Here is a 227360-nt window from a genome sequence, read left to right as displayed (position 1 = left end):
CCAGCGGGTGGTCGGCGGCCAGCTCGCGCAGGCCCACCTGTGCGCCCTGCGCATCCACACGGCCAACAAAGCGCAGCAGGCGGCCCTGCGCGTGCGCCTGCTGCCAGCGCGCCTGCAGCGGCGCATCCAACTGTTCCAGTGCAACCAGCGCCTGTTCCAGCGGCAACGCGGCCAGTGCTTCAGGCACCAGCGATTCCACCTGCACCTGTGCGGCATCCAGCGCCAGACCACTGCTGCGCGCCAGGATCAGAAGCTTGCGTCGCACATCCTCACCGGACAGATCCACCCGCGGGTCCGGCTCGGTGTAGCCGGCCGCCAGCGCCTCGCGTACCGCGGCCGAGAACGGCGATTGGCCGTCGTAACGATGGAACAGCCAGGCAAGGGACCCGGACAGCACGCCCTCGATGGCATGGATGTGGTCACCGCCGGCCACCAGCGCGCGCAGGCTGCTGAGCAGCGGCAGGCCGGCACCGACCGTAGCGCTGTCGCCGTAGCGCGCACCACTGTCGGCGCAGCTGTGGGCGATGGCCTGCGCACGCGCCAGCTGTGCACCACGGCCCAGCTTGTTGGCGGTGACCACGTGCACGCCACGCGCCAGCCACTGCACGTGGCGTGCGGCCACCTCTTCGCTGGCCGTTGCATCGACCACCACGTCGCCGCGTTCCAGGCCTTCGGTACCGGCCCAGCGCGGCGCGCCCTGGCCGTCGCGTGGCGCACGCCGCGCCAGTTCCAGCGGCACCGCCAGATCGCGATCGATGGCCAGCGCGGTGCGCGAATTGGCCAGCCACTGCACGCCCGGCAGTGTCAGCCCGCGCGCCTGCAGCGCCTGGTAGCGCTGCACGAAGGCAGTGCCCACCGTGCCGGTACCCAGCAGTGCCAACCGCCCGGTGGCAACGGCGGGAAGTTCAGCGGCCAATGCGCTCATGCATCCACCACCTGTTTGCGGCGTGCGGCATGGTCGATCGCCGCTTCGGCGCGCTGCAGCGCCGCGTCCAGGTCGGCCAGCAGGTCCCGTTCGGCCTCGATGCCGACCGACAGACGCAGCAGGCCCTCGCTGATCCCGGCCGCGGCACGGGCTTCGGCGGTCATCGCCGCATGGGTCATGGTGGCCGGGTGTGCGACCAGGCTTTCGACGCCGCCCAGCGATTCGGCCAGGGTGAAACAGCGCAGGCCATCAACGAAGGCGCGCACCGCCGCGTGCGGATCGTCGCCTTCGCAGTCGGCCAGTTCGAAGGACAGCATCGCGCCGAAGCCACTCTGCTGGCGCGCGGCAATGGCATGGCCGGGATGATCGGCCAGGCCCGGGTAGTAGACCCGCGCCACCGCCGGGTGCGCGTCCAGCAGCGCGACGATGGACGCGGTGTTTTCCTGGTGCACGCGCAGGCGCGCATCCAGCGTGCGCAGGCCGCGCAGGGTCAGGAAGGCGTCGAACGGCGAGCCGGTCAGGCCCAGCGCATTGCCCCACCACACCAGCTGTTCATGCACGGCCGGATCGCGCGCAATCACCGCGCCGCCCACCACATCGCTGTGGCCATTGATGTACTTGGTGGTGGAATGCAGCACCAGATCGGCGCCGAAGGCCAGCGGCTGCTGCAGTGCCGGCGACAGGAAAGTGTTGTCCACCACCACCAGCGCGCCGGCCTTGTGCGCGGCTTCGATCACGAAGCGCAGGTCGGTGATGCGCAGCAGCGGGTTGGACGGCGTTTCCACCAGCACCAGCTTCGGCTGGGTGGCCAGGGCCTGGGCCAGCGCGCGCGGATCGGTCAGGTCAGCGGTGACCAGTTCGAAGTGGCCTTTCTTCGCCAGCGCGTTGAACAGGCGCCAGCTGCCACCGTAGGCATCGTGCGGCACCACCAGCGTATCGCCGGGCTGCAGCAGCGCGTTCAACACCAGGTTGATGGCGCCCATGCCCGTGGCGGTGACCACGCCACCCACGCCGCCTTCCAGCTCGGCCAGGGCTTCGCCCAGCAGATCGCGGGTGGGGTTGCCGCTGCGGGTGTAGTCGTACTGGCGCTTGTTGCCGAAGCCTTCGAAGCTGAAATTCGAGGACAGCACGATCGGTGGGGTGACCGCCCCGTGGGCGGTGTCGCGGTCGATCCCGGCGCGGACCGCGGCGGTGGTGCGGCTACAGGACGGCTCGGTGGCGTGCAGGCTCATGCGGTCTCTCCAGAAGTGCGGAAGGCGGTAGCGAGGATCGCGTCGATGCGATCGGTTTCTTTCAGGAAGGCATCGTGGCCGTAGGGCGAGCGCAGCACGCGCAGGCTGCCGCGCGGGCCCAGGCCCTCGACCAGGCCGACCAGGTCGGCCAGCGGCACCAGGCGGTCGCCTTCCACGGCCACCACCACGGTGGGCGGCAGGATGGCGGCGGGGTCCACCCGATGCAGGTCGATCGATTCGGACAGGCGCAGGTACGCGGTCACCGGCGTGCGCGCCACGTACTGCGCACCGGCCGCGTCCAGATAGTCTTCGGCCGCGACCCGCACGCGCCCGTTGACCACTTCCGGCGCAGCGTCGAAGCGCTCGCCAAACTCTTCCGGGGTGCGGTAGCTGAGCATCGCGAACTGACGGGCCAGGGCCAGGCCGTGGTCTTCGCCACACTGCAGCTGGCCCAGCGCAACGGCACGGCGCTGCAGCGCGCGCCAGGCGGCGGCATAGGGATGCGGGCGGTGCGCACCGCTGGCCAACACCAGCTGGCGCACCCGCGCACGGTGGCGCACGGCGAACTGCTGGCCCACCAGCGCGCCATAGGAATAGCCGACGAAGGCCTTCAGCGTGCGCACACCCAGGTGGTCGAGCAGCAGGGCCAGGGCGTCGGCCTGGTCAGCCGTGTCGATCGGCACATCCAGCGCGCCGTCGGCGCCGATGAAATCGAAGGCGAGCACGCGCAGCTGCTGCGGGTCCAGCGCGCGCCCGGCGCCGACCAGGCCTTCGGCCCAGCCCTTTTCGCTGAACTGCGGGTTGCTGGCCACATGGCGGTGGGCGGAAATGCCACCGGCCAGCACCACTACCGGCGCGGTGGCCGGGCCGACCCACTCGTAGCGCAGGCGCACCGGGCACGGGCCGGCGTGGCGCATCGACAGCACCGCGGCGAACTCGCCGCGCTCGGCGTGCACGCGGTCATCGACCGGCACGCTGACGGGGGCAAAGGATTCGGGGCGAAGCACGGTGCTGGGGGCGAAGCTCATGGCGGGATCCAGTTGGGAATCGGCCATCGAGCCTTCGCGGGGCTCGCGTTCAAGATGCACCGGCGGTGCACGCTCGAACCATCTTTCGGTGGACGCCACGGTCCCCGCAGGATTTGGCACCTACGCCGGCATTTGCATGCCTGCGGGCTGCCCCGGCTTCAAAGGGCCTGTCCCTCTGCCGGTCTCGATGGTGGAACCACGATGCCAGCGGATTCCGGGCGTGTCAATCCCTTCATGCGGATAAAGCGATGAATGAATGCAGGACTGTGAAACGGGAAGCAGTACCGCCAGCGCCGTTCAGGATCGGCTACAGTCCGGCGCCCGCCCCGCCGGAACCGCTGATGCCCCGCCTGCCCCTGTGCTGCCTGCACCTGTGCTGCCTGTTGTCTGCGCTGCTGGCCGCAGCCCCTGCCCACGCCAGCGACTGGCGGCAGGGCTGGGGGCTGGTGTCGACGGGCCAGGCCCCTGCGGAACGCGGCGCGGCGCCCCACGCCGCGCCGCTGGCCCAGCTGCGGCTGCAACCGGTTGGCGAGCAATGGCAGGCCCGGATCGACAACCCCTTGGCCGGCCCGCTGCAGATCGAACTACGCGCCGCGCCCGGCCAGGCCATCGAAGGGCTGCCCGTGCAGTCGCTGGTGCAGGGCGGCGGCACCCTGGTGGTCGGTCATCTGGCGGCCCCGGCCGATGGGCGCCCCCTCGAAGTACGCATGAATGCCGTGCCCGGCACGCCAGCGGCGCAGGCCGAGGACGTGGCGTATCGCCTGCCCTTCGAAGCCACGCAGCTGCGCGTGGACCAGGCGCCCAATGGTCGCTTCAGCCACCAGGATGAGGAAAACCGCGATGCGGTGGATTTCGCCCTGGCCGAAGGCACCCTGGTCATGGCCGCGCGCGAGGGCACGGTGATGCAGGTGCAGGACGGCTTCCAGGCCAATGGCCAGGACCGCCAGCGCGATGGCGCCCGCGCCAACTTCATCCGCGTGCTGCACAGCGACGGCAGCATGGGGCTGTACGCGCACCTGCAGGCCGGCGGCATGCGGGTGCGGCCCGGCCAGGCGGTGCAGGCCGGGCAGCCGCTCGGCTTGTCGGGCAACAGCGGCTTCAGCACTGCCCCGCACCTGCACTTCGTGGTCCAGGTGAACCGCGGCATGGGCCTGCGCTCGGTGCCGGTGCGCATTTTCACCGCGCAGGGGCAGCTGCAGTTCGCCCGTGACAGCAGCACCGAAGCCAGTGCCGGGCGCTGACCGGCCCCGGCCGGTATAATCGGCCGCTTATCTCTTTGAAAAGCGCCCCGGGCGGGCGCCACTGCCATGTCCGAAGTCGCCACCGAAGCGTCGCGCCGCCGCACCTTCGCCATCATTTCCCACCCTGACGCCGGCAAGACCACGCTGACCGAAAAGCTGCTGCTGTTCGGGGGCGCGATCCAGATGGCCGGTTCAGTGAAGGGCCGCAAGGCCGCCCGCCATGCCACCTCCGACTGGATGGCACTGGAAAAGGAACGCGGCATCTCCGTTACGTCGTCGGTGATGCAGTTCCCCTACGAGGGCAAGATCGTCAACCTGCTCGACACCCCCGGCCACGCCGACTTCGGCGAGGACACCTACCGCGTGCTGACCGCGGTGGACTCGGCGCTGATGGTGATCGACGTGGCCAAGGGCGTGGAAGAGCGCACCATCAAGCTGATGGAAGTGTGCCGCCTGCGCGACACCCCCATCATGACCTTCATCAACAAGCTCGACCGCGAGGGCAAGGACCCGATCGAGCTGCTGGATGAAGTGGAAACCGTGCTGGGCATCCAGTGCGCCCCGGTCACCTGGCCGATCGGCATGGGCCAGCGCCTGAAGGGCGTGGTGCACCTGCTGACCGGCGAAGTGCATCTGTACGAACCGGGCCGCAACTTCACCCGCCAGGATTCGACCATCTTCCCGTCCATCGATGCGCCGGGCCTGGCCGAAAAGATCGGCGCACAGATGCTGGCCGAGCTGCGCGACGAACTGGAACTGGTGCAGGGCGCCAGCCACCCGTTCGACCTGGACGCCTACCGCGCCGGCAAGCAGACCCCGGTGTTCTTCGGTTCGGGCGTGAACAACTTCGGCGTGCAGCCGCTGCTGGACTTCTTCGTCGAACACGCCCCCGCCCCGCAGGCGCGCGCCACCACCGGCCGCGAGATCGCCCCGCAGGAAAACAAGCTGACCGGCTTCGTGTTCAAGATCCAGGCCAACATGGACCCGCAGCACCGCGACCGCGTGGCCTTCATGCGCATCTGCTCGGGCCGCTTCAACGCCGGCATGAAGACCTTCCACGTGCGCACTGGCAAGGAGATGAAGCTGGCCAACGCGCTGACCTTCATGGCCAGTGACCGTGAAATCGCTGCCGAAGCCTGGCCGGGCGATGTGATCGGCATCCACAACCACGGCACCATTTCCATCGGCGATACCTTCACCGAAGGCGAAGCGGTCACCTTCACCGGTATCCCGAACTTCGCCCCGGAACTGTTCCGCCGCGCGCGCCTGCGCGATCCGCTCAAGCTGAAGCAGCTGCAGAAGGGCCTGGCCCAGCTGTCCGAAGAAGGCGCGACCCAGTTCTTCCGCCCGCTCACCAGCAACGACCTGATCCTGGGCGCGGTGGGTGTGCTGCAGTTCGACGTGGCCGCCTACCGCCTGAAGGACGAGTACGGCGTGGAAGCGACCTTCGAGCCGGTCAGCGTGACCACCGCACGCTGGGTCACCTGCAGCAACGAGAAGAAGCTGGAAGATTTCCGCGAGAAGAACGCGCTGAACCTGGCCCTGGATGCGGCCGGCCAGCTGGTCTACCTCGCCCCGACCCGGGTGAACCTGCAGCTGGCCCAGGAACGCGCGCCGGACGTGCGCTTCTCGGCCACCCGCGAAGCCGCCCACACCGTCTCGGTGGCCTGACCGGCCGGGGTCGGATCGGCGCCCGGTAGATCCACGCCATGCGTGGATGGGTGCCGATTCACCCACCATACGGTGGCGGGGGTGCAAGCAACCGCCATCGCGGCGATGATAGGGGGGCTGCGGGTCCCCCTCCCCGCGAACCACGTCATCGCCATGTCCACCACGACTGTTGCTTCCATCCGCGAAGAAATCGCCAGCGCCCTGACCCACGGGCTCGGCGCCGTATTCGCGTTGGCCGCCGGCGCCGTACTGATCACCCTGGCCGCCATCTACGGCGACGGCTGGCAGCTGGCCAGCGCCATCGTGTTCGGCATCGCCCTGCTGCTGCTGTACACCGCCTCCACGCTGTACCACGCCATCCAGCACCCCACGGCCAAGGGCCGCCTGAAGGTGTTCGACCACTGCGCGATCTACGTGCTGATCGCCGGCACTTACACCCCGTTCACCCTGATCGGCCTGCGCGGCCCCTGGGGCTGGGGGTTGTTCACGGCCATCTGGGCGCTGGCGCTGGGCGGGGTGGTGTTCAAGCTGTTCTACACCGGCCGCTTCAAGGCGCTGTCCACCGGCATCTACATCGCCATGGGCTGGCTGGTGATCGTGGCGATCAAGCCGATGTGGGCCTCCATCGACGGCAGCACCCTGGCCTGGCTGTTCGGCGGCGGCCTGTCCTACACCCTGGGTACCTATTTCTACCACCGCGAATCGATTCCCTATTCGCATGCAATCTGGCACCTGTTCGTGATCGGCGGCAGCGTCTGCCACTTCGTGGCCGTCACCATGCAGGTGCTGTAACCCTGCCGTCCGGCGCTCCTGTGCACACCATGCACATGAGCGCTTCGCGCCCCGTCCACTTCGGTGGGGCAACGATGGCAGCGTGAATGCTGCCCCTTCCCCTGCGACGCCGCGCGCTTCGCGCTGGCGCCTCCGCCGCCCCGGCCGCCGGGGCCAGCGCTGGCTGGCCGCCCTGGTTTTCGTGCTGGCCGCGATCCTGGTCCTCATCGCCCTGTGGGACTGGAACTGGTTCAAGGGCCCGGTAGAGCGTGCCGTGCAGGCCCGCACCGGGCGCGCCCTACACATCGGCAATCTGGACGTGGACCTGGGCCGCACCACCACTGTGCGCGCCGATGCCATCTCCTTCGCCAACGCCGCCTGGGCCCGGCAGCCGAACATGGCCAGCGCCGACCGGGTGGAGATCGACGTGCGGGTCTGGCCGCTGTTGCGCGGCAGCGTGCAACTGCCTGAGGTACGCCTGAGCCGCCCCGATGTGCTGCTGCAGACGGCGCCGCGTGAGGGCGAGCCCGGCAACTGGGATTTCCTCGGCGACAGCAGGGGTGGCACCGCGCCGCAACTGAAACGCCTGTTCATCGACGACGGACGCCTGCAGTTTTCCGATGTGCGTGGCCGCACCGATATCCGCCTGAACGTACGCAGTGGCCAGCCGCGCCAGGGCGACGCCGCGCCGCCCCTGCTGGTGGCCGGCAAGGGCCGCTGGCAGGGCAACGCGTTCTCCCTCAGCGGCGGCACCGAATCGCCCCTGCAGCTGACCGACAGCGCTCATCCCTTCCGCATCCACCTGGACGGCCGTGCCGGCGGCACCCATGCCGTAGCCAGCGGCACGCTGACCAATCCGTTCGCACTTCAGCTGTTCGACCTGCAGTTCGCCCTCAGTGGCCAGGACCTGGCCGACCTCTACCCGCTGCTGGGCATCGCCATTCCCCCATCGCCGCCGTATGCCCTGAATGGTCGCCTGAAGCGCGACCACAACGTGTGGCGCTACGAGCGCTTCACCGGCAAGGTCGGAGACAGCGACCTGGGCGGCAACCTGCAGTTCGACGTGGGCCGCGACCGACCGCGCCTAACGGCCACGCTGGAATCGCGCCGACTGGATTTCGATGATCTGGCCGGCTTCGTCGGCGCTCCGCCCAGGACCGGCAGTGGCGAGACCGCCAATGCCGAGCAGAAAGCCGAAGCAGCGCAGGTGGCGGCCAGCAGCCGCGTGCTGCCGGACACGCCGTACAACCTGGGCAAGCTGCGCGCGATGGACGCCGACGTGCGCTGGAAAGCGCACCGCATCAATGCGCCCTCGCTGCCGCTGGACGACATGGACGCGCACCTGCTGCTGGACGACGGCGTGCTGCGGCTGGACCCCTTGAATTTCGGTGTGGCCGGCGGCGATATCCGCAGCACGATCCGCATGGATGCACGGCAGCCGCAGATTGCCACCTCGCTGAAGGCCAGCGTCCGCGGCGTGCAGCTGGGGCAGCTGTTCCCCGATGCAAAGCTGGCCGAGCAGGCCAAGGGCGGCATCAGCGGACAGATCGACCTGAGCGGTCGCGGCAATTCGATCGCGGCGATGCTGGGTGGCAGCAGCGGCGACGTGGGCGTGGCGATGGGCCGCGGCCACGTGGGCAACCTGGTGATGGAGCTGGCCGGGCTGGACATCACTGAGTCGGTGAAGTTCCTGTTCACCGGTGACCGGCAGATTCCCCTGCGCTGCGCCTTCGCCGATTTCGGTGTGCGCGATGGCGTGATGACCAGCCGCGCACTGGCGGTGGACACCACCGATACCATCGTCATTGGCGAGGGAACGGTGAACCTGCGCGACGAATCGCTGGACCTGCTGCTGCGGCCACGGCCGAAGGACAAGAGCATCCTGGTACTGCGCTCTCCACTGCGCATCGGCGGCACCTTCAAGGACCCCTCGTTCCGCCCGGACTTCAAGGCGCTGGGCCTGCGCGGCGCAGTGGCCCTGGCGCTGGGCAGCATCGCCCCGCCGGCCGCGCTGCTGGCAACGATCGAGACCGGCCCGGGCAAGGACGCCAACTGCGGTGGGCAGTATGCGAAGTAAGAGCGGTTGTTCGCGGCGCCGCGTTTGATCTTCGTTTGAGTGGGGCGGGTGGGCCAGTCAGGACACGCCGTAAACCCATCCATGGGGGCTCGTAGGCGCCTTGCTCGTGCGCGCTGTCCTGCGCGCACGGCAAGACCGGGGTTGGGCGTCCTGCCCAACCCGCCCGAGGCATGCCTCGGGCCCATGGCGCCTGCGGTCCTGCCTGGCCCACCCGCCCCACTCTCGACAGTTTCCTGCGCGCGCGGAACGAGAGCGGAAATTCAAAATCAAGATCAAGATCAAGATCAAAAGCTGTGCCAACCAAGGTTGGCACCTACCAGAAGCGGATGATCGGCACTGAAATGCACCGCGCTCGCAGGACCGTGTCCAGAGGCGGAGGGCATGGCCGTGCAGGACCGTAGGCGCCAAGGACGGCGCCTACGAGCTACATGGACGTATTTACCGCGTGTCCTGCACGGCCATGCCCTCCGCCTCCCCACGCATCAGGAAGGCGCTGTTCTGAAGCCGTTGCTCTTGCTCTGGCCCTGGCTTCTCAAAGCGGGCCGGCGGGCTGCCAGCCCGCCAGCGAAAAACTACCCGGCCACGATGTACTGCTGCAGATGATCCAGCTCGCGCCGCTGCGCATCGATCACCGACTTCACCAGATCGCCGATGGATATCACCCCCAGCACCTGCCCGCCTTCCACCACCGGCAGATGGCGGATACGGTAATCGGTCACCAGCTGCAGGCAATGCTCCACCTGCTCACCCGGCGCCACGGTCACCACCTGCGCGGTCATGATTTCCGCCACCGCGGTATCGCGCGAGGAGCGGTCACGCAGCACGATCTTGCGTGCATAGTCACGTTCGGAAAGGATGCCGACCAGGCGCGGGCCGTCCATCACCAGCACCGCACCGATGCCCTTTTCGGCCATCAGCCGGATCGCATCGATCACCGCGGCGCCAGGGGCGACCGCGTGCACTTCAGGGGACTTGCCGTCCAACAGTTGCCGTACCGACGTCATCTGCCTGCCCTCCCAGGGTGGGTTGCAGGGCCGATTCTGCCACGCCCGGTGCCAACCACGCGTCAACCAGGTACAGCGGTCGCTGCTTGGACTCTTCGTACAGCCGGCCCAGGTACTCGCCGATCAGCCCCAGGGCGATCAACTGCACCCCGCCCAGGAACAGGATCACCGCCATCATGGTCGGCCAGCCAGCCACGCGGTCGCCGTACAGGGCCGCCTTCACGATCACCCACACGCCGAACATGAAGGCCACCGCCGCCGTTGCCAGCCCCAGATAGGTGGCCGCGCGCAGCGGCACCGTGGAAAAGCCGGTGATGCCTTCCAGGGCGAAGTTCCACAAGCGCCAGAGGCTGAACTTGCTGGTGCCGGCCAGGCGCGCATGCCGGTGGTAGGGCACCGCCACGCGGCGGAACCCGACCCAGCTGAAAAGCCCCTTCATGAAACGGTGGCGCTCGCGCAGCTCACGCAGCGCCGAAAGCGCGCGGGGCGACAGCAGACGGAAATCACCGGTGTCGGCCGGAATCGGCGTGGGCGACAGGCGCCCGATCACCCGGTAGAACAGCGCCGCCGTCGCCCGCTTGCTCCAGCTTTCACCGTCACGCACCAGACGGGTGCCATAGACGTTGTCGAAGCCTTCGCGCCAGCGCGCGACGAACTGCGGCACCAGTTCCGGCGGATCCTGGCCATCAGCATCCAGGATCATGGCCGCGCCTTCGCGCACCTGGTCCAGGCCGGCAGTCAGGGCCGCTTCCTTGCCAAAGTTGCGCGACAGGCGCAGGGCCGACACCCGCCCATCCACCGCGGCCAAACCGCTGATCACCGCCCAGGTCTCATCGCTGCTGCCGTCGTCCACGTACAGCACGTGGCCGTCGATATCGGCCAGGCCATCGAGCACCGCGCACAGGCGCGGATGCAGCTGCGGCAGCGCCAGCGCTTCGTTGTGGGCGGCAATGACGAACGTCAGGCGGTCACGATTCATGCCCGGATTGTACGTCGCAGGCACGCCTGCGGCCCGCCGCTGCCCTACTCCTGCAGATATCCCGCGCCGCCCAGCTGCCGTGCCTGGCGCTGGATCCACGCCGCTCGCCGCTGCACGTACGGCCCGGGCTTGGCGGCGTTGTAACGGCGCGGCGCCGGCAGCACCGCCGCCAGGCGCGCGCTCTCGGCCGGACTCAGGCGCGCGGCATCCTTGCGCCAGAAGGTCTGCGCCGCCGCCTGCGCGCCATAGACGCCGTCACCGAACTCGGCAATGTTGGCGTACATCTCCAGGATGCGCTGCTTGGGCCAGAACGCTTCGATCAGCACCGTGTACCAGACCTCCAGGCCCTTGCGCACCCAGCTGCGGCCCTGCCACAGGAACAGGTTCTTGGCCACCTGCTGGCTGATCGTGCTGGCGCCACGCAGGCGCCCACCGCGCGCGTTGTGGTCACGCGCCTTCTCGATGGCCTGCAGGTCGAAGCCATTGTGGTCGGGGAAGCGCTGGTCTTCGGCGGCCACCAGCGAAATGGGCAGGCTGGGGGCCATGTCGTCCAGATCACGCCACTGGTAATGCAGCCGGTAGGACCAGTCAGCCTGGCCCAGGGCTTCGCCATAGCGCCACAGCATCACCGTGGACAGCGGCGGATCGATGAAACGCAGCACCAGCACCTGCAGGCAGCTGAACGCCACGAACAGCACCGGCAGCCACAGCAGCTGCCGCCAGCGCCAGCGCCGGCGCTGCGCGACCGGGGCGGCCGCCACCTTGTCCTGCTCTCCCCCTGCCCCCATTACTGGTGCATCCTTCTTCTATCTGGTTGTCGGCGCATTATCCGGCAACCGCCCCTGTTTCCGCGCGATGTGAGCCGATGACCGCCCAATCCGATTCCCTGATCCGTTTCCTGCTGCCCGACGCCGGCGTCCGCGGTGTCCACGTGCGCCTGCATGCCACCTGGCAGAAGATCCTGTCGCACGCGGTCTACCCGGACAACGCCGCTGAACTGCTGGGCCAGGCCAGCGTCGCCTCGGCCCTGTTCACCGGCCACACCAAGGTCGATGGCCGTCTGTCGATCCAGCTGCGCAGCAACACCGACCTGCGCGCCCTGTTCGCCGAATGCACCGCCGCCGGCACCCTGCGCGGCATCGCCCAGCTGGCCGACGGCGGCGATGCCCCGCGTGACCTGTCCACCCTGGGCGAGGGCGCGCTGCTGGCCATCACCATCGAGAACCCGGGCCTGGACCCGCGCGAGCCGCAGCGTTACCAGAGCCTGGTCGGCCTGAGCGCGGCCGAGCTGGACGAAGCCTTCGAGGACTACTTCCAGCAGTCCGAACAGCTGCCGACCCGCCTGCTGTTGGCCGCCGACCGCAATGGCGCCAGTGGCCTGCTGCTGCAGAAGCTGCCCGGCGACGAGGGCGATGATGATGGCTGGGTGCGCACCAGTGCGCTGTTCGAGACCTTGGGCAAGGCCGAGCTGCTGGCCACCCCGGCCGAAGACCTGCTGCACCGCCTGTTCCACGAGGAAAAGCCGGTGCTGGTGGGCGACAAGCCGCTGTCCTTCGCCTGCTCCTGCTCGCGCGAGCGGGTCGCGGCCATGCTCGAATCGCTGGGTGAAGAAGAAGCCCGCGCGGCCGCCGAGGACACCGGCGCGGTGGAAGTGCGATGCGAATTCTGCGGACAGGAGTATCACTTTCCGTTGACGGAGTTCGGCATACTGTTCCACGGTGCCGAGGGGAATGCACCGGCGCCTGAACGGCTTCAGTAAAACATACAGGTCTTGTGTTCTGGGGAGGATCAAGGCTTGTTAAGAATTCATAAACACCCTAGGATCGAGTTCCCGCCCCAGCGGGAACTTTCGTCGTCCGCCCCTGTCTGAACTGGTCCGATGCGTACCTTCCTGCGTCTACCGCTGGCCCTGCTGATCGCCCTTGGCGCGATCACGGGCGCGCATGCGCAGAGCAAGGACACCCGCACCGTCATTCCGGTGTGGAACAAGGGCAGCGGCAAGGTCGAAGCCCTGCTGTACCTGGAGCCCACCGGCGAACAGGCCGCGGGCGCACGCTGGCACTTCGGCCGCAACTCGCTGGATGCCGCGTTCGGTCTGTCCTCGGGCGACTCGCTGGGCCTGCTGTGCAACAGCAGCAGTGGTACCAGCATCAGCGGTCTGGCCAGCCATTGCATGCTGGCCAGCCTGGGCGATGAAGATGACGCGATCGGTGCCAACAACCGCCGCTTCACCGGTACCGCCGCACTCAACCGGGGCAGCAACCGCCTGGGCATCACCGCCGGTACCGGTCGTGAAACCCTGCCGGCGTGGCTGGCCTCGCCGAACAAGACCCCTGCCCTGCGCGCCGAGCAGAACGATCTGACGGTGTTCGCCCAGCGCAACATCGGCCGCGAGGGCTTCGTCTCCATTGCCGGCACCTACGCCAAGGCCCGCCTGGTGCCGCTGGCCGACGCCGCACCGGCCATCGTCGACCGCTGGGACAGCAAGAGCCTGAGCTTGGGCGCCGGTTACGGCAATTTCAGCGGCAGCATCATCGGCCGCGTGGTCGATGTGCCCGGCAAGCCGGGCAAATGGGAAGGCCTGGGCATCGGCCTGACCTGGCGCACCCCGTGGTCGGGCCAGCTGACCGTCGGCGCGGAAAACGTCATCAGCCGCGGCAAGAATCCGTTCTCCCCGCGCAACGAAAGCAACGACGACGGCACCGTGCCGTACGTGCGCTACGAACAGGATCTCTGATTCCACTCCTGGCCGGTAATCCGGCCATGTCACGACAAGGGCGCCTCGGGGCGCCCTTTTCTGTTTCCGCGCGCATCGTGTCGCGCCTCTGCCGGGCACAGCGGTTACACAACGACACGTCGCGACATGCATCAATTGAAACTTTTTACGCACCCACCGCCTGTCATAAACCGCCAGCGGTTGCGCAGTTAAACTCCAACCCATTGAAATAAAAAGACTTTCCTTGAATTCCGAGGAAAGTGAGACATGAATTAACACACCTTTAATTTTCCAACGAGGCTCGTTACTATCGGTTCAGCCTTGCGTTTTTGGGGCCCCTATTGGGTCCCGTCGCCAGGCACTACCCCAGCCAAGATTTCCTTGGAGAGAGAGAGCCAATGAATTTCAAGTCCAACAAGCTGCGCGATGCCGTTGTCATCGCGCTGGTCGCCGGTGCCTCCACCGCGACCGCCCATGCGCAGGAAGCCACCACCAGCGGCGCCACCAACCTGGATCGCATCCAGGTCACCGGTTCGCGCATCCGCTCGGTCGACGTCGAAACCGCCCAGCCGATCTTCACCGTGTCCTCCGAGGACATCAAGAAGTCGGGTCTGGTCAGCGTCGGCGACATCCTGCAGAACCTGTCGGTTGCCGGTACGCAGAACTTCAGCAAGGCCGCCGTGCTGACCTCCAACCCGGAACAGGGTGGCCAGTACGTCAACCTGTACAACCTCAACGAAAACCGCACCCTGGTGCTGGTCAACGGCAAGCGCTGGACCACCAGCCTGGCCGGTTACACCGACCTGTCGACCATCCCGAGCGCGCTGATCGAGCGCATCGAAGTGCTGAAGGACGGCGCTTCGGCCATCTACGGCTCCGACGCCGTGGCCGGTGTGGTCAACATCATCATGCGTTCGAACTTCGAAGGCGCTGAGTTCTCCGGCCTGATCGGCCAGAACGGCCGCGGCGATGGCCAGAAGCAGTCGTACTCGTTCACCGCCGGCACCACCGGTGAGAACAGCTCGATCATCTTCGGCGCCAGCTACACCAAGGAAGATCCGGTGTGGGCCAAGGACCGCGAGCTGACCCGCTACACCTACGGTCCGCGCCACATCGGTGCCGGCCTGAGCGCCACCGGTCCGTGGGGTCGCTTCACCGATCCGCGCGCCGCCGGTACCCCGGGTGCGGGCAACTACCTGGACGAAGACGGCAACATCGTCTCCGCTGCCGACGGCGACTGGTCGCCGAACATGTACGTGCTGAACCACACCGGCACCTACGACGGCGTGGGCGTTGGCGCGGCTTCCAACAGCCTGGGCAACTACCACGTTGGCGTCACCGCCAATGACCGCTTCAATTCCAGCCAGCAGATGATGCTGCAGCAGGAATCGGAAACGAAGTCGATCTTCACCTCGGTGTCCTACGACTTCAATCCGAACATCAGCTTCAAGTCGACTGTGATGTACTCCGAGCGTGACTCGGTCCGCCAGGTTGCCGGCTACCCGCTGAGCGCCGCTGCACAGCCGACCTACCCGGTGTCGATCAGCGCCGACAGCTACTACAACCCGTTCGGCAACCAGGCCAATCCGGGTGCCGGCCTGGCCCTGGACAACTGGTTCCGCCGCACGATTGAAATCCCGCGTATTTCGCAGAACAACGTGAAGTCGTACCACTTCGACGGCGCGCTGGAAGGTGCCTTCGACTTCGGCGACCACGGCTGGAACTGGGACGTGGGCATGAACTACAACAAGTTCGATGTCACCCAGATCGGCACCGGCAACGTCAACCTGCTGGCACTGGAAAAGGCCCTGGGCCCGTCGTTCCTGAACTCGCAGGGCGTCGTGCAGTGCGGTACCGCTGCCAACCCGATCGCGCTGGGCACCAGCCTGGCCGCTGGCCAGTGCACCCCGTTCAACATCCTGGGCGGCCCGTCGGCCTCCACTGCTGATGCCCTGCAGTACATCAACACCATCAGCCAGGCCACCCAGCAGAGCGTCAGCAAGCAGTACTTCGCCAACATCACCGGCGGCCTGTTCAACATGCCGGGCGACGCGGGCGAGTTTGCCTTCGCGGCCGGTATCGAACACCGCACCGTTGATGGCTACGACTATCCGGACCAGCTGTCCGCTGCCGGCTACACCACCGATCTGGCTGCCGGCGCAACCCGCGGCAAGTACAAGACCGACGAAGTGTACCTGGAGCTGATGATTCCGGTGCTGAAGGACGTGCCGGGTGCGAAGGAGCTGTCGTTCGACATCGCCAGCCGCTACTCCGATTACGACCGCTTCGGCGACACCACCAACAGCAAGTTCAGCCTGACCTGGAAGCCGGTTGAAGACCTGCTGGTCCGCGCGACCTACGGCAAGGGCTTCCGCGCCCCGACCCTGGACGACACCTTCGGTGGCGGCTCGCAGACCTTCGACTACTTCACCGATCCGTGCGATGCCCTGCTGGGTATCCGTACCGGCAACGCCACGGCCGCGGCACGCTGCAACGCCGAAGGCCTGGGCGCCAACTTCCGCCAGCAGGACAGCGCCGGCGCACCGGTCGGTGCCCGCGAAAGCCAGAGCATCGCGCCGTTCCAGGCCGGTGTGGGTAACGCCGAGCTGGAACCGGAATACAGCAAGACCCGTACCGTGGGCTTCGTGTTCAGCCCGCGCTGGGTGCAGGGCCTGGACTTCTCGCTGGACTGGTACAAGATCACCATCAACAACGTGATCACCGCCGTGTCGGCCACCTACGTCCTGCAGCAGTGCTACAACGGTGTGGACTCGTTCTGTAACTACACCCGCGACGCTGCATCGGGCCAGGTCGTGGCACTGAGCCGCGGTAACGCCAACCTGGGTGTGCTGGAAACCGAAGGCTACAACTTCGGTGCCAACTACCGCCTGCCGGAAATGAGCATCGGCCAGTTCTCGGTGCACCTGGACGCCAACTACCTGTCGGCCTACCGCTCCAAGAGCGATTCCACTGCCGATTGGGACAACTACGCCGGCTACTGGAACTTCCCGCGCGTGCGCGGCACCCTGGGCGTGAACTGGGCCAAGGGTGACCTGTCGGCGCAGTGGAACCTGCGCTACTACGGCGGCTACCGTGACTTCTGCTTCGACGGTTCGGCCGAAGAGTGCAACGACCCGACCTACCTGACCCCGAACGGCGGCTGGGGCGGCGGTGAAGGCGCCAACAAGAAGGGCTCGATCTCGTACCAGGACGTGTCGGTCAGCTGGGCGGCGCCGTGGAACGGCACCGTCACCGTCGGCGCGCGCAACATCTGGAACAAGACCCCGCCGCAGAGCTACTCGCAGACCAACAACAGCTCCGGTTCGATCGACCCGATGCTGGACTTCGACCGCTACGTGTTCATGCAGTACACCCAGCGCTTCTGATCGAGGCCTGTTCGTAGCGTAAAACACCAGGACGGGGCCCTTCGGGGCCCCGTTTCTGTTTCTGCGCCTCTTCGCTTCCGTTTTGCGCACGAACGCCCGCGCAATGAAAAAGGCCGCAGCAGTGCTGCGGCCTTTCGGCGTTGCGTTCGTCGCCGGTGCTGATCAACCGTTCGGAATCAACGTCTCGATCAGGTGTTCGACATAGGCTTCGAAATCTTCGCGTGCCTGCTTGGGCTGCTGCAGCTGCAACGACAACTGCAGGAAACCGACATAGGCCGCATACGCCAGGCGCGCACGGTGGCGGGCATCGGTGGAACTCAGTCCTGCCTGGCGGAACGAGGCGATCAGATAGTCCAGCCGACGCTGCGAAACGCGGTCGATCACCGGTCGCACCATCGGGTGGTCCAGTGCCTTCAGCAGCTCGCTGTAGATGATGTGCGGCTGCACTTCATGGGCCACCATCTGGAACAGCTGGCGCAGGCGTGCACGCGGATCGGGCACGTCTTCCAGGCTGCCGAACACCTGTTCCTGCTCGAACAGTTCCCAGCGTTCCAGCGCGGCCTGCAGCAGCGCATCGCGCGAGGGGAAGTGCCAGTAGAAACTGCCCTTGGTGACACCCAGGCGGCGGGCCAGCGGCTCCACCGCGACGGCGCCCACCCCTTGTTCAGCAATCAGGTCGAGGGCGGCCTGGGCCCAGTCTTCGGCACTCAGGCGGCTGTTGCGGCCGGCGCGCGGTTCGCCGGCGGAAGTGTCAGGTTGATTCATGGGCTGATTTAACCATACGCCGGGGTTCGTTGCAGTATGCCGTTGCGCTGGAAACCGTCATGACCCTTGCGGCGCGGCTTCCGCAGCGCACCATACCGGGCAGTATTGACTTCCTCCACGGCCCATCCATACTATCAAGTATGGTTACCCCTGCTGCTGCCGCTGTATTCACCGATCTGCGCCTGGAAGCGGCCCATGGCGCGCACCTGGCTGCCACGGCCAACCAGGCCGGGCGACGCGGACACGTGCTGTTCGCGCACGGCTTCGGCCAGACCCGGCACGCCTGGAATGCCACCGCCCGCGCCCTGTCGGCCGCCGGCCTGCAGACCCTGGCCTACGATGCGCGCGGCCATGGCGATTCGGACTGGAATGCGGCCGATCTGCCCTACCACGGCGAGCAGTTTGCCGATGACCTGATCGTGCTGGCCGGTGAACAACCGCGACCGCCGGTGCTGGTGGCCGCCTCCATGGGCGGCCTGTTCGGCCTGCTGGCCGAAGCGCGCTGGCCGGGCCTGTTCTCGGCCATGGTGCTGGTGGACATCACCCCGCGCTGGGACACCGCCGGGGTGGAACGCATCCTGGCCTTCATGACCGCCCACCCCGAGGGCTTCACTTCGCTGGCGCACGCTGCCGATGTGATTTCCGCCTACCTGCCGCACCGCCCGCGCAAATCCGAAGCGTCCCTGCAGGCACTGCTGCGCGAGGATGGCCACGGCCGCTGGCGCTGGCACTGGGACCCGCGCCTGGTGGCCGAGCTGGCCCGCGACAGCGAACAGCACCAGGGCGCACTGGCCGAGGCCGCGCGCCAGGTGAAGTGCCCGCTGCTGCTGGTCAGTGGCGGCCGCAGCGACCTGGTCACGCCGCAGACCGTGGCCGAATTCCTGGCATTGGCGCCGCACGCGCGCCACGTACAGTTGCCGCAGGCCACGCACATGGTCGCCGGTGATGACAACGACGCCTTTACCGCTACTGTGTTGGACTATCTGGACGTGTTGCCCGCAGCGGATGCTGCGGCTTCGTCCGCCACAAACGAGCACGTCACCGGAGCACGCTCATGAGCATCGTTCTTCCCTTCCTCGCCCTGCTGCTGGCAGGCGCGTTCGTCGCCTACCACCGCATGCGGCTGGTTACCTGGACGCTGATCAGCGTGGCCCTGCTGGCCATCTGCTGGTTCGTGCCCTACGTGAACCAGACCGCCACGATCGTGGCCGCCGCCGTGCTGGCCGTGATTGCCGTGCCGCTGCTGCTGCCGTTCATCCGCAAGCCGCTGCTGACCGGCCCGATGATGAAGGTGTTCCGCAAGGTGCTGCCGCCGCTGTCGCAGACCGAGCGCATCGCGCTGGAAACCGGTTCGGTCGGTTTCGAGGGCGAGCTGTTCACCGGTGATCCGGACTGGAACATCCTGCTGAACTACCCCAAGCCGCAGCTGACCGCCGAAGAACAGGCCTTCCTGGATGGCCCGGTGGAAGAGCTGTGCACCATGGTCAACGACTGGGAAATCACCCATGTCCACGCCGACCTGCCGCCGGAACTGTGGGCCTTCATCAAGAAGAACAAGTTCTTCGGCATGATCATTCCGAAGGAATACGGCGGCCTGGGCTTCTCCGCGCTGGCCCACCACAAGGTGATCCAGAAGCTGGCCTCGGTGTCTTCGGTGGTCAGCTCCACCGTGGGCGTGCCGAACTCGCTGGGCCCGGGTGAACTGCTGGTGCACTACGGCACCCAGGAACAGAAGGACCAGTACCTGCCGCGTCTGGCCGATGGCCGCGAAGTGCCCTGCTTCGGCCTGACCGGTCCGTTCGCCGGCTCCGACGCCACCTCGATTCCCGACTACGGCATCGTCTGCAAGGGCGAGTGGAACGGCGAGCAGGTGCTGGGCGTCAAGCTGACCTTCGACAAGCGCTACATCACCCTGGCCCCGGTCGCTTCGCTGATCGGCCTGGCCTTCCGCATGTACGACCCGGACGGCCTGATCGGCAACACCCGCGATATCGGCATCACCCTGGGCCTGCTGCCGCGCGACACCGCCGGCGTTGAAATCGGCCGTCGCCACTTCCCGCTGAACTCGACCTTCCAGAACGGTCCGATCAAGGGCAAGGACGTGTTCATTCCGCTCACCCAGTTGATTGGTGGTGCGGCCATGGCCGGCAAGGGCTGGAACATGCTCAACGAGTGCCTGGCCGTGGGCCGCTCGATCACCCTGCCCTCCACCGCCAGCGGCGGTGCCAAGGCCGGTGCAGCGGTCACCGGCGCGTATGCCCGCATCCGCAAGCAGTTCGGGCTGTCGGTCGGCCGCTTCGAAGGCGTGGAAGAAGCGCTGGCCCGCATCGGCGGCAAGGCCTACAAGATCAGTGCGCTGTCGCAGGCTACTGCAGCGGCGGTGGACCGCGGCGACGTGCCGTCGGTGCCGTCGGCCATCGCCAAGTACCACTGCACCAACATGAGCCGCGAAGTGATCTCGGACATGATGGACGTGATCGGCGGCAAGGGCATCATCCTGGGGCCGCGCAACTTCGCCGGCCGCAGCTGGCAGGCCGCGCCGATCGCGATCACCGTGGAAGGCGCCAACATCATGACCCGCAGCCTGCTGATCTTCGGCCAGGGTGCGATCCTCTGCCACCCGTGGGTGCTGAAGGAAATGAAGGCCGCGCAGGATCCGGACACCCGCGCCGGTCTGCAGGACTTCGACCGCAGCCTGTTCGGCCACATCCGCTACGGCATTTCCAATGCGGTGCGTTCGTTCTGGTTCGGCCTGACCGGCGCGCGCTTCGGTGCCGCCCCGGGCGACGCCTACACCCGCCGCTACTTCCGCAAGCTGGACCGTTACTCGGCCAACCTGGCGCTGATGGCCGACATCTCGATGATGACCCTCGGCGGCAAGCTGAAGTTCAAGGAATCGCTGTCCGGCCGCCTGGGCGACGTGCTAAGCCATGTCTACATGACCAGCGCCATGCTCAAGCGTTACCACGACGAAGGCGCACCGCAGGCCGACCAGCCGCTGCTGGCCTGGGCCTTCCATGACAGCGTGCACAAGATTGAAGAGTCGCTGTCGGCGGCCCTGCGCAACTTCCCGATCCGTCCGATCGGCTGGCTGATGTGGGCGCTGATCTTCCCGTTGGGCCGTCGTGCCGAAGCCCCGGGCGATCGCCTGAGCCGCCGCGTGGCCGCCCTGCTGATGGCCCCCAACGAAGCCCGCGACCGCCTGGCCAGTGGCGTGTTCCTGACCCCGTGCGAGAACAACCCGGGCGGCCGCATCAACAGCTACCTGAGCAAGGCGATCATGGCCGAGCCGGTGGAGCGCAAGTTCCTGAAGGCACTGAAGAGCAAGGGCATCGAGGCGCTGGACTTCAAGGCGCAGCTGGACGAGGCCGTGGCCGAAGGCGTGATCACCCAGGACGAGCGCAGCCTGCTGGAAGAACTGCGTACGCTGACCCTGGACACCATCACCGTGGACGACTTCGACACCCACGAACTGCGTGCAGCCAGCTACTACGACCGCCAGCACAAGGACCCGCATTCGCAGGCAGCATGATCGCCTGGAAGACGCGGACATGAAAACGGCGGGCCTCGGCCCGCCGTTTTTTTGTGCACCGCCCACGTAGAGTCGAGCTTGCTCGACTGGGGTGCCCGAAAAGCAGTCGAGCAAGCTCGACTCTACCAAGCGATCACGCCGGCACGAACCACCATGCCACGGCAGCCAGCACCGCCGGCACTGCCTGGATGAAGAAGATCCGCTTGTTCACGCTCCAGGCGCCGTAGCAGCCGGCCACGATCACGCAGCCCAGCGAGAAATTCACCAGCATCGGCAGGTGATCGAACAGGCCCCAGAACAGCCCCGCAGCCAGGAAGCCGTTGTACAGCCCCTGGTTGGCCGCCAGCACGCGGGTGATCTCGGCCTTTTCCGGCGTGTTGCGGAACGTCTTCAGGCCCAGCGGACGGGTCCACAGGAACATTTCCAGGACCAGGAAGTAAACGTGCAGCAGGGCGACCAGCAGGGTCAGGGCGAGTGCGATCCAGTACATGGGCGGTTCCTTGGATGGATGGATGGGGTGATGGGGTCAGAGCCCTCTCCGCAGGAGAGGGATCCGACCCCGCGCGGCTCAGCGGTCGCGCGGCAGCTTCTTCTCTTCGCGCAGCACGCCGAACGCGGCGGCGGTCATGCAGGCCGCTGCCAGGATGCCGCCCACGAATACCACGTGCGAACCGAACAGCGACAGCGCCTTGTGCACCCAGGTGAAGCTGAGGTCGGCGCCGCGGTAGACCACGGTGTCGATGGCCGCGCCGGCCTTGTAGCGCCACTGGCGGTCCACGCGGGTGTAGATCGTCTCGCGCGCGGGCTTGAACAGCGAGAATTCGCTGGCGCGGGTCATCACCTGCACCACCGCCACCATCATCGGCAGTGGCGAGGCGGCCAGCACCGAGAACCCGATCAGGATGGCGAATGCGGGAACCAGCAGCGCCGGCGCAATACCGTGGCGTGACAGCAGCCAGCGGGTCAGGCTGAGCTGCAGCAGCAGGGTCAGCGCGTTGACCGCCAGGTCGATGCGCGAGAAGAACGCCGTGCTGGCCGCCGGATCGGTGAAGGCGGCGCGCACGATGCTGGCCTGCTGGTTGTACAGCAGGGTGCCCACGCCCACGCCGAACACCACCAGCACCGCCAGCCAGCGCAGCAGCGGTTCGCGCGCGATCAACTTCAGGCCATCCAGCACGCTGCCGCCCATCGGCTGCTCACCCGACACCAGCTGCTGTTCGCGCTCACGCAGCACCGCCCAGTGGCGCAGCCGCCAGATGCAGAACAGGCAGACCACCAGGAACCCGGCCGACACCAGCATCAGGTTGGCGATGCCCACCCGCTGGGCCAGCGCACTGGTGATGATCGGGCCCAGGAACGCGCCCACGGTGCCGGCCGCGCCGATGTAGCCGTACCAGCCGCGCGCCTGGGCGTTGGTGAACACATCGGCCATGAAGCTCCAGAACACCGCCACCGCGAACAGGTTGAACACCATCACCCACAGGAAGAAGGCCATGCCCCGCCCCGGCACGCCGCTGTCGAACAGCGCGTAGAAGCCCAGCAGGGTGACGATAAAGAAGCCATACACCACCGGCAGGAACACCCGGCGCGGGAAACGGCTGACCAGCCAGCCGTAGACCGGCTGCAGCACCAGCATGATCAGGAACACGCAGGTGAACAGGAACTGCAGGACGAAGTCCTTCAGGGCGATGCCATGGCTGGCGAACCAGCTGATCAGCAGCGGCGGGAACACCGTTTCCAGATCGGCCGAGGCGGCCATCGCCTCGCGCACCGGGCGCAGCACGTAATAGCCACTGAGCAGGCAGAAGAAGTACAGGAACGACCACCACAGCGCCGGCGATTCGCGCAGGGCCGCGAACAGCCCACGCAGGGCACCGCTGTTGCCTGCCGCGCTCACGCGGTTCCCCTCGCCTGCGAACGGCGGTTGGACAGCAGCATGGCAGGCTCCGGGGGCGATGAAGCGCGTACGTTAGCCAATGCACTGCAACATCGCCAGCCGGGTGCTGCAGGGCCGGCAGAACCGAGCGTTGCAGCCGCCCTGCCGAGACCCGTCGCAGCGCGCGGAACAAGCGTCAAAAATCCAACTTTTTCAACAAGATGCGCATTCATCTTCGCTTTGTTTGTGCATAGGCGAAAAGCGGCGCTAGAATCGACTCCAGCAGTCGCGCACGGGTCTCCTCGATGAAAAAGAACAGCCTGCGTCGTCCGATCCGATCGGCGACCACTGGTTTGCTGGGCATGCTCATGCCCGTTGCCTTGTCCACCACCGCGCAGACGCCGCCGCCGCTGCCGCCGCTGCCGGCCAACATCGAATCCCACAGCGTGGCCCACACCCAGCCGGCCGCCTACCGCACCGGGCTGGTGCCGCAGGTGCAGTTGCCGGCAGCCGGGTTCAACGTGGCCAACATCGAATCGATGGCGCAGCAGCTGACCTATGGCGAGCGCGTGCCGGGCATGGCCGTGGCCATCGTGCAGGGCGGCCGGGTCATCAGCGCGCGCGGTTACGGCGTGACCGATGTCAACAACCCGCTGCCGGTCGATGCCCACACCGTGTTCCGCCTGGCGTCGCTGTCCAAGGCGTTCGCCGGCACCATGGCCGGCCTGCTGGTGAACGATGGCACGCTGCGCTGGGACAGCAAGGTGACCGACTACGTGCCCGGCTTCCGGCTCAATTCGCCCGAAGCCACCGACCGCCTGACCGTGGCTGACGTGCTGAGCCACCGCGTGGGCCTGCCCTACAACGCTTACGACCGCGACATCGAAGGCAACGCCGAGTACTACACGCTGACCCAGAAGCTGGCCAACACCAGCCTGAAGTGCCTGCCAGGTGACTGCTACGCGTACCAGAACGTGGCCTTCAGCCTGATCGGGGATGTGGTCTATGCCGCGTCGGGCAGCTTCTATGAACAGTCCGTGGAACGGCGCATCTTCAAGCCGCTGGGCATGAACGATGCCAGCATGGGCCTGGCCGGCATCCAGGCCAGCTCGCGCTGGGCGCGTCCGCACGTGCGCAGCCGCAACGGCTGGGTGTCGCTGACCCCGAAGCCGACCTACTACCGCGTCGCCCCGGCGGCAGGCGTGAACGCCAGCGCCAGCGACATGGCGCAGTGGCTGCTGGCCCACACCGGGCACCGCCCCGACGTACTGCCGGCCCCGCTGCTGGCCACCCTGCATTCGAGCCTGATCAACACCCCGGGCGAGATGCGTTCGGGCTGGCGCCGCGAGCGCCTGCATTCGGCCGGCTACGCGCTGGGCTGGCGCACGTTCGATTACGCCGGCCACGACGTGGTGTTCCATGCTGGCGCCGTGCAGGGCTACCGCGGCCTGGTGGCGCTGGTGCCCGAACGCGACCTGGGCATTGCGATCATGTGGAACGGCGAAAGCAGCCTGCCCAGCGGCCTGCTGCCGACCGTGCTCGATTCGGCCCTGGGCCTGCCCGCACAGCGCTGGCTGGACGTGGATACCGACTTCGGCAGCGACAGCCTGATGGCCGACGGTGCTGCGCCGGCGCAGGACAAGCGCAAGGGCAAGGGTGCTTCGAGCAACCGCGCGGTGGCCTCGCCGCGCTGAGCCGGCACACGCCGGTGAACCTGGAAAGGGCGGCCTGCGGGTCGCCCTTTTTGCTTTCGTAGAGTCGAGCTTGCTCGACTGCTCTGGCTTCGTAGAGTCGAGCTTGCTCGACTGACCAGCCAAGCAGTCGAGCAAGCTCGACTCTACAAAGGCGGTGGGGCAGTCGAGCATGGCTCGACTCTACAAGGGCGGTGAAGCAGTCGAGCAAGCTCGACTCTACAAGGGCGAGGCAGTGGGCGCGGGCATAAAAAAACCCCTTCCCTGCTGGGCAACAGGGAAGGGGTTTCAGGGTACGGCGATCGGGATGGAACTTAGATCAGCGGTGCCGGGGTGGCCGGCAGAGCAACCGGAGCGGCCTTCTTCTTGCGAGCGGCCGGCTTGCGCTTGGCAACCTTCTTCGCTGCCTTCTTCGGGGCAGCCTTCTTGGTGGCCTTCTTCGCGGTCTTCTTTACGGCCTTCTTGGCAGTCTTCTTGACGGCCTTCTTCACTGCCTTCTTGGCGACCTTCTTGGCCGGCTTGCGGGCGGTGGTCTTCTTGGCGGCCTTCTTGGCAGTCTTCTTCACTGCCTTCTTGGCGACCTTCTTGACGGCCTTCTTCGCGGTCTTCTTTGCCGGCTTCTTGGCTACCTTCTTCGCCGCCTTCTTCACTGCCTTCTTCGCAGTGGTCTTCTTGGCGACCTTCTTGGCGACCTTCTTGGCGACCTTCTTCACCGCCTTCTTTGCCGTTGCCTTCTTCGCGACCTTCTTCACTGCCTTCTTGGCAGCGGCCTTCTTCGCGACCTTCTTCACCGCTTTCTTGGCGGCGGGCTTCTTTTTCGCAGCTTTCTTGGTTGCCATGGGATGGCTCCTCGTCAGTGATAGGGAGTTGAAACGCCCAGGTGGATCAAACCCGCCGATGCTGCGTGCGGGGACCGCCGGCGCGTCAGGCGCGCCGTTACGGATGCGGCAATGTCGGCCCCGGTCGGCGGGACGGACATCGGAAAGGAAAGTGCCGTGCGTTTCTCCGGGAGAAGCAGGGCCCTGTCCACCGTCTTGAGGATCGCGGTGGTCTTGGAGGGATTGCTTCGCATCGGACGATTGATTCGGCGCACTCGGTTGGGCAGGCAAGGTCTGCTGAGGCGAAACCTAATCACGGTTTTTTTTACTGTCAACAACCCCCGCGAAAAATTTTCACATCGCGGCGCCTTGGCGGCGCGCCCGCTGCGGGCCCGGCAGCACCCGCCGCGTGCCTGCTGGAGCGGTGCAACGCAGCGCGACGGCGTACGCGGCAAGCCGCACCTTGAATAAAAAACACTTGAAATAAGCACTCTGCGTTGATAGGCAGTGGCTGGCGCAGCATGCACGTGCGATCGGCGTGGCTACCGCACGATAGCGGAAGCCGCTCTCCAAACGGACCCGCAACGGGGGCAAAAACTTTTCACATCCGGGCGCGGTTCCGCGGGTGCCGAAACACGGATTTGCGCAAAACTGCGCAAGCCCGAACGCATCGTTCGCGCGCAGCGATGGCCGCCACGCGCACCCGGCACACGCACCTTCAGTCCTGGCCGACGCGGGTGCAGAAACGAAAACGGCCACCCGAAGGTGGCCGCTGGTGTTCGCCGGAAACCAGGACTCAGTGGTCCTCGTCTTCCAGTGCTTCGGCGTAGGCGTCCGGATCCAGCAGCTCGTTGAGCTCTTCGGCGTTGGACAGCTCGACCACGAACATCCAGCCTTCGCCGTAGGCATCTTCGTTGATGGTTTCCGGCTTGTCGGCCAGCGCCGCGTTGACCTCGACCACCTTGCCGCTGATCGGGCTGTAGACGTCCGAAGCCGCCTTCACCGATTCGACCACGGCGATCTGCTCGCCGGCCTTGGCGTCGGCGCCGACGTCGGGCAGTTCGACATAGACCAGGTCACCCAGCAGGCCCTGGGCGTGGTCGGAAATACCAACGGTAACGCGGCCATTGCCTTCGACGCGGGCCCACTCGTGGGACTTGAGGAACTTGAGGTCGCCGGGGATCTCGCTCATGGAACTGCTCCAGGAATACAGGGGTGTGGAAAGAACGGGGCTAGTGTAACCAACCGGCCGCCACTGCTGTCAGTGACGACCGGCACGTTCGCATCACGCGTCGGCAAGCACGCCCGGTTGGGCCTGGCCTTCGCGCACGAACGGGAACTTGACCACGCGCACCGGTACCTGGCGGCCGCGGATGTCCACGGTCACCTGGCCCAGTTCGCCTGCCGGCACGCGGGCAAACGCGATGCCCTTGGCCAGGCTGGGCGAGAAGGTGCCGGACAGGATCTCGCCCTGGCCGCTGGCGGTGGTGACCGCCTGGCCGTGCCGCAGCACGCCCTTCTCGTCCATCACCAGGCCGATCATCTGGCGCGCGGTGCCGGCGGCCTTCTGCGCCTCCAGCACATCGCGGCCGATGAAGTCGCGGCCTTCGTCCAGCGACACGGTCCAGGCCAGCGCGGCTTCATACGGGCTGATCTCCTCGTCCATGTCCTGGCCGTAGAGGTTCATGCCGGCTTCCAGACGCAGCGTGTCACGCGCGCCCAGGCCAGCCGGCTTCACGCCGGCGTCGATCAGGCGGTTCCAGAACGCGACCACCGCGTCCTGCGGCAGCAGGATCTCGAAGCCGTCCTCGCCGGTGTAACCGGTACGGGCAACGAACAGGTCAACGCCGTCGTCGGCCTTGACCTGCAGGGCGGCGAAACGGGTGAGCTTGGCCAGCGCCTCGCGGTCGGCGCCGCCGACCAGGCCAGCGACGCTGTCGCGGGCCTGCGGGCCCTGCACGGCCAGGATGGCCAGGTCCGGGCGCTGCTCCACGCTCACGCCGAACGGTGCGGCCTGTTCGCGCAGCCAGGCCAGATCCTTTTCGCGGGTGGAGGCGTTGACCACCATGCGGAAGAAGTCGTCGGCCAGGTAGTAGACGATCAGGTCGTCAATGACGCCGCCACGGGCATTGAGCATGCACGAGTACAGGGCCTTGCCCGGCACCTTCAGCTTGTCGATGGAGTTGGCCAGCAGGCGGCGCAGGAACGGCTTGACCTGCTCGCCGCGCAGGTCGACCACGGTCATGTGGCTGACGTCGAACACGCCGGCTTGGCGGCGCACCAGGTGGTGTTCGTCCAGCTGCGAGCCGTAGTGGATGGGCATGTCCCAACCCCCGAAATCGACCATCTTGGCGCCGAGGGCGCGGTGGGTATCGTTGAGCAGCGTCTTCTGGGTCATGACCGGGTCCGGCAGCAGAGGAAACAAGAACGCGCATTATCCCAGATCGGTCGGCGGCAGGCGTGCCGCAGCGCAGCGGGGGTGGTGTGTGTGTTGGGCCGGCCTGCGGCCGGCGGCGCTTTCTACATGCCAGAGCGCAGAGCCAAAGCCAGAGCCAGAACACTTCGGCTCTGGGATGTCTTGGCTTGGGCGGGGCGGTGCGGGGTGGCGGGACACGCCGTAAAACCCATCCATGGGGGCTCGTAGGCGCCATCCATGGCGCCTGCGGTCCCGCCACCCCACACCGCCCCACCCTTCCGGGTTCACCGGTGACGGACGGCAAAGGCAAGGGCAAGAGCGGAATGGGATGTCGATATATATATGGAGAGGGGTCGGAGCCCTTTCCTGCGGAAAGGGCTCCGACCCCGGGGAGCTGGCTTTTGCTTTTCGCTCTTTATCTTTCTTCCGTGGGCTGGACGCGCACGGAAACTGTCGGGGGTCGGGCGGGTTGGGTTCGCGGGGGTGTCCGCGGCATGGATGCCGCGGCCAAGCCTCCACGGATGGATTTACGGCGTCCCCCGCGAACCCAACCCGCCCGACCCAATTCGCAGAAAACAAGCGGCCACCCCACGAGGGGCTGCGCCGTTGGCTGGAAACCCCTCAGATGCGGGTGGTGGCCAGGAACCGTTCGCGGTCCTGCTGGGTGCGGCGGCGGATTTCTTCCAGGGCCTGGCTTTCGGTCGCTGCCAGCATCGCCTCGAACAGACGCTGGAAGTGATGACGCATGGCATTGCGCGCGGCCACCGGATCGCGGCTGCGCAGTGCTTCGAAAATGGCCATGTGTTCGTCGGCACGGCTGGCGCCGTCGTCATGGCAGACCCGCGCGTAGACCTCGGTCACCCGCGGCAGCTCGCTGCGCATGCGCCAGATCTGCTGCACGAAATATTCGACCACCGGATTGCCGGACAGCCGCGCGATGGTCAGGTGGAAACGGCGATCGAAGTCGCCCGCCTCGGCATCGGTCAGGTCGCGCCGGCACAGGGCTTCGGCCAGGACCTGCAGTTCGGCGATGCCCGCTTCATCAATGTTGCCGGCCGCCAGCGCCGCCGCTTCGGCCTCGAACACGGCACGGGCAGCGGTAAGGTCGAAGGCACTGACATCGGGCAGGCCGCCGCTGGCCTGCGCCGGTCGCGGCTTCACGTAAACGCCCGAACCGATGCGGATGGCGATCCAGCCCTGCGCTTCCAGGGCGATCTCGGCTTCGCGGATGGTCACCCGGCTGACGCCGAAACGCTCGGCCAGCTCACGCTCGCCCGGCAGGCGCGAACCCGGCGGGAATTCACCGCCCTCGATCAACGAGCGGAGTTTGGCGGCGATGGTCTGGTAGAGACGGTTGGCGGACATGCGGCTGACCCTTGGCGGTTCCCTCCGGGCCCGTCCCGGGCCACCGTGCGCGGTGCGGTCCGGTTGGAGCGACGGCGCGACCTGTGGCCGCGCCGCCCTGTTCAGAACTTGTATCGTACACCGAAATACGCGCGTCGCCCGTAGCTCACCACTTCACGGAAGTTGCCGTAAAGCGGCTGGTAGGCCACGCGCGGTTCGTTGGTCAGGTTCATCAGCTCCAACGACAGCGACAGCTGTTTGCTGACCCGGTAACGCATGCGCAGGTCCACGCTGGTGTTGTCATCGTAGTAGCGGTTCTGCTGCGCGGTGTTGCCGGTGAAATCCTGGTAGTAGTGCGAGCGGAACTTGCCGATGGCCTGGATGTTGAAACGGCCGACGTCCCAGTAGATCGAGCCGGACAGCACGTGGCGCGAGAAACCGCTCAGCCCGGCCGGCGGCACGATGGCGGGAATGATGCTGCCATCGGCGGCTACCTGCTCGCCCAACCGCGAATCCTGGGTCTGGTAATCGGCATCGGCGTAGTTGTAGCTGACCTTGAACCCCAGCCCGTCGAACGGCTTGGGCAGATAGGACAGGCGGTGGGTGGCGGTCAGCTCGAAGCCGGTCAGCGTGCTGTCCTCATCGGTGGTGACCTGCTGGCGCACCGGTACGGTCACCGTCTGCCCGTTGAGGGTGTACGTTTCCGGCACCAGCGCGGTGGCGGTGCCGCCGTTGAACTGCTTCCAGTACACCGCACCGGCCAGCATCGTGTCCGGGTTCGGGTACCACTCCAGCGACAGATCGCCGTTCCAGGACATCAACGGCTGCGCGGCCGGGTTGCCGCTGGCACTGATGTCATCCAGCGCGTCGGCCAGGTCGCTGTAGGTGGCATCGCTGCTGACATTGATGGTGCGCCCTGCCCCCAGCGCGGCGATATCCGGACGCGACATCGCCCGGTAGGCGCCCACCCGCAGCAGCAGGTCCGGCTGCAGTTCGAAGGCGGCATTCAGGCTGGGCAGCAGCTTGTCATTGCCGGCCTTGAACACCTGGGTGGTGTAGTTGCCGGTGGGCTGCAGGCGAAGGGTGCCATCACCGTTGCCCAGCACCACAAGATCGGTGCGCACGCCTTCGGAACGCACATCGGTCTTCACCCAGCGCAGGCCGACGTTGCCGCTGACCGGCAGGCCCAGCAGGGTGCTGCTGAATTCGCCCATCAGGTACAGCGCGCGGGTCTTTTCAGTGACATCGACGTTGTTGGGATCCTGGAAATCCGGATCCAGGCCGCTGGCCAGGCTGCCACGGAACGACTGGTACAGGCAGTCCGGGTCGAAGTACGCCCAGGACGAGATCGTGTTGCCGCTGGAGGCGTCCATGAAGTCGTCCTGCGGGAACGGCGCACGGCACGCCTGGTTCGCCGCGATGATCTTCGCCTTGTCGGCGGCCACGCGCGGGTCGTAGTCGGTCACCAGGGTGTTGTCACGCAGGCGGTAGTCGGCCTGGCTGGCGCGCAGCCCGCCCTTGATGCGGGTGAAGAAGCCCGACTCGGGCGTGAAGCTGGTATCGAAGCGGCCGGCCTTGATCTTGTGATCGTTCTCGGTGGCGCTGGAGGTCACCCGCGCCGCGCCCGAATACGCATCCCAGTTGTTCACATCGAAATTGGGCGCCAGCGCGATGCTGGGCACCTCGCCGTGCCAATCCCAGTCGTAGTCCACGTAGCCGGTGGCACCGCTGCTGATGCCGGGCACCACGGCGTTGTTGACGTCGCGCTGGTTGGCGCGCAGGCGGGTCATGCGCTCGCTGTCCAGGCGGTTGGTGTGCGAGTAGGAAAGATCGGTGGTCAGTTCCCAGGCGGGGCTGGGGCGCAGGATCAGGTTCAGGCCGCCACCGGTGTACTCCTCGCCGCGCCAGTAGCGGTTGGACGTGGAATCGATGGAGGTGCTGCCGTGCAGGTGGCGCACGATGCCGTTCTCGTCCACCTCGCGCTGGGTGATGCCGCGGCGGGCGTTGGACAGGCTCAGGTCGCTGCGGTTTTCATACCAGTTGCGGTCGGTATGCTCGAAGTCCACGTTCAGCTCGACCACATCGTTGGGCCGCCACTGGATCGCGGCGAACTCGCTCTGGCGGTCGTTGCGTTCCTGTTTCAAGCGATAGATGCGGCTGCTGGGCACCAGGTAGTACGGCGCCCCGTTGGCGATGGCCTGCGCGCTTACTTCGTTGCAGTTGGCGTTGGCCACGTTCTGCGCGCCGTTGCAGGCGTACCAGGTGGAGCCACTGGTGATGCTTTCTTCCGGATCGGTGCCGTCCAGCCGCTGGAAACCCAGCGAGATGCCCAGCTTCTGGCCATCGCCGAACTCGAACTGATCGATGTAGCTGGCGGTGCCGCGGTAGCCGATGCCATCGTCGTCGCGGTACTTCTTGTCATACTCGGCCCAGCTGCCGCGCAGGTCGATCTGCGCCGCACGCTTGCCGTATTCCAGCGGACGCACGGTTTCCAGGCCGATGGTGCCGGCCACGCCGCCCTCGATGATGTCCGCACGCTGGGTCTTGTAGATGGCCACCGTGTTGACCAGCTCGGCCGGGAACATGTTGAAGTTCACCGAACGATCGCCGCTGCCGTTGGTGATCTCGCGACCGTTGAAATTGGTGCTGCTGAGGAACGCGCCGAGGCCGCGGATGGAAATTTCAGAAGCGCCGGTCTTGTCACGGGTGGACGCGGCGCCGGTCAGGGTTTCGATGGCGTCGGCCAACGACGGTGCCGGCAGGTCGCCGATGTCATCGGCCGACAGCACATCGGCAATGACCGTGTCGTCGCGCTTCTTGTTGATCGAACTCTGCATGGATTCGCGGATGCCGGTGACCTGCACCTGGTCCAGCGTGGTCGCGTTCTGGTCCTGCGCGGCCGACTGCGCCTGTACGGTAGGCACGGCCGCCAGCGCTGCCAGCAGTGCCACGATCAGTGGCGTGGGGCACAACGAGGTGTTGCGTACTGCTCCGGCGGTTCGCCGCATGGTCTCCTCCTCCCAAAGGATCGCCTGGATGGCAGGCGTGGGACGCAGCTTCGGCACGCCGATGGCAAGTTGTCAACCAATTGGACTGGGTTTTTCTTAATACCTTTGTTTCATACCAATTCACGGCCAACTTATGTGCTGATGCAGCATGACTTTGCGCGAAAGCTGGCTTACAAAAGACCCCGAAGTGGTATACATACCCGCCCCGAAACGACACTCACACTGTCCCTGGAAGGTTCGCATGCGCCTCTTATCGCTACCGCACCGCCGTTCCAAACCATTTTCGGTTTCCTGCCTGACCACTGGACTGGCAATGTGCCTGTCCACTTTTTCGGCGCAGGCCGCCAGCTGGCTGGTGCACGACGCCGCCGAGTTCACCACCGCGGCTGCCGCCCTGCAGCCCGGTGATGAAATCGTGCTGGCCGATGGCACCTGGACCGACACCCGATTGCTGCTGAAGGGACAGGGCACGGCGGCGGCGCCGATCGTGCTGCGCGCGCAGACCCCGGGCAAGGTGATCCTGAGCGGTCGCTCTGATCTTCGCCTGGCGGGCAGCTACCTGCAGGTGTCCAACCTGGTGTTCCGCGATGGCTACACCCCCGGCGATTCGGTAGTGGCCTTCCGCGAATCGAGCAAGGCCGTGGCCACCCACAGCCGGGTAACCGGGCTGGTGATCGACGATTACAGCAACCCCGATGCCAGCGACCAGGACTACTGGGTTTCGTTGTACGGCAGCCACAACCGCCTGGACCACAGCCAGCTGCGCGGCAAGACCAACGCCGGCCCGACCGTGGTGGTGGTGCGCGATGCCACCCAGGGCCTGGACAACCAGCACCGCATCGACCACACCTGGTTCGGGCCGCGCCCGGCGCTGGGCGTGAACGGCGGCGAGACGATACGCGTGGGCACCAGCGATACCTCGCTGAGCGATTCCAACAGCACCATCGAGAACAACTGGTTCGAAGGCTGCGACGGCGAAACCGAGATCATCAGCAACAAGTCCGGTGGCAATACCTATCGCGGCAACGTGTTCTACCGTTCGGCCGGTGCGCTCACCCTGCGCCATGGCAACGGCAACCGCGTGCTGGACAACGTGTTCCTGGGCGATGACAAGGCCGGCACCGGCGGCGTGCGCGTGATCAACGCCGACCAGACCGTCAGCAACAACTACTTCGAGCGCCTGGCCGGTTCCAGCAACCGCGCCGCGCTGGCGGTGATGGACGCCCAGGCCAGCCCGCCGCTGTCCGGCTACGCGCCGGTAGTGAACGCCACGATCAGCCGCAACACCTTCGTGGATGTGGCCAAAATCAGCTTCGGCGTCGGCCACGATCCGGCCAAGGGCCTGGACGTGGCCGCCAGCAACAGCCGCTTCAGCGCCAACCTGATCGTCAACCGCAACAGCAGGAACCCGCCCACCGCCGCCAGTTCGCTGGCGGGCATCACCTTCGCCGGCAACCTGCAGTCACCGCAGGCCAGCACGGTGTTTCCCGGCGGGGTGGCCAGCGCCACCGTCACCCTGCAACAGGCCGCCAGCGGCCTGTGGGTGCCCAGCCCTGCCCTGCCGGCCGTGGGTGCCGAGGCGGCATTGACGATGACCGCGCGCGAAGCAACCGGGGTGGACTGGTACCCCAAGGTGGGCGAGGTTGCCCTGTCACGCACCAACACCGGAGTTGATCGATGAGGTTGCAGCCGCTGTTCGTTTCCCTGGCCCTGGCCCTGCCCGCTGCCGTGTTGCCAGCCCTGCCGCTGCACGCGGCACCTGCGCCCGCCGCACGCCAAGCCGACACCACACCGGTGCTGGTGACCGCTGCGCAGTGGCAGAAGATGGCCAGCGAAGGCAGCCGCTACCCCTGGTTCGCCAAGGAGCAGGCGCGTGCGGAAAAGTCGCTGAAGAAGATGATGAAGGCCGGCATCGACGTGCCGGTACCGAAGGACAAGGGCGGCGGCCGCACCCACGAACAGCACAAGCGCAATTACCAGGCACTGCTGGCGGCCGGCACGCTGTACCGGCTGACCGGTGACAAGGCCTATGTCGACTACGCGCGCGACATGCTGCTGCAGTACGCCAAGCTCTACCCCACCCTGGGCCCGCACCCCGAAGGCCGCGGGCAGATTCCCGGCCGCGTGTTCTGGCAGGTGCTGAACGATTCGGTGTGGCTGGTGAACGCGATCCAGGGCTACGACGCGATCCGCGATGCGCTGCCCGCCGCCGACCGCCAGACCATCGAATCACAGGTGTTCCGGCCGATGGCCGAATTCCTGGTGAGCGAGCCGAAGAACTACGACCAGATCCACAACCATGCGACCTGGGCGGTCGCGGCCACCGGCATGACCGGCTATGTGCTGCGTGACCAGGAACTGGTGGAAAAATCGCTGCGTGGCAGCCAGAAGAATGACCAGTTCGGCTTCCTGCGCCAGGTCGACCTGCTGTTCTCGCCCGATGGCTATTACGAAGAAGGCCCGTACTACCAGCGCTATGCGCTGGCGCCGTTCCTGCTGTTCGCCAATGCCATCGAGCGCAACGAACCGCAGCGGAAGATCTTCCAGCGCCGCGATGGCGTGCTGCTGAAGGCGGTGGATGTGCTGGTGCAGACCAGCTATGACGGCCTGTTCTTCCCGATCAACGATGCGATCCTGGACAAGGGCATCGACACCGAGGAACTGGTGGCCGGCATCGGCATTGCCTATGCGCGCAGCGGCGATGATCGCCTGTTGTCGGTAGCGCAGAAACAGAAACGGCTGCTGCTTTCACCCGAGGGCCTGCAGGTGGCGCAGGCATTGGCGGCCAACAAGGCCAAACCCTTCGACTTCCGGCCCATGCTGCTGCGCGATGGTCCGGCCGGCGACCGCGGTGGCCTGGCGATCCTGCGCATGAACGGTGAACGCGGCCAGGCGCTGGTGCAGAAAGACACCATGCAGGGCATGGGCCATGGGCATTTCGACAAGCTCAACTGGCTGTTCTATGACAACGGCAACCCGGTGGTGACCGACTACGGCGCGGCCCGCTTCCTGAACGTGGAAGCCAAGCGCGGCGGCATCTACCTGGCCGAGAACCGCAGCTGGGCCAAGCAGACCGTGGCCCACAACACCCTGGTGGTGAACGAGACCAGCCACTTCAAGGGCGACTGGAAGCGCGGCGAAGAACATGCGCCGCAGGTGCGCTTCTTCCAGGCCGACGCCGATACCCAGATTGCCTCGGCCAGCATGCGCGATGCCTACCCCGGCGTGGTGTTCACCCGCACCCAGGCACTGCTGCGCCACCCCGAACTGGGCCTGCCGGTAGTGCTGGACCTGCTGCAGGTACACGGCGACAAGGCCGCGCGCTACGACCTGCCGCTGCACTTCAACGGCCACATCGTCACCACCGGCTTCGAGGCCGAGCATTTCCCGGCGCAGCGGCCGGTACTGGGCAGCGACAACGGCTACCAGCACCTGTGGCTGGATGCGCGCAGCAAAGCTGGCAGCGAACCGCGCACGCTGGCCTGGCTGCTGGATGGGCGCTTCTACACCTATCGCTTCGGCAGCAGTGCGCCTGCACAGGCGCTGCTGGTGCAAAGCGGCGCCAACGATCCGGAATTCAACCTGCGCCGCGAACCGGCCCTGCTGCAACGCGTGGAAGGGCAGAAGGATGTGACCTTCTATAGCGTGCTGGAGCCGCATGGCGAGTACAACGGCACCGCCGAGTACGTGCACGGTGCCGACAGTCGCATCAAGGAGATCGTGCGCGGCCGTGGCAGCGATGCCGAGGTGATTGAACTGCGCCTGGCCAGCGGTGCGCGCATCGCCCTGGGCGTGGCCGACGACAGCACCGCCAAGGGCGAGCACAGCGTGACCGTCGACGGCCACGCCTACCGCTGGAGCGGCAGCCACGCGCGCATGGACCGCAGCAAGGGTGACGCGCGATGAATGGCCCGGCGGTGGTGTCCAGCCTGCGCAAGGTGCCGGTGCGGTCAGCCGTGCGCTGGCTGATCGTCGGCCTGATTGCGGTGGCCACGGTGATCAACTACATCGACCGCAACGCACTGGCGGTGATGTGGCCGGAGATCGCCAAGGAAGTGGGCGCAACCAAGGATGATTACGCGCTGCTGGTAACGGTGTTCATGCTGTTCTACGCGGCCGGCCAGTTCCTGTTCGGCCGCCTGTTCGACATGATCGGTACGCGGCTGGGCTTTGCCCTGTCGATCAGCGTGTGGTCGATCTCCATCGCCCTGCATGCGGTCACCCATTCGATCCTGTCCTTCAGCCTGGTGCGCGCGATGCTGGGCATCAGCGAGGCCGGTGCATGGCCGGGCGCGGTGAAGGCCAATGCGGAATGGTTCCCGGCGCGCGAACGGGCGCTGGCGCAGGGCGTGTTCAATGCCGGTGCGTCGGTAGGCGCGATTGTCTCTGCGCCAGCCATTGCCGGCCTGTACCTGTGGCTGGGCTGGCGCGGCACCTTCGTGCTGGTTGGTGCCATCGGCTTCCTGTGGCTGCTGCCGTGGCTGTTCGTCTACCGCGCCGGCCCGGACAAGCACCCGTGGGTGAGCGACGCCGAGCGCCGATTGATCCAGGAAGACCAGGCCGGGCAGCAGGCAGTGGCCGCGCCGAAGGTGAGCGTGCGTGCGCTGCTTGCCCATCGGCAGAGCTGGGGCATGCTGGCCTGCCGCTTCCTGCTGGACCCGATCTGGTGGCTGTTCGTTTCGTGGCTGCCGATCTACCTGGCCGAAACGTTCGGCTTTGACATCAAGCAGATCGGCCTGTTCGCCTGGGTGCCCTTCGTCGGCGCCATGCTGGGCAGCCTGAGCGGTGGCTGGTTGTCGGGCCGGCTGATCCGCGCCGGGCACAGCGTGGACCGCGCGCGCAAGCTGTCCATCTCGCTGGGCTGCGTGATCATGGCCCCGGCCCTGCTGGGCGCAGTGCTGGCCAACCAGCCGCTGCTGGCGGTGCTGGCCATTGCCGCGGTGCTGTTCGGCTTTCAGGTGGCAATCGGCAACATCCAGACCCTGCCGGGCGATCTGTTCGACGGTCGTTCGGTGGGCACCCTGGCCGGCCTGGGTGGACTGGCCGCCGTGGCCGGCACCCTGATCACCACCTGGCTGGTGCCGGTGCTGACCCGCCATTCCTACGCGCCCATTTTCATTCTTGTCGCCGCCCTGGTGCCGCTGTCGCTGGCCGCGCTGTGGTGGTGGACCGGCCCGATCCACAAGCTCGACCGCCCCGGCCGTTGAGCCCACGTTTTTCATTCCCCCACAAACCAAGGAGTTTCCCGCATGTCGTTCAAGGACAAGGTGGCCATCGTCACCGGTGGTGGCCGTGATATCGGTCGCGCCGTCTCGATCAAGCTGGCCGCCGCCGGTGCCCGCGTGTGCATCAACTACGCCAACGACGAAGCCAGCGCGCAGGACACGCTGGCCGCCATCCAGGCCGCCGGTGGCCAGGCCATCGTGCACCGCGCCGACGTGACCGACGCTGCTGCCGTGGCCGGCCTGGTGGCCGCCACCCAGGCCGCGTTCGGTGAGCGCATCGACCTGCTGGTGAACGTGGCCGGCGGCATGGTGCAGCGCCGCCCGCTGGCCGACATCGACCCGGCGTTCTTCCACACCGTGATGGACCTGAACCTCACCTCCACCTACCTGACCACGCACGCGGTGGTGCCGCACATGGGCGAAGGCGCGGCCATCGTGAATTTCGCCTCGCAGGCAGGCCGCGATGGCGGCGGCCCGGGCGCTTCGATCTATGCCACGGCCAAGGCAGCGGTGATGACCTTCACCCGTGCCATGGCCAAGGAACTGGGGCCGAAGGGCATCCGCGTGAATGCACTGTGCTGCGGCATGATCGCCACCCGCTTCCACGATGAATTCACCAAGCCGGAAGTGCGCACGGCGGTAGCCGGTGCGACCCCGCTGCGCCGCCAGGGCGTGCCGGAAGAAGCGGCGGATGCGGCGGTGTTCCTGGCCTCGGACGCAGCGGCCTTCATCACCGGTGCGAACCTGGATGTGAACGGCGGCACCTACTTCTCCTGACCTGAGCGGACCCTTCCCATGCAGCGCTGGATCACCCTGCTTTCGCTGGCTCTCGGCGCTGCCGTGGCCGCCCCCGACACCCAGGCCGCACCGGTCTGGGTGACCGCCTGGACCGCGTCACCGGCGCCGGACCGCAAGGACGGCACGGCCGAGGCGCCGGTGCAGTTCGCCGCGCAGACGGTACGCCAGGACATGCGCGTGGGCAGCCGTGGCGATGCGCTGCGGCTGCGCATCAGCAACGAACTGGGCACCACGCCGCTGCGCGTGGAAGATGTGCGCGTGCAGTTGAAGGGTGGAAAGGCTGCGGCGCTGGCGGTGACGGTGGATGGACGCAGCGCGATCGAGGTGCCGGTGGGCGCAGCGCTGTTGAGCGATCCGCTGCCGCTGCGGCTGGGCGCGCTGCAGGAAATCAGCGTGACCGCGTGGTTCCCGCAGCCGACACGGCCGGCCGTGCGCCGCACGGTGGTGCGGGTGGTGGATGGCCCGCAGGCCAGCGTGGCCGATGCGGTGAAGGTGAGTTACCAGCAGAACGTGTTTTCCGCGGTGCTGGTGCAACGCACCGACCGACCGCAGGTGATCGTCGCCCTGGGCGATTCGATCACCGAAGGCGCCACGGCCCGGCGCGGCTCGTTCAACCAATGGCCCGAGCGGCTGGGCGAGCGCCTGCAACAGGCCTGCCCCGACCGTTTCGTGGTGCTCAACCAGGGCATCAGCGGCAACAAACTGCTGGACCACGGCCGCAGCCATAGCGCGCTGTCACGACTGGATCGCGACGTGATCGCGGTGGCCGATGCCGATCAGGTGATCCTGTTCGAAGGCATCAATGACATCCGCAACGGCGGGGGCGCCAAGCCGCTGCCAGGTCGCAACGCAGCGGACATGCTGCTGGGTTACCGGCAGGTGGCGGCGCGGCTGCAGGCACACGGCATCCGCGCGTGGTTGGGCACGCTGACCCCGTTTGGCGGTTCAGAGCGCTACGAGCCGGTGTCGGCAGCGACACGCACGGCCATCAACCAGTGGGCGCGCGGCAAGGACACCGGCTTCGATGGCGTGGTCGATTTCGACGCGGCGCTGCGTGACCCGGCGGCGCCGGAAGCCTTGCCGGCGGACATCACCCGCGACCACCTGCATCCCAATGACGAGGGTTACCGGCGCATGGCCGAAGCGATCGACCTGCGCATGCTGGGCTGCCAGGCCCCGCGTTGAACCGCTGTTGTAGAGTCGAGCCATGCTCGACTGCCTCCAGGCTTCGGTAGAGCCGAGCTTGCTCGACTGTTTCCAGCAAAAGCAGTCGAGCAAGCTCGACTCTACAATTCCCAGCAGTCGAGCAAGCTCGACTCTACGAAAGAGCAGAAGCAGTCGAGCAAGCTCGACTCTACCGTTCACGGGGTGGCGGCGCGCGGGCCGAACATGATCACGGCCATGCCGGCCAGGCACAGGGCGGCGCCCAGCAGATCCCAGGGGCTGGGGCGGATGCCGTCGACCAGCCACAGCCAGAACAGCGCGGTGCCGATGTACACGCCACCATAAGCGGCGTAAACGCGCCCGCTGGCGGTGGGGTGCAGGGTCAGCAGCCAGGCGAACAGGGCCAGGCTGGCCGCCGCCGGCAGCAGCAGCCAGGCGCTGCCGCCCTTGCGCAGCCACAGCCACGGCAGATAGCAGCCGACAATCTCGGCCAGCGCGGTCAGCAGGAACAGGCCCAGCGTTTTCACGCTTTTTCCGCGGCCTTGGCGTGCTGCCAGAGGGCTTCCTGCGCATCCAGGTCCAACCCCGCCAGCGCTTCACCCTGCGCCTCGGCCTGCGCTTCCATGGCGCGGAAGCGGCGCTCGAACTTGTGGTTGGCCCCGCGCAGCGCCGCGCCCAGATCAATATCGGCATGGCGGGCCAGGTTGGCGCAGACGAACAGCAGGTCGCCCAGTTCCTCCTGCAGCCGTGCCTTGTTGCCGGCAACATCACCGCGCTCGAACTCCTCGCGCAGTTCCTGCAGTTCCTCGGCGGCCTTGTCCAGCACCGGCAACGGGCCGGGCCAATCGAAGCCGACCCGCGCGGCGCGTGCCTGCAGTTTCACCGCACGCTGCCATTCGGGCAGGCCGCGCGAGATACCGGCCAGCGCCGAGCCATCCTGGTCACCCTTGGCCGCACGTTCGGCACGCTTGATCGCATCCCAGTTGCGCATCACGCCATCGGCGTCGTCCACGTTCACATCGGCGAACACGTGCGGGTGGCGGCGCTGCATCTTGTCACTGATCGCGCGGGCGACATCGGCGAAGGCGAAGCTGCCCTGCTCTTCGGCCATGCGCGCATGGAACACCACCTGCAGCAGCAGGTCGCCCAGTTCATCGCACAGATCATCGAAGTCGCCACGATCGATGGCATCGGCTACTTCATAGGCCTCTTCGATGGTGTACGGCGCAATGGTGCTGAAATCCTGCTGCAGATCCCACGGGCAGCCGCCCTGCGGATCGCGCAGGCGCGCCATGATGCCCAGCAGGCGCTCCAGTTCGGTGCTGGCGGCACTGCCGGCGGTGGGGGTATCGCTCATGCAGCCTCCAGGTTCAGTCGGTCAACCAGTCGCGCCACGGCAGGCTGGTGTCGCCCAGGGCGATGAAATCGCCATTGAGCAGCGTGCTGCGGCGGTTGTAGCGGAAGGGCTTGCCGGTACGCGCCGACAGCACGGCACCGCCCGCCGCGTGCAGCACGCACTGGCCGGCGGCGGTGTCCCATTCCGAGGTGGGCCCCAGCCGCGGGTAGACGTCGAGCCCGCCTTCGGCAATGCGGCAGAATTTCAGCGACGAGCCCTGCACCACGGTTTCGATGTCGCCCATGCGCTGCAGCAGCGCGATGGTTTCCGGCGAGCGGTGCGAACGGCTGGCCGCCACCCGCAACGGGGTCGCGGCCGGGCTGCGCGTGCGCAGCACGGTGTCGTGCAGGCCCTGGCGGCGGTAGGCCAGTTCACCGCGCATGGCGTGCCAGACGATGCCGGTGACCGGCGCCTGCACCACGCCGAACGCCGGTGCACCCTGGTAGATCAGCGCGATGTTGACGCTGAACTCGCCGTTGCGCTTGACGAAATCGCGGGTGCCATCCAGCGGATCGACCAGCCAGTAGGCGCCCCAGTGCTGGCGTTGTTCCCAGGGCACCAGCGCCGATTCTTCGGAAAGGATCGGCAGATCCGGGGTGAGCTGGCGCAGGCCCTGCTGGATGACACGGTCGGCGGCCAGGTCGGCCGCGGTGACCGGGCTGTCGTCGGCCTTCAGGGTCACGTCGAAACCGCTGCTGTAGACCTGCATGATCGCCTGCCCTGCTTCCTGGGCGATGGCGATGGCGGTCTCGCGCAGTTCGGTGGTCAGCTTGATCATCGTGCCGCCTGCAGCCACTGCCGCGCGATGAACAGCGCGGCCAGCGAACGGCCTTCGGAGAAGTCTTCGCGCAGCATCAGCTGGTCCAGCTCGGCCAGCTTCCACGGCACCACTTCCAGCTCTTCGGGCTCATCACCCGCCAGCTTTTCCGGGTACAGGTCGCGGGCTACCACCAGCCACGACTGGTGGCTCATGTAGGTCGGCGCCAGGGTCATCGCGCGCAGCACGTCCACGCGCCGCGCACCGTAACCGGCCTCTTCCTTCAGCTCGCGGTCGGCGGCCTGTTCCGGGGTTTCACCCGCATCGATGCGGCCCTTCACCAGGCCCAGTTCGTAGCGGTGCACGCCGGCGGCGTATTCACGAACGAGCAGTACGGTCTGGTCATCCAGCATCGGCACCACCACCACCGCGCCATGGCCGCGGCTGACCAGGCGCTCGAAGCGCCGGTGTTCGCCGTTGGAAAACTCCAGGTCCAGGTGCTGGCGCTGGAACGGGCCGTTTTCCTCGTCGGTGATCCGATGGATGATCGGCAGGCGACGGCTGGCGCGGTCATCGGTCATTCGGACTCTCCACGGCGGGCGGCGCGCGCGCCGGGGCCGATAGAATGGGCAGGCAGCAACATGTTCATGAGCCCGAAATGCTAGCAGACCCAACCCCTTCCCCGCTGGCCCGGCAGTGGCGGCAACGCGACCTGCAGGTGCTCTGGCACCCCTGCACGCAGATGCGCGAGCACCCGGACACCCTGCCGCTGGTGCCGATCGCGCGCGGCCAGGGCGCCTGGCTGATCGATCACGATGGCAACCGCTACCTGGATGCGGTCAGCAGCTGGTGGACAAACCTGTTCGGTCACGCCGAACCGCGCATCGGCGGCGCCATTGCCGCCCAGGCGGGGCAGCTGGAGCAGGTGATGCTGGCCGGGTTCAGCCATGAACCGGCGATCACCCTGGCCGAGCGCCTGCTGGCGCTGGCACCGCGCCAGGCCGGGCGCGATCCGCTGGCCAAGGTGTTCTTCGCCGACAACGGCTCGGCCGGGGTGGAAGTGGCGCTGAAGATGGCCTTCCAGTATTTCCAGAACCGCGGGGAGCGCCGGCGCACGCGTTTCATCGCGCTGGAGAACGGCTACCACGGCGAAACCCTGGGGGCGCTGGCGCTGGGCGATATCCCGCTGTACCGCCGCGTGTATGCGCCGCTGCTGGCCGAGGGCCTGTTCGCGCCCTCGCCCGATGCCTACCTGGCCGAGCCCGGACAGAGCGCCGCTGAGCGCGCCCTGCAGGCCGCCGACGGTCTGGCCACGCTGTTCGACCAGCACCCGGGCGAAATCTGCGCGGTGATCCTGGAACCGCGCCTGCAGTGCGCCGGCGGCATGCGCATGCACGACCCGGTCTATCTGAAACGGGTGCGCGAGCTGTGCGACGCACACGGTGCGTTCATGATCGCCGATGAAATCGCCACCGGCTTTGGCCGCACCGGCACCCTGTTCGCCTGTGAACAGGCCGGGGTGATGCCCGACCTGATGTGCCTGTCCAAGGGCCTGACCGGCGGCTTCCTGCCGCTGGCCGCGGTGCTGGCCACGCAGGCGCTGTACGACGCCTTCCTGGACGATTCACGCGAGCGCGCGTTCCTGCACTCGCACAGCTATACCGGCAACCCGCTGGCGTGCGCGGCCGCCCTGGCCACGCTGGACATCTTCCGCGACGAGGACGTGATTGCCCGCAACCGCGGCATCGCCTCGGTGATGGGCGCCCTGGCCGCGCCGCTGGCCGACCACTCGCACGTGGCCGACGTACGCCAGGCCGGCATGGTGGTGGCATTTGAACTGTCGCGCAACGGCGATCGCCGCACGCCGTTCGACCCGGCATTGCGGCTGGGTCTGCACGCCTACAAGGCGGCGCTGAAACGTGGCGTGGTGCTGCGCCCGCTGGGCGATGTGCTGTACTGGATGCCACCGTATTGTGTGGACGACGAACAACTGGAACTGCTGGCCCACACCACGCTGGCAGCCATCGACGAGGCAATTGCATGCGCGTGACCCGCTGTCCCATCGACCTGCCGCTGCACAGCGGCCAGACCCTGACGCTGCCCGAAGACACCGCCAACCACCTGGTACGGGTGATGCGCCTGCGCGAAGGCGATGCCTGCGTGCTGTTCAATGGCGATGGCCACGACTACAGCGCCGTGCTGACCGTGGCCGGCAAGCGCGAGGTACAGGTGCGCATCGACAGCGTGCAGGCCGTCGGCAACGAATCGCCGCTGGCCATCACCCTGCTGCAGGGCGTGGCGCGCGGCGAGAAGATGGACCTGATCCTGCAGAAGGCCACCGAACTGGGCGTGGCCGCGATCGTGCCGGTCAATGCCGAGCGTACCGAGGTGAAGCTGGACGCCGCCCGCGCGGAAAAGCGCGTGGCGCACTGGAACAACGTGGTGACCTCGGCCTGTGGCCAGTCCGGGCGTGCACGCATTCCGGCGGTGGGCACACCCCTGTCGCTGGCACAGGCAACGGCAGCGTTGCCGGCCGACACCCTGCGCTTGACCCTGGACCCGCTGGGCAGCCACCGCCTGTCCACGCTGCAGGCCGCACCGGCGGGGGGTGTGGTGATCGCCATCGGGCCCGAAGGCGGCTGGTCGCCGCGTGACCGCGATCAGCTGGCCCAGGCCGGTTTCCAGGGCCTGCAGCTGGGGCCGCGCATCCTGCGCACGGAAACCGCCGGCCTGGCCGCGATTGCGGCATTGCAGGCGCGGCTGGGGGATCTGGGGTAAGGGGCGCGTTCCGCGAGCGAAGTGCCGACCAAGGTCGGCACCTACCGAGCGCGCGCAGCCGCCGGATCAGGCGGCCAGCGAATCCAGCGCGCTTTCCAGCGCATCCAGGTTCGGCAGCAGGGCGCTCTTTTCGCCCAGCAGCACCCGCATGTGCACGATATCGGGCAACGTTTCTTCCGACGCGTCGGCCAGCAGACCGTCGCGCGGCACCGAGATCAGCTGCGGGAAGTTCTGCGTCAGCAGCGCGTAGTACGGGCGCTGGGCGTTGCCGCTCAGTGCCTTCAGCACCACCACCTTGTTGTGCCCGCCCACCACTTCGTCGCCCAGGCCGGTCAGGCGCGCGAACGACAGCAGCGGCACCTGCCAGCCGTGCCAGGCAATCTGCCCCAGCAGCCAGCGCGGCGCGTCGGCAATCGGTTCGATCGCCACGCGCGACATCATTTCGGCCACGGTGGCGTTGGGCAGCAGCACCCGCTCGCCACCGGCCTGGATCAGGACGCCGCGGATCTCATCATTGCTGGCGTAACTCATGCTGCGTCTCCGTCATCGTCGTGCCGGCCCCAGCGCGCGGCGATCGCCTGCGCCAGTTCCTGCGGTTCACCGGCGACCATGCCGGCAGCCACCACGGCCGTGGCCGCAGCCGGGTCGTAACAGCCCTCGCCTACCTGTCCGGCCACCCAGGCGCCAGCGGCGGCCAGGTCCAGTGCCGGCCCCACATGGGCCAGGTCGGCGCCGCTGAGCAGCACCACGGCGGTATGCGCCGGCGACAGGGCGTCGATCGCGATGCCCTGCGCACGGGTCTGGAAGTACAGCCCGTCCGTGGCCGCCTGCACGCCCAGATCATCGGCCAGCACGTGCACTTCACCGGGTACGGCGCGCTGGCCCGGTTCGGCCAGCTGCACCGGCAGCGGCGAAACGCGCGCCATCTGCTTGACCAGGTTGCCGTAGCGGCCACCGTCCAGGCGCATGTGCACCAGCACCGGCACGCTCAGGTCGGCCGGCAGCGCGCCCAGCAGGCGACGCAGCGCATCGGGACCGCCGATACCGGCCAGCACCAGCAGCGCACCGGCGCGGGCGCCGGCGGGCAGCGCTGCATCCAGGTCCACCAGGCTCAGGTGGTCGGTATCGAAGGTGGACGGCGATGCAGCGGCGGATGCCGCGGTGGTCGGGGCCGGCGCGCTGGCGGGTTCATCCACCAGCGACCAGGCGGTGTGGTCGCCCAGCGCGACCGACGGCACCGGCGGCGGTTCGACCACCGGCGGCGCGATGTCTTCGGCAACCTCGGCCGGCAGCGGCGGCTCGGGCAGCACCGGCTGCAGCGCGGCCAGTGCCTGTTCCAGCGCGATGGGCTCATGCAGGTCGGCCGGAGGCGAGTACAGGCCATCGGCCGGCACGTCATCGGCCCACGACAGCGCCTGGTCCAGGTGCGGCTGCAGCGCGGCATCCTGCGGCTGCGGCGGCGTGGACGGCAGGCCCGGTTCCAGTTGCAGGCTGGGCTCGTCTTCGGCGCCGGGCGGCAGTACCTGCTGGTGGCCGTGCAGCTTGGCCGCCAGGTGGCGGCCCCAGCGCTGGGCTTCCCAGCCGTCACGGCGCGCGGCCAGTTCGGCCTCGTCGAACACCAGGGTCAGCCCCGGCGCGGACAAGGCCGGCTCCAGGCGCTCCAGGGCGTCCTCGATGGCCGCCTCAAGGGCGATCACCACGAACTGCGGCTGTGCATCGGCCAGCGCCCGCGGTTCCAGGCCGCTGGGATCATCTTCCAGCACGATCTGCACATCGGCATGGGCCAGGGCTTCGCGCAGGCGCTCGCGCGCCGCGCCCGGGCGGGCCAGCAGGGCAACGGCCGGAACCGGATTCACATCACTCACGGACACGGGCGATCCCCAGCAGGTCGTACACGTTGCGCATCAGGTCCAGCTCCTGGTACGGCTTGCCCAGGTAGCGCTGCACGCCGATCTCGAAGGCGCGCTGGCGATGCTTGTCACCGCTGCGCGAGGTGATCATCACGATCGGCACGTCCTTGTAGCGCGGGTCGGCACGCATCGCGGTGGCCAGCTCGTAGCCATCCATGCGCGGCATCTCGATGTCCAGCAGCATCAGGTCGGGCACGCGCTCTTCCAGCTGCTCCAGTGCTTCCACGCCGTCGCGGGCCACGCTTACTTCGAAGTTGTGGCGTTCCAGGATGCGGCCGGTCACCTTGCGCATGGTCAGCGAGTCGTCGACCACCATCACCAGCGGCACCTGCCGTTCCTGGCGCGGTGCGTTGTCCTGCACCGGCACGATCGGGTTGGCCAGGTAACGGCGCACCAGCGGCGCCACGTCCAGGATGACCACCACGCGGCCATCGCCGGTGATGGTTGCACCGTAGATGCCCGGTACCGAGGCGATCTGCAGGCCCACCGGCTTGACCACGATTTCGCGGTTGCCCAGCACCTGGTCGATGGCCACGGCCGCGCGCAGGTCGCCGGCGCGCACCAGCAGCAGCGGCACCTGGTCCTGGCCATCGGCACGGGCCGGTGCCTGGCCGACCAGGCTGCCCAGGTCGTACAGCGGGAATTCTTCGCCGCTGTAGCGGTAGCTGCTGTCGGCCGCTTCGAAACGCTCGCGCGACAGGCGGCCGATACCACTGACCGAAGCCACCGGCACGGCGAAGGTGGTTTCGCCAATCTGCACGAACACGGCCTGGGTGACGGCCAGCGTCTGCGGCAGACGCAGGGTGAAGCGCACGCCCTGGCCACGCACCGACTGGATGTCGACCGAGCCGCCGAGCTGGCGCACTTCGTTGCGCACCACGTCCATGCCCACGCCACGGCCGGCCAGCTGGCTGACCTGGTCGGCGGTGGAGAAGCCGGAGGCAAAGATCAGGTTGTCCAGTTCCTGCTCGTTGGGCTGCGCATCGGCGCCCAGCAGGCCACGGTCGATGGCGCGGCGGCGGATCGCTTCGCGGTCCAGGCCGGCACCGTCATCGGCCACTTCCAGCACGATTTCCGAACCTTCGCGGTGCAGGCGGATGGCAACCTCGCCTTCCTCCGGCTTGCCGGCGCTGCGGCGCTGCTCCGGCGCTTCCAGACCGTGGGCCACCGAATTGCGCAGCATGTGTTCCAGCGGCGCGACCATGCGGTCGAGCACGTTGCGGTCCAGTTCGCCGTGGGTGCCTTCCAGGGTCAGGTGCACCTGCTTGCCGGTATCAATGCCGGCCTGGCGCACCACGCGGCGCAGACGCGGCACAAGACCATCGAACGGCACCATGCGCGCGCGCATCAGGCCATCCTGCAGTTCCGAGCTGACGCGCGACTGCTGCTGCAGCAGCGAATCGTACTGGCGCGACAGATCGTCCAGCACGCCCTGCAGGCCGCCAAGGTCGGCTGCCGATTCGTTCAGCGCGCGGCTGAGCTGCTGCAGGGTGGAGAAGCGGTCCAGTTCCAGCGGATCGAACTTCTGATCGGCCTGGTCCTGTTCACGCTGGTAACGCGCGACGATCTGCGCTTCGGTTTCCAGGTCCAGTCGGCGCAGCTGGTCGCGCAGTCGCGCATTGGTGCGCTCCAGTTCGCCCATCGCACCGCGGAACGCCCCGAGCTGCTGCTCCAGGCGCGAACGGTAGATCGCCACTTCACCGGCATGGTTGACCAGGCGATCCAGCAGATCGGCGCGTACGCGCACCTGCTCCTGCTGCGGGCGGGCCAGCGGATCTTCGTCCGGCGTCCCTTCCACCGGCAGCGGTGCCGACAGCGGTGCATCGGCCAGGGCCAGCGGCGCCACGGGTACAACGTTCGATTCCGCTTCGCTGCTGGCAGCAACAACGGCGCTGCCGGCATCCACGCGGGTGCGGGCTTCGAATGCATCCAGCAGGTCCTGCGCCGGCTCCACCGTGCGGTGTTCGCCGGTACGGGTCAGCAGCTGGTGCAGGCGGTCGAAGCCACGTTCCAGCAGGTGTACGTCGGGGCGTTCGATCTCGGTGCGGCCGGCGGCCACGGCTTCCAGCAGCGATTCGATGCTGTGGCCCAGGTCGCCGATGGCGTTGATGCCGGCCATGCGTGCGCCGCCCTTGAGCGTGTGCAGATCGCGCTGCAGGCCGGCCAGGGCCTCGCGGTCCTGCGGCGCTTCGCGCAGCTCGCTGATCAGCCCGTCGCAATGGTCGAGCAGGTCGTTGCCTTCTTCCACGAAGATATCGACCAGCTCGCGGTCGTACACGCTGAAGTCGAGCTGGTCGCTGGGGGCGTCTTCCTGCCCGCTGCTGTCGGTGGCAGGCACGGCAGCGGTGACATCTGCGTTGGCCTCGACAACGGGTTCGACGGCCGCAGCCGCGTACGCGCCCTGCCCCGGTGCGTCTTCCAGTTCGAACAACGGTGCCGGCGCGGGGGTAATCGCTTCGGACACGTCTGCATCCACCGTCGCCGGGGACGGCAGGTCGGCGCTCTCTCCTTCACCGACCGCCGCCTCCCCGCCGACGTCCGCAGCCTCGGCGAAGGCATCAGCCTCACCGGGCGCGAGTTCGCTGGCCTGCAGGCCGAGCACGGGCCAGTCGGCCCGCTCGTCCTGCGCGGGTTCCGGCTCGATCACATGCAGGCCGGCTTCAAGCGCCGCCTCCAGGGTGACCGGCTCGGCAAAGCCGGGCGCAGCCATATCATCGTGCAGGCTCGCCAGCGTGCTGTCGAGCGCCTGTTCATCTTCTTCGTCGTACAGCGCGATTTCGTCGTGCGCCTGCGCCGCTGCCACCGCGTCGATTACGTCAATCGACGCCGGTTCGGCCACGTCCTCAACATCGCTGTCGTCCACCGGCAACGCGCTGGCGTCCAGGTAGGGCGACAGATCATCAGCACCTGTCAGATCGGCGTCATCGGCGTCGGCCGGGGCATCGGGCAGCGTCGCCGTCACCTCTGCAACCACCGCCGCTTCCACTTCCGCGGGCTGCGCAGCGTCGACATCGGCGTCGGCGCTGGTTTCGCGCTCGAGTTCGGCCACATCGGCGCCTTCCGCGACCTGCGGCAGCGCGGGCCAGCCGGCATCGAAGAACGGCGAAAGATCTTCGCCACCGGTCAGTTCAACGCGTTCCAGCTCGGTTTCAACCGGCAGCACCGGTTCGATGTCGGCCAGCGCATCGGCCGACGTTTCGTCCGTCTGCGCCGGTGCCGCGTCGTCTGCATCGATGGCCAGATCGTCGGCGTCGTCATCCTCCATTTCCAGCACCGGCCAGCGCGCTTCGGGCAGCGCGGCAGCCAGCGCCTGCAGGCGCTGCGCCAGCGCATCATGCGGCACGATGCGCGGCTGTTCGGCCTGCAGTGCGGTCATGGTGCCGTCAATGGCCGACGCGGTGTCCAGCAGCGCCGACACGCCCTCTTCCGCTGGCACGGCCTGCGCGGCCAGGGCGCGCTTGATGTACGACTCGGCCGCCCCGGTGACGGCGGTGATTTCCGGCACCTCGGTCATCGCGAACGCACCGTTCATGGTGTGCACCGCGCGCAGCAGCGCGTCGGTCACCGCGTGCGGTGCCTGCTGTGCGTCCTGCAGCCAACCCTGCAACGTGGCCAGGTGCAGCTCCACCTCGGCTTCCAGGATTTCCTGCAGCACGCTGTCGATCTGCGCAGGGGTGCCAACGGCCTCGACCACCTCGGCAGCCGGTTCAGCGGCCTGCTCGGCAACGTCGCTGTCGAGCGCGTCCACCGGCACGGCGATGTCTTCGCTGGGCACGTCCGCCACCGGCGCTTCGGCGACCGGCGCTGCTGCGCCCGGCAACGGCACGTAGAAGGTTTCTTCACCGGCGCCGACGCGGTCGGCGATGGCCTGCATGGCCTGCAGATCGACGGTGATGCGCTGGCCGTGGCGCAGCGCGGCGTTCAACTGCGGCAGCGCCGCGTGCGCGTGGTCGACCATGGCCAGCACCGCCGGCGTGGCCGGGCGGGTGCCGTCCAGTACGCGGTTCAGCAAGCCTTCGATCTTCCAGGCGAATTCGCCCAGCGTACGTGCACCGACCAGACGGCCGCTGCCCTTGAGCGTGTGGAAGATGCGGCGGATCGGCCGCAGCCGGTCCATGTTGTCCGGCTGCATGCGCCAGGGCGGCAGCAGCGTGCCCAGGTTCTGCAGTTCATCGTCGAACTCTTCCAGGAACACCTCGCGGATGTCCTGGTCGATGTTCTCGGCATCGTCTTCGAAGCCGCCTTCGATGCCGACCTCGGCAGCGCCGGTGGCAACGGCCACCGGTTCAACGGCCGGGGCCGCTTCCGGGTGCGGATTGAACTCCGCCGCCGCAGCGCTCAGTTCGGCCAGGAACTGCGCATCGGCCTCGCTGAAATCGATCGGCGCGATGGTGTCCACCTCGATGGTGGCCACGGCGACCGGTTCGGCGTCGGCGAGCACCGGCGCTTCGGCTTCGGCTTCGGCGCCGGGCTCGGCTTCGATCAGGGCGTCGACAATCGCCGGCTCCGCGTCCTCGGCGGCCTCGGCCAGCGGCGCAGCGTCGACGATGTCCAGGGTTGCGTCCAGGTGGGGCGCTTCGTCCAGCGACAGCGTCTCCATCGCATCCAGCGACAGCACGTGCTCGGCATTGTCCAGTTCGCTGGCGTCGAAGTGGAACACCACGTCGTCGCCTGCCACGGCCAGGCCGTCCTGCTCTGCGGCCACCGGGTCGAACGAGGAAGCCACCGAGGACGACACCGCCGGGGCGTCGTCCCATTCGGCCAAGGCCACGCTGTCCTCGGCATCACCGTGGACATGCGCCGTGCCGTCGGCCACCTGCAGCGATGCAGCCGTCAGCGACCAGTGCGACGCGCTGGACGCATCGCCTGCATCTGCATCGGCTTCATAGCTGACTGGATCGAAGCTGGCGAAAGTCGGCGCACGCGCGTCCTCTTCGGCCATCGGCTCGGCGGGCACGCTGTCCGCGGCGTGGTCCAGGCTGCCCAGCTCCCACTGCGGCACGGCCGGCGGCGGTGCGCTGGATGCGGCGAACAGCAGCGGGGCGCTGTCTGCAGGCGCAGCGGCAGGCACGGCATCGGTATCGGCCAGTTCCAGCGCGCCGAATACCAGCGACTGGGCATCGGCTTCGGCAACCGGTTCTGCCGGCGGCGGATCGAAGGTGAAATCAGGCAGCGGCACCGGCACGTCGCCCGGCGCCGGTGCGGCGGGCTGCACCGCGATCTGCACCGGCTCGACCTGCAGGGCGGCCGCGGGCAGCGCGACGGCCTCGCGCAGCACCGGGTCGGGCTGGGCGTCAGCGGCCTCGGCGACGGCCGGCGCAGCGCGCTCGGGCAGCGGCCAGTAACGCAGCGCCTCCAGGCTGCTGCGGGTGATGTCCAGGATGTCTTCGCGGCCCGGACGGCGGTCGCGCAGCGCTTCCAGGTAGTACTCCAGGCTGGCCATGGCATCGGCCAGGGTGTCCAGCTGGCGCCCGCTGGGCACGCGCTGGCGGCCGATCAGTTCGGCTTCGATGTACTGCTGCACACCGCGCAGGTAGTCGGCGGCAGTGCCCAGGTCGAGCATGCGCAGCGCACCGGACACGTCGCCCAGCAGGCGCGGCACGTCCTGCAGTTCGCCGTGGTTCCAGCTGGTCTCGATGAAGGCAACGAAATGCTCGCGCGCGGCGGCGAAGTTGGCGATGGCTTCGTGCGCCAGGATTTCCACCGTGCGGCGGTTTTCCACGGCGCTGGGATCGTCTTCGCCACTGCCACCGGCGCCCAGATGGGCGACCTGGTCGTCCAGCGATGCATCCACGTACAGCAGGGCACCGGCGATATCCAGCAGCAGGTCTTCATCGATCTGCTGGCGGCCTTCGACCACGCCCAGCAGTGCATCGCGCTGCTGCACGACCACGCCACGCGCGGCGCCCAGGCCCATCATGCCCAGGGTATCGGCCACGGCACCCAGCTTGATCACCTGTTCCTGCAACTGCTGCGGCGCGCCGCCGGTGCGCAGGTGCAGGTCCAGTGCATCCTTCACCTGCAGCAGCTCTTCCTTCACCGCGCTGCCCACCGTATCCAGCAGCTCGCGGTTGCGCCCGCTCAGGCTGCCACGGGCGTGGTCCAGCTCGGCCTCGGTGGCGGTCACGCTGTCGGGTGCGAAGGCGAACAGCACGCTGTCATTGACGCCTTCTTCGCCACGCGCAGCGCGGATTTCGTTCAGCAGCGGCATCAGCACGATCGGAATATCGCGGTGGCCGTTCTGCAGGCGCTCCAGGTAGTCGGGCAGCAACACGCTGCCACGCATCAGGGTGGCGCAGGCTTCGTCGCGGTCGGCAACGCGGCCTTCGCCCACGGCCACGGCCAGCTGCTCCAGTTCCTCGGCCACCATCGCCGGTGCATACAGTTCGACCATGCGCAGGGTGCCCTGCACCTGGTGCAGGTAACCGGCGCAGATGCGCATGCGGCTGCCATCGGCCGGGTCTTCCACGAAGTACTCGACCTCGTTGCGCACCAGGCGCAGGGTCTCGTCCAGCTCGGGCTTGACCCAGCCCAGCGCTGCATGGCTCATGGCGTCGCGCAGACTGCTGCTCATCGGTGCGCTCCGGTCGCCGCCGCGCGCATACCGCGCGGACCGTGGCCTGGGGAATGGAAATGCTTCATCGACTGGTTCCTTGCTCGCCGCCCTGCCGCGGTCACGCCGGCAGCTTGAAGTCGGCCACCGAACGACGCAGATCGGCGGCCAGCTGTGCCAGGTGGCCGATCGATTCGGCGGTCTGGCCGGCGCCCTGCGAGGTCTGGCCGGTGATCTGCCGGATCACGCCCATGGTGCGGGTGATGTCCGAGGCCGCAGCGGACTGCTGCTGGGCGGCGATCGAGATGTTCTTGATCAGGGTGTTCAGGGCGTTGGATACGCGCTCGATTTCGGTCAGCGCCGTACCGGCGTCTTCGGCCAGGCGGGCACCGGACACCACTTCAGCGGTGGTCTGTTCCATCGAGGTGACCGCTTCGTTGGTATCGGCCTGAATGGCCTGCACCAGGTTTTCGATGCGTCGGGTCGCGCCCGAGGTACGTTCTGCCAGGCGCTGCACTTCGTCGGCCACGACCGCGAAACCGCGGCCGGCTTCACCGGCCGACGCGGCCTGCACGGCGGCGTTCAATGCCAGGATGTTGGTCTGTTCGGAAATGTCGTTGATCAGTTCCACGATCGAGCCGATTTCCTGCGACGACTCACCCAGGCGCTTGATGCGCTTGGACGTTTCCTGGATCTGGTCGCGGATCTGGTCCATGCCCTGGATGGTTTCGCGCACCACGCCGGCACCTTCGGCGGCGATCACCACCGAGCGCTGTGCCACGTCGGCCGACTCGGCCGAGTTGCGCGACACCTGTTCAATGCTGGCGGCGATTTCGCCGATGCGGTCCGAGGCCGAGGTGATCTGGTTGGCCTGGTGGCCGGCCGCTTCGGCCAGCTGCATGGCCGTGGCCTGGGTTTCCTGGGTGGACACGGCCACCTTGGCCGAGGTGTCGTTGATGGTGGTCACCAGGTGGCGCAGTTCATCCACGGCGTAGTTGATTGCGTCTGCAATCGCGCCGGTCATGTCTTCGGTCACCGACGCCTTCACGGTCAGGTCGCCCTCACCGAGCGAACTGATTTCGTCCAGCAGCCGCATGATCGCCTGCTGGTTGCGGCTGTTGAACTCCACCTGGGTCTGGTAGCGCAGCTCCTGTTCACGCGAACGGCTGCGCACGTTGGTGGAGACGAAGCCGATGATCGCGATCAGCGACAGCGCACCCGATACCACGCCGATCCAGAAATTCGGGAACAGGCGGGTGTCGGACACCGAGCCGAACGAGGAGAATGCTTCGAACAGCTTGCGGCTGTCGTCGAGCATGCGCACCGAGCCCTGGCCCAGGGCCGTGGCGGCCGACTGCGCGGCAAACAGCTGGCGCGAGCTGGCCAGGATCGCGTCGGCGTCCTGCTTCATCGCCTCCCACTTCTGCTGCGACTGTTCCAGCGCAGCCACCGCGCCGGCGCCGCGCACGGCGGTGATGCCCAGCTCTTCGTTGCCGTTGCGCAGGCCGTCGAGCACCTGCGAGAACACGGTGATATCGCGAGCCAGCGCATCGCCGGCACTGGCGGCACCGCTGCCGCCGGCGCGCATTTCGGTCACGCGGCGGGCCATGGTGCCAGCCACCACCACCTGCTGCAGCGCGCTGTACACCTGCGAAGCGGGGGCGCCCGAGGCGGACATCGCCCGCACCAGTTCATTGAGCTGCGCCTGCAGGCCCGGCACGGCGCCGGTGAAATTGTTGGCGTTGCCGGCCAGGGCCAGCACTGCCGGTTCGCTGGCCACCAGCTGGCCGGCCTGCTTGCCCAGCGGCGCCCACGTCTCGGCCAGGGTGCCGATGGCCTTGGACACGCCCGGCTCGCTGCCGTAGCGGCCCTGCAGGGTGGACACGTTCTGTTCGATCGCGTTGCGGGTGGCCTTGAAGGCGGTGAACGCCTGCGCGTTGCCGCCCACGGCATCACGGCCCTGGTTGGCCAGCTGCTGTGACAGCACCTGCAGGTCGGCGGCCTTGGAGCCGGCATCGGCCAGGCGGCTGCCCTGCCAGGTGGCCACACCCGTGTTCAGGCCGAACAGGACCATGGACAGCAACAGCAGGGCCAGCCACAGGTTGCTGCCGCCCAGCCGCAGCTTGCCGGTCTTGGTGGCGTCCGAAGCAGTACTCATCGTTCAACCTCGAGGTTCAATACAGGGGGCGTTGCCCGGCCTCAGGCCGCGGCTTGCCGGAATTCAGGGGTGCGCGACAGCAACGAGAGCGAGAACACGCCCCATTCGTGGCCATCGGCGTGGAAGGCGCGATCTACGAAGTGGCCATAGCGGCCCTCGGCCAGGCGACCGGCATCGATCTGCTGGGCCAGCTCGAAGCTGCGCTGGCCGAACAGTTCATCGATGGTCAGGGCCACGTCGCCGCCGGCCTGGCGCATGATCAGCACGCGCTGGCCTTCCTGCTGCACGGTGCGCGCACCTTCCAGGAAGTACTTCAGATCGACCACCGGGAACAGGTTGCCGCGCAGGTTGCCCACGCCCAGCAGCCACGGCTGTGCGCATGGCACCGGGGTAACCGGCGGCATCGGTACGATTTCCACCACTTCGCGGAAATCGGACACCAGCCGGCGCTGGCCGACCCGGTAGCCCACGCCGCGCCACAGGTCCTGGGCGAACTGGCGCTCGGGCAGCTGCACCGCATGGGCCAGGCTGCGCCGCTCGTAGGCTTCAAGAATGTCGAAAGGCGAACGCATCAGGCCACCAGTTCGTTGATCCGCGCGATCAGCTCTTCTTCGCGCGGCGGCTTGACGATGTAATCGGCTGCGCCCTGGCGCAGGCCCCAGGCCTTGTCGGTTTCCATCGCCTTGGTGCTGACGATGATGACCGGGATGTGCTTGATCGCCGCATCGCGGGCCATCGCCCGGGTTGCCTGGAAACCACTCATGCCCGGCAGCACCACGTCCATCAGCACCAGCTGCGGCACCTGGTCGCGGACCAGCTGCAGGCCCTCTTCGGCATTGTCCGCTTCCAGCACCTCGTGGCCGGCACGGCGCAGCCACTGGGTGAACACCGCGCGGTCGGTCGGTGAATCCTCGATCAGAACGATACGAGCCATTGTGCCTTTCCCCCTGGTCAGGCGTTGACGTATGTGCGGATGGCACCCAGCAGTTCTTCACGCGTGAAAGGCTTGGTCAGGTACTGCTCCGAGCCGACGATGCGCCCGCGCGCCTTGTCGAACAGGCCATCCTTGGAGGACAGCATGATGACCGGGGTGGACTTGAACAGCTGGTTGCCCTTGATCAGGGCACAGGTCTGGTAGCCATCCAGCCGCGGCATCATGATGTCGACGAAGATGATCTGCGGCTGCTGGTCGGCGATCTTGGCCAGTGCTTCGAAGCCATCGGTCGCCGTCACCACCTCGCAGCCTTCGCGCTTGAGCAGTGTTTCCGCGGTCCGGCGGATGGTCTTCGAGTCATCGATGACCATCACCCGGAGTCCTGCGAGTTCCCCGCCCGCAGTCATGTTTTCAGTCATTGCCATTCCCCAAGCGCGCGGCCCTTCTAGGTTGGGTGCCGCTGCGAAAGCGTATCTATATCGCACTTTCCGCGCCCGCTTCAAGGCCGTCCCACCGGGCTTGGCGTGGCGCCCGGCTGAACGTGACCGGTTTGGCAGACACTGCGCAGAACCGGGCCCGGCCGCCGGTTCGGGGACGCAGCGTTGCAGGCCACGGGGCAGGCACGGGGCGGGCGTTGCCGCTACCATCAGCGCCTTGCCTTGAAGGTGCGCCCATGCCGTTGAATGTCATCGTGGTGATGGATCCCATCGCCCACATCAAGATCGCCAAGGACACGACGTTTGCCATGCTGCTGGAAGCCCAGCGCCGTGGCCACGCCCTGCACTACGTGCAGCCGGGCGGGCTGGCCCTGGAAGGCGGCGTGGCGGTGGCCCGTACTGCCCCGCTGCAGGTGCGCGACGATCCGGCCGGCTGGTACGAGCTGGGCGCATTCAGCCGCACCGTGTTCGGGCCCGGCCAGGTGGTGCTGATGCGCAAGGACCCGCCGGTCGATGCCGAATTCATCTACGACACCCAGGTGCTGGACCTGGCCGCCGCCGCCGGCGCCTGCGTGGTGAACAACCCGCAGGGCCTGCGCGACTACAACGAAAAGCTGGCCGCCCTGCTGTTCCCGCAGTGCTGCCCGCCCACCCTGGTCAGCCGCGATGCCAAGGCGCTGAAGGCGTTCGCGCTGGAGCACGGCCAGGCCGTGCTGAAGCCGCTGGACGGCATGGGCGGCCGCTCGATCTTCCGCAGCGGCCAGGGCGATCCCAACCTGAACGTGATTCTGGAAACCCTGACCGACGGCGGCCGCAAGCTGGCGCTGGCCCAGAAGTTCATTCCCGACATCACTGCCGGCGACAAGCGCATCCTGCTGGTCGACGGCGAGCCGGTGGATTACTGCCTGGCGCGCATTCCGCAGGGCGATGAGTTCCGCGGCAACCTGGCCGCCGGTGGTCGTGGCGAAGGCCGCCCGCTGAGCGAACGCGACCGCTGGATTGCTGCCCAGGTGGGCCCGGAAATGAAGCGCCGCGGCATGCGTTTCGTCGGCCTGGACGTGATTGGTGACTACCTGACCGAAGTGAACGTGACCAGCCCGACCTGCGTGCGCGAACTGGATGCGCAGTACGGGCTGAACATCGCCGGCACCCTGTTCGATGCGATCGAGGCCGGCCTGCGCTGATGGAAGCCGTGTCCGCCGTGCTGGCCCCGCCGCCGCGCGAAGCACAGCGGCTGGCCGCCACCCTGGCCCTGTCGGTGCTGCTGCATGTGCTGCTGGTGCTGGGGGTGGGCTTTGCGGTGAAGGGGGATGCGCCACTGGTGCCCACCCTGGAGGTGATCTTCAGCCAGACCCGCACGGCACTGACGCCCAAGCAGGCCGATTTCCTGGCCGCCGCCAACCAGGAGGGTGGCGGCGAGCATGACCGCGCCCAGCGCCCGCGCGACAACCAGACCGGCGTGGTGCCGCAGGCGCAGGCGGGCGTGAGCCCGGTGCCGCAGCAGCAGCAATCGGCCGCAGCGGTGCCGCCGCCGCAGGCGCGGGTGGTGAGCAGCCGCAACGGCCAGGACCAGGTGGCGCAGGCGCAGGCCCGCCCCACCCCACTGGAACCGACCCCGGACGCGCCGATGACCGCGCGCGAGCAGCGCGATGCGGAAATGGCGCGGCTGGCTGCCGAGGTTCATCTGCGCTCGGCGCAGTATGCGAAGCGACCGAACCGCAAGTTCGTTTCGGCCAGCACCCGCGAGTATGCCTACGCCAATTACCTGCGCGCCTGGGTGGACCGGGCCGAGCAGGTCGGCAATCTGAATTATCCCGACGAAGCGCGGCAGCGCCGGCTGGGTGGCCAGGTGGTGATCAGCGTGGGCGTGCGTCGCGATGGCAGCGTGGAAAGCAGCCGCATCCTGAAATCCAGCGGCACGCCATTGCTGGATGAGGCGGCATTGCGGGTGGTGAAGCTGGCGCAGCCGTTCCCGGCGTTGCCGAAGACCGATGACGGCGTGGATATCCTGCAGGTAACCCGCACGTGGGTGTTCCTGCCCGGCGGCGAACTGCGCGACGACCGGTAGGGTTTTGTTGCCCGGGCCTGCGGCCCGGGACCCGCTGCAGAGCCAGGGCAACGGCAACAGCCAGAGCAGCGGTAGAGGGTCTGGGCTTGGCGGGGCGGTGTGGGCTTGCAGGACACGCCGTAAATCCATCCCTGGAGGCTCGTAGGCGCCATCCATGGCGCCTGCGGTCCTGCAAGCCCACACCGCCCCACCTCTGACAGATCGCGGCGCATCTTCGCCTCTGGTAGGTGTCGACCTTGGTCGACACGGTAGATCCACGCCATGCGTGGATGCGAGCGAAGCGATCCGCTTCTGACTTTGATTTTATTTTTTTTTGATTTTCCGTGGCGGACGCGCACGGAAACTGTCAATGGCCGGGCGGGTGGGTTGCGCAGGGGCGCAGGCGCCATGGATGGCGCCTACGAGCTTACATGGACGTACTTGCAGCGTCCCCTGCGCAACCTACCCGCCCGGCCAAACTCGGCTGTTGCAGTCGACTGACAGTCGACTTTACCGATCCCCGCCACGAGGGGCTCAGCCGTTGGCTTTCGCCTTCGCCTCGCGGGCGGCCTGCTGCTCGACCAGGGTCAGCGCTACGTTGTCGCGCAGGTACGCCGGTTCAACGCGTTCGGCGGCAATCGCTTCGCCACGCGCGAAGGCGGGTACCGCCAGGGTCAGCACTTCGGACGCACGCGGCAATGCCGTTGCATCGAATCCGCGCAAGCCAGCACCCAGCTGCGCCACCAGTGCGCCGTCGGCGGCAGCGAAGCCACTGCCCACACCGTACGCCTGCAGCCCATCCGGCAGCGTCACAGCCGCGGGCGCGCACACGCGCTCGGCGTCGCAGGCCACCGGCAGGCCGTCCACGCGCTCGAAGCGCGCGGCGTACACCTCGCCCATCCGCGCATCGATTACCGACAGAATCTGCGCTTCATCGGCCGGCGCGCGCAGCGCCAGCACCTGCAGCGTCGACACCGGCAGCAACGGGCGGTCCAGCGCCAGCGCAATGCCCTGCGCAATGGCGATGGCCAGGCGCACACCCGTGAATGCACCGGGGCCGCGACTGAGCGCGATGCCATCCAGCTGGCGGCGGCTGATGCCTGCCTCGGCCAGCAATGCCTCGGCCCAGGGCAGGCTCAGCTCGGCGTGCCGGCGCGGGGCGATCTCGAAGCGTTCCAGCACCTGCCCGTCCACATGCAGGGCAACGGAACAGGCTTCGGTGGCGGTTTCAAAGGCGAGCAGTTTCATCGGGTCAGCTCAGAACAAGGGGAACGTGGCACCGGGGGCCGGCAGTGGGCCCGCAGCAGGCTCGGGCGCCGCTGTGGCCGGCGCCGGCGGGGCAGCGTCCTCGGCCACGGGCGTCCATTGTGGCGCAAAGAAGGCTTGGACATCGGCCAGCGCGCGGGTCTGCCGGAACGGCGGCAGCGAAGACAGGAACACGCGGCCGTAGCCCCGGTTCAGCAGGCGCGGGTCGCACAGCACCAGCACGCCGCGATCGGTCTCGCTGCGTATCAGCCGGCCCACGCCCTGCTTCAGCGCGATCACCGCCTGCGGCAACTGCTCGTCGCGGAACGGATTGCCCCCCTGGCTGCGGATCGCTTCCAGACGGGCCTCGTACACCGGGTCATCGGGGGCGGCGAAGGGAAGCTTGTCGATCACCACCACGCTCAGCGCCTCGCCCACCACATCCACGCCTTCGCGGAAACTGGCCGAGCCCAGCAGCACGCCGTTGCCCGATTCGCGGAAGCGCTGCAGCAGGGTCGCACGCGGCGCCTCGCCCTGCACGAACAAGGGCCACGGCCCATCGCGCAGCGCTTCGGCGGCCTCGCGCAACGCGCGGTGCGAAGCAAACAGCAGGAACGCCCTGCCCTGCGAAGCGCGCAGCACCGGCTGCAGGGCCTGGATCAAGGCGGTACCGAAGCCCCGCGCGGCCGGATCGGGCAGACCCTCGGGCAGGTAGCACAGCGCCTGCTCGGGCCAGTTGAACGGACTGGGCTGGACCAGCGTATGCGGATCATCCAGCCCCAGCCGCGTGGCGATATGGTCGAAGCCCCCGCCCACGGTCAGCGTGGCCGAGGTGAAGATCCATGCGGCGCGGCTGCGCTCGCGGTGCTCGCGCAACGGGCCGGACACATCCATCGGCGTGCGCTGGCAGCGGAAGCCGCGCGGGGTCAGCTCATACCACAGCACATCGGCTGCGGCCGGTGCATCGTTTGGGTCGGCATCGAAATCGAGCACCGGCTCGTCCTCGCCCAGCCAGCGCGCAAGACGCGAAACCGCTTCACGTGCCCGTGCATGGCAGGCATCCAGGCCCGCGGCGGCATCGCGCAACGGCTGCAGGGTCTGCTCCAGGGCCACCAGGCAGCTCATCACAGTGTCGAAGCCGTCGCGCACCTGCGGCATCGCCAGCGCACGCCACTGCGTGCCCCGTTGCGGCAACCCTTCCATGGCCAGGCGCAAGGCCAGCAGTGCCTGCTGCAACTGATCAACGCCGTCCTGCAGGCTGGCCTGCGCCCCGCCCACACCGCGCGCTTCGGCCAGACAGTCGCGCCCCAGTTCCTGCCAGGGGCGCATGCCGAAGCCTTCGCCGAAGAACTGCGCCGCCAGTTCAGGCAACTGGTGGGCCTCATCGATGACGAAGGCCTGCGCGCCCGGCAGCAGCTCGCCGAAACCATCCTGCTTCAGGGCCAGGTCGGCCAGCAGCAGATGATGGTTGACCACCACCACATCGGCGGCCTGCGCGCGTTGCCGCGCGCGCACCACGAAACAGTCATCCCAGAACGGGCAGTCGGTGCCCAGGCAGTTGTCCACGGTGGAGGTGACCATGGGCAACAGCGGTGAATCGTCGGCCAGGCCATCCAGCTCGGCGATATCGCCGAATTCGGAGCGACCGGACCAGGCCAGGATGCGCTGGAACTGCGCGGCCTGTTCCGGGCTGGAAAAGCGCGGCTCGCCGCGCGCCTGCTGCAGGCGGTAGCGGCACAGGTAATTGGCGCGGCCCTTCAGCAGCGCACTGCGCAGGCCCACGCCCAGCGCCTGGCGCACGCGCGGCAGATCGCGGTGGTAGAGCTGGTCCTGCAGCGCGCGGGTACCGGTGGAAATGATGGTGCGCAGCCCGGACAGCAGCACCGGCACCAGATAGGCGAAGGTCTTGCCGGTGCCGGTACCCGCCTCGGCCAGCAGCAGATCGCGCTGCTGCAGCGCATCGGCGATGGCCTCGGTCAGGCGCAGCTGCGCAGGGCGCGGCACGAACGCATCCAGGTGCGAGGCGAGCGCGCCGCCGTCGCTGAGGGCCTCGCGGCTGGCGTGGACAAGGTCGGACATCAGAGGGAAAGGATACCGGGCCGGGCGCTGCCCGGCACCCGTTTCAAGCCAAAGCAACAGCAACAGCATGAGTGCCTGGCTCTGGGTTGCTGCGTGCTGGGCGGGGCGGACGGGAGAGGCAGGACACGCCGTAAACCCTTCCATGGGGGCTCGTAGGCGCCTTGCTCGCGTGCGCTGTCCTGCGCACACGGCAAGTCCGGGGTTGGGCGTCCTGCCAAACCCGCCCGAGGCATGCCTCGGGCCCATGGCGCCTGCGGTCCTGCCTCTCCCGTCCGCCCCACCCTCGACGGGTTCCTGGTGACGGACGGACATGCTTCGTAGAGTCGAGCTTGCTCGACTGGATCCAGAAGCGGTGTGAGTAACCGAAAAGAAGGGGTCGGAGCCGTTTTCCTGCGGAAAACGGATCCGACCCCCTGGCGAGTGCGCGCAGCGCGCGACCCGCTTTTGATCTGCTTTTTTCTTTTCCGTGGCTGGACGCACACGGAAACTGTCAGAGGCCGGGCGGGTGGGTTGCGCAGGGGCGCAGGCGCCATGGATGGCGCCTACGAGCTTACAGGGACGTACTTGCAGCGTCCCCTGCGCAACCCACCCGCCCGGCCAACCCTCAGTGTCAGTCGACTAACAGTCGACTCTACCGCCAGCCAGCCACGAGGGGCTGCGCCGTTGGCTGGAAACTCAGTACCGCTTGATCCCCGGCACGGTGCAGCCTTCCAGCTGCGCATGCGCCGATACCGCGTTTTCCTTCTCGCCACGCGCCAGTCGCGCCTGCTCGATGGTCGCCCAGTGGCGCCGGCACAGCGGCCCGGTCTTCGACCCCAGGTCCACCGCCTTGCGCGCGAACGTCTCAGCCTCGGCCCACTGGCCCTGCAGCAACGCGATCTCGGCACGTTCCTGCAGCACCGACGGGTCGCCGGCCACGATCTGCAGCGCCTGGTCCAGGCTGCCGGCCGCAGCGGCCAGATCATTGCCCTGGCGCTGTGCCAACGCCGCCTGGCGCAGGTCTTCCACCTGCGAATCACGCAGCGGCTGCACCGACAGTTCCTTGTCGTCCGGGCCCGCAGCCGCATCCACGGCGGCCAGACGCTGTGCCGGGGTGGTGGTGTCCACCGGCTTGACCACCTGCGGCGCACTGCTCATGCAGGCCGCCAGGGCAAGGCTCAGGGTGGCCAGGGCCATCGGCGCATACAGGGTTCGAAGGTTCATCGGCATCACCGGCTGGGGGAAGGGGTCGTGGTGGCCGGGACAGCGGCCGGTTCGGCGGGCGGATCGGGCTTGCGGTCCAGGCCGAACCAGCTGCGCCAACCGCCACCTTCGCTTTCGCCGCCCTGCTCTTCGGGCACGCTGGCCGGCGCACAGGGCGCGTAGGCCGGGGCATAGCCCACCACGAACGGGAAACGACGCGCGCCGGGGCAGCCTTCATCGGTGCTGTTGGTACCGGTGGCGGCGACCGGCTGCCAGTCCAGACCCTTGTTGCTGACCTTCAGCGGGGCACTGGGCAGGCGCTGGAAGATGCCCGACCACACCCGCATGGCGCCGGTCGCGCCGTACAGGCCGGCCTGCTCGTTCTTGTCGTTGCCCATCCAGATCACCGCCAGGTGGTCACCGGTGTAACCGGCATACCAGCTGTCGCGGCCATCGTTGGTGGTGCCGGTCTTGCCGGCCGGCTGCAGGCGGCCCAGGCCGTCGGCATTCAGGCGCTGGGCCGTGCCGCTGGCCACCACCTGCTGCAGGCCGATGCTGATCAGGTTGGCGGCAATCGAATCGCCTTCCTGCGCCGGCGCCGGGGTCTTGTCATAGCGCTTGAGCAGCTTGCCCTGCGGGTCCAGCACGCCACGCACGGCGTGCAGCGGCTGGATCTCGCCGCCGGAGGCCAGGAACTGGTACAGCTGGGCCATGGCGTAGGGGCTCTGGTCGGTCGAGCCCAGGATGACCGCCGGGTTGGCCTCGGCCTTCAGGCCAGCCAGCACGTGGATCAGCTGGGTCACCCGTTCCGGCCCCACCTGCATGCCCACGCGCACCGTGGCCTGGTTGTAGGAATGGGCCAGCGCGTCGATCAGGCGCACCGTGCCATGGCTGCGATTGTCAGCGTTGCCGGGGCTCCAGTTGCGGCCACGGCCCAGCTGCACGGTCACCGGTGAATCATCCACCCAGGTCGCCAGCGAATAGCGGTCCGGCTGGGCCAGCGCCAGCAGATAGACGAACGGCTTCAGCAACGAACCCACCGGACGCTGTGCCTCGATGGCGCGGTTGAAGCCGACCTCGGACACCTCGCGGCTGCCGATCACGGCCAGCACGTCGCCGTTGTGCACGTCGGTCAGCACCATGCCGGCCTGCAGTTCCGGGCGGCGCTTGCTTTCCAGCGATTTGATGGTGCGCGTCACTGCGCCCTCGGCATACGCCTGGGCCGACGGTGACATGCCGGTCATCACGCTCAGCCCGGCGCCCTGCAGCGCGGCTTCGGGGTAATCGTGGCCCAGCTGGCGGCGCACCAGATCCACATAAGCCGGGAAGCGGTTGGCTGCCACCAGGCCGGGCGTCTTCGGCACGCCCAGCGGCGCCTTCAGCGCACGCTGGTACTCGGCATCGTCGATCAGCGCCGCCTCGTGCAGCTTGCCCAGCACGAAGTTGCGGCGGTCCAGCGCGCGTTCCGGGTTGCGACGCGGGTCGTAGTACGACGGCCCCTTCACCAGACCGATCAGCAGCGCGACCTGTTCGGTTTCCAGCGACGACAGATCGCGGCCGAACCAGAATTCCGCGCCCGAGGACATGCCGTGGATCGCCTGGCTGCCGCGCTGGCCCAGGTACACCTGGTTCAGGTAGGCCTCGAAGATGGTGCGCTTGTCGTAGCGCGCTTCCATGATGAGCGCGTACAGCACTTCATTGAACTTGCGGGTGACGGTCTGTTCCTTGCCGATGCCCAGCAGACCGCTGCGGGCCAGCTGCTGGGTAAGCGTGGAAGCACCCTGGCGGCTCTGCCCGCCGGAACGGATCGTGACCCACACGGCGCGGGCAATGCCGGAAAGATCGATGCCGTGGTGGCGGTTGAAGTCCTTGTCCTCCACCGCCTGCAGGCCGGTCACCAGCAGGTCGGGCGCTTCATCCATGCGCACCAGGCGCCGTTCTTCCTGCTTCTGCCCGTACAAGGTGGCGATACGCGCCGGGTCCAGGCGCGCGGCCTTCAGCGCCTTGCGGCTGTCGGCGTCGCGCAGCGAGGCGATGCTGCCGCCGGACAGGGTCAGTTCCACCCGGCGCGGGGCCACGCGGCCATCCACATCGTTGTAGCCGCGGCTGGAAATGGTGAAGCGACCACCCTGCACCGCGTAGGTGGCCGGTTCCTTGCCCTGGCCGTCATCGCGGTAGGCCGAGGCCGCCAGTTCGGTCTTCAGGGTGGCCGCGTCCATCGCCTTGCCGGGCACCACGACCAGCGGGCGCGCGTACACACGCGTGGGAATCTGCCAGCGCAGTTCACCGAAACGCTGGGTCACCTGTTGGTTCAGGTACAGCGTGTACGGAATCAGGAAGCCCAGGCCCAGCGCGAAGGCGGCCATGCTCCAGGTGATCAGGCGGCTGCGCCAAGAGGGGCCGTCACCGGTCGGGGTGTCGTCGTCGAGATCGTCGATGTCGTCGGAATCGTAGCGTCGGGGCACGGGAATGCGACAATGTAGGGTCTGGCGAGTCTACCCCAGCCGCTGTGGCTGGCGAATTCCCGCCGATTCCCTGCTTAAGCTGGAGTTGTTACCGGATGGCGATGTCCCTGGCCGAATGGCGCTACCTGCTGAACCGCCTGACCGGCCTGGCGCAGCGCAGTCTGGCCAGCCTGCGTACCCGCGGCTGGCAGGCCACCTGGCAGCGCATCCGCGTGCACACCCAGCGCGCCGTGCCGGCACCGCGTACGCCCCTGTACCTGCCCGCGGCGCAGGCCTTCGCGCCGTTCAGCGTTCCCAGCAGCGATGCCCCGCAGGTCAGCATCGTCATTCCCGTCTACAACCATGTGCAGCACACGCTGGCCTGCCTGCGCGCACTAGCGGCGCACCCACCGGCGGTGCCCTGCGAGATCCTGGTGGTCGATGACGGCAGCAGCGACCAGACCACGCAGTGGATGCCCCGCATCAGCGGCCTGCGCTACGAAGTGCGCGCGCAGAACGGCGGCTTCATCGAAGCCTGCAACGACGGCGTGTCGCGTGCGCGCGGCGACCATGTGGTGTTGCTGAACAACGACACGGTGCCGCAGCCCGGCTGGCTGGACGCACTGCTGGACACCTTCCACAGCGTACCCGACGCGGGCCTGGTGGGCAGCCAGCTGCTCTACCCGGATGGCCGCCTGCAGGAATCGGGCGGGGTGATCTTCCGCGACGGCAGTGGCTGGAGCTACGGCCGCTTCGAAGCCGCCGACGATCCGCGCTACGCCAGCCTGCGCGATGTCGACTACTGCTCGGGTGCCGCGCTGATGCTTCAGCGCGCCCTGTGGCAGCAGCTGGGCGGCTTCGATACCCGCTACAAGCCGGCCTACTACGAAGACACCGACCTGGCCTTCCGCGTGCGTGCGCACGGCCTGCGCGTGCTGGTGCAGCCGGCCAGCCGCGTGGTGCATGACGAAGGCACCAGCAATGGCACCGACACCGGCAGCGGGGTGAAGGCCTACCAGGTACGTAACCAGGGCATTTTTGCCAGCAAGTGGGCCGCTGAACTGGCCACGCACCCGGCGGTGGGCGAGGTGCCCTCGCCGGCCCTGCTGCTGCGTGGTCGCCGCCAGGTGCTGATCCTGGATGAAGAAGTGCCCCGCCCCGAGCGCGATTCCGGCTCGCTGCGGCAGGTGAACCTGATCCGCCTGCTGCTGCAGGGCGGCGCCCACGTGGTGTTCGTACCGACCCGCCGCGAGCATGCCGGCGAGGCCACCGAAGCCCTGCAGCGGATGGGCGTGGAAGTCTGGTATGCGCCGTTCCTGGACGGCGTGGCCGGCTGGCTGCGTAGCCACGGCGCGCGTTTCGATGTGGTGATGCTGGTGCGCCACCATGTCGCCAACGCCTGCCTGCCGCTGGTCAAGCGCTACGCGCCGCAGGCACGCACCGTGTTCGACACGGTCGATCTGCACTATCTGCGCGAACGCCGCGGTGCCGAAGTGGCCGGCGATGCCGGCCTGCTGCGCAACGCCGAACGCACCCGCGCCAGCGAACTGGCGGTGATGGACCAGTGTGACGTGACGGTGCTGGTCAGCGCCGCCGAGCGCGAGCAGCTGCAGGCCGATGCGCCGCAGGTGCAGGTGGAACTGATTTCCAACCTGCACGAAGTCGCGGGTGCCGGCGCGCCCTGGGCCCAGCGCCACGATCTGGTCTTCGTCGGTGGGTTCGGCCATCCGCCGAACCTGGACGCGATGGAATGGTTCATCGGTGACGTGTTTGCCGTTCTGCGCGCGCGCTTGCCGCAGGTGCAGCTGCACGTGATCGGTGCCGGCGCCCCGGACAGCCTGAAGGCGCTGGCGGCCACCCAGCCGGGCGTGCAGATGCACGGCTTCGTGGAAGACATCACCCCGTACATGGACGGTGCGCGCATCGCCATCGCGCCGCTGCGCTTCGGCGCCGGGGTGAAGGGCAAGATCAACCTGAGCATGGCCCACGGCCAGCCCGTGGTCGGCACCACCTGCGCGGTGGAGGGCATGCACCTGCAGGCCGGCCGCGACGTGCTGGTGGCCGACACCGCCGAAGCCTTTGCCGACGCCGTCGCGCGCCTGTACCAGGACCCGCAGCTGTGGCAGCAGTTGTCCGACGCAGGGCTGGACAATGTCGCCCGGCATTTCTCGCTGGATGCCGCGCGCGCCACCGTGCAGCGCGTGTTCTTCAGCTAGTCCGCCTGGCCACCGGCCTGGCGCAGCCGCTGTTCGAAGGCGGTCAGTTCGGGCAGGTCCGGTTGCAGCCGCCGCACCTGCTCGACCGCGCCGGCGGCGAACTGCACATCGCCGCGGCCCAGGCGTTCGCTGCCGATCGCCAGCCAGCGCTGGGCCAAGCGCACCCGCGCGCCAGGCAAGGCCGATGCGGTGGGCGCCAGGGTCTGCCACGCCTGCAGGCAAGCCCCGGCAGCCTGCACGCGGTTCTGCCGCAGGTTGTCATCGAAGCATCGCTGGCTGGCCGGCAACAGCCGTGCCGCCGCCGCTCGCACTCGGGGGTCGCGCGGCGCCAGTGACTGCGCCTCGCGCAATGCATCGTAGGCACTGTGCCCCGGCGGGCTGATCCACTGCTGCGCACGTTCAGCGCGTTCGATCCGGGCCAGATGCCCACGCAGCAGGCGCTCGCGCTGCGCACGCCCCTGCCCCGGCTGCTGCAGCGCCTGTTCGGCCTGGCGGGCGCGCTGCACGCGTTGCAGGTCCTGCTGCAGGGCCAGTGGCGAAGCGCCCAGCGCGGTGGCCAGGCCGCGATCATGTTCGGCGGCCTGGAACTGGAAATCTTCGGCATGGCGCTGGCTTCGCAGCAGCAGCGCCTGCAGGGTCTGCTCGCGGCCACGGATCGCCGCGGCATCATCAGCGGTCACCGCCAGCACGGCCAGGAAACCCTCGGCAGCGGCATCCAGCTGCTGCCGCTGCAGCGCACGCTGGGCCTGCCGCAGGCGTTGCTCGGTGGCCTGGGCCAGTGCCTCCTGGGTAGCGGGCAGGTCCGAGTGCCCGGGATCGAAACGGCGCGCCCGCTGCACCGTGTCCGACGCGGCGGCCAACGCGCCCTGCCCGGCCTGCACGCGCGCTTCCTGCAACAGATCGCTCAGCGCATCTTCGCGCCCTTCCAGCGCCGACAGATTGTCCGGCTGCAAGGCCAGCACCCGCTGGAACAGCGGCAGTGCGCTGTTTTCGCCCTCGTCCAGGCGCCCCGCCGCGAAGGCATTGCGGGCCTGCGCCAGCAACGCGCCGACGCCGGCCCCGGCACGCCGCCGCGCCAGCAGCTGCTGCGCCACCGCATCGGTCTGCGCCTGCGGCACCTGCAGTTCGCGGGCCAACGCCAGCAGCTGCGTACAACCGTCCAGATCACCGGCCTGCAGCCGCTCACGGGCCTGCTGCAGCGCGGCGGCACCGGTCTGTGCCAGCCCCTGCCGCGCCAACGGGCGGTCGCCATCGAGCGCCAGCACCGCCTGGTAGCGCTCGCGTGCGCCGCTGCCGTCGGCCGCTGTCAGGCGCCCGGCAGCCAGCGCGCGGTCGCCCTCGGCCAGCAACTGCTCGATCTGCGAATCATCCCAGAACCAGTCGGCCAACGGCCTGCGCACCAGCACCAGCAGCAGGAACACCGCCACGGCCGCCAGCAGCGCCCAGCGCCACACCCGGCGTGCATGCCGGGCCTGCAGCCACCACCAGCGCCCCTCGCGACGGACACGGTCCAGCGCCGGGTGCGCCGTGCCGTGTGCGGGGTGCGGGGGCTCGCGTTCCATGCGTGCAGGGTAGCCGGGGCAGCGTGAAGCTCAGCCCAGACGACGCGCCTCGCTCACGCCCGGCAGCGCATCCAGCTTGCCCAGCAGGTTGGACAGCTGGCCGTAGTCGGTCACCTTCAGGCGCAGCCGCAGATGCGCGCGGCCGCTGTTGCGCACGTTGTCGCTGTGGATATCCAGCACGTAGGCATCTTCCTGCGCGATCAGGTTGGTGATGTCCTTCAGCAGCCAGCGGCGGTCCACCGCATCAACCACCACGTCCACCTCGTAGCCACCGCCGGCCTGGCCCCATTCCACCGGCAGGATCCGCTGCGGACTGGTCGCGGCCAGTCGGGCCAGCGCCGCGCAGTCGGCGCGGTGCACGGTCACGCCACGGCTGCGGGTCAGGTAACCGACGATGGGTTCGCCGGCCACCGGCTGGCAGCAGCGGGCCAGCTGCACCAGCAGGTTGCCCACGCCCTGCACGGTGAATTTGGATTTGCCCAGGTTTTCCCGGCGCGCGGTCGGCCGCGGCAGGGCCGGCGCCGGGGCCGGCTGGCTGGCCGCACGTTCGGCTTCCAGCAATGCACGGCTGACCTGGTTGGGCCCGGTATCGCCCAGTGCCACCTGGATGTACAGATCGTCCACGCTGTCGGCATGGAACTTCTTCGCTGCGCCGGCCAGGTCGGCATGCTGCAGGCCCAGCCGCTTCAGTTCGCGTTCCAGCAGCTCGCGCCCGGCATGCACGTTGCGCGCCCGGTCCAGCTTGTGGAACCAGCTGCGCACCTTTTCGCGCGAGCGGTTGCTGGCCAGGAAGCCCAGCGCAGGCATCAGCCAGTCACGGCGCGGGTCGGCCTCCTTGCCGGTGAGGATCTCGACACGGTCGCCACTGCGCAGCCGATAGGTCAGCGGCACGATGCGGCCGTTGACCTTCGCACCACGGCAGCGGTGCCCGACCATGGTGTGCACCTGGTAGGCGAAATCCAGCGGCGTGGCGCCCTGCGGCAGGTCCAGCACTTCGTCCTTCGGGCTGAGCGCATAGACCCGGTCTTCGGTCAGTTCGGCATCCAGCGCCCCGGCCAGTTCATTGCCCTGGCCGTCCTGCGCCTGCTCCAGCAACTGGCGCATCCAGGTGATCTTGCGGTCGAAGGCCTTTTCCGCACCCTTGCCGCCTTCCTTGTACTTCCAGTGCGCGGCCACGCCCAGTTCGGCCTGGGCGTGCATGTCGTGGGTGCGGATCTGCACTTCGATCGTGCGCCCTTCCGGGCCGACCACGGCGGTATGCAGCGAACGATAGTCGTTGGCCTTGGGCCGGGCGATGTAGTCGTCGAACTCGCTGGGCACCGGTGCCCACAGCGCGTGCACCACGCCCAGCGCGGCGTAGCAGGCGGCCACGTCGTCCACCATCACCCGCACCGCGCGGATGTCATACAACTGGTCGAAGGCCAGCCGCTTCTTCTGCATCTTCCGCCAGATGCTGTAGATGTGCTTCGGGCGGCCGCTGACTTCGGCCTGCAGGCCCTGCGCCGCCAGTTCGCGCGACAGCACCTTCTTTACGTTCTCCACGTACCGCTCGCGGGCGATACGGGTCTCGTCCACCTCGCGCGCAATGCGGCGGTAGGTGTCCGGCTCCAGGTGGCGGAACGCCAGGTCTTCCAGTTCCCACTTCAACTGCCAGATGCCCAGCCGGTTGGCCAGCGGCGCATGGATGTCGCGGGTCAGCTGGGCCAGCGCACGGCGCTGCGGTTCGTCCAGCTTGTCGGCCGCGCGCATGCGCGCCAACTGCCGGGCCAGCAGGATCGGCACCACCCGCAGGTCGCGGATGATGGCCAGCAGCAGGCGGCGCAGGCCTTCGCTGTTGCGGCCCGCTTCGCGACCGGCGTGCAGGGCCCACACCGGATCGGCCGCGTCCTGGCCGTCCAGCAGCCCGGCCACGGCCGTGGCATGGTTGCCCAGCGGCAACGCGTCCAGGTGCTCGCGCAGGGCCGGCAGATCGAACAACAGCGCGGCCAGCACCACGCTCTCATCCGAAGTGAGCATGGCCAGCGCATCCAGGGTGTCACCCAGCACCGACCAGTTGGCGCGCATGGACGGCTCTGCGTCCGCGCCCGGCCATCGCTCGCGCAGGGCCTGGCGCAGCGGGGCCGGCAGCACCGCTGCAGAGGGACGGTTCAACAAGGCATCCAGGCCGGGGACAGAAGCGCGGTTCACAGCATCGAACGTTGGACAATGAGGCCACTACACTAGCGCCGGCGCCGTTCAGGAACAATCGCCGCGCTGCGCACGACCGGGCATGAACACATGCCGTTACACTCGCGGTCATCCAAAACGAGAGTCCCGCCCATGGTTTCCCGCCCTCTTCCCCGTGCACAGCTGCGCCTGTGGGCCAGCGCCGCGTTGCTGCTGTCCCTGTCCACCCCTGCGCTGGCCCAGCGCGTGGTAGAAGGCGACCTGCAGCAGCAGATGAGCCCGGCCGAGTTCCAGGCCGCCGGCCTGGACAAGCTGTCCGCTACCGAGCTGGCCTCGCTGAACCGCTGGCTGCAGGGCAAGGTGGAAGCGGCCACCACCCAGGCCGTGGCCGCCGTACGCGAAGAGGCCCGCGAAGAAGGCCGCCAGGAAGTGATCGTGAAGAACCGCGGCTTCTTCGACTTCGGCAGCAAGGAGCCGATCAACGCGATCCTGCAGGGCGAGTTCCGTGGCTTTGGCAAGGGCCGGGTCTACGCACTGGACAACGGCCAGCAGTGGGAACAGATCGATGCCAGCAGCGTGAGCGGCGTGCGCAAGCAGAACCCGAACGTCAGCATCAGCCCCGGCATGATGGGCGTGTGGTACATGAAGGTCGAAGGCGTGAACACCCAGCCCAAGGTGCGCCGTACCAAGTGACGGCAGCGCCGGGCCTGGCCCGGCGCTATCCGATTACAGCTGGCGCAATGCGGTTACCCGCTGCGCCAGCTTCTTGGCTGAAATGCCGGTGCGTGCGCCCAGCTCCTGGGCGAACAGGGAAACACGCAGTTCTTCCAGATCCCAGCGCAGGGCCTGCCATTGTGGGCGCTCGCGCAGTCCCTGCTCCTCGCCGGTGCGCAACGCATCCAGGAATGGATGCAGTTCCAGCATGCGTGCCTGGTCGCGCGGCGGATCGCGCTTGGCGCGTTCGGTGCGCAGGATCATCGCTTTCAGGTAACGCGGGTACTGGGCCAGTGCATCGGCCGGCGTATCGCGCAGGAAGCCGGGGTGGATCAGGCCCACCAGCTGCGCTTCCATGTCATCCAGGTTGCCGCGCGCCCAGCCCATCAGCGGCGCCTCCAGCAGCGGCTTCAGTTCACCCACCAGGCCCAGGATGGTCTCGGCCAGTTTCAGCCGCTGCATCGCCTCGCCGAACAGCGCCTTGGCCACCTGCTCGCGTCGCTGCTCGAACGCGCCGGCATCGCGGATGTCGCCCAGACCCTCGGCCAACACCGCGTTCATTGCCGCATCCACCAGATCGCCACGCAGGCGTTCCTGCGATTCAATGGCGGCGTACAGCAGGCCGGTCTTGGCGCCCACCGGCAACTGCTTGCGGGCCTGCTTCACCTTGTCCGACAGGGCGATTTCCAGCAAGCGGCGCACGCCCAGCGGATGCGCTTCCTCGGCCTGCTGGCGGTCGGCGAAGATGCGCAGCGCCACGCTGTCCCCTTCATCCAGCAGCGCCGGGTAGGCCGGCACGCCGGCTTCACCGGGCACCTGCAACGGGATCGGCGTGGACGGGAAGCTGCGCAGGCCGTCGGCCGCAATCTCGCGCCCGGCGCGTGCAGCGAACGCATCGCCGGCACGGCTGCCGAACTTCGCGCGCAGCGCGTCCAGGTCGCGCGAACTGGCCAGTACCTTGCCCTGCTCATCGCGCAGCCGCAGGTTCATGTGCAGGTGCGGCTCGATCGAGGCGGGCTCGAAATCGGTGGCTGCCACCTGGGCGCCAGTGGCACGCGACAGGAAACGCGCCAGCTCACCGGTGATCGCATCGGCGCTGGGCTGCGGGAAGGCCTCGAAGAATGCCCGGGCGAAATCCGGTGCGGGCACGTAGTTGCGGCGCATGGCCTTGGGCAGGCTGCGGATCAGCGCGGCGGCCTTGTCGGCCACGAAGCCCGGCGCCAGCCAGCCCAGCTGCACCGGGTCCAGCGCGTTCAACAGGTGCAGCGGCACGTCCAGGGTTACGCCGTCGTCGTCGCTGCCCGGCTCGAAGCGGTAATGCAGCGGCAGCCGCGCCTGGCCCAGCGCCAGATACTTGGGGTAGCGCTCCTGTTCGCTGCCTTCGCCGGGCAACAGGTCGACCAGCGACCAGTGCAGCGTCTTGCGCTGTTCCGGCGGCAACGCCTTCCACCAGGTATCCAGGCCAGCGGCCGAATGGATCTGCGGCGGTACGCGGTCCAGGTACCAGCGCGCCTGCCAGTCCTCGTCGGCCACGATACCGGCACGGCGCAGCTTGGCCTCTTCCTCGCGCGCCTGTTCCAGCACCTTGTGGTTGTCGGCCACGAAACTGGCGCGGGTGTTGATTTCGCCGGTCACCAGCGCCTGGCGCACGAAGATGTCATGCGCCTCGCCCGGTTCGATGCGGCCGTAGTGCACCGGCTTCTTCGGCGCCAGCACCAGGCCGAACAGGCTGATCTGCTCGGAGGCCAGAACCTGGCCCTGCGCGCGCGACCAGTGCGGGTCGAAGTGCTTGCGCAGCAGCAGGTGCGGCAGTTCGGCAATCACCCAGTCCGGCTCGATGGCCGCCAGGGTCATGCCCCAGACCTTCTGCGTGTCCAGCAGGTTGGCCGCCAGCAGCCACGGCGGCGGGCGCTTGGACAGCGCCGAACCCGGGAACGGCAGGAAGCGGCGCTGGCGCGGCGCCTGGAAATCGCCCTTGTCGGTGCGGTGGCCCACCTGCGTGGGCAGCCCGGCGATCAACGCACGGTGCAGGGTCTGGTAGGCGGCCGCGCGCACACGCTCGCTGAAGCCACCACCGGCAGGCACTTCATCCTTCTGCGCATGCGCCGCCACCGGTGCCGGCGCGGCTTCTGTCTTGCCCTCGCGGGCCAGGCGCGCAGCGCGGTGCAACTGGCCACGGGTGGCCTTCACTGCAGCCGCGTCGTCACGCGCCGGGGCCGGCGCACTGCTGCCGGCCAACAGCGGTGCCATCGCCGCATCGCTGGCTTCTTCCTTCCAGCCCAGTTCCTCGCACAACAAGCGCAGCTGGCGGTGCAGCTCGCGCCATTCACGCATGCGCAGGAAACCCAGAAAATGGCGGCCGCACCAGTCGCGCAGCTTCGATTGGGTCAGGTCTTCGTGGGCCGTGCGATAGCCGTCCCACAGGCGCAGCACGCCCACGAATTCAGAGCGCCCATCGGCAAACTGCGCATGCGCGCTGTCAGCCGCACCGCGCGCTTCGGGCGGGCGTTCGCGCGGGTCCTGGATGCCCAGGAACGAGGCGATCACCAGCATCGGCCGCAGGCAACCTGCCGCCTGCGCGGCCACCAGCATGCGCGCCAGCTTCACGTCCACCGGCAGGCGTGCCATCTGCTTGCCGATGGTGGTCATGCGCCGCTCGGCATCGATCGCGCCCAGTTCGGTCAGCTGCTGCCAACCATCGGCCACCGCGCGCTCGTCCGGCGCTTCCAGGAACGGGAAGTCCTCGATGCGGCCCAGGCCCAGCTGCAGCATGCGCAGGATCACCCCGGCCAGGCTGGAGCGGCGGATTTCCGGATCGGTGAACTCCGGCCGCGCCTGGAAATCGGCTTCGGCATACAGGCGGTAGCAGATACCCTCGGCAATACGGCCGCAACGGCCCTTGCGCTGGTTGGCACTGGCCTGCGAGATCGGCTCGATATGCAGGCGGTCCAGCTTGTTGCGCGGGCTGTAGCGCTTGACCCGGGCGAAGCCCGGATCGACCACGTAGCGGATGCGCGGCACCGTCAGCGAGGTCTCGGCCACGTTGGTGGCCAGCACGATGCGCCGGTTCGGGCCGGGGTTGAACACCCGGTCCTGGTCCTGGTTGGACAGTCGCGCGTACAGCGGCAGCACCTCGGTATTGCGGTACTTGCGGCGCTCCAGCGACTGGTGCGCATCGCGGATCTCGCGCTCGCCGGGCAGGAAGATCAGCACGTCGCCCCGCGCATCCAGGCGGGTGATCTCGTCGATGGCCGACACGATGGCATCGTTCACCGTGCGCTCGCCCTCCTGTTCGCCCTCGCCTTCCAGCGCGCGGTAGCGCACTTCCACCGGGAAGGTGCGCCCTTCCACGCTGATCACCGGCGCGTTGTCGAAATGCTGGGCGAAGCGTTCGGTATCGATGGTGGCCGAGGTGACGATCAGCTTCAGGTCCGGGCGCTTGCGCAGCAGCTGCTTCAGGTAGCCCAGCAGGAAGTCGATGTTGAGGCTGCGTTCGTGCGCCTCGTCCACGATGATCGTGTCGTAGTTCGACAGCCAGCGGTCGCTGGCGATCTCCGCCAGCAGGATGCCGTCGGTCATGAACTTGATGCGGCTGTCTTCGCTGACCTTGTCGTTGAAGCGCACCTGGTAGCCGACCAGCTGGCCCAGTTCGCTGTGCAGTTCCTGCGCCACGCGGCTGGCCACCGCACGTGCGGCAATCCGTCGCGGCTGGGTGCAGCCGATCATGCCGGCCTGGCCACGGCCGGCAGCTAGGCACAGCTTCGGCAGCTGGGTGGTCTTGCCCGAACCGGTTTCGCCGGCGATCACTACCACCTGGTGGTCGCGGATCAGGCCGATGATCGCCTCGGCTTCACGCGCAATCGGCAGCTGCGGGTCCAGAGTAATGGATAGCTGCTGCTGCGCCCGTTGCTGGCGGCGCTGCACCGATGCCTGCAGGGCCTGCTCGAACGTGGCGGCCAGGGCCGCATCTTCGGGCTTGGCCTGGCAACGCGACAGCATGCCCAGCAGACGGCCCCGGTCGCGGCTCATGGCGCCATCGATGGCGGCGCGCTGTTGGCGCAGGCGGGGCGGCGGATTTTTATTGATAGCGTTCATCAATCGGTTCGTTCAAAACTTTGAAAGCGACCAGTCATCACGACTGATTTACTGTGAAGGCCAACGATTCCACAAGGAGGAACCCCATGGCGAAGACCAAGAGCACGACCAAGCCCAAGACCGGCAAGCAGAAGCTTGCGGCGGCGGCGCCGTCGGCACCCAACATCGATATCGGGATCACCCAGGGCAACCGCAAGAAGATCGCCGACGGTCTGTCGCGGTTCCAGGCTGATGCGTTCACGCTCTACCTGAAGACCCACAACTTCCACTGGAACGTGACCGGGTCGATGTTCAACTCGCTGCACACGATGTTCGAGACGCAGTACACCGAGCAGTGGGCGGCGCTGGACGATGTGGCCGAACGTATCCGTGCGCTGGGTTTCAATGCCCCGGGCTCCTACCGGGAATTCGCTGCGCTGACCTCGATCGCCGAGGAACCGGGGCTGACCGACAGTGCGGACTGGCGGGAAATGGTACGCCAGTTGGTGGTCGCCAACGAAGCGGTCTGCCGTACGGCGCGTGAAGTGCTGGATGTGGCGGACGACGCCGACGACGCCCCGACCGAGGATCTGATGACCCAGCGCCTGCAGACCCACGAAAAATACGCCTGGATGCTGCGCTCCCTGCTCCAGTAAGGGTTTGGGGGTTTTTCGGCAGGGCTTGCAGCCCTGCCGACCCCCTGTAGAGTCGAGCCATGCTCGACTGAGGCAACGTCAAAGGCGGGTTTCCTGAGGGTTGGCGGGGTGGGTCCGGTTGAGGGGGACGCCGTAAACCCATCCATGGGGGCTTAGCCGCGCCATCCATGGCGCGGATACCCCCTCAACCGGACCCACCCCGCCTTCGACAGACCTGCGCGATCTGCCGGAACGGCCGAATGCTCTGGTAGGTGTCGACCTTGGTCGACACAGTAGAGCCACGCCACGCGTGGATGATTCATTCGATATCTGACAGATGTGTCGACCAAGGTCGACACCTACCCACAGCCGCGTGAACCTGTCAGAGGCGTGGCGGTGTGGGCTTGCAGGACCGCAGGCGCCATGGATGGCGCCTACGAGCCCCCATGGACGGGTTTACGGCGTGTCCTGCAAGCCCACACCGCCACGCCCAACCAGCACACACCCCGCTTTTGACGTTGCTTCAGTCGAGCATGGCTCGACTCTACAGCGGTGCAGGGCGCAGCCCTGCCGAACCCCTACCACCCCCGCCGGGGTAAACTAGGCGGATGGCTTCCCGTCCCGCGCACGATCTGCTCCAACGCGTCTTTGGTTACGACGATTTCCGTGGTCCCCAGCAGGACATCGTGGAGCATGTGGCTGCCGGCCATGACGCCCTGGTCCTGATGCCCACCGGCGGCGGCAAGTCGCTCTGCTACCAGGTTCCGGCCCTGCTGCGTGACGGTTGCGGCATCGTCATTTCCCCGCTCATCGCCCTCATGCAGGACCAGGTGGAAGCCCTGCGCCAGCTCGGCGTGCGCGCCGAATACCTGAATTCCACCCTGGATGGCGAAACCGCCGCCCGGGTCGAACGCGAACTGCTGGCCGGCGAACTGGACATGCTCTATGTCGCCCCCGAGCGCCTGCTGACCGGCCGCTTCCTGTCCCTGATCTCGCGCAGCCACATCGCCCTGTTCGCCATCGACGAAGCGCACTGCGTGTCGCAGTGGGGCCACGATTTCCGCCCCGAATACCGCCAGCTGACCGTGCTGCACGAGCGCTGGCCAGACATTCCGCGCATCGCCCTGACCGCCACCGCCGATCCGCCCACCCAGCGCGAGATCGCCGAGCGCCTGGACCTGGCCCAGGCCCGCCATTTCGTCAGCTCCTTCGACCGCCCCAACATCCGCTACACCGTGGTGCAGAAGGACAACGCGCGCAAGCAGCTGACCGATTTCCTGCGCGGCCACCGCAGCGAGGCCGGTATCGTCTACTGCATGTCGCGGCGCAAGGTGGAAGAAACCGCCGAATTCCTCTGCGGCCAGGGCTTCAATGCCCTGCCCTACCACGCCGGCCTGCCGCCGGAAGTGCGCGCCAACAACCAGCGCCGCTTCCTGCGCGAAGACGGCATCGTCATGTGCGCCACCATCGCCTTCGGCATGGGCATCGACAAGCCGGATGTGCGCTTCGTGGCGCATACCGACCTGCCCAAATCGATGGAAGGCTACTACCAGGAAACCGGCCGCGCCGGTCGCGATGGCGAGGCCGCCGAGGCCTGGCTGTGCTACGGCCTGGGCGATGTGGTGCTGCTGAAGCAGATGATCGAGCAGTCCGAAGCCAGCGAAGAACGCAAGCAGCTGGAACGGTCCAAGCTGGACCATCTGCTGGGCTACTGCGAATCCATGCAATGCCGCCGCCAGGTGCTGCTGGCCGGTTTCGGCGAAACCTATCCGCAGCCCTGCGGCAACTGTGACAACTGCCTGACCCCCCCGGCCGCCTGGGACGCCACCATTGCCGCGCAGAAGGCCCTGAGCTGCGTGTACCGCAGCGGCCAGCGCTTCGGCGTGGGCCACCTGATCGATATCCTGCGTGGCAGCGAGAACGAGAAGATCAAGCAGCAGGGCCACGACAAGCTGAGCACCTACGCCATCGGCCGCGACCTGGATGCGCGCACCTGGCGCAGCGTGTTCCGGCAACTGGTGGCGGCCAGCCTGCTGGAAGTGGACAGCGAGGGCCATGGCGGCCTGCGCCTGACCGACGCCAGCCGCGCGGTGCTGACCGGGCGCCGCCAGATCAGCATGCGCCGCGACGCCGCCAGCGCCACCGCAGGCCGCGAGCGCAGCGCGCAGCGCACCGGCCTGTCGGTGCTGCCGCAGGACCTGGCCCTGTTCAACGCCCTGCGCGGCCTGCGGGCCGAACTGGCGCGCGAACAGAACGTGCCGGCCTTCGTGATCTTCCACGACAGCACCCTGCGCAACATTGCCGAACAGCGCCCGACCTCGCTGGATGAACTGGCCCGGGTGGGCGGCATCGGCGGCACCAAGCTCAGCCGCTACGGCCCGCGCCTGGTGGAGATCGTGCGCGAGGAAGGCTAGGCGTTCTGCGTTGGCGCGCATCGCGCTCGCCGGGCCTGGCCCGGCGCTACCCTCGCCCTGCTCCAACCTTGAACACGCCATTCAGCAAGAAGTGCATCGCGCCCCGCTTGCCGTTAGATTGATGCCCATGTCCGTCGCCTCCACCCTGCTGCGTGTCGTGCTCATGCTCAGCCTGTTGCTCAACGGGGTGAACGCGGCCATGGCCAGCGGGCACGCGCAGATGAGCCCGATGGCGCATGAAAACGCCAGCGCGGCGGCAGAGGAACCCGACTGCCACCACCATGCGGGCATGCAGGCCGAACCGGGCCCGGAAGCCCAGGCCCCGTCCCACGACAGCCACTGCCAGATGAAGGACTGCGTGCGCAGCTGTGCCCAGCAGCCCCTGTTGGCCGTGCAGCCGCTGGCCCTGCCGGTCGGCCCGGCCTGGTCGCTGGCACCGCCGCCGGTGCACGCCAGCGGCCGTCCCGCGCCGCCCCTGCCGCCCATCTCACGCCCTCCCATCGGCTGATTCCGCGCGCCTGCGGGCGCATCGCGCTTCGCTGCCGGCCCCGTGCCGGTCGTACCCGTGTTCCGGAGTCACCCATGAATACCCTTATTCCCCCCGGCCCGGGCGCCCTGCCCATGCCGTCGCGCCGCCTGTTCGTACAGGGCCTGGCCGCTGGCGGCGTGGTCGCTGGCGCCACCGCCATCGGCGTGCCGCAGCGCGCGCTTGCCGCTGCCAGCGCCACGCCGCGCCTGGCCGGCGCACCGGCCGTGCTCACCGACACCCGCGTTGAACTGGCCATCGGCGAATCGCTGGCCAACTTCACCGGCCGCACCCGCCCGGCGATCACCGTGAACGGCTCGCTGCCGGCGCCGATCCTGCGCTGGCGCGAAGGCCAGACCGTGGACCTGTTCGTGCGCAACACGCTGGACCGCCACCCCACCTCCATCCACTGGCACGGCATCCTGCTGCCGGCCAACATGGACGGCGTGCCCGGGCTCAGCTTCAACGGCATCGGCCCCGGCGAGACCTATCACTACCACTTCCAGCTGAAGCAGTCGGGCACCTACTGGTACCACAGCCATTCGATGTTCCAGGAACAGGCCGGCCTGTACGGCGCGCTGATCATCGACCCGGCCGAACCGGCCCCGTACCAGCACGACCGCGAGCACGTGGTCCTGCTGTCGGACTGGACCGACATGGACCCAGGCGCGCTGTTCCGGCGCATGAAGAAGCTGGCCGAGCATGACAACTACTACAAGCGCACCCTGCCCGACTTCGTGCGCGACGTGCGCCGCGACGGCTGGTCGGCGGCACTGTCCGACCGCGGCATGTGGGGCCGCATGCGCATGACCCCCACCGATATTTCCGACGTCAATGCGCACACCTACACCTACCTGATGAACGGCACCGCGCCGGCCGGCAACTGGACCGGGCTGTTCCGCAGTGGCGAAAAGGTGCTGCTGCGCTTCATCAACGGCGCCTCGATGACCTATTTCGACGTGCGCATTCCCGGCCTGAAGATGACCGTGGTGGCCGCCGATGGCCAGTACATCCACCCGGTCAGCATCGATGAATTCCGCATTGCCCCGGCCGAGACCTACGACGTGCTGGTGGAACCCAGCGGCCAGGACGCCTTCACCATCTTCTGCCAGGACATGGGCCGCACCGGTTTTGCCGCCGGCACCCTGGCCGTGCGTCATGGCCTGCAGGCGCCGATTCCGCAGCGCGACCCGCGCCCGCTGCTGACGATGAGCGACATGGGGCATGACATGGCGGGCCACGGCGGGCACGACATGGCAGCCATGAAAAGCATGGAAGGCGGCTGCGGTGCCCACATGGACCACAGCGCGCATGGCAGCGCTGCCGCCAGCAAGGCGCCGAAGCATTCGGCCAGCGAACTGGCCAGCCCGCTGGTGGACATGCGCAGCGGCGCGACCGAACCCAAGCTGGATGACCCCGGCATCGGCCTGCGCGACAACGGCCGCCAGGTACTGACCTACGGCGCCATGCGCAGCCTGTTCGACGACCCGGATGGCCGCGAGCCCGGCCGCGAGATCGAGCTGCACCTGACCGGGCACATGGAGAAATTCGCCTGGTCGTTCGACGGCGTTCCCTTCGCCAGTGCCGAACCGCTGCGGCTGAACTACGGCGAGCGCATGCGCATCGTGCTGGTGAACGACACCATGATGCAGCACCCGATCCACCTGCACGGTGTGTGGAGCGATGTGGAAAACGCCGCCGGTGAGTTCCAGGTGCGCAAGCACACCGTGGACATGCCGCCCGGCACCCGCCGCAGCTACCGCGTCCGTGCCGATGCACTGGGCCGCTGGGCCTACCACTGCCATCTGCTGTACCACATGGAAGCGGGCATGATGCGCGAAATGAGGATCGAAGAATGAGCCGCCTCGTCTCCCGCAGTCTGTTGGCCGTGGGCCTGGCCACTGCCCTGCCCGCGTTCGCGCAGTCGCACGCCGGCCATGACATGGCCATGTCCGCACCGGCACCAGTCGATCATTCGAAGATGGACCATTCGAAGATGGACCATTCGACGATGGACCACGCGCAGATGGACCACGCTGCGATGGGCCACGCCATGCCGGCGCCCAGCGAACCCCGCGAACCCATCCCGGTGCCGACCGACGCTGACCGCGCCGCGGCCTTCCCGCCCATCAATCACGATGCGATGGAACATGCCCCGCAGATCAACAGCCTGCTGCTGATCGATCGTCTGGAACACTGGGATGGCCAGGACGGCAAGGGCCAGGCCTGGGAAGCCAGCGGCTGGATCGGCGGCGACATCAACCGTCTGTGGCTGCGCAGCGATGGTGAACGCAGTGGCGGTCGCACCGAATCCTCATCGCTGGAAGCACTGTACGGCCGCAGCGTCTCGCCGTGGTGGGACGTGCTGGTCGGCGTCCGACAGGATTTCCGCCCCGCCGATTCGCGCACCTGGGCGGCGATCGGCATCCAGGGCCTGGCGCCGTACAAGTTCGAAAGCTCGGCCACGCTGTACCTGGGTTCCGGCGGGCAGGTGCTGGCCAAGGCCGAAGTGGAGTACGACGTGCTGCTGACCAATCGGCTGATCCTGCAACCGCTGGTGGAAGCCACGCTGGCGGCCAAGGACGAACCGGAGCACGGCATCGGCCAGGGCCTGAACAAGGTCGAGGCCGGGCTGCGCCTGCGCTACGAGTTCAGCCGCCGCTTCGCGCCGTACATCGGCATCAGCCACGAGCGCAGCTTCGGTGATGCCGCCGACCATGCCGGCGACCACGCGCGCGACACGCGCTGGGTCGCGGGTGTGCGTATGTGGTTCTAAGGCACTGCACGGCCCCGGTTCGCGCCGGGGCCGGCTACACTGCGCCACGCTTGATCACCGCCGCCGCCATGTCCCTGCAGATCCGCCGCGCCACTCTGGCCGATGCCGAAGCGCTTTCGGCCATTGCCGTTGCCACGTACACCGAAACCTGGGGCGACTCCTACCCGCCGCAGGAACTGGACGTCTTCCTGCAGGAACACTACGGCCTGGCGCCGCAGCGCGAAGAACTGTGCGACCCACGCAGCGCCGTCTGGTTGCTGCTGGACGGCGAACAGGTGGTCGGCTATCTGGCGGCCGGCGCCAACACCCTGCCGCACGCCGAAGCGCGCGATGGTGATATTGAACTGAAGCGCCTGTACATCCTGGCCGCGCACCACAACCGCGGCCACGGCGCGCGCCTGATGGACGCCTTCATCGCCTGGCTGGACCAGCCGCAACGGCGCACCCTCTGGGTGGGCGTGTGGGAAGAAAACCTCGCCGCCCAGCGCTTCTACGCACGCTACGGCTGTGAAAAAGCCGGCGAGTACGACTTCATCGTCGGCAGCACCCGCGACCGCGAACACATCCTGCGCCGCCGGTAGAGTCGAGCTTGCTCGACTGCTCCTCGCCTTTCCGCTCTTTGTAGAGTCGAGCCATGCTCGACTGCTTCTCCTGCAGTCGAGCAAGCTCGACTCTACCTACCGTTCTCAGAAATCAAACAGCTCCGACAGGAAACTTTCCTTCTTCTTTTTCTTGTAACCCTGCCCATGCTGCCCGCGGCTGTCTTCATAGCGCTGGCCCAGATGGCGGGTATCACGATGCACCACCTGCGCGGCCACCTGCGGCTGCGCCTGCACCGGTGCCGGCGGCGGCACCGCAGCGCCTGCAGCAGCCCCGGCGCGCTCGATGATCTTGTCCAGTTCACCACGGTCCAGCCACACGCCGCGGCAGCTGGGGCAGTAGTCGATTTCAATGCCATGGCGCTCGGCCATCTGCAGGGTCTGGGTGGTGCACACGGGGCACTGCATGGGCGTCGCTCCTTTCAGTCTGCCCTTGACTGTACCTGTATCTCGATGACTGTTCGGCAACATGACCGATGACACAGGGACTAACGGGGCGCGCGCTCGCGTTGCCGGCCACACACACTGCAGGTTCATCCCGCAAGGAGCGCGCGCATGAATCCCGCTTCCCGCCTGCCCGCAGCCGGCCGCCTGTTGCTGATGCTGCTGGGCGTCGGCCTCGGCCTGAACCTGCGTGACCTCAGTGCGGCAGCGGGCCTGCTCATCCCCGCCTTGCCCATTCCGTATGGCGGCAGCCTGCTCGACAACGCCTTGGCGGTGCTGGTGGCGCTGCTGCTGACGGCCCTGCTGCGCCCCCGTGGCGAGGGGCTGGCGGCCAGCCTGGGCCTGCGCTGGAACGGCGCGCGCGGCCCGCTCTGGGTGCTACTGGCCAGTCTCACGTGCTGGCTGGGTCTGGCGGCACTGGGCACACCCAACACCGCGCTGACCGCAGTGGACGCCACGATGCTGGCCGTGTTGTTTCCGCTGGCCGAGGAAGTGCTGTTCCGTGGCCTCGGCTTCGTTCTACTGGTGAAGATCGTGCGCGGCCCTTGGGCGCTGCTGGCGCTGCCGCAGGCGCTGCTGTTCGGGCTGGTGCACTGGCTGGGGTTTGGCGGTTTCGGGGGCGGCACCACCGCCCTGTTCGTCGGGGTGGTCATCGCGTTCGGCGGGTTCATCTTCGCCTGGCTCGACCATCTGGACGGCAACACCCTATGGTGCGGTCTGGCCCTGCACGTATCGATGAACCTGGCCTGGAATGTGTTCAGCCTGGACGATGCGATGACGCTGGGCTGGCAGGCCACCAGCCTGCGCATCGGCACCGCCCTGTTGGCCGTGGTCGTATTGGGCCTGCACGCACGCCGCAGACGCGCTGTAACGTTGTCTTAGCCCGTCCTGCACACGGATATCACCCTACGGTCGAGCATACTTGCGCGCCTTTTCACCGCTGCTGTCCGGAGTTGTCGCGTCATGTTGCTGTCCAAGCGCCACGTTGAACCGCGCGTCCTGCTGATCGAGGATGCCGAAGAAACCCGCGAGCTGAGCCGCATGGCGCTGGAAAGCCAGGCCTGCCACGTGGTGGGCGTCAGCAGCGCCGAGGCCGCGCTGGGCCTGCTGGCCGCCGGTGAACGCTTCGATCTGCTGTTCACCGACGTCAACCTGGGCCGGGTAAGCGGCATCGAGGCCGCCAACCAGGTGCGCGGGCTGTACCCGCAGCTGCCGATCCTGGTCACCTCGGGCATGGACCAGCACAGCGTGCTGCCGCAGCTGCGCGCAGGCATTCATTTCCTGCCCAAGCCGTACAACATGAGCGAGCTGCTGGATGCAATCCGGCTGTGCTTCCGCCATGCCGACGCCGGCGTGCTGACCGGACCGGACGCGCAGGCGGCGTAAGGCATTCATCCACGCATGGCGTGGATCTACGCCAGCCAGGCATCCATCATGTCGTAGAGCGAAGGGAACAAGCGTTCCACTTCGCCTTCTTCGTGCAGGTACAGCAGCACTTCACCCTGCGCGGTCACCAGCACGGGGTTGCCGGCACCGTCATCGGAAAGCACCACGGCGTCGCGCAGCTCATCCTGCAGCCCCTCGCCATAGAAGTCGCGAAAGCGCAGCGTCAGCTCGGTCACCGTCTCGCGACCGACCAGCGAACCGTTCGTAAACGCGTGCACGTCCACCCCGGCGAACGAGCCACCGAAGCGCTTGATGAATGCCACGTACTGCGGGTCGAACACCACGCCCAGCGTCTGCTGGGCCTCAGCAATCTGCGCGTCCGTGGCCGGCAGCCCACGCAGGCTGGGATGATCGGCATGCAACGCCTCCACCCGCGCAATCAGATCCGGCGGCATCTCATCACATCCACGATAGTCAGCCACCGGTGTAAGGACCCTCCCCCGGCAGCACGTCCAACAGCGCACGGGTGATCACCTGCGGATACACGGTCAGATGGTCTTCGCCATCGATCACCACGTTGTCCACCTGCAGGTTGCGGCCACGACGCTGCAGCTGGGTGGTGAAATCGGCCGCCTGCCGCAGCACGTCATTGCCGGTGGAATAGCGCGGGCCAGGCTTGATGGTTTCGTAGCCGCCGACCGACAGCAGCACGCGGGTCGGCTGCGCGGGAATGACGGCGGCCTCCTGCAGGCGCGGCAGCAGTCCCTGGTCGAACCACAGCGAAGGGCTGGACAGGATGTAAGTGCTGAACAGGTCCGGCTGGGTGGTCAGCACATAGGCGCCGAACAGGGCGCCATAGGAATGCCCGGCGAACGTGCGCCGGGCCGCATCGGTGCGGTAGCGCGCATCGACCAGCGGCAGCACCTGCGTGGCCAGGAAATCGCGGTAATGCGCGGCGCCGCCGTAGGTCACATCACTGCTGTAGTAGTCGGCAGGAATGCGCGTCGGGTTGCTGGGCGTGTAGTCGCGCGAACGGCTCTGCTTGGACGTCAGGCCTTCCTGCGGCGGCAACCCGACCAGGATGAAGTCCTCGATGTTCTGCCCCTGCTGCCCCACCAGGTTGCGCACGCTGCGCACCAGCGGGAAGCTGTACAGCGCATCGGTCACGTACAGCACCGGATAGCGCTTCTGCGGGTGTTCGGCATAACCAGCCGGCAAGGCCACCCAGATGGGATAATCGCGGCCCGCCGGATCGTGCACACGCAGCGTCTGGGTATCGGGCAGCGCTACATACGGCTGCGCCGACGCGACTTCGGCAACGGCCGGCGCTGCGGCGGGCAGCGGGAACAAGGTGCGCAGTGCCTGCAGCGCGGCCGGGTGGTAGATCGTGGCGTGGGTTTCATCCGGCAGCGGCTGGTACTTCACCAACGGTAACGGCGAGGCCTGCTGCAGCAACGCGGCAAGTTTGGCGCTGGCATCGGCCAGTTCCGGCTGGCCACTGCTGGCCAGGAACACACGCGGGCCCGCCTTGGCCACGGCCGGCAAGCGCTTCGGCGCCGCCGCCAGCAGCGCGCCCTTGTTCCACCACAGGCTGGGGTCCAGCGCGATATAGCTGTTGAACAGCTCCGGCTCCTGCAGCAGCGTTTCGACCACGAACAGGCCGGCCAGCGATTCGCCCATCAGCGCGCGTTCGTCGGTGGTGGCGTAGCGCTGGCGCACCTGCGGCATCAGTTCGTCACGCAGGAAGCTGCGGTAGGCCGCCGAACCGCCAATGCGCGGGGCAATCTTCTGGTCCTGCGGGTCGCTGCTGGGGCCGGTCATGTCGCGGCGGCGCTCGGTGTTTTCGATGCCCACCAGCAGGAACGGGCGCATGCTGCCGTTGCCGGTCAGCACCTGCACCAGCCCCGCCACGTGCAGGAAGTCTTCGCCGATGCCACCGTCGGGCATGTACAGCACCGGCAGCGGCGCCTTCGGGTCCAGTCCCCAGGGCTGCGGCCGGTAAACGTTGATGCGGCGGGTTTCGCCCAGCGCCTTCGATTCGATCGTGAAGGTTTCGCCGATGGCCAGCGGCGCGGCAGCGGCTGACTGCGCGGACGGCGCAGTTGTTGCAGCCATCAACGGCGTGGCGGAGACGGCAGACAACAACAGCGACAGCATGATCAAGCGCACGGGGCCACCCATCCTGGGAAAGATGCCGAGCATAGCGCCCTGACGGGCCGTTGCGCCCCTTCCCGACGGTGGATCCACGCCATGCTTGGATAGAGCAACAGTGATTTACCGAACAACACGAGCGCACGCGCACCACGCCATGACGGCACGACCGGGCCGCGAATCGGGCTGAATTTCGTCAGCCCCATCAAAGAATGGCAACAAACTGACATGCAGGTCCGCACCGGCCCGGGACGACCGCATGGCGGCCTTATCGGGGAGTGCGTCATTCATCCAGTCATGCGCGAGCGGCAGCCATTCCCGGCGAAGCCGCCCAAGAACCGCCAGCTGCGCGCAGGCTCCTGCGGCGTACGCTGCAGGTTCGCCCGCATATACCTTCCGAGGCGATCCGTTCAGCGCCCACGCCGCATGATGGAACTCATGCGCGGTGGTGCGGACAATGCGCGCCAGCACCCGGTCAGTGAGATTCTGCTGCGCAGGAAACCAGAACGCGAGCGAAGGAATGGCTGCTCTGGCAGAACCTGGATGGCGCCACGTGCCACCGCCGTCGCTGACCAACGTGACCCGATATTTCACGCGCGCGCCCGCCATTCCCGCGGCATCCAGTGAGACCGATGCGGCCCGCGAAGCAGCATGGCACACGCTCATCGCCTGCTGCACATCGTGGACGGCAGACCACACCTGCACTTGGATACCATCCTCCGTGCAACTGGCTTTCTGTACTGCAACCTCGATGGAATTCGGACCCGGCAGAATCGAAAAGGTCTGCAGCTTCGGGTTCTCTGCCACGCCACTTACATGTATTCCCGCAGCACCTTCATCGCCTACCGCTGTACGCGGGGGGAGGTGATGGAGCCCACATCCCGGTAGAAGCAGTACAGCGAGCAGCGCGAACGCGCTACTCGCTGAGAATCCTATTCGACATACTGCTATTGCTTGCATGGATAAGGCGATGCATGAATCGTACAAGCGACAAAGTCGGAACTTGCTGACGCGCGACTGATACCTCTGTACTGAGACGCTACATTGATAGTGTTAGGGCCAGGAATTGCACCCACTTGTATCTGCCCCATGCTGTATCGAAGCGTAGTCGCGCTGCCGCCGTCAGACGCCACCCAGGCATTGACAGCATTGGGATCATTCAAGCGCAGCGTACTCCCTACACGAACCCAAGAAAATTCGCGCGAGGCAACCTCCACACCCGACGCCTCATTTACCAGGCGAAGCGTAGTAATTCCGGACCCGGGAAATGCAACCGATGACCCGCTAACGTCAATCGCGAATTCCGCCGCATCGGGTATTTCGCTTGCGGCCAGACTCAGAAGCCGCTGATAGAGCGGGACTTCTTTCTTCCCGCCGCCAAACGTCCCACTGATCTTTCCTTGAACTTTGCACTTCTTATCTGATTCGCATGAGGCTGAGACTTCATAGGTTGCTGGGCCACAGCCAGTCAAACCTGCGACAACAGAAAGAAGAAACGAACTACCGAGAAGAACACTCTTCATGCTTCATCTCCTCGTTGAGAACGTGACACAGGCTCAGACGGATCCGTCCAACCAACCCATGCGACATCAACACTGTGTCACCCAACGCAGGAATGGAATCAGAAAACTTGTAAATTCCATCAACAGCAGAGCAAGCGGAAAGGTGCCGTGGTGAAGGTTTCGCCGATGGCCAACGGCGCGGCGGCGGCCGACTGCGCGGGCGGCGCCGGTTCGGCCGCGTGCAGCGGTGCGGCACAGGCGGCCAGAAGCAGGAACGGAAGCACGAACAACCGCATGGCGGAATCCTTCACCGGAAATTCTTCGAGCATAACGGCCTGCGGCAGGACAGTGCTAGATTCGGCGTTCGCCCCTGCGCTTGGAGTGCCCGCATGACCCGACTGACCGCCAAGGACTTTCCCGCCGAACTGCTGGAGCTGTACGACGGTTATGTACATGGGCGCATGAGCCGCCGCGATTTCCTGGATCATGCTGCCGCCTTCGCCGTGGCTGGTGTCACTGCTGGCACGCTGCTGGCCGCGCTCACGCCCGACTACGCGTTGGCGCAGCAGGTGTCCTTCACCGATCCCGATATCCACGCCGAGTACCTCAGCTACCCCTCGCCCAACGGACATGGCCAGGTACGCGGCTACTTCGTGCGCCCGGCCAAGCTGGAAAAGCGCCTGCCGGCGGTGGTGGTGGTGCACGAGAACCGTGGTTTGAATCCCTATATCGAAGACGTGGCACGCCGCGTAGCCAAGGCCGGATATATCGCACTGGCACCGGATGGACTGAGTTCGGTAGGCGGTTATCCGGGCAATGATGATCGCGGCCGCGAACTGCAGAAGCAGGTCGATCCGCAGAAACTGATGAACGATTTCTTCGCGGCCATCGAATATCTGCGCGCGCATGCACAGGCCAGCGGCAAGGTCGGCATCACCGGTTTCTGCTATGGCGGCGGCGTCAGCAATGCGGCAGCGGTGGCCTACCCGGAACTGGACGCGGCGGTGCCGTTCTACGGGCGCCAGGCCGACCCCAAGGACGTGCCACGCATCAAGGCGCCGCTGCTGCTGCACTTCGCCGAGAAGGATGACAACGTCAATGCCACCTGGCCGGCGTACGAGGCCGCGCTGAAACAGGCCGGCACGCATTACCAGGCGTATGTGTACCCGGGCACCAACCACGGCTTCCACAACGATTCGACACCGCGCTACGACAAGGCCGCCGCCGATCTGGCATGGGAGCGCACGCTGGCGTGGTTCCAGCGTTATCTGGGGTGAGCGGATGTAGGGCGCGCATGTCGCGTTTGGACCGACGCGCCGCGCTCGCCACGCATCAGCGCCTTTGCTTGGATCATGGAAGGCGCTCACAGCAGTCGCGCATTACTTCGCGCTTTGCGACATGTTTGAGCGCATTCCACTAGCCACTGGCGCAGAAGCGTCCTGCGCTGTCGCGTGCTGCGCTGGCTGCACCTGCAACAATGCAGGTGCGCCTTGGGGTTGGATCTCTGTTTCAGACAATTCTGATTGAAACCCAAGCGCAGGCGTAACCAACATGCAGCGCCACCGACAACGGGTGGCACCGGGCCTGCAAGCCCGTGATGAGGTTATCGCATGTTGTTTGCGCTCACCCGTCGGCACTGTCTCTGGATGGTGCCGGCGGGTGATCCGTCGGCCTTCATGGTGGGCGGTGCGTGGGGGCCTTCGGGCCCGCCGGTCAATGGCGATACTTCATCCCGGCTTGCAGCCACGCACCGCCCGCCACCCGCCCTGCGCGGTGGCACGCCTGCCCTTTGCCGAGGACGCCGACATGACCCTACCGCCGCCGCATCCGCTGTACGCCCACCACGACAGCGTGAATGACGATGACAACCCCGCCCCCGAACTCAGCACCGTCTGGGGATGCTTGAAGGGCATTCGCCGCGGCGATGCCGCAGATGGACAGCCGTGGCCGGAAGCTGGCTTGCCACCCGGTCGGCGGCAGGCGCTGGCGCGGACAGAACGCGCCGCCGTTGGGCTGCTGACCGTCGCAGAAGTACTGCATGCCGCCGAGCGCTGTCGGCTGACCGGTACACCTGCGCAGCACATGGATGAAGGTGTGGTGGACGGCTTGTTCCTGGCCCTGCGTGGCTTGGCGGAGAAAGTGTGTGGGGAGATCCGGCCGCCCGCGTAGTGCTCGCGTCGCGGCGCAACCTTGGAGCCCTCACGGAGATCGAAGGCCACATGTGCGGCTCGCCAGAATGCGAGGCGATGGAAGGGTGCAGACGCGAAAAAGGCCGCGCCACATCGGTGATCTACCAGGCCGGATGGGTCTGTGCCACGATGACCGTACGGACATCATGGCGGGCCTTGAACTGATCTTGCGCGGCGTTGCGCGGCGGATTGCCGCGCAACGCTGAAGCCTGGCGCGGGCTCAACCCGCCGAGCAGGCGACGTCCAATACCGCAGCATTCAGTGTGCCCGGATGCACCGGCACAGGATCGAGCGGCTTGGGTTCGCCCCCGAGATACTCGTTGTCTGCGCTGAGTTCCAGACTCGAGAGATGGGCCACGGTGTGCTTCTTGCAGTCATAGCGTGATCGAACATCCATGTATCGGGTCCGGGAGTGAACCTTGAGATCGTCGGGTACGTCATCAAGCACCTGGCGGATCGACAGCGTGACAGTGTCACCCTCGCGTTGCAGCTTCTGCTGCCTGTCGATATAGGTCTTGGATGACGCACTGCTGCCCAGGTAATACCAGCGCTCGGGTGATTTGACTCCGTCTGCTCTGGCTGATGCCTGCGCGCCTGCATTCCCCTGCGCTGCGCCCGCTTTTTCGGCTGCCTGGACCGAAGTACTGCCCAGGGCCACAGTGGCGAGAAGAATGGCGCCAACGCGTTTCAATTCAACAAACGTCATGTAATTTCTGCTCCTTGCTACGACATGAGGGGGGCAAGTATGCCGTTCGATCACGCCTCGATTTCCACTCTTGCCTGAATAGGCTGACTATCGACTTCGCGGCGCGGCGTGATCAATCTGCGCAGAAGCAGGTCAACGCACGCATGGCATCTGGGCTGCGCATCTTTGAACCGCTCGACGGAAATGACTCAGAGCGCGGATTGGCGGAGAAGGTGTGTGGGGAGATCCAGCCCGCGTAGCCGCATGCGCCGCAAAGCGGGCCATACTTGGGCCGGGCCGTAACGCGCTCTATCTGCACCCTACAAGGAGGTACACATGTTGAATGTCTTGATCATGGCCGCGCTGGCCGCTGCTTCGTCCCCTTCCGCGCCCTACGGCGACTGCCTGCTCGGCAACATCCAGCCCGGCCTGTCCGATCGCGCGGTGAATCTGGTGCAGCAGGCCTGCGCCGCCAAGCACCCGGAGAGCTTCGCGGCTTCGCTGGAACTGGAGCGTCGCCAGGCTGCGCAGCGCCAAGTGCAGTTCGATGCGGATCGCATGGCTGCCCAGCGTGCAGCGGACGCTGCGGGCAGGGCGGCCGATGTGGCTGCTCACGCGGCGGCGGAGCGCGAGGCTGCGCGGGCGAAGCGCGCTGAGGCGAAGTAGGCGAAATGAAAAAGGCGCCCATCGGGCGCCTGAGTCATTGCTGCATTGGTGGGCCGTGATGGATTCGAACCATCGACCAAAAGATTAAAAGTCTTCTGCTCTACCGACTGAGCTAACGGCCCATGCATGCCCAACCTTTCGGCGGGGTCGGCATTTTACCCTACTTTGATGGCTTGGTGGGAAGGTAGTCGAGGTAGTGGCGGGTTGTGCCCGGCGAAGAGCAGTGCGAACCAAGGTTCGCACCTACCCATCGGGCGGTTCGCACCTACCCATCGGGCGGTCACACCCGCCAGAGCAGTGCGAACCAAGGTTCGCACCTACCCATCGGGCGGTTCGCACCCACATTCGGGTGGTCGCACCCACCAGAGCAGTGCGAACCACGGTTCGCACCTACCAGGATCAGGCGTAGAGGGTCGGGTCGGCTACGCCGGCGTCGGCGAAGCCTTGGGCGCGCAGGCGGCAGGCGTCGCAGTGGCGGCAGGCGGCGCCGTTGGCATCGGCGTTGTAGCAGGACACGGTCAGGCCGAAATCCACGCCCAGGCGCACGCCTTCGCTCACGATCTGCGCCTTGCTGAGGAACTGCAGCGGTGCGTGCACACGGATGCCCGCGCCTTCCACGCCGGCCTTGGTGGCCAGGTTGGCCAGCGCCTGGAAGGCGGCGATGAACTCGGGGCGGCAGTCCGGGTAGCCCGAGTAGTCCACGGCGTTCACGCCGCAGAACAGGTCGTTGGCGCCCAGCACTTCGGCCCAGCCCAGGGCCAGCGACAGCATGATGGTGTTGCGTGCCGGCACGTAGGTGACCGGGATGCCCTCGCCGCCCGCTTCGGGCACGTCGATATCGTCGGTCAGCGCCGAACCGCCGATGCTGCGCAGGTCCACGTCCACGGTCTTGTGCGCGACCACGCCCATGGCCTTGGCCACGCGTGCGGCGGCGTCCAGTTCCGAGGTGTGGCGCTGGCCGTAGCGCACGCTCAGGGCGTGTACGGCGAAACCCTGTTCCTGGGCCATGGCGATGACGGCGGCTGAATCCATGCCGCCGGAGAGAAGCACGACTGCCTTCTTCATGGGGAAATCTTCCGGTTGGGAGGGGAAAGCCAGCACGCTGTCCCGCGCCGGAACTACATCAGGGCACCACGCCCGGGCTCATCGGCCCGGTTCGTCGTTCCACAGGATTTTATGCAACTGCATCTGGAAGCGCACCAGCAGCCGGTCTTCGACGATCCAGTCGGCCAGTTGGCGGGCGGTGATCTCGCCCTTGCTGGGCGAGAAGAACACGGTACAGCGCTTCACCAGATCGTGCTCGGCCAGCAGGCCCTTGGCCCAGTCGTAATCTTCGCGGCTGCAGATGACGAACTTGATCTGGTCGCGGCGGGTCAGCAGCGGCAGGTTTTCCCAGCGGTTGCGCGCCACTTCGGCCGAACCGGGGGTCTTGATGTCGACCACGCGGGACACGCGCGGATCGACCGCGCTCACATCCAGTGCGCCGGAGGTTTCCAGCGAGACGTCCAGGCCGGCGTCGCAGAGCTTTTCCAGCAGGATCAGGCAGCGCTTCTGCGCCAGCGGCTCGCCGCCGGTCACGCAGACGTGGTGCACGCCCTGGGCCAGCACCTCGGCCACGATGTCGTCGATATCCCACCAGGTGCCGCCGTGGAAGGCGTAGGCCGTGTCGCAGTACTGGCAGCGCAGCGGGCAGCCGGTCAGGCGCACGAACACGGTCGGCCAACCGGCGGTATCGGCTTCACCCTGCAGCGAGGTGAAGATCTCGGTGATCTTCAGCCGGGGCAAGGGTGACTGCACGATCTCGCTGGGCGTGGCGACGGCGGCGGACAGAGGGACGGCGGTCATGGCGGGCACTTCTTCATGGGGCGGGCAGCCCGATGGATGGCCGGGCGCCACAAGCAAAGGCAGCCGAGCATGGCTCGGCTCTACAGGAACTACAACGCAAGCAGCCGAGCATGGGCTCGGCTCTACGGGTGACGCATTGTACGCCGGGGCAGCGGCTCAGCGGATCTGCTGGCCCAGGCGGATGGACTGCAGGCGGTCCTGGGCGGTGCGCGCGGCATCCGAACCCGGGTACTGCGCCACGACGGTTTCCAGGGTCTGCTGGGCCTGGTCAACCTTGCCCTCGCCATACTGCGAGAGGCCGACCTTCAGCAGGCCGCCAGACGCCTTGTCGTGGGTGGGATAGCGCGAGAGCAGTTCGCGGAACTGGGACTCGGCCATCGGGAAATTGCGGGTGGCGTAATAGCTTTCGCCCAGCCAATACAAGGCATTGGGGGCGTAGACGCCATTGGGGTACAGCTCGAGGAAGCTGAGGAACAGCTGCGCCGAATCGTCGTACTTGCCGGCTTTCAACGCGTCGAAAGCGACGTTGTAGGCGGTACGTTCATCGCCGGTAGCAACCAGGCTGCCCGGATCGCCGTGCACCGATGGCGGCCGCTCGGAAGTGGCCGCTGCAGTGGGCTTGGCCGGGGCCGCGGGGGCCTTGGGCGCGGTGGAAGCACCGGCCGGAACGGGCGGCAGGGCCGGGGCGGCAGAGCCCCCTTCCAACCGGTTCAGGCGGCTGTCCAGATCCAGGTACTGGTCCTGGGCGGACTGCTTCAGCTGGGCATTATCGTGCTGCAGTTGCTCGATGGAAGCCTGCAGGCTGGTGACCTGCTGGCGCAGCTGATTGATCTGGTTCAACAGGTCCTGGTTGGCACTGTTGTTGTACATCTGCTGCTCGAGCGCGCCGACACGATCGGCCAGGCTCTGTCGCTGTGCCTGCGCCGGTGCGGCAGCCACGAGGGCTGCCGCAACGACCAGCATCAGTTTGATGCCGATGCGCATGGATTACTGCGCGGTGTAGACGATTTCGACGCGACGGTTCTGCGACCAGCAGGACTCGTTCGACTCGGTGCAGACCGGACGCTCTTCACCGTAGGACACGACGGTCAGCTGCGAAGCCGAACCACCGTTGGCCTGCAGGGCCGAGTTCACGCCATTGCCACGACGCTCGCCCAGGGCCTGGTTGTACGCGCGCGAACCGCGCTCGTCGGTGTGGCCCTGCAGGGTGATGCGCGAGGACGGACGGTCACGCAGGTACTTGGCGTGGCAAGCCATGATGGCCTGGAATTCCGGCTTCACGTCTTCCTTGTCCAGGTCGAAGTAGACAACGCGCTGGCGCAGGCAAGCGTCGGTGTCCAGGTCGCCCGGGCCGTACAGGCCGGAGGTGGCCGGACCGGTCGGCTGGGTGGTCGAACCGGTGTCGACCGGGGCTGCCGGCTCTTCCTTCACCTTCTTCGAGCAACCGGCCAGGACGGCCACAGACAGCAGGGAAACAAGCAGAACGCGGGTGGTCTTGTTCATGGCAATATCTTTGTGGCTCCTAGGCCGATGAGGGGTTCAAAACAGCGGAAATATTAACACTCTTTTAGCGCTGGGTACGGTAGGGGGACCATGCCGGTTCGCGCACATCACCGTCAGCCAGGACCAGGCGCTGGCGCACCCGTGCATCGGCCGAAACGGCGTACAGCACACCACGGCCACCCTCGCGGGCGGCGTACAACACCATGCTGGCGTTCGGGGCGAAGCTGGGCGATTCGTCCAGCGAGCCCGGGGACAGGGTGCTCCAGCGCGGCGAGCCCAGCGAGCTGTCCATCATGGCGATCTTGTAGCTGTTGCCCGAACCCTGCGCCACCACGATCTTCTTGCCGTCGTAGGACACCGAGGGCTTGGCGTTGTAGTTGCCCTGGAAGGTGACGCGCTCGGCGCTGCCGCCGCCGGCACCGACCTTGTAGACCTGCGGGCGACCGCCACGGTCGGAGGTGAAGTACACCGCGCTGCCATCGGCGGCCCAGGTCGGCTCGGTATCGATGGCGAAGTGGTTGGTCAGCTGGGTCAGCTGCTTGCTGCCCAGATCCATCACGTAGATTTCCGGATTGCCCGAACGCGACAGGGTCAGGGCCAGCTTGCGGCCGTCCGGCGAGAACGCCGGGGCGCTGTTGATGCCACGGAAGCTGGTGACCAGCTCGCGCGCGCCGGTGGAAATGTTCTGGATGTAGATGGCCGAATTGCCACGCTCGAAGCTGACGTAGGCCAGCTTGCCGCCGTCCGGGCTCCACGAGGGCGACAGCAGCGGCTCGGCCGAACGCACGATGGTCTGCGGGTTGTAGCCATCGGAATCGGCCACCATCAGCGCATAGCGCATGGCGTCGCCCTTGCCGCTGGCGGTGATGTAGGCAATGCGGGTCCAGAAGGCACCGCGCACACCGGTGATCTTTTCATAGATGGCATCGGCCATCTGGTGCGCCACATCGCGCATGGCGTTGCCACGGGCGGTCATGGCCAGGCCCAGCAGGCGCTCGCCCTTGGGCACGTCGAACAGTTCGTATTCCACGCGGTAGGCGCCAGCACCGGCGTCCATCACCCGGCCGACCACGATGTAGTTCTGTTTCAGCGCGCGCCAGGTGGCGAACTGGATGTCACCGCCACGGGTGGGCTTTTCCACGATCTGCGCTTCGGGCAGCGTGCGGAACTGGCCCGAACGCTCCAGATCGGCGCGGACCACGCCGGCCACGTCGGTCTGCGGGGCACCGGCCGAACCCTGGTAAGGCATGGGCACGATGGTGATCGGCAGCGCGGAGGCATTGCCGCCGATGATTTCAAGGTCAAGGCTCCTCTGCTGCGCGAAGGCAGCGAAGGGCAGCAACAGGGCCGCAAACACGGCAAGCCAGCGAGGCATCTTCTTCATGGAGCGCTCAATGAGGGGAAACCGGTACGAGGGATAGCAAACGGCGAGTGAACCGCTTCGCAATCATGAACCAAGGGTACGTGAATTCCGGGTCAGTGCCAGCCCGCGCCATCACGCGGCGTTGACCTGGCGCCCCCGCCCGATACTGCGGACGAGGGCATCTGTGCACACCCGGGGCTTAGTCCTGCGGGGTGAAGGTCAGGTTGAGCGTGCGTGCGAACACCTGTTCGAAGCCGCGGTACGGCAGCGGCTGGGCGTTGAGCACGGCGGCCTCGATCGAGCGCTTGCCGGCCTCGTCATACGGGCAGTTGGCACCCACCTTGGCCTGCAGCACCTGCCCACCCGGAATCTGGGTGATGGTGATCTGGCACTTCTGCCCCAGCGGCACGCTGTCAGGACGGGTCCACGACCCGCGGATCTTGTTCACCAGCGCGGCGGCGTACTTGGCCGACAGATCATCGCTGGTGCCACCACCGCCACCGGCCGGCTGCGCCTGGCCACTGCTGCCTGCATTGGCGCTGCCAGCGGCGTTGCGTGCGGCAGTGACTGCGTTGAGCTTGGCCTGGGCCGCCTTGGCTTCCTTTTCGGCCTGCTCACGCTTGGCGCGGATCTCGGCAATCTTCTTCTGCCGGTCCGCTTCGGCCTTGTCGGCCGCCACGCGCTGCTGCTCGGCAATCTTCTTCTTGGCGTCCTCTTCCTGCTGCTTGGCCAGGCGTGCCTTCTGCTCGGCCTCTTCCTGGCGCTTGCGCTCGGTCAGGTCGATCTGTTCCTGGCGGCGCTTGGCTTCCTGTTCCTGCTTGGCCTTTTCCTGCGAAATGGCCAGGGCATTGACCGCTTCCTGGTCCTGCGTATCCGGCTGGGCCACGCGCTCCTGCGCCTGTTGCTGCTGCGGCGTGGGCGCGTCCTGCGGGCGCGGTTCCTCGATCGGCTGCGGCGGCGGAATGGTGTCTTCGGGCACCGGAATGGGCTCGGCCACCGGCTCGGGCAGCTCTTCCAGCTTTTCCGACTGGCGCAGGGCCTGGCGGGCGGCGGCGGCTTCGGACGAAGACACGGCCAGGCTGGCCTCGACCGACGGATCGCCGGCGGCCGCTTCAGTGTTGCGCTGGGGCGACCACAGCCAGGCGCCGATGAAGACCAGCGCGACCAGCAGGTGCACCAGCACGGCCAGGACCAGGGGCAGGCCCCAGCCCGGTTCCTGCTTGTGCGGCGGTGGCAGGGCGTCAGCGTGCATCGGTGGCCAGGCCTACCTTGTCCACTTTCGAACGCTTGATCACGTCCATCGCGGCGATGACCTTTTCATAGGCCACGGCGCGGTCGGCGGCCACGATCACGCGCACGTCCTTGTCCTGCGCGGCAATGCCGGACAGGCGCCCTTCCAGTTCCTCGGCGGTGACGGCGGTGGGTTCCTTGGCGTCGGGCAGCTTCAGGCTCAGCTGGCCGTCCTGGCGCACCGACACGATGACCGGGTCCTGCTTGCTTTCCAGCGCCTTGGCGTTGGAGGTGGGCAGATCGACATCGAAACTGAGGGTGAGCAGCGGCGCGGTGACCATGAAGATGATCAGCAGCACCAGCATGACGTCGATATAGGGAACGACGTTGATTTCCGATTTCAGCTTGCGGCGCTTGCGGCGACCGATGGCAGCGGACATGGCTTGGACTCCCGGGTCAGGCGCTTACTCGTCGCCAGCGCTCTGGCGCTGCAGGATGGAGCTGAACTCCTCGGCGAAGGTCTCGAACCGCACCGACATGCGCTCAACGCGGGTGGTGAAGCGGTTGTAGGCCCACACCGCCGGAATGGCCACGAACAGGCCGATGGCGGTGGCGAACAGCGCTTCGGAAATACCCGGGGCCACCGAGGCGATACCGGCCTGGGCACCGCTGCTGATCATGTCGTGCATGGTCACCATGATGCCGAACACGGTGCCGACCAGGCCCACGTACGGGGCGGTGGAGCCGATGTTGGCCAGCAGTTCCAGGTTGCGTTCCAGCTGGTCCACTTCGCGGGTGTAGGTGGTGCGCATGGCGCGCTGGGCGCCTTCCAGCTGCGCGCGGCCATCCAGGCGGCGCTTGTCGCGCAGGCGGGTGTATTCGCGGAAACCGGCTTCGAAGATGGCTTCCAGGCCGCCCACATTGCGGCTGCGGTCGGTGGCCGAGCTGTACAGCTTGCCCAGGTCGGCACCGGACCAGAAGCGGTTCTCGAACTCGTCCGCCTCGCGGGTGGCCTGCTTGAACACGCGGGCCTTGCGGAAAATGATGACCCAGCTGACGAACGAACCGATCAGCAGCAGCAGCACGATGATCTTCACCGGCAGGCTGGCCTTGGCCATCAGTTCGAGGTAGTTGATGCCGCCGCCGGTGGTGGCCTGGGCAAGGGTCTGGGTCGCGGCGTTGCTGACGTCTGCCGGCAGTGCCTCGGTGACCGTGGCCTGCAGGGCCAGGAGCGTTGCGATCATCCGTTGTTCCTCAGTGTTCGGATTCAGGGTGGAGGTGGGGGTGCAGCGCGGCCAGGACGGCATCGTCCATGCCACGCGGGCGGAAACTGGCCGCGTCCAGTGCGGCAATGCGGACCTGCGCGGACAGCAGCAGCTGGCCCTCGCGCAGGACCTGCTGGTCGAAGACCATGCTGGCCTTCTTCAGCTGGACCAGGGTGGCGCTCACCTGCAGGGCATCATCCAGCCGGGCCGGCTTGATGAAGTCCATCTGCATCGAACGCACCGCAAAGACCAGCCCGTGTTCGGCACGCATGCGCTCCTGGCCGTAGCCCAGTGCGCGCATCCATTCGGTCCGGGCCCGTTCCATGAAGGCCACGTAGCGGGCGTGGTAGACCACCCCGCCAGCGTCCGTATCTTCCCAGTAAATGCGTGTCGGCCAACTGAATCGCGGTTCAACCGACATCGGGAACCTCCGCGAACAGGTCCTGCGGCGGGTTTTTCGGCTTCAGCCCCATGTGCCGGTAGGCCTTGTGGGTGGCCATGCGGCCGCGCGCGGTGCGCACCAGGAAGCCCTGCTGGATCAGGTAGGGTTCAACCACGTCTTCCAGCGTGCCGCGCTCTTCGGACAGCGCCGCGGCCAGCGATTCGATGCCTACCGGGCCACCGTCGAAGTAGTCGACCATGGTTTTGAGCAGGCGCCGGTCCAGTTCGTCGAAGCCTTCCGGGTCGACTTTCAGCATCTGCATGGCGGCCTGGGCCACGGCTTCGTCGATATGGCCGCCGGCCTTGACCTGGGCGTAGTCGCGCACGCGGCGCAGCAGGCGGTTGGCGATACGCGGGGTGCCACGCGCGCGGCGGGCGATCTCCCCTGCCCCGTCGGCGGTGCAGTCGATGCCGAGGATGGCGGCCGAACGGCGCACGATGCGGGTCAGTTCCTCAACGCTGTAGAACTCCAGGCGCTGCACGATGCCGAAGCGGTCGCGCAGCGGCGCGGTCAGCAGGCCGGCGCGGGTGGTGGCACCGATCAGGGTGAACGGCGGCAGGTCGATCTTGATCGAGCGGGCCGCGGGGCCCTCGCCGATCATGATATCGATCTGGAAGTCTTCCATCGCCGGGTACAGCACTTCTTCCACCACGGGCGAAAGGCGGTGGATTTCGTCGATGAACAGCACATCGTGCGGCTGCAGGTTGGTCAGCAGCGCGGCCAGGTCGCCGGCCTTTTCGATCACCGGGCCGGAGGTGACCCGCAGCGCCACGCCCAGTTCGTTGGCGATCACGTGGCTCAGGGTGGTCTTGCCCAGGCCCGGGGGCCCGAAGATCAGCACGTGGTCCAGCGCATCGCCACGGGCCTTGGCGGCCTGGATGTAGATTTCCATCTGCTCGCGCACCGGCGCCTGGCCGAGGTAATCGGCAAGGCGCTTGGGGCGGATGCTGGCGTCGGCGGCGTCATCCTCGCGGGTGGCGCCGGCGCCAATGATGCGGTCGTCGGTCATACCGTGATTATGCGGCAAAAGTGCATGGGGTCGGATCCGTTTTCCGGCGGAAAACGGCTCTGACCCCGAACCGGGACACCGGCAACATGGGGTCGGATCCGTTTTCCAACGGAAAACGGCTCTGACCCCACTGCCGGATGCGCGACGCATGGGGTCAGAGCCCTTTCCTGCGGAAAGGGATCCGACCCCTGCGATCAGATTTCGACCTGGGCGCCGAGCTCTACCAGGCGGTTGCCGGGAATGCGGAAGAAGCCGGTGGCCGGGGCGGCGTTGCGATGCATCAGCGCGAACAGCTTGTCGCGCCAGATCGGCATGCCGCGGTTGGCGGTGGCCACGATGGTTTCGCGGCTGGCGAAGAAAGTGGTGTCCATCGGGTCGAAGTAGATGCCGCCGTGGTCGCATGAGCGCATCAGCGCCAGCGGTACGTCCGGGGTTTCCATGAAACCGAAGCGCACGTAGACCCGGTAGAACTCATCGCCCACCGATTCGATCTTCAGCCGCTGCCCTTCCACCGCATACGGAATGGGCAGGGTTTCCACGTGCAGGAACACGTTGCGCTCGTGCAGCACCTTGTTGTGCTTCAGGTTGTGCATGAGCGCATGCGGGGCCACGGTCGGGTCGGCGGTCAGGAACACCGCGGTGCCCGGCACGCGTACCGGCGGCGCCAGCATCAGGCCCGGCAGGAAGGTGTCGATGCGGATACCGTCCTTGCGGATCTCATCGCGCAGCAGCTCGCGGCCGCGGCGCCAGGTGCGCATCATGGTGAACAGGAAGATGCCCAGCACCACCGGGAACCAGGCGCCCTGCAGCAGCTTGGCGCCATTGGCGATGACAAAGCCCAGGTCGATGATGAAGAACACCACGCACAGCGGCAGGATCCAGTTGCGCGCCTTGGGCCACAGCGAACGGGCCACCAGGGCCAGCAGCAGGGTGTCGATCAGCATGGTGGCCGACACCGAGATGCCGTAGGCCACGGCCAGGTTGGACGAACTGCGGAAGGCCAGCACCAGGCCGATCACCATCACCGCGATGCCCCAGTTGATGCCGGGAATGTAGATCTGGCCGATGGTGTCGTGCGAGGTGTGCTTGATGCGCATGCGCGGGATGTAGCCCAGCTGCATGGCCTGGCGCGACACCGAGAACGCGCCGGTGATGACCGACTGCGAGGCGATCACCGCGGCCATGGTGGCCAGGATGATCATCGGGTACAGGGCCCAGGACGGCACCGCTTCGAAGAACGGGTTCTTCACTGCTTCGGGGTGGTTGAGCACCAGCGCGCCCTGCCCCAGGTAGTTCAGCACCAGGCACGGCAGCACGAAGAAGTACCAGGCGTGGCGGATGGGCTTGGCACCGAAGTGGCCCATGTCCGCGTACAGCGCTTCGCCGCCGGTCACCGCCAGCACCACCGCGCCCAGGATGAAGATGCCGTGCCAGCTGTGGTCCATGAAGAAGCGGATGGCCCACCAGGGGTTGAACGCCTTGAGCACTTCCGGCGAATCGACGATGTTGTAGATGCCGATCGCCGCCAGCGAGATGAACCAGATCGAGGTGATCGGCCCGAACAGCTTGCCGATCTTTTCGGTGCCAAAGCGCTGCACCGCGAACACCGCCAGCAGCACCATCACGGTGATCGGCACGATGAACGCATGCAGGCCCGGCGCGGCCACTTCCAGGCCTTCCACCGCGCCCAGCACGGAAATGGCCGGCGTGATCACGCCATCACCGAAGAACAGCGAGGCACCGAAGATGCCCAGGATGCCCACCACGTAGGCCGAGCGCGACCCGTTGCGCAGGGTGCGCTGGGTCAGCGCCATCAGCGCCATGATGCCGCCTTCGCCATCGTTGTCGGCACGCATGATGATAGTCACGTACTTCAGGGTGACCACGATGTTCAGTGCCCAGAACGCCAGCGACAGCACGCCCAGCACGGTGTCGTGGTCACTGGTGAGCCCGTAGTGCGGCGAGAACGCCTCTTTCAGGGTGTACAGCGGGCTGGTGCCGATATCGCCGAACACCACGCCGATCGCACCGATGATCAGCGCCAGACCCCCAGCGGGGGGAGCGTGACCGTGGCCGCCGTGGGCGGCATCGTGCGGAGTTTGACTGCTGGACATGGGGCTCCTGGCGGGGCTCAGGCGTGGTGTAGGGGATGGAGGACGCGGCTCAGCGCAGCGCCGATTGCAGGGCCTTGCGGATGACCGTGGCCACTTCGTCGCCTTCATTGAAGGCATCGCGGGCCATGCGGGCCGCTTCGGTGGGCTTGTAGCCCAGCTGCTGCAGGGCCACGGTGGCATCGGCCAGCGGATCGGCCGGTGCCGGGCCACTGCCGGTGGGCAGCGCACCGCCGGCACCGAACTGGGCGGCGCGGTCACGCAGCTCCAGCACCATGCGCTCGGCGGTCTTCTTGCCGATGCCCGGAATGCGGGTCAAGGCGGTGATGTCGCCGGCCTGGACCATGCGCGCGAACTCTTCCACGGTGACCCCGGACAGCACGGCCAGCGCGATCTTCGCGCCAATGCCGCTGACCTTCTGCACATCGCGGAACAGCCGGCGCTCGCCCTCGCGCAGGAAGCCATACAGCGAAACGCTGTCTTCCTTCTGCGAATAATGGGTGTACAGGATGACCTCGCGGCCGAGTTCGGGCAGGTCGTAGAAGGTGCTCATCGGCGCCTCCAGCTCGTAGCCCACCCCGTTCACATCCACCACCAGCCACGGAGGCGCCTTGTAGGCGACGATCCCGCGCAGTCGACCGATCATTGCGTGCAGCTCCTCATTTGCGGCCCCACGCCTGGCGGGCACTGAGCCCCAGGCGGTTGGCCGTTGCCCTTACGTGGGCATGGGTGATGGCTACCGCCAACGCGTCGGCCGCGTCGGCCTGCAGCTTGGTTTTCAGGTTCAGCATGAGCCCGACCATGTGTTGGACCTGTTGTTTTTCCGCGCCGCCACGGCCGACCACGGCCAGCTTGATCTCGCTGGCCGCGTATTCGTGCACCGGCAGGTCGCGCAGCACCACCGCGGAAATGGCCGCGCCGCGGGCCTGGCCCAGCTTCAGCGCCGAATCCGGGTTGCGCGCCATGAACACTTTTTCGATCGCCACTTCCTGCGGCTGGAACTCCCGGCACAGATCGGCCAGGCCCAGCACCAGCAGCTTCATGCGCTGGGGGAAATCGTCTGCGCCCAGCAGTACCAGCGGCTGGTGGTGCACGTGGCTGACCTTGCCGGCGGCGTCGACATCAATGATGCCGACCCCGGTCCGCTGGGAACCGGGGTCGATGCCGAGGATGCGGGTCATGCGGCACTCCTGGCCGGGTGGAACGGGAAGCGCTGGCAGGCGTATGGGCTCATGACTGTCCGCGGTGACCGTTCAACGGCCCGCGCCCAGACCGTCGAAGACGGCTCAGGCGTAGGCGTCGGCGCCGAGTTCGGCGTTGGAATACACGTCCTGCACGTCGTCCAGGTCTTCCAGCATGTCCAGCAGCTTCTTCACCTGCAGGGCCACATCGCCTTCGACCTTGATGTCGTTGTCGGCGCGGAAGGTGATTTCCGCGTGCCCGGGCACGTGCCCGGCGGCCGCCATCGCGTCCTTGACCGCGTTGAACGCGTCAGGGCTGGTGACCACGTCGATCGAGCCGTCGTCCGGGTAGACCACGATGTCGTCGGCGCCGGCCTCGATGGCCGCCTCGGTGATCGCCTCTTCGTCGGCGCCCGGGGCGAAGCTGAGCACGCCCAGGCGCTTGAACATGAAGGCGACCGAGCCTTCGGTGCCCATGTTGCCGCCGCACTTGCTGAACGCGTGGCGGACATCGGCCACGGTACGCACGCGGTTGTCGGTCAGGCAGTCGACGATCACGGCCACGCCACCGGGGGCGTAGCCCTCGTAGCGGATTTCCTCGTAATCGACGCCTTCCAGTTCACCGGTGGCCTTCTTGATGGCGCGTTCGATCACGTCCTTGGACATGTTCACGCCCAGACCCTTGTCCATGGCCACGCGCAGGCGCGGGTTGTTGTTGGGGTCGCCTCCACCGCCGCGCGCGGCCACGCCGATCTCGCGGATGATCTTGGTGAAAATCTTGCCACGCTTCGCGTCGGACGCGTTCTTGCGGGCTTCGATGGAGGGGCCTCTACCCATGGGTGCTACCGTCTGGCTGCTTCAGGATCAAGGCGCGGATTCTACCTGATCGGGGGCGGCAACCGTGTCTAGGGTGGATGGAGGGTGCCGGGTGTGGCTGGGGAAGAGCGTGCGAACCAAGGTTCGCACCCACCAGGGCAGGTCGGTTCGCACCCACCAGGGCAGGTCGGTTCGCACCTGCCTATGCGGCGGCGGCGTCGCGGCTGTGGTCGAACTGGCCGTGCTGCAGGAAATGCGCGGTCTGCCGCGCGGCATCGGGCGATACCACCAGGCCGCTGTGGCTGGTGCGCACCACGCAGTGGTCGGCCAGGCCCGGCAGGCGGGTCTCGTCCAGCGCCACCGTACCGTCGGAGGCTTCGCCCATTGCCCCCAGCAGACTGCCCAGGCCATGTGGCACCGACCCGGCAATCAGCCCGACCTTCGCCCTGCCCTGCCAGTCCGGCAGGCCATCGAGCAGCAGTTCGCTGCTGCGGCCCAGGGCCAGGCCCCAGCCGTGTTCGGACAGCGAGCGCGCGGTGCCACTGCCGCGCAGCGGCGAGCCCAGGCAGACCACGCGCTGCACCGGCAACTGCGGCTGCCGGCGCAGGGCTTCCAGCGCCACCAGCCCGCCCAGGCTGTGGCCGACCAGCGACAGCGGGCCGGTGCCGGCCAGGCGTTCCAGCAACTGCGGCACGGCCACGTCCGGCCCGCCGAAGATCGAGGCGTAACCGAAGGTGTGCACCTGGAACCCACGCGCGCGCAGGCGCCAGGCCAACGGCCCGACCCAGGCGCGGGCATTCCAGATGCCATGCAGCAGCAAAACAGGGGGATTCATGCGTGACAGCCTGGCGTTGGGCGGGGCGGGATCTGCAGTGATTGAACGAAATCGCGGGGCAAGCGCCAGTGAACGCGCTCAGGCCGGGCGCGGTTCGCGGCGCAGGATGAATTCGAGATCGTTGATCTGGCCGACCGGGAACAGGTACTCACCGGCCTTCTGGAAGCCATAGCGGGCATAGAAGCGCTGTGCGCCGAAGTTTTCCGACCACACGCCCAGCCACAGCGTGCGCGGGCCGTCGCGCTCCAGCCAGGCCAGCGCGGTTTCCAGCAGGCGGCTGCCCCAGCCACAGCTCTGCTCGGTCTTCACCAGGTACAGGCGCTTGAGCTCGCCATCGCCGGGCTTCACGTCCGGGTGCGGCAGGCCACAGGGGCCGGCGGCGGCATGGCCGACGGCCTCCCCGCCCCGTTCCAGCAGCCACACCGCATAGTCGGGGTGGGCCAGGATGATGCGCTGGCGCTCGACCGTGTAGGCCTCCTCCAGGAAGGCCTGCAGGTCCTGCGGCGGGTACAGATGGCCGAAGGTTTCAGTGAACGTGCGCGCGGCCAGCGCCGACAGGGTCGGCGCGTCGTCCACGGTGGCGCGGCGGATCGAATACATGGGTCGAGTGGACGCCAGGGCGACGGTCGGGGTCAAGCCCGTTCCGACGACTCGGTTTCGTCCTCTTCTTCCTCGTCCTCTTCCTCGTATTCCTCTTCGTCCTCGTCCTCGCCCTCTTCTTCCTCGTCCTCGTCGAACTCTTCCTCTTCGTCGTCTTCGTAATCCTCGACGCCGAAGTCTTCACCGTCCCAACGACCTTCGCCGTCGGCGACGAAGGTCAGCGCCATCGCCGCCGGGTTGGTACCGACGCGGACCAGCCAACCACCGAATACACGTGCACGCTCGGTGACCAGAGTGGCCTCGGAGCCTTCATTGCCCAGCTTTTCCCACTCCAGCGAAAACGCGAACTCGGTCATTGCGTGGATCTCCTGATCAGTTGGTCTTGGGGCGAACCTGGATATGCACTTCGGCCAGCTGCACGTCGACGATCGGCGACGGCGCATCGGTCATCAGATCCTGCGCACCGGTGGTCTTCGGGAACGGAATGACGTCGCGGATGGATTCGGTACCGGCCATCAGCGCGGCAATGCGGTCGATGCCGAAGGCGATGCCGCCGTGCGGCGGCGCGCCGTAGTTCAGCGCATCCAGCAGGAAGCCGAACTTGGCACGGGCCTCTTCGGCGCCGATGCCCAGCAGCTCGAAGACCGCGCTCTGCATGTCCGGGCGGTGGATACGGATCGAACCGCCGCCGATTTCATTGCCGTTGAGCACCATGTCGTAGCCGCGCGAAACCGCGGTACGGGCGTTGGCGCGCAGGTCGGCGATATCGTCCACGGCCGGCGCGGTGAAGGGGTGATGCAGGGCGACGTAGCGCTGTTCTTCCTCGTCCCATTCGAACATCGGGAAGTCGGTGACCCACAGCGGCGCCCAACCGTCGGCGACCAGGCCGAAGTCCTTGCCGGCCTTCAGGCGCAGCGCGCCCATGAAATCGGACACCTTGTTGTAGCCACCGGCACCGAAGAACACGATGTCGCCGTTGCCGGCGCCGACGTGGGCCACCAGCGCGGCGAAACGCTCTTCGCTGAAGAACTTCTGGATGGGCGAGCTGACTTCGCCGTTGTCGGCGATCTTGATGTAGGCCAGGCCCTTGGCGCCGTACTTGGCGGCATGCGCGGCGTATTCGTCGATCTGCTTGCGCGACAGGGTGGCACCGCCCGGAATGCGCAGCGCGGCAACGCGGCCGTCAGCATCGTTGGCCGGGCCGGTGAACACGGCGAACTCGCTGTCCTTGACCAGCTCGGCCACGTCCACCAGTTCCAGCGCGATGCGCAGGTCCGGCTTGTCCGAGCCGTAGCGGCGCATTGCCTCGGCCCAGGTCATGCGCGGGAAGCTGGCCGCCAGCGGCACGTCCACCACTTCCTTGAAAATGGCGCGGATCATGTCTTCAACGAAATCCTGCACGTCGCGCTCGCGCACGAAGGCGAATTCCATGTCCAGCTGGGTGAATTCCAGCTGGCGGTCGGCACGCAGGGCTTCGTCGCGGAAGCAGCGCGCGATCTGGTAGTAGCGGTCGAAGCCGGCCACCATCAGGATCTGCTTGAACAGCTGCGGGCTCTGCGGCAGCGCGTAGAACTCGCCCGGGTGCATGCGCGCCGGCACCAGGAAGTCGCGCGCGCCTTCCGGGGTGGCCTTGGTCAGGATCGGGGTTTCGATGTCCTGGAAGCCGCGCTCGTCCAGATGGCGGCGCAGGGCCTGCACCAGCTTGATGCGGGTGCGCTGCATGCGCTGCATTTCCGGGCGACGCAGGTCCAGGTAGCGGTACTTCAGGCGGGTGTCTTCGCCCGGGTTCTCGTGGGCGTGGAACGGCAGCGGGGCGGCCTTGTTCAGCACGGTGATGGCGGTGGCGATCACTTCCACCTTGCCGGTGGCGATCTTGTCGTTCACCGCGTGGCGCGCGCGCACCACGCCTTCCACCTGCAGCACGTCTTCGTAGCCCAGGCTGGCGGCCACGGCGAACACTTCGGCGTTGTCCACCTCCACGGTCACCTGCACGATGCCTTCATGATCACGAAGATCGATGAAGCAGACGCCGCCCTGGTTACGGGCCACGTCGGTCCAGCCGGCGAGGGTGACAGTCTGGCCAATCAGGGTCTCGTTGACCAGGCCGCAGAAGTGGGTACGCATGGGGGGAAAGCTCCGCTGGAGAACGCCGGCACCCGACGGGGGCCGGAAAGCCTCGTATTCTGCGGCCGAGGGCCCGGCTGGGGCAAATGCGGACGGTCACGCGGGCTTTATCCGTCCCGTCCTTATAGTCGCGCACCACACACCGTATGGGGATTTGCCATGAAAGCGCTGTCCCTGGCCAGTCTGGCCACCACCCTGACCCTGGGCGCCCTTGCCGGGCTGACCCTGTCCCCCGCCCCCGCCGCCGCGCAGACCGGCGTGGTCCGCTGCGAAAGCCAGAACAACCGTGAACGGGTCTGCAGCACCGGCTGGCGCGACGCCCAGCTGGTACGCCAGCTGTCCGGCTCGGCCTGCGTGGAGGGCCGCACCTGGGGCAGCCGCAACGGCAGCATCTGGGTCAACGGCGGCTGCCGCGCCGAATTCGTCGAAGGCCGTGGCGGCTGGGGCGGCAACAACGGCGGCGGCTGGGGCGGCGGCAACAGCGGCAGCACCATCCGCTGCGAAAGCCAGGACAACCGCGAGCGCACCTGCCCGGTGAACTGGCGCGGGGCCACCCTGGTACGGCAGATCTCCGGCTCGGCCTGCGTGGAAGGGCAGACCTGGGGCGTGCGCCGGGGCGCCATCTGGGTCAACCGCGGCTGCCGCGGTGAATTCGCCGAAAGCCGTGGCGGCTGGGGCGGCGGCAATGGCGGCGGCTGGGGTGGTGGCAACAGCAACTACACCGTTACCTGCAGCAGCAACAACAACCGTACCCAGAACTGCAACTGGGATGAGCGCCAGGGCCGACCGGTCCTGCAGCAGCAGCTGTCCGGCAGTGCCTGCCAGGAAGGCCGCAGCTGGGGCTACTCCCGCGGCAGCGTGTGGGTCAGCAACGGTTGCCGGGCACGCTTTGGTACCCGTTGAGGCATGGGGTCGGATCCCTGGCCATCGGCCAGGGCTCTGACCCCTGCGCTGGCTGCCCGATGGGGTCAGAGCCCCTGCCTGCGGCAGGGGATCGGACCCCAACAGTTCAGTGCCGGGCCGGTGACTGCTCGGAACCCCACGGCGCCGGCGGCAGCGCCACCGGCTTGCCCAGGTCGAATTCGACGCGGAAACGCCGCCCGCCGGGGCGGGTCAGCTCATAGACGAAGCGCTGGTCCGGCTCGATCTCCATCGCCCACACGTTGTGGGTGGAGGCAAGCATGTCGGCGCGGCGGAACATGGCCACCGAATCGGCATCTGCAGGGAACTGCTGGCGCTGGGCGGTGCCCGGTGGCGTGCTGTCGCCGCCGTACAGGGTGATGACATCGGGGCTGCCATCGGCGTGCCGGTGGTCGTGCTTCAGTTTCAGCCCATGCTCGGTGCGGGTCAGGATCCAGGTGCGCGAATGGTCATCGCCCACATGGAACGGGATGCGCAGCTCATGGCCAGGGTCTTCGCAACCGCGCACGTGCATCACCAGCGGCTTGCCGGCAAACGGATCGTCGCCCGCGGGGGCCGGGGTGTCTTCCACCACCCGGCCGGCGAACGCCTGGCCGCAGTGCGCGGCCACGGCGGCCATGAAGGCATCGGAAGGCGCCGTGGCCACATCGTGGCTGATCGGGGGCTGCTGCTGCGAACAGGCCGCAAGGGCCAGCAACAACGCGGCGGACATGGAGGCGGAACGGACAGTCATGACCCCACCCTAACGGCCATGGCCAGCGCGCGCAAACCGCGGGCGCCGGCCGCCACGGTCAGCGCGCCGGCTGCAACCAGACCTCGCACTGCCCGACCGCCTGCTTCTGCGCACCGGCCGAATAGCGCTGCAGCAGCTGCGCCTGCCAGTGCGCACGCTCGGCAGTGCTGGCCAGCTGGTTGGGGCAGACCACCAGCGCGGCCAGGGGCAGGCCACCCAACGCCGCGTCGGTTTCCACCAGCGACCGCAGCACGTCATCCGAGGCCCAGTCCGGCACCATCACCCCGCGCCGGCCGGCACGGTAAGGCAGCTCGGACGACCAGTCCTGGCCCAGCGCCAGCACCACGCCATCCTGCGGCGTGCCCGCCTGGATCAGTGCGGCGATCTGCGAAATGTCGCTGGGCTGGCGCGCTTCCTTCATGTTCTTCAGGTAATGGGCCAGGCCGAAGCCGGTGGACAGCAGGCACAGCAACACCGCAAAGGCGATTGCCCAGCGATAGCGCCCACTGGCCTGCGCGCGCAACACCAGCGCCCACAGCACCAGGCCCACGATGGAGGTGGCGAACACCACCTGCGCGGCCTGGTAGTACGGGTGCACCACCTGCAGGTTGGTGAAGACCAGGAACGGCACCAGATAGGCCAGCAACAGCAACGCCACCGCCGCGCGCGTACGGCGCATGCCCAGGCCGGCTGCAACAACCAGCACGAACACCCAGTTCGAGCCGGTGGCGGCGCCAAAGCGCTTCTTGAACACCGCGCCCCACGTGGCCGGGTCAAGCCGCTGCTGCAGAGTGCCGTAGTTGAACGCACTCAGGCCTTCGGAGGTCACCTGCTGGCCCAGCGCCGACTGTGCCTTCAATGCATCGGCGTGCTGCAGCCACAGCAGCAGCGTGGCCAGAACGGCCAGCGCGGCCGCCACGCCCCAGGCCAGCAGCTTCCAGTGCGCGGCCAGCCACTGCGGGCGCCAGCCGTGCTCGCGCACCGCCAGCCACAGGAAGGCCAGCGCCACGAAGGCGGCATACGCGAAGAACGTGGTGATCTTCACCAGCGCCGACAGCACCGCCGCCAGCACCGCCACCACGCCCAACAGCGCCGTTGGCCGGCTGCGCAGGCCGGCCATGGCCCAGACGAACACCAGACCGAAGAACACGGCCGTCGATTCGATCAGCACCGCCCGCCCCCAGAACTGGGCGAACGGTGAAACGGCGAAGGCGGCGGCCACGCACAGTGCCAGCAGGCGGTCCGGGCGGAACGCCAGCACGGTGCGGTAGACCATGAAAATGCAGCCCACGTGGAACAGCAGCGAGACGATGCGACCGCTGTTGTCTGCGCTCAGCCCCGTGGCTGCCGACAACAGCGCGGCCAGCCACTGGTACAGCGGAAATTCGAAGGGAATGGACCAGGGCGCACCGATCACCGGCGTCAGGTAATCCAGCCAGGGCCCACCGCGCAGCAGCCAGTCGATCGACAGCGCGGTCTGGGTCTGGCGGAAGCCCGATGCATCCACCGGCGGCATCGACCAGCTGCTGGCGAACAGGATCAACAGCGCGACCGCAGAGAACCCCAACAGGATACGGGCGGGCAGCAAGCTGCGGCGGTGGTTCACTTCCTCGATCACGCGTGGCGCTCCTGTGCAGGCCGGCGCGCGTCAGGGCGGTGCGGCCGGGCGCGCAGTGTCCGGTCTGCGCTGCCGCAACGCAAGCGCAGCGCGCGCCCGCGCACTCAGTCGCGCACAGGCACCGGCGCGATCACTTCGGTCGCCGCCACCGGCGCGCCCTCGCCTTCACCGGCAGGTTCCTGCTCCACCGGATCGACATCGAAGGGTGTGCGGAACACCAGCGACGGCAGCAGCGTGGTCAGCGCGGCGTACAGCAGCAGCGCACCGAACAACACCGCCGGAATCTGGAAGCGCTCGCGCATGATCGCCGCCAGCACCAGGGTGAAGATCAGGGTGGGCGCCAGCGCCAGCGACACCCGCAGGCTGCTGCGGAAGCTTTCGCCGAACATGACCCGGCGCTGCAGCCAGACCACCGCAATGCGCAGCGGCAGCACCACCATGGTGATCACCACGCCCAGCCCCAGCGCCTCGAAGCTCAGCGCTTCGCTGGGCACCTTGGTGCCGGCATTGAAGAAGTAGAACGGCACGAAGAACGAGGCGAACAGGCGCAGCGCGTGCAGGTTCTCGTGCGAAGCCAGCAGCGGCATGCGCTGGTGCAGCAGGCGCGCGACCAGGCCGGCGATGAACGCGCCCACCAGGTAGTACACGCCCAGCAGGTAGGTGATGTAGGCCGCCACCATGCCCACCATCACCAGCAATGAAAATTCCGAACCGGGCGCATGCGGCGCCACCCAGCGCCCCAGGGCGATGAACAGCAGCGGCAGGCCGACCATCATCGCCAGCAATGCGCTGCTGGACATTGCCATGTGCCACGGATCGCCGGCCTGCAGCACCACGAACAGCGCCGCCAGCGCCAACAGTTCACCGGCAATGGCCTTGCTGGTCACCCAGAACCGCTCGTCTTCGCTCAAGCCCAGCCGTGACAGCGAATCCATGATGAAACCGGTGGACGGGGTGAGCAGGGCCAGCGCCAGCAGACCCGCGGCCTGCCACGGCAGGCCCGCATAACGCCACGCCAGCCAGCCCACACCGAACAACGTTGCACTGCGGATGACCAGGTGCGCCAGCAGCGGCCACAGCCCACGCCGCAGCGCGGCCAGATCCACTTCCAGCCCGGCGAACAGGAACAGTGAAGAAATCCCCAGCGTCGCCAGCAGGCCGATCACCGCATCATGCGAACGCTCGCCCAGCCACAGCATGGCGATGATGCCGAACAGCAGGCAGGTGAGCGGTGCCGGCAGGCTGAAGCGCTGCAGCGCGCGCGGTATGACCAGCAGCGCGAAGATCAGCAGCAGGTAGATCAGTTCATGGCTCATCATGACTTCCGTGTGGAACGAACGCGCGAAGCATGCGCGCGGCCGCGCCGCGCTGCAAATCGAACGGGGCTGAAATGCGGGTGTGTTAGGGTGGGACAGGTGTTTTCTCCACCTTCTCCATCGAGGCCGCACCCATGTGGCGGCTGACGGCCCTGTTACTGGGCGTGGCGCTGCTGCTGACCGGCAGCGGGCTGCTGGGCACCCTGCTGGCCGTTCGCGGCGGGCAGGAAGGCTTCAGCGCCGGCACCCTGGGCTGGGTGATGTCGGCCTACTTCGCCGGCTATTTCATCGGCACCTTCACCGCCCCGCCCTTGATCCGCCGCATCGGCCACAGCCGGGCATTTGCCTTCCACGCTGCGCTGGCCACCATGGCCGTGCTGCTGCACCCGCTGTGGATCAGCGCTGCCGGCTGGATCGTGCTGCGCGTGGTAACCGGCGTGGCACTGGTGGGCCTGTACACGGTGATCGAAAGCTGGCTCAACGCCGAACCCGACCCGCAGCGGCGCAGCCGGGTGTTTTCGGTCTACATGATGGTGAACCTGTCGGCGCTGGCGCTGGGCCAGGTGCTGCTGCTGGCCGGCGATACCGGTGCGGCCACCATGTTCTCGCTCACCGCCCTGCTGGTGTGCGCGGCCATGTTGCCGGTTACCGCCACCCGCCTGAAGCAGCCGGAGGTGCCCAGCGTGCCGCGGCAGACGCTGCAGCGTCTGTACGCGCTGGCGCCGGTGGCCACCGTCGCCGCCGCGCTGTCCGGCCTGGCGATGGGGCCGTTCTGGGGCCTGCTGCCGGTGTATGCCGAACAGATCGGCCTGCGTGATGGGCAGGTACCGCTGTTCATGCTGGCGGCAATTGCCGGCGGTGCGTTGCTGCAATGGCCGCTGGGCCGGATCAGCGATGGCCATGACCGTCGACTGGGCCTGCTGTGCCTGAGCGTGCTGGCCGCCGCCGTGGCCGCGCTGGCCGCATTGCCGCCGCTGTCGCAGCAGGTGCACCTGATGTTCGTGCTGGTGTTCTGCTATGGCGGCCTGGCGTTCGCGCTCTATCCGTTCGCCGTGGCGCACATGCTGGATTACCTGCCCACGCCGGACCTGCTGTCCGGCTGCAGCAGCCTGCTGCTGGTGCACGGTATCGGCGCGGCCATCGGGCCGGCGCTGGCCGGTGCGCTGATGCAGCGCTACGGCGCGCCAGCCCTGCCGCTGTACTTCACCGCCGTGCTGACCGCGCTGGCCGCCTTTACCGCCCTGCGCCTGCTGCGCCACGCACGCCTGCGCACCCACCCGGCGCCGTTCCGGCCCATGCTGCGGACCACGCCTGCGGCCCTGGAACTGATGCCGGAAACCGAATCTCCCACCGTACCCACGAAGGAAGTGCATTGACTGTCGAGTCCCCGACCCTGATTCCGAACCCCCTCCTTTCCAGCAGCACGGCCACCGGGCCACAGCTGATCCTGGCCACCGACCTGGATGGCACCTTCCTGGCCGGCAGCGCCGCCCAGCGCCACCGCCTGTACCGGCTGGTGGACCAGCACCCAGGCATCGCCCTGGTGTTCATTACCGGGCGCGGCCTGGAAGCGGTGATGCCGCTGCTGTCCGACCCGGCCATTCCCCGCCCCGACTACATCGTCTGCGACGTGGGCGCCACCGTGGTGCACGGCCACACCCTGCAGCCGTTGCAGCCGCTGCAGTCGATGATCGACGCACACTGGCCCGGCGAACAGGTGGTGGCCGAAGCGATGCGGCCGTTCACCGCACTGCAGCGCCAGGATGTTCCGCAGGAACGCCGCTGCTCCTATTTCTGCGATCCGGCCACGCTGGCCCCGTTGCGCGCGCAGATCCAGCAGACCGCGGCGGAACTGGGCTGTGACGTGCTGTATTCGGCCGACCGCTACCTGGACATCCTGCCGCCGGACACCGACAAGGGCCGCACCCTGGCCGCGCTGGCGCGCCTGCTGGAACTGCCGCGCGAGCGCATCCTGGTGGCCGGCGATACCTTGAACGATCTGTCCATGTACCAGGCCGGTTTCCGCGGCGTCTGCGTGGGCGAATCGGAGCCGGCGCTGACCGCGGCCACCGCTGATCTGGCCAACACCTACCACGCCCACGAACCCGGCTGCGGCGGCATCGTGGAAGCCATCGAACACTTCGGCCTGCTGGCCGCCGATGACCCGTACCTGCATGCGCCGACCGCCGCGCGCGCGCAGGGCGCCGAACTGGTGATGGTCTACCACCGCCTGCCCTTCGATGAAGCCATCGAGGACGGCAAGCTGGTGCAGCGACCGCCTCGCTCGCCCAACGGCATCATCCCCTCGCTGCTGAGCTTCTTTGAAGGTGGCCAGCGTGGCAGCTGGGTGGCCTGGGGCATCGACGATCCCAAGCACCGCCCGTTCCAGCGCCATGTGCAGGTGGACGCGCAGCACTACCCGACCCTGCGCGCCACCCGCGTGCCGCTCAGCCGCCAGGACGTGGACATCTTCTACAAGCGGTTTTCCAAGGAAGCGTTCTGGCCGATGCTGCACGTGTTCTGGGAACGCGCGCGGTTCCGCGAAGACGATTGGCAGGTGTTCCTGAAGGTGAACCGCCGCTTCGCCGAGGCCGTGGCCGACGAAGCCGCGCACGGCGCCACGGTGTGGATCCACGACTACAACCTGTGGATGGTGCCGGCCGCGCTGCGCGAACTGCGCCCGGATCTGAAGATCGCCTTCTTCCACCACACCTACTTCCCCTCCGCCGATGTGTTCAACGTGGTGCCGTGGCGGCGCGAGATCATCGGCAGTCTGCTGTGCTGCGATTACATCGGCTTCCATATTCCGCGCCAGGTGGAAAACTTCGTGGACGTGGTGCGTGGCGCCATGCCGGCCGAGCGCCTGGCCTGGGAAAGCTGCGCGCCGCGCTTCTTGACCTACGGCTGCGCGGTGGGCCTGGACACCATGACCACCCGCCTGCGCGTGGGCGACCGCGATGTGGCGCTGGGCGCGCACCCGGTCGGTACCGACGTGCGCCGCATCCGCAACCTGCTGGCGCGTGCCGAGGTGCGCAACGACCTGTTCAAGCTGCGCCGCGAGATCGGCGCACGCAAGCTGGTGCTGTCGGTGGAACGGCTGGACTACACCAAGGGCACCCTGGCCAAGCTGGAAGCCTTCGAACGCGTACTGGAACAGTACCCAGAGCACTGCGGCAAGGTCACCCTGCTGATGGTCTGCGTACCCGCCGCGCGCGAGATGACCGTCTACCGCACGCTGCAGAACCAGATCGAACAGGCGGTGGGCCGCATCAATGGCCGCTTCTCGCGGCTGGACTGGACCCCGGTACGCTTCTTCGCCCAGGCCCTGCCGTTCGAACAGGTGGTGGCGCACTACGCCGCCGCGCAGGTGATGTGGATCACCCCGCTGCGTGATGGCCTGAACCTGGTGGCCAAGGAATTCGTCGCCACCCAGGGCATTGAAGGCACGCCCGGCGTGCTGGTGCTGAGCGAATTCGCCGGCGCGGCGGCCGAGTTGAAGGGCGCGGTGCTGACCAATCCGCACGACCCGGCCGATCTGGCCGCCGGCCTGCTGCAGGCGCTGTCCATGCCCGAAGAAGAGGCCAGCGCGCGCCTGCGCCAGTTGCAGGGCATCGTGGAGTACTACGACGTGGATCGCTGGGGCCGTGATTTCCTGGCCGCGGTGGAAGGCAGCGACACACCCGCCAGCTGACGCACAGGGGTCGGATCCGTTTCCTACCGAAGCGGCTCCGACCCCGCACTGCGCCCTTGCACTTCAGCCAATCAGTGCATCGGCCAGGGCGCCTACACGCGCCAGCACCGCAGCGCGCTGCGCCTCGTCCACGCGGGCCCCCTGCAGATAGGCGGTGATGACCCACGGCGTTCCGCCCGCACGCGGCCACAGCACGGCGATGTCGTTGCGCGTGTCCTCGCCGTTGCTGCCGGTCTTGTCACCCACCCGCCAGCGCGGGCCCAGGCCCGCGCGCAGGCAGGCATCGCCGGTCTGGTTGTCGACCAGCCAATCGGCGAACTGCAGCCGCGAAGGTGGCAGAAGGCCAGCACCCACCGCGAACCGGGCCAGACTGGCCGCCATCGCCGCCGGGCTGGTGGTGTCGCGCGGGTCGCCCTTCGCGAAACGGTTCATGTCCGGCTCGTAGCGATCATTGCGGGTGACCGGGTCGCCCTGCGCACGAAGGAAGGCGGTCAGCGCCGCCGGCCCCCCGTTCACCCCCAGCAGCAGGTTGGCGGCAGTGTTGTCGCTGGTGGTCAGCGTGCCGCGGCACAGGTCGCGCACGCTCAGGTCCTTGCCGACGTGGCGGCGGGCCACTGGCGCGTAGGACAACAGATCCTGTTCGGCGATCGGCACGCGGGTGTCCAGCGAAAGGCGACCGGCGTCGGCCAGGCTCAGGATGTGGGCCACCAGCATCGATTTGAACGTACTGCACATCGGGAAACGCTCGTCCTGGCGGTGCCCGCCGAGGCGGCGGCCGCTGCCGGTGTCCAGCACGGTCACGCCAAGGCGGCCGCCGCTGGCTTTCTCCAACGCGGCGAAATCCACCGCACCGGCAATGGCGGCGGACGTGGCCGGGCCGGCAGGGGCAGGCACGGCGGCCCGCGCCAAGGCAGGCGCAAGCAGGGACGATGCGATGGCGGCACCACTGAGCTGCAGGAATCGACGGCGGGCGTGCATGGGCGGGCTCCGGGAAACGAACCCGGATTATTGAAAGCGTGGCGGCCCCGCGACCAACGCGAATTTTCAGGGCCAGGCATGAGTAGAACTCATGTCTAACGTAATCAACCCTTCCTTTGACGGCCGCACCGGTCAACACGCTAGGATGCACCCATCAGCCTGCCTCACACCTCCCGATGCTGCACCCCACCCTGCCGCTCAACGCCCTGCGCGCCTTCGAGGCCGCGGCCCGCCACCAGAACTTCACCCGTGCGGCGCTGGAGCTGTGCGTCAGCCAGGCCGCGTTGAGCCACCAGATCCGCGGGCTGGAAGACCGGCTGGGCATCCGCCTGTTCCACCGCCTGCCACGCGGCGTGGCACTCACCGACGAGGGCGCCGCATTGTTCCCGGTGCTGCATGAAGCGTTCGAGCGCATCTCGGCCAGCATCGCCCGCTACACCGGTGGACCAGCGCGCGAAGTGCTGACGATCGGGGTGGTGGGCACGTTCGCCACCGGTTGGCTGCTGCCGCGCATGGCGGCCTTCGAGGCGGCGCACCCGGATATCGAGCTGCGCCTGCAGACCCACAACAACCGGATCGATCTGGCCGGCGAAGGGCTGGACCTGGCCATCCGCTTTGGTGAGGGCGACTGGCAGGGGCAGGCCTGCACGGCGATCCTCGATGCGCCGTTCGCGCCGCTGTGTGCGCCCGCGCTGGCGCGGCGGCTGAAGCAGCCGCGTGACCTCGGTACCGTGCCCCTGCTGCGCTCGTACCGCAGCGACGAATGGCCGCGCTGGCTGCAGGCGGCCGCCACCAGCGGCGTGGAGGCCAGAGGCCCGGTGTTCGACTCTTCGCTGACCCTGGCCGCCGCAGCGGCCGGTGGCGCCGGCGTGGCCCTGCTGCCGCTGCGCATGTTCGAAGCCGAACTGGCCGAAGGGCGCCTGCTGCAGCCGTTCGCCACCACGCTGGAGCTGGGCCGCTATTGGTTGACCCGGCTGCGCTCGCGCAGCGAACGCGAACCGGCCAAGCGATTCCGCGAATGGTTGCAGGCGCAGGGCGGGTGATCCCGCCGGGCACGGCCCGGCGCTGCCGATGGATCGCGAACACCGCTGACGCCGCCGGGCACGGCCCGGCGTTACCCGCGTTCGCGGTGCCTCGGTAGCGCCGGGCCATGCCCGGCGAGCGCAGCGGATCGGGGAAAGCCGCCGGGCCGTGCCCGGCGGATGCCCTCAGGATTCCAGCAATTCCATCCACGCCGCTTCGGCTTTTTCCAGCTGCGCGGCAGCAGTCTCGCGCTCGCGCCCCAGCACGGCCATGCGGGTGGCATCGGCGTAGTTGGCCGGGTCGGCCAGCTGGCGGTCCAGCTCGGCCAGGCTGGCTTCCAGCTCGGCCACCTTGGCTTCGGCGCTGGCCAGCTTGTGCGGGTTGGCTGGCTTCTTCTGCACCACCTGCGCCACCGGTGCGGTCTTGACCACCACCGGCTCTTCCACCTGCTCCATGCGCGCCTTGGTGCCCTGCGCCTGCGGACGGGTGCGCAGCCAGGCGGCGTAGGCGTCCAGGTCGCCATCGAACGGCTCGACCACACCGTCGGCCACGCGCCAGTAGGTATCGCAGACCAGGCCGATCAGATGGCGGTCATGCGACACCATCACGATGGCGCCCTCGAAGGTGGCCAGCGCTTCGGCCAGCGCCTCGCGCATTTCCAGATCCAGGTGGTTGGTCGGTTCGTCCAGCAGCAGCACGTTCGGCTGCTGCCAGGCGATCAGGGCCAGCGCCAGGCGCGCGCGCTCGCCACCGGAAAAACCGTCCACCGGCTCGAATGCGCGGTCACCGGGGAAATTCCACTTGCCCAGGAAATCGCGGAAGGCCTGGTTCGGCGCATCCGGGGCGATCTCGCGGAAATGCTCGATGGGCGACTGCCCTTCGTGCAGCGATTCGACCGTGTGCTGGGCGAAGTAGCCGATGCGCAGGTCCGGGTGCGCCGAGCGCTCGCCGGCAATCGGCTTCAGTTCGCCCACCAGGGTCTTCACCAGGGTGGTCTTACCGGCGCCGTTGGGACCCAGCAGGCCAATGCGCTGGCCCGCTTCCAGGCCGAAGCCCACGTTGTTCAGGATCACCGCGTCGCTGCCATAACCGGCCTCGACGTGGTTCAGGCGGATCAGCGAGAACGGCAGCTTGGCCGGCGGTGCGAATTCGATGCGGAATTCGCGCTCGGCACGCACCGCTTCGGTACCGGCCAGCTTGGCCAGTCGCTTCATGCGGCTCTGCGCCTGCGCAGCCTTGCTGGCCTGCGCCTTGAAGCGGTCGATGAAGCTCTGCAGGTGGGCGCGCTCGGCCTGTTCCTTCTCGTGCGCGATCTGCTGCTGGCGCAGCTGTTCGGCGCGCTGGCGCTCGAAGTCGGTATAGCCACCGGGGTACAGCTTGGCCCCGCCACCGTGCAGGTGCAGGGTGTGGGTGGCCACGTTGTCCAGGAACTCGCGGTCGTGCGAAATCAGCAGCAGGGTGCCCGGGTACTTCAGCAGCCACTGTTCCAGCCAGTACACCGCGTCCAGATCGAGGTGGTTGGTCGGTTCGTCCAGCAGCAGCAGGTCGCTGGGCATCATCAGCGCGCGGGCCAGGTTCAGGCGCACGCGCCAGCCGCCGGAGAACGAGGACACTGCGCGGTGGTGGGTCTCGGCCGGGAAGCCCAGGCCGTGCAGCAGCTTGCCGGCACGCGCTTCGGCGTCGTAGGCGTTCAGCTCAGCCATGCGCGTATGCGCTTCGGCCACCGCTTCCCAGTCTTCGCGGGCGGTGGCATCGGCCTCGGCCGCCAGCACCGCGGCCACTTCGGTATCGCCACCCAGCACGAAGCTCAGTGCCGGGTCGGGCAGCGACGGGGTTTCCTGGGCCACGCTGGCGATGCGCACCTTGCCGGGCAGGTCCACATCGCCCTTGTCGGCTTCCAGTTCGCCCTTCACTGCAGCGAACAGGCTGGACTTGCCGGCCCCGTTACGGCCAACCACGCCCACCCGGTAACCGGCGTGCAGGGTCAGGTCGACGTTGGACAACAGCAGCCGCTCGCCGCGGCGCAAGGCGAAATTACGAAGCGAAATCATGGGGGAAGGCGTCCATATAACCGAATGGAATGTGCTGGTGAGCACTGTTCCTGCGACGCAATTCTAGCGTTAACGAATACTTGACGCGCCCCGGGATGCGCGGTGGCAGGCCAACTCTCTCCCGCGTCGGCCCCGCGCAGCCCCCGGCCCCTCCCCCCGCTTCACTGCCTGTCACAGCTAAATGGTTGCCACGGCAACATTTTTTCCTGTTACCACCATTTGACAGGCACTGAATATCCCGTTAATTCCTGCATTGCGCACCGCAACAACCGTCGTCCGCCTCACCCTGTGATGTCGATTCCGGTGCCCGCCCCCGCCAACCGGAGCCCCCTCCCGATGACCCGCAAGACCAGCCTGATCGCCGCCGCCGTCGCTGTCGCCCTCGGTGGTTCCTCGTTCGCCGCCCTGGCCCAGCAGATCGGCACCGCCGCCAACACCCTGGACACGGTGATCGTCACCGGTACCCGCGTGGCCGACCGCACCGTGGCCGAATCGCAGTCGCCCATCGACATCATCACCCCGGAAATCCTGCAGTCCACCGGCAGCGGTGAACTGGCCACGGCGCTGTCGCGCGCCCTGCCCTCGCTGAACTTCCCCCGCCCGGCCCTGACCGACGGCACCAGCGGCGTGCGCCCGGCGCAGCTGCGCGGCCTGTCGCCGGACCAGGTGCTGGTGCTGGTGAACGGCAAGCGCCGCCACACCTCGGCCATGATCAATGTGAACGGCACCATTGGCCGTGGTTCCTCGGCGGTGGACATCAACGCCATCCCGATCGCCGCCATCGAGCGCGTGGAAGTGCTGCGCGACGGCGCCTCGGCGCAGTACGGCTCGGACGCCATCGCCGGCGTCATCAACATCGTGCTGAAGGGCAGCGGCAGTGGCGGCAGCCTGGCCGTCGATTACGGCCAGTACTCGGCCGGTGACGGCAACAAGTACCAGCTCTCCGGCGATACCGGCCTGGAATTCGGCGGCGGCCGTGGCCGCGTGCACGTGGCCGGCCAGATCAGCCAGCAGGATGAAAGCAACCGCGCCGGCCCGTACCGCGGCACCACCCCGAACACCGGCAACTACCCGTCCATCGGCCAGACCACCTTCGTGGTGGGCGACCCGAAGGTGGACGCCACCGCCGTGTCGGCCAACGCCAGCTTCGACTTCAGCGACCACATCACCGGCTACGCCAACGCGATCCTCAGCAACCGCGACATCACCTCGTTCGCGTTCTACCGCTCGCGCAACCACAACGGCCAGACCGCGTTGCTGGCCCAGGTCTACCCGGACGGCTTCGTGCCGGAGATCAACCAGTATTCCAAGGACCGTTCGGTGGTGGCCGGGGTCAAGGGCAACACCGACAGCGGTTGGACCTGGGACCTGAGCCTGAACCACGGCGAGAACACCCTGGATTTCCACACCCGCAACAGCATCAACTACAGCCTCGGTGCGACCAGCCCGCGCTCGTTCTACGACGGCACGCTGAAGTACCAGCAGGACGTGTTCAATGCCGATATCACCAAGTCGCTGGACTGGGGCCTGGCCTATCCGGTCACCCTGTCCTTCGGCGGTGAATACCGCAAGGAGAAGTGGGACCAGAACCCGGGCGAACTGAACTCCTACACCGGCAGCGGCGCGCAGGGCTTCGGCGGCTTCACCCCTACCAATGAAGTGCATGCCGACCGCCACAACTACGCGGTCTACGCCGGCCTGGAAGCGGACCTGACCGACAAGTTCTCGACCGGCATCACCGGTCGCTATGAAGACTATTCGGACTTCGGTGATCGTTTCTCGGGCAAGCTGTCGGCGCGCTACGCCTTCACCGACAAGGTCGCACTGCGCGCCACCGCCTCCAGCGGCTTCCGCGCACCGTCGCTGGCCCAGCAGGGCTACCAGGCGGTCACCAGCCAGTTCACCAACGGCGTGTTCGTCGAACGCGGCACCTTCCCGACCACCAGCACCGCCGCACAGGCACTGGGCGCTTCGCCGCTGAAGGCTGAAACCTCCACCAGCTACAGCGTGGGCCTGGTGCTGCAGCCGGTGGACCGCCTGTACGTGACCGTGGATGCGTACCAGATCGACATCGATGACCGCATCGCGCTGTCCTCCAGCATCACCACCAACACCGCCACCAGCAACCTGCTGGCCGGTCTGGGGCTGCCGCAGGTCACCGCGTTCTCGTACTTCACCAACGGCCTGGATACCCGCACCCGCGGCGTCGACTTCGTGTCCAGCTACACCGTGCCGTTCAGCGCCAGCAGCCTGGAGCTGACCGCCGCCTACAGCTACAACGACACCGAAGTGCGCCGCGTGGGCGGCACCCCGGCAGTGTTCAGCACGCTGGGCCTGACCCAGTCGCTGATCGGCCGTGATGAGATCGGCCGCATCGAAGACAGCTACCCGCGCGACAAGACCATTGTCAGCGGCACCTGGCGTTCGGACCACTGGGAACTGGGCCTGGCGGCCACCCGCTACGGCGAATTCACCGTGCGCAACTCCGCCACCGCCCTGCGTGACCAGACCTACGGCGACAAGTGGGTGCTGGACGCTTCGGTGAGCTACAAGCCGAGCAGCAACTGGACCCTGACCCTGGGCGCGGACAATCTGCTGGACGAGTACCCGGACCGCACCGAAGACCTGCAGAACTCGACCTTCGGCATGCTGCCCTACAGCAACTACTCGCCGTTCGGCTTCAACGGCGCGTATGTGTACGGCCGCATCAAGTACAACTGGTAAGCGGTATCGGTAGCGCCGGGCCACGCCCGGCGGTGCTGACCCCGTTCGCATTTTCGGTTTGCCGTATGTGGCCGCATCGGTGAAAATCGGGGCATCCCCCGATTACCTGCGAGTGCCGATGCACCATGACACCGACCTGATCAACATCGTGGCCGTTGGCCTGGGGCTCGCCTTCATCTTCGGTGCCCTGGCCAACAAGCTGCGCTTGTCGCCTCTGGTCGGCTATCTGGTCGCTGGCATCTGCGTCGGCCCGTTCACCCCCGGCTTCGTGGCCGACCAGGCCCTGGCCAACCAGCTGGCCGAGCTGGGCGTGATGCTGCTGATGTTCGGCGTCGGCCTGCACTTTTCCCTGAAGGACCTGATGGCGGTCAAGGCCATCGCCATTCCGGGCGCCATCGGCCAGATCGCCGTGGCCACCCTGCTCGGCTGGGGCGTGGCCTGGTTGATGGGCTGGCCGGCGCTGCACGGGGTCATCTTCGGTTTCTCGCTGGCCACCGCCAGTACCGTGGTGCTGCTGCGGGCCATGGAAGAGCGGCGCCTGCTGGAAACCATGCGCGGCAAGATCGCCGTCGGCTGGCTGATCGTGGAAGACCTGGCCTGTGTGCTGGCACTGGTGATGATGCCGGTGCTGGCCGGTGTGTTCGGCCCCGATGCCGCCAAGGAAACCCACACCCTGGGCAGCGTGCTGGCCGATATCGGCTGGACGTTCGTGCAGCTGGGCCTGTTCGTGGCGGTGATGCTGGTGGTCGGCCGCCGGGTCATTCCGTGGATCCTGGAACGCATTGCCGGCACCGGTTCGCGCGAACTGTTCACCCTGTCGGTGCTGGCCATCGCGCTGGGCGTGGCGTTCGGCTCGGCCATGCTGTTCGGTGTGTCCTTCGCGCTGGGCGCCTTCTTCGCCGGCATGCTGTTGAACGAATCGGAGCTCAGCCACAAGGCGGCGCACGATTCGCTGCCGCTGCGCGACGCCTTCGCGGTGCTGTTCTTCGTCTCGGTGGGCATGCTGTTCGACCCCAACATCATCGTGCAGCACCCCTGGCAGGTGCTGGCTACGGTGGCGATCATCATGTTCGGCAAGTCGGCGGCTGCGTTCTTCATCGTGCGCGCCTTCGGCCACCCCACCAGCACCGCGCTGACGATCTCGGCCAGCCTGGCGCAGATCGGCGAGTTCGCCTTCATCATCGCCGGCTTGGGCGTGGCGCTGCAGATCCTGCCCAAGGAAGGCCAGTCGCTGGTGCTGGCCGGTGCGCTGGTGTCGATCATGCTGAATCCGCTGGTGTTCGGCCTGCTGGACCGCTGGCAGGCCAAGCAGGAGCAGCTGCCGCAGGCGCCGGAACCGGAAGAGGCCACCGGCCCTTCGCGCGATCTGCATGACCACGCCATCGTGATCGGCTATGGCCGGGTGGGCAGCGAGCTGGCCCAGGTGCTGCGCGACCGCGGCGTGCCGGTGCTGGTGATCGACGACAACAAGGAACATGTCGAGCAGGCCCATGCCAAGGGCCTGGCCGCCATCCGCGGCAGTGCGGCCGCCGACCGGGTGCTGGCCGAGGCCCATCCCGAGCGCGCCAAGATCGCGGTGCTGGCCATTCCACAGCCGCTGGAAGCCGGTGAAGCGCTGGCCAAGCTGCGCGCCATCAATCCCGACCTGACCCTGCTGGCACGCGCGCACAGCGATGCCGAAGTGAAGCATCTGCTGGAACACGGCGCCGACGGCACGGTGATGGCCGAGCGCGAGCTGGCCTATTCGCTGGCGGAAATGATCATGTCCACCCCGCCGTACCGGAACCTGGGGCAGAACAGCATTCCGGTGGTGTAACGGGCGTGGGTAGGTGTCGACCTTGGTCGACACGGTGGCGCATGGGGTCAGATCCGTTCTCCTGCGGAAAACGGATCTGACCCCAGAAACAAGAAATCCCCGGCGGGCCCGCACCCGCCGGGGATCTGCATTGCCATGTTTGCCACGCCTTGGAGAGGCAGTTCCACCGTAACGCATCGCGCGGCCGGTGGTGATCGCCTTCGGCGATGACGACCAAGCGTGCGGCTATCAGGCGCTGTCCAGCGCCTGCTGCAGATCGGCCTGCAGATCGCCGATGTGCTCGATGCCGATCGACAGCCGTACCGTATCCTCGCTCACGCCGGCCCGGGCCAGTTCTGCAGCATCCAGCTGACGATGGGTGGTCGAGGCCGGGTGGGTGGCCAGCGACTTGGCATCGCCCAGGTTCACCAGCCGGGTGAACAGCTTCAACGCATCCAGGAAGCGCGCCCCTGCCGCGCGACCGCCCGGCAGGCCGAAGGTCAGGACGCCGGAACCGTGCCCGCCCAGATAGCGCTGCGCGGCGGCGTGTTCGGAGTCGTCAGGCAGGCCGGCATAGCGCACCCAGGCCACCTTGGCGTGGGCCTTCAGGAACTTCGCCACGGCCAGCGCGTTGGCGTTGATCCGCTCCATGCGCAGTGCCAGTGTTTCAATGCCCTGCAGGATCAGGAAGGCATTGAACGGTGACAGCGCGGCGCCGGTGTTGCGCAGCGGTACCACCCGCGCACGGCCGATGTAGGCGGCCGGCCCGAGCGCTTCGGTGTACACCACGCCGTGGTAGCTGGGGTCGGGCTGGTTCAGCCGTGGAAAGCGCTGCGCATGCGCGGCCCAGTCGAAACGCCCCGAATCGATGATCGCCCCGCCCAGGCTGTTGCCGTGGCCGCCCAGGTACTTGGTCAGCGAATGCACCACGATGTCGGCACCGTGCTCGAACGGGCGCAACAGGAAGGGTGTGGCCACGGTGTTGTCCACGATCAGCGGCACGCCGGCGGCGCGTGCCACCTCGGCAATGGCCGCGATGTCGGTGACATTGCCGCGCGGGTTGCCGATGGATTCAACGAACACCGCCTTGGTGCGCGCATCGATGAGTGCAGCGAACGCGGCCGGATCGGCCGGGTCGGCGAACCGCGCCTGGATGCCGTACTGCGGCAGCGTGTGCGCCAGCAGGTTCAGGCTGCCGCCGTACAGCGCACTGGCCGCCACGATGTTGTCCCCGGCCTCGGCGATGGTCTGGATGGCATAGGTGATGGCGGCCTGCCCGGACGCCAGGGCCAGCGCCCCGATGCCGCCTTCCAGCGCGGCCAGACGCTGCTCCAGCACATCGGTGGTCGGGTTCATGATGCGCGTGTAGATGTTGCCCGGCACCTTCAGGTCGAACAGGTCCGCGCCGTGCTGGGTGTCATCGAAGGCATAGGCCACGGTCTGGTAGATCGGCACCGCCACTGCCCGCGTGGTCGGGTCGGGTCGGTAGCCGCCGTGCACGGCCAGGGTTTCCAGTTGCCACTGCGGATCGCTCATTGCACACCCTCCAGGCGGGAAACCGTCACCATAGGGCAGCGCGCGCACCTTCCTGAGAGCGCATGGTGATAACGCCCGTACCGCTGGCTATCAGCGCGCCTCGGGCGCGCAGGCGGGGGCCTGGCCATTGCCGCACAGGGCGACGTCGCGCAACCAGCCCATCCAGGTCACCACATCCTTCGGTTCGGGTTCGGACCGGAATGCCTTCTGCACGGTGTGGAAACCCTGCAGCCCCTGGATGCCCTTGATCCAGGTGAACTCCGGCTTGCCGGTGCCGGGGTTGCGCGGGCAACCGAGCATCAGCACCGCGAAGGGGCGGCCCTCCTCCTCGCCCTCGCCCACCCAGTTGGCCTGCGCATCGGGGCAGGCCAGCTTCCAGCCGGCTTCGATGATGCCCAGGAACTCGCGCGGGGTGGCGTTGGCGGCGTGGGGGGCGGTGTTCACGGTGACCATGTCGGTCCAGTCCTGCACGGTCTGGCCCTGCGGGACGTATTCGACCAGGCGGTTGCCCTGCGGATCGGTGTCCTGGTGGGCCTGTGCGTAACCGGGCATGGCCGGCAGGCGGACCTGTTCCGTGTTGGCCGCCAGCGCCACTGCGGGCGCCAGAAGTGCGCCGAGGGTGAGACGCAACCGGGCAAGTCGGGATGTCATGGGTGGAACTCCTTCTCCAGTGGGTTGGAAACCGAGTGACCGGCGGGGGCCAGTGGCATCCATAGCATTACGCGTTTCGGCAGGCCAGCAGCAGCGGGTGACGCAATCGGCAGGGCCATGGTCCAGCAGCCCGTGAATTCCTGCGATGGAACTGAGATCAATGCCACATAACAGGCACAGCCGGCACGCAGAACGGAAGTGTGCACCTGCGCAGCCGTATCGTTGAGACACCCCCCCGGTGATGGAGCGTCGCATGGATGAGTTCGAAGATCACCCCGACGGCACGCGCCGGGTTTCATTTGGGCGCCTGCTGCTATTGAGCCTGCTGATGCTGCTCGGCGCATGCGCGAGCAAGGAACGTACGCCGCCACCGTATGAAGCAAATCCTTCGCCGAAAGAGGCGTATGAGGTGGTGGTTACTACGCATGACGCGCCGGAGGACATGTTCCTGTCAGGCGCAGCGGTTGGCTACCAGATCGCCGATAGCGGCTGTCTACCCCCCATCGAAAATTTCGAAGGCGTCAGCTACGGAATCGAAAAGCATCTTGTCGAAATACCCTTGAAGAAAACCGCTGCCGATAGGTACGTCGGAACCTACTTTCGCGATGGGCTGGCTAGCAAGGACTACTTTGGCCGCGGAATCTGCTCGTGGGACGTCCAGTACGTGAGCGCGAGCCTCAAGACACGAAGCACCAAGCAGTTCACCTACTTCCCTATAAGCACAACACCGCAGAAGCGAACTGCCACCCGCTATAGCCGAAAGGAAGTCAGGCCCCTACTTGATGACGGCGAGATCTATCCAGCGACTGATTTCTCCGAAGCCAGATTCGAAGAAACCATTCCGGTGTCGGACCGCGGTCAATTCTTCTCATACAGCATTTCCATCACCACATGGCGGGATGAAAAATGAACTCAAGAGTCCATGCTGGCTTGGCCAATGCAGCCTACGAAACACCCAAGCTGGACGGAAGGGGAGAGTTTGAGCGCATCCACATTGGCGCTCAGGAATTCGTGCCTGTAAAACATATGGACACACCTAGAGGCTATCAGGGAACCATCTACAGAAACGTCGGTACAGGCGACTACGTCGTAGCCCACCGCGGCACCGAATTCGACCGCGAGCTGCTGAAGGATGGCATCGTCGACCTCGGCATGGTCACCACGCGCTTCAATGCGCAGCTCAAGGACGCATTGGAGTTGACCCGACAGGCCAAGGTCATGGCCGAGCGCGATGGCACCCAGCTTTCCGTCACTGGCCACTCGCTCGGTGGCGGCATGGCGCAGGTCACCGGCCATCACCATAATCTTCCCGGCGAGGCATTCAACCCGTATGGCGCGGCCAGCCTGGGCTATCGCATTCCCAGCGGCCAGCCGGCGCATGCGGCGACCTTCGTCAACCATGTCACGGCCGGCGACTTCGTCAGCGCGGCCGGCAAGCACTACGGCAGCGTCGAGATGTATGCCTTGCCGGGCGAACTGGCCACCCTGCGCGGCGCAGCGCTCGCTTCCCGCCTGCCTGGAGTACTCTCCGCCGCAACCCGAGCTCCGCTGCCTGCCATCGCGCTGTCCGATTCGCACCGGATGAAGCACTTTGTCGATCGGGTCGAAGACGGCGTCGAAATCAAATCAGTACTGGATGACCCGTCAGCACGAATCACAGATCCTGAGGATCAGCGAAGAGTCGACGCCTATCGCACAAGCATCCATCAGATGCGCGCGACCGCGACGGTGATCGGACGTGGCGGACCCGGCCTGGTGCTGGACGCCGTGCACACGCTCCGTGGCCCGGATGAACCCGGCGCCTACGCCGAGCGCCAGGCCGAGGCGGCAAAGCGCGCCGCGCATCCTTTCAACCCTGCCGAACGCCGCAATGCGCCCGGCTCCCACGGCGGTCCGCAACGCGAGCGTCCCGAGTTCCAGACGGCATCGCCCTTGGGCCAACGCCTGGACCAGCTGCTCAACGCAGACCCCGAGCGTTTCAAGATCCTCAACCAGCAGATGTCTACCGGTGAGGCCGGCCAGGCGCTGAACCAGCAGGCGCGCAATCAGGTGAACGCAGAAGACGCGGCGCGCGAGCACGCCCAGGAACAGGCGCGCCAGCACAGCCTGCAACAGGAAACGCAGGCGGCCGCCATGCGTCGCTGATGCAGGGGAGACAGGACCATGGATGAGCGCGAACTTGAGGATCTGATCAGCAAGACCGCCGTGCTGATGGAACGCTATCAGCACATCTGCACGGAAATGGCCCAGCAGCAGTCACATCTTTCGGCTGCACTGAACGGCCTCACGCAGTCGTTGCCACAGCAATTCCGCCGCAGCGCGGACAACGCCATTGCTGGATTGACCCGCGAGGGCAGCGCCGCCGTCAAGCACGCCCTGCTCGCCCCCGTGGACGCTTACGAGCAGCAACTGACCGCCTCAGCAGAGCATCTTGGCCGCAGCACCGACGCGCTGGCGGCAGAAGTGAAGCGCCTGCAACTCACCTCGCGCGGTGTGCTGTGGAAAAGTGTGACCATCGCCTTGGCCAGCGGCACCACCTTGTTGGCCGGAACGGTGTGGCTGGGCGATCGCTACACGACAGAGATCAAGCGCAACCAGGTCGAGGCCCAGCTGCTGCGCGCCTACAACCGCGCCGACGTGGTGCTGTGTGGCAAAGAACAACTCTGCGCCAACGTAGACACCCGCGGCAGCGGTGTCGGCGATAACGGGCGCTACCGCCCGGTACGCCCCCGCCCGTAGGCGGGGACGCACACGACTGCATCAGGCCTTGGCAAACACCAGCTGGCCGCCATCGTTGCCAACCTCGATGGTATCGCCGTTGGCGAACGCACCGGACAGGATCTTCTGCGCCAGCGGATTCTCCAGCTGCGACTGGATGGCACGCTTCAACGGCCGCGCACCATACACCGGGTCGAAGCCCACGTTGCCCAGCAGGTCGAACGCCGCATCGGACACCACCAGCTTCAGCCCCCGCTCGGCCAGGCGCTTTTCCAGGCCACGCATCTGGATGCGCGCGATCTGCTTGATCTGCTGCTTGTCCAGCGGGTGGAACACCACGATGTCGTCCAGGCGGTTGATGAACTCCGGACGGAAGTGCGCCTGCACCACGCCCATTACCGCCGCCTTCATCTGCGTGTAGGCCTCCGGGCTGTCGTCGCCGCTCATGTCCTGGATCTGGTGCGAACCCAGGTTCGAGGTCATCACGATGACGGTGTTGCGGAAGTCCACGGTGCGGCCCTGGCCGTCGGTCAGGCGGCCATCGTCCAGCACCTGCAGCAGGATGTTGAAGACATCGGTGTGTGCCTTCTCCACCTCGTCCAGCAGGATCAGCGAGTACGGCCGGCGGCGCACGGCCTCGGTCAGATAGCCACCCTCTTCATAGCCCACGTAGCCCGGGGGCGCACCGATCAGCCGCGCCACGCTGTGCTTTTCCATGAACTCGCTCATGTCGATGCGGATCATCGCGTCGGCACTGTCGAACAGGAACTCGGCCAGCGACTTGCACAGCTCGGTCTTGCCCACGCCGGTCGGGCCCAGGAACAGGAACGAGCCTGCCGGCCGGTTCGGGTCGGACAGCCCGGCACGCGAGCGGCGCACGGCATCGGAAACGACCTTGATCGCTTCTTCCTGGCCGACCACGCGGTTGTGCAGCACCTCTTCCATACGCAGCAGCTTGTCGCGCTCGCCTTCCAGCATCTTGTTCACCGGAATGCCGGTCCAGCGCGAAACCACCTCGGCGATTTCCTCGTCGGTCACCCGGTCCTGCACCAGCTTGAAGTCGTTGCTCTCCGCTTCCTGGGCAGCGGCCAGCTGCTTTTCCAGCTGCGGCAGCAGGCCGTACTGGATCTCGCTCATGCGCGCGAAATCCTGGCGGCGCTGGGCAGCTTCCAGGTCCAGCTTGGCCTGCTCCAGCTGTTCCTTGATCTTGGTCGCCCCCTGCAGGGCGGCCTTCTCCGACTTCCAGATTTCGTTCAGATCGGAGAACTCGCGCTCCAGGCCATCAATGTCATTTTCCAGATCGGCCAGGCGCTGCCGCGACGCATCGTCCTTTTCCTTCTTCAGCATCTCGCGCTGGATCTTCAGCTGGATCAAGCGGCGCTCCAGGCGATCCAGTTCTTCCGGCTTGGAGTCGATCTCCATGCGCAGGCGCGAGGCAGCCTCGTCCATCAGGTCGATGGCCTTGTCGGGCAACTGGCGGTCGGTGATGTAGCGGTTGGACAAGGTGGCCGCGGCGACGATGGCCGGGTCGGTGATTTCCACGCCATGGTGCACGGCGTACTTTTCCTTCAGGCCTCGCAGGATCGCGATGGTGTCCTCCACCGTCGGCTCGCCCACGAACACCTTCTGGAAACGGCGCTCCAGCGCGGCATCCTTCTCGATGTACTTGCGGTACTCGTCCAGCGTGGTGGCACCCACGCAATGCAGTTCGCCACGCGCCAGCGCCGGCTTCAGCATGTTGCCGGCATCCATCGCACCGTCGGCCTTGCCGGCGCCGACCATGGTGTGCAGTTCGTCGATGAACAGAATGATCTGCCCTTCGCTCTTGGCCAGGTCGTTCAGCACGCCCTTCAGGCGCTCCTCGAACTCGCCGCGGAACTTGGCGCCGGCAATCAGCGCGCCCATGTCCAGCGACAGCACGCGCTTGCCGCGCAGGCCTTCGGGCACTTCGTCGTTGACGATGCGCTGGGCCAGGCCTTCGACGATCGCGGTCTTGCCCACGCCGGGTTCGCCGATCAACACCGGGTTGTTCTTGGTCCGGCGCTGCAGCACCTGGATGGTACGGCGGATTTCTTCATCGCGGCCGATCACCGGGTCCAGCTTGCCGCTCTCGGCGCGCGCGGTCAGGTCGATGGTGTACTTCTCCAGCGCCTGGCGCTGCTCTTCGGCATTTTCCGACTGCACGTTCTCGCCACCACGCAGCTTGTCGATGGCCGCCTGCAGGCGGGTCTTGTCGGCGCCGGCGGCGCGCAGCGCCATGCCAAGCGTGCCACCGTCTTCCAGCGCGGCCAGCACGAACCATTCGCTGGCAATGAAGGCATCGCCATTCTGCTGGGCCAGCTTGTCGGTGTGGTTCAGCAGGCGCCCCAGGTCATTGCCCAGCGACACGTTGCCGGCCTGCCCGGATACCTTCGGCAGTGCATCCAGCGCCTCGGCCAGGCGCTCGCGCAGCACCGGCACGTTCACACCGGCCTGGGCCAGCAACGGCCGCGTGCTGCCGCCCTGCTGCTCCAGCAGCGCGCTGAACAGGTGAACCGGTTCGATGATGCTGTTGTCGCGGCCCACGGCCAGCGACTGTGCGTCTGCCAGCGCCTGCTGGAAACGCGAGGTGAGCTTGTCCATCCGCATTGCGAATCCTCATCGGTTACAGAGCCGGCCCGCGCCGGCGATGCAGGGAAGATGCGGTTGCGCCACCGCGTTTCAAGGGCGGCTGCGACTGCACCCGGGGATCGGTCAGGCTGTGGCAAGCATGCGCCGGCGCCCGTGGGCACCGCGTTGATCCGGCGCAATCGGCGGGCAAGGACTGGCACGGCCGGCCTGCCGATGCCATACTTGCGAATCATTCTCATTTCGATCCGTGCGCATCGGCGCCCTACGCATGCACGCTTCCCACCCGCACCTGGCCACGCTGTACCGCGACCACCACCGGTGGCTGCGCGGCTGGCTGAGCGGGCGCGTGGGCAACCGCGATGTGGCCGATGATCTGGCCCAGGATACGTTCGGGCGCCTGCTGCTGGATCGCGATCTGGCCGCACTGCGCGAACCGCGTGCCTTCCTCACCACGGTTGCGCGCGGGCTGGCCGCCAACTGGTTCCGCCGGCAGTCGCTGGAGCGCGCCTATCTGGAATACCTGGCACAGTTCCCCGAACCCGCCCTGCCCTCGCTGGAGGAACAGGCGCTGGTGCGCGAAGCGCTGCAGCAGATCGACGCCATGCTGGACGGCCTGCCGGCGATGGCGCGGCGGGTGTTCGTGCTGGCCCAGTTCGACGGCCTGCGCTACGACGCCATTGCCGAACGCCTCGGACTGTCGCTGTCCACGGTGAAGCGCCATATGAAGCGGGCCCTGCTGGGCTGCCTGGCGCATGCGCCCTGAGCCGGGCGACGGCGCCGCACTGTCGCCACGGGTGCTGGAACAGGCGGCCGACTGGCTGATGCGCCTGCACGACGACGGCAGCCCGGCACAGCGCGCGCAATGGCAGCGCTGGCACGATGCCGCCCCCGAGCATGCACGCGCCTGGCAACGTGCCGAACGCCTGCTGGCGCTCAGCGCACAGGTACCGGCCACGCTGGCCCACGAGGCCCTCCAGCGCCCGGCTTCGGCTGGCCGTCGCGCGGTGTTGCGCAGCGTGGCCGCGCTGCTGGTGGCGCCGCTGGGCGGTTGGTTGGCCTGGCGGCTGTATGACGAAGCCGCCTGGGATGCCAGCGTGCGCACCGCCGTGGGCGAACGCCTGCGCCGCGTGCTGGACGACGGCAGCGTGCTGCACCTGGCCACGGCCAGCGCCGTCGATATCGCCTTCGACGGCCAGCAGCGCCTGCTGCGGCTGCGCCGCGGCGAGATCCATATCGACACCGCACCCGATCCACAGCGCCCCGCGCGGCCGTTCCGCGTCGCCACCGCGCAGGGAATGCTGCAGGCGCTGGGCACCCGCTTCAACGTGCGCCTGTTCGACGATGCCACCCTGCTGGTGGTGCAGGAAGGCGCGGTGCAGGTGACCACCGCCGCCGGTGCCAGCCAGCGCGTTGCCGCCGGCCAGCAGCTGCGCTGGGGGGATGCCCATCCTGCCGCACCGCAGCCCGCTGCGCCCGGCAGTGACGCCTGGCTGCACGGCATGCTGGTGGCCGACAGCCTGCCGCTGCGGGCGCTGCTGCAGGAACTGGGCCGCTACCACCGCCGCTGGCTGCGGGTGGATGACGATGTGGCGGCCTTGCCGGTGTCCGGCGCGTTCCCGCTGGACGACCTGCCGCGCAGCCTGTCAATGCTGGCCGCCACCTATCCGCTGCGCATCGATCAGGGCCTGACGGTGCGCGTGCGCGCGGCCGCCACGCCGCGGTGACACTTTTTTCGATCCTGCGTGGCAGCGGAAGTGAATCCTTCTTCTGCTGGCTCCCTCCATGCCTGTGATCCCGACCCGCTTCCGTTACAGCCTGCTGGCCATCGCCCTGGCTGCCACGCCCGCCTTCGCCCAGACCGCACCCGCCGGGCAGCCCGCCAACGCGCCGGCCACGGCATCGCTGGGCAGTGCGCTGAGCGCCTTTGCCGCCCAGCATGGCGTTGCCCTGTCCTTCGATCCGGCGCTGACCCAGGGCCGCACCGCGCCGCCGGTCGATCCGGCCGCGGGCGTGGATGCAGGCTTCAGCACACTGCTGCAGGGCACCGGCCTGCGTGCGGTGCGCCGCGCCGATGGCAGCTACACGCTGCAGGGCGCGCAGACCACCCGGCAGACGCAGCCGCTGCGCGTGGGGGCGTCCGATGGCAAGGTCGCGCTGCCGCAGGCGCTGCCTTTCGGCCAGGGCGTCACCCTGGATGCCGATGCGCTGGATGCGCAGGTGAAGGGCAACGGGGACATCGCCACGGCCCTGCGCAGCAACCCGGCGGTGCAGTTCAGCGATACCAACCGCAGCAGCCGCAACATGGGCGAAATCCGCCCCGATGATTTCAGCATGAATGGCGCGCCCTACTACCAGAACCTGTTCCTGCTCGACGGCGCCACGATCAACAACGATATCGATCCGGCCGATACGCCCGACAACGGCAACCCGGCGCACAACTTCGATGTGCCCGGCGGCGCGCAGGGCATCGCCGTGGATGTGGACCTGCTGGAATCGCTGACCGTCTACGACGCCAACGTGCCGGCCTCGTTCGGCCACTTCCTGGGCGGCGTCGTGGACGCGCGCAGCCGTTCTGCAACCGACGGCCTGCACGGCAAGGTCTGGTTCCGCATGGCCCGTTCGGCCTGGGACAGCATCATCGCCAACGACGCGCAGCAGGAGGAGTTCGAGGAATCGGACACCTACAAATACCAGCCGCAGTACGACAAGTACCGTGTCGGCGCGCGGCTGGAAGGACGCACCCGCGGCGGCCTGGGCATCATCGGCACCTTCACCCGCACGCGCTCGGAGATCCCGCTGCGCGCATACGCCGGCGGCCGCGAAACCACCGGCGCGGACGTCAACACCCGCACCCAGACGCGTGAGAACACCAGTGCCACGGTGGCCCTGGACTGGAGCAATGGCGAAGGCCTGCAGCTTGGCGCCAACCTGTCCTACGCGCCCACCGACGATGTCTACTTCATTTCCAACTCGCGCGATTCGTACTTCAGCATCAAGTCCGGCGGCCCCACCGCCAGCCTGCGCGCGAACTGGACTGGCGCTGCCTGGACCCTGCGCAACACCCTGAACTACAGCGACGTGGAAACCAGCCGCCGTGGCGACCTGGACTACATGCGCAACTGGCTGATCTCCGACGAATTCAACTGGGGCGTGTCTGGAATCAGCACCGAGGGCAGCTGGGGCAACATCGACCAGCATGACCGTCGCATCGGCTACCGCTTCGTGGCCGACCGCGAACCGCTGCAGCTGGGCAGCAGCGAACACACCCTGCAGTTCGGTGCCGGGGTGCAGCGCCGCGATGGCGACTACCAGCGCCTGAACGACCATCGGGTACTGCTGAGTACCGCCGCCACCCGCAGCTGCACGCTGTCCGACGGCAGCGTGGATGACTTCAGCTGCTCACTGTCGCCAACCCGCAGCGGTGGCACCGGCCAGTACTTCAAGCGCATGTTCCTGTTCCATGCCGGCCAGTTCGAAGTGAGCGGCGAAGAGTACGAAGCCTGGCTGCAGGACGAGATCCGCATCGGCAACTGGAACATCCGTCCCGGCCTGCGCCTGGACCGCAACAACCTGTGGAAGCAGACCAACGTGTCACCGCGCCTGGCCGCGTCGTGGGACGTGCTGGGTGACCAGCGTACGGTCATCAACGCCGGCGTGAACCGCTACTACGGGCGCAGCTTCTACAGCTACCTGCTGCGCGATGGCCGCGAGCGCCTGCGCGACACGCTGGACCGCACCAGCGCGAGCACCCGCTGGGAGGATGCCAAGAGCACCCGCAACGTGGCCACCAACCGCCTGAGCGATGTCGATTCACCCTATACCGACGAATGGACCCTGGGCGTGGACCAGCAGGCGTTCGGCCTGCAGTTCCACCTGAAGTACGTGGACCGCAGCAGCCGCAAGGACATCCTGCGCCGCAAGGTCGACAGCCCGGACCGCGACCTCTACAACCTCAATACCTTCGAGTACACCAACGAAGGCCGCAGCGATTCGCAGACCTGGACGCTGTCGGTCAGCCCGCAGCGCCCGTGGGAGTTTGCCGGCACCCGCAACAGCTTCCAGCTTTCGGCCGACCACACTGATGTGAACCGCAACTACAACAGCTACGAAGACACCCTGGACCTGTTCGAACGCGTGCGCCTGGATGGCAAGCTGATGTACCGCTATGAACTGCCCGCCACCCAGTACCTGCGGCCGTGGAGCGCACGCCTGAGCACCCGCACCGACATTCCGGCCTGGGGCCTGAGCTGGAACAACTTCTTCCGCTACCGCGCGGGCTTCGAAGGCACCACCCAGGGGGCTCTGGAGATCATCGACGGCGAAAGCGTACGCAACCTCACCACGCGCCGCTTCTCCGGCAGCTGGACCTGGGATGCCAACCTGGAATACCGCCGGGCCCTGCCGCGCGAGCAGGAAGCCTATGTGCGGGTGGAAGTGCAGAACGTGCTCAACCGCAGCAACCTGACCACGGCCAGCGGTGCTTCCGCCGGCACCATGTACTTCGAACCCGGCCGCAGCTTCTGGCTGGAACTGGGCTATTCGTTCTGAAGTGACGGCCCGGCTCCCCCGTGCCGGGCCACTGCCGATGCAACGCATGCACTATCTGCGCGTGATCCTGCCCGTCGCCGCCCTGTTGCTGGGCGGCGCGGGCGGGCCAGCGCCCGCGCGCGACACACCCTGCCCCGACCCGCTGCCCGCACGCCCGGACGCGGCCTGCCTGCGCGCGCTCTACAGCAGCCCGGCAACGCAATGGCCAGCGCCGGATGTCGAACCGGGCGTCACCTGGCAGGAGCTGGCGCCGCTGCCGGTGCCGGTGGACCCGGCAGACAACCCGTCCACGCCGGCCAAGGTGGAACTGGGCCGGCGCCTGTTCTTCGATCCGATCCTGTCACGTTCCCGCCAGTTGGCCTGCGCCAGTTGCCACGATCCCGACCTGGGCTGGGCCGATGGCCGCCGCGTCTCGTTCGGCCATGATCGCCAGGCCGGCCGACGCAACGCCCCCAGCGTGCTGGCCAGCGCGCACGTGGCGCCGCTGTTCTGGGATGGGCGCGCGGCCACGCTGGAAGCGCAGGCACTGGGGCCGATTGCCGACCCGGTGGAAATGGGCTTCAGCGTGAATGGCGCCGTGCGCCGCCTGCGCCGCGATGCCCGCTATCGCAGCGAATTTTCCACCGTGTTCGAACAGCCGCGCATCGACGCGCAGCAGCTGGGCCAGGCCATCGCTGCGTTCCAGCGCAGTCTGTCGCCACGCAACAGCCGCTTTGATCGCTTCCTGCGCGGCAATGCGCGCGCACTGGACGATGCGCAGCTGCGCGGCCTGCACCTGTTCCGCACCCAGGCAGGCTGCATGAACTGCCACAACGGCGCGGCGCTGACCGACAACGGCTTCCACAATCTGGGCCTGCACTTCCACGGTCGCCCTCGGCAGGATCTGGGGCGCTACGAGGTCACCGGTGATCCGGCCGACAGCGGTCGCTTCCGCACGCCATCGCTGCGGGGCGTGGCAAACACCGCGCCGTACATGCACAACGGGATGATCCCGCGTCTTTCCGGCGTGCTGGCGTTCTACAACGTGGGCGGCGGCCGGCCACGCGCGCCGACCGATCTGGCCGATGATGCGCCACCGTTTCCGCAGCCGGACCCGCTGCTGCGCCCGCGTGGACTCAACCGGCAGGAGCTGCAGGATCTGGAAGCCTTCCTGCAGGCGCTGTAACGGCGGGCAGCTCAGGAACCGCGCGGCGGCAACAGCGGCGCCGCCTGCGGCACCGGTACCGGGCAACCAAAGGTGCCGGCCACGTCCAGATACAGGCTGTAGCGCTGGGTGGTCGCAAAGCCTGCCTGCCAGTCCGGATTGAACAGGCGCCCCGGTTCCAGGGCCAGGTCCACCGGCAGGTTCAACACTTCATCGCCAATCATCACCGGCGTGGTGGCGCCGGCGTACCTCAGATCGCGCGCGCCATCGGTGGTGATGATGTTCCTGCGCTGCACGGCCGCCGGCGGCGGCGCCGTTGGCGGAATGCCGCTGGCCATGAACGCACCGTTGAAGCCGGTATCCAGCTGCACCAGGATGCTGTCCTTGCCGGCACGGATCGGATAGCGCAGCTGGTAATCATCGCCGGTGAGCGATGACACAGTGGCCATGCGCCGCGTGCAGGGCACCTTGCTGGACGCCGCCTGCACCACCAGCGCGTCCTTGTCGATGCGCACCCGGCCCAGCGCGCGCAGCACGTCCAGGCCGATGCGCGGCAGATCGTCCTGCCCCAGCACCACGAAGGACACCTGGTGCACCGCCAGTCCGCCAATGTCCAGATCCATCGGCGCGGCCAACGCATACAGCGCATCACCGGTGGCGTCGGCCACGGTGAAGCCCTCGGTCAAGGCCAGACCCAGTTCGGCGGCCAGGGTGCGGCCGATCTGCGAGCGTGCTGCGCCGGTATCCACGTGCACGCGCAGGTCGCGTTCGCCGGCAGCGGTCTTCACTTTCAGGGTGATCGTCGGCAGCTCGTTCTGCAGCTGGATCGGCACGCTCACATCGGCTGCAGGTGCGGCAATCGGTTCGGCGCTGCGCGGCCACTGCAGGAAGCGGTCGAGCGTCGGTTCGCTTACGCTGGCCACGCGCACCGTGTGCGGCGCATCTTTCAGCATGGGCAGGATATCGCTGTCCAGGCGGGTACGAACGTCCTGCATCTGCCGGGCCCAACCGGCAATATCGCCCTGCAGCAGAGCGTTGCCGGCCAGGGTGGCCGAACACAGATAGGCCACGCCCTTCACCGAATCGGCAGGTTCGCTGGCCACGCCCTCCAGGCATTGACGCGCAGCGCGGCTGGAGTTGTCCAGCTCGCCACGCACACGGTAGTAGCCTGCGGCGCCCAAGCGCCCCTTGGCACCCTTTGCCTGGCCCATCGCCTGCAGCGCCGCCAGGCGCGCATGCTGCACGTTGGCCGTGTAGCCATAGGGATCGTTCACATCGCCATTGGGCACGTCGGCAGCCGCTGCCGTGAACGATGCGAGCATGGCGCCGAGCGCCAGCGCGGTGGTGCGCATCAAGGTTACTCCTGTCTACCCAGTGCATGACCCTAGCACGTTGGCCGTTGCACGCGACTGCGTGTGCTACACACCGCGGGTGATCGCCGCGCGGATCTGCCGCAACGTCTGCTTCACCGCCTGTGCCTGTTCGGTACTCATGCGCAGCAGCAGCTTCTGCCCGACCGAGCACGACTGCAGCGCGGGATCGACGAAGCGATACCGGCCACGCTCGTCGCGCTGCACGGTCAGCGGACGCGCTGGCTCGGGCGTGTCCAGCAGGTGATCGATCACCGCCACCAGGCGGTCATTGAAGTACCCCTGCGGATGGCCCGATTCAACATATGCCTGCTGGATGAGCGGATAGAAGCGCACGTAGGCCTTCGCTGCTGCTGCGGGATCTACGGCGGTAAAGGCCTGCACGTAGGGGGCGTAGCGGGCGGCATTGGCGGCCGCGATGTGCTCGCCGCCCTCGCCCGCTTCCACCTGCAGGGCACCGGCCAGCGGGCGCGTGGCCAGTGCCGATGGCGGAGCACTGGCCTTGTCCAGATTGTCGACATGGGTCACCAGGCGCTGGATCACGTGATCACGCAACACCAGCGCCAGCGTGTCTTCGCTCTGGAAGAGACCGCGCAGCGCGGACCATGCCGCCGTATCGCTGTCGTCCATCTTCGGCAGTGCCGGATCTGCAGCAGCATCGGTATCCAGCGGATGCTGGATCTTCGGCATGGAAGGCGCGGTTTCCGTGGCCGCCACTGGCGGCGGCGCCGCGGTTGCAGCGGGCGTTGGCTGCGCAGGCACGTGCACCTGGTCTGCCAGCCCCTGCCACTGGTCGCGGAACAACAACGCGCCCGCGCCACCCACCACTACCACGCCCAGTACCCAGGGCCAAACGGCCTTCCCACTCTTCTGCATGATTCAGCACCTCGCTTTTCACGTGCACGACCCGAGTATGACCCGCTTCACTGCACGCGGTTCCCACGCTGTTTGGCCTGTGTTGTGATTGGCATGAACGCCATGCTCACGCATGCTTTGCGTGCAACGCGCGAGTCTGCTGACAATTCTTCGCGGAGATGGACATGCACTACGCGTTGTATTACTGGACCGGCATCCAGGGCCGGGGCGAGTTCGTGCGGCTGGCATTGGAAGATGCCGGTGCCGCGTACGAGGACATGGCACGCACCCACGGCGATGCGGTGATGGAACCTTTCCTGCAAGGCCAAGCCGAGGGCGGCCAGCCATTCGCCCCACCGTTCCTGAAGGCGGGCCGGCAAGTGATCGCGCAGGTCTCGGCGATTCTTGACTTTCTCGGCCCCACCTTGGATCTGGTACCGCAGTCCGCTTCGCGACGGATGCAGGCCCTGCAGCTGCAGTTGACGATTGCCGACCTCGTCGCCGAAGTGCACGACACCCATCATCCAATTGCTGCATCAAAGTATTACGAAGACCAGAAGGCGGCAGCCAAGGCGCGCGCGAAGGCAACGCGAAGCGAGCGCCTGCCGAAATTCCTCGGCTACTTCGAACAGGTGATCGAAGCCAACGGTGGCCGCCACCCGCTGCGCGAGCACTCGTATGTGGATCTCTCGCTGTTCCAGTTGCTCAGCGGGCTGGACTACATGTTCCCAAAGCGCATGCAGGCCCTGGCGCCCACCCTGCCCCTGCTGCGGGCGCTGCAGGAGCGAGTGGCGAAGCGGCCGAACATCGCCGCCTATCTGGCCTCGGAGCGACGGCTGGCGTTCAACACCCACGGCATCTTCCGCCATTACCCCGAGCTGGACGGGGCCACCTGACGCCGGGCGTAGCCCGGCGTCCGCATTCAATGGGCCGCGTCAGCCAGCGGCTTCACCGGCTGCTTCTGCAGCGACAACAGCCCCAGCAGCACCGCCAGCGCCACGTAGGCCCCGGCGAACTGCCAGCTGATCACGCGGGCCAGGCCCTCCAGGTTCCAGGGCAGGTAGATGCCACCGCGCGGATCCACCGAATGGATCAGGCCGAACAGGGTCAGTGCTGCCGCCACCAGCAGGAAGCCGCAGGCACGGCGCAGGCGCCCATCGACCATGGCCGCGACGGTGGCGATCCACAGCATGGAGGTGATGATGAAGCCATTGCCCAGGGTGAAGATCACCGCCAGTTCCGGCAGACCGTGGCCATCGACAGTGGTGAGCATGGCGCCCAGCGTTTCGGCCGGAATCCAACCCGGTGCCTTGATCGCCAGCAGGTAGGCCGCCGATGGCAGGAAACCGAGCACCATGGCACCGGCATGTTGGCGCGGGGTGGCCTGGAAGGCCTGGGTGGTGATGTCGATCGACACGTACACGATGATCGGCGCCAGCACGGCCAGCGGCAGCCACTGCACCAGCCCGGAGATGATGCCCAGCATGCCGCCGATGCCGACGAACAGGCCGGTCAGCAGGGTGTAGCCGCTGCGCGCGCCCATGTGCTTGTACGCCGGCTGGCCGATGTACGGCGTGGTCTGCGCCACGCCGCCGCAGACACCGGCCACCAGGGTGGCAAAGGCTTCCACCAGCAGGATGTCGCGGGTGCGGTAGTCATCGCCGGCGGCGCGTGCGCTTTCGGACACGTTGATGCCGCCCACCACCATCAGCAGGCCGAACGGCAGCAGCAGCGGCAGGTAGGTCATGGCCGTCGGCAGGCCGTCGATGAAGCCCAGCGTGGGCAGCGGCAGCACCACCTGCGGCGGTACCCAGGCCGGAATGGCGAAGCCCGGCACACCCAGCCCGGCCAGGCCCAGCCCGTAATACAACACGGTGCCGAACACGAAGGCCAGCAGCACGCCCGGACCACGCACCGGCAGCTTGCCCTTGGCGATCAGCACGTACAGCAGCAGGCCCAGCGTGGTGAAGCCCACCAGCGGCGAACGCAGGGTTTCCAGCAGCGGCAGCAGGCCCATCAGCACCAGCGCGATGCCGGCGATGGAGCCCAGCAGCGCCGCACGCGGCAGCGCGCGGGTCACCGCTTCACCGAAGAAGGACAGGATCAGCTTCAGCACGCCCATGATGACCAGCGAGGCCATGCCCAGCTGCCAGGTGGCGATGGCGGCGGCGTGCGGATCCATTCCCTGCTGCTTGAAGGCCAGGAACGCCGGGCCCAGCACCAGCAGGGCCATGCCGATGCTGGTGGGCGCGTCCAGGCCCAGCGGCATGGCGGTGACATCGTCGCGGCCGGTGCGCGCGGCCAGGCGGCGCGCCATCAGGGTGTACAGCAGGTTGCCGACCAGCACGCCGAAGGCGGTACCGGGGAACATGCGGCCGAACACCACGTCGGCGGGGAACTGGAACATGCCGACCAGGGCCATGGCGATGAAGCCGAGGATGGACAGGTTGTCGACGACCAGGCCGAAGAAGCCATTGAAGTCGCCAGCGACGAACCAGCGGCGCGGGGCGGCGGAAGCGGGAGCGGACATGGAAGGGGCGGTGGGGGTGGGGACCGCCGATGGTAGGCCCAGCGGGGCCCGGGCGCCAATTCCCGGGTGGAATGATGGGTTCCAGCCAACGGCGGAGCCCCTCGTGGCATGGTCGCCAACTGCTGGGTATCGGAATGGTCCGGGCGGGTGGCCCGCGCAGGGGACGCTGCAAGTACGTCCCTGTAAGCTCGGTCGCCGCATCCATGCGGCTCACGCCCCTGCGCAACCTACCTGCCCGGCCCCTCGTGGTTTCCTGCGCGCGCCAGCCACGGAAGAGAATCAAAAGATCAAAAGCAGGCTCCCGTTGTAGAGCCGAGCCCATGCTCGGCTGCCGTACGCGCGAGTCCTCAGCCGAGCATGGCTCGGCTCTACAGAAGATCTTTCCGATCGTTCTTTTGATAGCCACGCCATCCGTGGATCCAACGTGTCGACCAAGGTCGACACCCACCAGAGCGGAATGCCGTTCCAACGGATCGCGGCCAACTGTCGAAGGCGGGGTGGGTCCGGTTGCGGGGGACGCCGTAAACCCTTCCCTGGGGGCTTAGCCGCGCCATCCATGGCGCGGATACCCCCGCAACCGGACCCACCCCCGCCATCGCTCAGGAAACCGGCTTCCGCTTTGGCTCTGGCCTCTGCGGGTGCAGGGCGCAGCCCTGCCCTCACTTCTTCAGGAAGTTGTCCACCAGCAGATGCTTCACGTCGTCGAAGCGGCCGTTCAACACCGCCTTGGCCGCATACAGCGCCGTGCCGGCCACCTGCTTGGCTTCGATCTGCGGCGGCATCACCAGCTCAGCGCGGCTGGTATGCACGTCCAGCAGCGCCGGGCCGCGCTGGGACAGGAAATCCAGCACCGCCTCTTCCAGATCCTCGCTGCGGGTCACGGTGCGGCCGTGGAAACCGATCACCTCGGCCAGGCGGCCGAAATCAGGGTTCTTCAGGTCGGTGTAATTGTCCAGCAGGCCTTCCACCTTCTGTTCCAGCTCGACGAAATTCAGTGAGCCGTTGTTGAACACCACCACCTTGATCGGCAGGTCTTCCTGCACCGCGGTCAGCAGATCGCCCAGCAGCATGGCCAGGCCACCATCGCCGGACAGCGAGATCACCTGCCGGCCGGGGAAGGCCTTCTGCAGGCCCAGCGCCTGCGGCATGGCATTGGCCATCGTGCCGTGCAGCAGGCTGGTCAGCGTGCGGCGGCGGCCGTTCACCCGGATGTGGCGCAGGATCCACACCATCGGTGAACCGCCATCGGCAGTGAACAGCGCATCATCGGCCGCATGCCGGGACAGCAGCGCGGTCAGGTGCTGCGGGTGGATCAGTTCGCCCTTGCCCGGCTGTTCTTCCTGTTCACGCGTGTGCAGTGCCTTGTCACGGCGGGCGATGCATTCGTCCAGGAAGCTGCTGTCTTCGCGCGGCGGCAACAGCGGCAGCAGCGCGTCCAGCGTCGGTTCGATATCGCCCACCACGCCCAAATCCACCGGATGGCGGCGGCCCAGGTGGCTGCCATCGTGATCGATCTGGATGATCGTGGCCTTGTCCGGGTAGAACTGGCCCCAGGCGAAATCAGCGCCGAGCAGCAGCAGCGTGTCGCAGGCCATCAGCGTGTGGAAGCCCGATTCAATGCCGAAGATGCCGGTCATGCCCATGTTGTAGGGGTTGTCCGGTTCGACGAAATCCTTCGCGCGCGAGGTGTGCGCCACCGGCGCCTGCAGCCGGCGCGCCAGTTCGATCAGCTGCGCATGCGCGCCCTGGCAGCCGGCACCGGCATAGATGCCGATGCGCTTGCCCTGCCCCAGCAGCTCGGCGATGCGCTGCAGCTCAGCGTCGGCCGGGCGCAGCACCGGCTGGGTGTAGTGCACCGAGAACGGCACATCGTGCTTCACCTCGGCCTCGCTGATATCGGCCGGCAGGATCACCACCGCCACGCCGCGGCGGCTGATCGCCGCCTGGCACGCCAGCGCCACCACGCGCCGCGCCTGCTCGGGGCTGTGGACCTGCTCGCAGAACACCGTGCAGCTGGCATAGACCGATTTGAAATCCACTTCCTGCGGGAATTCCATGCCCAGTTCACTGGTCACGATCTGGCTGGCGATCAGCACCAGCGGCGCGCGGTTGCGGTTGCTTTCGAAGATGCCGTTGATGAAATGCAGTCCCCCGGGGCCACAGGAGCCGGCGCAGGCGGTCAACTGACCGCTCACCAGCGAATCGGCACCGGCGGCGAAAGCAGCCACTTCTTCGTGCCGCACGTGCACCCAGTCGATCTCGCTGCGGTGCATGGCATCGGTCACGTGGTTCAGCGTGTCGCCCACGATCCCGTAACAGCGGCGCACGCCCGCCTGCTGCAGGGTTTCAACAACGATCTCGGCAACGCGCTTGCTCATGGGAAAAGCCTTGCTTGGGGGAGGACCCCGAGGCTAGACCCCGCACGGTGACGCTTCCGTGGGCATCGGCGCATTGCGCCCCATACATCGGTATAGGGCGCGCGCGGTGTTCAGTTCACGTTGATCCAGCCCACGACGGCGCCGCGCTTTGCATTCTGATAGCGCACCTGCACCCAGCCATCGGCGGCATCGCGCAGTTCCACCCGATCGCCCTGCACCAGGTAGCGCTGGGTGCTGGTTGCACCCGGCCGTTCGAACAGGAACAGGCGCGCCGGCCGCACCGTGGCCTGGATGCCCGGCACCGGAGAGGGACCGGTGGGTGCAACCAAGCCATCGCCGATGGCGCTGTCGAGCACGCGACCCTGCGCATCGAAAGTGCGCCACACCGCCAGCGGCCCTTGTTCGCCAGTGTGATCGACATCCAGCGCGGCATCGAAGGCATCGCCCAGCTGCAGCACGTCCTCGGCGCGGTATAGATAGAGCTTCGTGCCCGCGAACCGATACAGATCGGTGTACCACATCGGGCCGCTGCGGCAGCTGCTGCTCAGCGTGCGCGTGGCAGCGTCGACGGTCAGGCCCATCAGGTTGCCGCAGCTGTCACGGCCGTGGGTGTCCGCCTCCAGCGCGTGGAATCCGCCGCTGGCCGGATCGAAGCGGTAGACCGCCACCGCTTCATTGACCATGCCCACCGACGCGCGTGCGACCAGCTCGGGGCGCCCATCGAAATCGATGTCTTCGGCAGACAACCGCGCGTTGCCATCGGCATCTGCCGCGCCTGCCAGTTCCAGGCGCTTGCCCGACGGCGAGACACGCACGTCGATGCTGCCGCCCTCCATCACCGCGGCCTGCACCTGTACACCCGGTGCCGGCGCAAAGCGCAGCGGACCATCGTCCTGGTCGGCCGCCTGCGCGGCCGGCACCAGCAGGCCTGCCAGCAGCAGGCCCAACACCGCATCCCTGTGTTTCATCATTGCCGCCCGTGGCGCCGCCTTGGCGCCTTCAGGTCAGAACGATACGTCAACCGCCTGCCGCGACCACAGTACCGACTGGTGCCGGGTCTGCTGCTTCCACGCCAGGCGGATCGCCTCGATGTCGGCGCGGCGCTGCGGGCTGTCTTCGTGCAGCACCACCAGCACCTTGGTGCGCAGGCGGTTGGGCGCCGCATCGCCACGGAACAGCCACTGGCCGTACGCATCGAACACGGTCAGGCCATCGGGGAAGCGCGGGGTCACTTCCTTGTCCAGGAACGCGCGCCACTGCGCCTCGCTGATGGTGTCTGCCTGCGGGCGGTTGCCGCTGCCCTGCTCTTCACCCACGCCGAAGTACAGCTCGCTGCGCACCCAGCCGTGGCCGCTGGCCGGGCGGGCCGCATCGCCTTCCAGCGCGGCGGTGGTGGTGTAGGCGCTGGGCGCCTGCGAAGACAGGCTGGCGCAGCCGCTGGTGGCCAGCAGTACGGCGAAGATCAGGCCAAGGCGTTTCATCGGGAACAACACTCCGGGGAAGGGGAACAAACGCGGTGAAAGGGCACGGAGGGTACACCCGCGCCGTGGTTGCAACTGCAACCAATCACTCATGCCCTGCAGGCATGAACTGATGCAAAGACAACCGGGGCTTGCATCACACCGGCTGCTCACGCGAAGATAATATATCGCTTCATCCGGATGGATGTAAGTGAAACCATCGCCTCCCCCCCTTCCCCACGTTGTCGCTGCTGGAGTCTGCATGTCCCCCCGCCTGTCCGCGTCGCCGCTTGGCCTCGCCATCGCGCTTGCGCTGTCCCCCGCCCTTGCCCTGGCCCAGGATGCCGCCACCAACCTGGACACGGTGATCGTGACCGGCACCCGCGCCGCCGACCGCACCGTGCTCGAATCCACCGCGCCGGTGGACGTGCTGACCGCCGAGGACATCCGCAAGGCCGGCGTGGTCAACGGCGAACTGGGCAGCGCGCTGCAGGCCCTGCTGCCCTCGTTCAACTTCCCGCGCCAGTCCAATTCCGGTGGCGCCGACCACGTGCGCGCCGCACAGCTGCGCGGTCTGTCGCCGGACCAGGTGCTGGTGCTGGTGAACGGCAAGCGCCGCCACCACACCGCGCTGGTGAACACCGACAGCAAGATCGGCAAGGGCACCACCCCGGTCGATTTCAACTCGATTCCGGTCAGCGCCATCAAGCGCATCGAAGTGCTGCGCGACGGCGCCGGTGCGCTGTACGGCTCCGATGCGGTGGCCGGCGTGATCAACGTGATCCTGGACAACGGCGGCGACGGTGGCGAGATCGAAGCCAGCTACGGCGCCAACCACACCGACCTGAAGCCGATCGGCCGCACCCTCACCGATGGCCAGACCGGCAACATCAGCGCCAAGGTCGGCACCTCGCTGGGCGAAGACGGCGGCTTCCTGCGCGTGGGCCTGGAATACAAGAAGCGCAACGGCACCAACCGCGCCGGCTACGACCTGATTCCGCCGTGGGACCAGACCGAGGCCAACCTGGCACTGCAGGGCAAGCGCAACTACGTGCTCGGCGACGGTGCCAGCAAGGACATCAACCTGTGGCTGAACACTGAAATCCCGGTGGGCAAGACCGCCACGTTCTATGCGTTCGGCACCTTCAACCAGCGCGACACCGAAGGCGCCAACTACTTCCGCTACCCCGACAGCGATGCCAACTGGAAGGAGGTGTACCCGAACGGTTACCGCCCCATTTCCGAGGGCGAGAACCGCGACGTGCAGGCCGTGGCCGGCGTGCGCGGGCAGTGGGGCGAGTGGAGCTATGACGGCAGCGTGGATTACGGCCAGAACGACTTCACCTACCGCCTGCGCGATTCGATCAACGCCTCGCTGGGCCCGACCAGCCCCACCCGCTTCAAGACCGCCGATTACCAGTACGCGCAGACCGTGGGCAACCTGGATCTGAGCCGTGTGTTCAGCCAGAGCGACAGCATCACCCACACCCTGGGACTGGGCGCGGAAGTGCGGCACGAGCGCTATGAAACCCGCCCCGGTGATCCGTCCAGCTACGCCGCGGGCCCGTACACCGACCGCCCGACCGGCTCGCAGGCCGGCGGTGGCCTGACCCCGCAGGATGCGGCCTCGCTGGCCCGCGATGTGGCCAGCGCCTATGCCAGCCTGTCCAGCCAGTTCGGCGATCACTTCTCCACCGACCTGGCCGCGCGCTACGAGCACAACGATGATTTCGGCGGCGAACTGACCGGCAAGCTCGGCCTGCGCTACGAATTCACCCCGGCCTTCGCCCTGCGCGGCGCCATCTCCAACAACTTCCGTGCGCCGTCGCTGGCACAGATCGGCTACGAGTCCACGTCCACCGGCTACAACGCCGCCGGCCAGCTGGTGCAGGGCCGCCTGCTGTCGGTGAACAATCCCATCGCCCGCGGCCTGGGCGCACAGGACCTGAAGCCGGAGAAGTCGCTGAACACCTCGCTGGGCTTCACCAGCCGCATCGGCGAGCACTTCGACCTGTCGCTGGATTTCTTCCAGATCGACATCGACGACCGCATTGCCTTGTCTGAAAGCATCACCGGTGATGCGCTGACCGACTACGTGGCCGCCAACTACGGCGTCACCGGCCTGCAGAGTGCCAGCTTCTTCGTCAACGCCGCCGACACCCGCACCCGCGGTGCCGAGCTGGTGACCAACTGGCGCCAGGCGCTGGGCGATGGCCAGCTGCTGCTGACCGGCACCTACGCCTATACCAAGACCACGCTGAAGAACGTGCTGGCCACCCCGGCCCAGCTGCAGGCGCTGGATGCGGACTACGTGCTGTTCGGCATTGAAGAGACCAACACCCTGACCGATGCCACCCCGCGCAGCCGCGCCGGCTTCTCGGCCGCCTGGAGCAACGACCACTGGTCGCTGAGCAGCCGGGTGAACCGCTACGGCAGCGCCACCCGCGTGTTCAACTTCGGCGACGGCTACATTCCGCGCCAGACCTACCAGGCCGAATGGCAGCTGGATGCGGAAGTGGAATACCGCTTCAACAAGCAGTGGAGCGTGGCCATTGGCGGGCAGAACCTGACCGACAACTATCCGGACAAGTCCAACGACGATATCTACTACTACGGCAACCTGCCGTACGACGTGCTGTCGCCGATCGGCAGCAACGGCGCGTACTACTACGGTCGCGTGCGTTATACGTTCTGATGCCGCGCAGGGCGGCCCATCGAAGTGATGGGCCGCCCCGGTGGAATCGGCTGGGTTGAATCGACTGGGGAAAACGACCGGCTCAAATCGACCGGGAAAAACGATCGGGTAGAGTCGACTGTTAGTCGACTGCTCTTGGCACCCCGCGAAGATCCCGCGCTACGCGCGATAGTCGACTGACAGTCGACTCTACCCCCATCGGCCCCCATCGTCCCCCATCGCCCCCGTCCCCCGCTACAACCGTCGGCACCCACCATGGCAGGGCCGTAGCCTGCCCTCGACCTGGCCTACACGCCGCCGCTGGCACCCTGCGGGGCATGGCTGAACCGCTCCCCCTGCGTCCGCCACCGCCGTTGCTGGACGACGCCTGCGCGTTGTTCCTCGACGTCGATGGCACGCTTATCGAATTCGCCGCACGGCCCGATGCCGTGCACCTGCTACCCGACGTGCGTGAGGCCATCGGCCGCATCAGCGACCGCCTGGAGGGCGCCGTGGCCCTGGTCAGCGGGCGCCCACTGGAACAGCTGGACCAGCTGTTCGCCCCCCTGCAACTGCCCGCCGCCGGCCTGCATGGCCATGAGATGCGCAGCGCCGATGGCCGCGTGCTGCGCGATGACCACGACGATGACACCGGCGAATGGCTGCATGCCCTGCACCAGCAGGCCATGCGCTTCGCCCACGGCTACCCCGGCGTGCTGGTGGAGGAAAAAGGCGTGGGTCTGGCCCTGCACTGGCGAGGCGCACCGCATGCCGGCGACGACGTGCGCGCGTTCGCCGAACGCCATGCGCGCGGCCGGCCGAGCTACCGCCTGCAACCCGGCGACCATGTGGTCGAGTTCGTACCGGTGGGCACCGACAAGGGCCGCGCCCTGCGCCGCATGATGCAGTACCTGCCCTTCCGCGGCCGCCTGCCGGTGTTCCTGGGCGATGACCTGACCGACGAATACGGCTTCGAAGCCGCCAACGGCCAACACGGCTGGAGCGTGCTGATTGGCGAACGCGAGCCCAGTGCCGCAGTGTTCGCCCTACCCGACATACGCAGCGTGCACGCCTGGCTGCGTGAGAATGCCTATTGACCCCCGGCCACCACGGCCATAACCGGATATTTCTGCGTGATGACCCAACCCGATCTTGATCTGGGCGTGGTCGGCAACGGCAGCTTCGGCGCCCTGGTCGACAAGCATGCCCGCGTGGTGTGGAGCTGCCTGCCCACCTTCGATGGCGACCCCACGTTCTGTGCGCTGCTGTCGCCGAACCAACAGGAAGGCGGCGATTTCGCCATCGAACTGGAGGATTTCGCCAGCAGCGAGCAGAGCTACCTGACCAACACGGCCATCCTGCGCACCGTGCTGCATGACCACCATGGTGGCGCGCTGGAAATCCTCGATTTCGCCCCGCGCTGGCGCCAGAACGACCGCTTCTACCGACCAGTCAGCCTGATCCGCCAGGTGCGTCCACTGGCCGGCAGCCCGCGCATCGTGGTGCGTGCGCGGCCGCTGGCCGACTGGGGCGCACGCGTGCCCGAATCGACCTGGGGCAGCAACCACGTGCGCTGGATCCTGCCCGACCACGTGCTGCGCCTGACCACCGACGTGCCGGTGCGCTTCGTGCGCGACGGCCTGCCCTTCGTGCTCAACCACCCCATCCACCTGGTGCTGGGCGTTGATGAATCACTGAACCGTTCGATCAGCGGCTACGTGCAGGAAGCCTTCCAGCGCACGCGCGACTACTGGCGCGAATGGGTGCGCTACCTTTCCATTCCGCTGGAATGGCAGGACGCGGTGATCCGCAGTGCGATCACCCTGAAGCTGTGCCAGTACGAAGACAGCGGCGCGATCATCGCGGCCATGACCACCTCCATTCCCGAAGCGCCCGGCAGCGTGCGCAACTGGGATTACCGCTACTGCTGGCTGCGTGATGCGGCCTTCGTCGTGCGCGCGTTGAACCGTCTGGGCGCTACCCGCACCATGGAACAGTTCCTGGGCTACATCTTCAACCTGGCCACCACCGACGGCACGCTGCAGCCGCTGTACGGCATCGGTTTCGAGGCCAAGCTGGACGAAGACGAAGTGCCTACGCTGTCTGGCTACCGCGGCATGGGCCCGGTGCGCCGCGGCAACCTGGCCTGGGTGCAGCGCCAGCACGATGTCTATGGCAGCGTGGTGCTGGCTTCCACCCAGCTGTTCTTCGACCGCCGCCTGCAGGACCCGGGCGATGCCCACACCTTCGCGCGGCTGGAACCGTTGGGCGAACAGGCCTTCGCCCTGCACGACGTGCCCGATGCGGGCCTGTGGGAATTCCGCGGCCGCACCGAAGTACACACCTACACCAGCGCCATGTGCTGGGCCGCCTGCGACCGCCTGTGCAAGATCGCCGTGCGGCTGAAGCGCGATGACCGCGCGCAGTACTGGCGCGAGCGCGCCGACACCATCCATGCGCGCATCATGGCCGAGGCCTGGAGTGATGAACACGGCCACTTCACCGACACCTTCGGCGGCCACCGCCTGGACGCCTCGCTGCTGCTGCTGGCCGATATCGGCTTCATCGATGCAATGGACGCGCGCTTCATCGCCACGGTGGAAGCCATCGGCCGTGATCTGAAGCACGGAAATTCGTTGTACCGCTACGTGGCGCCGGACGACTTCGGCGAACCGGAAACCAGCTTCACCATCTGCACCTTCTGGTACATCGACGCGCTGGCTGCGATCGGCCGCATCGACGAAGCACGCGAGATGTTCGAGCTGCTGCTGAAGCAGCGCAACCATCTGGGCCTGCTATCCGAAGACCTGGCCTTCGATGGCGGCGAAGCCTGGGGCAACTTCCCGCAGACGTACTCGCACGTGGGGCTGATCACCGCCGCCATGCGCCTGTCGCGGTCCTGGCAGGAGGCCTCGTGAGTCGTCTGGTTGTTGTTTCCAACCGCGTGGCCCTGCCCGGCGAAAACCGCGCCGGCGGCCTGGCAGTGGGCCTGCTGGCCGCACTGAAGGAGCGCGGTGGCCTGTGGTTCGGCTGGAGCGGCAAGAGCGTGCGCGAAGGTAGCGGCACCCTGCACCAGCAAAAGGACGGTGACATCGAATTCGTCACCCTGGACCTGAGCAAGCGCGAGGTGGATGGCTACTACAACGGCTTCGCCAACCGCACGCTGTGGCCGCTGCTGCACTTCCGCCTTGACCTGGTGGACTACGACCGCGGCACGCGCGAGACCTACCAGAAGGTCAACGCCCTGTTTGCCGACAAGCTGGCACCGCTGCTGCGCGAAGACGATATCGTCTGGATCCACGATTACCACCTGATTCCGCTGGGCGCGCTGCTGCGCGAACGTGGCATCGGCTGCCGCATCGGCTTCTTCCTGCACATTCCCATGCCCTCGGCGGATCTGCTGCAGGCCATGCCCGACCACCTGCGCCTGTTCTCGGCGCTGTACGCCTACGATCTGGTCGGCTTCCAGACCCAGCGCGATACCGACCGTTTCCAGACCTACCTGCGCCTGTTCGGCGGCGGCAAGGTGCTGGGCGACGGCCAGCTTGAAGCGCCCGGCGGCCGACGTTTCCGCGCGGCCGCCTTCCCCATCGGCATCGATACCGCGCTGATTGCCCGACAGGCCGGCACCGCCGCCAGCAAGGCCGCAGTGAAGGACCTGCGCAGCAGCCTGCGCGACCGCCAGCTGGCCATCGGCGTGGACCGCCTGGACTATTCCAAGGGCCTGCCCGAGCGCTTCCGCGGTTTCGAACGCTATCTGGAACGCCACCCCGACCAGCGCGGCTCGCTGACCTACCTGCAGATCGCCCCGGTATCGCGCGGCGATGTGAGCGAGTACCGCCATCTGCGCAGCACGCTGGAACAGATTGCCGGCCACATCAATGGCGGCCACGCCGCGCCGGACTGGACCCCGCTGCGCTACGTCAACCAGAACTTCACCCATGCCACCCTGACCGGCTTCTACCGCGCCGCTGCGGTCGGCCTGGTCACCCCGCTGCGCGATGGCATGAACCTGGTGGCCAAGGAATACGTGGCCTCGCAGGACCCGGACGATCCCGGCGTGCTGGTGCTGTCCCTGCTGGCCGGTGCCGCCGACGAAATGAAGCAGGCGCTGCTGGTGAACCCCTACGACCTGGATGGCATGGCCGACGCCATCGCCACCGCCGCCACCATGTCACTGCGCCGCCGCAAGGAACGCTGGCACGCCATGATGGAGCACCTGCGCACCTACGACATCAACCACTGGCGGCGCAGCTATCTGGAAGCGCTGGAGGGGTGATCGCCGCCCCCTGTGCATGTCGTAATCGGCACGAAAATGATTGCGCCTGAAACCATTCGATTGACGGTTTCCGCAGGCTCCAACGCCGTGTCGCATTCGGCACGGTTTGCCTGTAAAGCTGGCTTGGCACAAGGCGTTCGTCGTCCAGGGCTGTGCGCTCAGCGCAGCAAACGAAAGCGCCCCTCACCGACACATTTCATTTTGCGTTGACGCTTTCTGCCCAAAGTGACGCCCCCTGAAGCTCCTGCATCACGCCGGGGCACCTTGGGGATTCACCGCATGTCCGCCTACGACCGTTTCATCGCTGCAGCCACCACCCGCCTGGACCTGGGCCACCGTACCCGCTGGGTCGTGGATGTCACGGTCGGCTGGATCGCATCGCACCCACTGGGCATGGACGGGCTGCAGCAGCAGTTCGAACAGGCCGGGCTGGGGGCGCGCTTCCAGTCCTGGCAGCGCCCCGACGCCGTCGCCCTGCCCGTGGTGGCCAGCGAACTGGAACGCGCGCTCGGTGCACATGCAATGAACGCCCTGGCGCGCCGCAGTGGCCTGTCGGCGGGCGCATTCCGGGTGACCGCCTGCGATCTGCTGCCGGGGCTGATCCGGCTGCTGTCATCGTCGGCCGGGCAACCGCTGCTGCGCCGCCCTGCCCGCCGCAGGGCGCCGGCGGGAACGCCCCAGCGCATGCTGGGGACCGCGCCATCGCATGCGATGTACGGCATGGCCCTGCGCAGCGTGCTGTGGCTGCTGGCCGTCGGCGCCGTGCTGGCCGTCACCACCGGCCTGCTGTGGAAGGCGCGCACACCGCTGTGGAGCGCCACGACCATCGTGCCCGAACACGCCGCACGGCTGCGGTTGGAGCAGCAGGGCAGCCAGGTGCAGGTGGATGGCTGCCTGCCCACCGAAGCCGATCGCCGCCGCGTCTGGAACGCACTGGTGGCCGTACACGGTCGCCACAACCTGCGCGGTGGCATCACCCTGGACCCGCGCGCGCAGGCACCGAACTGGCTGGACCGGTTGATCACCCGACTGCCGCAGTGGCAGGGCGATGGCCTGCGCCTGGCGTTCGATGACCAGCAATTGCTGATCGATTCACAGCGCTTGCCGGACGCGCAGCGACGGGCACTTTCCCAGCAACTGCGGCAGGACTTCCCGGCACTGCAGATCAGCGGCCTGTGGGGCCCGGGCCTGGCGGCACTGGCCCAGCTTGCGCCCGCTGCCGACAGCGCAGAGCACGTGGCAGCGCTGAACCTGACCACGCTGAAGTTCCATCAGGGCACGAGCACCTTGACCGCCGATTCGCACGAAACGCTGGGCGCCGTGGCGACCACGCTGCGCAACGTGGCGCCGGGCGCACGGGTGGAAGTGGCCGCGCATACCGACAGCCACCACGGCACGGCCAGCGACAACCTGCACCTGAGCCAGCAGCGCGCCGACGCGGTGGTGCAGGCGCTGCAGGAACGCGGCGTGCCCGCCAGCATGCTGGTGGCCAGGGGCTACGGACAGGACCAGCCCATCGCCGACAACCGCAGCCATGACGGGCGCGCGCAGAACCGGCGCATTGGCTACCGGCTGCTGGAATGATGGGGGGCGATGCCGCCGACCGGTTGCTCGACTGCCGTTGGTAGAGTCGAGCTTGCTCGACTGCTGTTGGTAGAGTCGAGCATGGCTCGACTCTACAGACAGATCAGTCGAGCAAGCTCGACTAATCCAGGAAGCGCGCGGCCTGTTCCGCGCTGGGCAGGAAGCAGGCATCGTGGCGCCCGAACCAGCGGTAGCGGTTGCGCGCCAGCAGGCGGTACGCGCGGTCGCGCCACGCCTGCGGCAGCACGCGCAGCGCGCCGGCCAGCCGCCACGGCCCGCCCAGGCCGGCCAACACCCGCAGGATCGCGTCGGTGTCGGTCCAGGCGCCCTGTGCGTCCACCAGCAGGAAGGACAGCGGGTCGTTCGGGTCCAGCCCGTGCGCGCGCAGCAGGCCACTGCCGTGCGCGCCCTGCATGGCGGCGAAGCGGTAGCGGCCGTGGCGGTCGAAGCGCAGCAGGAAGCGCACCCAGCGGCTGCACAGCGCGCAGACGCCATCGAACACGATCACGGCTGGCGGGATGGGGTCAGAGCCCTTTTCTGCCGAAAAGGGATCTGACCCCGCCGCGACCAAGGGGTCGGATCCCTTCCCGCCAGGGAAGGGCTCTGACCCCATCCCGGGTTCGCCCCGGCTCATGCCATCCACACCAGCGTGGCCATGCGCCCGGTACGGCGATCGCGGCGGTGCGAATACAGATCCGGGTCGGCCATGGTCGACACCGTGCCACCATGGATGTTGGCCGGATCCATGCCTGCGCTCTGCAACCGCTGGCGCGCCAACGCGAACAGGTCCACCTTCCAGTGCCCCTGGCGGGTGGCCACGAATGCGGCCGCGGCCGCCGGGTCGTGGCCGACGAAGGCGTGGTACACCTCTTCGCCGATCTCGTAGTCCTGCGGTCCGGCCGCCGGGCCCAGCCAGGCGCGCAGCTGCGCCGGGGCGGTGGTCATCGCGGCCACCGTGTGTTCCAGCATGCCGTCGGCCAGCCCGCGCCACCCGGCATGGGCAGCGCCCACTTCGCTGCCATCGGCGGCGGCAAACACCACCGGCAGGCAATCGGCGGTCAGGATGGCCAGCACCACGCCACGCTCCGAGGTGACCGACGCATCGGCCACTGGTTCGCTGGCGCCTGCCTGCGGCGGCGCGTTGAAGCGCAGCACCGTGCTGCTGTGTACCTGGCGCAGCCAGTGCGGCGCCGACGGCAGGGCCAGGCCCTGCTGCAGCAGCTGGCGGTTGTGCTCCACGTTGGCCGGGGTATCGCCATCGGCAGCATGCCGGTTGCCCAGGTTGAACTGGTCGAACGGCGCCGGCGAAATACCTGCGCCGTGGCGACGGGTGGTCAGCGCCCGCACTCCCGGCGGTGCCGGCCAGTCAGCCTGCAGCAGCGGCAGTGCCGGGGCCATTACCAGCGGTCCCGTTCGCGCGCCGCAAACGCTTCGCTGTCTTCGCGCAGCACCTTCATCAGGTGCAGCATGTCGGCCGGCACCGGCGCACTGTTGCGCACCGGCTGGCCGGTGATCGGGTGCACGAACTCCAGGGTTTCAGCGTGCAGCGCCTGGCGCTTGAAGCCGCGCAGCGCGGCCACCAGTTCGTCGCTGGCGCCCTTGGGCAGCTTCAGCGCGCCGCCGTACAGCGGGTCACCCACGATCGGGTGGCGCAGGTGCGCCATGTGCACGCGGATCTGGTGGGTGCGGCCGGTTTCCAGGCGGCATTCCAGCGCGGTGTGGGCGCGGAAGCGCTCGCGCAGGCGGTAATGGGTCACCGCTTCCTTGCCATCTTCGCGCACGCCCATCTTCAGGCGGTCGCGCGGGTGGCGGTCGATCGGGGCATCGGCGGTACCGCCGGCCACCAGCGCGCCCATCACCACGGCCAGGTACTGGCGGTGCACATCGCGCGCGGCCAGCTGTTCCACCAGCGCGGTCTGCGCTTCCAGGGTACGGGCCACCACCATCACGCCGCTGGTGTCCTTGTCCAGGCGGTGCACGATGCCGGCGCGCGGCAGCACGGCCACCGACGGGTCGCGGTACAGCAGGGCGTTCACCAGGGTGCCGCTGTGGTTGCCGGCACCGGGGTGCACCACCAGGCCTACCGGCTTGTTGATCACCAGCAGGTGCTCATCCTCGAACAACACGTCCAGCGGGATGTCTTCGGGCTGGGCGTCGGTCTGGGTGTCCAGCACCACGGTCAGGCTCACCACCTCGCCGCCGCGCAGCGGGTCGCGCGGGCGGGCCTGGGCGCCGTCCAGCAGCACATCGCCGGATTTGATCCACTCGGTCAGGCGCGAGCGGGAATATTCGGGGAACAGCTCGGCCACAACGGCGTCGAAACGCCGGCCGGCGGCGGTATCAGGAACGATGGCCTGGCGGGCCGATTCGGAAGTTTGTTCAGACATGGCAAGGGGGATCTTTGAAATTTTGGGGTCCGGGCGGCCGGTTTCAGTCGCAGGACAGGACACTAGGCTATCATCGACCCTTCGTATTCCAGACGCGTCCCGCCTTGACCCCATGATCCGACGCTCCGCCATGCTCTCCGCGCCCGTCCGCCTCACCGCCCTGCTGCTGGTGCTGGTCATCGCCGCCACCGGTTGCCACCGCGGTGCCAAGAAGGGGGATCGCCCCGATGAAGGCACGCCTGTCGAACAGCTGTACGACAAGAGCCACGCGCTCATGAAGGGCGGCAACTGGAGCGGCGCCGAAGCCAGCTTCCGCCGTCTGGTGGCCCAGTACCCGTACGGCCCGTACACCGAACAGGCGATGATCGAGACCGCCTACGCCCAGTACAAGGCCGGCAAGCACGATGACGCGGTGTCCAGCATCGACCGCTTCATCCGCACCTACCCGACCCACCGCAACATCGCCTACCTGTACTACCTGCGCGGTCTGGCCAACTCCAATCGCAATACGGTTTTCCTGCGCCGCGTATGGTCGCTGGATCCCAGCCGCCGCGATCTGTCCACCCCGCACCAGGCCTATGCCGACTTCAACATCGTGGTGGACCGTTACCCGAACAGCCGCTACGCCGCCGATGCGCGCCAGCGCATGATCGTGCTGCGTGACGTGTTCGCCCAGCACGAGCTGGACAACGCCCTGTACTACCTGCGCCGCGAAGCCTATGTTTCCGCCGCCGGCCGCGCCAACTACCTGCTGGAAACCTACCCGCAGAGCGCGTACCAGTACGACGCCGTGGCGGTGCTGGGTGAAGCCTACACCCACCTGGGCAACAACACGCTGGCCGACGATGCCCGCCGCGTGCTGACCCTGAACCAGCCCACCCACCCGTGGCTGGAAGGCAAGTGGCCCAAGTACCCGTGGATGATCCGCAAGCTGAACCCGTTCGCCGGCGAGAAGTCCGCCAGCACCGGCCAGCGCAACGCACGGCTGGAAAAGAAATAAGAAAGCGAAGGGCCCCGCAAGGGGCCCTTTCCTTTTGTAGCGTCGAGCCATGCTCGACGGCGCGTGGCGTTTGGGCGCTGGGGATGCCCCATCCACGCATGGCGTGGATCTACCGGAGAGCCTCGTCGAACACCGTGCGGACCAAGGTCCGCACCTACCGGGGAAGGGGTGGCGCGGGCCGCCCTTATCCCTTGAACCCGTTGCTGATCGGGTACCGGCGCTCGCGGCCGAATGCCCGGCGCGACACCTTCGGCCCCGGCGCGGCCTGGTGGCGCTTCCACTCGCTGATGCGCACCAGGCGCAGCACCCGGTCCACCACGGCCGCGTCGTAGCCGGCCGCCACGATCTCCGCGCGCGACTGCTCCTGGTCCACGTAGCGGTACAGGATGCCGTCCAGCACGTCGTAGGCCGGCAGCGAATCCTGGTCCAGCTGGTTCTCGCGCAGCTCGGCCGACGGCGGGCGGCTGATCACCGCCGGCGGAATGACCGGCGCGCCGCCCACGGTGTTGCGCCACTTCGACAGCCCGAACACCTCGGTCTTGTACAGGTCCTTCAGCGGCGCATAGCCACCGCACATGTCGCCATAGATCGTGGCGTAGCCCACCGCGTATTCGCTCTTGTTGCCGGTGGTCAGCAGCAGGCCGCCGAACTTGTTGGCCAGCGCCATCAGGATCACGCCGCGGCTGCGCGACTGCAGGTTCTCTTCGGTCACATCCGGCGTGGTGCCTTCGAACATCGGCGCCAGCGATTCCATCAGGCCCTTGAAGGCCGGCTCGATCGATACCGCTTCCAGCTTCACGCCCAGCGCCTGGCACTGCTCGGCGGCCAGATCGTTGGACATGCCGGCGGTGTAGCGCGAGGGCAGGCGCACGGCGGTCACGTTCTCCGCGCCCAGCGCATCCACGGCCAGGGCCAGAACCAGCGCCGAATCGATGCCGCCGGACAGGCCCAGCCACACCTTCTTGAAACCGTTCTTGCGGCAGTAATCCTGGATACCGCGGGTCACCGCGCGCCAGGCCAGCGCATCCATGCTCTCGTCGCCATCGTCCATCCACACATGCGGCAGGAAGCGGCGGCTGGCGCCGTCGTAGTCCACCACCAGCCACTGGTCCATGAAGGCCGCCGCGGCCGGGTGTACCGTGCCATCGCCATCGGCCACCACCGACGCACCGTCGAACACCAGGGCGTCCTGGCCGCCCACCACGTTCAGGTAGGCAATGGCCGCCCCGCTCTCGCGGGTGCGCGCGGCCAGCACGGCGTCGCGCTGGGCATGCTTGCCGCGCTCGTAGGGCGACGCGTTGGGCACCACCACCAGCTGCGCGCCGGCCTGCACGGTGTCGGCCATCGGCTCGGCGAACCACAGGTCTTCGCAGATCAGCAGGCCCACCGCAATGCCGTTCACTTCGAACACGCAGCTGCCGCCATCGGGGTCGACATCGAAGTAGCGGCGCTCGTCGAACACGGCGTAGTTGGGCAGCTCGCGCTTGCGGTAGGTCTGTTCCACCAGGCCATCGCGCAGCACGCTGGCGGCGTTGTAGACCACCGCGCCGGCGGCCTGCGGCCAGCCCACCACGGCGGTGATGCCACGGCAGGCGGCGGCGATGCGGGTCATCGCCTGCTCGCATTCGTACAGGAAGCCCGGGCGCAGCAGCAGATCTTCCGGCGGGTAGCCGCTGACCGCCAGCTCGGGGAACATCACCAGCTCGGCGCCGTACTCATCGCGCGCCTGGCCGATCATCTCGATGATGCGTTCGGAATTGCCGGCAACATCGCCGACCGGGAAATCGAACTGCGCCATCGCGATACGGATCGAAGCCATGGGGGTCCAGCCTGTGGTTGCAATGCACCCATTGTAACGCCGGGGTCAGATCCCGTTTGCGCCGCAAAGGGGCTCTGACCCCGCCCCGGACGCACAAAGGCCGCCCGGAGGCGGCCTTTGTATCAAGCAAGTCGAGCATGGCTCGACTCTACAAAATCGTGCCGGCCAGAGGCCGGCGACGATCTTATTTGACCAGCTTGGCGATGGCGGCGCCCAGGTCGCCCGGCGAGCGGACGGTGACGACACCGGCAGCTTCCATGGCGGCGAACTTGCCTTCGGCCGTGCCCTTGCCGCCCGAGGCGATCGCACCGGCGTGGCCCATGCGCTTGCCGGCCGGAGCCGACGCACCGGCGATGAAACCGACAACCGGCTTCTTCACGTGGTTCTTGATGTACTCGGCGCCGGCTTCTTCAGCGTCACCGCCGATTTCGCCGACCATGATGATGCCTTCGGTCTGCGGGTCTTCGTTGAACAGCTTCAGGCAGTCGACGAAGTTCAGGCCGTTGATCGGGTCACCACCGATACCGATGCAGGTGGACTGGCCCAGGCCGACTTCGGTGGTCTGCTTGACCGCTTCATAGGTCAGGGTGCCCGAACGCGACACGATGCCGATCTTGCCCGGCTGGTGGATGTGGCCCGGCATGATGCCGATCTTGCACTCACCCGGGGTGATGACGCCCGGGCAGTTCGGCCCGATCAGCACGGTGTCCGGATGCGAACGGGTCAGCACGTTCTTCACGCGCAGCATGTCCAGCACCGGGATGCCTTCGGTGATGCAGACGATGACCTTGATGCCGGCAGCAGCGGCTTCCAGAATCGCGTCAGCTGCGTACGGCGGCGGCACGTAGATGACCGACGCGTTGGCGCCGGTGCTCTGCACGGCGTCGGCAACGGTGTTGAAGACCGGCAGGTCGATATGGGTGGTGCCACCCTTGCCCGGGGTCACGCCGCCAACGACCTGGGTGCCGTACTCGATCATCTGAGTGGCGTGGAAGGTGCCCTGCTGGCCGGTGAAGCCCTGCACGATCACCTTGGTGTTCTTGTTGATCAAAACAGACATGGTAATTCCTTGGTGTCGGTATCAGGCGGCGTTCTTGACAGCTTCAACGATCTTCTTGGCGCCATCGTTGATGTTGTCAGCCGGGATGATGGCCATGCCGCTGTCACGCAGCAGCTGCTTGCCTTCTTCCACGTTGGTGCCTTCCAGGCGCACCACGACCGGAACCTTGACGCCCACTTCCTTCACGGCGGCGATGATGCCTTCGGCAATCATGTCGCAGCGGACGATGCCGCCGAAGATGTTGACGAAGATGCCTTCGACCTTGTCCGAGGACAGGATCAGCTTGAACGCTTCGATGACGCGCTGCTTGTTGGCACCGCCGCCCACGTCCAGGAAGTTCGCCGGCTCGCCGCCGTTGAGCTTGATGACGTCCATGGTGGCCATGGCCAGGCCTGCGCCGTTGACCATGCAGCCGATGTTGCCGTCCATGGTGACGTAGTTGATGTCCAGTTCCGAAGCGATCACTTCGGTCGGATCTTCCTGGGTCTTGTCGCGCATGGCGACCAGGGCCTTCTGGCGGAACGCGGCGTTGTCGTCGCTGTCGAACTTGCCGTCCAGCGCGTACAGGTTGCCGTCGTCCAGGATGGCCAGCGGGTTGATTTCAACCAGGGCCAGGTCCTTTTCATTGAACAGGCGGTACAGGTTCACCATGATGCTGGCGAACTGGCCGGCCTGCTTGGCGGTCAGGCCCAGCTTGAAGCCGAAATCGCGGCCGTGGTAACCCTGCACGCCTTCGACGAAGTCGACGTTCAGCGAGTGGATCAGCTCCGGGGTTTCAGCAGCAACCTGCTCGATCTCCACGCCGCCTTCCGAAGAAGCGATGTAGGTGATGGTCTTGGTGCCACGGTCAACCAGCACCGACAGGTACAGTTCCTTGACGATCTCGCCGGCGGTGGTCACCAGCACCAGGTTGACCGGCAGTTCAACGCCTGCGGTCTGGTAGGTGGCCATCTTGGTGCCGAGCATCTTGGCCGCAGCGGCCTTCACATCGTCGGTGGTCTTGCAGAACTTGACGCCGCCAGCCTTACCGCGGCCGCCAGCGTGGATCTGCGCCTTGACCATCCAGGGGCCCTGGCCCAGAGCGTTGGCAGCGGCAACCGCCTCGTCCGGGGTCGCAGCGACCTTGCCGGCCGGGACCGGAATGCCGTATTCGGCAAGCAGTTGTTTTGACTGGTATTCGTGGAAATTCATGCGTCACCGTGGGAATAGGAACGACCGCACGCAATTCCTCAGGGGCCCCGGCGGGGCGCCGGCATGGACCGCGGCGGGCCCACTATTGTGGCCGAGCCGGCGCCGGGGCGCAAAGAAGTATGGACAAATGGCCAGACCCGGGCAGATTTCCGCCGTCATTCAGGCAGTTGCGGGCGCCGGGCGGGCCCGGCCACGCGCCCACCCGGGCCCGATTGCGCAGGAAATCGCTTCCACAGGCCTATACTGGACCCGGTAGCGTCGAGCTTGCTCGACGGGTGATCTGTAGCGTCGAGCCATGCTCGACGGGCGATCTGTAGAGTCGAGCCATGCTCGACTGCTTTGCCGAAGCAGTCGAGCATGGCTCGACTCTACAATGCGGTTCCGATGATCGGGGGAACATCGGCTACGCTGCAGGCCACCGCCGTCAAACCCAGTTCCAGGCAGCCAGAAGGGGAGTTCCGGCGTGTCACCCAGTGCTTCATTGATCGACCGCATCGAATCGATACCGCGGCGTGAGCTGTACTTCTTCGCCCTGTACCGGGTGCTGATCGCGTCGGTCATCGCCGCCCTGCTCTACAGCCCGTTGTCGGCCATGGTCGGCGAAGCCCACCACCCGCGCCTGGCCTATGCTGTGGGCGGCGCGTACCTGGGCCTGTCGCTGCTGTGGTTGCTGATCGGCCGCAGCGAGCGCTGGCTGCGCCCCACCGTGGTCGGTGGCGTGCTGCTGGATATCGTCGCCGCCAGCCTGCTTGCGCACGCCCTGCCCGGCGCCAGCGCCGGCATTTCGATGTCGCTGCTGTTCAACATCGCCGCCGCCGCCACCCTGCTGCCGCTCAGCTGGGGCCTGTGCCTGGCGCTGGCCGCCAGCGTGGCCACCGCCGCCGAATACCTGTGGAAGGTGCTGGAAGGCGGCGACCCCACCCGCACCCTGGCCGAACTGGCCATGTTCGCCACCAGCTACCTGGCGCTGGCCTTCATCAGCTACCAGGTGGGCAACCGCGCCCGTCGCAACCAGCAGCTGGCCAACCAGCGCGGCGACGAAGTGGCCAACCTGTTCCAGATCAACGAACTGATCATCCGCCGCATGCGCACCGGCGTGCTGGTGGTCGATGGCGAAAACCGCATCACCCTGGCCAACGAAGCGGCCTCGCTGCTGCTGGGCGACAACGATGGCGTGGGCGAAACCGGCCGCCTGGACCTGACCAGCATCGCCCCGGAACTGGCGCGCCGCCTCAACCGCTGGCGCAACGGCTGGACCCAGGACGAACTGCCGCTGCAGCTCAACCCCGACCAGCCGGAAGTGCAGCCGCGCTTTGCCCGCCTGCTGGCCGGCAGCGATCTGGCCCTGGTGTTCCTGGACGATTCCAGCGTGGTCTCGCGCCGCGCCGAATCGCTCACCCTGTCGGCCATGGGCCGCTTCTCGGCCAGTCTGGCCCATGAGATCCGCAACCCGCTGGCCGCCATCAACTACGCGGTGCAGCTGCTGGAAGAAGGCACCGGCTTCAACGAAAGCGACCGCCGCCTGCTGCAGATCATCCACCAGCAGTGCCAGCGCACCAACAGCATCGTGGAAAGCGTGCTGGGCCTGGCCCGGCGCGAACGCGCCACCCCGGAAAACGTCGATCTGGCCGCCTTCGTGCGCCGCTTCGTGCTGGAGTACAAGCAGGGCCAGACGCTGGAAACGGACAGCATCGAACCGATCATCACCGACACCTCGGTGCCGGCGCAGGTGGACACCCGCCACCTGTACCAGGTGCTGACCGTGCTGGTGCACAACGCGCTGAAGTATGGCCGCGTGGGCCAGCAGCCGGCACGCGTGCGCCTGCGCGTGGCCCTGCACGAGCGCAACGCGGTGATCGACGTGATGGACCGCGGCCCCGGCATTCCCGAAGCAGTGGCCGCGCAGTTGTTCCGCCCCTTCTTCACCACGTCCGAGCACGGCACCGGCCTGGGCCTGTACATCGCCCGTGAGCTGTGCCGCGCCAACCAGGCGCGCCTGGATTACATCCCGGTGCCGGCCGGCGGCTCGTGCTTCCGCCTGGTCCTGCCGGGCCCGCACACCCTGCTTCCAACCTGATCCAGCGCGTCAAGTATTTGTCGCTTCCGCCCCCCTCGGCTATCTTTCCGCCCATGAACGAAACCCGCAGCGCTCTCATCGTCGACGATGAACGCGACATCCGCGAACTGCTGGTGCTGACCCTTGGCCGCATGGGCCTGCGCATCAGCACCGCCGCCAACCTTGCCGAAGCGCGTGAGCTGCTGGCCAGCAATCCCTACGATCTGTGCATCACCGACATGCGCCTGCCCGACGGCAACGGCATTGAGCTGGTGAGCGAGATCGCCCACCACTACCCGCGCACCCCGGTGGCGATGATCACCGCCTTCGGCAGCATGGATCTGGCCGTGGAAGCGCTGAAGGCCGGCGCCTTCGATTTCGTCAGCAAGCCGGTGGATATTTCGGTGCTGCGCGGGCTGGTGAAGCACGCGCTGGAACTGAACAACGCAGAGCGCCCCGCCACCGGCCCGGCCGCCGAACAGGCCGCGCGCCTGCTGGGCAGTTCGCCGGCCATGGACGTGCTGCGCACCACCATCGGCAAAGTGGCCCGCAGCCAGGCCCCGGTCTACATCCTGGGCGAATCGGGCGTGGGCAAGGAACTGGTGGCACGCACCATCCACACACAGGGCGCCCGCGCGGCCGGCCCGTTCGTGCCGGTGAACTGCGGCGCCATTCCCAGCGAGCTGATGGAAAGCGAGTTCTTCGGCCACCGCAAGGGCAGCTTCAGCGGCGCCCACGCCGACAAGCCGGGCCTGTTCCAGGCCGCCCATGGCGGCACCCTGTTCCTGGATGAAGTGGCCGAACTGCCGCTGCAGATGCAGGTGAAGCTGCTGCGCGCGATCCAGGAAAAATCGGTGCGGGCCGTCGGGGCATCCAACGAAGAACCGGTGGACGTGCGCATTCTGTCGGCCACCCACAAGGACCTGGCCGAGCTGGTCGAAGACGGCCGCTTCCGCCACGACCTGTATTACCGCATCAACGTGATCGAACTGAAGGTGCCGCCGCTGCGCGAGCGCCGCCAGGACCTGCCCGACCTGGCCGGTTCCATCCTGGCGCGGCTGGCACGCAGCCACGGCCGCGGCACCCCGCTGCTGGCACCGTCGGCGCTGGACGCACTGGCCCAGTACGGCTTCCCCGGCAACGTGCGCGAACTGGAAAACATCCTGGAACGCGCCCTGGCACTGGCCGAAGAAGACCGCATCGGCGCCGACGACCTGCGCCTGCCGCAGCACGCCCCGCGCACTGCCGCGGGCGGCCAACCGGCCGTAGTGGCCGAAGCCGTGGCCGACCTGCAGCCCGGCAATGCCGCCCTGCCCTCATACATCGAGCAGCTGGAACGCAGCGCCATCCAGCGTGCACTGGAAGAGAACCGCTGGAACAAGACCCGCACCGCCGCGCAGCTGGGCATTACCTTCCGCGCGCTGCGCTACAAGCTGAAAAAGCTGGGCATGGAATAAGGGCCGGAAGGCCCGGGGTCGGATCCCTTTCCGCAGGAAAGGGCTCTGACCCCATCGGGCCTGTGCTATCCACGCATGGCGTGGCTCTACCGGGGTCGGATCCCTTTCCGCAGGAAAGGGCTCTGACCCCATCGGGCCTGCGTCATCCACCCGTGGCGTGGATCTACGGGGTCGGATCCCTTTCCGCAGGAAAGGGCTCTGCCCCCATCGGGCCCGCGCTATGCACGCGTGGCGTGGATCCACGGGGTCGGATCCCTTTCCACAGGAAAGGGCTCTGACCCCATTCGGGCCCATGCTATCCACGCATGGCGTGGATCTAATGGGCCAACCGCATCAATCCTTGGTAACGCGGTTGATCTCGGCCAGGCTGGTCACGCCCGCCGCTACCTTCTTCAGGGCCGACTGGCGCAGATCATTCACGCCGATCGCCTGCGCGGCTTCGGCAATCTGCAGGGCGTTGCCGCCGGCCAGCACGATGGTGGAAATTTCGTCGGTCATCGGCATCACCTGGTACAGGCCGGTACGGCCCTTGTAGCCCTCGGTGCATTCATCGCAGCCCACGGCTTCGTGCAGCTGGATGCCCGCATCCAACTGTGCCTGGGTGAAGCCTTCGGCCAGCAGCGCGTGTGCCGGCAGTTCAGCCGGCCGCTTGCAGTTGTTGCACAGCCGGCGCGCCAGACGCTGCGCGATCACCAGGGTGACCGAGCTGGTGATGTTGTACGGGGCAATGCCCATGTTCATCAGACGCGCGATGGTCTGCGGCGCATCGTTGGTATGCAGCGTGGACAGCACCATGTGACCGGTCTGCGCCGCCTTGATGGCGATTTCCGCCGTTTCCAGATCGCGGATTTCGCCCACCATGATGATGTCCGGATCCTGTCGCAGGAACGAGCGCAGCGCCGCCGCAAACGTCATGCCGCGCTTGTTGTTCTGCTGCACCTGGTTGACGCCGGGCAGACGGATTTCCACCGGGTCTTCGGCGGTGGAGATATTGCGCGTTTCATCGTTCAGGATGCCCAGCGCGGTATACAGCGAAACCGTCTTACCCGAACCGGTCGGGCCGGTCACCAGCACCATGCCGTAGGGCTTGTGGATGGCTTCCAGGAACAGCTTCTGCTGGTCCGGCTCGTAACCCAGCTTGTCGATACCCAGCTTGGCCGCGCTGCCGTCCAGGATACGCAGCACCACCTTTTCGCCGAACAGGGTCGGCAGGGTGCTGACGCGGAAGTCGATCTGCTTGCTCTTGGACAGGTTCAGCTTGATGCGACCATCCTGCGGCACGCGCTTTTCGGCGATATCCAGCTGCGCCATCACCTTCAGGCGGGCGGCAATGCGCTGGTTCAACTTCACCGGCGCGCGCGCCACCATTTTCAGCAGACCATCGATGCGCAGGCGCACGCGGTAGTCGTCTTCGTAGGGTTCGAAGTGGATGTCCGACGCGCCCTTGCGGATCGCATCGACCAGCACCTTGTTGACGAACTTCACCACCGGGGTGTCGTCGCCCTTGGCGTCTACGCCGCTGTCACCGCCTGCGGCATCCTCGTCACCACCGCTGACATCCAGGTTGGCCAACGCATCGTCGTCGCCACCCAACGAATCGCCCAGGGTGTCGTGGCTGGAATGCCACTGCTCCAGGGTGCGGCGGATCTGGTCTTCATCGACCAGGATCGGCTCCACCACCAGGTTGGTGTGGAACTTGATCTCATCCAGCGAATGGGTGGGGTTGCTGGTACCCACGAACAGCTTGCCGCCGCGCTTGAACAGCGGCAGCACATTGTGTTTGCGCAGCAACTCCTCGCTCACCAGGTTCATGGCGTTCTGGCTGCTGTCGAACGTGGATACGTCGAACAGCGGCATGCCGAACTCTACCGAGTTGGCCGCCGCCAACTGCGCGGCCCCCACCACCTTGTTCTGTGCGAACCAGGTCGGCAGCGGCTGTTTGGCGGCCGTCGCCTTGGCCATGGCATCGCGGGCGCCGGCTTCGTCCAAGGCGCCGTCCTGCACAAGGCGACGGGCCAGGCCGGTAATGCCGACGAGATTGGCGGTGGTGACTGCGTTCATTGCGGGATTCCAAGTATTCGACGTCGCTACGCGATTTCGCGCGATGCCTGGACCGCCGAGGTCTGCGGGCCCGGTTACGGCATGGTACCGCTAGTTTTGCGTCTGGTGAGCCTGCACTGTAAGCAGTTCTGCCATTTGTCACCAACCACAAAGCAGAACGGGGAGACCGAAGCCTCCCCGTTCCATGCACAACTGACAGAGCAGATTAGCCCTGGCAGGTGGCCGGACGGTACTTGGCCGGAATGGTGCCGCTGCAGGTCCAGCGGACCTGGCCGTTGTCCTGCTTCTCGCCGGTCAGAGTGATGGTGCCGGATGCGGAGCCGCCCAGATCCTGCGCGGTCGCGGTGATGACGCCGGTGGCATAGGTCACGCCCGACACGTACTTGGACGACTGGGTTTCGATGGCGACGGTGGCCGGCATCGCGGTGCCGGTGTCCGCGGCGGCAGCTTCAGCCACGGTGGTACGGGCCGAGGAGGCGGCCAGCACGACTTCCGACACGCGCGACTTGATCAGGTAATCCTGGTAAGCCGGCAGAGCGATGGCGGCCAGGATGGCAATGATCGCAACAACGATCATCAGTTCAATAAGGGTGAAGCCCTTCTGGTTCTTCATAGTCGTACATCCCCAAGATAGTGGTGGTTGATGTCAGTGCCCAGGAGCGGTCCGACCGGTGGCCGGGTGAGCGGGTCCTGCGCGCTGCGGGTGGATCAACGCAGGTTGCGTGCCAACCCCGGCACGCCTCCCCCTGAATTTCCCCGGGGCCAATGATGGCAGCTATTTCGCGGATGGGAACCCCCCGGTGAGAATTCTGCGACGGAGGCGGCAATGTGACGCAGTGCGTCACCTTTGGCCGGCGGCCGACACGAATTCGCATTCCGGTCGGCCTGCCCGCTGCCCAGACGGCGTTTAACCGGCTAACATCGGACACTGGATGCCCGTCTGGGGATGGCGGGCCGGGGAGCCTACATGTCTGTCAGTCGCAGTGCGATCAAGAAAGAGCCCGTGGCCCGCGCCACGATGGAGCTGCAGCCGTTTGTCTGGGAGGGGACCGACAAGCGGGGCGTGAAGATGAAAGGCGAGCAGCTGGCGAAGAACGCCAATCTGCTGCGTGCCGAGTTGCGCCGCCAGGGCATCAATCCTGGGCAGGTGAAGGTCAAGCCGAAGCCGATGTTCGGCGCGGCGGGCAAGCGCGTAACGCCGAAGGACATCGCCTTCTTCAGTCGTCAGATGGCGACCATGATGAAGTCCGGCGTGCCCATTGTCTCGGCGTTGGAGATCATCGGCAGCGGGCACAAGAACCCGCGCATGAAGAAGCTGGTGGACGGTATCCGTACCGACATCGAGGGCGGCTCGTCGCTGTATGAGGCCATCAGCAAGTACCCGGTCCAGTTCGATGAGCTTTACCGAAACCTGGTCCGTGCAGGCGAAGGTGCCGGTGTTCTGGAAACCGTGCTGGATACCATCGCCAACTACAAAGAAAACATCGAAGCCCTGAAGGGCAAGATCAAGAAGGCCATGTTCTACCCGGCCATGGTGGTGGCCGTGGCCATCATCGTCAGCTCCATCCTGCTCATCTGGGTGGTCCCGCAGTTCGAAGAAGTCTTCAAGAACTTCGGCGCCGATCTTCCCGCCTTCACGCAGCTGATCGTGAATGCCTCGCGCTTCATGGTGTCATGGTGGTGGCTGATGCTGATGGTCGCCGTCGGCAGCGTGATCGGCTTCATCATGGCCTTCAAACGATCACCCACCCTGCAGCACCGGGTGGATCGCATCATCCTGAAGGTGCCGGTGATCGGCGAAATCATGCACAACAGTGCCATCGCCCGCTTCGCGCGCACCACCGCGGTCACCTTCAAGGCCGGCGTGCCGCTGGTTGAAGCCTTGGGTATCGTCGCCGGCGCCACCGGCAACAAGGTCTATGAAGAGGGCGTGCTGCGCATGCGCGATGACGTGTCGGTCGGTTATCCGGTCAACATGGCCATGAAGCAGCTGAACCTGTTCCCGCACATGGTCATCCAGATGACCGGCATCGGCGAAGAGGCCGGCGCCCTGGACACCATGCTGTTCAAGGTGGCCGAGTACTATGAGCAGGAGGTCAACAACGCCGTGGATGCCTTGAGCAGCCTGCTGGAACCGATGATCATGGTGTTCATTGGTACCATTGTCGGCGGCATGGTCATCGGCATGTACCTGCCCATCTTCAAACTCGGCGCCGTCGTCGGCTAAAGGTAACAATGGCATTTCTCGACCAGCATCCCGGCCTCGGCTACCCCGCCGCGGCCGGCTTGGGGCTGCTGCTGGGCAGTTTCCTGAACGTCGTCATCCTGCGCCTGCCCAAGCGGCTGGAATGGCAGTGGAAGCGCGATGCGCGCGAGGTTCTGGAAGAACCGGACTACTATGAACCAGCCCCGCCGGGCATCGTGGTGGAGCCCTCGCATTGCCCGCACTGCAAGCACAAGCTGTCCTGGTACGAAAACATTCCCCTGTTCAGCTGGCTGATCCAGGGCGGCAAGTGCCGCCACTGCAAGGCCCCCATTTCCATCCAGTACCCGCTGGTGGAAGCGCTGACCGCGGTGATGGTGCTGGCCTGCGTCTGGCAGTTCGGCTTCGGCTGGCAGGGCTTCGGCGCCATCGTGCTGACCTGCTTCCTGATCGCCCTGTCGGGCATCGACCTGCGCACCCAGCTGCTACCGGACCAGTTGACCCTGCCGCTGATGTGGCTGGGCCTGATAGGCAGCATCGACAACCTGTACATGCCCGCCAAGCCCGCCCTGCTGGGCGCGCTGCTGGGCTACCTGTCGCTGTGGTCAGTCTGGTGGCTGTTCAAGCAGCTGACCGGCAAGGAAGGCATGGGCCACGGCGATTTCAAGCTGTTGGCCGCCCTGGGCGCCTGGTGCGGCATGAAGGGCGTGCTGCCCATCATCCTGATGTCCTCGGTGCTGGGTGCCATCATCGGTTCGATCTGGCTGTACAGCCGGGGCCGTGACAAGGCGACCCCCATTCCGTTCGGCCCCTATCTGGCGCTGGCCGGCTGGCTGTTCTTCATGTGGGGCGAGCCGCTGCTGAACCAGTACCTGGTCATGAGCGGGCTGCGCTGACGGCACCGCCATGAGCCGCTACGTGGTGGGCCTGACTGGCGGCATTGCCGCCGGCAAGAGCGAAGTGACCCGGCGCTTCGAGGCGCTGGGAATCGTGGTGGCCGACGCCGATCTGGCCGCCCGCGCCGTGGTCGCCCCCGGCGCACCGGCCCTGGCCCGCATTGCCGAGCGCTTCGGCGCGGACATGCTGCTGGCCGACGGCACCCTGGACCGGGCGCGCCTGCGCGCCCACATCTTCGCCGACCCGGCCGAACGCACGGCGCTGGAAGCCATCACTCATCCGGCCATCCGCCGGCTGATGCAGCAGCAGTGCGAACAGGCGCCCAGCCCCTATGCGATTGCCGCCATCCCCCTGCTGACCGAAGTGGGCGGACGCACGGCCTACCCGTGGCTGGACCGCGTACTGGTGGTGGACGCCCCCGAGGCCGTGCAGCATGCCCGGCTGATGCAGCGCGACGGCATCGATGCCGCGCTGGCCGACCAGATGATTGCCGCCCAGGCCAGCCGCACACAGCGGTTGGCGCTCGCCGACGACGTGGTGGTCAATGATGGTCACCCGGATGACCTGCAGGCGCAGGTGGAAGCGCTGCATGAGCGGTACCTGCAGCTAGCGCACTGAACGTGCGTAGAGTCGAGCTTGCTCGACTGAACGGTCTTTCCGCGCGCCTGATCGGGGTCAGAGCCCTTTCCTGCGGAAAGGGATCCGACCCCGTCGGGTGCCCCGCCCTTCAGCCCTGCTGGCGGCGGGCGTAACCTGCAGCTAGCGCACTGAACCCGCGTAGAGTCGAGCTTGCTCGACTGAGCTGCCTTTCCGCGCACCTGACCGGGGTCAGAGCCCTTTCCTCTGGAAGGGGATCCGACCCTGGGTGGCTGACTGAGCTGGGGTCAGAGCCCTTTCCTGCGGAAAGGGATCCGACCCCTTCGGGTGCCCTGCCCTTCAGCCCAGTTGGCGGCGGGCGTACTGGGCCAGTTCGCGGGCGGCCAGCAGCAGACCTTCCACGACGTCAGGCGGCAGCTGTTGGCCGGCGCTGCCTTGCACGCGGGCGGCTTCGGCGGCGTGCAGCATCTGGATCAGGGCGTTCAGACCGGCCAGGGTGCGGCTCAGGCTGGCCAGAGTGACGGCCTGGGCCGGCGTCAGGCCAGTGGCCTTCTGCGGCTGGCCTTCGGCAGTGTCGCGGCCATCCATGCGGGCCAGCAGGTTCGGCAGCAGGTCGGTGGGTTCAGAGAGGACGTCTTCAATGCGTTCGGCAATCTCGGCCGGAAGCTGGTCGATGGAATCGCCAACCAGGCGATGCAAGTTGGGATAGGCGGTGCGCTGTGACATGGCGATGCTCCTCCGCAGACGGCGGGGCCACCTGCGGATGCAAGGTGGCGGACGGTGCGGGTTGGCGTACCGGAGATCCAACAATCAGCAATAAAGACTCCAGCGGATTCTGACGAATCCCCACGCACCGCCCGCCAAGGAAACGGCAAGCGGTGCATTGTCCGAAATGCACGGAGCGTGCATCAGGGATTTGCTGAATGTCGGTTTTTTTCAGGACGCCAATCCCGGCCAAGGCACCTGCCCCGGCCGGCCCATCAGGCCATCGCCCGCTTCGGCAATCACGAGGCAAAAGCGCCACCGCCCCTACCCCGCAGCCCATTCGTGCCGCCACGCACAGCCGCTGCGCGATACCGATCACATCACCACGCAGCAAAGACTGCGCGGAACGGCGCAACATCACCCACGCACATGCCAGGCACGACACATCGCGCGCAGCACCAGCGCCGATCAAGGTCGGCGCCTACCGGGTTTCCGTTTGCCCGATTACAGCGGCTTCGGCGAGAACGTCAGCGTGGCGATCACGCCGCGCTGGCCGCCCGGCCGCACGCTTACCTGCCAGCCGTACAGATCGCACAGGCGGCTGACGATCGACAGGCCAATACCACCGCCCTGCGAATGGCCGGCATGCGTGCCGCGGTAGCCGCGCTGGAACAGCTTGGCGGCATCTTCCTCGCTCAGGCCGGGTCCGCTGTCGGTCACCGACACCGCATTGCCGCCCACGTGCACGCGCACGTCGCCATCCTGCGAATACTTCACCGCATTGCCGATCAGGTTGCCCAGCGCCACCGACAGCGCGGCCTCGGGCGCGTCGATCACCAGATCGCGCTCGCCTTCCAGCACCAGCTCCAGCGGCTTGCCGCCCAGCTGTGCGCGGTGTGCATCCAGCAGCTGCTCGGCCACGCGGGCCACGTTGCTGGTGCCCTGCCCGCGCTCGTTGCGCGACAGCAGCAGCAAGGCGCCAATCAGGTCGCTGCACTGCTGTTCGGCACGCTGGATGCGCTGCAGGCGCTGCAGCACCTTGTCGTCCAGGCCCGGGCGGGTCAGCAGCAGTTCGGTGGCACCGCGAATCACGGCCAGCGGCGTGCGCAGCTCGTGGCTCACGTCGGCATTGAACTCGCGGTCGCGCTGCACCACTTCGGTCAGCCGCGATGAATAGTCGTCCAGCGCCTGCGCCAACTGCCCCACTTCGTCATCGGGGAAGCGCGGGGCCAGCGGCTCGGGGTCGCTGCTGCCGCCGCGATAGGCGCGCAGGCGTGCGGCCAGGTCGGACACCGGCTTCATCACCTTCGAGGCCGACCACCAGCCCAGCACCAGCGACAGCAGGCTGAACACCAGCACCGACAGCACCAGCGCGCGGCTGAGCTGCTGCCCGCCGCGCACGCTGTCGGTCATGTCATAGGCCAGGAAGAACCAGGCGTCGTCGGCCTTGCGCACCGCCAGCTTGTACGCGTAAGGCTGGCCCTGCTCGTCGGTGCCGCTCAGGTTGTAGTTGCCGTTGGGCAGCGCGGCCCAGTCCGGCTGGTTCTCGCGCACCCGGTCGAACTTGTCGCGCGAGTACGCATACGCCTTGATCTGCTGCACTGGCACTTCCGGGTTGCGCCCGGGGTGTTCGTAGAAGCGACGCGCGTACTCGTTGATGTTGCGGTTCATCACGTCTTCCACCAGCTGGTTTTCCACGCGGATGCGGGCCCAGTTGGTGGCGAACGCGAACAGTGTCGTCAGGCAGAAGCCCAACAACACGAATGACACGATGATGCGGCTGCGCAGGCGCCGCCGATAAGGCGTGCGCCGACGCTCCCCTTTCGCCGCCACCGAATCAGGCTTCCGGTGTGGCGATGCGGTATCCGATGCCATGACGGGTCTGGATCAGCGGCACTTCGAACGGCTTGTCCACCACTGCACGCAGGCCGTGGATATGCACGCGCAGCGAATCGGAATCGGGCAGCTCTTCGCCCCACACGCGGGTTTCCAGTTCCTGGCGGGTCACCACGGCCGGTGCCGCTTCCATCAGTGCCTGCAGGATCTTCAGGGCGGTGGGGTTGAGCTGCAGCAGCTTGCCCTGGCGGCGCACTTCCAGCGTGTCCAGGTTGTACTCCAGATCGCCGGTTTCCAGCACGCGGGTCTGCACGCCCTTGCCGCGGCGCGACAGCGCGTTCAAGCGCACTTCCACTTCCTGCAGCGCGAACGGCTTGATCAGGTAGTCGTCGGCGCCCGAATCGAAGCCGGCCAGCTTGTTGTCCAGCGAGTCGCGGGCGGTGAGCATGAGCACCGGGGTCTGCTTGCGCGCTTCATTGCGAAGCTTGCGGCAGACCTCGATGCCATCCATGCCGGGCAGGTTGAGATCCAGCACGATCGCGTCGAACTCATGCACCACGGCCAGGTGCAGCCCGGTCACACCGTCGGCGGCGAAATCGACGGTGTGGCCACGGTCTTCCAGGTAGTCCCCCAGATTGGCCGCGATGTCACTGTTGTCTTCGATTACCAGAATTCTCACTGTAGCCTCTTGAATGTTTGGTGTTTTAGCGTTCCGGCAACGGTCGGTTGCGCTGGACGTCGTTCAGGTCGCGCTGGCTGTCGCGGCGCAACGCGCGGCGCTGGGCCACGGTCATGCACTGCGAGGTCACCATGTTGCTGCCCACCGCGCGGGTGCGCTTGCAGATCATGCGGCTATCATCCTTGGCGCGGGTCAAGACCGTGTTGACGATCTCCTGGTCGTTGAACACAGAGACCTGCTGGCTGGTGGAAAGTTCAGCGCCGCCGCTGCGGTCAATGGCGGTCTGGATGCGGGTCAGCGCATCGCTCACCTTCGCCTGCTCGCCGGCAGAAATCTCGGAATAGAGTTCACCCTTGGCCAGATCGGCGCGGATGGTGGAAATCTGGGTGTTGACCAGATCGGCCGGGCGGCTGACATCCAGCGGGCCGGCCGTGCCACTGCTTGCCGCAGCGCTGGCGGAGGCCAGGACGAACAGGACAGCACATGCAACCTTACGCATCACATTCCCCTCCTTAGGTGTGCCGGTAGTGGCCCAAGCATGTTCAGCCAAGACCCCGCCGTGCGCAAGTTGCTGCGCGGCAAGAAAAAAGCCCAGACGGCGCTGCGCCGCCTGGGCTTGAAGTGTCATCCCGATTACCGATCCTGCTGAGAGGCAGAGCTGCGGTGAAATGGAGACTACGCCCCGGCCGATTAAAGCGGTGTTAAACCCGTCCCTGCCAGCTGAACGAAACCGTACGCCATTGAATATCAAGGTTTTTTAAGCTTTTCCACATGCGCGATGATGCGCTCGGCCACGTCCACCCCGCAGGCGGCCTCGATGCCCTCCAGGCCCGGGGTCGAGTTCACTTCCAGCACCAACGGCCCGCGCTGGGAGCGGATCAGGTCCACCCCGCAGACCGACAGGCCCAGCGCCTTGGCCGAGCGCACCGCCACCTGCTGCTCGGCGCGGCTGGCCTTGGCCGGCTGGGCGGTGCCGCCGGCGTGCAGGTTGGAACGGAAGTCGCCCTCGGCGGCCTGGCGCTGCATGGACGCCACTACCTGGTCGCCCACCACGAAGCAGCGCAGGTCCGCGCCCTTGGCCTCGCCAATGAATTCCTGCATGAGGAAGTTGGCGTACAGGCCACGCAGGGCCTCGACGATGCCGCGCGAGGCGCTGGCTTTTTCGGTCAGGATCACGCCCCGTCCCTGGGTTCCCTCGTTGAGCTTCACCACATGCGGGGCCGGGCCCAGCATGGACAGCAGGTCCACGGTGTCGTCGGGGTTGTCGCCGAACACGGTGACCGGCATGTCGATGCCCTTGGCCGCCAGCAACTGATGCGCGCGCAGTTTGTCGCGCGAGCGCAGGATCGCGTCTGACGGGTTGGGCGTGCGCGCGCCCATCAGTTCGAACTGGCGCAGTACGGCGGTGCCGTAGCGGGTGATGGAGGCGCCGATGCGCGGAATGACCGCATCCACGCCGGTCATCGGCCGACCCTTGTAATGCATCGAAAAGCCATCGGCGGCAATGCGCATGTAGCAACGCAGGGGGTCCAGCACGCGCACGGTGTGCCCGCGCGCGCGCGCGGCCTCGACCAGCCGACGGGTGGAGTACAGGGAACTGTTGCGGGACAGGATGGCGAGCTTCATCGCGGGGGCATCGGGCGGCAGGCGCGCAGCATAGCGCGGGCGTGTGGCGGCGGGATGATGCTGGTGTGGGTTGCGTTCACAGCCCCCTGTCTCTTTCGAGGGCAGAACCTGACGCTGGTGCCTGCCTGGCAAGGCACGCCCATCGGAGTCCACCCGCACGGGCAGGCCAGCGGCGACTCCCAGAGGGGCATCTTCGACCGCCAAATGTCGTGATTTCCCGCCGGTGTCTGAGAATTTTACGAAAAGCGGGCCGACGCCTTGCAGTCGTATCGATCGCATTCCTACATTGCACTGGCCCAAGGCGCCGAGGGCGTGGAAGTCCAACACTCATCCACTGAAATGGAGTTTTGCATGTTCACGAAGATCCGCACTTCGATGCTTGCCACTGCACTGCTTGCTGCTTCTGTATTCGGTTCCAGCAACGCTCTCGCAGCTGAAAACGCACCCGCGACCGATGTCATCGTCATCTGCGACGCCAATCTCTGCGTGATTGTCGTTCTCTGATTCAGATCACCCGGGGGCGATTTGCGCGCCCGGGCCATCGCGCTCCATTGAAAGCAAGGAACACCATGAAGATCTCCATGGGGGTGGCGGCTGGTCTCGCCTTGATGTGCGGCCTGCCCTTCGCTTCATACGGCTCTGAGAACGCGACGGCAGGGAAAGCGGATGTACGTGCGTTCTTCCAGGCCTATCTTGCGGCTGCCAACGAACCGGTTCCAAACGTACAACTGCCGGCCATCTGGGTTTACTCGCCAGCAGGCCATCTGGTCGCCCGGATCGACAATGCCGACGACCTTGACGCGGCCAAGGCCATCCTGGCCGCGCCGCAGGCAGCGCCACTATCGACCATGCGGCTCACTCAGGTGACCGGCCTGCTGAAAACCCTGGGTGTGGACACGGGAGCAGTGCCAGAGGGGGCGTGGACCCTGCTGCTGCTGAGGAGCGAATCCTGTGCCCAGCCGTGCCAGCCATTCCATGCGGCAATGGCGTCGCTTCAAGCCAGTCAGCCCGGTGCCGTCAGGGCCGTTGACCTCGCCTTCAACCGCTGAATCATGGCCAACGCACTCAGCGCTTCTTTCTTCCTGGCCGTGGTGCGCCTACGCGAACAGCAGTTCAGGGGGTTGTATCTGGTAGCGACACTGGCGGTCACTGTGCTCGCATGGGTCGTTCTGTCTGCCTTGACCGATCCATTCCTGGTATCGCGGGCGGGGGGCAGCATCAATGCAGGTCTGGCCATCTCCAACGCGCGGGCGCAGGCAGACGCCTACCCGCTTCGCTACATGCACGAACTGGAACGGCATAGCGGGGTCGCCGGTACCACCTACCTCAGTGTCACCGCACTCCCCTGCGGCGCAGGCCGCAGCGTCATACCGCTCAACGCCATTGGCGGCTCCGGCACCGTTGCCAGACTCCGCTCCAGCGGGGTTCCGGGGGAGATGATCGAACGCTGGCGCGGCACCGAACAGGGAATACTTATCGGCGCAGAACTTGCCGAGCGCTGCAACCTGAAAGCCGGAATGAGCCTGCAACCCGCAGAGCTCCTCTCAGGCATCGTGATGCCAGTGACGATTATCGATGTGCTGCCACTGACCCAAGCACAACTGGGCAATCGCATTGCCTATGCGCACTATGACTACATCAACAGGCTGCTTCCCGTGGCGCAGCAGAATCGGGTCATGCGCGGCACAGTAACGGCACGAGACGCTGCCACCATCGAAAGTTTGGCCGATGCCATTAACCACAAGTTCGCCAGCCGCGACCCGCCGTTGCTTGCCGAACCCAGTACGGCTGTCCAGAGTGCGCTGGGTCGATTCGGTCAGGTCCAGGATCTGCTTGGCATCGTCATGCTCGCCATGGCCGCCTGCGCTCTGTTGGTGTTCGTCACGGTCTTGGCCCATCTGGTCGCGCTGCGGCGCGCCAGCATGGCGGGGCTGCTGGCACTGGGCTTCGGTCGCCGGCTGCAGTTCGCAGCACTGAGCGCCGAACTCGGGACCCAGCTTGTGCTGGGAGTGTTGCTGGGACTGCTGGGTAGCATCGCCGTCATGTCGGCAGTGAATCCGCAGGTCGAGTGGCTAGTGGGCCAACTGCGGGTGCCCGACTGGGCGCTGCTGTGGCTACCCGCAGGACTGGGGCTACTGGCCGTGGCCGCGCTGGCCCTGCCCGCCTACCGCATTGCACGCCTGCGGCCAGTCGATCACCTGCAGCCGTGACGCCCCCCCCCGGAGAAACCGTTCATGCGTACGACCGGACACGTCCGTCAACTGCTCTTCATTCTGCTATCGATGCATCGCACCCGCCCCCACGATGCGCTGATGATCTTCACCGGATTCGCCATAGCCGCCTCAACATTGACGGTCATGCTGTCCATTCCGGCGGGCATTGACCGCATCACGCGCCAGACGGGGCAGTCCGACATCGCACTGGCGATGGCCGCCAACGCCGTGGACGAATCCAGCAGCAGCCTTTCACAGGGGCAAGTGGCCCAGCTCTCACAGCTTCCACAGGTTGCGCGTGATGTCGATGGCCGGCCAAACGTGGCGCTCCAGTTCCTTGCCACCGCCCGGCTGCCCCGCACCGATGGCCAACCCGGGACCGTGCAGCTTCGCGGGATTGATCGCAATACCTGGGCACTCCTAGACAATGTGCCGATTCATGCAACCGGACGTTTTGAACCTGGTCAACGGCAGTGGTTAGGGAGCGCCACGCTGGCAGGACAGTATCCAGCGCTGAACCAGGCCACCACCGAGCTGCTGGGGGCGACGTGGCGACGGGTGGGTCTGCTGGAGGCCGGTGGGAACTTATGGGAGTCGGAGATCTGGGTAGAACAGTCAGCGCTGCAGGCAGCATCGAATCGGCCGTCCGGCGTTTCCTCCGCATGGATCAAGTTGACTGGCCCCGATCAGCTGGGCGAGCTGATCGCAGCGGGCCAGGCTGATCCCCGGCTGGAAGGGGTCCGGTTCGTAGGACAGGTGGACTACTACCAGCAGCAGATGGGGTTTCTGACTCGTCTGGTCACTGCAGCTGCGCTGGGGGTATCCCTGTTGCTGGGCGCGGGAGCCGCACTTGCCATCACAACAGCGCTGGACATGGTCCTGGACAAGCGTCGCCGCCAGCTGGCCACGCTGTGGGCGCTGGGCTTCAGCCCAGCATCCATCTGGCTGGCCGTCCTGACCGAGGTGGCAATCGTCGGAGTGCTGACGTCCCTGATGGCCGCCGCGCTGGTCCATGCCCTCCTGGACGGTACCCACTTTGGCACGTCGGGCGCGAGCCAGGCCGTATATGCAACGTTCGTCGTCGATTCCACCGTGGTTTCCGCGGTGCTGGCGTATGCCCTGCTTCTCGCCCTACTGGGTTCTGTACTGCCGCTGCGTCGCACCCTCAGCCGTGGCTTGGCGCAGGCACTGAAGAACTGACCCGAACACTTCAACAGGCTTGCTGAAGGCATACCCCATGACTCCGAAAACGCCCCCTTCTCGCAGCGATCTGCTCCACCAGCTCCGACGCGGCACGGCCGCCGGGGCCGTTGGGCCCATCTCTGGCATACGGCCGTCGGTGCGATGGCAAGTCTGGACTGTGCTCGTTCTACTGGCGCTCGGCATCGGTGCGTGGGTACTGGCAGGACACGGCAGCCCCCCTTCAACCTCCTTCGATCGCAACCGCGCCGCGGTCACTACGCTCCCTTCCCTCCCTGCCGCAGATCCGTCATCCATGGGCCTGGACGCCAGCGGCTATGTCGTGGCGCGTCGTACCGCCACTGTGTCGGCACAGACCATCGGCATGGTGACCGAAGTGCTCTTCGAAGAGGGGGAGGAGGTCGAGACCGGCCAGATACTGGCCCGATTGGATGGACGGTCCGCCCGTGCATCGCGGGACATAGCAGCACGCCAGTACGCCGCGGCCACGAAGCTGGCGCAGCAGTACCAGACGCAGCTCGATCAGGCTCAACGCGATGCCCAACGCGCCATCGAGCTTGCAGATCGTAAGCTGCTGGCCCATCAGGATGCCGAACAGGCACTGGCCAAGGTGGCAAGCCTGCGTGCGCAACTTGCCGCCCAGCGGAGCACGGCCGAGGCCAGCAAAGCACAGGTCGAGGCGGCGCAGGTACTGCTGGAGCAGACCGTCATCCGCGCGCCCTTCGCTGGCGTTGTCACCTCCAAGGCTGCACAGGTAGGCGAGATCATTTCGCCCAGCGCAGCCAGCGGCTTCACCCGCACGGGCATCGCAACCATCGTGGACATGCACTCGCTGGAAATCGAAGTGGATGTTGGCGAGGCCTACATCAGCCGGATCGCAGCTGGAATGCCAGCCCTAATCCGGCTGAACGCCTACCCCGAACTGGACCTGGCGGGGAACGTCATCGCCATCATCCCCACGGCTGACCGGGGCAAGGCAACCGTGCGCGCCCGGATCGGCCTGGACACACACGACCCGCGCATCCTGCCCGATATGGCCGCCCGTGTCAGTTTCCAAGGCAGGGCACTGCAGTCGACTCCCGCCACTGCCACGCCGTCGTCCTCGTGACTTCCCCCAAGGCCACTGGAGCCAACATGTCCTGCACCATTTCGCTTTCCGGCGTCAGCAAGTCCTACCAGCGTGGCAATCAACACATCCAGGTACTGCAGGCCATTGACCTGGTGGTACGCGCCGGTGAGTTCGTGGCCCTGATGGGACCCTCTGGATCAGGCAAGACCACACTATTGAACCTGATGAGCGGCGTAGATGAACCCAGCGCCGGAAGCATTCTTGTTGATGGAACGCGCGTTGACCAACTGGGCAGCAGCCAATTGGCGGCGTGGCGCAGCCGCAGCGTTGGTTTCGTTTTCCAGTTCTACAATCTGATGCCCAGCTTGACCGCCTTGCAGAATGTGGAACTGCCGCTTCGGCTCACGCCACTTCCCGGTGCGGAACGGCGTCGACGCGCCGCGATTGCGCTGGAGCTGGTCGGGCTTGCCGACCGTGCGCGCCACCGCCCATCGGAATTGTCAGGGGGCCAGCAGCAGCGTGTGGCCATCGCGCGGGCGATTGTGACCGACCCCGACTTTCTGATCTGCGATGAGCCCACCGGTGATCTTGACCGGCAGTCAGCCGTAGAGATCATGGAGCTGCTGCAGCAGCTGAATCATGAATACGGCAAAACGCTGGTGATGGTCACCCACGACCCCAAGGCTGCCGAGTATGCCTCGCGCGTGTTGCATCTGGAGAAAGGCGAGCTGATGGCATCTGCAGCCCAGCCCTGAAAAAAACCCCGGCAACGGGCTGACCGTTACCGGGGTTTGGAATGCTGGAGCGGGCGATGGGAATCGAACCCACGTCAGTAGCTTGGGAAACTACAGGACAAACACTTACATTTCAATAATTTAGACCTCAATCGCGCTCCGCAAAGACAGCTCCAACGCCAGCATTTTTGCGGGCGAAAGTGGCATGTTTCGCGGCATTGCGGAGCGTCATTTACCGGCTTTGCAGGACAGCAAACGCTTCTGCGGCCGCTCTTTTCAGGGGGTCCATCTCTACTGTGATGGATGCGAGTACCTCTCGGTCAGACGCCCCCTCGATACCCAGGTCCCGGCGGACCGCGGCGAGAAAACGGGAGTACGGCAACTCCAGTTCGACTTGGCTTCCCACGATCCAGTCGCCGAAAACCACCCAGTCGTCAGCCCCATCGCGCGGTTGATTATCTAGGCGCCGTCGCTTTGCCATACCTCTTAGCAGCAGCCGCCCGCACTCCCCCACCAAGTCCCGGCCTCGAGCCATGACCTCTAAGCTTGCGACCCCGCCCGAGGCCGATAGCCCAGCGATAGCTTTATTGAACTCGGCGGCCACGTCCCCAATGGAGCATTCCGCATTGCCCAGCTTGGTGATGGATCGCATGGCTTCATTGGCAAACTCCAACGCGCCAAAAAGGCGATCTCGCTTGGACTGCAGCGCGCGGTCCTTCGCCCGTTCTTCGCGATCATGGCGCAACTGAGATCTTGCTACCAATATCGCTCCCGCTACGGTCACCAGTACTGTAACGACGGCCGCACTGGCACCGATTACAGCTGAAAAAACTGCAGTATCCATACGTCAAGCTTCAATGGTGAGAAGCCGAGCCTACCACCAAGCCTCAAGCGTCAAAATGTCGAACTGACCTACAGGTCACGCTTTAGGGTCGAAACGCGCCAGCTTTAACCGATCAGCCCTCACCCAGGCTTTCATCGGATCTTTTGCCCTGGGCTTGGTCACCACGGGCGCCCGCCGTGGTTCCAGCGCCGCTTTGACTCTGGCGGCGGCAACCGCTGAGGCCTCGTCCAGGCGCTGGGCCTGCTGCAGTTGCTCGCGCGTCGGCGGCAGGCCGGGGAGCGGCGGCGTCAGCTCAAGGGGCGTGTTATCCGTCAGGCGTGCCACGGCTTCGCGCAATGGCAGGCCCGGGTAGAGCCTGGCAGCACACCAGCGCTCAGCGAAGCGCTTTCCCTGCCGGACGCTGGCCACGCGCACATCCTTCACCTGCCAGAACTTCTGGCCTTCCATCCAGAGGCGAAGGCCTGGCCGGCCATCTGGCACCACGCTTGCCGTCTCCCGCCCGTTGTACCAAAGCGCCCACCGGTCACCCGTCTGGACCCACCCAGACGGGATCGGGGCGGAGCGGAACCCTTGGTAGGCGCTGGGAGTGAGCATGTGCGGGAGCATACGCCCGGCGGTCGCAGATGCTGCGACGGCGGCGAAAGTGTCGCCTGAACCATTGTGGTGGTGCCGGCCTAGCGCTGCTCAGGCGCATCCGGGTTGAGCGGCCTGCGGCCCCGGATCCGGCAACCGCAGAATGGCACCCTCGCCTGCGCCCGACTATCGGGCAAGGCCGCTGCCTCGCGTCAGGCGGACCCTACACGCCACTGGCACGGCCGGCGGGGCTACCCTTCGCCCATGTGCGGCCGATTCGTCCAGCTTCCCGTTGTGAATTTCGGCCAGCCGGGCATGGCGGACCTTGCCCCCGGCCTGGCCGAGATCCAGTCCAGCTTCAACCTGGCGCCGACACAGCGCGCGTCAGTGATCCTGGACCGCGGCGAAGGGCGACAGGTCACCCGGATGGCCTGGGGCCTCCTGCCCTTCTGGGCTAAGGCCAAGGGCCTGCAGGGCTCTACGATCAACGCCCGCATCGAGACGGTGGCCACCAAACCCGCCTTCCGCGCTGCCTTCAAGAAGCGCCGCTGCGTGGTGCCCATGGCCGGCTACTACGAATGGTCCGTCAGCACCGAGGACGGGAAGAAGGATCCGTGGTTCATCCACGCATCCGGGCCACTGTTGGCCGCAGGCCTGTGGGAAGACACCAGCCCGCTGCTACCCGACGGCAACCTGGGCACCTTCACCATCATCACCGGGGACAGCAGCGGGGTGTCGGCAGATATCCATGACCGCATGCCGGTGTGGCTGCAGGCCGGCCAGATCGATGACTGGCTGGCAGCGGGCCCAGACGATGCCATGGCCATGCTGCTGGCCAGCGAGCCGCCGGCGATGGAAGCGTACCGCGTCAGCCGCGCGGTGAATTCCCCCAAGAACAACCGCGAGGATCTGCTGCAGGTTGTGGCTTAGGAGATAGCCACCGGCGGCGCGGCCTCAGCGCCCAGAGGCAACTCCACCGCGCCCGGCCAAGGGTGCGCCTCGGGCTGCGGCAACAGCGCGCGCACCTGGTCCCATGTGATGACGCCTGGCGGCGGGTCCAGAACCAGCTGCTCCAGAGTCTGGTTCACGTCATCGCGCCAGGCGACCAAAGCACGCGCCTCCAGCCGATACCGTTCGACGCTGCTGTTGTAGTAGCTGGCGCAGCTCTCGATGGTCTCATAGCCGCGCGCCTCAACCACGCTACGCATCCAGGCAAATGCTGCATCACGGATCGCTCGGTAGTGCTCAGGCGAGTGCGGGACCGGCCCGGCGGGTGCGACAGGAGCCGGTTCGTTTCCAGCATCCAGCCATTGCTGGTACGCATCCCACATCCAGTGGCCACGCGGAATGAACGCGCCGGTATCAACACAAAAAACTACATCGGGGCTGTCGGTCAATCTATACATTAGGGGAGCTCCGCTTCGGCAGTCCAATTGAAGCCCGACAGATAGGAAAAGCCAGCCGTCATGGCGAATGTCGCAAATGCGTCAACCTGAAAACCTGTACTTGTAGCGGCGCTGACGTTGGCCGCATTTGCGTGGTTCGTCCATGCCCCAGCGGACGGGTTATACAGGACAACCCCATTGGCGCTCCCGCTTTCTGTCTCACTACTGCGATAGATGGTGACGGCCGGGGTTGCTCGCATGTCAACCCGAAATCGCTGGGACACGCGTGCTGCAGTGCCTGAGAAAGCTACACCGGGGGCCATGACGCCGCCCGCTACGCCAGCGCCTGGCACCGCCCCAACAGGGAAGCTCTTTTGATAGTAGCGTTGGCAGTTCAGAAGCTGCACAGCCTCCGGTGTGCGCTCGAAATCCGTCGGGGCAGCACCGAACTCAAGCTGCATCTCAGAAATAGCGAACGCTCCGGACTGGCTTGCGATCTGGCCACCGTAACCACCGCCACAGAAATCTATCACCAGGTACAAGCTGCTGTTTGCGCCGATGGTTTTTCCCGCGGTGCTGGGAACAGTGAAAGTGATATGCACAAGGGTTGGGGTTGTCGGACACTCGATCAGCCCAGCCTCAGTGGTCACAGAGGCAGACCCACCGGACCCGAATTGTTGAATCGCGCGAACGCCAACCTTTCGCCCAGCATCACCGTTAAGCCACATGGAAAGGGTGACTTGGCCCTGCGCCGACCGCACATCTTCGATCCGCTGCCCGCTCCACGCCGCGGGGTTGCTTCCAAGCGAATTTACGTTGTAAAGAATCGCATTGGTTACGCGGGGCGGGAGACTGGTCACACCTGCACCAACGATGCCGCGGGACACGTCGAGGTTGCAATTGAGCGCCGACGCTGAGAAGCGATCTGCGAAGTAGGCTTCTGAACCCAGACTGCCAGGACCGACACCAACACGCCCCGAAGTTCGACGTTGCCAAATGTCGAAATCGGCGTTGATAAGTAAGTTCTTAGCCAGGGAGCGCAGTCGCTCCCACACCGATTCCGACAGCTGTTGGCGTGCCGCCTGCTCCGCATCGATGCGCGCCCCAGCGTCCGCGTCGGCCTGCTGCCGATCCAGCACCTCCTGCTGCAGGTCCAAACGCAGATCATCGATAGCCTCACCGGCGCCACCACTGTCTGCCTCCAAGGCTTCCAGCCGCTGCCCCACCTCGGTGATGTTGCTGTTGTGCTTGATGTTCGCCGAACGCGTGGACTCGCCGAACTTGCCGTTGGGCTGCGGCGTGTTGATATCGATCTGTTGAAGTGCCATTGCGGCTCCTGCTATTGCTCTACCGAGATCATCGATAGGCTCTGCGTGAGGGTTTGCCCCTGGAACGAACCAGAGGTGTGCGTCACGGTCTGCTCGGTAAAGCCGGTAATCACCGCGCGATACTGGACCGTGTCGGAGCTGGGGCTGGTGTCGTTGATGGTGAAGGCTCCGCCCCAGGACGAATCGGCCTCGTCGGGCCCATCGCGCTCGTTATTGATGACCACGCCGCCGGCGGCATTGAGCACCTGCCAGAGCGTCTCGGCAGCGTTCCCGATCTTTCGATAGACCTCCACCCGCGCGGTGTTCTGGCCTGCGCCGGCAACAAACCCGGTCGAGCCAGATATGGTCTGCGTCCGCCGATGACGCCTGGTGAAGCTGACGGTGACGGTGCGCACCCGGCCATTGGTGGAGAACGGGCCGTTGACCAGTTCCGTACCAATTGCCTGGGTGGTCGTAGTCTGCACGGCGTTGCGCAGCACGCCGGCGGAGAGCTGCCCACCGAAGTAAGCACTGCCACTGGCGTCCATCCACATCATCGCGTTGGCCTTGGAAGCGGCCGCGGCGCCAACGTTCGGTCCGAAGTAGTCCACCAGGTTGTCGCCGGGGGCGCCGAAGCCAGGGCCGATGATTCGCTGCGCGGCGCCCTTCCATACCCGCAGGTAGCCCGAGCGCCACTCCATGCCCTCGGCTGCTCCATTGGGCGCGACGATCTCCATATTGTTCGTCAGGAAGCGCAGGCTGACCACGTTGCCGTCGTTGCCCAGCTCCATACCGCCGATCAGCGGACCAGCCCCGCTATCGGCAATCAGGTGCAGAAAGGCCTTGGCCATTACTTGCGCCAAGCCACCTTCGGTTTCCTGCACGCGGGCTTCCATGCCCTGCACGACCTGCGCGCTGGCCTTCTCGCCCAGTTCAACCTTGACCCCCTGCAGGGATTCGGACACGGCCACGATCCCGTCGGCGTTCTGCTCGACCGATGCCCGAAGCTGGGAGACGGCCTCGGCGGATGCCTTGCCCTCCAGCTCGACCTGCACCGCGTCCACGCGCTCTGCCTGCGCAGATACGTCGGTGGCCACCGCCTCGATCTGCTGCGTGGCCAGCGCCTTGAACTGCCCCAGCTCGGCATCCAGCCGCGTGACGCTTTGGGCCTGAGCCAGATCCCCCTCGGCGATGGCGGACAGCACCGTGCGCGTGCCGGCGTATACGTCCTCATCCCCGGCGAAGGAGTCCTCATCACCTGCGTGCTGACCTTCCAGCTGCGCGGTGACCGAGGTTACGCGCTCACCGACCGCACGCAGCCCTTCCTCGGTTTCCTCCACCCTTGCCGATACGGACTCCAGCGCCGCGGCGGACGCCACGGCCCCCTCGCCGTCCGGCATGCGGGCCTGCACCAGCTGGATGGCCTCAGCGTTGGCGCTATCACCGTCTGCCCGGGCCTGGCTCTCTTCGGTAACGCTGGCCTCGGTGGCCAGCACCCCGTCACCCACAGGCATGCGGGCCTGCAGGACTTCAATCGCGGTGGCGCTGGCCTCATCTGCGCTTACGCGGGCATCCCGTTCAACAGCGAAAAGCCCCGTGGCTACCTGCGAAATGTCCGTGCCGTCATAGTCGCCGCGCAGCTGCGCGGCCAGCGTCTCCCTTCGGCTGGCCTCGGCGCTGTCAGCGGCCACTCGGGCCCGTGCCTCATCCTGCACCAGGGCTACGCCGGCGCCCGGGGTCGGGCGGCCGATGGCCACCCAGTCCAACAGGAAGTAGTTGGCTACCGCCTGCTCATCGCCGAACTGCAGCCGGATGGCATCGATCTCGCCCGGCCACCAGGCGATATCGGCCACGTCCACAGTCGCCACGCCATGGTCGTCCCAGAGCGGCTCAGGCACTGGCACGCGCTTCTGATCGTCCCAGGCCTGGTCGTCTGCAGTGATCCACTGCAGCGTGCCGCTCCACGCCGGCGTGCCCACGCGCTTCACCCGAAGCTTGGCGAACCGATAGGCGCTGCCATCGATCTCCAGGGCGGGCGGAGACTGTACCCACGGAGAATCGGCGCCGTTGGCCGGCCGCAGCCAGCCATCCATCACCGTTGGAGCAGCGCCGTTGCCGGTCCAGTCCTCGGCGGTAGTGTCGAAGTACCAGATCTTGCGGCTGTCGAACTGCGTGCCGCTGCCGGCCACGACTTCGGACAGCGCGCGCGACAGCGATTCCACATCGCTCTGCCGCGTCTCTGCCTCCAGGCTGATTGCCGCCTCGCGCTCCAGCCGCTCATTGAGCACCGCAGCGGCGCGGTCCTGCGCCTCCTGCGCGATCGCGCCCATTGCATCGGCCACGCCCTGCTCACGCAGCACCGCCTCGGCCAGCAGATCGCGGGCGGCAGCGGCCAGGCCATCGACACGGGCTGCCGCTTCCAGCGCATCAGCCTCAATCCGGTCTGAAATTTCCTTGCTCAACCGCAGCTGCTGTTCGATCAGATCAGCGGTGGCCGGCGTCGGCGTGGCCACCACCACCGTGCCGCCACCTGGCTTGCCCCGCACCGTCGGGGTGATCCGGAACCACCACTGCGTGCCGCTGGCGTCGCTGTAGACGTAGCGAGTTTCAGTGGTGCGGTAGATCTCCGTCCACGGCCCATCCTGGGCCGGGCCACGCTCGATCACGTAGATGACGCCGGCCTGGTCCACGGCGGGCCATTCGAGCAGGACGCCATCGGCCACCGGGGTCGGGGTCACCCCCTCCACCGGCGGCACATCCGGAGCCCGGTAGGCAACCGGGAACCAGTTCGAGAAGCGCGGCGCCGGCGGCGTCGGGGACGGCAGAGCGCCCACGCCGATTTCCACCAGCGTGAGTTTCCGTTGCAGCATGGAGTTACCTCGTTAGGCGTTGAGCGAGTTGCGCAGCGCAGAGCTGGCCGAGTTGCGGACGCCCTGGGTGGTGGTCGAAAGCAGGTCCTGCAGCAGCCCCTTCACATCTGTCAGCAGCGCGTTGCTCTGCTGCACGGCCGCCGTGGTCTGCGCCTGCCCGTTGCTGTCCACGACCAGGTCGAAAACGGCGCGGCTGAAGTTGTCCGGCAGCGCCTCGATCACATCGGCAAGCGCGCCCATGCTGGTGCCGTCCTCCATATCGAGGTCGCCCACCTTCATGCCGTCGATCAGGCCGGTGACCTGGTCGTACAGGCCGTTGTAGTCCTGGCCACTGGCATAGAGGTTCCGACCGAAGCCCAGCGCGGCCTGCGCGGCCGCCTGCGCGGCGCTGGTGTCGCCGCCGGCCACAGCCCGCTCCAGTTCCTTCATCGCCTCGCCCAGCTTCTCCTGGTCCGTCAGCGGCGACAGGTCGCTAATCGAAAGGCCGTACTGCATGGCCTTCTTGTCCTTGTCGATCTGCGCCTGCAGCTTGCCCATGTTCATGGCCCGCAGGGCTTCGATCTTGGCCAGATCCTCAGCCCTTGCACCGGACAGGCCCAGCGCCTTGGCGTAGTCATTGGCCGCCTTCACCTGCTGGCGATAGGTCCGCTCGATGGTCAGCGCCTGCTGCTGGTAGCTGGACAGGTCACCGGTGAGCAGCTGCGTGGACACGTCCGCCATCAGCGTGGCGTAGTTCCCAAGCAACCCGGTCACCTTCTGGATCTGCGTGGCCAGGTCCGTGCCAGCGACGCTGGCCAGATCCTGGAAGTAGTCCACGGCCTTGTTGACCTTGTCGATTTCCAGCCCGGTGAGCGCGCGGCCAAGGTCGTCCGCGTTGCCGACGGCCAGCTCAATGGACGCGCTCAGGGCGTTGAACACGTCCGCCGAACCGAAGTACCCATCCAGCTGCCCGCCGAAGCCGGACGCCTTCACCGCCTCGGTGAACAGTCGATCCTGCATGTCGGCCAAGTAGGCCTCCAGCTGCTTCTGCGCTTCCTCCGAATCGGAAGACAGCTGCAGCTTGCCCAGGTCCACCCTCACCGATGCCAGTTGCCGGGTGAGATCCACGCCCAGCTGCTTGGCCAGGTCCGTGGTTGCCCCACGGATCTGCCGCGCTGCCATGTCGAACGTGCGATCAATGCCCGGATCCAGCGTGCCGTACTGCGTCCACTTCTTGTCCGAACGGAACCAGCCGCCCTTCTGCTTCACATCGGCGTAGCTCTGGCCGTCCAGGCCACCGAACCCATACGAGCCAGTGATGCCCTGCCCGGTGATCTTCGGGGCGCTGCGGCCGAAGGCCTTACCCATCAGGGAGCTGCCGGAGAAGATGGCCGCAGTCTTGCTGTTCATCCCCAGCGCGCGGCCAAGGTAGTCCAGCGACATGCTGTCGATCATCACGGGCGTGAGCAGGCCGCCAGATGCCAGATGGCCCCGATTCAACAGGTCCATTTTGTTCTGGTTTTCCAGCCCGAACCCTTCCTTGTACGCGCTGCCGGCCATCTGCATGCCCATGGCGATCAGGGCGGCATACGGAGCGAACGCCGCGACGCCGGCCAGCGCTCCTGTTGCCGCGCCGGCGGCGCCGGTCGCCGCACCGGTGGAGGCGGTTCCGCCGCCCGTCAACGCGGCCAGGCTCGCCATGCTGCCCCCGAGGGAGTTCGCCGCGGTCGCGCTGCCGGCTGCAGATGCGCCACCGAACAGCCCCTGGCCTTGTGACAGCAGGCCGGCGATGGTGCTGGCGTTCTGGCCACCCGCCGCGGTGCCGTTGCCACCGAACAGGCCCATGATGCTCTGCAGGCTCAAGCCCCCGCCCTGACCGCTGATCCCGTTCATGAGCTGGGTTTGGATGGGGATGATCAGCTTCTGCTTGGCGATCTCCGCAATCATGTCGCGCAGCCCGCGCTTGGCTACGTTCTTGAGGTCATCCCACAGGTTGTCGAATTCGCGCAGGCCATCCACGGCGAAGTCGGCGAAAGCATCGACGCCATCGGACATGCCGGACACGATCACGTTCGCCAGGGCCTCGACATGGGCTGCCGATTCTTCGACCTGCAGCGACAGCTCGGCCGCCGCGGCAGCGGCGTCGAGCATGGCCCGCTCGTACTCTGCATAGCTGGAGGCGCCCTTGGCCAAGGCCAGCGCCTCCTTGCTGCCCGCAGCCTCCACGGCCTTCTGTAGCTCGTCGCGCATGTCCTTCTCGTTGACGAGCTGGCGGCGGTACAGCTCGCGCGCCCGGCCAACCTTGCCCAGCATCACCAGCTCGGAATCGAACGTGGCCAACAGCTGTTCCGGCCCGCCCATGGCCTTTTCGACCTCGGCCGCCACCTTCGCGTATTCCAGGGCGCTCTGCCCCATCAGCACATTGGCGTCGGCCTGGGCAATGTTGCCCTTCGACAACAGGTCGTTGTACTCGGCCATGTTGCCAAGATGCTTGGCCATCGCCTCGGCCAGAGGACCATCCATGGCGCCGGCGGCTTCTTCTGCCTGCTGCCTGTAGCGCGCCATCTCATCGGCGCGCCGCTTGGCCTCATCTGCGGCTTTGTCTCCAGCGCCCTTATCGATATTCCCGGTTGGCTTGTAGCCAACGGACGCCGATTTCAGCGCGCTGTCGGGGAGCATCTGCCCGTTGTCAATCAGCGTGACCTGGGGGCCATACCTGCGCGTCAGCTCGCGCTGGATGCGCAGCCTCTCGGCCTGCAGTCGTTCGGCCTCTTTGTCACGCTCCGCAGAAGGCGATTCCACGGAAAGCAGCAGACGACGACGCGCCCCCAGCTCGCCCATCTTTTCGTTGAGAGCGTCTTCGGTTGCGCTACCGAGCGAGTCGGACGATGCACCCTCCAGAGCCTGAAGCTCGGCATAGCGGCCAATCAGGTTGACTATCTGAACAGCACCATTCGCCATTTCCCCCGTCAGCTCGGCTACCCACTTGGTAGCGGAGGCAAAAGCGTTTCGCGTCTGCTGCGACGCCATGAACTCGGTGAGGTTGTTCAGTGTCGGCAGCAGCTCTTCGGCAACGCTGACCTTCAACCCCATCATCGCGAGATCCGCTTCCTGCGTAATCTCGCGCAGACGCACCGTCGCCTTCGTGGTCTTTCCATCGATGATCGCGCCGGCCGCCTCAGCCGCGTCACCCCATTGGCGGAAGCCGGCGCTGTTGTTCCGCAGCAGGGGCATCAGCATTGAGGAATCGCTGGCAATGGCCTCCATGTAGAAGGTCATTTCGGACTGCGACAGGTTGGCCCGTTCCAGGCTGTTGAAGTACAGCCCGAGCGCATCTGGACCAGACAGCTTTCGCATCTGCTCCGCAGTGACGCCTGTGCGCCGGGCGATGTTGTCGAAGAAGTCGGCCATCGCGCCGCCGCCCGTCTGGACGTAATCACCGATCTTGTCCTGCACATCCTTGAGGATGTCGGCGAGCTTCTCGTGGCTGATCCCTACAACGTTCGCACCAGCAGCCATTCGCTGGAAGGCTTCGGAGCTGGTCCCAGCCAGCGTGCCCATGCGCTCGTACTGGACACTGAGGTCCGCGACCTGGCGCGACCAGGCAACAGCAGCTGCGCTGGTGCTTGTTATGCCGGCGGAGATCGCAAGCCCGATTGCGGTCCCGGCACGCTTCGCAGTGGCCTGCATGCGATCCATCGACTGCTCGAACTGGCGGGCGGCCTTGCCGGCATCCTTCACGAAGGATCCGGTCTTCATCAGCAGATCGACGGTGAGGGTGTACAGGGACATGTCGGCTCCAAAAACGAGAAAGCCCCGCACAAGGCGGGGCTTTTGACGGGCGCCGGGGATCCGGCTTACTTACCGAGCAGTTGCGCCTGGTGGCGCTCCGCCTGAATGATACGGGCCAGGGCGGCCAGGAATATTCCGAAGGCAATCACACCAACGCCCATGGTTGCTTTGGTGAGCATCAAGGCCCCCACGAGCGCGGCCAACAGACCCACAACGGCCAGAAAGATGTACATCCACGTCCCCCTATGATCGGTCATTCGGGGCATGATGCCATTGTTCTACGGCTGGGTCAGGCCGGGACTTCCTCGTACTCCAGCGATCCGGTGAAGTAGTTGCGGCTGATGTTCTCCGCGCTCGGCAGCTGGGTGGGATAGCCATACATCGCCGACCTCGCCGCCAGCATGGGGTCGAACACCTTCGATGCGATATCCCTGAACTGCGGCACCAGACAGGACCGCCGGCGCCCGGCCATTGCGGCAGCAATCGTCTCCCAATCCACGCCACCGGCCAAGCCGCCGCCGCGCACCAGCTCGGTTGGCCGGCCCGAAAGGTTGCAGGTCAGGCGTCGATACGTGGCGCCAGGGACCGTGTTGAGCTGCGCCCCTTTGGTGCGGGTGTGGGCGCTGGTGTCGATGGTGACGACACCCCAGCCATCGCTGATACCCACATCGACTGATCGGAAGATGGCGATCTCGCCGATATCGACGTTGAGGGCGGTGGTGGCGATCTCGACCGACACCACGCTCAACGGCGCACCGCCAAGCGGGAAGAGCCACGCGCACACGCTGCCGTCCGGCAGCTGGATCGTCGTAGCGGTTGCGCCGGCGGCGCGGACCTCGACGCCCGCCGGGACGCTCAGGCCCAACACCGCGATGATCCCAGGCACGATTGCCTGAGCAAGCGTGATGGTGATCGCGAGATCGCCCGTGCGCCTCACGCGGGTTGCGCGTGCGGGCTTTCCGTCGAACAGCGCACTGCCCTGATCGGCGGTCAGCCAGGTGCCACCGGTGAGGGTGGCCGTCTCCACCGCCGGCATTCCGAATCCAATAAGCACGCCCTTACCCCCACACCGTCAGCACCACGTCACCCGTGGCAGGGTTGCGCTCCACGCGCCGCACCAGCACCGGCTTGCCATCGGCCAGGCCGTAGCGCCCGTAGGTCAAGCGGCCGACCTGTCCGGGGAGCGGGGCCAGCTGCTGGTCGCCTCGCACGGTCACCTGATAGAAGAACCGTTGCCGCTGGTAAATCGCCACCACCCGGTCGATTTCCGCCTGGGCGTCGGCCGCATTCCAGAACAGCGAGATCACCGGGTCGGCCGCATCAGCCCGGCGGTAGTGCGGGTCCAACGGGCCAGCCGCGTACACCTGGCCCCGATACAGAGCCGTCAGCTCGTCGCGGCGGGCCTGAGGAACGTCGATCACGTCCGTCACCAGGTCGGACGCACCCAACGCCTGCGCGTTCGGCCGGTAGGCCATCCGACGGGTCAGGTTCGGCGCCTCGTCCGGCACCCCCACCAGATCGCTGGCCATAACGGCTTCGGACAGTTCAAACGCCATCGGTCCAGTGAACGATTCCGGCGCAACCACCTGGATGAATCGAAGGACGCCGGCGGCGTCTTGGTAGCACCCCACCCCGAAGCTGGGCAGGATCGCGTTCAACGCATCCCGGCCGGTGATCGAGGTGCCCGCGTAGTACCCAACGCCCGCATAGCCGGTAGCCGCGTCCACGGCCCCGCAGTCGGCCGCAGACCATGCGCCCTGCCTCAGCCTACCCATCACATCAGCGACGGCAGCGGTAAGCGTTGCAGGTGCCATTCCGGGCCCTATGCTCGAAAGGTCGGCCACCACGGGGGTCACCGGCGGCGACTTCATCAGCAGCTGCTGCCCGTCCGGCGAGCTGCTAAACGTGCCCGGCTCCATCAGGTCGCCTCGGTCCATGACCGCTTCGACGAACACCGGCACGTCGGCCAGAAACATCGCCGTCGCATCCGAGTTGCCGCCCGCGGCCGGCACGCTGGCCACCGCGCCGATCACGACCGGCTGGGGCTTCCAAGCAAGGGGCTCGATATTGGGCAGGAACACGCCACGGTTCAGCGTTTGGCTCAGGTAGTCGTGTGCGTCCCGAAGGTGCAGGGTCTTGCTGCCGTCGTCGTTGATCTCGATCTGATCGATTGCGCAGCGGAACGCAGGTTGCGCGTCCGCCAGCATGGCGGACTCATCCACCATCAGGATGCGGACGGATTCGCCCGAACCACCGGAAAGCGCCAATGCATCCAGCACCCCGTCGGCATCGGCGACCAGGCACTGAGCGGCCGCCGTCTGCGAAACCGGATCGCCACCCCAAGGCCAGAAGCTCAGCTCTTGCACCAGGCTGACACCCTCGGCGACAAGGCCTTCGTATCGAGCGTTGGCCGGGCTGTCGCCGGGCGCGCTGAGCCAGTCGGCATCGGCCAACCTCACCGGTGGCGTGGCCGAGGCATTGGCATCGAGCTTCCAGCCCGCCAGCGCCGCCTCGCTACGCGCGCCCCACTGCCCCGCGTTGACCGCCAGACACAGCCCGCCTGCCTTGGATGCGGCCAGACCCGCCGCAAAGTGCAGTGGACCGGCCAGCAGCAGATCGCGCTGGTGGACCAGGACGCCATTGAGGTACAGGGTCAGCCGCGAGGGGCTGCCGAAGGCAACGCGCAGACCCACGATATCGCCGTGGGCCACCACCGGCAGTCCGGTGGCGATGGCGCCGATGCCCTGCACCAGCCGCCCGGTGGCCAGCTCCCAGCCAATGCCATCCCCGTTGGAGCCGGGGGATTCATCCAGGGCCGCCGCCGCGGTCACGAAGCCGACCACTGCCGCCAGGTCGTCATCGCCCCACAGCGCGAACTCGACCCCCACCAGGCCATCGGCCAGCGCGAAGTCGGAGCGAGCGCAGCGGTTGGTATCGGCAGCCGCAGTAGTTGCCAGGGTGAGCCCTCCGTCGCGGGCCGCGAGCAGAGGGCCAATTGGTAGCGCAGCAAAGCGCCCGAAGGTATCGGCCATGGGTCATCCGAGAGATTCAAACCAGTCGTTTGCCTCGTCCTCGTCGGATCGTGGCACCAACGTGTCCAGGAAGTGCTGCATGTTGCGCTTGGTGCCGCCCTGGCTGTGCGCAGCAGTGACGTACGCGATCAGTGCTGCTGGCTTCTGGTGGATGCTCACCGGGTCGATGGGGTTTCGCTTGTGGAACTCCCACCACCACAGGAACTCCCGCCGAGACATGGTCGCGCGAAGCTCTGCCACCGTGCGATGCAGGTGCCCGGCGAGGACGTGCCAAAACCAATCCTCGCCGCGCTTCCTTAGTCGTTTCCCGCTTCTTCCAGGAGGGCGTCGGCATCACTGCCGAAACCGGCGTGCTTGAGCGCGATGGACTGCAGGCTGGCCGCCACCTTGGGTTTCAGCTCGCCAGCCTGCTTCGGGGTCATCACGCGCTTTCCCTCCGCGTCGCAGATCGTGGCTGCGATCAGCTTGGAGCGGTCGCCCGTGGCGTACAGGTCGCGAAACTCGGTGTCAGGCAGCGAGCGCACGTAAAACTGCGCCTTTCTGCCATCCGGCAGCTCGATGGTATCCGGCTGCAAATCCTTGGCCGCGAACATGCCGGCGTTGGTGAAAGCCTGCAGGATGCTCACCGGCTCCAGCGGCTGTGTTTCGTTGGTTTCGTTGGTCTTGCTCATTGGCCGTTTCCAGGTATGGCGGCAGGGCGCGCGGGCCGCGCACGGCTAACACGCGGTGGATCCGCGCGCCCTGCCAAAGAGAGTGGCCCGCTCGCGCGGGCCAAAAGAGAGAGCGCCGTTCGGCCGATCAGTCCGGGCGGTGCGTGGTGACGGCACCGGAACCACGAATGGTCAGCGTCGCCTTCCAGACGTCGTTGTCCGCCACGGTCACGGCGAAGTTCTGCACGAAGCCGTTGAACTGCTTGCTGACCACGGTGGTAGGCGGCGTGATGACTCCATCCACCGCGACCGGCTTGGCAACGCCGGCCGTCTCCGACGCCGGCGCCGTTACCAGGAAGTTCACGACCGCGCCGGTGCGGTGCAGTTCTTCCAGCGCTTCGGAATCCTCCGAGTCATAGATGACCTCGATGGTGGTGCTGCCGGTGGCCTTGCGGCCGGCGACGAACTGATCCCAGTCGTCATCGAAGTCGGAGATATCGATCTCCGACGCCTGGCCATCGGGGAAGCCGACGGAGCGCACGCGGGTCACCTTGATGACCTCGGCCGCGCCGATGGCAATGAACAGCTGGGTGTGCTTGGACTTGAGAACCTGTCCCATGGTCTACCTCTGCTTGGGGCCCGGTGCCGGGCAAGAAAAAGCCGGCTCGCGCCGGCGGATAGAAGGTGACCTGCTTCGCTAACGGATCTGCAGCAGGCGCACGTCGAAGGAGATGCCGAAGGCGCCAGTGTCGTCGTCATCCGGCGGCGGATTGAAGCTCTCAATGCTGCCCACGGCCTCAATGGCATCGCGGACCGCCAGTGCAGCCTCGTTGGCCTGGCCGCTGTCCCTGCCCCATACGGCAATCCGAACGCGCCAGCCGTCAGCGGGTGGACGCTCAGACAGCACGCCGAGCGGTGACCCACCGACCGCCTGCCACGTGGCGTAGGGCAGCGCCGTGTCCTGCGGCGCCACATTGGGGTAAACACGGATGGGATCGCCCAGCACCCGCCTTACCTCGGCATCGACCTGCAGCAATGACTGAATCAAAGGAACCATCAACGCCACCCCCTTGCCCGCATTACCTTGTCGATGGCAACCCGGGTCTGATCGATAATCACCTGGGCCGCTTCAGGCCCCTTGGCCTCTGCGGCCGGCGTAAGGAACGGCTTGGCAGCCATCTTCCTGGTGCCGAACTCCAGGTATCGCCAGTAGTAGGCCCACCCCGCCTGCACGTAGGTCTTGCCTACGCGCCGCTGGCGCCGGTTCCGCTTGGTGTTCGCGTACTTCACCCGCTTTCCGGTCTTCACGCCGACGGTGAAGTACTCCCCGCCGGGGCCAACGCCGGCCCTGTTCCGGTTCCTGGTGTTCGCGCGGCGCACCACGATCTGCTGTGCCAGATAGCCACTGGCCCGCCGCACGCGGCCACGCGCGGCATCCCGGATCACGTTGCCGCCGCGACGCATGGCCGCCTGCAATGGCTTCCCTTGCAGCTCGACGGGCAACGATTTGAGCGAAGCCAGCAGGCCGTCGAGCCCGCTGATCTGCAGATGCTCAGCCATCGGAGATCCCTGCATCGACCATGAGAGTGAGATGGCGGCGCGCGGTGGGGTCAGGTAGCACCGCACGAATGGCGTAAATCTGGCCGTCGAAGAGCAGCCGCATGGTGTTGACCACGCCGGGCAGGAATGGCACCTCCATACGCGCACTGACCTGGCCGTGTTCCGCCGTGGCCGCGGTGAACTCTCGGCCGGACAGGGGCACTACTTCGGCCGGAACGTCGATCTTCCAGTCCACCCAGGACGTTCGGTCGCCGCCGAGGGGAAGACGCACCCGTTCCTCCACCTGCAAGGTGACCCGGTGCATGTACTTGCCGGCCATCACACCCCCCAGGACACGCGATAAGGATTCAACAATCGGCGGACAGCCAGATCGCTTTCGTCCTTCTTGAAGTAGTAATCGCCGACGAGAAGATGGGCCGCCTGCTTGATCGCGGGCGGGACCGGAGCCGCTGCAGGCGGCTCCGATCCATCCATCCAGGGCACCGACCGACCGATGTACTGCTCGATGTAGTCCTGCGCCGCCTCAATGTGCCCGGTAATGAGGGCGTCGTCGGCGTCGTGGATCACCGGCAGGCTTTGCTTTGCCTCAGCCAGTTCGATGAGCATGGCTCACTCCTGCGTTGCGGGCAGAGCGGCCAGTGCGGTGTCGATGGCAGCCAGGACCGCTTCACGGGCCTTGGCGCCCTTGGCGCTCTCGGCCGCATGGGCAGCTTCCAGCGTGGCGCGATCGCTCACGCCCGCCAGGGCAGTAGTGACCTTCTCGGCCTTCTGACGCACCAGGGCCGCGCCAGCGACCTGGGCGGTCTGCGTCACCTTGTTGGACGCCGGTTGGGCCATCTTGTTGGACGGCAGCGGAGCCGACTTGCCACCCGCATCAGCGTGGCCGATCAGGCCAAGATGCTGCAGATCCTTCGCTCGCTGTTCCGGGCCGCTCCAAGGCTTGCCGCGCTTCTGATATCCGCCTTCGGCGTTGGGGTCATTGAACCCCTTCAATGCGATGAATCCCATGTTGGACCTCCAGCGGCGGGCTCGAAGCCCGCCGCTCCATATCAACGGTGATGAGCCTTACGGGCCCTCGAACGACCCGTGCACGAACGACTCCGGCCGATACACGGCCAGGCCCACGCGCTCTTCCGCGCGGATGGTCACCATGTTCTTGCGGAAGTTGTCGCCGTCCTCCGTCGACACTTCGACAGCTGCGTCCTCGCGGTCGAACACCTGGGCCGCGATATCGAAGGCACCCACCAGGAATTCGCCCTCCGGCACCGCGGTGGAGTCCACCACGGGCAGCTTCCACATGCGGGGCTGGCCACCTTCCACGACGTTCACCCAGATGTAGCGACCCTGCTCATCCTTCTGCAGCTCGATGTCCGCCCAGTCCACCGGGTTCAGGGCGATACCGCTGGCACGGTATTCAGCGACACGGACCTGCAGGATGGCACGGCGCAGGATATCGATCTTGGTATCGCCGGCCTTACGCAGGGTTTCTTCGAACGCGGTTGCCTGCGGAATCAGGCCGAGCAGGTTCTGCCCGGTGCCATCGCCTGCCAGCAGCTGGGCTTCTTCCACGTACTTGAGGCCGTAGATGGCGCGGCCGTTGATGTAGCTCTGCAGCAGCGGCACGTCGGCCAGAACCTGCTTGGATGCCAGGAACCAGTGGGCCAGGGTCTTGACCGTGGTGGTCTTCAGCTCGAACGACAGGTCGGACTGCGGCTTCAGGGCGGTCTCGGCCACCGGCCCCGCCATGTTCTGGAAGCCCGATTCCTGCACGAACTCGATTGCGTTGGAGCCCGTGCGGCCCGGCATGATGAGGTCGCGAATGGTGAAGGGACGATCCGGACCTGCGATGATGCCGGGAACCCGCGTCGGCTGGATGGCCGCGCCGACGCCGCCGGTGCCCGTGGTTGCGCTGGTGATCGAGGTCACCGCCTTGAGGTTCATCCGGGCGATGCCACGACCCTTGGCAACCAGATCGTTGAAGCCTTCATGCTCGGTGAACTGCTCACCGATGCTCTTGAGGTCAACGGGGTCGTTGGCCGAGAAGCGACGCGCCAGTTTCTGTTCCACCTCCAGCAGGCGGGCATTGATCTCGATGCCCCCCTTGGAGAGCAGCTCCAGCGCGCCCTTGGTGTCGTCCAGGACCTTGCCATGCTCCTTGATCTCGTTGCTGGCCTTCTCGGCGAACAGCTTGATCTCGTTGTCACGCTCGTTCAGCTGGCTGATGAGGCCCTTCAGTTCCAGCGTGTCGTCCAGGTGCTGGGCGTTCTTCATTTCGCGGCCAATCGAGTTGGCCAGTGCGGTGTAACGGGACATAGTTGTGCCTCAGAAAGTCGGGAGGGTCAGCCGCCCCAGAACAGGGACGGTCGTGTTTTCTTCAATCGCCCTGCTCCCGGACTCGCTCCGGTCCAGCAGATGCTTCAATCCGCGATTGGCGATCACCGCGGATTGGCTTTTCGAGAACCCTGCCTCACGCAGGATCTGCTCAAATTCAGGCATGGTCGGCAGGGAGCCGTGCGCCAGCTTCGACTTGATGGCGTCAATGCGGGCATCGTCGTTCGCCGGGAAGGTGACCAAGCTGATTTCCACCAGCTCAACCTTCTTGAGCGTGCGCACACGCTCCTTCTCATCCCAGCTGTCCTCGCGGACGTAGTAGCCGATGGAAAGACCAGACACCGCGCCGGCCTTCATCAGCGCGTGCGCCTCCTTGGCGCGGGCCACACCGTCGATGATGAGCTGGCCCTCAACCTTCAGGCCGTGTGCATCCTCCACTAGGCTGGTGTAAACCCCGATGGGCTCACCGCTGCGGTGCTGCCACAGGACCGGCACCGGCCGGCCCTTGGCTTTGATCTCTGCCAGGCTCTCGCTGAACGCCCCGGGCGCGACCACCTCACGGTAGGAATCGACCGTCCCGAACACCGAACCGTACCCAGAGAAAAGGCCGTCATCGCTGACGGCCTTCACGGAGAGGTCGAAGTCCCTGATCTTCAGGGCCGCATTTTTTCGATTCATGTCGTTTTCCCATCGTCAGATTGCAGCCAGGCCATCAGCGCCGAACGGGCCTGCTGGTCACCGGTGTTAGAGCCCAGCATGTCGATGGGCAGAAGATTGGACTGCACGGTCAGTTCGGCGGCCTTGCCGCCCTTGCGAGGCAAGTTCTCCCGCTCTCGGCAATCATCGCGGGAATAGATCCCGTTCTGGACCATCGTGCTGTAGAAGGACGCGCGGGCTGCACTGTCGGCGCGCAAGAGTCCTTCCACCGCGAACTCGGCGAAGTACCTGGCCCGCTCAGCGGGCGCCATCAAGTCCTTCCGGATCGACTGCTCGATCCGCCGCAACCATGGCGCCAGGGAGAAGGTCAGGAAGCCGATCATCTGCTGCTCGATGCCGGTGCCCCAGCTGGTGGACTTTTCGGCGTGGCCAACCATGAAGGGAGGGACGCCAAACCAGCGGCAGATTTCTTCCACGTTGAAGGCACGTGTGGCCAGCAGCTGCGCGTCCTCCGGGTTCATCGGGACCTGCTGATACTTCATTCCCGCCTCAAGCAACATCGTCTTGCCGGCGTTCATGGCGCCTGCAAACTCGGCCTGCATGTTCTCGCGGAAAGTGGTCCTGTTCTTGTCGGTCAGGATCTGGTCGGTGGTCAGCACGCCGCCCACACTCATCCCGTTGGCAAATACCTTCGATGAGGCCTCGTCTGCGGCCATGGCCGCACCGAACACTTGGGCGCCGGCTTGGATGGAAGATATCCCCATCGTCCCGTCCGTGCTGAACCCACGGATGTGCCACATTCGCTCTTCGGGGATCGCTCGCTGGCGCCCATCGGCGCCGGAGTACCGATACTCAAGCTCCCCCGTTGGTAGCCGCCTCACAGCCATTCTCTGCGGCTGCAGGAACTCCAGGTTGACCAGGCGTCCTGAGCTGACGGTCTTCTCTGCGTACGCGTTGCCCCACAGGAGCAAGCTGACCATGACGACTTCCCAGAACTGCACGGCCGTCATATCAGCATTTGGCTGGTTGTGCAGGATCTCGTAAAGCGGATGCCTGTTGGCAGACACCCGCGTTCCATCTGGCTTCCGTTCGAAGAACCCAACCGGAAGAGTTGCAATGACCTGTGCAAGCAGCCTCACGCATGCCATGGCGGCAGACAGTTGAAGCACCGTGCGTTGATTCACGGTCTTTCCGGCGCTGGAGCCACCGCCGGACCAGGCGGCCCAGAAAGCCTCATCGGTTAGGCCGATGGGCACACCGAGCCAGCGCAGGACCGAGGACTTGATCTTTCCGGGACCTCTCTGCTTTGCGTCCTTCGTCATCTTCACACCACGATTGGATTTGAGAAGAAGCCGTCTAGGTCGCCGTCGTCTTCTTCAGGGGTAATGGAGAGGCCAATCGCCATAAGCAGCGAAACCATGTCGTCGATCTTGTCGGGCGAGCGTTTCTTGTCGGGCTTCTGATTAAGATTCCCGTCTTTCACCACCAACAGGTTGGACGCGCACCAATTCAGCACGGGATCGTTTCCATGCTGGATGGCCTTCTTGATGTAGAGCCTCTCAAGCTCCTGCATCGCCGGGTGATAGTTCTTCGTGGTCTGGTTGAACTCGACCAACGGGATTCCATCGGCCAGAAGGCGCTGGCTGATTTCTTGGGCATTCCATCGGTCATAGGCGACAGCCGCTGGCTTGAAGCGTTCAATGTCCTGGCGCATACGCGCCTCAACCACCTCGTAGTCGGTGACTTCGCCAGGCGTCACTTCGATCAGGCCTGCGGCTACCCAGCCGGCGTAGGGCACAACGCCTCGCTCCGTTCGCACGCGCACGGCGTCCTCGGGAACGAACCTACGGCCCCAGGTGAAGTACACGCCGTCCACCTTCCATACCAGGCGCCAAGACGTCAGGTCAGTGGTACTCGCAAGGTCGAGCGCCCCCCAACATGGGTGACCTTCGAGCCAAGCCAGATCCACATGCCCGCCGCACCTCTGCCACTTGGTCAGGTCCACCCAGCCAGTGGCCGAAGAAGCCGGCCTGTTGAGCCGCTTGATCTTGAACTCAGCAAGCTTGGACGGCATCTGCCGCGCCTCAACAGCCTCCTTTCGGATCGCCTTTATCAGGTGCGGATTTGCGTCCATCAGAGGGTTGGCCTTCTGCCAAGCGCCCTCGTCAAATTCGTCGTCGTCCTCATCGACAGCATAGAAGACCACCAGAAAGTGGTCGGCACTATCACCCAGAATTCCCGCCAACACCTGTTTGGCGAACTGCCGCAGCTCACCCCAGGGGCCTGGGTTGGTGTACCCCTCCGTAGTGGTGTACAGCCAGAGAGGGCTGCTGCGTGCGCCGGCAGCCGATGTAAGGACGTTCAGGAGGTCGGCTGACTTGTGCGCATGGATCTCGTCCAGCCCAACATGGGACGGGTTGAGGCCGTCTTGCGTGCTTGCCTTGGCGTTGATGGGCTTGAAGGTCGCTCCCGTCTCCACCCGACTGATCGCATTGGCCCAGCAGGCCAAGCCGAATGCCTCCTGCAGATCCGGCGTCTTCTCTGTCATGCGCTTGGCGACGTTGAAGATGATTCGCGCCTGGCTGCCTGTGGTCGCCGCGGAGATGATCTGCGCGCCTTCCTCTTCCTCACAGCACTGGCAGTAGAGCAGGATCGCAGCGGCCAGGGTTGACTTTGCGTTCTTTCTGGCGACAGCGAAAAGCGCAGATGTGAATCGCCTGCTTCCGTCATGGTTGCGGAAGCCGAAGAGCTGAACCACGAAGAAGACGTGGGATTCGTGCAGCTCGATCTCTAGGCGTGCCCACTTACCTTCTACGTGAGGCAGCTTCTCGATGAAGTCGCATGGGTCGCATGCATGCCACTCGTCAAACAGGAATGGCGGTCGCTTCCTGCTTGCCCGCTTGAGGTCAGCCAGGAAGCGCTTTGCCGCCTGGCGGATCAGCTTTCCGAACCGTTTTCCTTTCTTGTCGGCTATCGCCTTCTCTGCGTAGGCCTTGGCGATGCCGACATAGTCACGCACGACTCTTCCGCTTCTGGCCGTTGTTCGCGAAGGCGTTGCCTTGCTTCGCAGAATCTCCAGCTGGCCGGACCTTGCCCTGGGCAACTGGCGTCAGGCCGAAGTCATTCATAAGGCCGCGCAGCTGCGACACCATGGAAGCGACGGGCGCCAGGCCGGCGGCATACATCTGCACCGTATTCCCGTGCAGCGCACACAGCTGCCCGAGCGCCGACAGGCCGGCTTCGGTGAGCAGCTTGTTGGCATGAAGGATGGGCGCGAGCCGGTCCCACTCCTTGATAGCGTGGGCGTTCGGTAGCCAGTCCGGTGCCAGCGGCACATCAGAAACCAGCGGAAGATCCACTGCTAGCGGTGCGTCGCGGTCCGGACGATCAGTCCCCGCCACCACCTTTAGCGATGTTGGTTTGCGGGGATTGCCCATGGCTCGTTCCAGCAGCGCAACGGCTGCACCTCAAAAAATGGTTTTTCCCAACTGACGGTGGAAAAAAACAGGGGGGCGCACGTATCGGGGCGAGAGGGGCCTGAACTTTTGCCCCTCCCCCACCCCGAATCGTTATTATTTTATTAACTTTCGTTCCATTTTTGGAACGACGGGATTGCGGCGCCGATTGCCGAATCCCCCGTCCTCGCGCGCCGTCTTGGCGTTGTGGCATTGCGCGCATAGGCCCTGGAGGTTGGTCAGCTCGTTGTTCCGGCTGTCACCATCGACGTGATCGACGTGGGTCGCCGGCTTGATCCGCCCCAGCGCCTGGCAGCTCACACACAGTGGCGATGCGGCCAGCACCTTCGCTCGCAGTCGAAGCCAAGGGGTTGAGTTCGTGGGCAATGCACGGTCAGCCTGTCGGTCTCTAGCGGGAGGCGCGTACGCCGCTCCCGCCCTCCCGTGTGGTCGATGCTTCGGCGGTCGGGTGGGCATCAGTAAGGATTCCCGTCCAGATCTGCTCGCCGCTCTGGCTCCGCGTCATCGGAAACCGGCGCTCCCAATTCCTCGCCCAGCAGCATCGCCACCGACTGCGTCAGCAGCGCAATGCTGTCGGCCAGCTGGCCGATCTGCCTAGCCTGCTCCGCGACGATGGCGTGCTGCGTCTCTGCCAAGGCCAGCAGCCTATCGAGCCGGTCATCCATCGGCAGGCTCCACGGTTACACGGCCGTGCAGGGTGTGCCAAGCAGCCTCCCCGCCAACAATGCGGATGGGATCATCGATGCAACGAACCTCACCGCGCTGCGTGTCGGCGTAGATGACACGTTTCACTTCCTGGCCATCCACCATCACCTTGCGTCGGCCTCGGCCATCGCCCGGGGTGTGTACGTGCGATTTCATCTTCCTACCTCAATCACGGCTTGGCAGGCGTGGACGTGGTCGTCGGCGTCGCGGCCGATTTGAACAGCAGCTCCCGCAACCTCTGCTCGTAGTTCGGCGTGCGCATCACGTTCGACGGCGCCGGCGACGGCTTGGGACAGGAGGCTGGTACTGCAGGTGGCGAGGTCGTCGCGCAGCTGGAGACGACCATCGCGCAGGTCAGCCACAACAGCAGCAGGGACGCCCTGGGCCGCAGCGCGGTCTTCTTCATGCTTCGCTCCAATGATGGCCAGGTCTTCGGCCTGCTGTTGTTCGGTGGAGCGGGCTTGCCGCTCAGCCTGTAAGGCCTGCTTGCCAGTTGCCACCTTGGCCAAGGCCTCGGTGCCCTCGGCGCGATCACCACGCCACGCCCAGCCAGCGCCGAACATGGCTACCGACCAGAGTGCGAAAGCGGCGATCACTGCCACCGACCGGCTCACGACCTGCCCTCGCACATCGCACGCTCAGCCGCGCGTCGATTGGCCAACCCCTGCACGCGCTTGCCACCGGCATAGACCCAGCGGTCCAATTCGGGGCACCAGGCTGCAGCGGGCAGGCCTTCGTTGATCTTGCGCACCAGCGTCGAGTTGCAGGCTGCAGCCACACCGACGTTGTAGGTCCAGCTCAGCACCGCCGCCCACTGGTGTTCGCCCAGCGGCACTTTGATGCACTGGCTAACACTGGCCAGGTAGTTACCCAGCCGGCTGTTGAGCTTCTCGGCGCACTCCTGCTGGGTGTAGACCGCCTTGTCCGCCTTGCTGGTGTCGCCATAGCAGTGCGTGGCGACGCCCACAATGTCGATGTAGGGAGTCGGCGAGTACCCTTCCCAAGACTGCACCAATGCGGTTCCGGCCAGGGCGATCACTGCAGCCGCACTCACGCCGATAAGTTTGGCCTTCATGCCTGAGCCCTCTGGCGCCACTCGCGGATCCAGCGCCACCCCAGGTAGCTGATCTGGCCGACCAAGTAGATGATCGTCAGCACCACCACCACGCGGTCGAGGTTTGCGCCGGCAGCGACCGCACCGGCCACTGTCACCGGGGGCGCAGCCTTCGCCACAGCACCTGCGGCAGTGCCAATGATTTCGTCCTTCATGGTGGCCCCGTTACTTGTCCGGTACGGCATACGCCCCTCCCGGTTGATAGGTGCCCGCCCCTAGCGCCGGCTGGGCACGAGGGTTGGTCCGGCTGGGACGCGGGCAAAGAAAAAGCCCCGGCTGGGCCGGGGCTTGCGTTTGGATGGTGGTCAATTTGCCCGCCAATCTGCGGACCCTGCAAGTCCTCACTACGCCGCGCGATTCAGCGCCCGGGAGAACTGTTCGGCAGCAACATGCTCCGCACTGCGCATGCGCTGCAGCATCCACTCGTACACCGGACGCCAGAACCGCCGATACGCAGCGTCGTCGGCACCGATCGCTGCCCCACGCTTGCGGCCGCTGAGCTGCTCCAGCCCCATGCCGCCGCAGGCCTCGCATTCAACGACTCCGCTCCCCGCCGGCGCAGCCTGAACCCGCGTGCCCTGGCAGGTCTTGCAGCAGCCACAGCTGGTCATCTCCGCAATGACCGCGCCTGCCAGCACCCCAAGCTGCTCCATGGTGTTGTTCGGCCAAGCCGCAGCGCGCGCCTCATCCAGCGCCTGTTCGGTCCTCAGCAATTCGCGACGCTGCGTGTCCGTCACCTGGTTGCCACCCCACCCCATGCACGCCTTGGCGATGCCGAACTCAGTCCGCACCGTGGCCAGGTGGTGCATCTGCCTGGTGAACTCGGGTGCAACCAACCCGATCACGGCTTGGCGCAGCGCGTCACGCCGCCTTGCGCCGCTTTCGGGCCACCACAGAGCCTCAAGCAACTCCCTCCCGAGCCCAGCTGGCACATATGCCAAAGCAGCAGCAACGTCCTGACTGGTCAGGGCGGGCTTTCCACCACCGCCGCTGGATTCAAAATTGACCGTCTTCGCGCCTGTGCGGCTGGACAGCAACTCGCGTGCGTCTTTCATCCCTTCCCCCTTAATCGATCTCGTCGGTTGATTTCGCGGCGCAGCGCGCGTGATCGGCGCAGCGCCTGCTCGGCCTTGCCGCGCTGGCCCGGTGCCGTCCACGCCCGGGTCCATCGCATTTCGGCTATCTCCTGCTGGATGCCGCTCAGCAGCTCCAGCGCCTTGTCGTCATAGCGGGTCAGGTCCATCCAGCCAGCTTGTTCCCCATCCGTCGCAGAACCCGCGACCTACCTGCCCGGCTCGGGCCCACCCGTGATGCGGATCACAACCTGGCCACCCGGCCGGCGTTCGTCGTGGACGAAAGGCCGGGACAGGAAGCGTCCGTCGTCTATCCCCAGGATCTGCGCGATGCCGTCCCGATACGGCTTGCAGCGGCCGACCATGTTGTCGTCGTCCGGCAATTTCTTGCCCGGCGCCTGGTAGCAATCGATCCAGAGATACAAACGGCCGGCGGGCAGCTGCATGCCCTTCCAGCCCGCGGCGTACGCAATCAGTGCAGCCGTCCGGCGGGCACTGGCCGTTGCCTCAGCCTTCCGCCAACGGTTCACGCGGGCATTCGGCGACAGATCCTTGCTCGGCCACGGAAGAACCAGCTCCAGCTCCAGCGCGCGGTCAGGCATCGGCCACCTCATCCGTGTCGGCTTGGTCGGCGCGCCAATCGGGCTGCAGTTCAATAATCAACTGGCTTGAAGGAAACTTAAGCTCTACGTTCCCAACGGCATCCACCAGAACCTGGTGACAACCTTGGATCTCGACGTTGTTTACCCACACCCGCAGCGCCGGGTCTCTGGCCAAGTCGCGAGCGCGCTCTATGCAGACGGTGTTGTTTTGGCCCGGCTTATCCATCAGGCCACCTCCGGGCCGGCCGGCTCGGCCGCATAGTGCGTGATCGCCGGGTTGTCGCCGCGCCAGCTGCCGAACACCGGCCGCTTGCTCTCCGAGTCCCACAGCATCAGTCGCGTGCCGTCCTGCGGAGCCTCTGCAACGGGCATCCAGTTCACAATGGCCACCGCTTCCATGTAGCGCTCCCGCATCTGCGCCGGAGTCACGCGGCCTGCTCCCAGCTGGCCGTCAGGCGCTGGACCACCCCACCCTTCGCTACGAACTCGTCCACCGTCATCGCCGGACCCGTGGCGGACCTCGCGGCCTTCACCCGCTTGGGTCGGGAAACGGTGTTGTGATCCATCCGCCGCTCGCGCGGGGCGCGCTGGGGGTTGATCGTCGGCGCCAGGGCCTTCCCGTTTTTCATGCTGCTGCCCTCAGTTCGTTGATGTAGGTCTGCTGGTCAATCAGCTCGTCGTCTGAGCCGTACGTCTCATGGAAGGTCCGCGAGCCGTCCAGCAGGCTCGGGCCGTAGATCTGGCGCATCGTCGCGAAGGTGTTCCCCTCCATCGGGTAGCGCATGTGGTGCCATTTGCAGAGGGCGAAACCGAACATGTGGCCCCGCCGCAGGTTCCCGCTCTTGGCGTGGTTGTAGTCGCAGCCGTAGACCACCAGCGTTGGCTCCAACAGGTCCTGCATCTGCAGCGCCAGGCAGGCCATGCAAGGGCCGGTTTTGGCCAACTCGATCCGGACGGCTTCTTCCTTGGTCGGTAGTGGTGCGTTGGACCACATCAGCGTTTCTTCCCCGTCGTGTTGCCGCGTGCGGACTTCACTTCCTGATCCCTGCTATCCCAGCCGGCCTGCCAGCGCCGGCGGCGCCTCAGCCCGTCCATGCCCATCTCGTATCGCGGGGCCGATTCCCGATCCCGGCAGGCCTCACGCGCCCACCGGCCGGCCTGCTCGGCTTGAACCAGCTCCGCATCAGTGACCACCGAAGTTCAGCTCCTGAGCAGCGCGAGCCATCGCAGCGCGCGCCGCGTCGCGGTCACGGACCGGGCGCACGCCGTGCTGCTCATGGGCCACGGCCAGCGCGGGCTGCGGAACCGGATTGCCATCAACCACGTGGCGCACCGCGCGGTCGTAGGCTTCCTCCAGCATTCGGCGCTGCTGGAACCCGCTTTCGGCCGTGGCGTAGACGTGCAGGTCCAGCATCGAGCGGACCAGCACGGTGAACCCGCTCTGCGGCCGGCCAGGCGCCATCTCGCGTTCCACCGCAGCCATGACCGGAATGTCCAGGCACATGGTCAGGAAGCGGCCCGGGTTCGGCGGCCATTCCCGGCCCTCGGTCAGGCAGCACTGCATGCCTCGCGCGTGCTGCGCCACCGTGCGGCCCTTCAGCACCTGGAACCACGTCGTGCCGGCGATAGTCAGGCTGCCGTCCCGCTTCACCGGTGCAGCGCCGTTCTCCCGCTCCCACTTGCCGGGGAACATGGCCGTCATCTGCTTCCAGAACTCCCACAGATACGACGTGGCCTGCCCGCTGACGGGCTCAGCCGACGACGGAGAACTCTGCATCGAGGACTGCGGCAGGGTCGAAGCCAGGGCCGCCACCGTGGCCGCTTCCGCGGCGCTGGGCGTCGAATTGCTGCTGGAGCTGCTCGATACGGTCGGCAGAACTGTGCTGAGGGTTTGCATGGGCGGCTCCTGCGGATTGCTGGGCAACAGGGGTGACGGGCAGCGACAGGCCGGCGGCCATGGTCTGCATCAGGGATTCGTTCGGGTCGTGGCCTTCGGCGATCAGGCCGACCAGCTGGTTGCGCACCTGGAACCAACCCTGGACGGACAGCGGGCGGCGGATCGCAGCGCGGTGGCGGACGAACCGGGCAAGCATCTGGCGGTCGATGCCGGTGGGCACCACCCCGAATCCCGCCAGCTCGCTATCCACCTGCTCGGCGGTCAGCGCAGCCGGATCGGCCTCGCGCTCACACTCGCGGTGTGAGGGTTGCTCTTGGTTGCTTTTGGTTGCTCTTGGTTCGGGTGCAATAGCTGTTGCACCCTTTTCGACGCCGTTTTGCACCCTTTCCTGCGTCGTTTTGCACCCTTCAACGGCCTGCTTTGCACCCTTTCCGAAGGGTGCAATATCTGCACCCTTCATCCATTCAGGGCTGATCCGGTACTGACGGGTGCGACCACCCTCACCGAACCCGCTGCGGCGGCCTCCGATGCCGGCGTTGACCAGCACCAGCCATCCCGACTGCTCCATGCGACGCAGCTGGTACTGCACCGACCGCTCGGACTGGCGGGTCTTCTCTGCCAGACGTGCGATGGACGGGAAGATGTGCGTGCCATCATCGTGCGCGTGGTCGGCCAGAGCCAACGCCAGCAGCATCTCGCCGCCGCCGTTCGGGTATCGGTCGAACACCATGCCGGTAACGCGTGCGCTCACGTCAGATCCCCAGCGAGAGGTTTTGGCCCGGGGCCACCGGCCACCAGGTGCAGGCGCTCTTGCCCGTGGTTGCGCACGGGGCAGCAGGACCGCGCCAGATCGTGCCCTGGCGCGCCAGCTCGGGCAGGCGGCGGCCGAGCATGTGGCGGTCAAGGCCGGTGAGCGAAGCCAGATGCAGGCTGCTCTGGCCCGGGTGGCGGCGCACTGCAGCGGCAGCCTGGGTCTGCTGGTCCAGCAGCTTGCCGGTAGCGATCAGGTCGGACGCTGCTGCGTGGCTGCTGCTGGGATCGGTAGAACGGGCCAGATGGCTCATCGCACCGCCCTCCCCTTCGCTGCAGCGCGCGCCACGTTGCGCTCCAGGCGATTGGCCATCGTGCGCAGCGCGCGGATCTCCGCGATCATCTGCTCCGCCTCAGCGTTCGTGATGGTCGAATCGGCGATAGCGTCCACGGCAGTGCCGGACAGCTTCCCGACGCGGCTGGTGATCTCCAGCAGCTTCATCTGGATGGCGCCGATCTCGTCGGACCAGCCACCCTCCGGTGCCGGCGGCACCACGTCGGCGGCCATGCCGAAGCGGGCCACCAGCGACTGCAGCCAGACCAGGGCGCGCTCACTGCCGCCGGTCTGCTCCTGCATCCACTCGGTCAGCAGTTCAGCGATCTGGAGCGTCACCGATTCACCCTCCAGCCCGCGCAGCTTGGCGCGCAGCGTTTCCGGGTGCATCGACTTGCCCCGGCGCTGGGCCAGGAAGGCAGCTGCGGCTTCAACGCCGCCCGGCGTCTCGCGCACGGAGTTGTAGAGGGCATCGAGCCAGTTGAGGGGTGAGGTGCGGCAGGTCATCGGGTCACCTTGGGAGGGACGGCATTTCAGGGTTTCGGGCTGGGCCCGGGCGGCGCACGATGGGCGCCATGGACAGAGACAACTCAGGGACGACGGCCAGGGATGGCCTTTCAGGCGGTATCGACCGGGCCAATGCGGTCCGCGTCGGGGTCGTCGTTGATCGGAGCCGAGACGGTTTGCTGGGCGACGCCGAGCAGGCGAAGAACTTGGGGCAGCGCGGGAACGGCGCCGCCAACCGGCCAGAGCGCAACCTGCTCCGCCGGGAGGCCAAGCACCTTGGCCAGGTGCGCATCGCTGGCGAGGCCGAGTCGGTCCAGCAGCTGCTGCTTGGTTACCGGCGCGAGGTCGGCGGCGGCACCGAAGATCTCGGGGCACAGCTCATGGCGGGAGACGCCAGTGGCCCGCTCGATGCCCAATGCATGGGCAGCAGGGATGCGGCACCGCGACTTCCAGTTGGAAACGGCGCTCTGGCGAACACCAAGGGCAATGGCGAGGGAAGTCACGCCACCAGCGGCTTTTACGGCTTTGTCGAGAGCGTCCATAGGCCCAGCATCACATATCGTGATCCTGTACACAACACATTTCGTGTTAGCCCTGCATCACATACCGTGAAGAATCCCGGTATGGCCTTCTCCGACAACCTCCGCGCCGCCCGGATCAAAGCCGGCATGACCCAAGAAGCCTTGGCTCTCGCCTGTGGCTGGTCCGGCCAAAGCCGCATCGCCAACTATGAGTCGTCGGCCGCCAGCGCGCGCGAACCGAAGGTGTCAGAAGTGCCCTTGCTCGCAAAGGCGCTCGGCGTGAGCATCGCTTCGCTGTTCGGCGAAGCCCCAGCGTCTCAGTCCCCGCGACCCGCTCCTGCAATCCTTGCCGAAACCCACCAGTTCCTGGACAAGGCGTTCGGAACTCTTGGCAAGGCATTCGATATCGAAGCGGAAGCGGACTTGTTCGCCGATGTGTACGAGTGGATCCTTTCAGATGAACGCCCCGTAGATCAGCGCAACCTGGTGGATTTTGCTGCTTGGCGCGAGAAGCGCGATCTACACAGGGGAACTGCAACAAATGAGCAAAACGGACGCGCTGCTGCACAAGTTGGTCGAGCGGATAAGCGCAGCGCCTGAACGCAAGCCTGCGCTGCGGGCTGTGACCGGGAAGCGATCAACGCACTTCGACGCCGTCGCACGCGAAAGCCACCTGCGCATGATCCGCAGCTTGGCCAAGACCTACGGCCCCTTCGGTGTGCAGCTCATCATTGACCAGGCAACGCTGGGGCATGGATCGATTGACGACCTCGGCGACGACGATCTCATTGCGCTGCATCGCGACCTGGACCGGGCACGCGAGTGCATTCGCGACGATGTGTCATTTGAAGACGCGGGCCTGATCCGCCAGTCGTTCGACTAAACGCCAGCCACTTTTCTGAACGGAAATAGCCCCGTTCAGAAAATGCCACGCCAAACATCACGTTTCGTGTTGCATCGATAATCACATTGTGTGATCTTACTTCCGTCGCCCAACGCAGCCCCATCCCGGGGCCGGGCGCAGGAGATCACACATGGCCACCGTGTCCCTCGGCGCCACCAAAGTGGCGCCCACCGTCCTCACCATGGACGCCCTAGGCAAGGTCGCAGTAAAGCTCGGCTACGCCTCCCTGTATCTGGATCCGGCCGAGGCCGACCAGGTCGCGCTGGAACTGCAGCGCGCGGCGATGGCGCTGCGAATCAACGCCAGCAACGCCCAGCAGTACACCGACGCCCTGAGCGGCAAGGACGCAGCATGAGCGCCCGGGTCTTCGCTCGCGTCCACCCTGCCGGCCGCGCCATGCCCGTCACCGCCGACGAACACAACGTCGTCGTAGACCTGGGCGCCAGCGCATTGCTGCTTACGACGGCCGACGCTCGCCAGCTCGCTATCGACCTGTTCCGCGCCGCCTGCCCGGCGGCCGGTGCGCCCTTGCCCGCCGACCGTGCCGAGAAGCACCTGCAGGTGCAGGCATGATCGCCGCCGCCACCTACCCGCTCGCCCAGCGCGCGGCCACCGCGGCCAAGGCCGCAGCCATCGCCGCCAAGTCCATGGGCTTCTCGCCCAGCCTGGTCACCGCCGCCGCCGACATTGCAGCGCGCGCCGTCCTCGAACAGCGCGCCAGCGCCGGCCGCGCCATCGCCGACGTGCGCAAGAGCCTGCGCCACATGCTGCGCGCCCAAGGCGGTGCTGCATGAGCGCCCCTGTCGATCTGCTGCAGCTACTCCAGCAGCACGCCCGAGGTATTGGCGGCGGAGCGCAGGACGGGGCCGCACTCCAGCTTTCAGCGCGCGCATGCAAGAACGTCGCGAGCGAGCTGCAGGCGATCCACGACGCGTTCGCGGGCCTGGTCAGGGCGACCCAAGACACGCGCATGTCTCTGCAGCACCTGCGGGGCCCCGAATCGATCATCCACGCGCGTACTGCTGAACTCGATGCAGCGCTCGCCCGCATCAAAGGCGCTATCGGATGACCGACCAGGACTTCTTCGCGCAGATGCAGATCGGCATCCCGCCCATCACCCCGCCCGCCGGCGAAGCGCCGGCCGAGCCCACCACCGAACCGGAAGCTGAGTAATGCGCCACCTGGTCCTGCCCTTCTACTGCGCCGTGATCGTCGGCCTCCTGATGGCGCTGCTCGCGCGCGCCATCTACACCGGCGCCGATTCCTTCGTCCTCGTCTGCCTGGTCGGCATCGCCTACTTCGGCTGGTCCGGCGTCAGCGACACCCGCCGCAATTGGCCGGCCTTCCGCGCCGAGATGCAGCGCAAGAGCGCCGCCCGTCGCCGACCGGCCCTGCCGGCTGACGACACGCACTGAGCAACCGCCCGGCCGGCGCAACCGGCCTCCCACGCCGGCGGGACTTCCACACAGCCGGCAATCCATCCCAAGGAACCCCATGCGCAACCAGCTCGACATTTTCAAAGACGACCCGGTCCGCATGGCCAAGGCCAACCGCGACGCAGCCGACCACGCGCTGCATGACAAGCAGTTCACCGAAAGCGAGCGCCAGGAGCGCGCCGCCTACTACACCCGCGAGGCAGAGCGCTGGGAATTCAGCGCAGCCCTCGGCGGCCAGCAGATCAACGGCGCAAAGGAGCCGCGAGCATGAGCAACGACACGAACACCGCCGCAGGACGCGCCCCCTCTCGTACCGGCGTCGTCAGCTTCGGCGATGCGAGCCTCAACGTGTGGGAAGACCCGGGCATGCCGCTCACGTTCGGCAACGCCTGGGAGCGCCAGTTCAAGGCTGACGTGTTCGCACGAATTGTCCAACAGCTGAACCGCATGGGCTGGGTATGCGAGATCCCCACCGACCTGATCGAGCGCTATGGGATCAATTTCGCTCGACGTGACCGCTACTGCCGCAAAGGCGATTTGCACGCGCAGCTGAGCGTGGGCGGTCGACACATCGAGCTGAAAATCTGGCAGGAGCTGCACAACGTCTCCAACTGCAATGGCGGGCGGTATGACTTCGACAAAGAAAAGCGCATGCCGTATCTCCTGCGCCTGCAGATGGAACACACCCGCCGCCGGCTTCGCGACTACCTGGTCAACGTGTTCGATGGCTATACCTTCCGGCCACCCGAGATCACCAGCCCCAATCCGTGCCCCCTGGCCTACTTCAATCAGCACTGGGATGGCGAGTACGAGAGGAAACGTGGAACTCACAGGTTTGACCGCGGTGCGGACGGATGGCCTTCTGATAACGCGCTCGGGAGCTGGAGCAGGAAGGATGCTGATGATGCTGTCCTCCAGCATGGCGACGTGCGATTCCTGCGCGATAGCCAGGGGCGTCTGCGTAGGGGGCGTGTCTACGGCGGCATCAACGGCATGTGGATGCTTGTCTACGGGCCCGGCCACCGTGACCACGCGCACAAGAGCGCCGGGGAGTTCTTCTCTTTCGTTCCAGGCATGCAACGCAAAGCGGTGCCGGCCTATCACGCCAACAAGCGGCTGCAGCAGGAACTCACGCTAGCGATCAATAGCCAGAATTTCGAGCGCGCCATCGTCCTGCGCAATTTGATTGCGCAGCGCGCGGAGGTGGCCGCCAATGGCTGACGACACCGCGAGCCTGTGCCCGTACTACCACGGCCCGGTGTGGTCGGCCTTCGGCCTCACCCGCTCCGCCTACCTGGTCGTGCCGCGCCGCACCCTGCAGTCCATGCCGATGGAATGGCAGCAGCGCTTTGTGGCGCTCATGGATGAAGCGCACGCCCACCTGCCGGCCGACGCCTTCCCCTCCTACACCGTGCAGCGCCAGGACCGCGGCAGGTTCACCACCGACCCGCTCCGTGACTACCGCCACACCGGCCCCATCGCTCCCAAGGAATCCACCAATGGCTGACGGCTCCCGCTCCTTCAACTTCCCCGCGCCGCAGCGCTCCCGCCTGCGCCCAGGCGAAATCGTGGTGGACCTGTTCGCCGGCGGCGGCGGCGCCAGCGAGGGGCTCAAGCAGGCCCTGGGCATTGATCCGGCCCTGGCCTACAACCACGACGAGCTGGCCATCGGTATGCACGCCGCGAACCATCCGCTCACCCAGCACCACCGCGAGGATATCTGGCACGCAGACCCGCGCGTGGACGTGGCCGGCCGCCCCATTGGCTGGTTCCATGCCTCCCCGGACTGCACGCATTTCAGCCAAGCCAAGGGCGGTCAGCCGCGCAGCCGCAAGACTCGCGCCCTGTCGTGGGTGGTGTTGAAGTGGGTTGGCCAACTGCTGCGCGCTGATCGTCTGCATGGGACCAACACCGCGCCGCGCATCATCTCCATGGAGAACGTCTGGCAGATCCTCACCTGGGGTCCGCTGGTGGCCAAGCGCTGCAAGGACACCGGCCGCGTCATCAAGATGGACGGCACCGTTGCAGCGCGCGGCGAGCGCGTTCCGGTCGAAAACCAGCAGCTGGTTCCGGACAAGCGCCACAGCGGCCGCACCTGGCAGCAGTTCGTGGCCGCGCTGCGGGCGCTGGGCTACGCGGTCGAATGGCGCAAGCTGGTGGCCAGCGACTACGGCGCCGGCACCAGCCGCGAACGATTGTTCCTGCTCGGCCGTCGCGATGGTGAGGCCATCGTGTGGCCAGAGGCCAGCCATGGCTCCGCGCCCGGCCAGGCGCCTCGCGTCACTGCCGCCGACTGCCTGGACTTCACCATCCCCTGCCCGTCCATATTCACCCGTGCCCGGCCGCTGGCCGACGCCACCATGCGCCGCATCGCCAAGGGCGTCATGCGACACGTCATCAAGTCGGCCGATCCGTTCATCGTGCCGGTGACGCACCAGGGCGGCGACCGGGTCCACGACGTGCGTGATCCCATGCGCACCATCACCGCCGCCAACCGCGGCGAGCTGATGCTGGCCGCGCCGGAGCTGGCACCGTTCCTCACCGAGCACGCCAATGCCAGCCGCCAGCGAACGATGGCCGCCGACGAGCCGCTGCCCACGGTCTGCGCCGGGGTGAAGGGTGGCCACTTCTCCGTGGTAGCGCCGACGCTGGTGCAGACCGGCTACGGGGAGCGCGAGGGACAGGCTCCGCGCGCGCTCAATCTGCAGCAGCCGCTGGGCACGGTGGTTGCCGGAGGCGTGAAGCATGCTGTGGCAGCAGCCCATCTGGTGAAGTTCCGTGGCGACAGCATCGGTACGCCGGCCACCGAGCCGGTGCCGACCATCACATCTGGTGCTGGTGCAGCGCGCCCGGCCGGCGCCGCGCACGCTCTTGGTGTAGCGGCTGCCTCCTTGGTCACCCTGCGACGGAATATGGTCGGCGCCGACGTACGCACGCCGCTGACCACCGTTGCTGCTCAGGCCGAACACCATGCTGTGGCTACCGCATTTCTGGAACAGGCCAACGGCGGGTTCTATCAGGGCGCCGGCAACTACGCGCGCGACCCGGTCAGCACCATCACCGCCAGCGGCAGCCAGCAGCGGCTGGTGAGCGCCGGCCTGGCCCAACTTTCGCCCGATCAGGAGGCAGGCGCCCTACGCGTGGCCGCCTTCCTGGTGAAGTACTACGGCAGCGGCATCGCGGTCGATCTGCACGACCCGGTGGACACCATCACCACCAAGGACCGTCTGGCGCTGGTCACCGTCCACATCCACGGTGTGCCGCACGTGATCGTGGATATCGGCCTGCGCATGCTCAAGCCGCACGAGCTGTACCGCGCTCAGGGCTTCCCGGTCGGCTACATCATCGATCGCACTGCCAACGGAACGCCGCTCAGCACCAGCGCCGCCGTGCGCATGGTAGGCAACAGCGTCAGCCCGCCGCCGCTGCGCGCCTTGGCCGAGGCCAATCTGGACCGCGTGCCCACCAGCATGGCGGCCGCCGCATGACCGGCTTCAACCAGGCCAAGCACACCGCGCGCGTGTTGCTCTCGGAATGCCGCGCACGCCGGAACAGGCCCGGCTTCTGGTTCGTCTTCCGCGCAGCACAGCGCGCGCGCATGCGCGCCACTGGATCTGCACCACTGCCATCGGCGCCGGCCACGCCGGCCCGCCCCGTTCAACAGGATCTGTTCGCATGACCGCAGCAAGCTACCCCACCAGCCCGGCAGCCACCGTTGACGCGAGCCAGGCATCCTCGCCTGTCGCCGCGGTCATCGCCATCATGCGCAGGCTGGGCGCCGCCGGCGCCCCCGTGTCGGCCGACCAGGTCCGCGTGTGGGGCGACACCCTGCTGCAGCAGCTGTACTCGCAGCCGGCCGTTCGCTGGGAGTACCGGCACCAGGGCGACTCTGGCCCGGGCTGCTGGATCACTGCCACCCCTGAGCACGTCTACCACGCCCACAAACGCGGCTGGATCGTGCGCGCACTGTGGGAAGCCCCGCGCGTGCAGAAGCCGGAGCGTAACCACGTGTTCAAGGAGGGCACCTGCACCAAGTGCGGCGACCCCCAGGACTGGGCCGGCCCCGACTGCGTGCCGCTGGTCAAGGCGGATCCGCGCGCCACGCTCCCCTTCGACCCCCGATGGCTGCTTGAGCCGCTGCGGTGGCTGCGCGACGCCCGCCCCGGCGGCCTCAACCGCTATGACCGCGAACACCGCGCCAGACAGGCCGCTTTCCTGATCGAGAAGTTGGAAGCCCAATATCCGGAGTGCAAGAAGCCATGACCCAGAAGCAGATCAGCCATCCCGAAGGCCTGCCGAACTGCGCCGCCGGGCACCGCGCGCGCCACATCCACGACGAGCGCCGCCCCAGCGCCGGCGGCGGCCACCTGGTCGAGTGCGCATGCCGGGCGACCAAGAAGTGCGAGAACCCCGAGACGGCGCTCGCCCAGTGGCGCCAGATCAACCGCCCGGTCCGTGCCGCGCGCAACCCCGCGGTGCCGTCGGCACCCGACAACGTCGTCCAGATGCGCCTGGTAATGGCAGGCGGAGGAAAGGTGGCCAGTGCTTTCTGATATGTACCTCTCTCGGGACGAGATCGCCGGGCTGTGCCGGACCCCTCAGCGCGCGCGCCAGGCAGCGTTCCTGCGAAAGAACGGCATCAAGCACTACCTGGACGCACACGACTGGCCGGTCGTGCTGCGCTCCAGCGTTGAGGGAACGGCGCCCACACCGAAGGCGCCGCCGACATGGACTTCCAGCAAGGTCGCTTGAAATGGGACGGAAACCAAGCAAGCCGGGGGCAATCCCCCGGTTCCGGGCACGCAAGCAGAAGTCTGGCGTGATCCATTACTACTACGACCATGGCGGCAAGCCCAGGCGGGAAACGCCGCTTGGCAGCAACTATGGCGTGGCTATCAAGCTGTGGGCAGAACACGAACACGCGAATACGATCCCCGCGGCTGCAGTCGTGACCTTTCGGCATGTCGCCGACCGCTACCGGGCCGAGGTAGTGCCCACCAAGGCCGTCACCACCCAGCGGCTGAACAACCGGTGCATCACCGCGCTACTCAGCTACTTCGACGTGCCACCCGCGCCGTTTGAAGCCATCCGGCCGATCAACATCCGGCAATACCTGGACTGGCGGAAGGCGAAGGTGATCGCCAATCGCGAGGTATCCCTGTTCTCGCACATCTGGAACTGGGCGCGCGGCAAGGGCATCACCGACCTGCCGAACCCGTGTGAGGGGATCCGGCGGAACAAGGAAGCCGGCCGTGACGTGTATGTGGATGACGACGCATTCAAGGCGGTCTATGCACACGCCGACGCCGCCCTGCGCGACGCCATGGATCTGGCCTATCTGACCGGTCAGCGTGTCGGCGATGTGTGGGCCATGGACGTGCGCCAGGTCACAGCGCGCGGCCTCATCATCCAGCAGTCGAAGACCAGCAACCGGGTCACCATGGAGATCTCGGGCGAGCTGGCGGCGCTGCTGGAGCGCATTGCAAAGCGTAAGGGTGAGAAGTGCCCGAACGGGCGAGAGAAGGTCTACAGCACGCGACTGATCGTGGACGACGACGGCCTGGCCCTCGGCCGGGCAGCGTTGCGCTACCGGTTCGACAAGGCCAGGGAGGCCGCGGGCATTGCAAAGGGGGAGTTCCAGTTCCGAGATCTCCGCGCCAAGGCGGGTACGGACAAGGCCGATTCGGCAAAGGACATTCGCGAGGCGCAGGCGCAGCTGGGGCATTCGTCGGTCACAACGACCGAGATCTACGTGCGAAAGAAGAGAGGTTCGAAGGCAACACCGACGCGCTAGATTAACGCCGGAAAAACTGTGAAAAATGTCGTTACGTGAGGGTAACGGCAGCGTTATAGATCGAAACGTGCATCTGGGCAATCATTCGGCTACACAAACCGGAGGCAAAGAAATGCCCAGCAAATCCAGCAACCAGGCAATCACCATCGACGGCAACATCCTGCGCGGACCTGACTCCAGAAGGGCTGATGCACAAGATGCTGTGGCCAGCTTGGGCCTGCCATACGAGGTCCAAACAGACGAACCAATCATTGGGGCCTATACCGACTTCGATCCGGAACCAACTTGGATCCTGGCCCTCGGCGACGCAGACCAAGCCAAGCAGATCGAGCAGCTAATCGACCCCAGGGGCTGAATCCCAATCCAGAATTGCGGAGCGGCACGAGGATTGCGGAGCGCAGAAAAATGCGCAAATCCTTGGGAGACATGGAGCGGGCGATGGGAATCGAACCCACGTCAGTAGCTTGGGAAGCTACAGCTCTACCATTGAGCTACGCCCGCATTGCAGGGTGGAATCTTATGCGCAGCGGCCTGTATTGCGCAATGGTGGCCGCCGCGATGGGGTCAGAGCCGTTTCCTGGCGGAAACGGATCCGACCCCGGCGCAATGGGGTCAGATCCCTTTCCACCCGGAAAAGGCTCTGACCCCGCGTTGCATCAGAAGCTGCCGCTGAAGCTGGCGAACAGCGTGGCGTCCATTGCACGCTTCTGCAGCGTGGTGGCGCTGATGCCCACGTTGCTCTGCAGGCCGAACAGTTCCATGCGCGCGCCCAGGATGGCGGTGGCATAGTTCTTGTCGAAGTTCATGCCCGGCACACGGTACATGCCCACGTCCGGCAGGCTCTGCACCCAGGCGCTGGCCTGCTTGGTGTCTTCGAACTCGTGGTCGTAGGTCAGCTGCGCGTACGGCTTGACGGCACCGCCATCGAAGCGGGCCTGCCAGCCGATACGGCCCACGGTGGAATCGACATCCTGCTGGCCGTAGCCCAGGCCGGTGGCCAGGGTGTTGGCGGTGGCGCTTTCGGTGTAACCGTCGATCTTCACCTTCTGCCAGATGACCGAAGCGATCGGGCCGTGGCGGAAGCCGCCTTCGGTGCCGAATTCGTAGCCGGCGTTCAGCGCCGCGGTCAGGTTGCTGCCGTCCGGCGAGCCGCCGTGTTCGCGGGTGGCCGGGCCCAGCTGCACCTTGCGGTTCACGTCGTAGGACAACCAGGTGTAGCTGACCTGGCCGTTCACCCACACGCGCTCGCCGTACCAGCCGGCGAACAGACCGGCAGTGGTGTCCTTCTGGGTGAAGTCGCCACGGTTGTTGCCGAAGTCGGCGTCCATGCGGCCGAAGCCGGCGAAGCCGCCCACCACCATGCCGTCACGCGCCCAGTCGATACCGGCCAGGCCGGCCGGGGCCATGCCGTCGTACACGTCGGCGTGGTCGTAGCGCTGCATGTCACCACGCAGGCCGCCCCACCACGACAGGCCATCGGCCGGACGACCGCTCTGGTGCAGGCTGACCTGGTCGGCACGCGAACGGCCGATGGTCTGCGCCGAATGGCTCAGCACCTGCTGCAGGCGCGGGCCTTCCAGGATGGAAATGGCGTACTGGCCCAGCATCTGGTGGGCAGCGCTGGTCGGGTGCACATCATCGGCGAACAGGTAGGTGCTGGCTGCGTCCGGGCGCGCGTAGGCCAGCGGGCTGCAGGTCAGCGACGAGGCCACCAGACAGGCGCGGCCGGTGACATTGCTGAAACCGTACATGCCCGGGTTGGCGATGATTTCGTGCAGCAGGGTGTAGGTATCGAGCGGAATGAAGTCGATGCCCGCCTGCTTCAGGCCGCCGTACAGGGCGCTGTTGTAGGCGTTGGACAGCGAGGTGCCCAGGGCCTGGCCAGCGGCGCCGCGGTCGATGAACCCCGGGGTGATGCCCACGTCGGGCAGGTTCGGCACCATCACGTACTCGGCGCCGGCCTGCTTCAGCGAGGCCACAATGCCGATCTGGTCGGTCACCGCCGCGCCGATGACGGCCGGGGCCTGGGTCGGGGTGGTGATGGCGAACAGATCGTTGGCGCCGCCCCACACGGTATAGAGCGAATTCGGGTCGGCCTTGCCGCCGTTGGCCGCCAGGTAGTTGGCGGTCTGGGTCTTCAGCGACGGCACCGGCACGTTGCCGAAGGCCGGCTGGGTCAGGTCGGTGCCCACGCGGGCGCCGCCCACGGCGTAGTTGTCCCCGCTCTGGCCCAGACCGTTCGGGGTGGCGTTGGTGCCGTAGTAGTCGGCCACGAACTGCGCCCACACCCAACCCGGGTTGGTGGTGAACTGGCCCGCCACCGGGCGCGCATCGGCCGGCAGCAGCGGACGGTAGTAACCGCTGTCGGTCAGGCTGTCACCGAAGAAGACGGTGCTGTTGAATGCGGATTCGCCTGCCATGGCCGGCAGCGCGGCCAGCGCGATCGCGGCCGCCATGAGGGAGCGGATCGGGCGTTTGCTGAGCAGCATGTAAAAACTCCTGGGGGAAAATGTTGGGGACCCGGCACACGTACGCCGGCGCACGGTGAATGGTTTCACCGTACCGCCGATTGCTCACGCTGCGCCGCCGCATGAATTGTCGCCCGGACCACCCCGGAACAACTGTGCCGGAGGTGGCGTTGCGACAGATTTGCAACGGTTCCGATCCAACCTGGCCATAAGCGACAATGCCGGGCATGAACATCCAGCTCAACGGCGAACCCCGCACCCTGCCCGCCCCGGCCACCGTCCACGATCTGCTTGCTGCCGAGCAGCTGCTGCAGCGCCGGGTGGCGGTGGAAGTAAACGGCCAGATCGTCAGCCGCAGCCGCCATGGCGAACACGCCCTGGCCGAAGGCGACGTGGTGGAGATCGTGCACGCCCTGGGCGGTGGTTGAGGCCAAGGGGTCGGAGCCCTTTGCCGCTGGCAAAGGGATCCGACCCTGCTCCCGGCGTGACCCCATCTTCAGGCGGATAGGCGATAATCGCGGCATGAACGTTCATGTCTCCCCCGATTCGCTGGTGATCGCCGGCAAGACCTACGGCTCGCGGCTGCTCACCGGCACCGGCAAGTTCAAGGATCTGCAGGAAACCCGCCTGGCTACCGAGGCCGCTGGCGCCCAGATCGTCACCGTGGCCATCCGCCGCACCAACATCGGTCAGAACCCCGGTGAACCGAACCTGCTGGACGTGCTGCCGCCGGACCGCTTCACCATCCTGCCCAACACCGCCGGCTGCTACACCGCCGAAGACGCCGTGCGCACCTGCCGCCTGGCGCGCGAGCTGCTGGACGGCCACAACCTGACCAAACTGGAAGTGCTGGGCGACCAGAAGACCCTGTACCCGGACGTGGTGCAGACCCTGAAGGCCGCCGAGCAGCTGGTGAAGGACGGCTTCGAGGTGATGGTCTATACCTCCGACGACCCGATCCTGGCCAAGCGCCTGGAAGAGATCGGCTGCGCGGCGGTGATGCCGCTGGCCGCGCCGATCGGTTCGGGCCTGGGTATCCAGAACAAGTACAACCTGCTGCAGATCATCGAAGACGCCAAGGTGCCGATCATTGTCGACGCCGGCGTGGGCACCGCCTCCGATGCGGCCATTGCCATGGAACTGGGCTGCGACGGCGTGCTGATGAACACCGCCATTGCCGGCGCGCGCAACCCGGTGCTGATGGCCAGCGCCATGCGCAAGGCCGTGGAAGCCGGCCGCGAGGCCTTCCTGGCCGGGCGCATTCCGCGCAAGCGCTATGCCAGTGCGTCTTCGCCGGTGGAAGGGGTGATCGGCTGATGACCAATCCCTTCGACAGCGCCGGTTCCAAGGCCCCGCCCAAGCCCTTCACCGTGAGCGAAGGCCGCCGCGAGGTGCGCAGCTTCGTGCTGCGCCAGGGCCGCTTCACCCCCGCCCAGCAGCGCGCGTTCGACGAACGCTGGCCGCGCTTCGGCATCGACTACAACGGCCAGCCGCGCGACCTGGACGCCACCTTCGGCCGCCCGGCGCACAAGGTGCTGGAAATCGGCTTCGGCAACGGTGCGGCCATGCGCTTCGCCGCCCAGCACGATCCGTCGCGCGATTACATCGGCATTGAAGTGCACGCCCCCGGCGTGGGCCGCCTGCTGAACGCGCTGGCCGATGACAACGCCGACCACGTGCGCCTGTACCACCACGACGCGGTGGAAGTGCTGCAGAACGAGATTGCCGACGGTGCGCTGGATGAAGTGCGCATCTACTTCCCCGACCCGTGGCACAAGAAGCGCCACAACAAGCGCCGCCTGCTGCAGCCGGCGTTCGCCGAGCTGATCGTGCGCAAGCTGCGCCCGGGTGGCCGCCTGCACTGCGCCACCGACTGGGAAGACTACGCCGAGCAGATGTGGGACGTGCTGGACGCCACCGCCGGGCTGGTGAACCGTGCCGGCCCGCGTGGCAGCGTGCCGCGACCGGACTGGCGCCCGCAGACCCATTTCGAGACCCGCGGCCAGAAGCTGGGCCACGGCGTCTGGGATCTGCTGTACGACCGCACCTGACCGCCCACCGAGGACCCTGCGCCCCACATGGATACCGCGCTGACGCTGACCAACGACATGAAGCTCGTGCTCGGGCTGGTTGGTTTCACGATGGCGATGTTCCTGTTCGAGCGCATCCGCGCCGACGTGGTGGCGCTGGTGGTACTGGTGGTGCTGGGCGTGACCGGCCTGATCGCCCCTGAAGAAATCTTCGGGGGCTTTTCCGGTAACGCGGTGATGAGCATCATCGCCACCACCATCCTGGGCGCGGGCCTGGACCGCACCGGCGCGCTGAACCGGCTGGCGGCGTGGCTGCTGCGGCGCGGACACGGCGTGGAGCAGCGGCTGCTGATGATGACCACCGCCATTGCCGGCTTGAACTCCTCGTTCATGCAGAACCCCTCGGTGATGGCCTTGTACCTGCCGGTGGCCTCGCGCCTGGCCGCGCGCACCGGGCTGACCCTGCAGCGCCTGCTGCTGCCCATTTCCGCGGCGATCGTGATGGGTGGCGCGCTCACCATGGTCGGCAATTCGCCGCTGATCCTGCTGAACGATCTGCTGGCCTCGGCCAACAACAACCTTCCCTCCGGCCTGGCCACCATCGAGCCGCTGCGCATGTTCGCGCCGCTGCCGATCGGCGTGGCCCTGCTGGTGGCGTCGCTGCTGTACTTCCGCTATTACGGCGACCGCAAGCTGATCGAGGAAGAGAACCTGGTGAACGACGGGGTGACCCCGGCGCGCACCGAAAGCTACTTCGCCAAGACCTACGGCATTGAAGGCGATGTCTTCGAGCTGGTGGTGACCGCCGAGAGCCCGCTGGTGGGCATGACCCTGGGCGAGGCCGAGAACCTGCACGACGCACCGCTGCTGCTGGCGCTGAAGACCGGCAATGACACCCGCCTGGCGCCGCCGGCGGAAATGCGCATCTGGGTAGGCAGCGTGCTGGGTGCGATGGGCCCGCGCGAGCAGATCAGCGATTTCGCGCAGAACCAGTTCCTGCGCATGTCCTCGCGCCTGAAGCACCTGGGCGACCTGTTCAATCCCAGCCGCGCCGGTATTTCCGAAGCGGTGGTGCCGCCCACCTCGAACGTGATCGGCAAGAGCGCGGCCGATCTGCGCCTGCGCAAGGAACGCGGCATCAGCCTGCTGGCGATCAACCGCGACAAGCAGGTGATCCGCGAGGACGTGCGCGATGTGCAGCTGCGCGCCGGCGACATGCTGGTGTTCCACAGCATCTGGACCGACCTGGCGCAGGCCGCGCGCAGCCGCGACTTCGTGGTGGTGACCGACTACCCCACCGGCGAACAGCGCCCGCACAAGTTCAAGATCGCCATGGCGATCTTCGCGCTGACCATCCTGATCGCGCTAACCAGCAAGCTGCCGGTTGCGCTGACCCTGATGACCGGCGTGGCCGGCATGCTGCTGACCGGCGTGCTGCGCATGGACGAGGCCTATGCCTCGATCAACTGGAAGACGGTGTTCATGATGGCCGGGCTGATTCCGCTCGGCTGGGCGATGGATTCCAGTGGTGCGGCGGCGTGGGTGGCCGGGCATACCATCGACAAACTGCCCACCGGCATTCCGCTGTGGGTGCTGGAAGTGGCGCTGGCGCTGCTGACCACCGCGTTCTCGCTGGTGATCAGCCATGTGGGCGCGACCATCGTGATGGTGCCCATTGCGGTGAACCTGGCACTGGCGGCGGGTGGCAACCCGACCGCGTTCGCGCTGATCGTGGCGCTGTCGGCGTCCAACAACCTGATGACCGCGTCCAACCCGGTCATTTCGATGATCACCGGCCCGGCCAACTACACCCCGCGCGAGATGTGGCGCGTGGGCGGACCGCTGTCACTGATCTACACCTGTGTGGTGGTGCTGATGATCAACCTGATGTTCTGAGGTCGCAGCCGGCTCTGGTAGGTGTCGACCTTGGTCGACACAGCTCTTGTAGCGTCGAGCCATGCTCGACTGGCTCCGGCCCGATGGGGTCAGAGCCGTTTTCCTACAGAAAACGGATCCGACCCCGGACCTGAGGCCGCACCCGGCTCTGGTAGGTGTCGACCTTGGTCGACACAGCTTTTGTAGAGTCGAGCCATGCTCGACTGCTGCCGGCCCGATGGGGTCAGAGCCGTTTTCCTACAGAAAACGGATCCGACCCCGGACCTGAGGCCGCACCCGG

209 protein-coding genes, 3 tRNA genes, 1 pseudogene and 1 riboswitch (1 of these 214 running past the window's edge) are annotated in these 227360 nt (G+C 66.8%); of the genes and pseudogenes, 85 read left to right on the top strand and 128 right to left on the bottom strand.

What is annotated here, in order from left to right:
- The 3 genes in view from G4G00_RS08965 to G4G00_RS08955 are tightly spaced (each overlapping or abutting the next) and all read right to left on the bottom strand, a layout consistent with a single transcriptional unit that may run on beyond the window.
- Nucleotides 1-925: the 5' portion of a homoserine dehydrogenase gene (locus tag G4G00_RS08965; protein ID WP_164272740.1), read on the bottom strand. The gene continues 143 nt to the left of window position 1, outside the view; the window shows 925 of its 1068 coding nt (coding positions 1-925); the start codon lies at nt 923-925; the stop codon falls past the left edge of the window.
- Nucleotides 922-2157, bottom strand: coding sequence for an O-succinylhomoserine (thiol)-lyase (locus G4G00_RS08960; protein WP_108756919.1), 1236 nt, complete (start codon nt 2155-2157; stop codon nt 922-924). The genes G4G00_RS08965 and G4G00_RS08960 overlap by 4 nt, the downstream gene beginning before the upstream one ends.
- Nucleotides 2154-3185 (bottom strand): homoserine O-succinyltransferase, encoded by a 1032-nt coding sequence (locus G4G00_RS08955; RefSeq protein ID WP_108754858.1) that lies wholly within the window; start codon nt 3183-3185, stop codon nt 2154-2156. Before G4G00_RS08955 ends, G4G00_RS08960 begins: the two co-directional genes overlap by 4 nt.
- A gap of 75 nt (nt 3186-3260) precedes the next feature.
- A riboswitch (SAM riboswitch) is annotated at nt 3261-3379 on the bottom strand.
- A 147-nt stretch (nt 3380-3526) separates the two neighbouring features.
- On the opposite strand from G4G00_RS08955, the gene G4G00_RS08950 reads away from it, so the two are divergent.
- From G4G00_RS08950 to G4G00_RS08935, 4 genes are all read left to right on the top strand, one after another.
- A complete protein-coding gene (locus G4G00_RS08950; RefSeq protein WP_164272737.1) occupies nt 3527-4426 on the top strand; it encodes a M23 family metallopeptidase in 900 nt (299 codons plus the stop codon).
- 66 nt (nt 4427-4492) lie between these two features.
- Entirely contained in the window at nt 4493-6097 is a 1605-nt protein-coding gene (locus G4G00_RS08945; RefSeq protein WP_164272735.1) for a peptide chain release factor 3, read from the top strand.
- Nucleotides 6098-6250: 153 nt separating this feature from the next.
- A complete protein-coding gene (locus G4G00_RS08940) occupies nt 6251-6889 on the top strand; it encodes a hemolysin III family protein (RefSeq protein ID WP_108753864.1) in 639 nt (212 codons plus the stop codon).
- Nucleotides 6890-6971: 82 nt separating this feature from the next.
- A complete protein-coding gene (locus tag G4G00_RS08935) occupies nt 6972-8945 on the top strand; it encodes an AsmA family protein (RefSeq protein ID WP_164272732.1) in 1974 nt (657 codons plus the stop codon).
- A 572-nt stretch (nt 8946-9517) separates the two neighbouring features.
- Here G4G00_RS08935 and G4G00_RS08930 read toward each other — a convergent pair.
- The 3 genes from G4G00_RS08930 to mtgA are packed head-to-tail and all read right to left on the bottom strand — an operon-like array spanning nt 9518 to nt 11716.
- Nucleotides 9518-9949: a CBS domain-containing protein gene (locus G4G00_RS08930; protein WP_108753866.1), complete on the bottom strand. Its 432-nt coding sequence runs from the start codon at nt 9947-9949 to the stop codon at nt 9518-9520.
- A complete protein-coding gene (locus G4G00_RS08925) occupies nt 9909-10928 on the bottom strand; it encodes a glycosyltransferase family 2 protein (protein ID WP_164272727.1) in 1020 nt (339 codons plus the stop codon). Before G4G00_RS08925 ends, G4G00_RS08930 begins: the two co-directional genes overlap by 41 nt.
- A 44-nt stretch (nt 10929-10972) precedes the next feature.
- Complete coding sequence (gene mtgA / locus G4G00_RS08920) at nt 10973-11716, bottom strand: monofunctional biosynthetic peptidoglycan transglycosylase (protein WP_108753868.1); 744 nt, start codon at nt 11714-11716, stop codon at nt 10973-10975.
- Between the two features lie 77 nt (nt 11717-11793).
- Here mtgA and G4G00_RS08915 point away from each other — a divergent pair, with 77 nt between their 5' ends.
- From G4G00_RS08915 to G4G00_RS08905, 3 genes are all read left to right on the top strand, one after another.
- Complete coding sequence (locus tag G4G00_RS08915) at nt 11794-12687, top strand: Hsp33 family molecular chaperone HslO (RefSeq protein ID WP_164272724.1); 894 nt, start codon at nt 11794-11796, stop codon at nt 12685-12687.
- Between the two features lie 120 nt (nt 12688-12807).
- Entirely contained in the window at nt 12808-13665 is an 858-nt protein-coding gene (locus G4G00_RS08910; protein WP_108753870.1) for a hypothetical protein, read from the top strand.
- A gap of 377 nt (nt 13666-14042) precedes the next feature.
- Nucleotides 14043-17030 (top strand): TonB-dependent receptor, encoded by a 2988-nt coding sequence (locus tag G4G00_RS08905; protein ID WP_164272721.1) that lies wholly within the window; start codon nt 14043-14045, stop codon nt 17028-17030.
- Between the two features lie 162 nt (nt 17031-17192).
- Here G4G00_RS08905 and G4G00_RS08900 read toward each other — a convergent pair whose 3' ends face one another.
- Nucleotides 17193-17795, bottom strand: coding sequence for a TetR/AcrR family transcriptional regulator (locus G4G00_RS08900; protein WP_108762668.1), 603 nt, complete (start codon nt 17793-17795; stop codon nt 17193-17195).
- 140 nt (nt 17796-17935) lie between these two features.
- Between G4G00_RS08900 and G4G00_RS08895 the strand changes: the two genes are divergently transcribed.
- Both G4G00_RS08895 and G4G00_RS08890 read left to right on the top strand, forming a co-directional pair.
- Complete coding sequence (locus tag G4G00_RS08895; protein WP_108753872.1) at nt 17936-18853, top strand: alpha/beta hydrolase; 918 nt, start codon at nt 17936-17938, stop codon at nt 18851-18853.
- Entirely contained in the window at nt 18850-21327 is a 2478-nt protein-coding gene (locus G4G00_RS08890) for an acyl-CoA dehydrogenase (protein ID WP_164272718.1), read from the top strand. The genes G4G00_RS08895 and G4G00_RS08890 overlap by 4 nt, the downstream gene beginning before the upstream one ends.
- 133 nt (nt 21328-21460) lie before the next feature.
- Here the strand turns inward: G4G00_RS08890 and G4G00_RS08885 are convergent, their stop codons facing one another.
- Together G4G00_RS08885 and G4G00_RS08880 are read right to left on the bottom strand one after the other, a co-directional pair.
- On the bottom strand, nt 21461-21817 hold the full coding sequence (locus G4G00_RS08885) for a DUF1304 domain-containing protein (RefSeq protein WP_108753874.1): 357 nt from the start codon (nt 21815-21817) through the stop codon (nt 21461-21463).
- 78 nt (nt 21818-21895) lie between these two features.
- Nucleotides 21896-23224 (bottom strand): MFS transporter, encoded by a 1329-nt coding sequence (locus G4G00_RS08880; RefSeq protein WP_164272715.1) that lies wholly within the window; start codon nt 23222-23224, stop codon nt 21896-21898.
- A 284-nt stretch (nt 23225-23508) separates the two neighbouring features.
- Here G4G00_RS08880 and G4G00_RS08875 point away from each other — a divergent pair, with 284 nt between their 5' ends.
- A complete protein-coding gene (locus G4G00_RS08875; RefSeq protein ID WP_108762671.1) occupies nt 23509-24897 on the top strand; it encodes a serine hydrolase domain-containing protein in 1389 nt (462 codons plus the stop codon).
- 311 nt (nt 24898-25208) lie between these two features.
- On the opposite strand, the gene G4G00_RS08870 is transcribed toward G4G00_RS08875, so the two are convergent.
- From G4G00_RS08870 to G4G00_RS08850, 5 genes are all read right to left on the bottom strand, one after another.
- The gene (locus G4G00_RS08870; RefSeq protein WP_240336104.1) at nt 25209-26003 is read right to left on the bottom strand and encodes a histone; all 795 of its coding nucleotides are present in this window, start codon (nt 26001-26003) and stop codon (nt 25209-25211) included.
- A gap of 505 nt (nt 26004-26508) precedes the next feature.
- On the bottom strand, nt 26509-26904 hold the full coding sequence (gcvH, locus tag G4G00_RS08865; protein ID WP_108753877.1) for a glycine cleavage system protein GcvH: 396 nt from the start codon (nt 26902-26904) through the stop codon (nt 26509-26511).
- A 93-nt stretch (nt 26905-26997) separates the two neighbouring features.
- Nucleotides 26998-28110: a glycine cleavage system aminomethyltransferase GcvT gene (gene gcvT, locus G4G00_RS08860; protein ID WP_108753878.1), complete on the bottom strand. Its 1113-nt coding sequence runs from the start codon at nt 28108-28110 to the stop codon at nt 26998-27000.
- Between the two features lie 639 nt (nt 28111-28749).
- Nucleotides 28750-29493 carry a FadR/GntR family transcriptional regulator gene (locus G4G00_RS08855; protein ID WP_108753879.1) on the bottom strand — a complete coding sequence of 248 codons (744 nt, stop codon included), beginning with the start codon at nt 29491-29493 and terminating at the stop codon, nt 28750-28752.
- A gap of 101 nt (nt 29494-29594) precedes the next feature.
- Entirely contained in the window at nt 29595-32480 is a 2886-nt protein-coding gene (locus G4G00_RS08850; RefSeq protein WP_164272712.1) for a TonB-dependent receptor, read from the bottom strand.
- 313 nt (nt 32481-32793) lie between these two features.
- Between G4G00_RS08850 and G4G00_RS08845 the strand changes: the two genes are divergently transcribed.
- The 5 genes from G4G00_RS08845 to G4G00_RS08825 are packed head-to-tail and all read left to right on the top strand — an operon-like array spanning nt 32794 to nt 39688.
- On the top strand, nt 32794-34161 hold the full coding sequence (locus G4G00_RS08845) for a polysaccharide lyase 6 family protein (RefSeq protein WP_240336103.1): 1368 nt from the start codon (nt 32794-32796) through the stop codon (nt 34159-34161).
- Nucleotides 34158-36386, top strand: coding sequence for an oligoalginate lyase (locus tag G4G00_RS08840; RefSeq protein ID WP_164272707.1), 2229 nt, complete (start codon nt 34158-34160; stop codon nt 36384-36386). The genes G4G00_RS08845 and G4G00_RS08840 overlap by 4 nt, the downstream gene beginning before the upstream one ends.
- Entirely contained in the window at nt 36383-37687 is a 1305-nt protein-coding gene (locus tag G4G00_RS08835; protein WP_108753883.1) for an MFS transporter, read from the top strand. The genes G4G00_RS08840 and G4G00_RS08835 overlap by 4 nt, the downstream gene beginning before the upstream one ends.
- A gap of 42 nt (nt 37688-37729) precedes the next feature.
- Nucleotides 37730-38482 (top strand): glucose 1-dehydrogenase, encoded by a 753-nt coding sequence (locus G4G00_RS08830; RefSeq protein WP_108753884.1) that lies wholly within the window; start codon nt 37730-37732, stop codon nt 38480-38482.
- Between the two features lie 18 nt (nt 38483-38500).
- On the top strand, nt 38501-39688 hold the full coding sequence (locus G4G00_RS08825) for a GDSL-type esterase/lipase family protein (protein WP_164272704.1): 1188 nt from the start codon (nt 38501-38503) through the stop codon (nt 39686-39688).
- A gap of 176 nt (nt 39689-39864) precedes the next feature.
- Here the strand turns inward: G4G00_RS08825 and G4G00_RS08820 are convergent, their stop codons facing one another.
- Genes G4G00_RS08820 through nudE form a run of 4 tightly spaced genes read right to left on the bottom strand, consistent with a single transcriptional unit; the run spans nt 39865 to nt 42401 of the window.
- Nucleotides 39865-40194, bottom strand: a complete 330-nt coding sequence (locus G4G00_RS08820; protein ID WP_164272701.1) for a YnfA family protein — start codon at nt 40192-40194, stop codon at nt 39865-39867.
- Nucleotides 40191-41024 carry a nucleoside triphosphate pyrophosphohydrolase gene (gene mazG, locus G4G00_RS08815; protein WP_108753887.1) on the bottom strand — a complete coding sequence of 278 codons (834 nt, stop codon included), beginning with the start codon at nt 41022-41024 and terminating at the stop codon, nt 40191-40193. Before mazG ends, G4G00_RS08820 begins: the two co-directional genes overlap by 4 nt.
- A 13-nt stretch (nt 41025-41037) precedes the next feature.
- Nucleotides 41038-41841 (bottom strand): 3'(2'),5'-bisphosphate nucleotidase CysQ, encoded by an 804-nt coding sequence (cysQ, locus tag G4G00_RS08810; RefSeq protein ID WP_108750808.1) that lies wholly within the window; start codon nt 41839-41841, stop codon nt 41038-41040.
- Nucleotides 41838-42401 carry an ADP compounds hydrolase NudE gene (gene nudE / locus G4G00_RS08805; RefSeq protein ID WP_108750809.1) on the bottom strand — a complete coding sequence of 188 codons (564 nt, stop codon included), beginning with the start codon at nt 42399-42401 and terminating at the stop codon, nt 41838-41840. Before nudE ends, cysQ begins: the two co-directional genes overlap by 4 nt.
- 77 nt (nt 42402-42478) lie before the next feature.
- On the opposite strand from nudE, the gene bioA reads away from it, so the two are divergent.
- Complete coding sequence (gene bioA / locus G4G00_RS08800; protein WP_240336102.1) at nt 42479-43870, top strand: adenosylmethionine--8-amino-7-oxononanoate transaminase; 1392 nt, start codon at nt 42479-42481, stop codon at nt 43868-43870.
- Nucleotides 43861-44598 (top strand): 16S rRNA (uracil(1498)-N(3))-methyltransferase, encoded by a 738-nt coding sequence (locus G4G00_RS08795; protein WP_164272695.1) that lies wholly within the window; start codon nt 43861-43863, stop codon nt 44596-44598. The genes bioA and G4G00_RS08795 overlap by 10 nt, the downstream gene beginning before the upstream one ends.
- A 66-nt stretch (nt 44599-44664) precedes the next feature.
- Here G4G00_RS08795 and G4G00_RS08790 read toward each other — a convergent pair whose 3' ends face one another.
- The 7 genes from G4G00_RS08790 to pilG all read right to left on the bottom strand — a co-directional run bounded on the left by G4G00_RS08790 (nt 44665) and on the right by pilG (nt 56572).
- The gene (locus G4G00_RS08790; protein ID WP_108750812.1) at nt 44665-45129 is read right to left on the bottom strand and encodes a chemotaxis protein CheW; all 465 of its coding nucleotides are present in this window, start codon (nt 45127-45129) and stop codon (nt 44665-44667) included.
- The gene (locus G4G00_RS08785) at nt 45126-46469 is read right to left on the bottom strand and encodes a chemotaxis protein CheB (RefSeq protein ID WP_164272692.1); all 1344 of its coding nucleotides are present in this window, start codon (nt 46467-46469) and stop codon (nt 45126-45128) included. Before G4G00_RS08785 ends, G4G00_RS08790 begins: the two co-directional genes overlap by 4 nt.
- A complete protein-coding gene (locus tag G4G00_RS08780) occupies nt 46456-53082 on the bottom strand; it encodes an Hpt domain-containing protein (RefSeq protein ID WP_164272689.1) in 6627 nt (2208 codons plus the stop codon). Before G4G00_RS08780 ends, G4G00_RS08785 begins: the two co-directional genes overlap by 14 nt.
- A gap of 100 nt (nt 53083-53182) precedes the next feature.
- Nucleotides 53183-55219: a methyl-accepting chemotaxis protein gene (locus tag G4G00_RS08775; RefSeq protein ID WP_164272686.1), complete on the bottom strand. Its 2037-nt coding sequence runs from the start codon at nt 55217-55219 to the stop codon at nt 53183-53185.
- A gap of 41 nt (nt 55220-55260) precedes the next feature.
- A complete protein-coding gene (locus G4G00_RS08770) occupies nt 55261-55791 on the bottom strand; it encodes a chemotaxis protein CheW (RefSeq protein ID WP_108750815.1) in 531 nt (176 codons plus the stop codon).
- Nucleotides 55791-56153, bottom strand: a complete 363-nt coding sequence (locus G4G00_RS08765; protein ID WP_049466295.1) for a response regulator — start codon at nt 56151-56153, stop codon at nt 55791-55793. Before G4G00_RS08765 ends, G4G00_RS08770 begins: the two co-directional genes overlap by 1 nt.
- A gap of 17 nt (nt 56154-56170) precedes the next feature.
- Nucleotides 56171-56572: a twitching motility response regulator PilG gene (gene pilG / locus G4G00_RS08760; RefSeq protein WP_042614342.1), complete on the bottom strand. Its 402-nt coding sequence runs from the start codon at nt 56570-56572 to the stop codon at nt 56171-56173.
- A gap of 254 nt (nt 56573-56826) precedes the next feature.
- Between pilG and gshB the strand changes: the two genes are divergently transcribed.
- Together gshB and G4G00_RS08750 are read left to right on the top strand one after the other, a co-directional pair.
- On the top strand, nt 56827-57774 hold the full coding sequence (gene gshB, locus G4G00_RS08755; RefSeq protein WP_108753894.1) for a glutathione synthase: 948 nt from the start codon (nt 56827-56829) through the stop codon (nt 57772-57774).
- A complete protein-coding gene (locus tag G4G00_RS08750) occupies nt 57774-58658 on the top strand; it encodes an energy transducer TonB (RefSeq protein ID WP_108753895.1) in 885 nt (294 codons plus the stop codon). The genes gshB and G4G00_RS08750 overlap by 1 nt, the downstream gene beginning before the upstream one ends.
- Before the next feature lie 513 nt (nt 58659-59171).
- Here G4G00_RS08750 and tsaB read toward each other — a convergent pair.
- The 4 genes from tsaB to mrcB form a co-directional block, all read right to left on the bottom strand.
- Nucleotides 59172-59885, bottom strand: a complete 714-nt coding sequence (gene tsaB / locus G4G00_RS08745; protein WP_164272683.1) for a tRNA (adenosine(37)-N6)-threonylcarbamoyltransferase complex dimerization subunit type 1 TsaB — start codon at nt 59883-59885, stop codon at nt 59172-59174.
- Nucleotides 59886-59894: 9 nt separating this feature from the next.
- Entirely contained in the window at nt 59895-61961 is a 2067-nt protein-coding gene (locus G4G00_RS08740; RefSeq protein ID WP_108753897.1) for an ATP-dependent DNA helicase, read from the bottom strand.
- Nucleotides 61962-62636: 675 nt separating this feature from the next.
- A complete protein-coding gene (locus G4G00_RS08735) occupies nt 62637-63170 on the bottom strand; it encodes a hypothetical protein (protein ID WP_164272680.1) in 534 nt (177 codons plus the stop codon).
- Entirely contained in the window at nt 63170-65608 is a 2439-nt protein-coding gene (mrcB, locus tag G4G00_RS08730; protein ID WP_108753899.1) for a penicillin-binding protein 1B, read from the bottom strand. The genes G4G00_RS08735 and mrcB overlap by 1 nt, the downstream gene beginning before the upstream one ends.
- A 95-nt stretch (nt 65609-65703) precedes the next feature.
- On the opposite strand from mrcB, the gene G4G00_RS08725 reads away from it, so the two are divergent.
- Nucleotides 65704-67803, top strand: a complete 2100-nt coding sequence (locus G4G00_RS08725) for a glycosyltransferase (RefSeq protein WP_108753900.1) — start codon at nt 65704-65706, stop codon at nt 67801-67803.
- Here the strand turns inward: G4G00_RS08725 and G4G00_RS08720 are convergent.
- Both G4G00_RS08720 and G4G00_RS08715 read right to left on the bottom strand, forming a co-directional pair.
- Nucleotides 67800-69365 (bottom strand): hypothetical protein, encoded by a 1566-nt coding sequence (locus G4G00_RS08720; RefSeq protein ID WP_164272677.1) that lies wholly within the window; start codon nt 69363-69365, stop codon nt 67800-67802. The two genes, G4G00_RS08725 and G4G00_RS08720, sit on opposite strands and share 4 nt — an antisense overlap.
- A gap of 30 nt (nt 69366-69395) precedes the next feature.
- The gene (locus G4G00_RS08715; RefSeq protein WP_108772105.1) at nt 69396-71552 is read right to left on the bottom strand and encodes a bifunctional (p)ppGpp synthetase/guanosine-3',5'-bis(diphosphate) 3'-pyrophosphohydrolase; all 2157 of its coding nucleotides are present in this window, start codon (nt 71550-71552) and stop codon (nt 69396-69398) included.
- Between the two features lie 132 nt (nt 71553-71684).
- Between G4G00_RS08715 and G4G00_RS08710 the strand changes: the two genes are divergently transcribed.
- Entirely contained in the window at nt 71685-72224 is a 540-nt protein-coding gene (locus G4G00_RS08710) for a hypothetical protein (RefSeq protein ID WP_108753903.1), read from the top strand.
- 33 nt (nt 72225-72257) lie between these two features.
- Here G4G00_RS08710 and hrpA read toward each other — a convergent pair whose 3' ends face one another.
- A complete protein-coding gene (gene hrpA, locus G4G00_RS08705; RefSeq protein WP_164272674.1) occupies nt 72258-76340 on the bottom strand; it encodes an ATP-dependent RNA helicase HrpA in 4083 nt (1360 codons plus the stop codon).
- A gap of 86 nt (nt 76341-76426) precedes the next feature.
- Between hrpA and G4G00_RS08700 the strand changes: the two genes are divergently transcribed.
- From G4G00_RS08700 to G4G00_RS08675, 6 genes are all read left to right on the top strand, one after another.
- A complete protein-coding gene (locus G4G00_RS08700) occupies nt 76427-76975 on the top strand; it encodes a Dps family protein (protein WP_108753905.1) in 549 nt (182 codons plus the stop codon).
- A gap of 587 nt (nt 76976-77562) precedes the next feature.
- Complete coding sequence (gene recQ / locus G4G00_RS08695; protein WP_164272671.1) at nt 77563-79368, top strand: DNA helicase RecQ; 1806 nt, start codon at nt 77563-77565, stop codon at nt 79366-79368.
- Nucleotides 79369-79495: 127 nt separating this feature from the next.
- On the top strand, nt 79496-79876 hold the full coding sequence (locus G4G00_RS08690; RefSeq protein WP_164272668.1) for a CopL family metal-binding regulatory protein: 381 nt from the start codon (nt 79496-79498) through the stop codon (nt 79874-79876).
- Nucleotides 79877-79950: 74 nt separating this feature from the next.
- Nucleotides 79951-81753, top strand: a complete 1803-nt coding sequence (locus G4G00_RS08685; RefSeq protein WP_164272665.1) for a copper resistance system multicopper oxidase — start codon at nt 79951-79953, stop codon at nt 81751-81753.
- Nucleotides 81750-82670 (top strand): copper resistance protein B, encoded by a 921-nt coding sequence (locus G4G00_RS08680; RefSeq protein WP_164272662.1) that lies wholly within the window; start codon nt 81750-81752, stop codon nt 82668-82670. The genes G4G00_RS08685 and G4G00_RS08680 overlap by 4 nt, the downstream gene beginning before the upstream one ends.
- A gap of 68 nt (nt 82671-82738) precedes the next feature.
- Entirely contained in the window at nt 82739-83251 is a 513-nt protein-coding gene (locus tag G4G00_RS08675; RefSeq protein WP_164272659.1) for a GNAT family N-acetyltransferase, read from the top strand.
- Between the two features lie 105 nt (nt 83252-83356).
- On the opposite strand, the gene G4G00_RS08670 is transcribed toward G4G00_RS08675, so the two are convergent.
- Complete coding sequence (locus tag G4G00_RS08670; protein ID WP_108753911.1) at nt 83357-83677, bottom strand: zf-TFIIB domain-containing protein; 321 nt, start codon at nt 83675-83677, stop codon at nt 83357-83359.
- 147 nt (nt 83678-83824) lie between these two features.
- On the opposite strand from G4G00_RS08670, the gene G4G00_RS08665 reads away from it, so the two are divergent.
- Both G4G00_RS08665 and G4G00_RS08660 read left to right on the top strand, forming a co-directional pair.
- Complete coding sequence (locus G4G00_RS08665; RefSeq protein WP_164272656.1) at nt 83825-84595, top strand: CPBP family glutamic-type intramembrane protease; 771 nt, start codon at nt 83825-83827, stop codon at nt 84593-84595.
- 81 nt (nt 84596-84676) lie between these two features.
- Nucleotides 84677-85099 (top strand): response regulator, encoded by a 423-nt coding sequence (locus tag G4G00_RS08660; protein ID WP_108750836.1) that lies wholly within the window; start codon nt 84677-84679, stop codon nt 85097-85099.
- Between the two features lie 26 nt (nt 85100-85125).
- Here the strand turns inward: G4G00_RS08660 and G4G00_RS08655 are convergent, their stop codons facing one another.
- From G4G00_RS08655 to G4G00_RS08640, 5 genes and pseudogenes are all read right to left on the bottom strand, one after another.
- Nucleotides 85126-85554, bottom strand: coding sequence for an SMI1/KNR4 family protein (locus G4G00_RS08655; RefSeq protein WP_164272654.1), 429 nt, complete (start codon nt 85552-85554; stop codon nt 85126-85128).
- Between the two features lie 19 nt (nt 85555-85573).
- Nucleotides 85574-86440: an alpha/beta hydrolase-fold protein gene (locus G4G00_RS22135; protein ID WP_343161370.1), complete on the bottom strand. Its 867-nt coding sequence runs from the start codon at nt 86438-86440 to the stop codon at nt 85574-85576.
- Nucleotides 86441-87268: pseudogene (locus G4G00_RS22130) on the bottom strand (alpha/beta hydrolase-fold protein); the annotation flags it as partial. It abuts the gene before it with no gap.
- Between the two features lie 105 nt (nt 87269-87373).
- Nucleotides 87374-88057 (bottom strand): hypothetical protein, encoded by a 684-nt coding sequence (locus G4G00_RS08645; RefSeq protein WP_164272651.1) that lies wholly within the window; start codon nt 88055-88057, stop codon nt 87374-87376.
- An 835-nt stretch (nt 88058-88892) separates the two neighbouring features.
- Nucleotides 88893-89081: a hypothetical protein gene (locus G4G00_RS08640; protein WP_164272389.1), complete on the bottom strand. Its 189-nt coding sequence runs from the start codon at nt 89079-89081 to the stop codon at nt 88893-88895.
- A gap of 60 nt (nt 89082-89141) precedes the next feature.
- Here G4G00_RS08640 and yghX point away from each other — a divergent pair, with 60 nt between their 5' ends.
- Nucleotides 89142-90029 carry a YghX family hydrolase gene (yghX, locus tag G4G00_RS08635; RefSeq protein ID WP_164272649.1) on the top strand — a complete coding sequence of 296 codons (888 nt, stop codon included), beginning with the start codon at nt 89142-89144 and terminating at the stop codon, nt 90027-90029.
- 529 nt (nt 90030-90558) lie between these two features.
- Nucleotides 90559-90921, top strand: coding sequence for a hypothetical protein (locus tag G4G00_RS08630; RefSeq protein ID WP_164272646.1), 363 nt, complete (start codon nt 90559-90561; stop codon nt 90919-90921).
- Between the two features lie 240 nt (nt 90922-91161).
- Here the strand turns inward: G4G00_RS08630 and G4G00_RS08625 are convergent, their stop codons facing one another.
- On the bottom strand, nt 91162-91647 hold the full coding sequence (locus tag G4G00_RS08625) for a surface-adhesin E family protein (RefSeq protein ID WP_164272643.1): 486 nt from the start codon (nt 91645-91647) through the stop codon (nt 91162-91164).
- A gap of 315 nt (nt 91648-91962) precedes the next feature.
- Between G4G00_RS08625 and G4G00_RS08620 the strand changes: the two genes are divergently transcribed.
- Nucleotides 91963-92292, top strand: coding sequence for a hypothetical protein (locus G4G00_RS08620; RefSeq protein ID WP_164272640.1), 330 nt, complete (start codon nt 91963-91965; stop codon nt 92290-92292).
- 46 nt (nt 92293-92338) lie between these two features.
- Here the strand turns inward: G4G00_RS08620 and G4G00_RS08615 are convergent.
- The 19 genes from G4G00_RS08615 to aspS form a co-directional block, all read right to left on the bottom strand.
- A tRNA-Lys gene (locus G4G00_RS08615) sits at nt 92339-92414 on the bottom strand.
- A 277-nt stretch (nt 92415-92691) separates the two neighbouring features.
- Entirely contained in the window at nt 92692-93357 is a 666-nt protein-coding gene (gene queC, locus G4G00_RS08610; RefSeq protein ID WP_164272637.1) for a 7-cyano-7-deazaguanine synthase QueC, read from the bottom strand.
- A 78-nt stretch (nt 93358-93435) separates the two neighbouring features.
- Nucleotides 93436-94137 carry a 7-carboxy-7-deazaguanine synthase QueE gene (queE, locus tag G4G00_RS08605; RefSeq protein WP_164272634.1) on the bottom strand — a complete coding sequence of 234 codons (702 nt, stop codon included), beginning with the start codon at nt 94135-94137 and terminating at the stop codon, nt 93436-93438.
- A 156-nt stretch (nt 94138-94293) separates the two neighbouring features.
- Complete coding sequence (gene ybgF, locus G4G00_RS08600; RefSeq protein ID WP_164272631.1) at nt 94294-95121, bottom strand: tol-pal system protein YbgF; 828 nt, start codon at nt 95119-95121, stop codon at nt 94294-94296.
- A 3-nt stretch (nt 95122-95124) separates the two neighbouring features.
- Nucleotides 95125-95640 (bottom strand): peptidoglycan-associated lipoprotein Pal, encoded by a 516-nt coding sequence (gene pal / locus G4G00_RS08595; RefSeq protein ID WP_108750844.1) that lies wholly within the window; start codon nt 95638-95640, stop codon nt 95125-95127.
- A gap of 64 nt (nt 95641-95704) precedes the next feature.
- Nucleotides 95705-97024: a Tol-Pal system beta propeller repeat protein TolB gene (tolB, locus tag G4G00_RS08590; RefSeq protein WP_108753918.1), complete on the bottom strand. Its 1320-nt coding sequence runs from the start codon at nt 97022-97024 to the stop codon at nt 95705-95707.
- Nucleotides 97025-97202: 178 nt separating this feature from the next.
- Entirely contained in the window at nt 97203-98255 is a 1053-nt protein-coding gene (tolA, locus tag G4G00_RS08585) for a cell envelope integrity protein TolA (protein ID WP_164272628.1), read from the bottom strand.
- Nucleotides 98245-98673, bottom strand: a complete 429-nt coding sequence (gene tolR / locus G4G00_RS08580) for a protein TolR (RefSeq protein ID WP_108753920.1) — start codon at nt 98671-98673, stop codon at nt 98245-98247. The genes tolA and tolR overlap by 11 nt, the downstream gene beginning before the upstream one ends.
- 24 nt (nt 98674-98697) lie before the next feature.
- Nucleotides 98698-99477 carry a protein TolQ gene (gene tolQ, locus G4G00_RS08575; protein ID WP_108750848.1) on the bottom strand — a complete coding sequence of 260 codons (780 nt, stop codon included), beginning with the start codon at nt 99475-99477 and terminating at the stop codon, nt 98698-98700.
- Between the two features lie 10 nt (nt 99478-99487).
- Nucleotides 99488-99919, bottom strand: a complete 432-nt coding sequence (ybgC, locus tag G4G00_RS08570; RefSeq protein ID WP_108753921.1) for a tol-pal system-associated acyl-CoA thioesterase — start codon at nt 99917-99919, stop codon at nt 99488-99490.
- On the bottom strand, nt 99909-100949 hold the full coding sequence (gene ruvB / locus G4G00_RS08565) for a Holliday junction branch migration DNA helicase RuvB (protein ID WP_108750850.1): 1041 nt from the start codon (nt 100947-100949) through the stop codon (nt 99909-99911). Before ruvB ends, ybgC begins: the two co-directional genes overlap by 11 nt.
- 194 nt (nt 100950-101143) lie before the next feature.
- Nucleotides 101144-103063 carry a potassium transporter Kup gene (locus G4G00_RS08560; protein ID WP_108750851.1) on the bottom strand — a complete coding sequence of 640 codons (1920 nt, stop codon included), beginning with the start codon at nt 103061-103063 and terminating at the stop codon, nt 101144-101146.
- Between the two features lie 49 nt (nt 103064-103112).
- Nucleotides 103113-103706, bottom strand: a complete 594-nt coding sequence (ruvA, locus tag G4G00_RS08555) for a Holliday junction branch migration protein RuvA (RefSeq protein WP_108750852.1) — start codon at nt 103704-103706, stop codon at nt 103113-103115.
- 13 nt (nt 103707-103719) lie between these two features.
- Nucleotides 103720-104241, bottom strand: a complete 522-nt coding sequence (ruvC, locus tag G4G00_RS08550) for a crossover junction endodeoxyribonuclease RuvC (protein ID WP_108750853.1) — start codon at nt 104239-104241, stop codon at nt 103720-103722.
- Nucleotides 104242-104346: 105 nt separating this feature from the next.
- A complete protein-coding gene (locus G4G00_RS08545) occupies nt 104347-105078 on the bottom strand; it encodes a YebC/PmpR family DNA-binding transcriptional regulator (protein ID WP_108753923.1) in 732 nt (243 codons plus the stop codon).
- Nucleotides 105079-105259: 181 nt separating this feature from the next.
- On the bottom strand, nt 105260-105892 hold the full coding sequence (locus G4G00_RS08540; RefSeq protein WP_108753924.1) for a cobalamin adenosyltransferase: 633 nt from the start codon (nt 105890-105892) through the stop codon (nt 105260-105262).
- 78 nt (nt 105893-105970) lie between these two features.
- Nucleotides 105971-106492, bottom strand: a complete 522-nt coding sequence (locus G4G00_RS08535; protein WP_108753925.1) for a GNAT family N-acetyltransferase — start codon at nt 106490-106492, stop codon at nt 105971-105973.
- A gap of 32 nt (nt 106493-106524) precedes the next feature.
- A complete protein-coding gene (locus G4G00_RS21815) occupies nt 106525-106848 on the bottom strand; it encodes a DNA primase (protein WP_108750857.1) in 324 nt (107 codons plus the stop codon).
- 16 nt (nt 106849-106864) lie between these two features.
- Nucleotides 106865-108616: an aspartate--tRNA ligase gene (aspS, locus tag G4G00_RS08525; RefSeq protein ID WP_164272625.1), complete on the bottom strand. Its 1752-nt coding sequence runs from the start codon at nt 108614-108616 to the stop codon at nt 106865-106867.
- A gap of 159 nt (nt 108617-108775) precedes the next feature.
- On the opposite strand from aspS, the gene G4G00_RS08520 reads away from it, so the two are divergent.
- A complete protein-coding gene (locus G4G00_RS08520) occupies nt 108776-109519 on the top strand; it encodes a DUF3011 domain-containing protein (protein ID WP_164272623.1) in 744 nt (247 codons plus the stop codon).
- 106 nt (nt 109520-109625) lie between these two features.
- On the opposite strand, the gene G4G00_RS08515 is transcribed toward G4G00_RS08520, so the two are convergent.
- From G4G00_RS08515 to G4G00_RS08505, 3 genes are all read right to left on the bottom strand, one after another.
- Nucleotides 109626-110270: a hypothetical protein gene (locus G4G00_RS08515; RefSeq protein WP_164272620.1), complete on the bottom strand. Its 645-nt coding sequence runs from the start codon at nt 110268-110270 to the stop codon at nt 109626-109628.
- A gap of 58 nt (nt 110271-110328) precedes the next feature.
- Nucleotides 110329-111888 carry a glycosyltransferase family 39 protein gene (locus tag G4G00_RS08510; protein ID WP_164272617.1) on the bottom strand — a complete coding sequence of 520 codons (1560 nt, stop codon included), beginning with the start codon at nt 111886-111888 and terminating at the stop codon, nt 110329-110331.
- Nucleotides 111889-111992: 104 nt separating this feature from the next.
- Nucleotides 111993-113204 carry a cation:proton antiporter gene (locus G4G00_RS08505; protein ID WP_108753931.1) on the bottom strand — a complete coding sequence of 404 codons (1212 nt, stop codon included), beginning with the start codon at nt 113202-113204 and terminating at the stop codon, nt 111993-111995.
- A 134-nt stretch (nt 113205-113338) separates the two neighbouring features.
- Between G4G00_RS08505 and G4G00_RS08500 the strand changes: the two genes are divergently transcribed.
- Nucleotides 113339-114580: an MFS transporter gene (locus G4G00_RS08500; RefSeq protein WP_164272613.1), complete on the top strand. Its 1242-nt coding sequence runs from the start codon at nt 113339-113341 to the stop codon at nt 114578-114580.
- A 65-nt stretch (nt 114581-114645) separates the two neighbouring features.
- Nucleotides 114646-116895 carry a glucosylglycerol-phosphate synthase gene (gene ggpS / locus G4G00_RS08495; protein WP_164272938.1) on the top strand — a complete coding sequence of 750 codons (2250 nt, stop codon included), beginning with the start codon at nt 114646-114648 and terminating at the stop codon, nt 116893-116895.
- Nucleotides 116896-116958: 63 nt separating this feature from the next.
- Here the strand turns inward: ggpS and blaL2 are convergent, their stop codons facing one another.
- Nucleotides 116959-117873, bottom strand: coding sequence for a L2 family extended-spectrum class A beta-lactamase (blaL2, locus tag G4G00_RS08490; protein WP_164272610.1), 915 nt, complete (start codon nt 117871-117873; stop codon nt 116959-116961).
- A gap of 176 nt (nt 117874-118049) precedes the next feature.
- Between blaL2 and ampR the strand changes: the two genes are divergently transcribed.
- Complete coding sequence (gene ampR, locus G4G00_RS08485; RefSeq protein WP_108753934.1) at nt 118050-118916, top strand: LysR family transcriptional regulator AmpR; 867 nt, start codon at nt 118050-118052, stop codon at nt 118914-118916.
- A gap of 165 nt (nt 118917-119081) precedes the next feature.
- Here ampR and G4G00_RS08480 read toward each other — a convergent pair whose 3' ends face one another.
- The gene (locus G4G00_RS08480) at nt 119082-120947 is read right to left on the bottom strand and encodes an ABC-F family ATP-binding cassette domain-containing protein (RefSeq protein WP_108753935.1); all 1866 of its coding nucleotides are present in this window, start codon (nt 120945-120947) and stop codon (nt 119082-119084) included.
- Nucleotides 120948-121283: 336 nt separating this feature from the next.
- Between G4G00_RS08480 and G4G00_RS08475 the strand changes: the two genes are divergently transcribed.
- Nucleotides 121284-123671 carry a TonB-dependent receptor gene (locus G4G00_RS08475; protein WP_164272607.1) on the top strand — a complete coding sequence of 796 codons (2388 nt, stop codon included), beginning with the start codon at nt 121284-121286 and terminating at the stop codon, nt 123669-123671.
- Nucleotides 123672-123789: 118 nt separating this feature from the next.
- The gene (gene ybaL, locus G4G00_RS08470; RefSeq protein ID WP_108753937.1) at nt 123790-125487 is read left to right on the top strand and encodes a YbaL family putative K(+) efflux transporter; all 1698 of its coding nucleotides are present in this window, start codon (nt 123790-123792) and stop codon (nt 125485-125487) included.
- A 228-nt stretch (nt 125488-125715) separates the two neighbouring features.
- Here the strand turns inward: ybaL and G4G00_RS08465 are convergent, their stop codons facing one another.
- Both G4G00_RS08465 and G4G00_RS08460 read right to left on the bottom strand, forming a co-directional pair.
- Nucleotides 125716-127002: an aminotransferase class I/II-fold pyridoxal phosphate-dependent enzyme gene (locus G4G00_RS08465; RefSeq protein ID WP_164272604.1), complete on the bottom strand. Its 1287-nt coding sequence runs from the start codon at nt 127000-127002 to the stop codon at nt 125716-125718.
- A gap of 90 nt (nt 127003-127092) precedes the next feature.
- Nucleotides 127093-127653, bottom strand: coding sequence for a hypothetical protein (locus G4G00_RS08460; RefSeq protein ID WP_240336099.1), 561 nt, complete (start codon nt 127651-127653; stop codon nt 127093-127095).
- Between the two features lie 253 nt (nt 127654-127906).
- Between G4G00_RS08460 and G4G00_RS08455 the strand changes: the two genes are divergently transcribed.
- Genes G4G00_RS08455 through G4G00_RS08445 form a run of 3 tightly spaced genes read left to right on the top strand, consistent with a single transcriptional unit; the run spans nt 127907 to nt 130392 of the window.
- The gene (locus tag G4G00_RS08455; RefSeq protein WP_164272601.1) at nt 127907-128563 is read left to right on the top strand and encodes a hypothetical protein; all 657 of its coding nucleotides are present in this window, start codon (nt 127907-127909) and stop codon (nt 128561-128563) included.
- Between the two features lie 20 nt (nt 128564-128583).
- A complete protein-coding gene (locus G4G00_RS08450) occupies nt 128584-129798 on the top strand; it encodes a hemolysin (RefSeq protein WP_164272599.1) in 1215 nt (404 codons plus the stop codon).
- Nucleotides 129799-129816: 18 nt separating this feature from the next.
- The gene (locus tag G4G00_RS08445; RefSeq protein ID WP_164272597.1) at nt 129817-130392 is read left to right on the top strand and encodes a hypothetical protein; all 576 of its coding nucleotides are present in this window, start codon (nt 129817-129819) and stop codon (nt 130390-130392) included.
- A 21-nt stretch (nt 130393-130413) separates the two neighbouring features.
- Here the strand turns inward: G4G00_RS08445 and clpB are convergent, their stop codons facing one another.
- The gene (gene clpB, locus G4G00_RS08440; protein ID WP_164272595.1) at nt 130414-132999 is read right to left on the bottom strand and encodes an ATP-dependent chaperone ClpB; all 2586 of its coding nucleotides are present in this window, start codon (nt 132997-132999) and stop codon (nt 130414-130416) included.
- Nucleotides 133000-133249: 250 nt separating this feature from the next.
- Here clpB and G4G00_RS08435 point away from each other — a divergent pair, with 250 nt between their 5' ends.
- The 4 genes from G4G00_RS08435 to G4G00_RS08420 are packed head-to-tail and all read left to right on the top strand — an operon-like array spanning nt 133250 to nt 138694.
- Nucleotides 133250-133744, top strand: a complete 495-nt coding sequence (locus tag G4G00_RS08435) for a sigma-70 family RNA polymerase sigma factor (RefSeq protein ID WP_164272592.1) — start codon at nt 133250-133252, stop codon at nt 133742-133744.
- Nucleotides 133734-134705, top strand: coding sequence for a FecR domain-containing protein (locus G4G00_RS08430; protein ID WP_164272589.1), 972 nt, complete (start codon nt 133734-133736; stop codon nt 134703-134705). The genes G4G00_RS08435 and G4G00_RS08430 overlap by 11 nt, the downstream gene beginning before the upstream one ends.
- A gap of 58 nt (nt 134706-134763) precedes the next feature.
- Nucleotides 134764-137529 carry a TonB-dependent receptor plug domain-containing protein gene (locus G4G00_RS08425; RefSeq protein ID WP_164272586.1) on the top strand — a complete coding sequence of 922 codons (2766 nt, stop codon included), beginning with the start codon at nt 134764-134766 and terminating at the stop codon, nt 137527-137529.
- A 46-nt stretch (nt 137530-137575) separates the two neighbouring features.
- On the top strand, nt 137576-138694 hold the full coding sequence (locus G4G00_RS08420) for a cytochrome c peroxidase (protein ID WP_164272583.1): 1119 nt from the start codon (nt 137576-137578) through the stop codon (nt 138692-138694).
- Nucleotides 138695-138705: 11 nt separating this feature from the next.
- Here G4G00_RS08420 and G4G00_RS08415 read toward each other — a convergent pair whose 3' ends face one another.
- Together G4G00_RS08415 and G4G00_RS08410 are read right to left on the bottom strand one after the other, a co-directional pair.
- Entirely contained in the window at nt 138706-140025 is a 1320-nt protein-coding gene (locus tag G4G00_RS08415) for a retroviral-like aspartic protease family protein (protein ID WP_164272580.1), read from the bottom strand.
- A 66-nt stretch (nt 140026-140091) separates the two neighbouring features.
- Nucleotides 140092-140919: a DUF3014 domain-containing protein gene (locus G4G00_RS08410; RefSeq protein WP_164272577.1), complete on the bottom strand. Its 828-nt coding sequence runs from the start codon at nt 140917-140919 to the stop codon at nt 140092-140094.
- Between the two features lie 164 nt (nt 140920-141083).
- Between G4G00_RS08410 and G4G00_RS08405 the strand changes: the two genes are divergently transcribed.
- Entirely contained in the window at nt 141084-141794 is a 711-nt protein-coding gene (locus G4G00_RS08405) for a glutathione S-transferase (protein ID WP_108753948.1), read from the top strand.
- A 26-nt stretch (nt 141795-141820) separates the two neighbouring features.
- Here G4G00_RS08405 and G4G00_RS08400 read toward each other — a convergent pair whose 3' ends face one another.
- The 4 genes from G4G00_RS08400 to G4G00_RS08385 form a co-directional block, all read right to left on the bottom strand.
- A complete protein-coding gene (locus G4G00_RS08400; protein WP_108753949.1) occupies nt 141821-143428 on the bottom strand; it encodes a hypothetical protein in 1608 nt (535 codons plus the stop codon).
- A 659-nt stretch (nt 143429-144087) separates the two neighbouring features.
- The gene (locus G4G00_RS08395) at nt 144088-145806 is read right to left on the bottom strand and encodes a thiamine pyrophosphate-dependent enzyme (protein ID WP_164272573.1); all 1719 of its coding nucleotides are present in this window, start codon (nt 145804-145806) and stop codon (nt 144088-144090) included.
- A gap of 110 nt (nt 145807-145916) precedes the next feature.
- Nucleotides 145917-146774, bottom strand: coding sequence for an SH3 domain-containing protein (locus G4G00_RS08390; RefSeq protein ID WP_164272570.1), 858 nt, complete (start codon nt 146772-146774; stop codon nt 145917-145919).
- Nucleotides 146775-146810: 36 nt separating this feature from the next.
- Complete coding sequence (locus tag G4G00_RS08385; protein ID WP_164272567.1) at nt 146811-147287, bottom strand: DUF3574 domain-containing protein; 477 nt, start codon at nt 147285-147287, stop codon at nt 146811-146813.
- A 241-nt stretch (nt 147288-147528) separates the two neighbouring features.
- Here G4G00_RS08385 and G4G00_RS08380 point away from each other — a divergent pair, with 241 nt between their 5' ends.
- The 5 genes from G4G00_RS08380 to G4G00_RS08360 all read left to right on the top strand — a co-directional run bounded on the left by G4G00_RS08380 (nt 147529) and on the right by G4G00_RS08360 (nt 155803).
- Nucleotides 147529-149961: a TonB-dependent receptor gene (locus G4G00_RS08380; RefSeq protein ID WP_164272564.1), complete on the top strand. Its 2433-nt coding sequence runs from the start codon at nt 147529-147531 to the stop codon at nt 149959-149961.
- 317 nt (nt 149962-150278) lie between these two features.
- Nucleotides 150279-151037, top strand: coding sequence for a trehalose-phosphatase (otsB, locus tag G4G00_RS08375; protein WP_164272561.1), 759 nt, complete (start codon nt 150279-150281; stop codon nt 151035-151037).
- Between the two features lie 39 nt (nt 151038-151076).
- Nucleotides 151077-152858 (top strand): glycoside hydrolase family 15 protein, encoded by a 1782-nt coding sequence (locus G4G00_RS08370; protein ID WP_108753953.1) that lies wholly within the window; start codon nt 151077-151079, stop codon nt 152856-152858.
- The gene (gene otsA / locus G4G00_RS08365; protein WP_108753954.1) at nt 152855-154219 is read left to right on the top strand and encodes an alpha,alpha-trehalose-phosphate synthase (UDP-forming); all 1365 of its coding nucleotides are present in this window, start codon (nt 152855-152857) and stop codon (nt 154217-154219) included. The genes G4G00_RS08370 and otsA overlap by 4 nt, the downstream gene beginning before the upstream one ends.
- Before the next feature lie 279 nt (nt 154220-154498).
- The gene (locus G4G00_RS08360; RefSeq protein WP_164272558.1) at nt 154499-155803 is read left to right on the top strand and encodes an OmpA family protein; all 1305 of its coding nucleotides are present in this window, start codon (nt 154499-154501) and stop codon (nt 155801-155803) included.
- Between the two features lie 121 nt (nt 155804-155924).
- Here G4G00_RS08360 and G4G00_RS08355 read toward each other — a convergent pair whose 3' ends face one another.
- From G4G00_RS08355 to rluD, 3 genes are read right to left on the bottom strand one after another with little or no spacing between them, the layout of a single operon-like run.
- The gene (locus tag G4G00_RS08355; protein ID WP_164272932.1) at nt 155925-156416 is read right to left on the bottom strand and encodes a thiol-disulfide oxidoreductase DCC family protein; all 492 of its coding nucleotides are present in this window, start codon (nt 156414-156416) and stop codon (nt 155925-155927) included.
- 17 nt (nt 156417-156433) lie between these two features.
- Entirely contained in the window at nt 156434-157201 is a 768-nt protein-coding gene (pgeF, locus tag G4G00_RS08350) for a peptidoglycan editing factor PgeF (protein WP_164272556.1), read from the bottom strand.
- Entirely contained in the window at nt 157201-158190 is a 990-nt protein-coding gene (rluD, locus tag G4G00_RS08345) for a 23S rRNA pseudouridine(1911/1915/1917) synthase RluD (protein ID WP_108753958.1), read from the bottom strand. Before rluD ends, pgeF begins: the two co-directional genes overlap by 1 nt.
- A gap of 112 nt (nt 158191-158302) precedes the next feature.
- On the opposite strand from rluD, the gene G4G00_RS08340 reads away from it, so the two are divergent.
- Complete coding sequence (locus tag G4G00_RS08340) at nt 158303-159190, top strand: outer membrane protein assembly factor BamD (RefSeq protein WP_164272553.1); 888 nt, start codon at nt 158303-158305, stop codon at nt 159188-159190.
- Between the two features lie 184 nt (nt 159191-159374).
- Here G4G00_RS08340 and G4G00_RS08335 read toward each other — a convergent pair whose 3' ends face one another.
- The 3 genes from G4G00_RS08335 to sucC form a co-directional block, all read right to left on the bottom strand.
- Nucleotides 159375-161009, bottom strand: a complete 1635-nt coding sequence (locus tag G4G00_RS08335) for an NAD+ synthase (protein WP_164272550.1) — start codon at nt 161007-161009, stop codon at nt 159375-159377.
- A 184-nt stretch (nt 161010-161193) separates the two neighbouring features.
- Nucleotides 161194-162069, bottom strand: coding sequence for a succinate--CoA ligase subunit alpha (sucD, locus tag G4G00_RS08330; protein WP_005410793.1), 876 nt, complete (start codon nt 162067-162069; stop codon nt 161194-161196).
- A gap of 21 nt (nt 162070-162090) precedes the next feature.
- A complete protein-coding gene (gene sucC / locus G4G00_RS08325) occupies nt 162091-163260 on the bottom strand; it encodes an ADP-forming succinate--CoA ligase subunit beta (protein ID WP_108750894.1) in 1170 nt (389 codons plus the stop codon).
- A gap of 463 nt (nt 163261-163723) precedes the next feature.
- Here sucC and G4G00_RS08320 point away from each other — a divergent pair, with 463 nt between their 5' ends.
- On the top strand, nt 163724-165337 hold the full coding sequence (locus G4G00_RS08320; protein WP_108753961.1) for an ATP-binding protein: 1614 nt from the start codon (nt 163724-163726) through the stop codon (nt 165335-165337).
- Between the two features lie 53 nt (nt 165338-165390).
- Nucleotides 165391-166773, top strand: a complete 1383-nt coding sequence (locus G4G00_RS08315; protein WP_164272548.1) for a sigma-54 dependent transcriptional regulator — start codon at nt 165391-165393, stop codon at nt 166771-166773.
- A gap of 333 nt (nt 166774-167106) precedes the next feature.
- On the opposite strand, the gene pilB is transcribed toward G4G00_RS08315, so the two are convergent.
- Nucleotides 167107-168834 (bottom strand): type IV-A pilus assembly ATPase PilB, encoded by a 1728-nt coding sequence (gene pilB, locus G4G00_RS08310; RefSeq protein WP_164272545.1) that lies wholly within the window; start codon nt 168832-168834, stop codon nt 167107-167109.
- A 205-nt stretch (nt 168835-169039) separates the two neighbouring features.
- Nucleotides 169040-169447 carry a pilin gene (locus G4G00_RS08305; protein ID WP_164272542.1) on the bottom strand — a complete coding sequence of 136 codons (408 nt, stop codon included), beginning with the start codon at nt 169445-169447 and terminating at the stop codon, nt 169040-169042.
- 354 nt (nt 169448-169801) lie between these two features.
- On the opposite strand from G4G00_RS08305, the gene G4G00_RS08300 reads away from it, so the two are divergent.
- Genes G4G00_RS08300 through coaE form a run of 3 tightly spaced genes read left to right on the top strand, consistent with a single transcriptional unit; the run spans nt 169802 to nt 172552 of the window.
- Nucleotides 169802-171061 (top strand): type II secretion system F family protein, encoded by a 1260-nt coding sequence (locus tag G4G00_RS08300; RefSeq protein WP_164272539.1) that lies wholly within the window; start codon nt 169802-169804, stop codon nt 171059-171061.
- Between the two features lie 8 nt (nt 171062-171069).
- Nucleotides 171070-171933 (top strand): A24 family peptidase, encoded by an 864-nt coding sequence (locus G4G00_RS08295; RefSeq protein WP_108753966.1) that lies wholly within the window; start codon nt 171070-171072, stop codon nt 171931-171933.
- Between the two features lie 10 nt (nt 171934-171943).
- Nucleotides 171944-172552: a dephospho-CoA kinase gene (coaE, locus tag G4G00_RS08290; protein WP_108753967.1), complete on the top strand. Its 609-nt coding sequence runs from the start codon at nt 171944-171946 to the stop codon at nt 172550-172552.
- A 318-nt stretch (nt 172553-172870) separates the two neighbouring features.
- On the opposite strand, the gene G4G00_RS08285 is transcribed toward coaE, so the two are convergent.
- The 5 genes from G4G00_RS08285 to rimK form a co-directional block, all read right to left on the bottom strand.
- On the bottom strand, nt 172871-173257 hold the full coding sequence (locus tag G4G00_RS08285) for a hypothetical protein (RefSeq protein WP_108753968.1): 387 nt from the start codon (nt 173255-173257) through the stop codon (nt 172871-172873).
- Nucleotides 173258-173740: 483 nt separating this feature from the next.
- A complete protein-coding gene (locus tag G4G00_RS08280) occupies nt 173741-175111 on the bottom strand; it encodes a HAMP domain-containing sensor histidine kinase (RefSeq protein WP_108750905.1) in 1371 nt (456 codons plus the stop codon).
- Nucleotides 175074-175751 carry a response regulator transcription factor gene (locus tag G4G00_RS08275; protein ID WP_005410804.1) on the bottom strand — a complete coding sequence of 226 codons (678 nt, stop codon included), beginning with the start codon at nt 175749-175751 and terminating at the stop codon, nt 175074-175076. Before G4G00_RS08275 ends, G4G00_RS08280 begins: the two co-directional genes overlap by 38 nt.
- A 25-nt stretch (nt 175752-175776) precedes the next feature.
- A complete protein-coding gene (locus tag G4G00_RS08270) occupies nt 175777-176250 on the bottom strand; it encodes a hypothetical protein (protein WP_108753969.1) in 474 nt (157 codons plus the stop codon).
- 248 nt (nt 176251-176498) lie between these two features.
- Complete coding sequence (gene rimK, locus G4G00_RS08265) at nt 176499-177377, bottom strand: 30S ribosomal protein S6--L-glutamate ligase (RefSeq protein WP_164272536.1); 879 nt, start codon at nt 177375-177377, stop codon at nt 176499-176501.
- 351 nt (nt 177378-177728) lie between these two features.
- Here rimK and G4G00_RS08260 point away from each other — a divergent pair, with 351 nt between their 5' ends.
- The 6 genes from G4G00_RS08260 (at nt 177729) to G4G00_RS08235 (ending at nt 182614) form a co-directional block, all read left to right on the top strand.
- Complete coding sequence (locus G4G00_RS08260) at nt 177729-177881, top strand: hypothetical protein (RefSeq protein WP_164272534.1); 153 nt, start codon at nt 177729-177731, stop codon at nt 177879-177881.
- Between the two features lie 65 nt (nt 177882-177946).
- Nucleotides 177947-178426: a hypothetical protein gene (locus G4G00_RS08255; protein ID WP_108753971.1), complete on the top strand. Its 480-nt coding sequence runs from the start codon at nt 177947-177949 to the stop codon at nt 178424-178426.
- Nucleotides 178427-178429: 3 nt separating this feature from the next.
- Nucleotides 178430-179587 (top strand): FtsX-like permease family protein, encoded by a 1158-nt coding sequence (locus tag G4G00_RS08250; RefSeq protein ID WP_164272531.1) that lies wholly within the window; start codon nt 178430-178432, stop codon nt 179585-179587.
- Between the two features lie 24 nt (nt 179588-179611).
- Entirely contained in the window at nt 179612-180790 is a 1179-nt protein-coding gene (locus G4G00_RS08245) for an FtsX-like permease family protein (protein WP_164272528.1), read from the top strand.
- A gap of 295 nt (nt 180791-181085) precedes the next feature.
- Nucleotides 181086-181898: an efflux RND transporter periplasmic adaptor subunit gene (locus G4G00_RS08240; RefSeq protein ID WP_159094008.1), complete on the top strand. Its 813-nt coding sequence runs from the start codon at nt 181086-181088 to the stop codon at nt 181896-181898.
- A 26-nt stretch (nt 181899-181924) separates the two neighbouring features.
- Entirely contained in the window at nt 181925-182614 is a 690-nt protein-coding gene (locus G4G00_RS08235) for an ABC transporter ATP-binding protein (protein ID WP_108753975.1), read from the top strand.
- Nucleotides 182615-182659: 45 nt separating this feature from the next.
- Here the strand turns inward: G4G00_RS08235 and G4G00_RS08230 are convergent.
- The 3 genes from G4G00_RS08230 to G4G00_RS08220 all read right to left on the bottom strand — a co-directional run bounded on the left by G4G00_RS08230 (nt 182660) and on the right by G4G00_RS08220 (nt 184031).
- Nucleotides 182660-182777, bottom strand: a tRNA-Gly gene (locus G4G00_RS08230).
- A 48-nt stretch (nt 182778-182825) separates the two neighbouring features.
- A complete protein-coding gene (locus G4G00_RS08225) occupies nt 182826-183437 on the bottom strand; it encodes a hypothetical protein (RefSeq protein ID WP_164272525.1) in 612 nt (203 codons plus the stop codon).
- A 75-nt stretch (nt 183438-183512) separates the two neighbouring features.
- Nucleotides 183513-184031, bottom strand: coding sequence for a hypothetical protein (locus G4G00_RS08220; protein ID WP_164272523.1), 519 nt, complete (start codon nt 184029-184031; stop codon nt 183513-183515).
- A 243-nt stretch (nt 184032-184274) separates the two neighbouring features.
- Between G4G00_RS08220 and G4G00_RS08215 the strand changes: the two genes are divergently transcribed.
- Complete coding sequence (locus G4G00_RS08215; RefSeq protein WP_164272929.1) at nt 184275-184940, top strand: SOS response-associated peptidase; 666 nt, start codon at nt 184275-184277, stop codon at nt 184938-184940.
- Here G4G00_RS08215 and G4G00_RS08210 read toward each other — a convergent pair.
- The 38 genes from G4G00_RS08210 to G4G00_RS08025 all read right to left on the bottom strand — a co-directional run bounded on the left by G4G00_RS08210 (nt 184937) and on the right by G4G00_RS08025 (nt 212573).
- Nucleotides 184937-185416 carry a hypothetical protein gene (locus tag G4G00_RS08210; protein WP_164272520.1) on the bottom strand — a complete coding sequence of 160 codons (480 nt, stop codon included), beginning with the start codon at nt 185414-185416 and terminating at the stop codon, nt 184937-184939. The two genes, G4G00_RS08215 and G4G00_RS08210, sit on opposite strands and share 4 nt — an antisense overlap.
- A complete protein-coding gene (locus G4G00_RS08205; RefSeq protein ID WP_164272517.1) occupies nt 185416-186723 on the bottom strand; it encodes a hypothetical protein in 1308 nt (435 codons plus the stop codon). The genes G4G00_RS08210 and G4G00_RS08205 overlap by 1 nt, the downstream gene beginning before the upstream one ends.
- 11 nt (nt 186724-186734) lie before the next feature.
- Complete coding sequence (locus G4G00_RS08200; RefSeq protein WP_164272514.1) at nt 186735-189572, bottom strand: hypothetical protein; 2838 nt, start codon at nt 189570-189572, stop codon at nt 186735-186737.
- Nucleotides 189573-189584: 12 nt separating this feature from the next.
- On the bottom strand, nt 189585-193343 hold the full coding sequence (locus G4G00_RS08195; protein WP_164272512.1) for a phage tail protein: 3759 nt from the start codon (nt 193341-193343) through the stop codon (nt 189585-189587).
- Between the two features lie 65 nt (nt 193344-193408).
- Entirely contained in the window at nt 193409-193576 is a 168-nt protein-coding gene (locus tag G4G00_RS08190) for a hypothetical protein (RefSeq protein ID WP_159093992.1), read from the bottom strand.
- Between the two features lie 56 nt (nt 193577-193632).
- Entirely contained in the window at nt 193633-194379 is a 747-nt protein-coding gene (locus G4G00_RS08185; protein ID WP_164272509.1) for a hypothetical protein, read from the bottom strand.
- A gap of 22 nt (nt 194380-194401) precedes the next feature.
- Nucleotides 194402-196375: a hypothetical protein gene (locus G4G00_RS08180; RefSeq protein ID WP_164272506.1), complete on the bottom strand. Its 1974-nt coding sequence runs from the start codon at nt 196373-196375 to the stop codon at nt 194402-194404.
- A gap of 3 nt (nt 196376-196378) precedes the next feature.
- Nucleotides 196379-196615: a hypothetical protein gene (locus G4G00_RS08175; protein ID WP_234412123.1), complete on the bottom strand. Its 237-nt coding sequence runs from the start codon at nt 196613-196615 to the stop codon at nt 196379-196381.
- Between the two features lie 56 nt (nt 196616-196671).
- Nucleotides 196672-197046, bottom strand: coding sequence for a hypothetical protein (locus G4G00_RS08170; RefSeq protein ID WP_164272503.1), 375 nt, complete (start codon nt 197044-197046; stop codon nt 196672-196674).
- A 127-nt stretch (nt 197047-197173) separates the two neighbouring features.
- Complete coding sequence (locus G4G00_RS08165; protein ID WP_164272500.1) at nt 197174-197644, bottom strand: hypothetical protein; 471 nt, start codon at nt 197642-197644, stop codon at nt 197174-197176.
- 78 nt (nt 197645-197722) lie between these two features.
- Nucleotides 197723-198082, bottom strand: a complete 360-nt coding sequence (locus G4G00_RS08160) for a DUF3168 domain-containing protein (protein WP_240336108.1) — start codon at nt 198080-198082, stop codon at nt 197723-197725.
- On the bottom strand, nt 198082-198585 hold the full coding sequence (locus tag G4G00_RS08155; protein ID WP_164272495.1) for an HK97-gp10 family putative phage morphogenesis protein: 504 nt from the start codon (nt 198583-198585) through the stop codon (nt 198082-198084). Before G4G00_RS08155 ends, G4G00_RS08160 begins: the two co-directional genes overlap by 1 nt.
- A complete protein-coding gene (locus tag G4G00_RS08150) occupies nt 198578-198904 on the bottom strand; it encodes a phage head closure protein (RefSeq protein ID WP_164272492.1) in 327 nt (108 codons plus the stop codon). Before G4G00_RS08150 ends, G4G00_RS08155 begins: the two co-directional genes overlap by 8 nt.
- Complete coding sequence (locus tag G4G00_RS08145) at nt 198904-199191, bottom strand: head-tail connector protein (RefSeq protein ID WP_164272489.1); 288 nt, start codon at nt 199189-199191, stop codon at nt 198904-198906. The genes G4G00_RS08150 and G4G00_RS08145 overlap by 1 nt, the downstream gene beginning before the upstream one ends.
- Nucleotides 199192-199194: 3 nt before the next feature.
- The gene (locus tag G4G00_RS08140; protein WP_164272486.1) at nt 199195-199593 is read right to left on the bottom strand and encodes a hypothetical protein; all 399 of its coding nucleotides are present in this window, start codon (nt 199591-199593) and stop codon (nt 199195-199197) included.
- A gap of 57 nt (nt 199594-199650) precedes the next feature.
- Entirely contained in the window at nt 199651-200898 is a 1248-nt protein-coding gene (locus G4G00_RS08135) for a phage major capsid protein (RefSeq protein WP_164272483.1), read from the bottom strand.
- A 9-nt stretch (nt 200899-200907) separates the two neighbouring features.
- On the bottom strand, nt 200908-201594 hold the full coding sequence (locus G4G00_RS08130) for an HK97 family phage prohead protease (protein ID WP_164272480.1): 687 nt from the start codon (nt 201592-201594) through the stop codon (nt 200908-200910).
- The gene (locus G4G00_RS08125) at nt 201591-202895 is read right to left on the bottom strand and encodes a phage portal protein (protein ID WP_164272477.1); all 1305 of its coding nucleotides are present in this window, start codon (nt 202893-202895) and stop codon (nt 201591-201593) included. Before G4G00_RS08125 ends, G4G00_RS08130 begins: the two co-directional genes overlap by 4 nt.
- Before the next feature lie 2 nt (nt 202896-202897).
- On the bottom strand, nt 202898-204592 hold the full coding sequence (locus G4G00_RS08120) for a terminase TerL endonuclease subunit (RefSeq protein ID WP_164272474.1): 1695 nt from the start codon (nt 204590-204592) through the stop codon (nt 202898-202900).
- Nucleotides 204585-205010 carry a hypothetical protein gene (locus G4G00_RS08115; RefSeq protein WP_108762316.1) on the bottom strand — a complete coding sequence of 142 codons (426 nt, stop codon included), beginning with the start codon at nt 205008-205010 and terminating at the stop codon, nt 204585-204587. Before G4G00_RS08115 ends, G4G00_RS08120 begins: the two co-directional genes overlap by 8 nt.
- A 135-nt stretch (nt 205011-205145) precedes the next feature.
- Nucleotides 205146-205505 carry an HNH endonuclease signature motif containing protein gene (locus G4G00_RS08110; protein ID WP_164272472.1) on the bottom strand — a complete coding sequence of 120 codons (360 nt, stop codon included), beginning with the start codon at nt 205503-205505 and terminating at the stop codon, nt 205146-205148.
- Nucleotides 205505-205714: a hypothetical protein gene (locus tag G4G00_RS08105; RefSeq protein ID WP_164272469.1), complete on the bottom strand. Its 210-nt coding sequence runs from the start codon at nt 205712-205714 to the stop codon at nt 205505-205507. The genes G4G00_RS08110 and G4G00_RS08105 overlap by 1 nt, the downstream gene beginning before the upstream one ends.
- On the bottom strand, nt 205707-205910 hold the full coding sequence (locus G4G00_RS08100; protein WP_164272466.1) for a hypothetical protein: 204 nt from the start codon (nt 205908-205910) through the stop codon (nt 205707-205709). Before G4G00_RS08100 ends, G4G00_RS08105 begins: the two co-directional genes overlap by 8 nt.
- Nucleotides 205907-206356: a lysis system i-spanin subunit Rz gene (locus G4G00_RS08095; protein WP_240336098.1), complete on the bottom strand. Its 450-nt coding sequence runs from the start codon at nt 206354-206356 to the stop codon at nt 205907-205909. Before G4G00_RS08095 ends, G4G00_RS08100 begins: the two co-directional genes overlap by 4 nt.
- 8 nt (nt 206357-206364) lie before the next feature.
- Nucleotides 206365-206829, bottom strand: coding sequence for a lysozyme (locus G4G00_RS08090; RefSeq protein ID WP_164272463.1), 465 nt, complete (start codon nt 206827-206829; stop codon nt 206365-206367).
- Complete coding sequence (locus G4G00_RS08085; RefSeq protein WP_108753458.1) at nt 206826-207023, bottom strand: hypothetical protein; 198 nt, start codon at nt 207021-207023, stop codon at nt 206826-206828. Before G4G00_RS08085 ends, G4G00_RS08090 begins: the two co-directional genes overlap by 4 nt.
- Before the next feature lie 189 nt (nt 207024-207212).
- Nucleotides 207213-207923 carry a hypothetical protein gene (locus G4G00_RS08080; RefSeq protein WP_164272460.1) on the bottom strand — a complete coding sequence of 237 codons (711 nt, stop codon included), beginning with the start codon at nt 207921-207923 and terminating at the stop codon, nt 207213-207215.
- Complete coding sequence (locus G4G00_RS08075) at nt 207920-208111, bottom strand: hypothetical protein (RefSeq protein WP_108762325.1); 192 nt, start codon at nt 208109-208111, stop codon at nt 207920-207922. Before G4G00_RS08075 ends, G4G00_RS08080 begins: the two co-directional genes overlap by 4 nt.
- 39 nt (nt 208112-208150) lie before the next feature.
- Nucleotides 208151-208543 (bottom strand): hypothetical protein, encoded by a 393-nt coding sequence (locus G4G00_RS08070; protein WP_164272457.1) that lies wholly within the window; start codon nt 208541-208543, stop codon nt 208151-208153.
- Nucleotides 208536-208769, bottom strand: coding sequence for a hypothetical protein (locus G4G00_RS08065; RefSeq protein ID WP_164272454.1), 234 nt, complete (start codon nt 208767-208769; stop codon nt 208536-208538). The genes G4G00_RS08070 and G4G00_RS08065 overlap by 8 nt, the downstream gene beginning before the upstream one ends.
- Nucleotides 208769-208942: a hypothetical protein gene (locus G4G00_RS08060; RefSeq protein WP_164272451.1), complete on the bottom strand. Its 174-nt coding sequence runs from the start codon at nt 208940-208942 to the stop codon at nt 208769-208771. Before G4G00_RS08060 ends, G4G00_RS08065 begins: the two co-directional genes overlap by 1 nt.
- A gap of 26 nt (nt 208943-208968) precedes the next feature.
- Nucleotides 208969-209172 (bottom strand): hypothetical protein, encoded by a 204-nt coding sequence (locus G4G00_RS08055; protein ID WP_164272448.1) that lies wholly within the window; start codon nt 209170-209172, stop codon nt 208969-208971.
- The gene (locus tag G4G00_RS08050) at nt 209169-209537 is read right to left on the bottom strand and encodes a Ref family recombination enhancement nuclease (protein WP_164272445.1); all 369 of its coding nucleotides are present in this window, start codon (nt 209535-209537) and stop codon (nt 209169-209171) included. The genes G4G00_RS08055 and G4G00_RS08050 overlap by 4 nt, the downstream gene beginning before the upstream one ends.
- A gap of 189 nt (nt 209538-209726) precedes the next feature.
- On the bottom strand, nt 209727-210245 hold the full coding sequence (locus G4G00_RS08045) for a hypothetical protein (protein ID WP_240336097.1): 519 nt from the start codon (nt 210243-210245) through the stop codon (nt 209727-209729).
- A gap of 49 nt (nt 210246-210294) precedes the next feature.
- Complete coding sequence (locus G4G00_RS21935) at nt 210295-211191, bottom strand: helix-turn-helix domain-containing protein (protein ID WP_240336096.1); 897 nt, start codon at nt 211189-211191, stop codon at nt 210295-210297.
- Between the two features lies 1 nt (nt 211192).
- A complete protein-coding gene (locus tag G4G00_RS08035) occupies nt 211193-211504 on the bottom strand; it encodes a winged helix-turn-helix domain-containing protein (protein ID WP_164272439.1) in 312 nt (103 codons plus the stop codon).
- The gene (locus G4G00_RS08030) at nt 211501-212031 is read right to left on the bottom strand and encodes a phage regulatory CII family protein (RefSeq protein WP_108762334.1); all 531 of its coding nucleotides are present in this window, start codon (nt 212029-212031) and stop codon (nt 211501-211503) included. Before G4G00_RS08030 ends, G4G00_RS08035 begins: the two co-directional genes overlap by 4 nt.
- A gap of 110 nt (nt 212032-212141) precedes the next feature.
- On the bottom strand, nt 212142-212573 hold the full coding sequence (locus tag G4G00_RS08025; protein WP_164272436.1) for a Cro/CI family transcriptional regulator: 432 nt from the start codon (nt 212571-212573) through the stop codon (nt 212142-212144).
- An 81-nt stretch (nt 212574-212654) separates the two neighbouring features.
- Here G4G00_RS08025 and G4G00_RS08020 point away from each other — a divergent pair, with 81 nt between their 5' ends.
- The 17 genes from G4G00_RS08020 (at nt 212655) to G4G00_RS07940 (ending at nt 221041) form a co-directional block, all read left to right on the top strand.
- A complete protein-coding gene (locus tag G4G00_RS08020) occupies nt 212655-213152 on the top strand; it encodes a helix-turn-helix transcriptional regulator (protein WP_164272433.1) in 498 nt (165 codons plus the stop codon).
- Nucleotides 213094-213435 (top strand): hypothetical protein, encoded by a 342-nt coding sequence (locus G4G00_RS21930; RefSeq protein ID WP_240336095.1) that lies wholly within the window; start codon nt 213094-213096, stop codon nt 213433-213435. The genes G4G00_RS08020 and G4G00_RS21930 overlap by 59 nt, the downstream gene beginning before the upstream one ends.
- Before the next feature lie 151 nt (nt 213436-213586).
- Nucleotides 213587-213811, top strand: a complete 225-nt coding sequence (locus G4G00_RS08010) for a hypothetical protein (protein WP_164272430.1) — start codon at nt 213587-213589, stop codon at nt 213809-213811.
- Complete coding sequence (locus G4G00_RS08005) at nt 213808-214029, top strand: hypothetical protein (RefSeq protein ID WP_108753473.1); 222 nt, start codon at nt 213808-213810, stop codon at nt 214027-214029. The genes G4G00_RS08010 and G4G00_RS08005 overlap by 4 nt, the downstream gene beginning before the upstream one ends.
- On the top strand, nt 214026-214250 hold the full coding sequence (locus G4G00_RS08000) for a hypothetical protein (RefSeq protein WP_164272427.1): 225 nt from the start codon (nt 214026-214028) through the stop codon (nt 214248-214250). The genes G4G00_RS08005 and G4G00_RS08000 overlap by 4 nt, the downstream gene beginning before the upstream one ends.
- Nucleotides 214247-214525 carry a hypothetical protein gene (locus tag G4G00_RS07995; RefSeq protein ID WP_164272424.1) on the top strand — a complete coding sequence of 93 codons (279 nt, stop codon included), beginning with the start codon at nt 214247-214249 and terminating at the stop codon, nt 214523-214525. The genes G4G00_RS08000 and G4G00_RS07995 overlap by 4 nt, the downstream gene beginning before the upstream one ends.
- 103 nt (nt 214526-214628) lie before the next feature.
- Nucleotides 214629-214871 (top strand): hypothetical protein, encoded by a 243-nt coding sequence (locus G4G00_RS07990; protein ID WP_164272421.1) that lies wholly within the window; start codon nt 214629-214631, stop codon nt 214869-214871.
- A gap of 79 nt (nt 214872-214950) precedes the next feature.
- Nucleotides 214951-215163, top strand: coding sequence for a hypothetical protein (locus G4G00_RS07985; RefSeq protein WP_164272418.1), 213 nt, complete (start codon nt 214951-214953; stop codon nt 215161-215163).
- Nucleotides 215160-216113, top strand: coding sequence for a UvrB/UvrC motif-containing protein (locus tag G4G00_RS07980; protein ID WP_164272415.1), 954 nt, complete (start codon nt 215160-215162; stop codon nt 216111-216113). The genes G4G00_RS07985 and G4G00_RS07980 overlap by 4 nt, the downstream gene beginning before the upstream one ends.
- Nucleotides 216106-216399 (top strand): hypothetical protein, encoded by a 294-nt coding sequence (locus G4G00_RS07975; RefSeq protein ID WP_164272412.1) that lies wholly within the window; start codon nt 216106-216108, stop codon nt 216397-216399. Before G4G00_RS07980 ends, G4G00_RS07975 begins: the two co-directional genes overlap by 8 nt.
- Complete coding sequence (locus G4G00_RS07970; protein ID WP_164272409.1) at nt 216392-218380, top strand: DNA cytosine methyltransferase; 1989 nt, start codon at nt 216392-216394, stop codon at nt 218378-218380. The genes G4G00_RS07975 and G4G00_RS07970 overlap by 8 nt, the downstream gene beginning before the upstream one ends.
- Entirely contained in the window at nt 218377-218571 is a 195-nt protein-coding gene (locus G4G00_RS07965) for a hypothetical protein (protein WP_164272406.1), read from the top strand. Before G4G00_RS07970 ends, G4G00_RS07965 begins: the two co-directional genes overlap by 4 nt.
- A complete protein-coding gene (locus G4G00_RS07960; protein WP_164272404.1) occupies nt 218568-219155 on the top strand; it encodes a hypothetical protein in 588 nt (195 codons plus the stop codon). Before G4G00_RS07965 ends, G4G00_RS07960 begins: the two co-directional genes overlap by 4 nt.
- Entirely contained in the window at nt 219152-219445 is a 294-nt protein-coding gene (locus G4G00_RS07955) for a hypothetical protein (RefSeq protein WP_164272401.1), read from the top strand. Before G4G00_RS07960 ends, G4G00_RS07955 begins: the two co-directional genes overlap by 4 nt.
- Before the next feature lies 1 nt (nt 219446).
- Nucleotides 219447-219644, top strand: a complete 198-nt coding sequence (locus tag G4G00_RS07950) for a DUF4224 domain-containing protein (RefSeq protein WP_164272920.1) — start codon at nt 219447-219449, stop codon at nt 219642-219644.
- A gap of 1 nt (nt 219645) precedes the next feature.
- Nucleotides 219646-220686 carry a tyrosine-type recombinase/integrase gene (locus tag G4G00_RS07945; protein WP_164272398.1) on the top strand — a complete coding sequence of 347 codons (1041 nt, stop codon included), beginning with the start codon at nt 219646-219648 and terminating at the stop codon, nt 220684-220686.
- 25 nt (nt 220687-220711) lie between these two features.
- Entirely contained in the window at nt 220712-221041 is a 330-nt protein-coding gene (locus tag G4G00_RS07940; protein ID WP_164272395.1) for a hypothetical protein, read from the top strand.
- 72 nt (nt 221042-221113) lie between these two features.
- On the opposite strand, the gene G4G00_RS07935 is transcribed toward G4G00_RS07940, so the two are convergent.
- Both G4G00_RS07935 and G4G00_RS07930 read right to left on the bottom strand, forming a co-directional pair.
- Nucleotides 221114-221187: transfer RNA gene (locus G4G00_RS07935), tRNA-Gly, on the bottom strand.
- Between the two features lie 155 nt (nt 221188-221342).
- Nucleotides 221343-223175, bottom strand: coding sequence for an autotransporter domain-containing protein (locus G4G00_RS07930; RefSeq protein ID WP_164272392.1), 1833 nt, complete (start codon nt 223173-223175; stop codon nt 221343-221345).
- A gap of 206 nt (nt 223176-223381) precedes the next feature.
- On the opposite strand from G4G00_RS07930, the gene thiS reads away from it, so the two are divergent.
- The 4 genes from thiS (at nt 223382) to G4G00_RS07910 (ending at nt 227080) form a co-directional block, all read left to right on the top strand.
- A complete protein-coding gene (thiS, locus tag G4G00_RS07925; RefSeq protein ID WP_108753977.1) occupies nt 223382-223582 on the top strand; it encodes a sulfur carrier protein ThiS in 201 nt (66 codons plus the stop codon).
- Nucleotides 223583-223676: 94 nt separating this feature from the next.
- Nucleotides 223677-224471, top strand: a complete 795-nt coding sequence (locus G4G00_RS07920; protein WP_108750910.1) for a thiazole synthase — start codon at nt 223677-223679, stop codon at nt 224469-224471.
- Nucleotides 224471-225205 (top strand): tRNA (guanosine(46)-N7)-methyltransferase TrmB, encoded by a 735-nt coding sequence (trmB, locus tag G4G00_RS07915; protein ID WP_006387461.1) that lies wholly within the window; start codon nt 224471-224473, stop codon nt 225203-225205. The genes G4G00_RS07920 and trmB overlap by 1 nt, the downstream gene beginning before the upstream one ends.
- A 27-nt stretch (nt 225206-225232) precedes the next feature.
- Nucleotides 225233-227080 carry an SLC13 family permease gene (locus G4G00_RS07910; RefSeq protein WP_108757018.1) on the top strand — a complete coding sequence of 616 codons (1848 nt, stop codon included), beginning with the start codon at nt 225233-225235 and terminating at the stop codon, nt 227078-227080.
- Nucleotides 227081-227360: the final 280 nt, after the last annotated feature.

This window comes from Stenotrophomonas sp. B1-1 (genome assembly GCF_010894375.1).
Lineage (GTDB): Bacteria > Pseudomonadota > Gammaproteobacteria > Xanthomonadales > Xanthomonadaceae > Stenotrophomonas.
This window is presented reverse-complemented; position numbering and strand designations above follow the sequence as displayed.

Coding starts and splice junctions, on each gene's coding strand:
- G4G00_RS08960 (WP_108756919.1), bottom strand. CDS start 2,157: ATGAGCCTGCACGCCACCGAGCCGTCCTGTAGCCGCACCACCGCCGCG.
- G4G00_RS08955 (WP_108754858.1), bottom strand. CDS start 3,185: ATGAGCTTCGCCCCCAGCACCGTGCTTCGCCCCGAATCCTTTGCCCCC.
- G4G00_RS08950 (WP_164272737.1), top strand. CDS start 3,527: ATGCCCCGCCTGCCCCTGTGCTGCCTGCACCTGTGCTGCCTGTTGTCT.
- G4G00_RS08945 (WP_164272735.1), top strand. CDS start 4,493: ATGTCCGAAGTCGCCACCGAAGCGTCGCGCCGCCGCACCTTCGCCATC.
- G4G00_RS08940 (WP_108753864.1), top strand. CDS start 6,251: ATGTCCACCACGACTGTTGCTTCCATCCGCGAAGAAATCGCCAGCGCC.
- G4G00_RS08930 (WP_108753866.1), bottom strand. CDS start 9,949: ATGACGTCGGTACGGCAACTGTTGGACGGCAAGTCCCCTGAAGTGCAC.
- G4G00_RS08925 (WP_164272727.1), bottom strand. CDS start 10,928: ATGAATCGTGACCGCCTGACGTTCGTCATTGCCGCCCACAACGAAGCG.
- mtgA (WP_108753868.1), bottom strand. CDS start 11,716: ATGGGGGCAGGGGGAGAGCAGGACAAGGTGGCGGCCGCCCCGGTCGCG.
- G4G00_RS08915 (WP_164272724.1), top strand. CDS start 11,794: ATGACCGCCCAATCCGATTCCCTGATCCGTTTCCTGCTGCCCGACGCC.
- G4G00_RS08910 (WP_108753870.1), top strand. CDS start 12,808: ATGCGTACCTTCCTGCGTCTACCGCTGGCCCTGCTGATCGCCCTTGGC.
- G4G00_RS08905 (WP_164272721.1), top strand. CDS start 14,043: ATGAATTTCAAGTCCAACAAGCTGCGCGATGCCGTTGTCATCGCGCTG.
- G4G00_RS08900 (WP_108762668.1), bottom strand. CDS start 17,795: ATGAATCAACCTGACACTTCCGCCGGCGAACCGCGCGCCGGCCGCAAC.
- G4G00_RS08895 (WP_108753872.1), top strand. CDS start 17,936: ATGGTTACCCCTGCTGCTGCCGCTGTATTCACCGATCTGCGCCTGGAA.
- G4G00_RS08890 (WP_164272718.1), top strand. CDS start 18,850: ATGAGCATCGTTCTTCCCTTCCTCGCCCTGCTGCTGGCAGGCGCGTTC.
- G4G00_RS08885 (WP_108753874.1), bottom strand. CDS start 21,817: ATGTACTGGATCGCACTCGCCCTGACCCTGCTGGTCGCCCTGCTGCAC.
- G4G00_RS08875 (WP_108762671.1), top strand. CDS start 23,509: ATGAAAAAGAACAGCCTGCGTCGTCCGATCCGATCGGCGACCACTGGT.
- gcvH (WP_108753877.1), bottom strand. CDS start 26,904: ATGAGCGAGATCCCCGGCGACCTCAAGTTCCTCAAGTCCCACGAGTGG.
- gcvT (WP_108753878.1), bottom strand. CDS start 28,110: ATGACCCAGAAGACGCTGCTCAACGATACCCACCGCGCCCTCGGCGCC.
- G4G00_RS08855 (WP_108753879.1), bottom strand. CDS start 29,493: ATGTCCGCCAACCGTCTCTACCAGACCATCGCCGCCAAACTCCGCTCG.
- G4G00_RS08850 (WP_164272712.1), bottom strand. CDS start 32,480: ATGCGGCGAACCGCCGGAGCAGTACGCAACACCTCGTTGTGCCCCACG.
- G4G00_RS08845 (WP_240336103.1), top strand. CDS start 32,794: ATGTGCCTGTCCACTTTTTCGGCGCAGGCCGCCAGCTGGCTGGTGCAC.
- G4G00_RS08840 (WP_164272707.1), top strand. CDS start 34,158: ATGAGGTTGCAGCCGCTGTTCGTTTCCCTGGCCCTGGCCCTGCCCGCT.
- G4G00_RS08835 (WP_108753883.1), top strand. CDS start 36,383: ATGAATGGCCCGGCGGTGGTGTCCAGCCTGCGCAAGGTGCCGGTGCGG.
- G4G00_RS08830 (WP_108753884.1), top strand. CDS start 37,730: ATGTCGTTCAAGGACAAGGTGGCCATCGTCACCGGTGGTGGCCGTGAT.
- G4G00_RS08825 (WP_164272704.1), top strand. CDS start 38,501: ATGCAGCGCTGGATCACCCTGCTTTCGCTGGCTCTCGGCGCTGCCGTG.
- mazG (WP_108753887.1), bottom strand. CDS start 41,024: ATGAGCGATACCCCCACCGCCGGCAGTGCCGCCAGCACCGAACTGGAG.
- cysQ (WP_108750808.1), bottom strand. CDS start 41,841: ATGATCAAGCTGACCACCGAACTGCGCGAGACCGCCATCGCCATCGCC.
- nudE (WP_108750809.1), bottom strand. CDS start 42,401: ATGACCGATGACCGCGCCAGCCGTCGCCTGCCGATCATCCATCGGATC.
- bioA (WP_240336102.1), top strand. CDS start 42,479: ATGCTAGCAGACCCAACCCCTTCCCCGCTGGCCCGGCAGTGGCGGCAA.
- G4G00_RS08795 (WP_164272695.1), top strand. CDS start 43,861: ATGCGCGTGACCCGCTGTCCCATCGACCTGCCGCTGCACAGCGGCCAG.
- G4G00_RS08790 (WP_108750812.1), bottom strand. CDS start 45,129: ATGAGTTACGCCAGCAATGATGAGATCCGCGGCGTCCTGATCCAGGCC.
- G4G00_RS08780 (WP_164272689.1), bottom strand. CDS start 53,082: ATGAGCAGCAGTCTGCGCGACGCCATGAGCCATGCAGCGCTGGGCTGG.
- G4G00_RS08775 (WP_164272686.1), bottom strand. CDS start 55,219: ATGAGTACTGCTTCGGACGCCACCAAGACCGGCAAGCTGCGGCTGGGC.
- G4G00_RS08770 (WP_108750815.1), bottom strand. CDS start 55,791: ATGCGTTCGCCTTTCGACATTCTTGAAGCCTACGAGCGGCGCAGCCTG.
- G4G00_RS08765 (WP_049466295.1), bottom strand. CDS start 56,153: ATGGCTCGTATCGTTCTGATCGAGGATTCACCGACCGACCGCGCGGTG.
- pilG (WP_042614342.1), bottom strand. CDS start 56,572: ATGACTGAAAACATGACTGCGGGCGGGGAACTCGCAGGACTCCGGGTG.
- gshB (WP_108753894.1), top strand. CDS start 56,827: ATGCCGTTGAATGTCATCGTGGTGATGGATCCCATCGCCCACATCAAG.
- G4G00_RS08750 (WP_108753895.1), top strand. CDS start 57,774: ATGGAAGCCGTGTCCGCCGTGCTGGCCCCGCCGCCGCGCGAAGCACAG.
- tsaB (WP_164272683.1), bottom strand. CDS start 59,885: ATGAAACTGCTCGCCTTTGAAACCGCCACCGAAGCCTGTTCCGTTGCC.
- G4G00_RS08740 (WP_108753897.1), bottom strand. CDS start 61,961: ATGTCCGACCTTGTCCACGCCAGCCGCGAGGCCCTCAGCGACGGCGGC.
- G4G00_RS08735 (WP_164272680.1), bottom strand. CDS start 63,170: ATGCCGATGAACCTTCGAACCCTGTATGCGCCGATGGCCCTGGCCACC.
- G4G00_RS08725 (WP_108753900.1), top strand. CDS start 65,704: ATGGCGATGTCCCTGGCCGAATGGCGCTACCTGCTGAACCGCCTGACC.
- G4G00_RS08720 (WP_164272677.1), bottom strand. CDS start 69,365: ATGGAACGCGAGCCCCCGCACCCCGCACACGGCACGGCGCACCCGGCG.
- G4G00_RS08710 (WP_108753903.1), top strand. CDS start 71,685: ATGGTTTCCCGCCCTCTTCCCCGTGCACAGCTGCGCCTGTGGGCCAGC.
- hrpA (WP_164272674.1), bottom strand. CDS start 76,340: ATGAACGCTATCAATAAAAATCCGCCGCCCCGCCTGCGCCAACAGCGC.
- G4G00_RS08700 (WP_108753905.1), top strand. CDS start 76,427: ATGGCGAAGACCAAGAGCACGACCAAGCCCAAGACCGGCAAGCAGAAG.
- recQ (WP_164272671.1), top strand. CDS start 77,563: ATGGCTTCCCGTCCCGCGCACGATCTGCTCCAACGCGTCTTTGGTTAC.
- G4G00_RS08690 (WP_164272668.1), top strand. CDS start 79,496: ATGTCCGTCGCCTCCACCCTGCTGCGTGTCGTGCTCATGCTCAGCCTG.
- G4G00_RS08685 (WP_164272665.1), top strand. CDS start 79,951: ATGAATACCCTTATTCCCCCCGGCCCGGGCGCCCTGCCCATGCCGTCG.
- G4G00_RS08680 (WP_164272662.1), top strand. CDS start 81,750: ATGAGCCGCCTCGTCTCCCGCAGTCTGTTGGCCGTGGGCCTGGCCACT.
- G4G00_RS08675 (WP_164272659.1), top strand. CDS start 82,739: ATGTCCCTGCAGATCCGCCGCGCCACTCTGGCCGATGCCGAAGCGCTT.
- G4G00_RS08670 (WP_108753911.1), bottom strand. CDS start 83,677: ATGCAGTGCCCCGTGTGCACCACCCAGACCCTGCAGATGGCCGAGCGC.
- G4G00_RS08665 (WP_164272656.1), top strand. CDS start 83,825: ATGAATCCCGCTTCCCGCCTGCCCGCAGCCGGCCGCCTGTTGCTGATG.
- G4G00_RS08660 (WP_108750836.1), top strand. CDS start 84,677: ATGTTGCTGTCCAAGCGCCACGTTGAACCGCGCGTCCTGCTGATCGAG.
- G4G00_RS08655 (WP_164272654.1), bottom strand. CDS start 85,554: ATGCCGCCGGATCTGATTGCGCGGGTGGAGGCGTTGCATGCCGATCAT.
- G4G00_RS08640 (WP_164272389.1), bottom strand. CDS start 89,081: ATGCTCGAAGAATTTCCGGTGAAGGATTCCGCCATGCGGTTGTTCGTG.
- yghX (WP_164272649.1), top strand. CDS start 89,142: ATGACCCGACTGACCGCCAAGGACTTTCCCGCCGAACTGCTGGAGCTG.
- G4G00_RS08630 (WP_164272646.1), top strand. CDS start 90,559: ATGACCCTACCGCCGCCGCATCCGCTGTACGCCCACCACGACAGCGTG.
- G4G00_RS08625 (WP_164272643.1), bottom strand. CDS start 91,647: ATGACGTTTGTTGAATTGAAACGCGTTGGCGCCATTCTTCTCGCCACT.
- G4G00_RS08620 (WP_164272640.1), top strand. CDS start 91,963: ATGTTGAATGTCTTGATCATGGCCGCGCTGGCCGCTGCTTCGTCCCCT.
- queC (WP_164272637.1), bottom strand. CDS start 93,357: ATGAAGAAGGCAGTCGTGCTTCTCTCCGGCGGCATGGATTCAGCCGCC.
- queE (WP_164272634.1), bottom strand. CDS start 94,137: ATGACCGCCGTCCCTCTGTCCGCCGCCGTCGCCACGCCCAGCGAGATC.
- ybgF (WP_164272631.1), bottom strand. CDS start 95,121: ATGCGCATCGGCATCAAACTGATGCTGGTCGTTGCGGCAGCCCTCGTG.
- pal (WP_108750844.1), bottom strand. CDS start 95,640: ATGAACAAGACCACCCGCGTTCTGCTTGTTTCCCTGCTGTCTGTGGCC.
- tolB (WP_108753918.1), bottom strand. CDS start 97,024: ATGAAGAAGATGCCTCGCTGGCTTGCCGTGTTTGCGGCCCTGTTGCTG.
- tolA (WP_164272628.1), bottom strand. CDS start 98,255: ATGCACGCTGACGCCCTGCCACCGCCGCACAAGCAGGAACCGGGCTGG.
- tolR (WP_108753920.1), bottom strand. CDS start 98,673: ATGTCCGCTGCCATCGGTCGCCGCAAGCGCCGCAAGCTGAAATCGGAA.
- tolQ (WP_108750848.1), bottom strand. CDS start 99,477: ATGATCGCAACGCTCCTGGCCCTGCAGGCCACGGTCACCGAGGCACTG.
- ybgC (WP_108753921.1), bottom strand. CDS start 99,919: ATGTCGGTTGAACCGCGATTCAGTTGGCCGACACGCATTTACTGGGAA.
- ruvB (WP_108750850.1), bottom strand. CDS start 100,949: ATGACCGACGACCGCATCATTGGCGCCGGCGCCACCCGCGAGGATGAC.
- G4G00_RS08560 (WP_108750851.1), bottom strand. CDS start 103,063: ATGTCCAGCAGTCAAACTCCGCACGATGCCGCCCACGGCGGCCACGGT.
- ruvA (WP_108750852.1), bottom strand. CDS start 103,706: ATGATCGGTCGACTGCGCGGGATCGTCGCCTACAAGGCGCCTCCGTGG.
- ruvC (WP_108750853.1), bottom strand. CDS start 104,241: ATGACCCGCATCCTCGGCATCGACCCCGGTTCCCAGCGGACCGGGGTC.
- G4G00_RS08545 (WP_108753923.1), bottom strand. CDS start 105,078: ATGGGTAGAGGCCCCTCCATCGAAGCCCGCAAGAACGCGTCCGACGCG.
- G4G00_RS08540 (WP_108753924.1), bottom strand. CDS start 105,892: ATGAATCCCCCTGTTTTGCTGCTGCATGGCATCTGGAATGCCCGCGCC.
- G4G00_RS08535 (WP_108753925.1), bottom strand. CDS start 106,492: ATGTATTCGATCCGCCGCGCCACCGTGGACGACGCGCCGACCCTGTCG.
- G4G00_RS21815 (WP_108750857.1), bottom strand. CDS start 106,848: ATGACCGAGTTCGCGTTTTCGCTGGAGTGGGAAAAGCTGGGCAATGAA.
- aspS (WP_164272625.1), bottom strand. CDS start 108,616: ATGCGTACCCACTTCTGCGGCCTGGTCAACGAGACCCTGATTGGCCAG.
- G4G00_RS08520 (WP_164272623.1), top strand. CDS start 108,776: ATGAAAGCGCTGTCCCTGGCCAGTCTGGCCACCACCCTGACCCTGGGC.
- G4G00_RS08515 (WP_164272620.1), bottom strand. CDS start 110,270: ATGACTGTCCGTTCCGCCTCCATGTCCGCCGCGTTGTTGCTGGCCCTT.
- G4G00_RS08505 (WP_108753931.1), bottom strand. CDS start 113,204: ATGAGCCATGAACTGATCTACCTGCTGCTGATCTTCGCGCTGCTGGTC.
- G4G00_RS08500 (WP_164272613.1), top strand. CDS start 113,339: ATGTGGCGGCTGACGGCCCTGTTACTGGGCGTGGCGCTGCTGCTGACC.
- blaL2 (WP_164272610.1), bottom strand. CDS start 117,873: ATGCACGCCCGCCGTCGATTCCTGCAGCTCAGTGGTGCCGCCATCGCA.
- ampR (WP_108753934.1), top strand. CDS start 118,050: ATGCTGCACCCCACCCTGCCGCTCAACGCCCTGCGCGCCTTCGAGGCC.
- G4G00_RS08480 (WP_108753935.1), bottom strand. CDS start 120,947: ATGATTTCGCTTCGTAATTTCGCCTTGCGCCGCGGCGAGCGGCTGCTG.
- G4G00_RS08475 (WP_164272607.1), top strand. CDS start 121,284: ATGACCCGCAAGACCAGCCTGATCGCCGCCGCCGTCGCTGTCGCCCTC.
- ybaL (WP_108753937.1), top strand. CDS start 123,790: ATGCACCATGACACCGACCTGATCAACATCGTGGCCGTTGGCCTGGGG.
- G4G00_RS08465 (WP_164272604.1), bottom strand. CDS start 127,002: ATGAGCGATCCGCAGTGGCAACTGGAAACCCTGGCCGTGCACGGCGGC.
- G4G00_RS08460 (WP_240336099.1), bottom strand. CDS start 127,653: ATGACATCCCGACTTGCCCGGTTGCGTCTCACCCTCGGCGCACTTCTG.
- G4G00_RS08455 (WP_164272601.1), top strand. CDS start 127,907: ATGGATGAGTTCGAAGATCACCCCGACGGCACGCGCCGGGTTTCATTT.
- G4G00_RS08445 (WP_164272597.1), top strand. CDS start 129,817: ATGGATGAGCGCGAACTTGAGGATCTGATCAGCAAGACCGCCGTGCTG.
- clpB (WP_164272595.1), bottom strand. CDS start 132,999: ATGCGGATGGACAAGCTCACCTCGCGTTTCCAGCAGGCGCTGGCAGAC.
- G4G00_RS08435 (WP_164272592.1), top strand. CDS start 133,250: ATGCACGCTTCCCACCCGCACCTGGCCACGCTGTACCGCGACCACCAC.
- G4G00_RS08430 (WP_164272589.1), top strand. CDS start 133,734: ATGCGCCCTGAGCCGGGCGACGGCGCCGCACTGTCGCCACGGGTGCTG.
- G4G00_RS08425 (WP_164272586.1), top strand. CDS start 134,764: ATGCCTGTGATCCCGACCCGCTTCCGTTACAGCCTGCTGGCCATCGCC.
- G4G00_RS08420 (WP_164272583.1), top strand. CDS start 137,576: ATGCACTATCTGCGCGTGATCCTGCCCGTCGCCGCCCTGTTGCTGGGC.
- G4G00_RS08415 (WP_164272580.1), bottom strand. CDS start 140,025: ATGCGCACCACCGCGCTGGCGCTCGGCGCCATGCTCGCATCGTTCACG.
- G4G00_RS08410 (WP_164272577.1), bottom strand. CDS start 140,919: ATGCAGAAGAGTGGGAAGGCCGTTTGGCCCTGGGTACTGGGCGTGGTA.
- G4G00_RS08405 (WP_108753948.1), top strand. CDS start 141,084: ATGCACTACGCGTTGTATTACTGGACCGGCATCCAGGGCCGGGGCGAG.
- G4G00_RS08400 (WP_108753949.1), bottom strand. CDS start 143,428: ATGTCCGCTCCCGCTTCCGCCGCCCCGCGCCGCTGGTTCGTCGCTGGC.
- G4G00_RS08395 (WP_164272573.1), bottom strand. CDS start 145,806: ATGAGCAAGCGCGTTGCCGAGATCGTTGTTGAAACCCTGCAGCAGGCG.
- G4G00_RS08390 (WP_164272570.1), bottom strand. CDS start 146,774: ATGAAACACAGGGATGCGGTGTTGGGCCTGCTGCTGGCAGGCCTGCTG.
- G4G00_RS08385 (WP_164272567.1), bottom strand. CDS start 147,287: ATGAAACGCCTTGGCCTGATCTTCGCCGTACTGCTGGCCACCAGCGGC.
- G4G00_RS08380 (WP_164272564.1), top strand. CDS start 147,529: ATGTCCCCCCGCCTGTCCGCGTCGCCGCTTGGCCTCGCCATCGCGCTT.
- otsB (WP_164272561.1), top strand. CDS start 150,279: ATGGCTGAACCGCTCCCCCTGCGTCCGCCACCGCCGTTGCTGGACGAC.
- G4G00_RS08370 (WP_108753953.1), top strand. CDS start 151,077: ATGACCCAACCCGATCTTGATCTGGGCGTGGTCGGCAACGGCAGCTTC.
- G4G00_RS08360 (WP_164272558.1), top strand. CDS start 154,499: ATGTCCGCCTACGACCGTTTCATCGCTGCAGCCACCACCCGCCTGGAC.
- G4G00_RS08355 (WP_164272932.1), bottom strand. CDS start 156,416: ATGGGGTCAGAGCCCTTCCCTGGCGGGAAGGGATCCGACCCCTTGGTC.
- pgeF (WP_164272556.1), bottom strand. CDS start 157,201: ATGGCCCCGGCACTGCCGCTGCTGCAGGCTGACTGGCCGGCACCGCCG.
- rluD (WP_108753958.1), bottom strand. CDS start 158,190: ATGTCTGAACAAACTTCCGAATCGGCCCGCCAGGCCATCGTTCCTGAT.
- G4G00_RS08340 (WP_164272553.1), top strand. CDS start 158,303: ATGATCCGACGCTCCGCCATGCTCTCCGCGCCCGTCCGCCTCACCGCC.
- G4G00_RS08335 (WP_164272550.1), bottom strand. CDS start 161,009: ATGGCTTCGATCCGTATCGCGATGGCGCAGTTCGATTTCCCGGTCGGC.
- sucD (WP_005410793.1), bottom strand. CDS start 162,069: ATGTCTGTTTTGATCAACAAGAACACCAAGGTGATCGTGCAGGGCTTC.
- sucC (WP_108750894.1), bottom strand. CDS start 163,260: ATGAATTTCCACGAATACCAGTCAAAACAACTGCTTGCCGAATACGGC.
- G4G00_RS08315 (WP_164272548.1), top strand. CDS start 165,391: ATGAACGAAACCCGCAGCGCTCTCATCGTCGACGATGAACGCGACATC.
- pilB (WP_164272545.1), bottom strand. CDS start 168,834: ATGAACGCAGTCACCACCGCCAATCTCGTCGGCATTACCGGCCTGGCC.
- G4G00_RS08305 (WP_164272542.1), bottom strand. CDS start 169,447: ATGAAGAACCAGAAGGGCTTCACCCTTATTGAACTGATGATCGTTGTT.
- G4G00_RS08300 (WP_164272539.1), top strand. CDS start 169,802: ATGTCTGTCAGTCGCAGTGCGATCAAGAAAGAGCCCGTGGCCCGCGCC.
- G4G00_RS08295 (WP_108753966.1), top strand. CDS start 171,070: ATGGCATTTCTCGACCAGCATCCCGGCCTCGGCTACCCCGCCGCGGCC.
- coaE (WP_108753967.1), top strand. CDS start 171,944: ATGAGCCGCTACGTGGTGGGCCTGACTGGCGGCATTGCCGCCGGCAAG.
- G4G00_RS08285 (WP_108753968.1), bottom strand. CDS start 173,257: ATGTCACAGCGCACCGCCTATCCCAACTTGCATCGCCTGGTTGGCGAT.
- G4G00_RS08280 (WP_108750905.1), bottom strand. CDS start 175,111: ATGGCATCGGATACCGCATCGCCACACCGGAAGCCTGATTCGGTGGCG.
- G4G00_RS08270 (WP_108753969.1), bottom strand. CDS start 176,250: ATGCGTAAGGTTGCATGTGCTGTCCTGTTCGTCCTGGCCTCCGCCAGC.
- rimK (WP_164272536.1), bottom strand. CDS start 177,377: ATGAAGCTCGCCATCCTGTCCCGCAACAGTTCCCTGTACTCCACCCGT.
- G4G00_RS08260 (WP_164272534.1), top strand. CDS start 177,729: ATGTTCACGAAGATCCGCACTTCGATGCTTGCCACTGCACTGCTTGCT.
- G4G00_RS08255 (WP_108753971.1), top strand. CDS start 177,947: ATGAAGATCTCCATGGGGGTGGCGGCTGGTCTCGCCTTGATGTGCGGC.
- G4G00_RS08250 (WP_164272531.1), top strand. CDS start 178,430: ATGGCCAACGCACTCAGCGCTTCTTTCTTCCTGGCCGTGGTGCGCCTA.
- G4G00_RS08245 (WP_164272528.1), top strand. CDS start 179,612: ATGCGTACGACCGGACACGTCCGTCAACTGCTCTTCATTCTGCTATCG.
- G4G00_RS08240 (WP_159094008.1), top strand. CDS start 181,086: ATGGGCCTGGACGCCAGCGGCTATGTCGTGGCGCGTCGTACCGCCACT.
- G4G00_RS08235 (WP_108753975.1), top strand. CDS start 181,925: ATGTCCTGCACCATTTCGCTTTCCGGCGTCAGCAAGTCCTACCAGCGT.
- G4G00_RS08225 (WP_164272525.1), bottom strand. CDS start 183,437: ATGGATACTGCAGTTTTTTCAGCTGTAATCGGTGCCAGTGCGGCCGTC.
- G4G00_RS08220 (WP_164272523.1), bottom strand. CDS start 184,031: ATGCTCACTCCCAGCGCCTACCAAGGGTTCCGCTCCGCCCCGATCCCG.
- G4G00_RS08215 (WP_164272929.1), top strand. CDS start 184,275: ATGTGCGGCCGATTCGTCCAGCTTCCCGTTGTGAATTTCGGCCAGCCG.
- G4G00_RS08210 (WP_164272520.1), bottom strand. CDS start 185,416: ATGTATAGATTGACCGACAGCCCCGATGTAGTTTTTTGTGTTGATACC.
- G4G00_RS08205 (WP_164272517.1), bottom strand. CDS start 186,723: ATGGCACTTCAACAGATCGATATCAACACGCCGCAGCCCAACGGCAAG.
- G4G00_RS08200 (WP_164272514.1), bottom strand. CDS start 189,572: ATGCTGCAACGGAAACTCACGCTGGTGGAAATCGGCGTGGGCGCTCTG.
- G4G00_RS08195 (WP_164272512.1), bottom strand. CDS start 193,343: ATGTCCCTGTACACCCTCACCGTCGATCTGCTGATGAAGACCGGATCC.
- G4G00_RS08190 (WP_159093992.1), bottom strand. CDS start 193,576: ATGTACATCTTTCTGGCCGTTGTGGGTCTGTTGGCCGCGCTCGTGGGG.
- G4G00_RS08185 (WP_164272509.1), bottom strand. CDS start 194,379: ATGCCGGCGGTGGAGACGGCCACCCTCACCGGTGGCACCTGGCTGACC.
- G4G00_RS08180 (WP_164272506.1), bottom strand. CDS start 196,375: ATGGCCGATACCTTCGGGCGCTTTGCTGCGCTACCAATTGGCCCTCTG.
- G4G00_RS08170 (WP_164272503.1), bottom strand. CDS start 197,046: ATGAGCAAGACCAACGAAACCAACGAAACACAGCCGCTGGAGCCGGTG.
- G4G00_RS08165 (WP_164272500.1), bottom strand. CDS start 197,644: ATGGGACAGGTTCTCAAGTCCAAGCACACCCAGCTGTTCATTGCCATC.
- G4G00_RS08160 (WP_240336108.1), bottom strand. CDS start 198,082: ATGGTTCCTTTGATTCAGTCATTGCTGCAGGTCGATGCCGAGGTAAGG.
- G4G00_RS08155 (WP_164272495.1), bottom strand. CDS start 198,585: ATGGCTGAGCATCTGCAGATCAGCGGGCTCGACGGCCTGCTGGCTTCG.
- G4G00_RS08150 (WP_164272492.1), bottom strand. CDS start 198,904: ATGGCCGGCAAGTACATGCACCGGGTCACCTTGCAGGTGGAGGAACGG.
- G4G00_RS08145 (WP_164272489.1), bottom strand. CDS start 199,191: ATGCTCATCGAACTGGCTGAGGCAAAGCAAAGCCTGCCGGTGATCCAC.
- G4G00_RS08140 (WP_164272486.1), bottom strand. CDS start 199,593: ATGGGATTCATCGCATTGAAGGGGTTCAATGACCCCAACGCCGAAGGC.
- G4G00_RS08135 (WP_164272483.1), bottom strand. CDS start 200,898: ATGTCCCGTTACACCGCACTGGCCAACTCGATTGGCCGCGAAATGAAG.
- G4G00_RS08130 (WP_164272480.1), bottom strand. CDS start 201,594: ATGAATCGAAAAAATGCGGCCCTGAAGATCAGGGACTTCGACCTCTCC.
- G4G00_RS08125 (WP_164272477.1), bottom strand. CDS start 202,895: ATGACGAAGGACGCAAAGCAGAGAGGTCCCGGAAAGATCAAGTCCTCG.
- G4G00_RS08115 (WP_108762316.1), bottom strand. CDS start 205,010: ATGGGCAATCCCCGCAAACCAACATCGCTAAAGGTGGTGGCGGGGACT.
- G4G00_RS08110 (WP_164272472.1), bottom strand. CDS start 205,505: ATGCCCACCCGACCGCCGAAGCATCGACCACACGGGAGGGCGGGAGCG.
- G4G00_RS08105 (WP_164272469.1), bottom strand. CDS start 205,714: ATGGATGACCGGCTCGATAGGCTGCTGGCCTTGGCAGAGACGCAGCAC.
- G4G00_RS08100 (WP_164272466.1), bottom strand. CDS start 205,910: ATGAAATCGCACGTACACACCCCGGGCGATGGCCGAGGCCGACGCAAG.
- G4G00_RS08090 (WP_164272463.1), bottom strand. CDS start 206,829: ATGAAGGCCAAACTTATCGGCGTGAGTGCGGCTGCAGTGATCGCCCTG.
- G4G00_RS08085 (WP_108753458.1), bottom strand. CDS start 207,023: ATGAAGGACGAAATCATTGGCACTGCCGCAGGTGCTGTGGCGAAGGCT.
- G4G00_RS08080 (WP_164272460.1), bottom strand. CDS start 207,923: ATGAAAGACGCACGCGAGTTGCTGTCCAGCCGCACAGGCGCGAAGACG.
- G4G00_RS08075 (WP_108762325.1), bottom strand. CDS start 208,111: ATGGACCTGACCCGCTATGACGACAAGGCGCTGGAGCTGCTGAGCGGC.
- G4G00_RS08070 (WP_164272457.1), bottom strand. CDS start 208,543: ATGCCTGACCGCGCGCTGGAGCTGGAGCTGGTTCTTCCGTGGCCGAGC.
- G4G00_RS08065 (WP_164272454.1), bottom strand. CDS start 208,769: ATGGATAAGCCGGGCCAAAACAACACCGTCTGCATAGAGCGCGCTCGC.
- G4G00_RS08060 (WP_164272451.1), bottom strand. CDS start 208,942: ATGGAAGCGGTGGCCATTGTGAACTGGATGCCCGTTGCAGAGGCTCCG.
- G4G00_RS08055 (WP_164272448.1), bottom strand. CDS start 209,172: ATGAAAAACGGGAAGGCCCTGGCGCCGACGATCAACCCCCAGCGCGCC.
- G4G00_RS08050 (WP_164272445.1), bottom strand. CDS start 209,537: ATGTGGTCCAACGCACCACTACCGACCAAGGAAGAAGCCGTCCGGATC.
- G4G00_RS08045 (WP_240336097.1), bottom strand. CDS start 210,245: ATGACGGCCATGTTCCCCGGCAAGTGGGAGCGGGAGAACGGCGCTGCA.
- G4G00_RS08035 (WP_164272439.1), bottom strand. CDS start 211,504: ATGAGCCATCTGGCCCGTTCTACCGATCCCAGCAGCAGCCACGCAGCA.
- G4G00_RS08030 (WP_108762334.1), bottom strand. CDS start 212,031: ATGACCTGCCGCACCTCACCCCTCAACTGGCTCGATGCCCTCTACAAC.
- G4G00_RS08025 (WP_164272436.1), bottom strand. CDS start 212,573: ATGGACGCTCTCGACAAAGCCGTAAAAGCCGCTGGTGGCGTGACTTCC.
- G4G00_RS08020 (WP_164272433.1), top strand. CDS start 212,655: ATGGCCTTCTCCGACAACCTCCGCGCCGCCCGGATCAAAGCCGGCATG.
- G4G00_RS21930 (WP_240336095.1), top strand. CDS start 213,094: ATGAGCAAAACGGACGCGCTGCTGCACAAGTTGGTCGAGCGGATAAGC.
- G4G00_RS08010 (WP_164272430.1), top strand. CDS start 213,587: ATGGCCACCGTGTCCCTCGGCGCCACCAAAGTGGCGCCCACCGTCCTC.
- G4G00_RS08005 (WP_108753473.1), top strand. CDS start 213,808: ATGAGCGCCCGGGTCTTCGCTCGCGTCCACCCTGCCGGCCGCGCCATG.
- G4G00_RS08000 (WP_164272427.1), top strand. CDS start 214,026: ATGATCGCCGCCGCCACCTACCCGCTCGCCCAGCGCGCGGCCACCGCG.
- G4G00_RS07995 (WP_164272424.1), top strand. CDS start 214,247: ATGAGCGCCCCTGTCGATCTGCTGCAGCTACTCCAGCAGCACGCCCGA.
- G4G00_RS07990 (WP_164272421.1), top strand. CDS start 214,629: ATGCGCCACCTGGTCCTGCCCTTCTACTGCGCCGTGATCGTCGGCCTC.
- G4G00_RS07985 (WP_164272418.1), top strand. CDS start 214,951: ATGCGCAACCAGCTCGACATTTTCAAAGACGACCCGGTCCGCATGGCC.
- G4G00_RS07980 (WP_164272415.1), top strand. CDS start 215,160: ATGAGCAACGACACGAACACCGCCGCAGGACGCGCCCCCTCTCGTACC.
- G4G00_RS07975 (WP_164272412.1), top strand. CDS start 216,106: ATGGCTGACGACACCGCGAGCCTGTGCCCGTACTACCACGGCCCGGTG.
- G4G00_RS07970 (WP_164272409.1), top strand. CDS start 216,392: ATGGCTGACGGCTCCCGCTCCTTCAACTTCCCCGCGCCGCAGCGCTCC.
- G4G00_RS07965 (WP_164272406.1), top strand. CDS start 218,377: ATGACCGGCTTCAACCAGGCCAAGCACACCGCGCGCGTGTTGCTCTCG.
- G4G00_RS07960 (WP_164272404.1), top strand. CDS start 218,568: ATGACCGCAGCAAGCTACCCCACCAGCCCGGCAGCCACCGTTGACGCG.
- G4G00_RS07955 (WP_164272401.1), top strand. CDS start 219,152: ATGACCCAGAAGCAGATCAGCCATCCCGAAGGCCTGCCGAACTGCGCC.
- G4G00_RS07950 (WP_164272920.1), top strand. CDS start 219,447: ATGTACCTCTCTCGGGACGAGATCGCCGGGCTGTGCCGGACCCCTCAG.
- G4G00_RS07945 (WP_164272398.1), top strand. CDS start 219,646: ATGGGACGGAAACCAAGCAAGCCGGGGGCAATCCCCCGGTTCCGGGCA.
- G4G00_RS07940 (WP_164272395.1), top strand. CDS start 220,712: ATGTCGTTACGTGAGGGTAACGGCAGCGTTATAGATCGAAACGTGCAT.
- G4G00_RS07930 (WP_164272392.1), bottom strand. CDS start 223,175: ATGCTGCTCAGCAAACGCCCGATCCGCTCCCTCATGGCGGCCGCGATC.
- thiS (WP_108753977.1), top strand. CDS start 223,382: ATGAACATCCAGCTCAACGGCGAACCCCGCACCCTGCCCGCCCCGGCC.
- G4G00_RS07920 (WP_108750910.1), top strand. CDS start 223,677: ATGAACGTTCATGTCTCCCCCGATTCGCTGGTGATCGCCGGCAAGACC.
- trmB (WP_006387461.1), top strand. CDS start 224,471: ATGACCAATCCCTTCGACAGCGCCGGTTCCAAGGCCCCGCCCAAGCCC.
- G4G00_RS07910 (WP_108757018.1), top strand. CDS start 225,233: ATGGATACCGCGCTGACGCTGACCAACGACATGAAGCTCGTGCTCGGG.